The sequence below is a fragment of the Vreelandella sulfidaeris Esulfide1 genome, assembly GCF_054072535.1.
Map to the genome: position 1 here is coordinate 397,806 of NZ_CM133364.1, position 230,686 is coordinate 628,491.

213 protein-coding genes, 1 tRNA gene and 1 pseudogene (2 of these 215 only partly in view) are annotated in these 230,686 nt (G+C 55.6%); 115 read left to right on the top strand and 100 right to left on the bottom strand.

What is annotated here, in order from left to right; translation table 11 throughout:
* On the bottom strand, nt 1–254 hold the beginning of the coding sequence (locus tag ACW44H_RS01925) for an SOS response-associated peptidase (RefSeq protein WP_113268458.1). Its footprint begins 433 nt before the window's first position; the window shows 254 of its 687 coding nt (coding positions 1–254); it begins with the start codon at nt 252–254; its stop codon lies beyond the left edge, outside the window.
* Nucleotides 255–446: 192 nt separating this feature from the next.
* On the opposite strand from ACW44H_RS01925, the gene ACW44H_RS01930 reads away from it, so the two are divergent.
* Together ACW44H_RS01930 and ACW44H_RS01935 are read left to right on the top strand one after the other, a co-directional pair.
* The gene (locus ACW44H_RS01930; RefSeq protein WP_113268459.1) at nt 447–1,061 is read left to right on the top strand and encodes a TetR/AcrR family transcriptional regulator; all 615 of its coding nucleotides are present in this window, start codon (nt 447–449) and stop codon (nt 1,059–1,061) included.
* Nucleotides 1,058–1,723: a 1-acyl-sn-glycerol-3-phosphate acyltransferase gene (locus tag ACW44H_RS01935; protein ID WP_457506468.1), complete on the top strand. Its 666-nt coding sequence runs from the start codon at nt 1,058–1,060 to the stop codon at nt 1,721–1,723. The genes ACW44H_RS01930 and ACW44H_RS01935 overlap by 4 nt, the downstream gene beginning before the upstream one ends.
* Nucleotides 1,724–1,771: 48 nt before the next feature.
* On the opposite strand, the gene ACW44H_RS01940 is transcribed toward ACW44H_RS01935, so the two are convergent.
* A complete protein-coding gene (locus ACW44H_RS01940; RefSeq protein WP_113268461.1) occupies nt 1,772–3,046 on the bottom strand; it encodes an HlyC/CorC family transporter in 1,275 nt (424 codons plus the stop codon).
* A 104-nt stretch (nt 3,047–3,150) separates the two neighbouring features.
* On the bottom strand, nt 3,151–3,948 hold the full coding sequence (locus ACW44H_RS01945; RefSeq protein WP_457506470.1) for a cytochrome C assembly family protein: 798 nt from the start codon (nt 3,946–3,948) through the stop codon (nt 3,151–3,153).
* 244 nt (nt 3,949–4,192) lie between these two features.
* Here ACW44H_RS01945 and ffh point away from each other — a divergent pair, with 244 nt between their 5' ends.
* The 11 genes from ffh to ACW44H_RS02000 all read left to right on the top strand — a co-directional run bounded on the left by ffh (nt 4,193) and on the right by ACW44H_RS02000 (nt 15,250).
* The gene (gene ffh, locus ACW44H_RS01950; RefSeq protein ID WP_457506472.1) at nt 4,193–5,629 is read left to right on the top strand and encodes a signal recognition particle protein; all 1,437 of its coding nucleotides are present in this window, start codon (nt 4,193–4,195) and stop codon (nt 5,627–5,629) included.
* 289 nt (nt 5,630–5,918) lie between these two features.
* The gene (gene rpsP / locus ACW44H_RS01955; RefSeq protein WP_007111767.1) at nt 5,919–6,167 is read left to right on the top strand and encodes a 30S ribosomal protein S16; all 249 of its coding nucleotides are present in this window, start codon (nt 5,919–5,921) and stop codon (nt 6,165–6,167) included.
* Between the two features lie 59 nt (nt 6,168–6,226).
* Nucleotides 6,227–6,784, top strand: a complete 558-nt coding sequence (gene rimM, locus ACW44H_RS01960; RefSeq protein ID WP_457506475.1) for a ribosome maturation factor RimM — start codon at nt 6,227–6,229, stop codon at nt 6,782–6,784.
* Nucleotides 6,785–6,855: 71 nt separating this feature from the next.
* Nucleotides 6,856–7,632, top strand: a complete 777-nt coding sequence (gene trmD / locus ACW44H_RS01965) for a tRNA (guanosine(37)-N1)-methyltransferase TrmD (RefSeq protein ID WP_113268884.1) — start codon at nt 6,856–6,858, stop codon at nt 7,630–7,632.
* Nucleotides 7,633–7,800: 168 nt separating this feature from the next.
* Complete coding sequence (rplS, locus tag ACW44H_RS01970) at nt 7,801–8,157, top strand: 50S ribosomal protein L19 (RefSeq protein ID WP_027957738.1); 357 nt, start codon at nt 7,801–7,803, stop codon at nt 8,155–8,157.
* 146 nt (nt 8,158–8,303) lie between these two features.
* A complete protein-coding gene (xerD, locus tag ACW44H_RS01975) occupies nt 8,304–9,185 on the top strand; it encodes a site-specific tyrosine recombinase XerD (protein ID WP_457506478.1) in 882 nt (293 codons plus the stop codon).
* Entirely contained in the window at nt 9,160–9,936 is a 777-nt protein-coding gene (locus ACW44H_RS01980; RefSeq protein ID WP_457506480.1) for a DsbC family protein, read from the top strand. Before xerD ends, ACW44H_RS01980 begins: the two co-directional genes overlap by 26 nt.
* A 101-nt stretch (nt 9,937–10,037) precedes the next feature.
* Nucleotides 10,038–11,354 carry a homoserine dehydrogenase gene (locus ACW44H_RS01985; protein WP_457506483.1) on the top strand — a complete coding sequence of 439 codons (1,317 nt, stop codon included), beginning with the start codon at nt 10,038–10,040 and terminating at the stop codon, nt 11,352–11,354.
* Nucleotides 11,355–11,360: 6 nt separating this feature from the next.
* Nucleotides 11,361–12,749 carry a threonine synthase gene (gene thrC / locus ACW44H_RS01990; RefSeq protein WP_457506485.1) on the top strand — a complete coding sequence of 463 codons (1,389 nt, stop codon included), beginning with the start codon at nt 11,361–11,363 and terminating at the stop codon, nt 12,747–12,749.
* A gap of 7 nt (nt 12,750–12,756) precedes the next feature.
* Nucleotides 12,757–14,574, top strand: coding sequence for a single-stranded-DNA-specific exonuclease RecJ (locus ACW44H_RS01995; protein ID WP_457508894.1), 1,818 nt, complete (start codon nt 12,757–12,759; stop codon nt 14,572–14,574).
* A 46-nt stretch (nt 14,575–14,620) separates the two neighbouring features.
* Nucleotides 14,621–15,250 (top strand): YitT family protein, encoded by a 630-nt coding sequence (locus ACW44H_RS02000; RefSeq protein ID WP_113268469.1) that lies wholly within the window; start codon nt 14,621–14,623, stop codon nt 15,248–15,250.
* A gap of 95 nt (nt 15,251–15,345) precedes the next feature.
* On the opposite strand, the gene ACW44H_RS02005 is transcribed toward ACW44H_RS02000, so the two are convergent.
* Together ACW44H_RS02005 and ACW44H_RS02010 are read right to left on the bottom strand one after the other, a co-directional pair.
* Nucleotides 15,346–17,925, bottom strand: a complete 2,580-nt coding sequence (locus ACW44H_RS02005) for a heavy metal translocating P-type ATPase (protein WP_457506488.1) — start codon at nt 17,923–17,925, stop codon at nt 15,346–15,348.
* Nucleotides 17,922–18,350, bottom strand: coding sequence for a MerR family transcriptional regulator (locus tag ACW44H_RS02010; RefSeq protein WP_113268470.1), 429 nt, complete (start codon nt 18,348–18,350; stop codon nt 17,922–17,924). Before ACW44H_RS02010 ends, ACW44H_RS02005 begins: the two co-directional genes overlap by 4 nt.
* Before the next feature lie 277 nt (nt 18,351–18,627).
* On the opposite strand from ACW44H_RS02010, the gene ACW44H_RS02015 reads away from it, so the two are divergent.
* Entirely contained in the window at nt 18,628–19,992 is a 1,365-nt protein-coding gene (locus tag ACW44H_RS02015) for an OmpP1/FadL family transporter (protein WP_457506490.1), read from the top strand.
* Nucleotides 19,993–20,074: 82 nt separating this feature from the next.
* Here ACW44H_RS02015 and ACW44H_RS02020 read toward each other — a convergent pair whose 3' ends face one another.
* The 4 genes from ACW44H_RS02020 to ACW44H_RS02035 all read right to left on the bottom strand — a co-directional run bounded on the left by ACW44H_RS02020 (nt 20,075) and on the right by ACW44H_RS02035 (nt 25,183).
* A complete protein-coding gene (locus ACW44H_RS02020) occupies nt 20,075–21,688 on the bottom strand; it encodes an ABC transporter ATP-binding protein (RefSeq protein ID WP_457506492.1) in 1,614 nt (537 codons plus the stop codon).
* Nucleotides 21,689–21,721: 33 nt separating this feature from the next.
* Nucleotides 21,722–22,600, bottom strand: a complete 879-nt coding sequence (locus ACW44H_RS02025) for an ABC transporter permease (protein WP_457506493.1) — start codon at nt 22,598–22,600, stop codon at nt 21,722–21,724.
* Nucleotides 22,593–23,522, bottom strand: a complete 930-nt coding sequence (gene oppB, locus ACW44H_RS02030; protein WP_457506495.1) for an oligopeptide ABC transporter permease OppB — start codon at nt 23,520–23,522, stop codon at nt 22,593–22,595. The genes ACW44H_RS02025 and oppB overlap by 8 nt, the downstream gene beginning before the upstream one ends.
* A gap of 80 nt (nt 23,523–23,602) precedes the next feature.
* Nucleotides 23,603–25,183 (bottom strand): peptide ABC transporter substrate-binding protein, encoded by a 1,581-nt coding sequence (locus ACW44H_RS02035; RefSeq protein WP_457506497.1) that lies wholly within the window; start codon nt 25,181–25,183, stop codon nt 23,603–23,605.
* A 227-nt stretch (nt 25,184–25,410) separates the two neighbouring features.
* Here ACW44H_RS02035 and prfB point away from each other — a divergent pair.
* The 7 genes from prfB to ACW44H_RS02070 all read left to right on the top strand — a co-directional run bounded on the left by prfB (nt 25,411) and on the right by ACW44H_RS02070 (nt 31,785).
* Nucleotides 25,411–26,509, top strand: a protein-coding gene (prfB, locus tag ACW44H_RS02040) for a peptide chain release factor 2 (RefSeq protein ID WP_457506499.1) whose coding sequence is annotated in 2 segments (ribosomal slippage) — nt 25,411–25,485 and nt 25,487–26,509 — 1,098 coding nt in all. Because the reading frame shifts where the segments join, the coding sequence is not laid out codon by codon here.
* 34 nt (nt 26,510–26,543) lie between these two features.
* Complete coding sequence (gene lysS / locus ACW44H_RS02045; protein ID WP_457506500.1) at nt 26,544–28,055, top strand: lysine--tRNA ligase; 1,512 nt, start codon at nt 26,544–26,546, stop codon at nt 28,053–28,055.
* A gap of 83 nt (nt 28,056–28,138) precedes the next feature.
* Nucleotides 28,139–28,525 carry a hypothetical protein gene (locus ACW44H_RS02050; RefSeq protein WP_113268474.1) on the top strand — a complete coding sequence of 129 codons (387 nt, stop codon included), beginning with the start codon at nt 28,139–28,141 and terminating at the stop codon, nt 28,523–28,525.
* Between the two features lie 171 nt (nt 28,526–28,696).
* Nucleotides 28,697–30,100, top strand: coding sequence for an MFS transporter (locus ACW44H_RS02055; protein ID WP_457506502.1), 1,404 nt, complete (start codon nt 28,697–28,699; stop codon nt 30,098–30,100).
* A 41-nt stretch (nt 30,101–30,141) separates the two neighbouring features.
* Complete coding sequence (locus ACW44H_RS02060; protein WP_113268476.1) at nt 30,142–30,450, top strand: BolA family protein; 309 nt, start codon at nt 30,142–30,144, stop codon at nt 30,448–30,450.
* The gene (locus ACW44H_RS02065) at nt 30,447–31,346 is read left to right on the top strand and encodes a hypothetical protein (protein ID WP_457506504.1); all 900 of its coding nucleotides are present in this window, start codon (nt 30,447–30,449) and stop codon (nt 31,344–31,346) included. Before ACW44H_RS02060 ends, ACW44H_RS02065 begins: the two co-directional genes overlap by 4 nt.
* Entirely contained in the window at nt 31,336–31,785 is a 450-nt protein-coding gene (locus ACW44H_RS02070) for a GNAT family N-acetyltransferase (protein WP_457506506.1), read from the top strand. The genes ACW44H_RS02065 and ACW44H_RS02070 overlap by 11 nt, the downstream gene beginning before the upstream one ends.
* A gap of 24 nt (nt 31,786–31,809) precedes the next feature.
* Here the strand turns inward: ACW44H_RS02070 and zapB are convergent, their stop codons facing one another.
* Nucleotides 31,810–32,004, bottom strand: coding sequence for a cell division protein ZapB (gene zapB, locus ACW44H_RS02075; RefSeq protein WP_113268479.1), 195 nt, complete (start codon nt 32,002–32,004; stop codon nt 31,810–31,812).
* Between the two features lie 133 nt (nt 32,005–32,137).
* Nucleotides 32,138–32,758 (bottom strand): 16S rRNA (guanine(966)-N(2))-methyltransferase RsmD, encoded by a 621-nt coding sequence (gene rsmD / locus ACW44H_RS02080; protein ID WP_457508896.1) that lies wholly within the window; start codon nt 32,756–32,758, stop codon nt 32,138–32,140.
* Nucleotides 32,759–32,847: 89 nt separating this feature from the next.
* On the opposite strand from rsmD, the gene ftsY reads away from it, so the two are divergent.
* The 4 genes from ftsY to rpoH all read left to right on the top strand — a co-directional run bounded on the left by ftsY (nt 32,848) and on the right by rpoH (nt 36,946).
* Nucleotides 32,848–34,188, top strand: coding sequence for a signal recognition particle-docking protein FtsY (gene ftsY, locus ACW44H_RS02085; protein ID WP_457506508.1), 1,341 nt, complete (start codon nt 32,848–32,850; stop codon nt 34,186–34,188).
* Entirely contained in the window at nt 34,185–34,853 is a 669-nt protein-coding gene (gene ftsE / locus ACW44H_RS02090) for a cell division ATP-binding protein FtsE (RefSeq protein ID WP_113268481.1), read from the top strand. Before ftsY ends, ftsE begins: the two co-directional genes overlap by 4 nt.
* Nucleotides 34,850–35,893 (top strand): permease-like cell division protein FtsX, encoded by a 1,044-nt coding sequence (gene ftsX, locus ACW44H_RS02095; RefSeq protein ID WP_457506510.1) that lies wholly within the window; start codon nt 34,850–34,852, stop codon nt 35,891–35,893. Before ftsE ends, ftsX begins: the two co-directional genes overlap by 4 nt.
* A 186-nt stretch (nt 35,894–36,079) precedes the next feature.
* A complete protein-coding gene (gene rpoH, locus ACW44H_RS02100) occupies nt 36,080–36,946 on the top strand; it encodes an RNA polymerase sigma factor RpoH (RefSeq protein ID WP_457506512.1) in 867 nt (288 codons plus the stop codon).
* 85 nt (nt 36,947–37,031) lie between these two features.
* Here rpoH and slmA read toward each other — a convergent pair whose 3' ends face one another.
* From slmA to coaBC, 5 genes are all read right to left on the bottom strand, one after another.
* A complete protein-coding gene (slmA, locus tag ACW44H_RS02105) occupies nt 37,032–37,640 on the bottom strand; it encodes a nucleoid occlusion factor SlmA (RefSeq protein ID WP_113268484.1) in 609 nt (202 codons plus the stop codon).
* A gap of 19 nt (nt 37,641–37,659) precedes the next feature.
* Entirely contained in the window at nt 37,660–38,559 is a 900-nt protein-coding gene (gene argB, locus ACW44H_RS02110; protein ID WP_113268485.1) for an acetylglutamate kinase, read from the bottom strand.
* 109 nt (nt 38,560–38,668) lie between these two features.
* Entirely contained in the window at nt 38,669–40,054 is a 1,386-nt protein-coding gene (locus ACW44H_RS02115; protein WP_457506515.1) for a phosphomannomutase/phosphoglucomutase, read from the bottom strand.
* Nucleotides 40,055–40,128: 74 nt separating this feature from the next.
* A complete protein-coding gene (gene dut, locus ACW44H_RS02120; RefSeq protein ID WP_113268487.1) occupies nt 40,129–40,587 on the bottom strand; it encodes a dUTP diphosphatase in 459 nt (152 codons plus the stop codon).
* Nucleotides 40,584–41,930 (bottom strand): bifunctional phosphopantothenoylcysteine decarboxylase/phosphopantothenate--cysteine ligase CoaBC, encoded by a 1,347-nt coding sequence (gene coaBC / locus ACW44H_RS02125; protein ID WP_457506517.1) that lies wholly within the window; start codon nt 41,928–41,930, stop codon nt 40,584–40,586. The genes dut and coaBC overlap by 4 nt, the downstream gene beginning before the upstream one ends.
* A 170-nt stretch (nt 41,931–42,100) precedes the next feature.
* Here coaBC and radC point away from each other — a divergent pair, with 170 nt between their 5' ends.
* From radC to ald, 7 genes are all read left to right on the top strand, one after another.
* Nucleotides 42,101–42,775 (top strand): RadC family protein, encoded by a 675-nt coding sequence (gene radC / locus ACW44H_RS02130; protein ID WP_113268488.1) that lies wholly within the window; start codon nt 42,101–42,103, stop codon nt 42,773–42,775.
* Between the two features lie 258 nt (nt 42,776–43,033).
* Nucleotides 43,034–43,270, top strand: coding sequence for a 50S ribosomal protein L28 (gene rpmB / locus ACW44H_RS02135; protein ID WP_022520205.1), 237 nt, complete (start codon nt 43,034–43,036; stop codon nt 43,268–43,270).
* Between the two features lie 53 nt (nt 43,271–43,323).
* Complete coding sequence (gene rpmG, locus ACW44H_RS02140) at nt 43,324–43,479, top strand: 50S ribosomal protein L33 (protein WP_007111734.1); 156 nt, start codon at nt 43,324–43,326, stop codon at nt 43,477–43,479.
* Between the two features lie 157 nt (nt 43,480–43,636).
* On the top strand, nt 43,637–44,476 hold the full coding sequence (gene mutM / locus ACW44H_RS02145; protein ID WP_457506520.1) for a bifunctional DNA-formamidopyrimidine glycosylase/DNA-(apurinic or apyrimidinic site) lyase: 840 nt from the start codon (nt 43,637–43,639) through the stop codon (nt 44,474–44,476).
* A gap of 87 nt (nt 44,477–44,563) precedes the next feature.
* Nucleotides 44,564–45,754, top strand: a complete 1,191-nt coding sequence (locus ACW44H_RS02150; RefSeq protein ID WP_447043167.1) for a class I SAM-dependent rRNA methyltransferase — start codon at nt 44,564–44,566, stop codon at nt 45,752–45,754.
* A gap of 32 nt (nt 45,755–45,786) precedes the next feature.
* Nucleotides 45,787–46,221, top strand: coding sequence for an acyl-CoA thioesterase (locus ACW44H_RS02155; RefSeq protein WP_457506522.1), 435 nt, complete (start codon nt 45,787–45,789; stop codon nt 46,219–46,221).
* 174 nt (nt 46,222–46,395) lie between these two features.
* Nucleotides 46,396–47,514 carry an alanine dehydrogenase gene (ald, locus tag ACW44H_RS02160; RefSeq protein ID WP_457506523.1) on the top strand — a complete coding sequence of 373 codons (1,119 nt, stop codon included), beginning with the start codon at nt 46,396–46,398 and terminating at the stop codon, nt 47,512–47,514.
* A gap of 30 nt (nt 47,515–47,544) precedes the next feature.
* Here ald and ACW44H_RS02165 read toward each other — a convergent pair whose 3' ends face one another.
* Nucleotides 47,545–47,793: a SlyX family protein gene (locus ACW44H_RS02165; protein ID WP_113268493.1), complete on the bottom strand. Its 249-nt coding sequence runs from the start codon at nt 47,791–47,793 to the stop codon at nt 47,545–47,547.
* Nucleotides 47,794–47,905: 112 nt separating this feature from the next.
* Here ACW44H_RS02165 and ACW44H_RS02170 point away from each other — a divergent pair, with 112 nt between their 5' ends.
* Nucleotides 47,906–48,451: a cold-shock protein gene (locus tag ACW44H_RS02170; RefSeq protein WP_457506525.1), complete on the top strand. Its 546-nt coding sequence runs from the start codon at nt 47,906–47,908 to the stop codon at nt 48,449–48,451.
* 110 nt (nt 48,452–48,561) lie between these two features.
* Here the strand turns inward: ACW44H_RS02170 and ACW44H_RS02175 are convergent, their stop codons facing one another.
* The 7 genes from ACW44H_RS02175 to map all read right to left on the bottom strand — a co-directional run bounded on the left by ACW44H_RS02175 (nt 48,562) and on the right by map (nt 56,331).
* Nucleotides 48,562–48,951, bottom strand: a complete 390-nt coding sequence (locus ACW44H_RS02175; RefSeq protein ID WP_113268495.1) for a hypothetical protein — start codon at nt 48,949–48,951, stop codon at nt 48,562–48,564.
* A complete protein-coding gene (gene dapE / locus ACW44H_RS02180) occupies nt 48,948–50,120 on the bottom strand; it encodes a succinyl-diaminopimelate desuccinylase (protein ID WP_113268496.1) in 1,173 nt (390 codons plus the stop codon). Before dapE ends, ACW44H_RS02175 begins: the two co-directional genes overlap by 4 nt.
* Complete coding sequence (dapD, locus tag ACW44H_RS02185) at nt 50,107–51,132, bottom strand: 2,3,4,5-tetrahydropyridine-2,6-dicarboxylate N-succinyltransferase (RefSeq protein WP_457506527.1); 1,026 nt, start codon at nt 51,130–51,132, stop codon at nt 50,107–50,109. The genes dapE and dapD overlap by 14 nt, the downstream gene beginning before the upstream one ends.
* A 59-nt stretch (nt 51,133–51,191) precedes the next feature.
* The gene (locus tag ACW44H_RS02190) at nt 51,192–51,536 is read right to left on the bottom strand and encodes a Spx/MgsR family RNA polymerase-binding regulatory protein (RefSeq protein ID WP_457506529.1); all 345 of its coding nucleotides are present in this window, start codon (nt 51,534–51,536) and stop codon (nt 51,192–51,194) included.
* A gap of 42 nt (nt 51,537–51,578) precedes the next feature.
* Entirely contained in the window at nt 51,579–52,775 is a 1,197-nt protein-coding gene (gene dapC / locus ACW44H_RS02195) for a succinyldiaminopimelate transaminase (protein ID WP_457506531.1), read from the bottom strand.
* Nucleotides 52,776–52,864: 89 nt separating this feature from the next.
* Nucleotides 52,865–55,540 (bottom strand): [protein-PII] uridylyltransferase, encoded by a 2,676-nt coding sequence (locus ACW44H_RS02200; protein ID WP_457506533.1) that lies wholly within the window; start codon nt 55,538–55,540, stop codon nt 52,865–52,867.
* A complete protein-coding gene (gene map, locus ACW44H_RS02205) occupies nt 55,540–56,331 on the bottom strand; it encodes a type I methionyl aminopeptidase (protein ID WP_457506535.1) in 792 nt (263 codons plus the stop codon). Before map ends, ACW44H_RS02200 begins: the two co-directional genes overlap by 1 nt.
* A 2-nt stretch (nt 56,332–56,333) precedes the next feature.
* On the opposite strand from map, the gene ACW44H_RS02210 reads away from it, so the two are divergent.
* The 19 genes from ACW44H_RS02210 to tilS all read left to right on the top strand — a co-directional run bounded on the left by ACW44H_RS02210 (nt 56,334) and on the right by tilS (nt 77,550).
* Nucleotides 56,334–56,540 carry a hypothetical protein gene (locus tag ACW44H_RS02210; protein WP_113268502.1) on the top strand — a complete coding sequence of 69 codons (207 nt, stop codon included), beginning with the start codon at nt 56,334–56,336 and terminating at the stop codon, nt 56,538–56,540.
* A 136-nt stretch (nt 56,541–56,676) separates the two neighbouring features.
* Nucleotides 56,677–57,426 carry a 30S ribosomal protein S2 gene (rpsB, locus tag ACW44H_RS02215; RefSeq protein WP_240716930.1) on the top strand — a complete coding sequence of 250 codons (750 nt, stop codon included), beginning with the start codon at nt 56,677–56,679 and terminating at the stop codon, nt 57,424–57,426.
* 228 nt (nt 57,427–57,654) lie between these two features.
* A complete protein-coding gene (gene tsf, locus ACW44H_RS02220; protein ID WP_290695856.1) occupies nt 57,655–58,524 on the top strand; it encodes a translation elongation factor Ts in 870 nt (289 codons plus the stop codon).
* A gap of 120 nt (nt 58,525–58,644) precedes the next feature.
* Nucleotides 58,645–59,424, top strand: coding sequence for a UMP kinase (pyrH, locus tag ACW44H_RS02225; protein WP_113268505.1), 780 nt, complete (start codon nt 58,645–58,647; stop codon nt 59,422–59,424).
* A 4-nt stretch (nt 59,425–59,428) separates the two neighbouring features.
* Entirely contained in the window at nt 59,429–59,986 is a 558-nt protein-coding gene (gene frr, locus ACW44H_RS02230; protein WP_113268506.1) for a ribosome recycling factor, read from the top strand.
* Nucleotides 59,987–60,079: 93 nt separating this feature from the next.
* A complete protein-coding gene (gene uppS, locus ACW44H_RS02235) occupies nt 60,080–60,868 on the top strand; it encodes a polyprenyl diphosphate synthase (RefSeq protein WP_457506538.1) in 789 nt (262 codons plus the stop codon).
* Nucleotides 60,861–61,691: a phosphatidate cytidylyltransferase gene (locus ACW44H_RS02240; protein ID WP_113268508.1), complete on the top strand. Its 831-nt coding sequence runs from the start codon at nt 60,861–60,863 to the stop codon at nt 61,689–61,691. The genes uppS and ACW44H_RS02240 overlap by 8 nt, the downstream gene beginning before the upstream one ends.
* Before the next feature lie 50 nt (nt 61,692–61,741).
* Nucleotides 61,742–62,923, top strand: coding sequence for a 1-deoxy-D-xylulose-5-phosphate reductoisomerase (ispC, locus tag ACW44H_RS02245; RefSeq protein WP_457508898.1), 1,182 nt, complete (start codon nt 61,742–61,744; stop codon nt 62,921–62,923).
* 49 nt (nt 62,924–62,972) lie between these two features.
* The gene (rseP, locus tag ACW44H_RS02250; protein WP_457506540.1) at nt 62,973–64,331 is read left to right on the top strand and encodes an RIP metalloprotease RseP; all 1,359 of its coding nucleotides are present in this window, start codon (nt 62,973–62,975) and stop codon (nt 64,329–64,331) included.
* A 100-nt stretch (nt 64,332–64,431) separates the two neighbouring features.
* On the top strand, nt 64,432–66,783 hold the full coding sequence (gene bamA / locus ACW44H_RS02255) for an outer membrane protein assembly factor BamA (RefSeq protein ID WP_457506542.1): 2,352 nt from the start codon (nt 64,432–64,434) through the stop codon (nt 66,781–66,783).
* A 102-nt stretch (nt 66,784–66,885) separates the two neighbouring features.
* Nucleotides 66,886–67,386, top strand: coding sequence for an OmpH family outer membrane protein (locus tag ACW44H_RS02260; protein WP_457508900.1), 501 nt, complete (start codon nt 66,886–66,888; stop codon nt 67,384–67,386).
* Between the two features lie 53 nt (nt 67,387–67,439).
* The gene (lpxD, locus tag ACW44H_RS02265) at nt 67,440–68,474 is read left to right on the top strand and encodes a UDP-3-O-(3-hydroxymyristoyl)glucosamine N-acyltransferase (RefSeq protein ID WP_457506544.1); all 1,035 of its coding nucleotides are present in this window, start codon (nt 67,440–67,442) and stop codon (nt 68,472–68,474) included.
* 159 nt (nt 68,475–68,633) lie between these two features.
* On the top strand, nt 68,634–69,077 hold the full coding sequence (fabZ, locus tag ACW44H_RS02270) for a 3-hydroxyacyl-ACP dehydratase FabZ (RefSeq protein ID WP_113268511.1): 444 nt from the start codon (nt 68,634–68,636) through the stop codon (nt 69,075–69,077).
* Nucleotides 69,074–69,841 (top strand): acyl-ACP--UDP-N-acetylglucosamine O-acyltransferase, encoded by a 768-nt coding sequence (gene lpxA / locus ACW44H_RS02275; RefSeq protein WP_457506546.1) that lies wholly within the window; start codon nt 69,074–69,076, stop codon nt 69,839–69,841. The genes fabZ and lpxA overlap by 4 nt, the downstream gene beginning before the upstream one ends.
* Nucleotides 69,842–69,858: 17 nt before the next feature.
* Entirely contained in the window at nt 69,859–71,031 is a 1,173-nt protein-coding gene (gene lpxB, locus ACW44H_RS02280) for a lipid-A-disaccharide synthase (RefSeq protein ID WP_457506548.1), read from the top strand.
* Nucleotides 71,021–71,668 (top strand): ribonuclease HII, encoded by a 648-nt coding sequence (rnhB, locus tag ACW44H_RS02285; protein WP_457506550.1) that lies wholly within the window; start codon nt 71,021–71,023, stop codon nt 71,666–71,668. The genes lpxB and rnhB overlap by 11 nt, the downstream gene beginning before the upstream one ends.
* A gap of 38 nt (nt 71,669–71,706) precedes the next feature.
* Nucleotides 71,707–75,213 carry a DNA polymerase III subunit alpha gene (gene dnaE / locus ACW44H_RS02290; protein WP_457506552.1) on the top strand — a complete coding sequence of 1,169 codons (3,507 nt, stop codon included), beginning with the start codon at nt 71,707–71,709 and terminating at the stop codon, nt 75,211–75,213.
* A 101-nt stretch (nt 75,214–75,314) separates the two neighbouring features.
* The gene (gene accA, locus ACW44H_RS02295) at nt 75,315–76,271 is read left to right on the top strand and encodes an acetyl-CoA carboxylase carboxyl transferase subunit alpha (RefSeq protein WP_113268891.1); all 957 of its coding nucleotides are present in this window, start codon (nt 75,315–75,317) and stop codon (nt 76,269–76,271) included.
* On the top strand, nt 76,252–77,550 hold the full coding sequence (tilS, locus tag ACW44H_RS02300) for a tRNA lysidine(34) synthetase TilS (protein WP_457506554.1): 1,299 nt from the start codon (nt 76,252–76,254) through the stop codon (nt 77,548–77,550). The genes accA and tilS overlap by 20 nt, the downstream gene beginning before the upstream one ends.
* Here tilS and ppx read toward each other — a convergent pair.
* Nucleotides 77,525–79,078: an exopolyphosphatase gene (gene ppx, locus ACW44H_RS02305; protein ID WP_457506556.1), complete on the bottom strand. Its 1,554-nt coding sequence runs from the start codon at nt 79,076–79,078 to the stop codon at nt 77,525–77,527. The two genes, tilS and ppx, sit on opposite strands and share 26 nt — an antisense overlap.
* 516 nt (nt 79,079–79,594) lie before the next feature.
* Between ppx and rho the strand changes: the two genes are divergently transcribed.
* The 8 genes from rho (at nt 79,595) to ACW44H_RS02345 (ending at nt 86,439) form a co-directional block, all read left to right on the top strand.
* Entirely contained in the window at nt 79,595–80,854 is a 1,260-nt protein-coding gene (rho, locus tag ACW44H_RS02310) for a transcription termination factor Rho (protein WP_113268517.1), read from the top strand.
* A 49-nt stretch (nt 80,855–80,903) separates the two neighbouring features.
* On the top strand, nt 80,904–82,400 hold the full coding sequence (gene ubiD / locus ACW44H_RS02315) for a 4-hydroxy-3-polyprenylbenzoate decarboxylase (RefSeq protein WP_457506558.1): 1,497 nt from the start codon (nt 80,904–80,906) through the stop codon (nt 82,398–82,400).
* 44 nt (nt 82,401–82,444) lie between these two features.
* On the top strand, nt 82,445–83,185 hold the full coding sequence (locus ACW44H_RS02320) for an FAD-binding oxidoreductase (RefSeq protein WP_457506560.1): 741 nt from the start codon (nt 82,445–82,447) through the stop codon (nt 83,183–83,185).
* Nucleotides 83,186–83,292: 107 nt separating this feature from the next.
* Nucleotides 83,293–83,421, top strand: a complete 129-nt coding sequence (locus ACW44H_RS02325) for a hypothetical protein (RefSeq protein WP_274541997.1) — start codon at nt 83,293–83,295, stop codon at nt 83,419–83,421.
* Nucleotides 83,422–83,806: 385 nt separating this feature from the next.
* Entirely contained in the window at nt 83,807–83,968 is a 162-nt protein-coding gene (locus ACW44H_RS02330; RefSeq protein ID WP_167408765.1) for a hypothetical protein, read from the top strand.
* A 2-nt stretch (nt 83,969–83,970) separates the two neighbouring features.
* Nucleotides 83,971–85,071 carry a 3-deoxy-7-phosphoheptulonate synthase gene (locus ACW44H_RS02335; protein ID WP_113268520.1) on the top strand — a complete coding sequence of 367 codons (1,101 nt, stop codon included), beginning with the start codon at nt 83,971–83,973 and terminating at the stop codon, nt 85,069–85,071.
* A gap of 78 nt (nt 85,072–85,149) precedes the next feature.
* The gene (locus ACW44H_RS02340; protein ID WP_113268521.1) at nt 85,150–85,662 is read left to right on the top strand and encodes a DUF3087 family protein; all 513 of its coding nucleotides are present in this window, start codon (nt 85,150–85,152) and stop codon (nt 85,660–85,662) included.
* A gap of 45 nt (nt 85,663–85,707) precedes the next feature.
* On the top strand, nt 85,708–86,439 hold the full coding sequence (locus tag ACW44H_RS02345; protein WP_457506563.1) for an MliC family protein: 732 nt from the start codon (nt 85,708–85,710) through the stop codon (nt 86,437–86,439).
* A 9-nt stretch (nt 86,440–86,448) separates the two neighbouring features.
* On the opposite strand, the gene ACW44H_RS02350 is transcribed toward ACW44H_RS02345, so the two are convergent.
* Nucleotides 86,449–87,519: a metal-dependent hydrolase gene (locus tag ACW44H_RS02350; RefSeq protein ID WP_457506565.1), complete on the bottom strand. Its 1,071-nt coding sequence runs from the start codon at nt 87,517–87,519 to the stop codon at nt 86,449–86,451.
* Between the two features lie 127 nt (nt 87,520–87,646).
* Between ACW44H_RS02350 and gloA the strand changes: the two genes are divergently transcribed.
* Both gloA and ACW44H_RS02360 read left to right on the top strand, forming a co-directional pair.
* The gene (gloA, locus tag ACW44H_RS02355; RefSeq protein ID WP_457506566.1) at nt 87,647–88,087 is read left to right on the top strand and encodes a lactoylglutathione lyase; all 441 of its coding nucleotides are present in this window, start codon (nt 87,647–87,649) and stop codon (nt 88,085–88,087) included.
* A gap of 23 nt (nt 88,088–88,110) precedes the next feature.
* Nucleotides 88,111–88,563, top strand: a complete 453-nt coding sequence (locus ACW44H_RS02360) for an META domain-containing protein (protein WP_457506568.1) — start codon at nt 88,111–88,113, stop codon at nt 88,561–88,563.
* 152 nt (nt 88,564–88,715) lie between these two features.
* Here ACW44H_RS02360 and ACW44H_RS02365 read toward each other — a convergent pair whose 3' ends face one another.
* The 14 genes and pseudogenes from ACW44H_RS02365 to ACW44H_RS02430 form a co-directional block, all read right to left on the bottom strand.
* A complete protein-coding gene (locus ACW44H_RS02365) occupies nt 88,716–89,846 on the bottom strand; it encodes an FAD-dependent oxidoreductase (protein WP_457506570.1) in 1,131 nt (376 codons plus the stop codon).
* Nucleotides 89,843–91,987 (bottom strand): FAD-dependent oxidoreductase, encoded by a 2,145-nt coding sequence (locus tag ACW44H_RS02370; protein WP_457506572.1) that lies wholly within the window; start codon nt 91,985–91,987, stop codon nt 89,843–89,845. The genes ACW44H_RS02365 and ACW44H_RS02370 overlap by 4 nt, the downstream gene beginning before the upstream one ends.
* A 68-nt stretch (nt 91,988–92,055) precedes the next feature.
* On the bottom strand, nt 92,056–92,691 hold the full coding sequence (locus ACW44H_RS02375) for a TIGR04282 family arsenosugar biosynthesis glycosyltransferase (RefSeq protein ID WP_457506574.1): 636 nt from the start codon (nt 92,689–92,691) through the stop codon (nt 92,056–92,058).
* Entirely contained in the window at nt 92,681–93,379 is a 699-nt protein-coding gene (locus ACW44H_RS02380) for a TIGR04283 family arsenosugar biosynthesis glycosyltransferase (RefSeq protein WP_457506575.1), read from the bottom strand. The genes ACW44H_RS02375 and ACW44H_RS02380 overlap by 11 nt, the downstream gene beginning before the upstream one ends.
* The gene (locus tag ACW44H_RS02385; RefSeq protein WP_457508902.1) at nt 93,366–94,010 is read right to left on the bottom strand and encodes an ATP-binding cassette domain-containing protein; all 645 of its coding nucleotides are present in this window, start codon (nt 94,008–94,010) and stop codon (nt 93,366–93,368) included. The genes ACW44H_RS02380 and ACW44H_RS02385 overlap by 14 nt, the downstream gene beginning before the upstream one ends.
* 4 nt (nt 94,011–94,014) lie before the next feature.
* Nucleotides 94,015–95,688, bottom strand: coding sequence for an ABC transporter permease (locus tag ACW44H_RS02390; protein ID WP_457506577.1), 1,674 nt, complete (start codon nt 95,686–95,688; stop codon nt 94,015–94,017).
* A gap of 3 nt (nt 95,689–95,691) precedes the next feature.
* Nucleotides 95,692–96,930, bottom strand: a pseudogene (locus ACW44H_RS02395) (ABC transporter substrate-binding protein).
* A gap of 31 nt (nt 96,931–96,961) precedes the next feature.
* Nucleotides 96,962–98,005: an aminoglycoside phosphotransferase family protein gene (locus tag ACW44H_RS02400; protein ID WP_457506579.1), complete on the bottom strand. Its 1,044-nt coding sequence runs from the start codon at nt 98,003–98,005 to the stop codon at nt 96,962–96,964.
* A 256-nt stretch (nt 98,006–98,261) separates the two neighbouring features.
* Nucleotides 98,262–98,636: an SPW repeat domain-containing protein gene (locus tag ACW44H_RS02405; protein ID WP_457506581.1), complete on the bottom strand. Its 375-nt coding sequence runs from the start codon at nt 98,634–98,636 to the stop codon at nt 98,262–98,264.
* A gap of 216 nt (nt 98,637–98,852) precedes the next feature.
* Complete coding sequence (locus ACW44H_RS02410) at nt 98,853–101,699, bottom strand: valine--tRNA ligase (RefSeq protein ID WP_457506583.1); 2,847 nt, start codon at nt 101,697–101,699, stop codon at nt 98,853–98,855.
* A 95-nt stretch (nt 101,700–101,794) separates the two neighbouring features.
* Entirely contained in the window at nt 101,795–103,021 is a 1,227-nt protein-coding gene (locus ACW44H_RS02415) for an MFS transporter (RefSeq protein WP_457506584.1), read from the bottom strand.
* Between the two features lie 29 nt (nt 103,022–103,050).
* Nucleotides 103,051–103,482, bottom strand: coding sequence for a DNA polymerase III subunit chi (locus ACW44H_RS02420; RefSeq protein WP_447043123.1), 432 nt, complete (start codon nt 103,480–103,482; stop codon nt 103,051–103,053).
* Between the two features lie 99 nt (nt 103,483–103,581).
* Nucleotides 103,582–104,706 (bottom strand): branched-chain amino acid aminotransferase, encoded by a 1,125-nt coding sequence (locus ACW44H_RS02425; protein ID WP_457506586.1) that lies wholly within the window; start codon nt 104,704–104,706, stop codon nt 103,582–103,584.
* 172 nt (nt 104,707–104,878) lie between these two features.
* A complete protein-coding gene (locus ACW44H_RS02430) occupies nt 104,879–106,399 on the bottom strand; it encodes a leucyl aminopeptidase (protein ID WP_457506588.1) in 1,521 nt (506 codons plus the stop codon).
* A gap of 146 nt (nt 106,400–106,545) precedes the next feature.
* Between ACW44H_RS02430 and lptF the strand changes: the two genes are divergently transcribed.
* The 5 genes from lptF to bfr all read left to right on the top strand — a co-directional run bounded on the left by lptF (nt 106,546) and on the right by bfr (nt 110,301).
* Nucleotides 106,546–107,625 carry an LPS export ABC transporter permease LptF gene (gene lptF / locus ACW44H_RS02435; protein ID WP_457506590.1) on the top strand — a complete coding sequence of 360 codons (1,080 nt, stop codon included), beginning with the start codon at nt 106,546–106,548 and terminating at the stop codon, nt 107,623–107,625.
* The gene (lptG, locus tag ACW44H_RS02440; RefSeq protein ID WP_457506592.1) at nt 107,625–108,689 is read left to right on the top strand and encodes an LPS export ABC transporter permease LptG; all 1,065 of its coding nucleotides are present in this window, start codon (nt 107,625–107,627) and stop codon (nt 108,687–108,689) included. Before lptF ends, lptG begins: the two co-directional genes overlap by 1 nt.
* Nucleotides 108,690–108,762: 73 nt before the next feature.
* Nucleotides 108,763–109,236, top strand: a complete 474-nt coding sequence (locus ACW44H_RS02445; protein ID WP_113268543.1) for an RDD family protein — start codon at nt 108,763–108,765, stop codon at nt 109,234–109,236.
* Nucleotides 109,237–109,406: 170 nt separating this feature from the next.
* Entirely contained in the window at nt 109,407–109,613 is a 207-nt protein-coding gene (locus tag ACW44H_RS02450) for a (2Fe-2S)-binding protein (protein ID WP_008959830.1), read from the top strand.
* A gap of 205 nt (nt 109,614–109,818) precedes the next feature.
* Entirely contained in the window at nt 109,819–110,301 is a 483-nt protein-coding gene (bfr, locus tag ACW44H_RS02455; protein ID WP_113268544.1) for a bacterioferritin, read from the top strand.
* Between the two features lie 125 nt (nt 110,302–110,426).
* On the opposite strand, the gene ACW44H_RS02460 is transcribed toward bfr, so the two are convergent.
* On the bottom strand, nt 110,427–111,902 hold the full coding sequence (locus ACW44H_RS02460) for a carbon starvation CstA family protein (protein ID WP_113268545.1): 1,476 nt from the start codon (nt 111,900–111,902) through the stop codon (nt 110,427–110,429).
* 187 nt (nt 111,903–112,089) lie between these two features.
* Entirely contained in the window at nt 112,090–112,626 is a 537-nt protein-coding gene (gene sodC, locus ACW44H_RS02465; RefSeq protein ID WP_457506595.1) for a superoxide dismutase [Cu-Zn] SodC, read from the bottom strand.
* Nucleotides 112,627–112,807: 181 nt separating this feature from the next.
* On the opposite strand from sodC, the gene ACW44H_RS02470 reads away from it, so the two are divergent.
* The 5 genes from ACW44H_RS02470 (at nt 112,808) to ACW44H_RS02490 (ending at nt 118,514) form a co-directional block, all read left to right on the top strand.
* Nucleotides 112,808–113,581 (top strand): pseudouridine synthase, encoded by a 774-nt coding sequence (locus ACW44H_RS02470; RefSeq protein ID WP_457506596.1) that lies wholly within the window; start codon nt 112,808–112,810, stop codon nt 113,579–113,581.
* Between the two features lie 9 nt (nt 113,582–113,590).
* Entirely contained in the window at nt 113,591–114,457 is an 867-nt protein-coding gene (gene tcdA / locus ACW44H_RS02475) for a tRNA cyclic N6-threonylcarbamoyladenosine(37) synthase TcdA (RefSeq protein WP_457506598.1), read from the top strand.
* Nucleotides 114,458–114,468: 11 nt separating this feature from the next.
* Nucleotides 114,469–114,687 (top strand): DUF1653 domain-containing protein, encoded by a 219-nt coding sequence (locus tag ACW44H_RS02480; protein ID WP_113268557.1) that lies wholly within the window; start codon nt 114,469–114,471, stop codon nt 114,685–114,687.
* A gap of 27 nt (nt 114,688–114,714) precedes the next feature.
* Nucleotides 114,715–116,730 carry a RecQ family ATP-dependent DNA helicase gene (locus ACW44H_RS02485; RefSeq protein WP_457506600.1) on the top strand — a complete coding sequence of 672 codons (2,016 nt, stop codon included), beginning with the start codon at nt 114,715–114,717 and terminating at the stop codon, nt 116,728–116,730.
* Nucleotides 116,731–116,984: 254 nt separating this feature from the next.
* Nucleotides 116,985–118,514, top strand: a complete 1,530-nt coding sequence (locus ACW44H_RS02490) for a sensor domain-containing diguanylate cyclase (RefSeq protein ID WP_457506602.1) — start codon at nt 116,985–116,987, stop codon at nt 118,512–118,514.
* Nucleotides 118,515–118,632: 118 nt separating this feature from the next.
* Here ACW44H_RS02490 and zigA read toward each other — a convergent pair whose 3' ends face one another.
* The 4 genes from zigA to ACW44H_RS02510 all read right to left on the bottom strand — a co-directional run bounded on the left by zigA (nt 118,633) and on the right by ACW44H_RS02510 (nt 122,682).
* Nucleotides 118,633–119,859: a zinc metallochaperone GTPase ZigA gene (gene zigA / locus ACW44H_RS02495; protein ID WP_457508904.1), complete on the bottom strand. Its 1,227-nt coding sequence runs from the start codon at nt 119,857–119,859 to the stop codon at nt 118,633–118,635.
* 93 nt (nt 119,860–119,952) lie between these two features.
* A complete protein-coding gene (locus ACW44H_RS02500; RefSeq protein WP_457506604.1) occupies nt 119,953–121,305 on the bottom strand; it encodes a PepSY-associated TM helix domain-containing protein in 1,353 nt (450 codons plus the stop codon).
* A 96-nt stretch (nt 121,306–121,401) separates the two neighbouring features.
* Nucleotides 121,402–122,034 (bottom strand): class I SAM-dependent methyltransferase, encoded by a 633-nt coding sequence (locus tag ACW44H_RS02505; protein ID WP_457506606.1) that lies wholly within the window; start codon nt 122,032–122,034, stop codon nt 121,402–121,404.
* 300 nt (nt 122,035–122,334) lie between these two features.
* Entirely contained in the window at nt 122,335–122,682 is a 348-nt protein-coding gene (locus ACW44H_RS02510; protein ID WP_113268574.1) for a helix-turn-helix domain-containing protein, read from the bottom strand.
* A gap of 526 nt (nt 122,683–123,208) precedes the next feature.
* Between ACW44H_RS02510 and ACW44H_RS02515 the strand changes: the two genes are divergently transcribed.
* The 3 genes from ACW44H_RS02515 (at nt 123,209) to mdoH (ending at nt 129,989) form a co-directional block, all read left to right on the top strand.
* Entirely contained in the window at nt 123,209–125,557 is a 2,349-nt protein-coding gene (locus tag ACW44H_RS02515) for a putative bifunctional diguanylate cyclase/phosphodiesterase (protein WP_457506608.1), read from the top strand.
* A 345-nt stretch (nt 125,558–125,902) separates the two neighbouring features.
* The gene (locus ACW44H_RS02520) at nt 125,903–127,489 is read left to right on the top strand and encodes a glucan biosynthesis protein G (protein ID WP_457506610.1); all 1,587 of its coding nucleotides are present in this window, start codon (nt 125,903–125,905) and stop codon (nt 127,487–127,489) included.
* 4 nt (nt 127,490–127,493) lie between these two features.
* Nucleotides 127,494–129,989: a glucans biosynthesis glucosyltransferase MdoH gene (gene mdoH / locus ACW44H_RS02525; protein WP_457506612.1), complete on the top strand. Its 2,496-nt coding sequence runs from the start codon at nt 127,494–127,496 to the stop codon at nt 129,987–129,989.
* A 34-nt stretch (nt 129,990–130,023) separates the two neighbouring features.
* Here mdoH and ACW44H_RS02530 read toward each other — a convergent pair whose 3' ends face one another.
* The gene (locus tag ACW44H_RS02530; RefSeq protein WP_457506614.1) at nt 130,024–130,968 is read right to left on the bottom strand and encodes a helix-turn-helix domain-containing protein; all 945 of its coding nucleotides are present in this window, start codon (nt 130,966–130,968) and stop codon (nt 130,024–130,026) included.
* 210 nt (nt 130,969–131,178) lie between these two features.
* Between ACW44H_RS02530 and ACW44H_RS02535 the strand changes: the two genes are divergently transcribed.
* The 6 genes from ACW44H_RS02535 to ACW44H_RS02560 all read left to right on the top strand — a co-directional run bounded on the left by ACW44H_RS02535 (nt 131,179) and on the right by ACW44H_RS02560 (nt 138,172).
* Complete coding sequence (locus ACW44H_RS02535; protein ID WP_457506616.1) at nt 131,179–132,594, top strand: ethanolamine ammonia-lyase subunit EutB; 1,416 nt, start codon at nt 131,179–131,181, stop codon at nt 132,592–132,594.
* Nucleotides 132,584–133,429 (top strand): ethanolamine ammonia-lyase subunit EutC, encoded by an 846-nt coding sequence (eutC, locus tag ACW44H_RS02540; RefSeq protein ID WP_457506618.1) that lies wholly within the window; start codon nt 132,584–132,586, stop codon nt 133,427–133,429. The genes ACW44H_RS02535 and eutC overlap by 11 nt, the downstream gene beginning before the upstream one ends.
* 123 nt (nt 133,430–133,552) lie before the next feature.
* The gene (eat, locus tag ACW44H_RS02545) at nt 133,553–134,989 is read left to right on the top strand and encodes an ethanolamine permease (protein WP_457506619.1); all 1,437 of its coding nucleotides are present in this window, start codon (nt 133,553–133,555) and stop codon (nt 134,987–134,989) included.
* 88 nt (nt 134,990–135,077) lie between these two features.
* On the top strand, nt 135,078–135,572 hold the full coding sequence (locus ACW44H_RS02550; RefSeq protein ID WP_457506621.1) for a CIA30 family protein: 495 nt from the start codon (nt 135,078–135,080) through the stop codon (nt 135,570–135,572).
* 82 nt (nt 135,573–135,654) lie between these two features.
* On the top strand, nt 135,655–137,415 hold the full coding sequence (aceK, locus tag ACW44H_RS02555; RefSeq protein WP_457506623.1) for a bifunctional isocitrate dehydrogenase kinase/phosphatase: 1,761 nt from the start codon (nt 135,655–135,657) through the stop codon (nt 137,413–137,415).
* Between the two features lie 43 nt (nt 137,416–137,458).
* The gene (locus ACW44H_RS02560) at nt 137,459–138,172 is read left to right on the top strand and encodes an SIR2 family NAD-dependent protein deacylase (RefSeq protein ID WP_457506625.1); all 714 of its coding nucleotides are present in this window, start codon (nt 137,459–137,461) and stop codon (nt 138,170–138,172) included.
* 5 nt (nt 138,173–138,177) lie between these two features.
* Here ACW44H_RS02560 and bioA read toward each other — a convergent pair whose 3' ends face one another.
* Genes bioA through bioB form a run of 6 tightly spaced genes read right to left on the bottom strand, consistent with a single transcriptional unit; the run spans nt 138,178 to nt 143,871 of the window.
* Entirely contained in the window at nt 138,178–139,449 is a 1,272-nt protein-coding gene (gene bioA / locus ACW44H_RS02565; protein WP_457506627.1) for an adenosylmethionine--8-amino-7-oxononanoate transaminase, read from the bottom strand.
* Nucleotides 139,446–140,135, bottom strand: a complete 690-nt coding sequence (gene bioD / locus ACW44H_RS02570) for a dethiobiotin synthase (protein ID WP_457506629.1) — start codon at nt 140,133–140,135, stop codon at nt 139,446–139,448. Before bioD ends, bioA begins: the two co-directional genes overlap by 4 nt.
* On the bottom strand, nt 140,132–140,914 hold the full coding sequence (bioC, locus tag ACW44H_RS02575; protein ID WP_457506631.1) for a malonyl-ACP O-methyltransferase BioC: 783 nt from the start codon (nt 140,912–140,914) through the stop codon (nt 140,132–140,134). Before bioC ends, bioD begins: the two co-directional genes overlap by 4 nt.
* On the bottom strand, nt 140,911–141,639 hold the full coding sequence (locus ACW44H_RS02580) for an alpha/beta fold hydrolase (protein ID WP_457506633.1): 729 nt from the start codon (nt 141,637–141,639) through the stop codon (nt 140,911–140,913). Before ACW44H_RS02580 ends, bioC begins: the two co-directional genes overlap by 4 nt.
* Complete coding sequence (gene bioF / locus ACW44H_RS02585) at nt 141,621–142,778, bottom strand: 8-amino-7-oxononanoate synthase (protein WP_457506635.1); 1,158 nt, start codon at nt 142,776–142,778, stop codon at nt 141,621–141,623. The genes ACW44H_RS02580 and bioF overlap by 19 nt, the downstream gene beginning before the upstream one ends.
* Entirely contained in the window at nt 142,771–143,871 is a 1,101-nt protein-coding gene (gene bioB / locus ACW44H_RS02590; RefSeq protein ID WP_457506637.1) for a biotin synthase BioB, read from the bottom strand. Before bioB ends, bioF begins: the two co-directional genes overlap by 8 nt.
* Nucleotides 143,872–144,060: 189 nt before the next feature.
* Here bioB and ACW44H_RS02595 point away from each other — a divergent pair, with 189 nt between their 5' ends.
* Nucleotides 144,061–144,873, top strand: coding sequence for a tRNA-uridine aminocarboxypropyltransferase (locus ACW44H_RS02595; protein WP_457506639.1), 813 nt, complete (start codon nt 144,061–144,063; stop codon nt 144,871–144,873).
* On the opposite strand, the gene ACW44H_RS02600 is transcribed toward ACW44H_RS02595, so the two are convergent.
* The 7 genes from ACW44H_RS02600 to def form a co-directional block, all read right to left on the bottom strand.
* Nucleotides 144,808–146,028 (bottom strand): TraB/GumN family protein, encoded by a 1,221-nt coding sequence (locus ACW44H_RS02600; RefSeq protein WP_457508906.1) that lies wholly within the window; start codon nt 146,026–146,028, stop codon nt 144,808–144,810. The two genes, ACW44H_RS02595 and ACW44H_RS02600, sit on opposite strands and share 66 nt — an antisense overlap.
* A 95-nt stretch (nt 146,029–146,123) precedes the next feature.
* Nucleotides 146,124–147,572: a TrkH family potassium uptake protein gene (locus tag ACW44H_RS02605; protein ID WP_457506641.1), complete on the bottom strand. Its 1,449-nt coding sequence runs from the start codon at nt 147,570–147,572 to the stop codon at nt 146,124–146,126.
* Between the two features lie 52 nt (nt 147,573–147,624).
* Nucleotides 147,625–148,998 (bottom strand): Trk system potassium transporter TrkA, encoded by a 1,374-nt coding sequence (gene trkA / locus ACW44H_RS02610; RefSeq protein WP_457506643.1) that lies wholly within the window; start codon nt 148,996–148,998, stop codon nt 147,625–147,627.
* 175 nt (nt 148,999–149,173) lie between these two features.
* Complete coding sequence (locus tag ACW44H_RS02615; protein ID WP_457506645.1) at nt 149,174–149,380, bottom strand: dodecin; 207 nt, start codon at nt 149,378–149,380, stop codon at nt 149,174–149,176.
* Between the two features lie 49 nt (nt 149,381–149,429).
* Nucleotides 149,430–150,767 (bottom strand): 16S rRNA (cytosine(967)-C(5))-methyltransferase RsmB, encoded by a 1,338-nt coding sequence (gene rsmB, locus ACW44H_RS02620; protein WP_457506647.1) that lies wholly within the window; start codon nt 150,765–150,767, stop codon nt 149,430–149,432.
* A complete protein-coding gene (gene fmt, locus ACW44H_RS02625; RefSeq protein ID WP_457506649.1) occupies nt 150,764–151,780 on the bottom strand; it encodes a methionyl-tRNA formyltransferase in 1,017 nt (338 codons plus the stop codon). Before fmt ends, rsmB begins: the two co-directional genes overlap by 4 nt.
* A 48-nt stretch (nt 151,781–151,828) precedes the next feature.
* Nucleotides 151,829–152,341 carry a peptide deformylase gene (gene def, locus ACW44H_RS02630; protein WP_113268595.1) on the bottom strand — a complete coding sequence of 171 codons (513 nt, stop codon included), beginning with the start codon at nt 152,339–152,341 and terminating at the stop codon, nt 151,829–151,831.
* A 222-nt stretch (nt 152,342–152,563) separates the two neighbouring features.
* Here def and ACW44H_RS02635 point away from each other — a divergent pair, with 222 nt between their 5' ends.
* The 5 genes from ACW44H_RS02635 to aroE all read left to right on the top strand — a co-directional run bounded on the left by ACW44H_RS02635 (nt 152,564) and on the right by aroE (nt 157,049).
* Complete coding sequence (locus ACW44H_RS02635) at nt 152,564–153,409, top strand: peptidoglycan-binding protein (protein ID WP_457506651.1); 846 nt, start codon at nt 152,564–152,566, stop codon at nt 153,407–153,409.
* A gap of 35 nt (nt 153,410–153,444) precedes the next feature.
* Nucleotides 153,445–154,593, top strand: coding sequence for a DNA-processing protein DprA (dprA, locus tag ACW44H_RS02640; RefSeq protein ID WP_457506653.1), 1,149 nt, complete (start codon nt 153,445–153,447; stop codon nt 154,591–154,593).
* Between the two features lie 42 nt (nt 154,594–154,635).
* Entirely contained in the window at nt 154,636–155,193 is a 558-nt protein-coding gene (locus tag ACW44H_RS02645) for an L-threonylcarbamoyladenylate synthase (RefSeq protein ID WP_457506655.1), read from the top strand.
* 84 nt (nt 155,194–155,277) lie between these two features.
* A complete protein-coding gene (gene hemF / locus ACW44H_RS02650) occupies nt 155,278–156,231 on the top strand; it encodes an oxygen-dependent coproporphyrinogen oxidase (RefSeq protein ID WP_457506657.1) in 954 nt (317 codons plus the stop codon).
* On the top strand, nt 156,228–157,049 hold the full coding sequence (gene aroE, locus ACW44H_RS02655; RefSeq protein WP_457506658.1) for a shikimate dehydrogenase: 822 nt from the start codon (nt 156,228–156,230) through the stop codon (nt 157,047–157,049). Before hemF ends, aroE begins: the two co-directional genes overlap by 4 nt.
* A gap of 83 nt (nt 157,050–157,132) precedes the next feature.
* Here aroE and ACW44H_RS02660 read toward each other — a convergent pair whose 3' ends face one another.
* The 17 genes from ACW44H_RS02660 to trmJ form a co-directional block, all read right to left on the bottom strand.
* Nucleotides 157,133–157,393 carry a hypothetical protein gene (locus ACW44H_RS02660; RefSeq protein WP_457506660.1) on the bottom strand — a complete coding sequence of 87 codons (261 nt, stop codon included), beginning with the start codon at nt 157,391–157,393 and terminating at the stop codon, nt 157,133–157,135.
* A gap of 43 nt (nt 157,394–157,436) precedes the next feature.
* A complete protein-coding gene (locus tag ACW44H_RS02665; protein ID WP_113268602.1) occupies nt 157,437–158,240 on the bottom strand; it encodes a M48 family metallopeptidase in 804 nt (267 codons plus the stop codon).
* A gap of 120 nt (nt 158,241–158,360) precedes the next feature.
* Complete coding sequence (locus tag ACW44H_RS02670; protein WP_457506662.1) at nt 158,361–158,969, bottom strand: hypothetical protein; 609 nt, start codon at nt 158,967–158,969, stop codon at nt 158,361–158,363.
* Nucleotides 158,970–159,195: 226 nt separating this feature from the next.
* Nucleotides 159,196–160,599 (bottom strand): ribosome biogenesis GTPase Der, encoded by a 1,404-nt coding sequence (der, locus tag ACW44H_RS02675; protein ID WP_113268604.1) that lies wholly within the window; start codon nt 160,597–160,599, stop codon nt 159,196–159,198.
* Nucleotides 160,596–161,765, bottom strand: coding sequence for an outer membrane protein assembly factor BamB (gene bamB / locus ACW44H_RS02680; RefSeq protein WP_457506664.1), 1,170 nt, complete (start codon nt 161,763–161,765; stop codon nt 160,596–160,598). The genes der and bamB overlap by 4 nt, the downstream gene beginning before the upstream one ends.
* Entirely contained in the window at nt 161,762–162,418 is a 657-nt protein-coding gene (locus ACW44H_RS02685; protein WP_457506666.1) for a YfgM family protein, read from the bottom strand. Before ACW44H_RS02685 ends, bamB begins: the two co-directional genes overlap by 4 nt.
* A 90-nt stretch (nt 162,419–162,508) precedes the next feature.
* On the bottom strand, nt 162,509–163,810 hold the full coding sequence (hisS, locus tag ACW44H_RS02690) for a histidine--tRNA ligase (protein ID WP_457506668.1): 1,302 nt from the start codon (nt 163,808–163,810) through the stop codon (nt 162,509–162,511).
* A gap of 61 nt (nt 163,811–163,871) precedes the next feature.
* Nucleotides 163,872–164,987, bottom strand: a complete 1,116-nt coding sequence (ispG, locus tag ACW44H_RS02695) for a flavodoxin-dependent (E)-4-hydroxy-3-methylbut-2-enyl-diphosphate synthase (RefSeq protein ID WP_113268607.1) — start codon at nt 164,985–164,987, stop codon at nt 163,872–163,874.
* 8 nt (nt 164,988–164,995) lie between these two features.
* The gene (locus ACW44H_RS02700) at nt 164,996–166,105 is read right to left on the bottom strand and encodes a RodZ domain-containing protein (protein ID WP_457506671.1); all 1,110 of its coding nucleotides are present in this window, start codon (nt 166,103–166,105) and stop codon (nt 164,996–164,998) included.
* 50 nt (nt 166,106–166,155) lie between these two features.
* Nucleotides 166,156–166,890 (bottom strand): type IV pilus biogenesis/stability protein PilW, encoded by a 735-nt coding sequence (gene pilW / locus ACW44H_RS02705; protein ID WP_457506673.1) that lies wholly within the window; start codon nt 166,888–166,890, stop codon nt 166,156–166,158.
* 143 nt (nt 166,891–167,033) lie between these two features.
* Nucleotides 167,034–168,233, bottom strand: coding sequence for a 23S rRNA (adenine(2503)-C(2))-methyltransferase RlmN (gene rlmN / locus ACW44H_RS02710; protein ID WP_457506675.1), 1,200 nt, complete (start codon nt 168,231–168,233; stop codon nt 167,034–167,036).
* 90 nt (nt 168,234–168,323) lie between these two features.
* A complete protein-coding gene (gene ndk / locus ACW44H_RS02715) occupies nt 168,324–168,749 on the bottom strand; it encodes a nucleoside-diphosphate kinase (RefSeq protein WP_447043053.1) in 426 nt (141 codons plus the stop codon).
* 211 nt (nt 168,750–168,960) lie between these two features.
* Complete coding sequence (locus tag ACW44H_RS02720) at nt 168,961–169,287, bottom strand: HesB/IscA family protein (RefSeq protein WP_113268611.1); 327 nt, start codon at nt 169,285–169,287, stop codon at nt 168,961–168,963.
* Between the two features lie 30 nt (nt 169,288–169,317).
* Nucleotides 169,318–170,496, bottom strand: coding sequence for an aminotransferase class V-fold PLP-dependent enzyme (locus tag ACW44H_RS02725; RefSeq protein WP_457506678.1), 1,179 nt, complete (start codon nt 170,494–170,496; stop codon nt 169,318–169,320).
* A 47-nt stretch (nt 170,497–170,543) separates the two neighbouring features.
* Nucleotides 170,544–171,011 (bottom strand): Fe-S cluster assembly transcriptional regulator IscR, encoded by a 468-nt coding sequence (iscR, locus tag ACW44H_RS02730; protein WP_447043050.1) that lies wholly within the window; start codon nt 171,009–171,011, stop codon nt 170,544–170,546.
* A gap of 78 nt (nt 171,012–171,089) precedes the next feature.
* Nucleotides 171,090–172,001 carry a serine O-acetyltransferase gene (gene cysE / locus ACW44H_RS02735; protein WP_457506680.1) on the bottom strand — a complete coding sequence of 304 codons (912 nt, stop codon included), beginning with the start codon at nt 171,999–172,001 and terminating at the stop codon, nt 171,090–171,092.
* A gap of 144 nt (nt 172,002–172,145) precedes the next feature.
* The gene (trmJ, locus tag ACW44H_RS02740) at nt 172,146–172,904 is read right to left on the bottom strand and encodes a tRNA (cytosine(32)/uridine(32)-2'-O)-methyltransferase TrmJ (protein WP_457506682.1); all 759 of its coding nucleotides are present in this window, start codon (nt 172,902–172,904) and stop codon (nt 172,146–172,148) included.
* A gap of 170 nt (nt 172,905–173,074) precedes the next feature.
* Here trmJ and ACW44H_RS02745 point away from each other — a divergent pair, with 170 nt between their 5' ends.
* Nucleotides 173,075–173,869: an inositol monophosphatase family protein gene (locus tag ACW44H_RS02745; RefSeq protein ID WP_113268896.1), complete on the top strand. Its 795-nt coding sequence runs from the start codon at nt 173,075–173,077 to the stop codon at nt 173,867–173,869.
* A gap of 44 nt (nt 173,870–173,913) precedes the next feature.
* On the opposite strand, the gene ACW44H_RS02750 is transcribed toward ACW44H_RS02745, so the two are convergent.
* A complete protein-coding gene (locus ACW44H_RS02750) occupies nt 173,914–175,734 on the bottom strand; it encodes a glycoside hydrolase family 15 protein (RefSeq protein ID WP_457506685.1) in 1,821 nt (606 codons plus the stop codon).
* Nucleotides 175,735–176,067: 333 nt separating this feature from the next.
* On the opposite strand from ACW44H_RS02750, the gene ACW44H_RS02755 reads away from it, so the two are divergent.
* Genes ACW44H_RS02755 through ACW44H_RS02770 form a run of 4 tightly spaced genes read left to right on the top strand, consistent with a single transcriptional unit; the run spans nt 176,068 to nt 183,229 of the window.
* Nucleotides 176,068–177,867, top strand: a complete 1,800-nt coding sequence (locus ACW44H_RS02755) for a thiamine pyrophosphate-requiring protein (RefSeq protein WP_457506687.1) — start codon at nt 176,068–176,070, stop codon at nt 177,865–177,867.
* Nucleotides 177,868–177,901: 34 nt separating this feature from the next.
* Nucleotides 177,902–179,011, top strand: coding sequence for an enolase C-terminal domain-like protein (locus ACW44H_RS02760; protein WP_457506690.1), 1,110 nt, complete (start codon nt 177,902–177,904; stop codon nt 179,009–179,011).
* A 45-nt stretch (nt 179,012–179,056) separates the two neighbouring features.
* Nucleotides 179,057–182,149 (top strand): FAD-binding and (Fe-S)-binding domain-containing protein, encoded by a 3,093-nt coding sequence (locus ACW44H_RS02765; RefSeq protein WP_457506692.1) that lies wholly within the window; start codon nt 179,057–179,059, stop codon nt 182,147–182,149.
* 48 nt (nt 182,150–182,197) lie between these two features.
* Nucleotides 182,198–183,229, top strand: coding sequence for an SDR family oxidoreductase (locus ACW44H_RS02770; protein ID WP_457506694.1), 1,032 nt, complete (start codon nt 182,198–182,200; stop codon nt 183,227–183,229).
* Between the two features lie 137 nt (nt 183,230–183,366).
* On the opposite strand, the gene secF is transcribed toward ACW44H_RS02770, so the two are convergent.
* The 5 genes from secF to queA all read right to left on the bottom strand — a co-directional run bounded on the left by secF (nt 183,367) and on the right by queA (nt 188,980).
* Nucleotides 183,367–184,293 carry a protein translocase subunit SecF gene (secF, locus tag ACW44H_RS02775; RefSeq protein ID WP_457506695.1) on the bottom strand — a complete coding sequence of 309 codons (927 nt, stop codon included), beginning with the start codon at nt 184,291–184,293 and terminating at the stop codon, nt 183,367–183,369.
* Between the two features lie 49 nt (nt 184,294–184,342).
* On the bottom strand, nt 184,343–186,196 hold the full coding sequence (secD, locus tag ACW44H_RS02780; RefSeq protein WP_457506697.1) for a protein translocase subunit SecD: 1,854 nt from the start codon (nt 186,194–186,196) through the stop codon (nt 184,343–184,345).
* Between the two features lie 132 nt (nt 186,197–186,328).
* The gene (gene yajC, locus ACW44H_RS02785; RefSeq protein ID WP_071695382.1) at nt 186,329–186,655 is read right to left on the bottom strand and encodes a preprotein translocase subunit YajC; all 327 of its coding nucleotides are present in this window, start codon (nt 186,653–186,655) and stop codon (nt 186,329–186,331) included.
* A gap of 90 nt (nt 186,656–186,745) precedes the next feature.
* Nucleotides 186,746–187,867 (bottom strand): tRNA guanosine(34) transglycosylase Tgt, encoded by a 1,122-nt coding sequence (gene tgt / locus ACW44H_RS02790; protein WP_457506700.1) that lies wholly within the window; start codon nt 187,865–187,867, stop codon nt 186,746–186,748.
* 81 nt (nt 187,868–187,948) lie between these two features.
* Nucleotides 187,949–188,980, bottom strand: a complete 1,032-nt coding sequence (gene queA, locus ACW44H_RS02795) for a tRNA preQ1(34) S-adenosylmethionine ribosyltransferase-isomerase QueA (RefSeq protein WP_457506702.1) — start codon at nt 188,978–188,980, stop codon at nt 187,949–187,951.
* Between the two features lie 114 nt (nt 188,981–189,094).
* On the opposite strand from queA, the gene ACW44H_RS02800 reads away from it, so the two are divergent.
* Nucleotides 189,095–189,181: transfer RNA gene (locus ACW44H_RS02800), tRNA-Leu, on the top strand.
* A 346-nt stretch (nt 189,182–189,527) separates the two neighbouring features.
* Here the strand turns inward: ACW44H_RS02800 and ACW44H_RS02805 are convergent.
* The 3 genes from ACW44H_RS02805 to ACW44H_RS02815 all read right to left on the bottom strand — a co-directional run bounded on the left by ACW44H_RS02805 (nt 189,528) and on the right by ACW44H_RS02815 (nt 191,726).
* Nucleotides 189,528–190,736: a hypothetical protein gene (locus ACW44H_RS02805; RefSeq protein WP_457506704.1), complete on the bottom strand. Its 1,209-nt coding sequence runs from the start codon at nt 190,734–190,736 to the stop codon at nt 189,528–189,530.
* Nucleotides 190,737–190,739: 3 nt separating this feature from the next.
* The gene (locus tag ACW44H_RS02810; RefSeq protein ID WP_457506706.1) at nt 190,740–190,937 is read right to left on the bottom strand and encodes a hypothetical protein; all 198 of its coding nucleotides are present in this window, start codon (nt 190,935–190,937) and stop codon (nt 190,740–190,742) included.
* Between the two features lie 576 nt (nt 190,938–191,513).
* The gene (locus ACW44H_RS02815; RefSeq protein ID WP_113268623.1) at nt 191,514–191,726 is read right to left on the bottom strand and encodes a hypothetical protein; all 213 of its coding nucleotides are present in this window, start codon (nt 191,724–191,726) and stop codon (nt 191,514–191,516) included.
* 350 nt (nt 191,727–192,076) lie between these two features.
* On the opposite strand from ACW44H_RS02815, the gene ACW44H_RS02820 reads away from it, so the two are divergent.
* Nucleotides 192,077–192,814, top strand: coding sequence for a PRC-barrel domain-containing protein (locus tag ACW44H_RS02820; protein WP_241524553.1), 738 nt, complete (start codon nt 192,077–192,079; stop codon nt 192,812–192,814).
* Nucleotides 192,815–192,897: 83 nt separating this feature from the next.
* Here ACW44H_RS02820 and ACW44H_RS02825 read toward each other — a convergent pair whose 3' ends face one another.
* A complete protein-coding gene (locus tag ACW44H_RS02825; RefSeq protein ID WP_457506708.1) occupies nt 192,898–194,295 on the bottom strand; it encodes a glycosyltransferase in 1,398 nt (465 codons plus the stop codon).
* A gap of 174 nt (nt 194,296–194,469) precedes the next feature.
* On the opposite strand from ACW44H_RS02825, the gene ACW44H_RS02830 reads away from it, so the two are divergent.
* The 6 genes from ACW44H_RS02830 (at nt 194,470) to ACW44H_RS02855 (ending at nt 199,783) form a co-directional block, all read left to right on the top strand.
* Nucleotides 194,470–195,237 carry an AraC family transcriptional regulator gene (locus tag ACW44H_RS02830; protein WP_457506710.1) on the top strand — a complete coding sequence of 256 codons (768 nt, stop codon included), beginning with the start codon at nt 194,470–194,472 and terminating at the stop codon, nt 195,235–195,237.
* Between the two features lie 131 nt (nt 195,238–195,368).
* A complete protein-coding gene (locus ACW44H_RS02835; RefSeq protein WP_008959745.1) occupies nt 195,369–195,725 on the top strand; it encodes a RidA family protein in 357 nt (118 codons plus the stop codon).
* Nucleotide 195,726: 1 nt separating this feature from the next.
* On the top strand, nt 195,727–196,674 hold the full coding sequence (gene lhpI, locus ACW44H_RS02840) for a bifunctional Delta(1)-pyrroline-2-carboxylate/Delta(1)-piperideine-2-carboxylate reductase (protein WP_457506712.1): 948 nt from the start codon (nt 195,727–195,729) through the stop codon (nt 196,672–196,674).
* Nucleotides 196,675–196,695: 21 nt separating this feature from the next.
* Nucleotides 196,696–197,727 carry a histone deacetylase family protein gene (locus ACW44H_RS02845; RefSeq protein ID WP_457506714.1) on the top strand — a complete coding sequence of 344 codons (1,032 nt, stop codon included), beginning with the start codon at nt 196,696–196,698 and terminating at the stop codon, nt 197,725–197,727.
* Complete coding sequence (locus ACW44H_RS02850) at nt 197,724–198,830, top strand: class II histone deacetylase (protein ID WP_457506716.1); 1,107 nt, start codon at nt 197,724–197,726, stop codon at nt 198,828–198,830. Before ACW44H_RS02845 ends, ACW44H_RS02850 begins: the two co-directional genes overlap by 4 nt.
* On the top strand, nt 198,827–199,783 hold the full coding sequence (locus ACW44H_RS02855; RefSeq protein WP_457506718.1) for a branched-chain amino acid transaminase: 957 nt from the start codon (nt 198,827–198,829) through the stop codon (nt 199,781–199,783). Before ACW44H_RS02850 ends, ACW44H_RS02855 begins: the two co-directional genes overlap by 4 nt.
* Here the strand turns inward: ACW44H_RS02855 and ACW44H_RS02860 are convergent.
* The 6 genes from ACW44H_RS02860 to ACW44H_RS02885 form a co-directional block, all read right to left on the bottom strand.
* Entirely contained in the window at nt 199,780–200,898 is a 1,119-nt protein-coding gene (locus ACW44H_RS02860) for a pyridoxal phosphate-dependent aminotransferase (RefSeq protein WP_457506720.1), read from the bottom strand. The genes ACW44H_RS02855 and ACW44H_RS02860 overlap by 4 nt on opposite strands.
* An 87-nt stretch (nt 200,899–200,985) precedes the next feature.
* Entirely contained in the window at nt 200,986–202,365 is a 1,380-nt protein-coding gene (locus tag ACW44H_RS02865; RefSeq protein ID WP_457506722.1) for an FAD-binding oxidoreductase, read from the bottom strand.
* Between the two features lie 57 nt (nt 202,366–202,422).
* A complete protein-coding gene (locus ACW44H_RS02870) occupies nt 202,423–204,063 on the bottom strand; it encodes an ABC transporter ATP-binding protein (RefSeq protein WP_457506724.1) in 1,641 nt (546 codons plus the stop codon).
* A 9-nt stretch (nt 204,064–204,072) separates the two neighbouring features.
* Entirely contained in the window at nt 204,073–204,906 is an 834-nt protein-coding gene (locus ACW44H_RS02875) for an ABC transporter permease (RefSeq protein ID WP_457506726.1), read from the bottom strand.
* A complete protein-coding gene (locus ACW44H_RS02880) occupies nt 204,903–205,883 on the bottom strand; it encodes an ABC transporter permease (protein WP_457506728.1) in 981 nt (326 codons plus the stop codon). Before ACW44H_RS02880 ends, ACW44H_RS02875 begins: the two co-directional genes overlap by 4 nt.
* A gap of 76 nt (nt 205,884–205,959) precedes the next feature.
* On the bottom strand, nt 205,960–207,516 hold the full coding sequence (locus tag ACW44H_RS02885; RefSeq protein WP_457506730.1) for an ABC transporter substrate-binding protein: 1,557 nt from the start codon (nt 207,514–207,516) through the stop codon (nt 205,960–205,962).
* A 227-nt stretch (nt 207,517–207,743) separates the two neighbouring features.
* On the opposite strand from ACW44H_RS02885, the gene ACW44H_RS02890 reads away from it, so the two are divergent.
* The 11 genes from ACW44H_RS02890 (at nt 207,744) to ACW44H_RS02940 (ending at nt 220,923) form a co-directional block, all read left to right on the top strand.
* Nucleotides 207,744–208,469: a GntR family transcriptional regulator gene (locus ACW44H_RS02890; protein WP_457506732.1), complete on the top strand. Its 726-nt coding sequence runs from the start codon at nt 207,744–207,746 to the stop codon at nt 208,467–208,469.
* On the top strand, nt 208,447–209,469 hold the full coding sequence (locus ACW44H_RS02895; RefSeq protein ID WP_457506734.1) for a histone deacetylase family protein: 1,023 nt from the start codon (nt 208,447–208,449) through the stop codon (nt 209,467–209,469). The genes ACW44H_RS02890 and ACW44H_RS02895 overlap by 23 nt, the downstream gene beginning before the upstream one ends.
* Nucleotides 209,470–209,557: 88 nt before the next feature.
* On the top strand, nt 209,558–213,223 hold the full coding sequence (locus ACW44H_RS02900) for an ATP-binding protein (protein WP_457506736.1): 3,666 nt from the start codon (nt 209,558–209,560) through the stop codon (nt 213,221–213,223).
* Nucleotides 213,220–213,855: a condensin complex protein MksE gene (locus ACW44H_RS02905; RefSeq protein ID WP_457506738.1), complete on the top strand. Its 636-nt coding sequence runs from the start codon at nt 213,220–213,222 to the stop codon at nt 213,853–213,855. The genes ACW44H_RS02900 and ACW44H_RS02905 overlap by 4 nt, the downstream gene beginning before the upstream one ends.
* Nucleotides 213,852–215,105, top strand: a complete 1,254-nt coding sequence (locus ACW44H_RS02910; RefSeq protein WP_457506740.1) for a hypothetical protein — start codon at nt 213,852–213,854, stop codon at nt 215,103–215,105. The genes ACW44H_RS02905 and ACW44H_RS02910 overlap by 4 nt, the downstream gene beginning before the upstream one ends.
* Complete coding sequence (locus tag ACW44H_RS02915) at nt 215,102–215,971, top strand: DUF7281 domain-containing protein (RefSeq protein WP_457506742.1); 870 nt, start codon at nt 215,102–215,104, stop codon at nt 215,969–215,971. Before ACW44H_RS02910 ends, ACW44H_RS02915 begins: the two co-directional genes overlap by 4 nt.
* A gap of 199 nt (nt 215,972–216,170) precedes the next feature.
* Complete coding sequence (locus ACW44H_RS02920; protein ID WP_457506744.1) at nt 216,171–217,028, top strand: hypothetical protein; 858 nt, start codon at nt 216,171–216,173, stop codon at nt 217,026–217,028.
* The gene (locus tag ACW44H_RS02925) at nt 217,018–217,443 is read left to right on the top strand and encodes a hypothetical protein (protein WP_457506746.1); all 426 of its coding nucleotides are present in this window, start codon (nt 217,018–217,020) and stop codon (nt 217,441–217,443) included. Before ACW44H_RS02920 ends, ACW44H_RS02925 begins: the two co-directional genes overlap by 11 nt.
* A gap of 587 nt (nt 217,444–218,030) precedes the next feature.
* On the top strand, nt 218,031–218,882 hold the full coding sequence (locus ACW44H_RS02930) for an HNH endonuclease (protein WP_457506748.1): 852 nt from the start codon (nt 218,031–218,033) through the stop codon (nt 218,880–218,882).
* Nucleotides 218,883–219,140: 258 nt separating this feature from the next.
* Nucleotides 219,141–220,103: a ribonuclease Z gene (locus ACW44H_RS02935; RefSeq protein WP_457506750.1), complete on the top strand. Its 963-nt coding sequence runs from the start codon at nt 219,141–219,143 to the stop codon at nt 220,101–220,103.
* 166 nt (nt 220,104–220,269) lie between these two features.
* Complete coding sequence (locus ACW44H_RS02940; protein WP_457506752.1) at nt 220,270–220,923, top strand: DsbA family oxidoreductase; 654 nt, start codon at nt 220,270–220,272, stop codon at nt 220,921–220,923.
* 157 nt (nt 220,924–221,080) lie between these two features.
* Here ACW44H_RS02940 and ACW44H_RS02945 read toward each other — a convergent pair whose 3' ends face one another.
* The 5 genes from ACW44H_RS02945 to ACW44H_RS02965 all read right to left on the bottom strand — a co-directional run bounded on the left by ACW44H_RS02945 (nt 221,081) and on the right by ACW44H_RS02965 (nt 225,000).
* Entirely contained in the window at nt 221,081–221,398 is a 318-nt protein-coding gene (locus ACW44H_RS02945) for a CcdB family protein (protein ID WP_457506754.1), read from the bottom strand.
* A complete protein-coding gene (locus ACW44H_RS02950) occupies nt 221,398–221,643 on the bottom strand; it encodes a type II toxin-antitoxin system CcdA family antitoxin (RefSeq protein ID WP_457506756.1) in 246 nt (81 codons plus the stop codon). The genes ACW44H_RS02945 and ACW44H_RS02950 overlap by 1 nt, the downstream gene beginning before the upstream one ends.
* Before the next feature lie 133 nt (nt 221,644–221,776).
* On the bottom strand, nt 221,777–222,970 hold the full coding sequence (locus ACW44H_RS02955) for an E22 family MetX-like putative esterase (RefSeq protein WP_457506758.1): 1,194 nt from the start codon (nt 222,968–222,970) through the stop codon (nt 221,777–221,779).
* A 127-nt stretch (nt 222,971–223,097) separates the two neighbouring features.
* A complete protein-coding gene (locus ACW44H_RS02960) occupies nt 223,098–224,339 on the bottom strand; it encodes a PDDEXK-like family protein (RefSeq protein WP_457506760.1) in 1,242 nt (413 codons plus the stop codon).
* Nucleotides 224,340–224,424: 85 nt separating this feature from the next.
* Nucleotides 224,425–225,000 carry a CGNR zinc finger domain-containing protein gene (locus ACW44H_RS02965; RefSeq protein WP_457506761.1) on the bottom strand — a complete coding sequence of 192 codons (576 nt, stop codon included), beginning with the start codon at nt 224,998–225,000 and terminating at the stop codon, nt 224,425–224,427.
* Nucleotides 225,001–225,092: 92 nt separating this feature from the next.
* Between ACW44H_RS02965 and ACW44H_RS02970 the strand changes: the two genes are divergently transcribed.
* A complete protein-coding gene (locus ACW44H_RS02970; protein WP_457506763.1) occupies nt 225,093–226,040 on the top strand; it encodes an alpha/beta fold hydrolase in 948 nt (315 codons plus the stop codon).
* A gap of 73 nt (nt 226,041–226,113) precedes the next feature.
* On the opposite strand, the gene ACW44H_RS02975 is transcribed toward ACW44H_RS02970, so the two are convergent.
* Entirely contained in the window at nt 226,114–227,310 is a 1,197-nt protein-coding gene (locus ACW44H_RS02975) for a UbiH/UbiF/VisC/COQ6 family ubiquinone biosynthesis hydroxylase (protein ID WP_457506765.1), read from the bottom strand.
* A 98-nt stretch (nt 227,311–227,408) separates the two neighbouring features.
* Between ACW44H_RS02975 and ACW44H_RS02980 the strand changes: the two genes are divergently transcribed.
* The gene (locus ACW44H_RS02980) at nt 227,409–228,266 is read left to right on the top strand and encodes an NAD-dependent protein deacetylase (protein ID WP_457506767.1); all 858 of its coding nucleotides are present in this window, start codon (nt 227,409–227,411) and stop codon (nt 228,264–228,266) included.
* A 9-nt stretch (nt 228,267–228,275) separates the two neighbouring features.
* Here the strand turns inward: ACW44H_RS02980 and ACW44H_RS02985 are convergent, their stop codons facing one another.
* A complete protein-coding gene (locus tag ACW44H_RS02985) occupies nt 228,276–228,911 on the bottom strand; it encodes a DNA-3-methyladenine glycosylase (RefSeq protein WP_457506769.1) in 636 nt (211 codons plus the stop codon).
* Between the two features lie 109 nt (nt 228,912–229,020).
* Here ACW44H_RS02985 and ACW44H_RS02990 point away from each other — a divergent pair, with 109 nt between their 5' ends.
* Together ACW44H_RS02990 and dinB are read left to right on the top strand one after the other, a co-directional pair.
* Nucleotides 229,021–230,484 (top strand): protein adenylyltransferase SelO, encoded by a 1,464-nt coding sequence (locus tag ACW44H_RS02990; protein ID WP_457506771.1) that lies wholly within the window; start codon nt 229,021–229,023, stop codon nt 230,482–230,484.
* A gap of 42 nt (nt 230,485–230,526) precedes the next feature.
* On the top strand, nt 230,527–230,686 hold the beginning of the coding sequence (dinB, locus tag ACW44H_RS02995) for a DNA polymerase IV (RefSeq protein WP_457506773.1). The gene runs 887 nt beyond the window's last position; the window shows 160 of its 1,047 coding nt (coding positions 1–160); it begins with the start codon at nt 230,527–230,529; its stop codon lies off the right edge, out of view.

Here is a 230,686-nt window from a genome sequence, read left to right on the forward strand (position 1 = left end):
GCATCGCGAAACATCGCGCGTGAAGCAAGGGTCTCGGCCCGGGCGCAATGTGGCGCGTGATCCAATACTTCCAACCAAGGCGGCGTAAGCCCCCAAAAAAGCGACGAGAGCCGATACTCGCCTTGTTCAAGGCGAATCGCTGAAATTGGCCGCCGTGGCGCCAGGTTCGGCGACTCAATCAGTGAGTCGGTGGACTCAAGTGTCGGCAATAAACGGGTCAGCGGTAAATTTTGTACGTGCAGTCGCCCCGTCATACCCTTCTCCTTAAGCAAAATCGTCGTGGAAGTGACCCTGTATAGCGGGGGACTTCGTGCAATTAAGCACGAAATGTAGTGTTTTAGTGTCGAAAACAGTGTTCGATGTAAGGTATCCTATAGTATCCCTTGCTCCCGCTAAAGCGCAGTAAGGCATTCCGCCTTGTTTGCCGTTGACCTTAAGAGATCGCCATGGCCCGTCCTAGACAGCATGCGCCCGATGCCCTCCACTCGCAGGTCATGCACGCTTGTGATGAGTGGTTGGCTGAGCAGCCAGTCCATGGTCTTTCACTGCGTGCCCTGGCCAGAGACGTTGGCTGTGCCCCTAGTACGCTGCTCAAACTTTATGGCAGCTTCAATAATTTATTACAGCACGTCAATGTTGAAACGCTAGCACGCTTACAGCACACCATCACAAGCCTTGCCGATGATGCTCCCGAGCCATGGCTGCGCTCGCTGGCGCATGCGTACTGGCTATTTGCTGAGCAGGACTGTTACCGCTGGCAGCTGCTTTTTGATTATCCACTAGCGCAAGAGGGTGAGCTTGATCAACGCCAGAGTGATTTGATTGAGGCGCTGTTTACCCAAGTGGAGGCATCGCTAAAATCCTATCAGCCTGCACTGGATGATCTCGAAGCTCGCCGTTTGGGGCGTACCCTGTGGGGCAGTGTTCACGGTTTAGTCCAACTTGGGCTTAATGAGCGTTTAGGCTACTGGCAGGGGCAGCAACTGAAAGTGGATGAGCTGCTGGATCAATTGATGAGCACCATTTTGGCTGGTCTACGTCATCGTGAGGCGGCGACGTGACGGGGTGGGTTAATGCGGCTCGCCAAGTGCTACGGTGGCTGATTTTTGTTTCAATGCGCCTTTGTTATCGGCTCCAAATCCATGGCCGTCAGCATATCCCCAAGCACGGGGCAGCGCTTGTGGTGTGTAACCACGTCAGCTTTATGGATGCCTTGGTGCTCGGCGGCGCGAGTCCCCGGCCTCTGCGTTTTGTGATGGACCAGCCGATTTTTGATTCCCCGTGGTTAAAATGGTGGTTTCAGCTGGTCGGCGCTATTCCTATCGAGTCGGAGCGGCGAAGCCCTGGCGCCCTAAGGCGCGCATTGGATGACGTTAGCGCCGCGCTACGCGAGGGACAGGTAGTAATGGTGTTTCCCGAGGGCAGGTTAACCCCGGACGGCGAGATACACACTTTCCGGCGCGGATTAGAGACGATTTTGGCGCGGGACGATGTGCCGGTGATTCCGGCTGGGCTGGCAGGCCTCTGGGGCTCGTGGACGTCTCACCATGGGGGCAAGGCGCTAAAGAAGTATCCCAAGCGTTTTCGCGCGCCGGTGAGTTTGCACTTTGGGCCACCGCTTAACCGCCTGGATGCCGATGATATGGCGCTGCGGCGGTTTTTGGAAGCCAGAGTGAGGGCGTTAAAAGCGGCGGCCGATCAGGATATCGCCAGCCGCCGTTAAGCTTTTTTTGGGCTATCTCTTAACTCAATCCTTCGCCTTCATTGCCGCCTAACGGCGTGGCGCCCGCAGCTTTTGCCAACAGCGCGCCGAGGTAATGAGATTATCGCGAATCTCTAAAATCTCCATGCGCATATTATCGATCTGCAGGCACGCAGGGCCTTCAGGGAAAGCCTCAAGGTGTTCAAGAATTAAACCATTGAGCGTTTTTGGGCCATCGGTGGGTAACTGCCAGCCAAGCATCTTATTAATTTCGCGAATATTGGCAGTGCCTTCGATGACGTGGCTGCCGTCATCTTGCTGGTGAATCTCTTCGTCTTCAGAAACATCGGTGGTGAACTCGCCAACGATCTCTTCCAGAATATCTTCCAGCGTCACCAAGCCTTCTACGTCACCATATTCATCCACCACTATGCCAATACGCCGTTTTTGCTTTTGAAAATTGAGCAGTTGGGTATGCAGCGGTGTTGACTCGGGAATGAAGTAAGGTTCCCGGGCCTCTTGAACAATTGATGCCTTAGTGACTTCGTCGCGGGAGAGAAAGCGAGCCGCGTTGCGCAAATGCAGCATGCCAATAATATTGTTGATGTCGCCTTTGTAGACGGGTAAACGAGTGTGCTGACTGGTACGAATCTGGGTCAAAATATCTTCAAGGGTGTCATCCAGATCGATGCCCAGTACCTCGTGGCGCGGCACCATAATGTCATTTACAGTGACGTTCTCAAGATCAAGAATCGATAGCAGCATCGCGCGGTGTCGATAGGGAATCAGTGTGCCCGCCTCGTGGACCACCGTGCGCAGCTCGTCACGGGTCAGGCTGTCACCGCCGTTATCCACGCTTTTAACGCCCACCAGCCGGAGCAGGCCGTTAGACATCACGTTGACCAGCCACACCAGCGGGTAAAGCAGCTTTAACAGCGGCTCTAGGGCGTAGGAGGTGGGGTAGGCGATCCGCTCCGGCTTAATAGCTGCATAAGTCTTTGGCGTTACTTCAGCGAAAATCAGAATAGTAATGGTCAACAGGGCGGTGGAGATGGCTGGTCCCGAGACATCGCCAAAAAAGTGAATGGCAATAATGGTGGCAATCGAAGCTGCTAAATTATTGACGAAGTTATTGCCGATCAGGATAACGCCAATCAGGCGGTCTGGGCGAGTGAGCAGGCGCATGACCCGTTTGGCTCTACGATCCCCGCTGTTGGCCTGATGGCTCAGGCGGTAGCGGTTGATCGACATCATGCCGGTTTCAGAGCTGGAGAAGAACGCAGAAAGCAGTATCAGTAAGGCTAGCAGGCCGAACAGTAACCCCAGGGGGAAGTCGTCGCTCAAGTCGAAAAGTCCTTTGTGGCGTATTAGGCTCGATTTGTAGAAGGTGGCGAATGATGTGTCAAGACAACCATAGGCGTGGTTGCACTCCGTTAGCGGTTGAGTCGCTAGCGGTTGAGTAAAACCTCAAGCACAAACTTGCTGCCAAAATAAGCCAACACAAGCAGGCCACTGCCGCCCAATGTCCAGCGCACGGCGCGCATGCCGCGCCAGCCAAACCGGTAGCGACCCACCAATAGTGTCGTGAAGATTACCCAAGCCAGCAGTGACAGCACGGTTTTGTGAGCTAAGTGCTGGGCAAAAAAGTTATCTAGAAAAATAAGGCCACTAACAATAGAGAGTGTTAATAAAATAATACCCGCCCAGACCAGCTCGAAAAGCACCCGCTCCATGGTAGTTAGCGGTGGTAGCGACTGCACAATTCCACGGATATGGTGATGGCGTAGCGCCTGATTTTGCAGACCAACCAGCACCGCTTGGGCGGCGGCAATCGCTAGTACGGCAAACGCTAATGCTGAACTTATCGCATGCAATAAAATGCCCGGTGTAAGCCCGGTATGGCCGCCCTGATTGGGCAGCCAAGTGGCGGCGAGAAGCGCAATACCCGCCAGCGGAAACAGCGCAATCCCGGCATTAAGCACCGGTTTAAACAGGCTGGCTACTAGCACGACGTTGACTGCGACCGCCATCAGTAAGGTGGCGCTGGTGCTAAAGCCGGGCAGTAGCCCAGGGGTTTGGCCGACTAATTGGACCACCACCGGAATGTGCAGCAACAAACCCAGCACGGCGAGCAGGCGTACCATACCCTGACGGGGCGGCACACGCCGGAACAGCGTCATGCCCTGCCAAATGGCAGCCGCAACATAAAGAACAAAAGCAATCGTGGCGAAAGGGAGCGCCTGCATGATGCTATCCGTGCGCCTTGCAGCGCGTTGCTGTGAATAAATAAACGAATTAAGCGTGATTACGACGAAAATCCATCCAACTACTATAACTAATCCAAGCGGCGTCGCCCAGCAGGGTAAACGTACGAAAATAGGCAAGGGTGCTGGATGCCCCCATGGAGACTCAGGGCGTGAGCGCGTATAATCGCCCCACATCAGTCCATGGCGTACGCGCCGACGGCAGTGACGGAGGCAGAGAGGCCCCATGTTCCAGAATCTAAGTGAGCGTCTTTCCCAGACGCTAAAGTCGATTAAGGGTCAGGCTCGCCTGACCGACGACAATATTAAAGACACCTTGCGCGAAGTGCGCCGTGCACTGCTTGAGGCCGACGTTGCATTGCCGGTCATCAAGGAATTCATTGAACGCGTGCGCGAGCGGGCGGTTGGGCAGGAAGTATCCAAAAGCCTGTCACCAGGCCAGCAGTTCGTCAAAATCGTCCAGCAGGAGCTGGAAGCGATTATGGGCGAAGCCAACGACGGCTTTGTGCTTAAGGGTTCCCCCGCCGTTGTATTGATGGCTGGCCTGCAGGGGGCGGGTAAAACCACCTCAGTGGCCAAGCTGGCCCGTTATCTGCGCGAGCGCGAGAAGAAGAAAGTGCTGGTGGTATCTGCCGACGTTTATCGCCCGGCAGCCATCGACCAGCTTGAAACCTTGGCCAAAGAGGTCGCGGTGGATTTCTTCCCCTCGCGCTCTGACCAGCAGCCGGTCGCGATTGCCGAAGCAGCCATCAAGCACGCCAAAATCCAGTTCCACGATGTGGTGCTGATCGATACCGCTGGTCGTCTGGCAATTGATGACGCCATGATGGCGGAAATTCAGGCGCTACATAAAGCGGTCTCACCTCAAGAGACGCTCTTCGTCGTCGATGCCATGACCGGCCAGGATGCCGCCAATACCGCCAAGGCGTTTAGCGAAGCGCTGCCGCTGACCGGTGTGATCCTGACCAAAGCGGACGGTGATGCCCGCGGCGGTGCGGCGTTGTCTGTGCGCCACATTACCGGTAAACCGATCAAGTTCATGGGGGTCGGCGAAAAAGTTGACGCCCTCGAGCCGTTCCACCCAGACCGGGTTGCCTCGCGCATCCTGGGCATGGGCGACATGCTGTCGCTGATCGAGGAAGCCGAGCGCACCGTCGATAAATCCAAAGCCGAGCAGTTGGCCAAAAAGGTCAAGAAGGGCGACGGCTTTGATCTGGAAGATTTCCGCGACCAACTTCAGCAGCTCAAGAAAATGGGTGGCATGGGCGGCTTATTAGGCAAGCTGCCCGGCATGGGTCAGATGGCTGAAATGGCCCAAGGCCCTGGTCCTGAGAAAGAGCTTGGCAAGCTGGAGGCGCTGATTAACTCCATGACGCCTAAAGAGCGCCGCAAGCCCGATATTATCAATGGCTCGCGCAAACGCCGTATTGCTTCGGGTGCTGGCCTGCAAGTGCCAGACCTTAATCGTCTGCTCAAGCAGCATAAACAGATGCAGAAGATGATGAAGAAAGCCGGCCAGAAGGGCGGCATGCAGAAAATGATGCGCGGTATGTCCGGCATGATGGGTGGCGGTGGCCCCGGTGGCCCCGGCGGGCCAGGTGGAATGGGCGGCCCCGGTGGCATGGGCGGAATGGGTGGCCCCGGCGGATTGCCCCGGCGCTAAAACATCAGTCGAGAAGTGCTGATGCGCTTGGTGAGGTTGACGGCCTATCAGTTTTCTGGCTGTCAGGCTTTCCAAGCCGAGCGCATTTGCGTAGAATGCGGCCTCTTCATGCGTGGGTGTTGCCTAAAATACGTTAAAAACGTAGCGGTAACAGTCTCGGTGAAGGCCTTAATGGCGCTAAGCAGGCCTTGCGCAAGCATGGCGCCAAGAAAACAGCACGACGAGTGTTCCGATAGCGTTAAGCGCTAACAACACACTCTCGTAACCTCAACCGAAGGATAGTTATCGTATGGTTACCATTCGTTTGGCCCGTGGTGGCGCCAAGAAGCGTCCCTTTTACCACCTGACCGTTACAGATTCTCGTAACGCTCGCGACGGTCGTTTCATCGAGCGTATCGGCTTCTTCAACCCGGTTGCCCGTGGTCAGGAAGAGCGTCTGCGCGTTGATCTAGACCGCGTTGTTCACTGGCAGAGCCAAGGCGCCCAGTTGTCTGGTCGTGTTGCTGAGCTGGTTAAAGAAGCACGCAAACAGGCATAAGCCTGCTTGTTGGATCTGTTGTTTAAACAACATGAATGCTGGGTTAGCTGAGGTCGTCAATGACGCGTTCTGAACTACGTCAAGAACTAAGCCAAACTGACGACACGCATGTGGTGCTAGGCAAGCTGACTAGCCCTTATGGGGTGAAAGGTTGGCTCAAGGTGTACTCCTACACCAGCCCAATGGACAGCATTCTCGAATACCCAGAATGGTGGGTGCGCCAGGGCGAAACCCTGAAGCGCATAGGCATCGTTCAGGGGCGTCGACAAGGTAAGGGAATAATCGTGCAGCTTGAAGGCGTCGATGACCGTAGTGCGGCGGAAGCACTCGCCCAGACGGATATTTTGATGCCCAAAGAAGCACTGCCTCAACTTGCTGAAGACGAATACTATTGGCATGAGCTTGAAGGCATGGCGGTCTTCACTCAGGCCGGCGAGCGGTTAGGACGGGTAAGCTACCTGTTTGAAACCGGCGCCAACGATGTCATGGTGGTTCGCGGTGATTCAGACGCAATCGACAAGCGCGAGCGGCTGCTGCCATTTTTGCCAGACGATGTCATTGTCGAAATCAGTTCCCAAGAGGGCCGTATGGTCGTCAACTGGGATCCTGAGTTTTGAGCGAGATGAACAGTGACAGGATGGCCGACTCGATAGAGCCGGACATGGGCAATGAGGTGGTGACGCCTGCCATGTGGATTGGTGTTGTGTCGTTGTTTCCCGAGATGTTCGACGCATTAACGCAACAGGGCGTGGTCGGGCGAGCAGTAGAGAAACAGCGTATCGCACTGGAGTTTTGGAATCCGCGGGATTACGCCACTGACCGCCATCGTAGCGTCGATGATCGCCCCTATGGCGGTGGTCCAGGCATGTTGATGAAAGTCGACACCCTGCGCGCAGCGATTTTTGCGGCTCGTGAGCGGGCACAAAAAGCCACCGGTTTAGTGCCGACGGTGATCTATCTCTCGCCGCAAGGACGGAAGTTGGATCAGCAGGGCGTTCAAGCACTGGCTTCCGCCGGGCCTTTAGTGGTCGTGGCAGGACGCTATGAAGGCATTGATGAACGCGTGGTGGAAAGTGACATCGATGAAGAGTGGTCGATTGGCGACTATGTGCTGAGCGGCGGTGAGCTGCCGGCAATGGTGCTGATCGATGCAGCGGCAAGGCTGATTCCCGGCGTGCTGGGCCATCAGGATTCCGCTGTCGAAGACTCGTTTAATGACGGTCTGTTAGACTGCCCGCACTACACCCGTCCGGAAGTCATTGACGGGCGCCAAGTGCCGGATGTGCTGTTAAGCGGTAATCATGCAGCCATCAAGCGCTGGCGGTTAAAGCAGTCACTCGGCCGTACATGGCAACGTCGTCCCGATCTGTTGGAAGGGCGATCGTTAGATGCCGAACAGCGTAAGCTGTTGAACGAGTTTATCGAAGAACACGCTCTGTCCACTATTTCAGCTAGAACTGAGTAGATCAGAGCGGCGGTGCAGGGCGGACAAGGCGAGTAGTTTTTTGATAGTAGCCAACGCACCTGTGTCACCCATAACGACTCCCGCATAGCTCGTTTCGAGCGCCGGGATCACGGCTTCCGCCACCCATGATTGAGCGGTCAAGCCAACACGTTATTCAGGAGTATGATGATGAGCAGCAAAAGCAAAGTGATCCAGGCGATCGAATCTGAGCAAATGGGCAAAGAAATTCCTCCCTTTGCCCCCGGCGACACTATTGTCGTTCAGGTAAAAGTAAAAGAAGGCACCCGCGAGCGTCTCCAGGCGTTTGAAGGTGTAGTCATCGGTAAGCGTAACCGTGGCCTGAACTCCGCGTTCACCGTGCGTAAAATTTCACACGGCGTTGGCGTTGAGCGTACCTTCCAGACCTACAGCCCGCTGGTTGACTCGATCGAAGTCAAGCGTCGCGGTGATGTGCGTCAAGCCAAGCTTTACTACCTGCGCGAGCGCAGCGGTCGTTCTGCCCGTATCAAGGAAAAGCTGGCTTAAACGCCACTCTTCCGTGGGCGTGCGCTGTGCTTTTTTATGCGTCGCGCCCAGATACTAAGACCCCGTCACCGCTTTGCGGGGCGGGGTTTTTTTATCTAAATGCATGTTTATGCCGCTTATCAAAAACGGCTGGAGACTGCTGACGTATGAGCGTTATCGATGCATTTTTAGATGCTCTCTGGCTTGAGCAGGGCGCCAGCGACCATACGTTAGCCGCCTACCGGCGTGACTTAACCGCCTGGCAGGCGCATTTGGAAAGCCACGGCGAAGCGCTGCTGGCGCCTCCACCAGCACGCATCAGCGAATGGTTTGCCAGTCGCCGTGAGCAAGGCTACCAACTGCGTAGCAATGCCCGGCTGCTGTCGACGCTACGTAGCTTCTATCGTTGGGGGCGCCTCAATAATCAAGTGGCGAGTGATCCGCTCACTGACATCAAGCTGCCACGGGTCATCCCCGGCTTGCCTAATACCTTGGAAGAGGATGAGGTAGAGCGTCTGCTATTGGCGCCCGATACGGACACACCTTTGGGCGTGCGTGACCGTGCCATGCTGGAGTTACTATACGCCTGCGGCCTGCGGGTATCTGAATTGGTAGGGCTCACCGGCGATGCGGTCAACTTGCGTCAAAACGTGGTAAGGGTACGCGGTAAAGGCGATAAAGACCGCCTGGTGCCGATGGGTGAAGAAGCCGCTGATTGGCTGGCCCACTATATGAAGACTGCGCGACTGGATTTAATGAGCGACCCGACACGACCGGCGTTGTTTCCTGGGCGGGGCGACAAGGCCATGACTCGACAAACGTTTTGGCATCGAATTAAGGTGCATGCCATCACGGCGGGTATTAACCGGCCACTGTCTCCACATACACTGCGCCATGCATTTGCCACCCATTTATTGAATCATGGGGCCAATTTACGGGTCGTACAGCTGCTACTGGGTCATAGTGATTTATCAACGACCCAAATTTATACCCATGTGGCTCAAGCGCGCTTGGAAAGCCTACATGCAGAACATCATCCAAGAGGTTGAATTGATAATGCGTCAACGCCGTTTTTTAGCATTTCCGTTACTGATAGCGGGCAGCCTACTGCCTGTTGTTGCTCAAGCCGACGCTGTAGGAGACCGCCTGGCTGAATCCCTAAGCGTTAACGGTCAGGCGATGCCCGTGGAAGCGGTCACCGAAACGCCGATGGATGGCGTTTATCACGTTCGGCTGGAGAGCGGTGAATCTTTCTATTCCAATGCTGACGGCAGCCACTTCCTGGTCGGCGACCTTTACGAAAATGCGCCCGGTGGGTTGGTCAATCTATCCGAGCAAGAGCAAAACCAGGAGCGTGCCGATGCACTGGCGGCGGTGCCAGAAGATGAACGAGTGGTGTTCCGTGGTGCTGACGAACCCAAGGCCACCGTGGTGGTGTTTACCGACCCGACGTGCCCTTACTGCGCGCGCTTGCATGAAACCATTCCCGAACTCAATGAGCGTGGTATCGCTGTTCATTACCTAGCCTTTCCACGTGCTGGCATGGGAAGCCAAGCGGCTACCACACTCCAGCAGGTGTGGTGCTCGGATAACCGTAGCGAAGCAATGACCCAAGCAAAGGAAGGAGAGGCGATTTCCAGCGCAGCGGATTGCGATAACCCGGTCGCTGGTCAATATGAGCTGGGTAAAGCCTTGGGCGTGCAGGGGACACCAGCGATAATTTTGCCCGATGGGCAGTTAGTGCCTGGATTTGTGCCCCCCGATCGGCTCACCGCCATGTTAGGCTTGGATGAAGACTGAAACAAACAATAGTGCTGCCGCGTAAAATAGGTGGCACACAACGCTGAGATACTGTCTTAAGACCAGCACCACCAGGTGCACGACACGAAAGGGGAAGTATTTTGAAACCGGTAAGAGTAGGTATTTGTGGTTTAGGCACGGTCGGTGGCGGCACCTTTAACGTGTTGACCCGCAACGCTGACGATATTGCGCGCCGTGCTGGCCGCCCTATTGTGATTGAGCAGGTTGCTCACCGCAGTATTCATCCTGACTGCGATATTACCGGCATCAATACCACTTCAGATGTGTTTGAAGTCGCTACTAACCCCAATGTCGATGTTCTGGTGGAGCTGATTGGTGGTTACGATATCGCCCGCGAACTGGTACTGACCGCTATCGCCAATGGCAAGCATGTCGTCACTGCCAACAAGGCGTTGATTGCTGTACACGGCAACGAAATTTTCAAAGCGGCTCATGAGAAAGGTGTCATCGTGGCGTTTGAAGCCGCGGTCGCGGGCGGTATTCCGGTGATCAAATCGCTGCGTGAAGGCCTCGGTGCCAACCGCATTGAGTGGGTGGCAGGGATTATCAACGGCACCGGCAACTATATCCTTACCCATATGCGTGACGAAGGCCGTGCCTTTGAAGATGTACTCGCAGAAGCCCAGGCGTTGGGTTATGCCGAATCCGACCCCACCTTTGATGTGGAAGGCATCGACGCCGCGCACAAGCTGACGATTTTGGCCTCGATTGCCTACGGCGTGCCGCTGCAGTTTGAGAAGGCCTTCACCGAGGGGATCTCGCGGATTACCGCGGAAGATGTCGAGCAGGCCGATAACCTTGGCTATGTGATCAAGCATTTAGGAATCTCCAAGCGCACCGATCAAGGCCTGGAGCTGCGCGTGCACCCCACGCTGATTCCCAAAGAACGACTGCTAGCCAATGTTCATGGTGTGAAAAACGCGATTGCGATTATGGGTGATGCGGTAGGGCCGACGCTCTATTATGGTGCCGGTGCAGGCGCTGAGCCGACTGCTTCAGCGGTCGTCGCCGATCTGCTCGACGTGGCGCGGGATATCTCCACCGATCACCACTACCGGGTGCCTTACCTAGCGTTCAGCGGTATTGGTGAAGATGTCAGCCAGTTACCCATCATGCCGATGGAAGACATTACTACCGCCTACTATTTGCGTTTGCTGGCGGTGGATCGTCCTGGTGTGCTGGCGCGAGTGGCAACGATTCTGGCCGAGCAGGGCATCTCTATCGAAGCGTTAATCCAGAAAGAGGCCACCGAAGGTGAGCTGGTCCCTATCATTCTGCTGACGCACCGCACGAAAGAGAAACAAATGAACGATGCGATTCGTGAAATCGAATCCATGGCCGATATCGCTGGGCCGTTAACACGTATTCGCGTGGAAAGCCTGGACGAAGGGGAGTAAGCCCAAATGCGTTATGTCAGCACGCGTGGCCAGGCGCCCGCGCTCTCGTTTGAAGAAGTGGTGCTCACCGGCATGGCCAGTGACGGTGGGCTGTATGTGCCGGAAACGCTGCCTGAGTTTTCCCGTGAAGAGCTCGCCGAGATGGCCGGGCTCTCCTACGCCGAGATCGCCTTTCGAGTGATGAAGCCGTTCGTCAATGGCGAGATCGATGATGCGACGTTCCGCAGTATCGTTACCGAAGCCTACGCGACGTTCAATCACGATGCGGTCGTGCCGCTTAAGCAGCTAGATGCCAATCACTTCCTGCTCGAGCAGTTTCATGGCCCGACGCTCGCGTTTAAAGATGTGGCTCTACAGTTGCTAGGCCGCTTGCTCGATCACTTCCTGAAAAAGCGTGGCGAGCGTGCGGTGATTATGGGGGCCACCTCAGGCGATACCGGCTCGGCGGCGATTGAAGGCTGTCGCCACTGCGACAACCTGGATATTTTTATCCTGCATCCGCACAACCGGGTCTCGGAAGTGCAGCGCCGACAAATGACCTCGGTGCTGGCCAATAACGTCTTTAATATTGCCATTGAGGGCAATTTCGACGATGCCCAGGCGATGGTCAAGGCAAGCTTTGCCGACCAAACGTTCCTCAACGGTACGCGCCTGGTGGCGGTGAATTCGATCAACTGGGCGCGCATCATGGCGCAGATCGTTTACTACGTCGCCTCCGGTGTCGCGCTGGGCGCACCGCACCGTGAGGTGAGCTTCTGCGTGCCGTCCGCCAACTTCGGTAATGTGTTTGCAGGCTATATGGCCTACAAAATGGGCCTGCCGGTGAAGCAGTTCATCATCGCCACCAACGCCAACGATATTCTGCACCGCACGTTGACCGACAATGACTTCTCCAAAAAGGAGTTGGCGGCCACCCTGGCGCCCTCTATGGATATCGTGGTGTCGTCTAACTTTGAGCGCCTGCTGTTTGACGCCTACGATCGCGACGGCTTAGCCGTGGCAGCGCTGCTTGAGCGCTTCCAGCAGGAACCGACGGCGCTGGCTGATGCCCCACTGGCCAAGCTACGCGAGAAGTTCGCAAGCTATAGCGTCGACGATGCGACAATACTTGAAGTCATTCGTGATGCGCATAAGCGCACCGGTGAGATGCTCGACCCGCACACGGCTACTGGCTATCGTGCCGCCGAGCGCGCCCGCGCTGATCAATCAACACCGATGATTACCCTGGCGACGGCGCATCCGGCCAAGTTTGCTGAAGCAGTTGTCAAAGCAGGCTTCCCGGGTGTACCGCTACCGCCGCATATGGAAGATTTGATCGAGCGCGAAGAGCGTTACACCGTGCTGCCCGCCGAGCTTGCCGCCGTGCAGCAGTATGTCGCGGAAAACCGGCGTTAACACGTTGATGGCAGAGCTACCCCATCACACGCTGTGCGCTAGCACGCTTTCGTTTAGCAAGACCGAGCCACGTTTAGAGCCTCGTCCAGTGGATGAGGCGCTTTACGCCCGTGCTCAGGCAGAAGGCTTAAGCGAGCTTCAGGCGCGGCTGTTGGCCTCACGCTTATCCGGCTACAGTGGCGAGTTGGCACCCCTGGTAACGCCCAGCCTGCGATATCTGGTTCATCCTGAAAAGCTCGCTGATGGACGTCGCGCCGCCGAGCGCATTGCCCAGGCCGTTGCCGAAGGCGAGACGATCGGCATTCTCACCGACTACGATGTGGACGGTATTACCTCCCATGTAGTGATCCGGCGCACGCTGGTGGAGCTGTTCGGGGTACCCGAGGGCAAACTGCACAGCCTGATTGGCCATCGCATTCACGACGGCTACGGGATTAGCCTGCCGCTGGTAGAGCGCACCCTGGCGCAGAAGCCGTTTCCAACCCTGGTCATTACCGCCGACTGCGGCAGCAGTGACGAGCCGCGTATCGCGCGGCTAAAAGCGGCGGGTATTGATGTGGTCATCAGCGACCACCACGCGCTGCCGGTGGAGGGGCCGCCAAGCTCAGCATTTGCCTGTGTTAATCCTACCCGTGATGATTGCGACTACCCCGACAAAACCATCGCTGGCTGCATGGTGGCGTGGCTATTGATGTCGCTTGCCCGCAGTGTGCTGATCGAGTGGGGGGCGCTATCGGAATCGACGCCCAAGCTGTCACCCTGGCTCTCTTACGTCGCGCTGGGCACGGTCGCGGATTGCGTCTCCTTGGGCGGTAGCCCCGCCAACCGCGCGGTAGTTAATCATGGCTTAACGCTGATCAATCGCATGGATGCGGCGTGCTGGCGGGCCATGGCTACGCGCTTAGGCGCCGACAGCGTGCCCTTTAACGCTGAGACGTTGGCGTTTCAGATGGGCCCGCGCATCAATGCCCGCTCGCGGCTGGATGACCCCTATGCAGCGCTGCATTTCATGCTGGCCGAGAACGATGGCGTTGCCAACCGTCAGCTCGATGTACTGGATCAGGACAACCAATCCCGCAAAGCCATTGAGGCGGATATGGCTGCCGAGGCTCGCACCTTGGCGGCGAGTGCCCTGAGCGCCGATGAACCTGCGGTGGTGGTGCTGCTGGAAGATGGCCATCCCGGCGTGCAGGGTATTGTCGCCTCGCGGTTGGTGCAGGCTTATGGCCGACCAGCACTGGTGCTCACCCAAGCGGCAGCCCCCGGGATGTTGACAGGGTCGGGGCGTTCGATCGACGGACTACACTTACGCGATGCTCTGCAGCGCACGTTTGAGCTTGCGCCCCAGGCGCTGCCGCGCTTTGGTGGCCATAGTGGGGCTGCAGGTGTAGGCGTGCCACGCGACCAGCTTGGCGCTTTTAAAGCGGCCTTTCTGCAGGCGGTAGGCGAGCAGTTGGAGGGGCGAACCCTCTACCCGCGGCTGTGGACTGACGGCGAACTTTCAACGGCGCAGCTTTCGCTGACCACTTTGCAAGAGATCGAGATGCTTGGGCCCTATGGGCGAGAGTTTGATCCGCCGCTGTTTGAAGGGCGCTTTATTGTTGAAGCGCTGCGCCCGGTGGGGGCTGACGGCGCACACCTGATGCTGGAACTCTCCACAGGACCTGTGACCTGCAAAGCGATCTGGTTTCGTGCGTTAACGCCGGGAGAGCTACCTGGGTTTAACGTGGGCGATACGCTTCATTGCGCCTATAAGCTCAACCGTAACCGCTGGCGCGGCCGCGAAACGCTGCAGTTAATGGTCGAACACGCCAGCCCAATTTAAGCTGTACGTCGCATCATCTACTAACAATTTAAGTAAGGACGCTCTCATGCGTGTGGAAGATTTACCCAAGGACCAGCATCGCCCCTACGAAGATGTAATGGCGATGTTGCTGGGCACGTTTTTTGTCGCGCTGGGAGTTACTTTTTACACCCATGCGGTGCTACTCACCGGCAGTACAGCAGGCTTAGCGCTACTGCTCAGCTATATGACCAGCAGTCTCACCGGCTGGGGGTTTGGGGTGTATTTCTTCGCTATCAATCTGCCGTTTTACTATTTGGCGGTGAAGCGCATGGGCTGGAGTTTTACCCTGCGCACTTTTGCCGCCATCGGCCTGGTCTCGCTGTTTTCGGAGCTGACCCAAGGCTGGGTTCAGTTTGCCAGCGTGCCTTCTATCTACGCCGCCTTGATGGGCGGCGCGCTGATGGGCATCGGAATGCTGATGCTGTTTCGCCACCGTACCAGTCTCGGTGGTATCAATATTCTTGCGCTCTACCTGCAGGATAAACACGGTCTGCGCGCGGGCTATGTGCAACTAGCCATTGATGGCGTCATTCTGTTAATAGCCCTGACCCAGCTGCCGCTGGATCGCGTGGGCTATTCGGTGCTGGGGGCGTTGACGCTCAATCTGATTATCGCCCTGAATCATAAGCCAGGGCGCTATATAGGGGTGAGTTAGATAGCATAGGTGTGAGTTAGATGGCGTTCAGCTAAGCCAGAACCACCACACAATCAGTGCGATTAATCCCACGCCTGCCAAATTGACCAATACACTCATGAGACTTCCTCCTGGCTGGCTTTCCACCGCCGCAAGCGGTTAGCGTTACTGACCACGGTAATGGAAGAGAGCGACATCGCGGCCCCGGCTATCATCGGCGAAAGCAGCGTGCCGGTGAACGGATAAAGCACCCCTGCAGCGATAGGGATACACAGCACGTTATAGCCAAACGCCCCCACCAGGTTCTGCTTAATATTGCGCAATGTGGCACGGCTGATCTCGATGGCTGACGCCACCCCGTGCAGCGAGCCACGCATGAGCGTTATTCCCGCGCTTTCAATCGCTACATCGGTGCCTTGTCCAATCGCAAAGCCCACATTTGCTCGGGCCAGCGCGGGGGCATCATTGATGCCATCACCCACCATACCGACGATTTCCCCCGCCTGTTGACGGCGCTCGATCTCTGCGTGTTTGTCTTCAGGCAACAGGCCCGCGCGAAACTCATCGATGCCCACTTCCCCGGCAATGGCTTTGGCGGTGTGCTCGTTATCGCCGGTTAACATCACGATGGTTAAGCCGTCTTTTTGCAGGCGCTTGATCGCGGCCACGGTATCGTGGCGCAGCGGGTCGCTGACGCCAAACAGTGCGGCCAGCTTGCCATCCACCGCTAAGTACACCAGCGTGCGTGCCTGTTCTTCCAGGGCACGGGCTTGATCTTTACCTGCGTTAAGATCGACCCCTGCCTCCTTAAGCAGGCGTGCATTGCCCAGCAGCAGTGCTTTTCCATCAGGCGTCTGGGCTTTCACCCCGCCGCCGGTCACGCTATCGAAATGCGCTATATCAGCAACTGGGGCATCATTTTCCTGGGCGTAATTCATCAGCGCCGCCGCCAAGGGGTGCTCAGAGCCACGCTCGAGTGCATGCACTAAACTGAGTGCGGTGGATTGCTCGACGCCAAACAACTGCGCGTCGGTGACGCTGGGCTTGCCCTGGGTGAGCGTGCCGGTTTTATCGACGACTAACGTGGTCAGCTTGCTGGCGGTTTGCAGCGCCTCACCGCTGCGCACCAGCACCCCGTGCTCTGCCGCTTTGCCAACGCCAATCATGGTCGAGATGGGCGTGGCCAGGCCAAGGGCGCAGGGGCAGGCAATAATCAGTACGGTGGTCGCCGTGACCAACATATGGATGACTTGTGGGACAGGCCCCAGGTTGAACCACAACAGCGCCGTCAGTACGGCAATGATCATTACCGAAGGCACAAACACACTGGATACCTGGTCGGCGAGCTCGCCAATCGGTGGACGGGAGTTCTGAGCACTGGCTACCTGTTCGGTAATCTGCCCCAGCCGGGTGTCGGTACCTACCCGCGTTGCTTGATATACCAACCCACCGCGGCCATTCACCGTGCCTGCGCTAACCTCATCACCGACGTGCTTGGCCACTGGTAATGGCTCACCGGTGAGCATCGACTCGTCGATATGGCTTTGGCCTTCCATCACTTGGCCATCCACGGGCAGGCGTTCGCCAGGACGCACGCGAACGTGGTCGCCAGCACGCACGGCATCAATCTCAATCTCTTGCTCATGACCGTCGCGAATCACCCGTGCGGTTCGGCTTTGCAAATCAAGCAGGCGCTTTAAGGCATTACTGGTACGGCCTCGGGCGCGTAGCTCCAATGCATTGCCGAGCAGAATCAGCCCGATCACCATGGCGGAGGCTTCAAAATAGATGCCCTGGGCAACATCCGGCAGCCATGGCGCGAACAGCACGACCGCCATGGAGTACAACCAAGCGGTACCGGTGCCCATGGCGACCAGTGTGTCCATATTGGCTTGGTGGTGTTTAAGGTTCTTCCAGGCATTAACGAAAAAGTGGCGCCCCGGGAAGGCTAGAATGCCCAGGGTGAGCAGGCCAATAACTAACCAGTAGAGGCGACCCAGCCCCATCGGGTGAGGGTGGAAAAAGAACATGCTCAACATCAGCGGAATTGCCAGTGCCAGCGAAATTGCGCTGCCGCGCAGCCGGCGCTGATAGGTCTTAGCATCCTGTTCTGCGCGGGTGCGTTCGGCTTCGCGCATATCCACAATCGGTTCTGCCCCATAGCCCACCGCCTCTACGGCGGCGATCAATGCCTGAGGTTCAGCACTGCCGAATACCTGGGCAGAGTGACTGCCAAAATTCACGCTGGCGGTATCGACACCCTCGGTGCGCTCAAGCGCCTTCTGAACGCTTTTGACGCAGCTGGCGCAGGTCATGCCGCTAATCGCCAGGCGTTGTTTCTTGCCTTGCCCTTGAAAAAGGGAATGGGCGTTGGTGGTTTTTTCAGTATCAGTATCGACGGCTGCGGGATCTGCTTTGCTAGTCGCTTCGCTTGTGTCTGCTTCCTCTACCGTCATGTCGGCTGGCGAATAGCCAGCCTCTTTCAATCGTTGATCAAGCTCGGCGCTGGTTAAGGTTGATATAACCTCAAGGCGTTTTTCGCTAGGCGTGCCGGTCACCTCAGCATTGGGGTCGACGTTATGAATCGCCTCGCGCATGCGCTTAACACAGCCTTGGCAGCTCATGCCTGGAATGGTTCGTGTGGCGACGCCAGGGTTGATTGGATTGGTAGTGTTCAGGCCAGAGGAGTCGCTCATGGGGTCTCCTTGGTAGATGGTGAGTCAGGAAAGCTTTCAATTAAGCGGCACACACTGTGCCCGTCGGGCGTGCCGTCAGGCATATGCTGCCAACTGGCCAGCGCGTGCTCCATGCGTTCGGCGAGTGCCTCAAGTTCAGCAATGCGCGCCCGAATTTGGGGCAGTCGACTAGTGAGTAGATCACGTACTAATGGGCACGGAGAATCGCCTTGGTCGGCGTGGGTCAGAATGTCGCGAATTTCAGCCACGCTAAAGCCTAACTTGCGTGCCCTCTGAATAAAGCGTAGCCGCTCTAGGTCAGTGTCTGAAAAAAGTTGATAGCCATTATCAGGGTGCCGCTGGGGGGCAAGAAGCTGCTCACGAGCGTAATGGCGCACGGTTTCAGCGGTAACACCGCCCCGTTTTGCAAGCTCGTTAACTTTCATGGCCTATTCTCCTGACCGGTTAAATAATAGTCGATTAAGTGTAAAACCTATGGGTAACCCATAGGTCAAGAGGCTTTTGGTCGTCGGATAGTCTGTCAGCCAAAATGACTAAAACACTGATTTAAAACGACCGTGCGACTAATGTATAAGGTAAAAATGAAATAAAACGACCGTTTGCCCTTGAACCTTTGGCGCCGTTGAGAGAAAACAGTCATGTAGAAAATAACGAGGGGTGGATCGACGGTATCCACCGGATCATCGGGAAGAGAGGCCCACTATGAATAATAAATTTAATAAGCTCACCCTGGCTGCTGCCATCACAGCCGCCTTCGCCAGCCAAGCCCACGCGGGCGGGTACCAAATCAATGAGCAGAGCGTGAGTGGGCAGGGCTACGGCCATGCAGGACGCAGCTCGAACATTCATGATGCAACGATTGTGTATGGCAACCCAGCGGGTATGTCGTTTCTAGATCGTGCGCAAATTACGGCGGGTGGTACTTATTTAAACGTTAATAGTGACATTAGTAATGTCAGCTCTTCCCGCTCCGGGGCTCTTGTTGATACAGATGCAGGGGGTAATGTTACTGGCGTCATACCTTTCAGTGGTTCAGTTTCTGGTTCTAATGACGGTGATATGGTTCCAGGTACGCTTATTCCTTTTGCCTTCTATGCGCACCCAGTGAATGAACAGCTAGCATTTGGCTTCGGTGTGTATGCGCCGTTCGGTTCAAAAACTGATTACGAAGACAGTTTCCAAGGCCGTAATCAAGGAAATTACACCGAAGTGAAGGTAATGACGGCTCAGCCAACCGTTTCTTATCGCTTTACCGAACAGTGGTCGGTTGGCGCAGGTGTTACTTATAATCGCGTAGAAGGTGAGCTTCATCGACAGGTTCCGGTTTCAGTGCCCGGTAATCCTTTAATGGATCCTATGGTAACTGAAGTAGATTCAAGGGTTGAGGGGGACGATGAGGCTTGGGGCTATAACTTGGGGGTGATTTACCAGCCGGTACCTGAAACAACACTAGGTTTAACTTATCGCTCAAAAGTGGATTTCAATCTGGAAGGCGGTTTTACAGCGAGCTCGCCGGTGTTAGATCAACTGGGAGTCGGTACGGTAACGGATACTGCCGCATTAGATTTAACCACACCTGAAACGGTCAATTTCTCTTTAACGCAGCAGATGACCGATAATCTCAAGCTTATGTTTGGTGCGTCTTGGGCGCGATGGAGTCAATTCGACCAGATTCTGGTGACCGGCAGCGATCGGCCTTTAATTACCGATGAGCAGCAGAACTATTCCAACGCGTGGGCGTTTTCTACTGGTGGTGAATATCAGCTAACTCCGCAGTTGGCTCTACGGGCAGGGGTAGCGCTGGATTTTACTCCGACTCAAGACTCTACACGCAGCGTGCGTATACCGTCAGATGATCGCCGCATTTTTTCCATTGGCGCGGGTTGGAGCCCCACACCCGATCTAACATTGGATGTAGCTTACTCTTACTTGACCGAACGTAGCACTCAGGTGAATCAAACTAAAACTGATGATCTTCTTGGGACTGGGCCTATCACTTCAAACTACTCAGCCGACTACAAAAATGAAGCCCATGGCTTTGGCGCGCAGCTAACCTATCGGTTCTAAGGCGTAAGAGTATTCCAGAACGACCCAAACCCGGCTCCGGCCGGGTTTTTTTATTAAAGAGCACTCATCGTTACGCTGTCGCTTATGTCGCGGGGCTATCCAGGAAAGCCGCGCGCATCAGCTCTTGGGTATAAGTCTCGCGCGGGGAATTGAACAGTGATTGGGTGTCGTTTTGCTCGATGATTTCGCCTTGGCGCATGACGATGACCTCATCGGCCAGTGCGCGCACTACGGCGAGGTCATGGCTGATAAATAAGTAGGTCAACCCATGGCGTTGTTGTAAATCGCGTAACAGTTCAATGACGGTCATTTGGACTGAACGGTCAAGCGCCGAGGTCGGTTCGTCAAGCAGTAGGAACTCAGGCTTGACGACCAAGGCTCGGGCAATGGCAATCCGCTGCCGCTGACCACCCGAAAACTCATGTGGGTATCGATGACGGTGGGCGGGGTCCAGGGCAACTTCCTCAAGGGCTTGGATAACCTCGGCATCGCGTTCGGCGCGGCCGAGTAGCGGCTGGTGAACGCGTAATCCCTCGCCAATAATTTCACCCACGGTCATGCGTGGTGAAAGCGAGCCAAAAGGGTCTTGAAAGACAACTTGCATGCGCGCTCGCAGCGGACGCATTCCCGCTCGGTCAAGTTGGGCAACGTCGATATCATCGAAACGTACCTTGCCGTGGCTTTTTACCAGCCGAAGCAGCGCGCGGCCAAGGGTAGTTTTGCCTGAGCCCGATTCGCCCACAATACCCAGGGTTTGGCCTTTGCGCAGGGTGAGATCGATGTTTTTCACCGCTTCAAAATAGCGGTTAGGGCCAAACAGGCGCTTTTTGAGGGGAAAGCGAACACCAACGTGTTGCGCGGTGAGCAGAATGGGGGTTGAGTCGGGAACGGGGGGCTTATGGCCACTTGGGTTGGCGTCAATCAGCATCCGGGTATAGGCGTGCTGGGGGAATTGAAACAACGCCTTGGTAGCGCCTGATTCGACGATTTCGCCATGTTGCATGACGCACACGCTATCGGCTAGGTGGCGGACAACCCCAAGGTCGTGAGTGATAAACAGGATCGCCATGCCGTAGCGGGCCTGAAGATCTTTCAGCAGCGCAAGAATCTGCGCCTGGACGGTGACATCCAGGGCGGTGGTCGGCTCATCGGCAATTAGTAGCTGAGGCTCGCAAGCCAGCGCCATGGCAATCATTACCCGCTGCCGCTGGCCACCGGAGAGTTCGTGGGGGTAGCTGTCAATGCGGCGCTTGGGCTCGGGAATCCCCACTTGTTCGAGCAGCTCTACTACCCGCAGGTAGGCATTGTTGCCCCGCAAGGGCGTGTGCTTATGCAGGACTTCACGAATCTGCCTGCCTACGCGATGCATGGGATTGAGCGAGGTCATCGGCTCCTGGAAGATCATGGAGATCTCATTGCCACGAATGGCCCGCAGACGCTTGCGGTTGACGGTGATTAAATTCTCATCGCCCGAGCCGCCATGCCAGCGGATGGTGCCGCTGGCGCGCGCCAGCTCGGGGAGTAGGCCCATCGCGGCAGTCGATGTGATCGACTTGCCCGAGCCAGATTCACCGACTAACGCCAACGTTTCGCCTTGATGAAGGGTAAAGCTAACGTCTTTGACAGCGGTAACGGTTCCATTGGGAAGATCGAAGTCAACCCGCAGGCGGTCAAATTCTAGCAATGGCTCTGACATGAAGGTTCCTTGCTTTTGCTAGCGAGTTTTTTGTTAACGTGTTTTGGGATCAAGGGCGTCACGCAGGCCGTCGCCGAGAAAGTTTAGGCACAGCAGCGTGATCGCTAGAAATACAGAGGGGATAATCAGCATCCACGGCGCTGTCTCCATCATGTCTTTGCCTTCACTGATTAATACGCCCCAGCTGGTCAAAGGCTCTTGAACGCCGAGGCCAAGAAACGAGAGAAAGCTTTCCAGCAAAATGACTTTGGGAACGGTGAGGGTCACATAGATGATAACGGGGCCGATGGCATTGGGAATCAGATGGCGTGTGACGATCTTAAAGCTGCTAACACCTAATGCATGGGCGGCTTCAACGAATTCACGGCGCTTTAGAGCGAGTACCTGTCCGCGCACAATGCGCGACATGTCTAGCCATTCAACGGCGCCAATGGCGGCGTAGATCAGTAGGATATTCCGCCCAAACACCACCATCAGCAGGATGACCATGAACATGAAGGGCAGCGAGTACATGATGTCGACAAAGCGCATCATCAGGTTGTCGACTCGGCCCCCCACGTAGCCGGCAATTGCACCGTAAAGTACCCCGATAACCAAAGAAACAAGGGTCGCTACCAAGGCAACAGAGAGTGAAATCTGTCCACCATGCAATACCCGAGTGAGCAAGTCTCGGCCGTTGGCGTCAGTACCTGCATAGTGGCCACTTTCGATGCTGGGCGGGGCCAGGAAGGCGTTCCAATCCACTTCATCAAGTGCCCAGGGCGTTAGCCAGGGACCAAACAAGCAGGCCAGGGCAATGACGACGAGGAGCACAAGGCTGGCGGTTGCTGCACTGTTTTGGCGAAGCCGTCGCCACGCTTCACGCCCCAGACTATTACTGGCGGCAGGCGGGATCGACGTTGCATTATTCATTATCATAGCGAATCTGCGGGTCCAGAGCCGAGTAGAGTAAATCGACGATTAGGTTGAGAAGTACGATCAAACCGCCGTAAAAAACGACAGTGCCCATCACCAAGGTGTAATCTCGATTGAGCGCCGCCTGGACGAAATAACGGCCAATACCGGGTATGCCGAAAATCTGCTCAATCACCACTGAGCCGGTAATAATCCCAGCAATGGCGGGTCCTAGGTAGGAGATAACCGGAAGCATTGCCGGACGCAGGGCGTGACGAAAGATGACTTCGCTCTCGCTAAGGCCTTTGGCTCTGGCCGTGCGAACAAAGTGACTACTTAGCACTTCAATCATGCTGGCGCGCATCATCCGTGCAATATACGCAATCTGCTGAATAGAAAGGGCCACGACGGGGAGGATCATGTTTTTCCAATGGCCATCGTTCCAACCACCGACGGGTAACCAAGCCAGAAAGACGCCGAATACCAGCGCGAGTAGCGGGGCAACCACAAAGTTGGGAACAGCCACCCCGGCCAGCGCTGTCCCCATTACCATATAGTCAACGGTGGAATTGCGTTTAAGAGCGGCAATAACCCCCATGGGGATACCCGTTAGAAGCGCAAGACCGATTGCCCACAAACCAAGTTCGAGGCTGACAGGAAAGCCTTGAGCGACGAGCTCGGTGACTGAAAAATCCTTGTATTTGAACGAGGGGCCAAGATCGCCTTGAAGCAGGTTCCCCATATAGGTGAAATATTGATCCCAGATGGGCTTGTCCAGGCCGTAAGAGGCCATTAAATTGGCCTCGATTTCAGGCGGGAGTTGACGTTCGCCGTCGAAAGGCCCACCAGGGGCCAAGTGCATTAAAAAGAACGACAGGGTAATGACGATCCACAGTGTCGGGATCGCCTGAAGTAAGCGTTTCAACGTGTAGCTAAGCATTAGCGGGCCTCGCTCCTCAGGCCGAAGCCTGAGGATGTAACGGCAGTCAGTCGTGGTAGAGAGCGACGGATTGAAGGGAATTAATTATCGAAGTGAATCCAGCGTGAGCGGTGGATATCTTCAATATTAGTTTCCCAGCCACTTAAGTCGGGACTGACAAGGTTGCGCGAGACGTAGTAGTAGATGGGCAATGTTGCGCTGTCTTCCAATGCGATAGTCTCTGCCTCGGCCATGATGTCGGCTCGCTCCTCAAGGTCCTGGGTATTCGCAGCTTCGCTCATCAACGCATCGAATTCAGGCGAGCTGTAGGCGCCGTAGTTATTCGATACGCCGCTTTCCAACAGGCTTAAAAAGTTTTGGGCGTCATTGTAGTCACCGATCCAGCCAGCACGGGCAACGTCGAAGTCGCCTTGGCGAATATCCGCATAGTGAACGGCAACTTCCGAATTATAAAGCTCCACCTCAACGCCTAGGGGCTTCCACATGGCGGCAATGGCGATGGCGACCTTGCGATGATCTTCGCTGGTGTTATAGCGCAGCATAAGCTCCAGCGGATTATCCGGGCCGTAGCCCGCCTCTTGGAGTAATTCCTGGGCGCGCTCTAGTCGCTCATCCTGGGATAGGTCGGCGAAGCTAGCGGTAGGGCCTTCATAGTGGCTAACATTAGGTGGAACGAAACTATAAGCAGGTACTTCACCCGTACCGAGTATTTGGTCGGTAATGACTTCACGGCGAACGGCTAGACTAAGGGCTTCACGTACACGCGGGTCAGCGGTCGCATGGCCATCTCGGGCATTGAAAGCGTAGTAATAGATGCCGAGATAGGGCGCTACCTGAACGGCGTCGGGCAGGTTATCCTGCAACCAGTCGTACTGCTGGGTGGGAAACTCACGAGCGATATCGATCTCGCCTGCGCGGAAGCGGTTCAGTGCCGTGTTGCGCTCCTCGATAGGAAAGTACACGACTTCCTCGAGCGCGACATTGTCAACGTCGTGAAAATGGGGGTTACGCGATGCCGTGATGCGCGTTTGTGACTGCCATTCCTCCAGTTGAAAAGCGCCGTTGGAGACCATGTTATCTGGGCGTGACCATTCATTACCATGCGCTTCCACCGTGTGGCGTGGCACCGGATAGGCGGTATAGTGGGAAAGCTGATCTAAAAAGTAGGGTGTTGAACGTTCAAGGGTGATTTGTAGGGTGGTCGCGTCTAATGCTTCAACACCCAGCGTGCTTGGCTCGGCGTCACCTGCATATACCGTTTCGGCATTTTTAATCGGATACAACAGATAGGCATAATCAGCGGCGGTGGCTGGCGATAATATGCGCTGAAAAGCGAAAACAAAGTCATCAGCAGTAACCGGCTCACCGTCCGACCACTTGGCATCGTCTCTCAGTTTGAAGGTGTAAACCGTGCCGTCATCGGAGATTTTCCACGACTCTGCAACGCCGGGAATGCGGCTACCATCAGCGGCTTCAGTGACCAGTCCTTCAAAAAGATCACCCACCACATCGTTTTCCCAGGTGCCGCTAATTTTATGCGGATCGAGCGATGCCGGTTCACCCATAATGGCTAAGCGAAGCGTATCTGCCTGAAGAGGGGTGGCAACGCTAAACGCCAACGCCAGCGCTACAGGGCCCATAAGAGTGCGAGTTTTAGTCATAGTGTTCCCTCCAAAATTGTTCTAATACGGTTGTTTGACTATGGGGTACTTGTTTAAGTACTAACATCGCTGAAAAGCAGGCGTCTATCAGAAATTACACATGTAGCTATGCGGAATTTCGATAATGACGGAGCGCATGGTTGTTGGAAGCCAATTTAGCTACACTATGCGTTTTTCTAATCGTGCACCTTTGTACGGTCAGACACAGACAACGCTAGGGCCACTCCATGTTGGAAACCAATCCGATTCACAACCAGCTCAAGGACCTGTCTGAGCGGACAGACGTTCTTAGGGGGTATCTTTGACTATGCCGAAAAGAAAGATCGGCTAGAAGAAGTTACCCGCGAACTGGAAGACCCCAATGTCTGGAACGATCCAGACTACGCGCAGAAGTTAGGTAAAGAGCGCGCCTCCCTCGAAGCCATCGTGGCGACCATTGATGATCTTGAGCAGGGCCTGGGCGATAGCCGGGATCTGCTAGAACTGGCTGAAATGGAAGAGGACGAAGGCACTGTCGAAGAAGTACGTCAAGAACTGGATAGCATGCAGGCCGCGTTAGAAAAGCTAGAGTTTCGGCGCATGTTTTCCGGTGATATGGACCAAAATAACGCTTATTTGGATATTCAGTCCGGCTCCGGTGGTACAGAGGCGCAGGATTGGGCCAATATTTTGCTGCGCATGTATCTGCGCTGGGCGGAGAGCCACGGCTTCAAAGCCGATATCACCGAGATCTCGGCGGGCGAAGTGGCGGGCATCAAATCGGCGACGGTACACGTTCAGGGCGACTACGCTTTTGGTTGGCTGCGCACCGAAACCGGTGTGCACCGCCTTGTACGTAAAAGCCCGTTTGATTCCGGCGGCCGTCGGCATACCTCGTTTGCCTCGGTATTTTTGTCGCCAGAAATTGACGATAGCTTCGAGGTAGAGATTAACCCCTCGGATTTGCGCGTTGATACTTACCGCTCTAGCGGCGCGGGCGGCCAGCACGTTAATACCACCGATTCAGCAGTGCGGATTACCCACGAGCCGACCGGCATTGTCGTGGCCTGCCAAGGCCAGCGCAGCCAGCATGCTAACCGCGACTTTGCCATGAAGCAGTTAAAAGCGCGGCTGTGGGAACACGAAATGCAAAAGCGCAACGCCGCTAAGCAGGAGGCTGAAGACTCCAAAGCTGATATCGGCTGGGGCAGCCAGATTCGCTCTTACGTGCTGGATGATCAGCGCATCAAGGATCTGCGCACCAGCGTGCAGTCCAGCAACTGCGATAAAGTGCTCGACGGGGATATTGATCAATTTATCGTCGCTAGCTTGAAGCAAGGTTTGTAATCTTTTTAGCGTTTGAACATGAACAGGGTGCCCCATGGCTAACCAAGACGCGTCTGCTGCAGACAACGAAAACCACCTGATCGCCGAGCGCCGTACCAAGTTGGCGGCTCGTCGCGAGCGTGCCGCTGAGCAGGGAAAAAGTGCGTTTCCCAATGATTTTCGCCGCGACAGCTTAACCGTTGAGCTGCAAAACGCCTTTGGCGATAAAGACAAGGCCGAGCTTGAAGCGTTGGATCACCACGCCGCTGTAGCAGGTCGCGTGATGCGTCAACGCGGCCCCTTTATCGTCATTCAGGATGTAGCCGGACAAATCCAGCTCTACGTGGATAAAAAAGGCTTGCCCCCAGAGGTGCTTGAAGACGTTAAGAGCTGGGATATTGGTGACATCGTCGCCGCCCACGGGCCGGTGCATAAATCCGGCAAGGGCGATCTGTACGTGATGATGAAAGAGGCCCAACTGCTCACTAAGAGCCTGCGCCCGCTGCCGGATAAGTTTCACGGCTTGACCGATATGGAAGCCCGCTATCGTCAGCGCTATGTAGATCTGATCATGAACCCGCAGTCGCGTAAGGTATTTGAAACCCGCGCAGCGGTGATCAGCTCCATGCGTCGCTTCTTTGAAGCGCGCGGCTTTATGGAGGTCGAAACGCCAATGCTGCAGCCGATCCCCGGCGGCGCGGCGGCACGGCCTTTCATTACCCACCACAATGCGCTGGATATCGACATGTATCTGCGCATTGCACCGGAGCTTTACCTCAAGCGTTTGGTGGTGGGCGGTTTTGAAAAGGTGTTTGAGATTAACCGCAACTTCCGCAACGAAGGGTTATCCACGCGTCACAACCCAGAATTCACCATGGTGGAGTTCTACTGGGCGTACGCGGATTATCGCGACCTGCTCGATATGACCGAAGCGATGCTGCGCACAGCGGCGGAGGAAGTGCTGGGCAGCGCGGTGATTGAGTACCAGGGCGCGAGCTACGATTTCGGCAAGCCCTTTGCCCGTTTAACGCTACGCCAGGCGATTCTGGATCACGGTGAAGGCATTGCTGACAGCGATCTGGACTCGCTGGAGGCGGCGCGGGCCACCGCTGAGAAACTGGGTATCAAGGTCAAAGAGAGCTGGGGCCTGGGTAAGGTGCAAACCGAGATATTCGAAGAGGTTGCCGAGCATAAGCTCGACCAGCCGACCTTTATCACCGAGTACCCGGCTGAAGTGAGCCCGCTGGCACGGCGTAACGATGCTAACCCCTTCGTCACCGAGCGCTTTGAGTTCTTTGTCGGTGGTCGCGAAATCGCCAACGGTTTCTCGGAGCTCAACGACGCCGAAGATCAGGCCGAGCGCTTCCGCGCCCAGTCAGCGGAAAAAGACGCTGGCGACCTGGAGGCGATGTACTACGATGCGGATTACGTGCGTGCGTTGGAGTACGGCATGCCACCTACCGCAGGTGAGGGCATCGGTATTGATCGCCTGGTGATGCTGTTTACCGACAGCCCTTCCATTCGTGATGTGCTGCTATTCCCGGCGATGCGCCCTGAAGTGGGTTAAACCATTCAATAGCGGATGAAAAGTTGGTAAGGGCGCGTTATAGCGCCCATAATGGTCAACGTTTCGACGGCGAGGAGAATCCCATGAAACTGCTTAATCGCTCCGCACTGAGCGTCAGGCCGACCCAGCCCTTTGTGGACTGGATCAACGCGCTGGAACCCACCATGGGAGACGACGACCTGACCCTGGACGACGTCGAACGTGAAAGTACCATTTACCTGATTCCAGAGATGGACACCCCAGAGGCGCTGGAAACCTTTGTGCGTGATCGCTACGTGGAAATTCTCGAGACTGAACTACGCGCTTGGGAAGAGGATGAGCGCCAGTGGCCAGATAAGATCGATTGGTCGCTGTTTCAAGAATTTGTGCGCGTCGAGCATAGCTATCTAGCGATCGATTTGGACGACGAAACAGCCCTTGAAATTTCTGAAGTCGATGATGCCCTGCTACTCGACAGTGAACAGGATTAGCGTGCTAATATTTTAAGCAAGCTAATTTCTGCCTGCGCGGCTGTTTAATGACAGTTAGCGAGCGTACTTCGAAACCGGCTTAGGCCGGTTTCTTTGTTTTTAAAATCATTTGCTGGAAGAAAATTGTGTTGATCGTTTTGTTTAGCAACACGCCTGCCTAGGAACTTTTGCATGCGATTGTTTGAAACCCGTCCCGGTGACGATGGACTGCCTGGGCCCGAACGTGCCTTGGCCGTGCTGGCGCTAGTGACCGGCACCTTAATGGCGGTGGTCGACACCACCATGATCAATTTAGCCCTGCCCACCATCGCTGCGGATTTAAACGTGTCGGCCTCCCGTGCCGTTTGGATTACTAACCTTTTTCAGGTTGTCTGTGCCGCGTTTTTGCTCGTATTTGCAGGCATCAGTGAATTGATCACGCGTCGTAGGCTCTACCTATTTGGACTGGCCACCTTTGTCGTTGCGGCACTGGGGGCTGCGCTATCGCGTAATCTGGAAACGCTGCTGGTATTTCGCGCCTTTCAGGGACTAGGCGCTGCGGCCACGCTATCGATTGGCCCATCGCTCTATCGCGCTATTTTTCCCTCGCGCCTATTGGGCAGCGCCCTTGGCTTGAGTGCCTTGGTGGTAGCCGGCGGCTACGCTGCCGGGCCCACGTTAAGTGGCGTTATTCTATCATTCGCCGACTGGCCCTGGCTGTTTGCCATCAATGTGCCGCTGGGCCTCTGCTCGCTATGGCTGGCCAAGCGCGCCTTGCCACATGAGGTGCGTAGGCAAGGCAGCTTCGATGTGGCTGGGGCGTTGCTCTCAATCGTGATGCTGGCGAGCTTTTTTATCGCCATGGACGCCGTCAGTCACGCAGCGCCCATTTGGCAAAGCGGTGGCTGGGCGCTACTGGCGGTGCTGGCCAGTGGCGGGTTTATTGCACGCCAGCGTCGTGCGCCTTATCCACTGCTGCCGCTCAGTGTGTTTGCCGAGCCACGCTTTACGCTGGCGGTTTCTGCCTCAGGGCTCGCCTTTATAGGTCAGGGCCTTACGTTTGTGGCGCTGTCGTTTTTCTACCAGGAGCAGATGGGGTTTTCACCGCTGGAAACCGCTTGGCTATTCACTCCCTGGCCGCTAGCGATCATGCTTGTTGGCCCCATCGCCGGACGCCTAGCCGATCGCATTAATCCCAGTATTCTCTCCAGCACAGGGCTTGGGCTGCTGATTGTCGGCTTGATTGCGCTGGCGCTAGTGGATGAATCGACCGGTGTGGCAGGTAGCTTATGGCGCACCGCGTTATGCGGCATTGGGTTTGGGCTGTTCCAGCCACCCAATAACCGCGAAATGATGGGCAGCCTGCCGCCGGAGCGCAGCGCCAACGTCTCTGGCGTGATGAGCACTACACGCACCGTGGGGCAGTCGTTTGGCGTGGCCCTAGTCGGCGCTGCGCTGGCGCTGGGTTGGCCTGTCCAGGTAACGCTCTGGTTGGGGGCGGGGACGACGCTACTGGCGCTTTTAGCAAGCGTGGCACGTATGCCGCTGGCAAGACGCGCCTTGCACGCTCGTCGGGCATCGTCTACGGAGCAGTAAGCGCGTACAATAAAACGGTTTGTGATCTCAAGGAGAACCCCATGACGCTGCAGACACAGATTGAGCAGAAATTAGCGGCACTAGCGCCCGACGTGCTGCAGGTTGAAAACGAAAGCCACATGCACAATGTGCCCGCCAATTCTGAAACGCACTTTAAAGTGACGCTGGTGAGCGATAGCTTTGACGGCCTGATGCCGGTCAAACGCCATCAAAAGATATATGCGCTGTTGGCCGATGAGCTGTCAGGCCCGGTTCATGCCTTGGCGATGCATCTCTATACGCCTAGCGAGTGGCAGGCACGTGGCGGTGAACGCCCTAATTCTCCTAACTGTCGCGGCGGCGGAAAGTGAACCAGGAAGTTATTCGGCGCCACTATTTGGAGGCCATGGGCATTACCGCCTGGGCCTCGAAATACCAGTTGCCTAATGCGCTGCCTACGCAGGCCTGTGAGTGGGAGGAGTCTACGCCTGCCCCGATGCCCCCACGCGAACGGCTTCAGGCATTGCTGGATGATGCCCCTGCGCCAAGGCGACAAGCGCCTGAGTCTCAGCCAGCCGAGGCTATCGCTTCGCCCTCGGCGGTACGCGCACTGTTGTTGAATGAGTTGAAAGATAAATCCGGTTCAGAAAAACAGGGCCAGGTAAAACAGAACCACGTGAAGCAAAGCCAAGCCAAGCAGGTTGATGCTCAATCTGTTACGGCTGAGCCCGCTGTTGATGTAACACCCGCTGCACCAGCCAAGCCCCTTAAGTTCTCCCTTTCCTGTCTATGCCTTAATGGCCGCTGGTTGGTACTACAGGCGGGCAAAATGAGTTCGCTTGAACAGCAGCTACTTGCCAACCTGCTGCATGCCGCCGGTATTCAGCAGAGCGAATTGCCAGAAGTAACGCACTTTACGTGGCCGCAAATGGCCAATGCCTTTGCCGTTGAGGATCCGCTTGATGAAGCGCGTGAAGGCCTAGCGGCCTTTATTGCGGGTCGTGTTAGTCGTCAGGACTGGCAGCTTGAGCGGCTACTTTGGTGGGGAGAACTCGGCGCTGAGCAAGCGCCGCTGGATCGTATACTGAACGTGAGCGAAGACCAGAGCCATACGCTCTCGCTACCTGTGTGGCAAGGGCCAGCCCTTGGTTCGCTGCTTGACGGTACCACCAGCAAGCGTGAACTGTGGCCAGCACTGCAAGCGCTAAGCCAGCAATGGAAGAATGATAATTCGACAATCACTGAGCCAACAATTGATGGTCACTGAATTGAACATTGAGCATCTAGGCTTGCTGACGGCACTTGAGCGTCAGGCGCTAAGCGGTGCCTCCGACTCACAAATGCTTGAAGCGCTGGGTAATGACGATGCCTGTGTGCTGGGCTGGTGGCAGAAGGGGGAATTGCAGGGCTACGCCATTGTGACAAGGTTACCGTTTGAAGCAGAACTGCAGGCGATCGGGGTCTTGCCTGAATGCCGGCGAAGTGGCGCGGGCTTAGCGTTGATGGAAGCCGTTTTAGCGAAGGCTAAAGGCTGGTCAAGTGAGCGGCTATTGCTGGAAGTGCGGGTGGGTAATCTGAGCGCTATTCGGCTCTATAAGCGCAGCGGTTTTGGCGAAGATGGGGTCCGCAAGGGCTACTATCCACCGCTACCGTCGCAAGCTGCAGCCGGACGTGAGGATGCGCTGCTGATGTCCCAGGTGCTTTAGGGCAACAGCGCATTTGTCCTGAAGTTAGGACGTGCTGGAGGTTTCCAGGCTCTCAAATTTGCTTAGTAGGCCATTGAGGCGACGCTCCCACTCTTCACGCTCCTCTTTGAGCTTGGCGTTTTCACCGCGTAGCTCTTCATTTTCCAGTTTCATCATTTCCAGCGCGTCAACGGTATCAGTGACTTTCTGTTCAAGCTGATTAAAGAGTTCCAGGCTCATGTATGCCTCCATAGCGTAAGAATGAGAACCAAACTAGGTAATAAAAAAGTGCCCAAAAAAACAAGCCAAAAGCTTGCCACTAAGAACGAATGAGGCGAGCGTAACGCCACTGCCGCGTGTCGGCAAGCGCTGTTTACAGCGGGTGGCGTTGATAAAGCCGTGCAGTGCTTTCGCCAGCCTGGGTTTCCCGGTATAGCTGCCAGTTGGTGGGCACGTTTGGTGACAGCGACGTCTCGGTTTCGAGGTAAATTATGGCATCTTCGCTTAGCCAGCCACCAGCCTCTAGCGCAGAGCAACAGGGGTCGGCCAGCTGCTGATGAAAAGGCGGATCGAGAAATACCAGCGTATAGGGTTTGGCTGGGCGCGTCAGGTAGGCTTGAACATCGTTAACATGCACCGCGCTTGCGGTAATATTGAGCGATGCCAGATTGGTCGACAACTGCGCCGCTACCCGCGGGTCGCGCTCGACGAAATCGACACACGCCGCGCCGCGTGAGACTGCTTCAATGCCAAGCGAGCCAGTACCAGCAAACAAATCCAGTACCTGTTGGCCGTAAAGCTGTTGGCCTAGCCAGTTGAACAGCGTTTCACGCACGCGGTCTGGGGTTGGACGCAAGCCTGGGCTATCCAACACCGGCAACTGACGGCGGCGGAACTCACCGCCGATGATGCGTAACTTACCAAGTGGTTTGCCCGCCCGGTGAGCAGTTGTGCGTCGGGAAGAGGATGAACGGGAGGAGCGTTGTTTTGTCATGCTGTGGATTGTAGCGGGCTGTTTATCCAAAGTCTTGGTTGGCGGTGGTAGGATGGTCACAATGTTCACCTTTTTAGTTGGATGCCCCCATGTTTAGTTTCTTAAAACGTAAAAAAAAGCACGATTCTCAGGAAAAGCCACAAGATCAGCGGGACCCTAACGATTTACCTAGCTCTCCGGAAGAGGCGCCCACAGTTGAGCCTACGAGGCCTGAAGTGGAGCCCGAGCCTACTAAGCCTGAAGTAGAGCCCGAACCTACTAAGCCCGAAGTGGAGCCCGAACCTACTAAGCCTGAAGTAGAGCCCGAGCCCGTTAAGCCCGAAGTGGAGCCCGAACCTACTAAGCCTGAGGTGGAGCCCGAGCCCGTTAAGCCCGAAGTGGAGCCCGAACCTACTAAGCCTGAAGTAGAGCCCGAGCCTACGAAGCCCGAAGTAGAGCCAGAGCCCGTTAAGCCTCAAGAAAAACCAGTGGCTGAAAAGGGTGAGCAGAAAGGCTGGTTTGCGCGTATCAAATCAGGCCTTGGGAAAACCCGCGCTAATCTCACCGACGGTATCGCCGATCTGTTTTTAGGTAAAAAGCAGATTGATGATGAGCTGCTGGAAGATCTGGAAACGCAGCTATTATTAGCCGATGTCGGTATTGAGGCGACTACCGAGATTATCGGGCGCTTGGAAGCGCGCGTCTCGCGCAAAGAGCTAAACAACCCCGAAGCGCTCTACCGTGGTCTGCAAGAAGAGTTATCCACAATGCTGGCACCGGTTGCCAAGCCGCTTGTGCTTGAGAAGGCAGGCACAGGTCCGTTTGTCATTTTAGTCGTCGGTGTTAACGGTGTGGGCAAGACGACCACCATTGGCAAACTCACCCAGCGCTTTCAGCGTGAGGGCAAAAGCGTCATGTTGGCTGCCGGTGATACCTTCCGTGCGGCGGCTGTAGAGCAGCTCAAAGTATGGGGTGAACGTAATCGCGTGCCGGTGATTGCCCAGCACACCGGCGCTGATAGTGCATCAGTCATTTACGATGCGGTCGCGGCTGCCAAGGCGCGTGGTGTTGATGTGCTAATTGCCGACACCGCCGGGCGGCTGCATAACAAAAGCCACCTGATGGAAGAGTTGAAAAAAGTCCATCGCGTGATGCAAAAGCTAGATGACACAGCGCCTCATGAAGTCATGCTTGTGCTGGATGCGGGCACCGGACAAAACGCTATTTCCCAAGCCAGCACTTTTAATGACGCTGTGCCGGTCAGCGGGATTACGCTGACCAAGCTAGACGGTACTGCCAAAGGCGGCATTATTTTTGCGCTCGCTAAACAGCTGGAAACCCCCATTCGCTTTATCGGCGTGGGGGAGGGCATCGACGATCTACGCCCCTTCGAGGCCAATGATTTTGTCCACGCATTATTTGACCGCCAAGGGGACGATGCTAGCGCATGATCGCCTTTGAGCATGTGGGAAAGCGCTACGGCGGCCGCTTTGAAGCGTTAGCGCATCTTAACTTCCGTGTTGCCCGTGGCGAGATGGTATTTCTTACTGGCCACTCGGGGGCAGGGAAGAGCTCACTACTGCGTTTGGTTATGCGTCTTGAAAAGCCTAGCCGCGGGCGCGTCGTCGTGGCGGGGCACGATATTGCCCAACTGCACGCCAGCCAAGTGCCTTTCTATCGACGCCAAATTGGTGTGGTCTTTCAGGATCATCAACTGTTGTTTGATCGCAATATTTTTCACAATGTCTCGCTGCCGTTGGAGATCCAGGGGGTTGAGCCCCGTGAAGCTGCCCGTCGAGTGCGCGCCGCCTTGGATAAGGTGGGATTGCTACATCGTGAAAAAGCGCTGCCTATAGAGCTGTCTGGCGGTGAGCAACAACGTGTCGGCATTGCTCGCGCAGTGGTCAATAAGCCTGCATTGCTACTTGCCGACGAGCCCACAGGCAACCTCGATCCCCAGCTATCTGCGGATATTATGGCGCTGTTCGAAGATTTTAACCGGATTGGTACGACGGTAATGATTGCCAGCCACGATTTGGCCCTTATTGCTCGGCTACGCCATCGGATCCTGCGTTTAAGCGATGGTCGGCTGGTGGCCGATGAGGGGGCCTTGTGAAACATTCCGTCACGCCAAAGCGCCGACAGGGAGCTGCACTAAAAGCGCCGCGTAAAGCCGCTGCCAAGCCAGCCGTCGAAAAGGTCTCACAGCGGGGCGCAAAGTCTCAGCAAACGCGCTTCTCCAGCCGCCTGCGTGCCTGGGGTCGTCATCACCGCAGTATGGCGTGGGATAGCTTTCAGCGTTTAGTACGCTACCCGCTGGGAAACTTGCTGACCATGTTAGCCATTGCCATTGCGCTAGTGCTGCCCGCTGCACTGTGGTTGACCTTGGACAGTGCCCGCCTACTGGATGCCGAACTCGATGAGAGCGCTACCCTGACGGTTTACCTGGAGCTGAGCACAGATGACGCTCAGGCAAGCCGTATCGAAGAGGCAGTCAGCGCCGAGCCGAGTGTACTTGAGACACAGATGATCAGTGCTGAGCAGGGCATGGCAGAGTTTCAGCAGTCGCTGGGGCTCGATGATGCGTTGGCGGGCCTGGATAGTAATCCGCTTCCCATCAGTATTGTGGTACGGCCGGAAAGCGTTGACCCGGGGACCATGCAGCAACTGGCCAATACGCTGGAAGTACTCTCGGGTGTCGATGAGGTACGCGTCGATTTAGCCTGGGTGGAGCGGTTAAGAAACTTAGCCGAGTTAGGGCGGCGTGTTGCGCTAGCGCTGGGCGCGTTGTTTGGTCTAGGGGTATTGCTGGTGGTCGGCAATACGATTCGCCTGTCAGTGGAGAGTCGTCGCCGGGAAATCGAAGTGGTGATGCTGATTGGCGCTACCCATGCTTTTGTAAGGCGACCGTTCCTATATAGCGGTGCTTGGTATGGCGTTGGTGGCGGTTTATTGGCGTTAGCACTGTTGAGTATGGGCAATCATTGGCTATCATTACCCGTGGCTGCATTAGCGGCGAGTTATGGTGCTAGCTTCTCATTGCCCCAACTCGACGTGACAGGCTCTACAATTCTGCTATCTTGCAGTACACTACTGGGCTGGTTGGGTGCTTGGTTGGCGGTAACTCGCCACCTCTCAAGTATTCGGCCAAGATGATTTGGCACAATAGCTAGCGACGCGAGTACTTTGTGTACACGGTAAGGCGGGGCGATAGGCAGGTCAGTGCAGCTTCGTAGGAACCTTGTCCTCACGATAAGGTCTTAGTAATACAGAGTTATTGTAATAGGTTATTGATAACGTGCTACGTCAACCACGATGGGTTACAGGGGAGACCACCTGCACATGAGCACTAGTCTTCTACCGGTTGGGCAACTTTCTCCAGGCGGCGATCTGGGCGGTTATATCCGCGCGGTCAATGGAATTTCGGTTTTAAGTGCCGATGAAGAGCGTGAACTGGCGCACCGTCTTTACGACGAGGGTGACCTGGAGGCCGCGCGGCGTTTGGTAATGTCGCATCTGCGCTTTGTCGTTCACATCGCGCGTAGTTACTCCGGCTATGGATTACCCCAGGCAGACTTGATTCAAGAGGGTAACGTCGGTTTGATGAAAGCCGTCAAACGCTTCGACCCGAATCAAGGCGTTCGTCTGGTCTCTTTCGCCGTGCACTGGATCAAAGCTGAAATTCATGAATTTGTGTTGCGCAACTGGCGAATCGTTAAAATTGCCACGACCAAGGCGCAGCGTAAGTTGTTCTTTAATCTGCGCAGCGCGAAAAAGCGTTTGGCGTGGTTGAATAACGACGAAGTCGACGCCATCGCTAAAGATCTCGATGTTAAGCCAGAGATCGTGCGCGATATGGAAGGGCGTCTCTCTTCCTACGATGCAGGCTTTGATGCCCCGGCAGGCGACGATGAAGAGAATACCTATCAATCGCCGGTGCACTTTTTGGACGACGCAGCGTCAGATCCTGCCACGCAGCTGGAAGATAGCAACTTTGAGGAAGACTCAACGCGTCGCTTACAGCTTGCGCTTGAAGGGCTTGATGAGCGTTCGCGGGATATCTTGCAGCGCCGCTGGCTGGCCGATAGTAAAGAAACGCTGCATGACTTGGCCGATGTCTACGGGGTCAGCGCTGAGCGTATTCGTCAGCTTGAAAAAAATGCGATGAAAAAGCTGCGTCAGAAGATGGGTGAGCCCATGGTGGCCTAAGCCATCCGCGTATTGTTTGTCGTATTAAAAAACCGGCCCCTGCAAAGGGAGCCGGTTTTTTTGCAACGTGCAACCGCAGCTTGGTTTAAGCGGGTTGGACCGCGGCACGCAGCAAGTGAGCCGATAACAGTGACCACTGATCTTCCCAGTGTTCGGTCGGCAAGCGCTTGAAGTCGCTACGCACATATTGTGAGATTCTCCCCTCCGCCTGGGCCGCTAGTAGATTGGCAGCCGCAGAGGCAGGAATCGTGGGGCGTCGGCCTTCACGCAGCTCAGCTTCACGCAGGATCTGTTTGAGCTGCATTTCCAGACGTTCAAAAAGTTGATTGACCCGCTGGCGTAGCCGCGCAGTTTCACCGGTGAGCACGTCGCCACCCATCACACGAGCCAGTCCTGGGTTTTTTTCGGCAAAGCCGAGCAGCAGGGCAAGTATCGTGCCACAGCGCGTAGTCGCATCGGGTACGTCTTCTAAAATGCGCGTAACGCGGGCAAAAATAGTCTCTTCAATATAGTCAATTAGCCCCTCAAACATACGCGCTTTACTGGGGAAGTGACGGTAGAGTGCCGCTTCTGAAACGCCAACCTGGCGAGCGAGGGCGGCGGTGGTAATGCGCTTCCCACTATCTTCTTCAAGCATTAATGCCAGTGCTTGGAGAATCTGCTCGCGGCGGTGAGGTTTACGATCTTCGCTCATAATGTGCCCTCCGTCGCGGTTAGCTCGCGTCTGTGATTAGGGTGCCTACCCCAGCATTGGTAAAAATTTCCAGCAATACCGCGTGGGGGACACGGCCATCAATAATGTGCGAGCTATTCACGCCGCCCTTGACGGCATCCAGGGCACAGCGAATTTTGGGCAGCATTCCACCATAGATGGTGCCGTCTTCGATCAACGCATCGACTTGCGTGGTGGTTAAACCGGTGAGCACCTCGCCTTCGGCGTTCATTAAGCCAGCGACATTGGTGAGTAGCATCAGCTTTTCAGCGTTGAGCGCCTCGGCAATTTTGCCCGCCACCAGATCAGCATTGATGTTATAGCTATGCCCTGCAGCGTCGACGCCAATCGGTGCGATGACCGGGATAAAATCACGCGCAGCGAGCATCTCAATCAGCTCGGTCGAGATCGACTCCACTTCACCCACGTGGCCGATATCGATAATTTCCGGAGCGGTCATTTCAGGGCTTTGGTGCTCGACCTTGAGCTGGCGTGCGCGGATTTGTGCGCCGTCCTTGCCGGTCAAACCAATCGCTTTGCCGCCGCTTTGGTTGATCAGGTTGACGATGCTTTTATTGACCAAGCCGCCCAGTACCATCTCAACCACGTCCATGGTTTGCGAGTCGGTGACGCGCATGCCGTTGACGAAGCGCGATTCGATGTTGAGCTTTTTGAGCAAATCACCGATCTGCGGCCCGCCACCGTGCACCACTACCGGGTTGATGCCGACTTCCTTCATTAACACGATGTCGCGGGCAAAGGAGTCAATCAGGGTGCTTTCGGTCATGGCATTGCCGCCATATTTGACCACCACGGTTTTACCGGAAAACTGCTGAATATAGGGAAGAGCTTCGGAAAGCACCTCCACAACGACCTGGGGGTCGCGACTGGCTGAACTCATGAGGTTGTCCCTTGCGAACGTTTATTATGCTGATAACGTTTATGCTGATGGTGTAGTGAGGGTCGCGCTTTCTAAGTGCGCGCGATCCCTTCTGCGCCTGGCTATTTGATTAGTGGGATAGCTCAAGCTCCGGCGCGACGCGCTGTAGCGCGTTATTAAAAACTTTTCTGATACGTGCTAGAGCGGCATCGTCTTTACCTTCAAAGCGCATCACGAGTGCAGGTGTGGTGTTTGAAGCGCGACACAGCCCCCAGCCATCCTGGTAGTCAACGCGAATACCGTCCAACGTAGTTTTGATACCTTCGCCGAAGTCGCCCTCGCGAGCAAGCTTATCCATCAGAGAAAATTTGTTATCGTCTGTAACGGCAATATTAATTTCCGGGGTGCTCACGTCTTGGGGAAAGTCCGCAAAAAAAGTATCTGCATCATTGGGCTGGTTGGCGAGAATCTCTACCAGCCGAGCGGCAGCGTAGAGGCCATCGTCAAAACCGTACCAGCGCTCTTGGAAAAAAATGTGGCCACTCATCTCACCGCCCAACTGCGCGCCCGTCTCCCTCATGCGTGCCTTGATCAGTGAATGTCCGGTACGCCACATCTCTGGCTCGCCGCCTGCCTCGCTGATTGCTTTGATTAGGTTGCCAGTGCACTTGATATCAAAAATGACTTTGGCGCCAGGCTGGCGTGTGAGCATGTCGGCGGCAAAGACCATTAGCAGGCGGTCGGGATAAATCAGATTGCCTGTGGGCGTAACAACGCCTAAACGATCGCCGTCCCCGTCAAAGGCAAGGCCGATATCAGCATCGGTGTCTTGCACCTTGCGTATCAGGTCCTGCATGTTTTCCGGCTTGCCAGGGTCCGGATGGTGGTTGGGGAAGTTGCCATCAATCTCAGCAAAGAGCGGCACCGTTTCAATCCCAAGTCGCGCTAAGAGTTGTGGGCCCAATTCGCCTGCGACGCCATTACCACAATCTACCACCGCTTTGATCGGCCGGTTGATTGTAATGTCACCTAAAATGCGCGCTAAATAGGTTTCTCGGAGATCCTGCTGAGTGATGCTGCCTTGGCCAGTGTCCAAATTGTTTAACTGAATGCGCTCAAATAGAGCGGTAATGGCATCGCCGGAGAGCGTCTCGCCGCCAAGCACGATTTTAAAGCCGTTATAGTCTGGTGGATTGTGGCTGCCGGTAACCATCACGCCTGACTGCGTGCTTGGCAGTATATGGGTGGCAAAGTAGAGCACCGGCGTGGGTACCATGCCAATGTCGATCACGTCGCATCCTGCAGCGTTAAGGCCGCGCATCAGGGCAGCTTGTAACCTAGCGCCGGAAAGACGACCATCTCGCGCTACAGCCACGCTGGACTCGCCTCGCGCGGCGGCTTCCGAGCCCACGGCACGCCCGATCATTTCCACCGTCTCTTCGGTGAGCGTGTCATCCACGATACCGCGGATATCGTAGGCGCGAAAAATCGAGGCGGGTACGGTCTGTGCGTTCATAGGCTTCCCAGTTAAACAGACGTTTCCTTTAATAGGTTTCACGACCATGTCTTGCCAATCGCTACTGCTAATGGCTACAGACTGCCGGTGCTGCCAAACCCACCGCTGCCCCGCGAAGAGTCTTCAAAAGTATCCACCACATTGAGTTCAGCTTGGACAACAGGGACAAGCACGTACTGTGCCAGCCGATCGAAGGGAGCTAGCGTGAACACGCTTTGACCACGGTTCCAGACCGAAATCATTAGTTCTCCCTGGTAATCCGAGTCGATTAAACCCACTAAGTTACCCAGCACGATGCCATGTTTATGCCCCAAGCCTGAGCGTGGCAGGATCATGCCCGCCAGACCCGGATCTTCAATATAGATCGCAATGCCCGTGCGTACGAGCTGGCATTCACCGGGCGCTAAGGTTAGCGGCTCATCCAGTAGCGCGCGAAGATCCATTCCCGCCGAACCTTCTGTTGCGTACTGAGGTAAATAGTCTTTCAGACGCTCATCCAGCAGTTTGCACTGCAGCTGGGGGCGGGTACTCATAAGGATTCTCCAGAGGCGTTAGTAGGTGTTTTGGTCGATAGCAGCGTGAGCGCTTGTTGGATAATGGTCGCGGCCAGTTGGGTCTTCGGCTGAGGCGCTTCCGCTCGGCTCTCTACGCCTTCCGCGCTGCGCCAGAGCAACCAGGCGGCATTCTGGTCGCTGCCAAAACCAAGGCCTGCCTGGGAAACGTCGTTGGCGACGATCATATCCAGCCCTTTGCGCTGTAATTTATCGCATGCATAACGCTCAATTTCTTGGGTTTCAGCGGCAAAACCTACCACTAGCGGGCGCTGACCAGCGGGCAGCGCCGCGACACTGGCGATAATGTCGGGATTTTTAACCAGGGTCAGGGTGAGCGTGTCGTTACCGTCCTGCTTTTTGAGTTTATGCTCGGCGGGGGCTGCTGCGCGATAGTCAGCGACCGCCGCGCAGCCGATAAACAGCGCCGCTTGGGGCGCTAGACGCTGCGCTTCGCTGTGCATCTGCTCGGCAGATTCAACGTCAACCCGCGTAACGCCTTTAGGGGTGGGTAAATTCACCGGCCCGCTAATCAGCGTCACCTTGGCCCCTTGAGCCACTGCCGCTGCTGCCAAGGCAAAGCCCATTTTTCCTGAGCTGTGATTTGAGATATAGCGGACGGGGTCCAGCGGTTCCCGAGTAGGTCCGGCGGTGATCACTATATGAGGAGCACTAGCGGAGGCATGAGGAGCACTAGCGGAGGCGCCTGAATGAGGAGAAGGCGGCGCTGACAATATTGCCGTCACAGCGCTAAATATCTCTTCAGGCTCGCTCATACGGCCAGGTCCGACATCGCCGCAGGCCTGATCGCCCGCGGCAGGGCCTATCTGGTGCCAGCCGTCGTCTTGAAGCTGATCAACATTGCGCTGAGTGGCAGGGTGGCGCCACATGGCCTGGTTCATGGCTGGGGCAATCAGCTTAGGTGCTTCTGACGCTAAGCAGAGCGTGGTGAGCAAGTCGTCAGCCATGCCGTGTACCAAGCGGGCAATTAAGTCGGCGGTGGCCGGGGCGATCAGTACCACATCTGCCCAGCGGGCCAGCTCAATATGGCCCATGCCTGCTTCTGCTTCGGGGTCGAGCAAGGAGGTGCGCACCGGCTCACCGGAAAGCGCCTGAAGCGTGAGCGGGGTAATAAAGGCCTGAGCGCCATCGGTCATCACCACACGCACTGCACAGCCCGCTTGCTTGAGTAAACGCACAAGTAAAGCGCTTTTATAAGCAGCGATACCTGCACTAACCCCGAGCAGCACCCGTTTGCCAGCGAGTAGTGGTGTATTTGGGAAAGCGGTTGTCGGGGTACTTGTTGTATCAGCAACAGAAGCCATGGCAGTGATCCACATCAGCGTTCGTGAGGAGGCTTACCATACCACTGGCACCATCAATTTGGCATATTGGGGGCAAACAAGGGTAAGCTAGGTTTACTGAGGCTAATTGTGGTGGGCTGATTTGACGGCAGTTAGCGCTAATTACCAAGGCGGGCAGGGCGGAAGGTGCGATGGGAATCAATCACTGGCCAGCGGGTGAGCGGCCCCGGGAAAAGCTATTAAATACGGGTGCCCAGGCACTTTCAGACGCAGAGTTGCTAGCGATTTTTTTACGCGTCGGCGTGCAGGGACGTTCAGCGGTCGATTTGGCGAGAGATTTGCTCAGTAATTTCGGTGGCTTGCGCCAACTGCTGGAGGCGGACCAAGCAAGCTTTTGCGCTGCCCATGGGTTAGGCACTGCTAAGTATGCCCAGCTGCAGGCCACGCTTGAGTTGTCGCGGCGCCATTTGGCTAGCCAGTTGGCCCGGGGCAATGCGCTGACATCACCTGCATTAGTGCGTCATTATTTGAGCTCGCAGCTACGTCATTTAGGGCATGAGGAGTTTGCGGTGCTTTTTTTGGATACCCAGCACCGAATTATTCGCTATGAATCGCTATTTCGCGGTACCCTAGACAGCGCATCTGTTTATCCCCGCGAAGTTGCCAAGCGTGCGTTAGAACTTAGCGCTGGCGCCGTCATCCTGGCGCATAACCACCCTTCTGGTGTGGCAGAGCCAAGCGATGCTGATCGACGTATCACTGAACGCTTAAAAGACGCGCTTGCGCTGTTTGAAGTGCGCGTGTTGGATCATTTCGTGGTGGGGGATGGAGAAGTGGTTTCTTTTGCCGAGCGTGGCTGGCTGTAACCAGCATCGACGCGTAGTGCGTTACGCTATATTGACTAAGTAGAATGAGCTAACAGGCCCTTGTTTGGCCTTTTTAGCCCCTTTTGCTTGCTGTCAGCTAAGTGCTCTGGTATAAAGTGCCACCTTTAAACTTGGGTTGAATAACGGATTTGGATAAAGCTTGGCGGTTAACGGCGCCGATACCTTCCCTGCTCCGGTTTGCCCGACAGTTTTGAACACTCAGGTAATCATATCCTGGCCAAGCAGTTGGAGGCTCTAATGTCCAAAGTATGTCAGGTTACCGGCAAGCGTCCGGTAACTGGAAATAACGTTTCACACTCCCAGCGTAAGACACGTCGTCGTTTCTTGCCAAACCTGCACACCCATCGTTTTTGGGTTGAGTCTGAAAACCGTTTCGTCAAGCTGCGCGTTTCCACTAAAGGAATGCGCATCATCGACAAGAAAGGTATCGACACAGTTTTGGTCGCTATTCGTAAGCGCGGCGACGCTATCTAAGTCAGCATTTTTGGCCAAGCCTTTTGGGCCAAGCCTTTTGGGAGAGTTAAACCATGCGCGATAAAATCAAGCTGGTGTCTAGTGCCGGTACAGGCCATTTCTACACCACTGATAAAAACAAGCGGAACACCCCGGATAAGTTCGAATTCAAAAAATTCGATCCGGTTGTCCGTAAGCACGTGATCTACAAGGAAGCCAAGATCAAGTAATCGCTTTTGCGATAATGATCGGCTTTCTCTGCAGGCGAGAGCTTGTTCAAAAACCCGGCCTCAAGCCGGGTTTTTGCATGCATGCTTTTTATGCGCAGCATGCTTGGTTAATCCATCTTCATTAGGCTGTCATCACAAGCCGTTACGATGCTCAACTATGCCCGAAATGCCCGAAGTTGAAACGACCCGACGCGGGATTGCCCCTTATATTGAAGGCCAAGAAATCACCGAAGTGCTGGTGCGCCAGCCGCGGCTGCGTGTGCCCGTGCCGGATGACTTGGCTGAGCGATTGGTGGGCGCGCGCATTGGTGTCTTGAAGCGGCGCGCTAAATACCTGCAAATACCCATTCACTCCACGCCGCCATCTGGCAGTGCTGATTCTACGCTGCTGTGGCACTTGGGCATGTCGGGCAGTTTACGCATTGCTAACGTGGGTGACTTGCCTAAAAAGCATGATCACGTCGATGTGGTCACTGCTAGCGGTTATGTATTGCGCTATCACGACCCGCGTCGGTTTGGTTTTGTGGACTGGCAGGCCGATGACGAGACGCAGGACAGGCGTCTTGCACATCTGGGTCCTGAGCCTTTGTCTGATGCGTTTAACGGCAAATGGCTTTACACCCTCTCGCGTAACAAGCGAGTGGCGGTAAAGCCCTTTCTGATGGATAACCAGGTGGTGGTGGGGGCCGGTAATATCTACGCGGCAGAAGCGCTGTTTATGGCGGGCATCGATCCCCGCCGTGCAGCGGGACGAATTTCCCGCGCTCGCTACGACGCTTTATCCCTTGCCGTGAAAGAAGTGTTGGCAGCGGCGATTACGCAAGGTGGCACTACGCTGAGAGACTTTGTCAGTGGTCAGGGCGAGCCCGGTTACTTTGCCCAGCGCCTGAATGTTTACGGCCGCCACGGCCAGCCCTGTTTACGCTGTGGCGCGGAACTACGCCGCATTACGCTAGGCCAGCGCGCCAGCGTGTTTTGCCCCGGCTGCCAGCGTTGATGGCAGCCGCTAAAAACGGCGCTTGCGCTATTAATATTGATTGTTTCTTATGTGTGATTGCTTTGCCTACGTTTTTTGGAGATTGTTGTGACCCAACGCCTGCGCCTGAATAAAAATGCTGACCGCCGCCTTAAAGCGGGCCATCTATGGATTTACTCCAATGAAGTGGATATTAAAGAGACGCCGCTGAAAAATTTTGCAGCAGGCGAAACCGCTCTGGTAGAAGCTTCCAACGGGAAAGTCATGGCGGTGGCTTACGTTAACCCTCACTCGCTCATCGCTGCCCGGGTCATGTCGCGTGATCCTGAAATGCGTTTGGATCGCTCGCTGTTTGTACACCGCTTTAACCAAGCGCTGGCCCTGCGTCAGCGTCTTTATGCGCAGCCGTACTACCGTTTGATTCATGGCGAAGGTGATTTGCTGCCAGGCTTGGTGATTGATCGTTTTGGCGATGTCGTAGTGGTGCAACTTAATACGGCCGGCATGCAGGCATTAGCGGATGAGATTGTTGATGCACTAGAGAAAGTCATCAAGCCGGAAGTCATCGTCTTCCGTAACGATACCGGTGGTCGTCGCCAGGAAGGGCTTGAGGCCCACGTTGACGTCATCAAAGGTACGCTACCTGACGAGGTGGTATTGGAAGAGAACGGGGCGCGTTTTGTCGTGCCGGTGCTCAATGGTCAGAAAACAGGTTGGTTCTTCGACCACCGCGTTAACCGCGAATGGCTCAATCGCCAAGTGGCCGGTAAGCGCGTGTTGGATGTGTTCAGCTACGTAGGCGGCTGGGGCGTACAGGCAGCCGTTCATGGCGCACAAGAGGTGATGTGCCTGGACTCTTCAGGCCCAGCGCTAGAGCAAGTCGCACGCAATGCTGAACTGAATGGCGTGCAGGATAAGGTGGCTGTTAGCGAGGGCGATGCGTTTGAAGCCTTGGCAGCCTTGAAAGCTGACGGCAAAGAGTTTGATGTGGTCGTTCTTGACCCACCCGCTTTTATTAAAAAGCGCAAGGATATCCCTAACGGCGAGCGTGCCTATGCCCGCTTGAACCGCGAAGCGATGCGCTTGCTGGGGCGTGATGGCCTATTGTTGTCGGCCTCCTGCTCTATGCACCTGGCGCCTGAGCGGCTGATGGACGTAGTGCGTGGCGCGGTGCGCCATCAGGATCGTCATGGGCAGGTGATTTTTCAAGGCCACCAAGGGCCTGATCATCCCGTCCATCCGGCTATTCCTGAAACGTCTTACCTGAAAGCGTTGGGCGTGCGCGTGTTCCGCGACTAGTTCACGAGAATCAGGATAAAGAGGAGCCAAGGATGGAGTGGGCGCTGCCCGATCCGTTTGTGATCGATATTCATGTGGCTGATGAGGCGATTGATGCTTATCAGCATGTTAACAACAGCGAATATCTGCGCTGGGTCGAGCAGATCAGCTGGGCTCACTCGGAAGCGCTCGGTCTCTCGCTTGCGCGCTACCGAGAGCTTGACCGGGCCATGGTGGTTCATCGTCATGAACTGGATTACCTCGCGCCTGCTTTTGCAGGCGATGCGCTACAGCTGGCGACCTGGATTGTCGATTGCGATGAGCGCTTCAGCCTAACGCGGCGTTTTCAGCTAATGCGTACCAGGGATGCCAAAACGTTGCTTTATGCCCGCACGCGGTTTGCCTGCGTGGCACTCTCAACGGGGCGGCCCAAGCGTTTACCCGAGGAGTATCGGCGTATCTATGGCGGCGCGGTTATTGCCGAGTGACGCTAAGAGAAGTGGAATTTTTCGTGTAGAACCGGCAATCATTAGATTTTTCTCCTAAAAAACGCCTTAACCGGCGTTTTTTTTGTTTTGCATTTCCGGGGTGGTGGTCAACGTTAGCTGTGCGGTAATTTGCTTAACAAGATTGCTGACCTTTATAAGCACAGGAAAAAATCAATGAAAATCGCCGTCCCCAAAGAGATTAAAAATCACGAGTATCGTGTCGCGTTGACGCCTACTGGCGCACGTGAGTTAACCGGTCGCGGTCATCAGGTAAGCGTTCAGTCGGGAGCTGGTGATGGCGCTGGTTTTGCAGATGCTGATTTTCAAGCTGCTGGCGCGCAGATCGAAGCCAATGTGGACGCTCTGTGGCGCAATGCCGAGCTAATTCTTAAGGTGAAAGAGCCGCAGCCGGACGAGGTGGTGCGGCTCACCCCGGCGCACACGCTGTTCACCTATCTGCACCTCGCCGCTGAAGAACACCTTACTCGTGGTCTGATGGAAAGCGGTGCCACCTGTATCGCCTATGAAACGATTACCGATGCCCGTGGTGGCCTGCCGCTACTCGCTCCCATGAGTACCGTTGCAGGACGTATGGCTGTTCAGGCGGGCGCTCACAGCCTGGAAAAAGCCCAGGGCGGTGCAGGTGTACTGCTGCCGGGTGTGCCCGGTGTGGCGCCGGGAAAAGTGACTGTCATTGGTGGTGGTGTGGTGGGTGAAAATGCTGCCCGTATGGCGTTAGGATTAGGCGCAGAGGTTACCATTCTGGATAAATCCTTGGCGCGGCTGGAAGTGCTCGATGACCGCTATCAGGGGCGTATCAAAACAGTTTACTCCACGGCAGACGCGCTTGAAATTGCCACGCGCGAATCGGATATGATCATTGGCGCAGTGCTGGTGCCTGGCGCCGCTGCGCCAAAATTAATCACTCGCAGTATGCTGGCTGATATGAAGCCTGGTAGCGTGCTGGTGGATGTGGCGATTGATCAGGGGGGCTGTTTCGAAACTAGCAAGCCCACGACTCACGCCGAGCCGACCTATATTGTCGATGGGGTGGTTCACTACTGCGTAGCGAATATGCCTGGCGCGGTAGCACGTACGTCTACCCAGGGGTTGACCAACGCCACGCTGCCCTTTGTGCTCGCGCTGGCGGATAAGGGCTGGCAGCAGGCGTTGCGCGATGATCCACATTTCCTGCCAGGTCTTAACGTGCACGCTGGCCAGGTTACTTACCAAGCAGTGGCAGACGCCTTTGGGCTGGAAAGCAGCGATCCCGCGAGTGTTGTTCGAGGCTAATTAATACCTCTTGTTGGCGCTATCATTAGCTTAATAGTGTGGCGGAACATCATCCTCAGGTCGCTGGCCGCCCTGGGGTTCGCTTGCCTGGAGTGCCTGATGCTGCTCGCGCAGGCGTTCGCGCATCAAGCCACTTAGCTGCTCAAGTTTTTCCAAGCGGCGCTCCTGCTGAACCACGGCTTGATCGAGTGTGTCAAGCCAGTGCTCTTGATGCGCTAAGCGGCTTTCTAGCGATTCAACGAGTTGGGTCAGCTCAGCAGGCGATAATTCGTTGGTCATGATAACATTGCAACCTTATGTAGTAGTATGCCGGTGCTATTGGGAATGGGCCTGATAGTGCGGGTATTGTCCTTCGTCTGTTACCCATACAACAAGAGAGCTTTTATTTTCTATGAACCCAAAAGTTGTGTTTCGCTGTTTCTTAATCAGTGTATTACTTGCCGCCCCCACGCCACTTCTGCTGGCGGGGATTATTCATTTAACCGATAGTGCCCTCGCCGAGCTTTGGATGGCCGAGCTGGCAATAAGTGGAGTTAGCGGTGTCTATATTGCCGTTGCTGTAGGTTGTTTTATTGTTCTTTGTGTCGGCACATTAGCGTCTGCTGCTTTTGCGCCTTCGGTAGTGGTAGCGTCCGATGTAGTGGCCCGTTCTAAACCAGCATCACGCCAGCCTCAGGCGGCTGCTCCTGTGGAAGATGATGAGGAAGAAGACATTATCGATCCCAATGATGGCCGTGAAGAGGGGGAAGTAAAGTGGTTCAATACCAACAAAGGCTACGGTTTTATCACTCGCGATAATGGTGAAGATGTCTTTGTACATTTTCGCGCCATTCGTGGTCGTGGCCCGCGTATGTTAGCTGAAGGCCAAATTGTGCGTTACCACGTGATTAAAAATGAGCGTGGTTTGCAGGCCGACGATGTGAGCATTATAGAGTAAACTAACAATCTAATTTGGTATTACCAGCTTAGCATTGCGAGATATTATTGACAGTTGGATAGCAAACGACCCCGCCTCGGCGGGGTCGTTTACGTTTATAGGAAGCTCTTTTAGCGACCTGAATCAGGCCACTCTATGGCGCCTTCCTTGCCGCCGGGCAGTACTTGCCAGAAACGGTCGGGGTCATCGCCAGGGTTCCAGCCGCCCAACGAGCAGCGCACTTCGGTCTGCAGTGCCTCAGCGGCTTGTTGGGCACACTCTTGATCGGTCAACCAAGGCGTGTGGTTGCTATCAAACCATAGGCTGGCAAATCCATCGGCGGCTTTGTCTACTAATAACACCGGTACGCAGTCGCCCTGATACTGACCCCGGGTTTGCCATTTGCCTTTGCCTGCTGGGCTAAGCGGCGGCGCTATTAACGTGCTTTTTAGCCACTCATTAAGGGCATCTAACGAAACGTTGGCCAGGTAAATTTCTATATCGGGATAACGCTCCATCATACGCTTACCTCGCCGGGCGTGAGCAGTGCTTGCAGCGTTGCCTCGTAAACCCGGCTTAAATCGTCCAGGTCGCTGGCGCGAACGCGTTCATTGACCTTGTGAATGGTATCGTTGAGCGGGCCTAATTCGACCACCTGAGCACCCAGGGTAGCAATAAAGCGACCATCCGAGGTGCCGCCGCTGGTAGAGAGCATCGGGCGTTGCCCCGTCACGGCCTCAACGCCTTTGATAGCGGCATCGACAAGCTCGCCTTCAGCGGTCAGGAAAGGCTCGCCGTTAAGCGTCCAGTCTATCTGATACGCCAAGCCATGGTGCGCGAGAATAGCCTCGGTACGTGCCTTGAGCTCATCAGAGGTCACTTCGGTCGAGAAACGGAAGTTAAACACTACTTCCACATCGCCAGGGATTACATTGGTAGCCCCGGTGCCTGCCCGTAGGTTGGAAATCTGAAAGCTGGTGGCGGGGAAGAATGCGTTCCCCGCATCCCAGTGCTCGTTCACAAGCGCATCGAGTGCTGGCATTGCCTGATGAATAGGATTGCGCGCTAAATGCGGATACGCGACGTGGCCTTGTATGCCCTTGATATGGAGCGTAGCCCCTAGCGAGCCGCGACGACCGTTTTTGATCACATCGCCCAGGCGCGCGGTCGAGGATGGCTCGCCGACAATGCAGTAATCAAGGCGTTCATTGCGCTCGCGTAGATGCTCAACCACTGCGCGGGTGCCATCGATCGCTGGGCCTTCCTCATCGGAGGTGATCAAAAAGGCAATACGGCCATCGTGGTTGGGGTGGAGGGCTACAAAGCGCTCAACGGCGGTTAGCATTGAGGCGAGGCTGCCTTTCATGTCGGCAGCACCGCGCCCACATAGCATTCCCTCGTCATCGATACAGGGCTCGAACGGTGGGTACTGCCAGTTGATATAGGGGCCGCTGGGCACCACGTCGGTGTGACCAGCAAAAGCCACAACGGGGCCATGATGGCCGCGTATTGCCCAAAAATTTTTCACATCACCAAACGGCAGCCGCTCAATATGAAAACCGAGTGCTGTTAAGCGCTCAATCATGAGCTCCTGGCAGCCTTCGTCATCCGGCGTTACCGAGGGTCGGCGCAGTAGCTCAAAGGCAAGTTGCAGCGTGGGTGACAGCGCTTCAGGCTCAGTTATGGGCATGCAGCGCCTCGTTCAGGGCGATAGCACTTTTGTTGGTCAAGCACTCAATGCGACCATTCTGCGAATTGCGGCGCCACAGCTGATCGTCTTGACCGGCAAGCTCGCGAGCGGCGACGGTATTCACTTCCTGGCCCTGGTCATCCAGCAGGGTCACTTTGGAGCCTGCCGTGATATAAAGGCCTGCTTCCACCGTGCAGCGGTCGCCTAGCGGAATGCCGATGCCCGCGTTGGCGCCGATTAAACAGCCTTCGCCGACTTTAATCACGATATTGCCGCCGCCGGAGAGCGTGCCCATGGTCGAGCAGCCGCCACCGAGATCCGAACCTTTACCCACCATCACGCCCGCCGAAATGCGGCCTTCGACCATGCCCGGGCCTTCGGCGCCTGCATTGAAGTTGACGAAGCCTTCGTGCATCACGGTGGTGCCTTCGCCCAGGTAAGCGCCCAGCCGCACGCGGGCGGTATCGCCGATGCGGATGCCGGTAGGCACGACGTAGTCGGTCATTTTGGGGAATTTGTCAACGCAATCCACGGAGAGTGCGCGCCCCGCCATGCGCGCCTTCAACCGGCGTGCGGGCAGCTCTTCAATATCAATCGCGCCTTCGTTGGTCCAGGCAATATTGCGTAACAGGCCAAACATGCCGGTTAGATCCACTCCGTGGGGCTTCACTAAGCGGTGGGAGAGCAGGTGCAGTTTGAGGTACACCTCGGGAGCTGTTTGCGGCGGCTGGTCGGTTTCTAGGAACATGGCAACCAACGGCCGCTGGCTAGCAGAAAGCGCTTCAGCAAGCTCCGCCTGGGCAGAGTGCCCAGTGGCTTCTAGCGCTTTTGCTAAGCGTGTGCAGTCTTCTGGCAAAAAGCTAATGGCGGCGTTGCCTTGGGGAGCGTCCAGGGCTTGCTGAGCGGCCTCCACCAAGCTTGCCGACGGGTTGAGCAATGGTGCCGGATAGTAGATTTCCAGCCAGTCGCCCTGGGTGTTTTGGGTGCCGATTCCAAGCGCAAAGCTCAACATAATAGTGTTTCCTGTAGTGATCAGTCGGGGAAGAATAAAGAGTGAGAGCGGCTAAGCGATTAACCGCTCAGCTTGTCGTAATCGCCGTCGCGGTAGCCAACCAAAATGGTCGAGTCGTCTACTTCCAGTAGCGGTCGCTTCAGTAGCGTGGGATGTTTCATCAGTATCTGGCGGGCAGACGTATCAAAGGCGTCTTTCTCTTCTTGAGGGAGGTCGCGCCAGGTTTTGCTGCGCTTGTTGACGACATCGACAAGCGGTACACGTTCTAAAATATGCTCAAGCAGACCCGCCGAAAGGCCATCTTTGCGCAGGTCGTAGGTCTTGAACGCAATACCTTTGCCTTCCAACGCTTTTCGCGCCTTACGACAGGTGTCGCAGGTATTAATAATGTAGAGCGTCAGCATACAGCCTCCTTAAAGAACGGTTGAGCGGATTTGGCTATTCAGCTAGCCGCGCTCAATCAGATGACGAATACGCTGTGCCGCTTCCAGCGTTGGCGCCAATTCGGCCACCAGTGCTAACCGCACGCGCCCAGCACCTGGGTTAATGCCGTTTGCTCCCGTGCGCCCCATTAAGCTGCCGGGCAGCACGCTAACATGTTGTTCGGTAAACAGGCGCTGGGTGAAAGCAATGTCGTCGCCACCCGGTACTGCGGGCCAGAGATAGAAACTAGCCTGAGGCGCAGGGAAGCTCATGACAGGCGCAAGCACATCGGTCACCGCGCTAAATTTCTCCCGGTAGGCGTCGCGATTAGCACGCACATGCTGCTCATCCTGCCAAGCGGCGATAGAGGCGTGCTGAATAGGCAGCGACATGGCGCAGCCATGGTAGGTGCGGTAGCGCTTAAACGGCGTTAGCAGGGCGGCATCGCCCGCCACAAAACCCGAGCGCAGGCCGGGCAAGTTAGAGCGTTTGGAGAGCGAGTGAAACACGACGCAGCGATGGTAGTCATCGCGGCCCAGCTCGGCGCAGGCTTGTAATAGCCCAGGTGGTGGGGCGGTCTCGTCCAGATACAGCTCCGAATAACACTCGTCTGAGGCGATGATAAAGTCATGCTCATCGGCAAGGGCGATGAGCTGCTTGAACTCCTCAAGAGGCGTCACTGCGCCGGTGGGGTTGCCCGGTGAGCAGATAAACACTATCTGCACCTCGCGCCACGTAGCGGCAGGCACCGCACTAACGTCAGGTCGAAAATTGTTCTCAGCGGTGCAGTCCAAATAGAGCGGCTCACCGCCCGCCAGCAGCGTTGCACCTTCGTAAATCTGATAAAACGGATTGGGTACCGCGACTTTAGCTGGCCGTGTGCGATCCAGGGCTGCCTGTACAAAGGCAAAGATTGCCTCCCGGGTGCCGTTGACCGGAACGACGTGCCGTTCGCTGTCGAGTTCGCGTAGCTGAAAGCGTTGGGTTGCCCAATGGGTAATGGCTTCACGAAGCGCTGGCAGGCCATTGGTGGCGGGGTAGCGGGCCATTTCCAATTGGTGCGCTACTAATGCTTCCAGCGCTGCGGAGTAGGGAGCATGTTGAGGCTCACCGATGGTCAGCGGAATATGCGCTAAGTCAGTGGGTGGCGTTAACTCGGCTTTCAGCGCGGCCAGCTTTTCAAACGGGTAGGGATGCAGGGCGTCAAGATCGGCGTTCATGATGTGTCCGTTGATGGCTGGCGGCGTAAACCGACGATTATAGGCAAGCCCCGGTACAGGCTCAAACCTAACCGGGGTTGCGAAGAGGCTTAAACCCCTAACACTTCAATCAGCCGCTCGCGTAGCTGCTGTTGGCGTTCAGGGTCGGTCAGTGGTTCGCCTGCCTTGGTGGTGATGAAAAACACGTCTTCCACCCGCTCGCCAAGGGTGGCGATTTTCGCCGCGGACAGCGAGATATCCTGCTCCATGAAGATTCGCCCCACGCGAGCTAGCAGGCCGGGGCGGTCGGGGGCCGTTAGTTCTAGCATGGTGCGCTCATTGGCCGGGTCCTGCTCAATCAGCACTTCCGTGGGTACCTTGAAATGCTTGAGCTGGCGCGGCGTGTGGCGCGTGACGATATCTGGATAATCATCGGGGTCATCGAGCTCTTCGACCAAGTGCAGGCGCATCTCCTCAATGTGCGCAGGGTCGCGAATCGGTTGGCCGTGGCTGTCGAGCACAATAAAGGTATTCAGCGTCCAGTCGTTGTGGGAAGTGGCGATGCGGGCGTCGTGGATCGATAGCCCCAGTTGCTCCATGGCAGCGGCGGTGGCGGCGAACAGATCATCCACCGAACGGGTGTGGATAAACACCTTTGTGCCGCCTTCGGCCATATCGGCGGTGGGGGCGCTGATCAGCACCAGCGGCAGCGGCGACTGGTTATGATTGAGGATGCCTTGGGTCTGCCAAACGATTTCGCTGGGGGCGTACTGCAGGAAGTAGTCTTCCCCTAGCGATTCCCAAAGATGATCGATTTGCTCACGATTAACGCCGATGGTTTGCAGCAAAGAGCGTGCTTCGGTTCGCGTTTCCCGCACCCAGTCGTCGCGGTCGGGCGGATTGTTCAGGCCGCGGCGCAGGGCACGCTTGGTCTCGGCATGCAGTTGACGCAGCAGCGACGCCCGCCAGCCGTTCCACAGTGTCGGGTTGGTCGCATTGATATCGGCCACGGTGAGAACATACAGGTAGTCGAGGCGGGTTTCATTACGCACCACCAGGGCAAAATCACGAATTACATCGGGGTCGCTAATGTCGCGCTTTTGCGCGGTCATCGACATCAATAAATGATGCTCCACCAGCCAGCTGACCAGATTGGTATCATGGGGCGAAACATGATGCCGCTGGCAGAACTGTTCGACGTCCCGGGCGCCAATTTCCGAGTGGTCACCGCCGCGCCCCTTGCCAATGTCGTGAAACAGGCCGGCCATCCACAGTAGATCGAGCTTGGGAAGCTGCTGCATCAGTGCTGCCGCCACCGGGAAGTCGCCTTTCGCTTCTGGTTTGCGGAAGCCGTGTAAAAACTTGAGTAACCGCAGGGTGTGGGCATCAACGGTATAGATGTGAAACAGGTCGTGCTGCATTAGGCCTACGGCGCGACCAAATTCGGGCAGGTATTTGCCCAAAATGCCGTAGCGGTTCATGCGTCGGAGCTGGCGCGGCACGTTGCCGGGGGCGCGCATAATGGCCATAAACAGTCGTTGGTGGCGCGGATCGTCCCGGTAGTGGTCGTCAATCTGATGGCGGTGGTCGCGAATCAGCCGGATAGTGTCGGCGCGTACCCCTTCGATCTCAGGGTGCTTGGCCATCAGCAGAAACAGCTCCAGCATGGCGGCGGGCCGCTCGCGAAAAAGGTTGCGTGAGCGCACCTGAATATAGCCGCCTTTGGTCTCGAAGCGCTCATTCAGCTTGACAGTCTCCAGCGCTTCTTTTCCACGTAGGATCACTTCGTCGAAGTGTTGCAGCAGCATGTCGTTGAGGCCCGCCAGCGCAGTGACATGCCGGTAGTAGCGCTTCATAAACTGCTCGACCGCCAGACGTTCCGGGGTATCGCGGAAGCCGAACATTTCGGCGATGGTGCGCTGGTGGTCAAACAGCAGGCGGTCTTCGGCGCGGTCGGTAATCATGTGCAGGGCATAGCGCACCTGCCACAAGAAGGCCTGCCCCTGGCTCAAGATGCGCAGTTCGGCATCATTCATAAAGCCGTTGGCGACGATATCGGTGTAATGCTCGGTACCGAAGTGGCGCTTGGCCACCCAGCCGATCATCTGAATGTCACGCAGCCCGCCTGGCGAGCTTTTGAGGTTTGGCTCCAGGTGATACTCAGAGTTGTTGTAGCGGTAGTGGCGGGCAATTTGCTCCTGCCACTTGGCCTCAAAGAAGCGGTCAGCGGGCCAAATGTGCTCGGCACTAAGGCGCTCGCGCATCGCTTCGCGCAGGCTTTCTGGCCCCGCAATCAGGCGAGATTCGAGCAGGTTGGTGATCACCGTGACATCCGCTTCGGCTTCCCGCTCACAGTCGCTAAGCGAGCGAACGCTATGACCAATTTCCAAGCCAATATCCCACAAGAAGGTGATAAAGGCGGTCAGCGGTTCGCGGTAGGCGGTGTCGTCGTCCTGCGCCAGCAGTAGCAGCAGATCGATATCCGAGTGGGGGTGTAGCTCACCACGGCCATAGCCGCCTACCGCCACCAGCGCAATACCTTCATCGGGCCACACATGCTGCGCCCAGGCAATCGCCAGCAACTGGTCCAAGTACCAGGCGCGGCCACGCACAAGGTCGCGAATATCCGCACCGGCGCGAAATTGATCGTCCAGACGCGCCTGTAGCTCGCGCAGTGCGGCCTTGAAGGGCGCTACCGGCGAGCGTGAACCGGCAAGCTCGGTGCGGAAAAGATCCAGGTCGAAAAGCGTGGTGTCCGGCTCAAACCGGTGGTGGTGTAATAGCATCAGTTGGTTAGAAAACTGAAGTCTTCATCGCCACGCGCGGTCAGTACTTCTACACCGCCCTCGGTCACCAGCAGCGTGTGTTCCCACTGTGCTGAAAGGCTGCGGTCTTTGGTGACGGCGGTCCAGCCATCGCGCAGTACCTTGGTTTTATAACCGCCGACGTTAATCATCGGCTCGATGGTAAAGCACATGCCTGCAGCGAGCTTAATGTCGGCATCCGGTGCGTAGCCATCATAATGTAAAAACTGCGGCTCTTCGTGGAAATCAGCGCCGATGCCGTGGCCGCAGAAGTCGCGCACCACCGAGTAGCCGCTGCTTTCGGCATGCTTTTGAATCACGCGGGCAAGCTCCGAAAGGCGCACGCCAGGCTTCACCAGCTCAATGCTTTTATACAGGCACTCCTGAGTAATGCGACACAGCCGTTCGCCCTGAATCGTCTCACCTACTACGAACATCACGCTGGAGTCGCCGTGATAGCCGTCTTGGGTCTTAACGGTGATATCCAGGTTCATGATGTCGCCATTTTTGAGCTTCTTGGCGTCGTCGGGGATGCCGTGGCACACCACATGGTTAATCGACGTGCAGGTCGCTTTGGGAAAACCATGGTAGTTCAGCGGTGCAGGGGCTGAGCCCAGCTCGTTAACAATATACTCATGACAGAGACGGTCGATTTCCCCCGTGCTAATGCCTGCCTGGATATGAGGTGTGATCATTTCAATCACGCTAGCCGCTTGGCGCCCGGCTTCGCGCATGTGTTCGACTTCAGAAGGCGTCTTGATAGGAACGTTCATGAATGCTCGATATGAATGCAGAATGGAAAATTGAATGGCGCAATTTAAGACCGTCAAACGGGGTGCGACTTCATCTTGGCAATGATCTATGGTATAAAGCCGCGCGCTTTCCTGCAATCGTGATTCCGAGCTTCTTGGCTGGGAAGGACGCAGTAGGGCAGGGCGATGAATCCGCATTATGCCTCTCAAGAGACGCAATGCTTGATTAATCACTAAAAACATCAAGCCTTAAAAACACACATGCACCGGCACATGGTCCCGGGTGCCGCTGGCAGCGTCTAACGTGGTCAACGGTCGGATCCATGGGGTGCGTGGAGGCCTAACCCGAGTTTTAGGAGTTCTACCATGTCTCACGTTAATATGCGTGACCTGCTTAAAGCAGGTGCTCACTTCGGCCACCAGACCAAGTACTGGAACCCGAAAATGAGCAAATTTATCTTCGGCGCGCGCAACAAGATTCACATCATCAACCTCGAGCACACCCTTCCGGCGCTGAACGAAGCGATCGATGTGGTCGAGAAGATGGCGGCATCCAACAACAAAATTTTGTTTGTTGGCACCAAGCGCAGCGCAAGCAAGGTAATTAAAGAAGAAGCTAACCGTGCTGGTCAGCCGTTCGTCAACCATCGCTGGTTGGGCGGCATGTTGACTAACTTCAAGACCATTCGTCAGTCGATTAAGCGTCTGCGTGATCTTGAAACCATGCGCGAAGACGGCACGTTCGAGAAGCTGACCAAGAAAGAAGTCTTGATGGCGACTCGCGAGCAGGACAAGCTTGAGCGTTCTATCGGCGGTATCAAGAACATGGGCGGCCTGCCGGACGCACTGTTCGTGATTGACGTTGACCACGAGCGCATCGCGATCAACGAAGCCAACAAGCTGGGCATCCCGGTTATCGGCGTGGTGGATACTAACTCCAACCCCGATGGCGTTGATTACGTAATCCCAGGCAACGATGACTCTATCCGCGCTATCCAGATTTACGTTAAAGCGATTGCGGATGCGTGTGGTCGTGCCAAAGAAGGCAACGCTCAAGAGTTCGTTGAAGTGACCGAAGAGGCCGCTGCAGCTGAAGACAACACTGCCGCTGAGTAAGTGCAGCAGTGGGTGCGGTAAGCAGAAGTGCCGCATCAAGATAAAGGGGGCTATGCCCCCTTTTTCCCGCGAAAGGTGAAACGCCTGGGCGGAAGAATTTGCCGGCACTCGATACCGGCCCCGCAATACAGAGAGACATAGGGCAGCGTGATACATGATGGTCATTTATCATACCTATACTCTGTGTTGCGTTTAACTCTCATAGAACCATTTCAGAGGTGAATTCTCATGGCAGCTATCAGCGCCTCTCAGGTCAAGGAACTTCGCGAACGTACCGGTCTCGGCATGATGGAGTGTAAAAAAGCACTCACCGAAACCGACGGTGATATCGAAGTTGCAATTGAAAACCTGCGTAAAAGCTCAGGCCTAAAAGCGGCTAAGAAAGCCGACCGCATCGCCGCCGAAGGCGTTGTGGTAACGCGTGTAGCGGAAGACGGTAGCTACGGCGTAATGGTCGAAATCAACTCCGAGACTGACTTTGTTGCTCGTGATGACAACTTCATCGCGTTTGCCGACAAGATCGCCGGTGCTTTCTTCACTGCAAAAAGCGAAGATGTCGCCGCTGTTATGGCGGGCGATCTGGAAACGGCGCGCGAGCAGTTGGTTCAAAAAATCGGTGAGAACATTGGCGTGCGTCGTGCCGTTGTGGTCGACGCTGCTGACGGTGGCTTGGTCGGTGAGTACGTCCACGGTGGCCGCATTGGCGTTTTGACCGTGCTGACCGGTGGCTCATCGGAAGTTGCGAAAGATGTGGCCATGCACGTGGCGGCGATCAATCCCTCCGTTGCCCATCCGGAAAACATGCCTCAGGAAGAGCTGGACGCTGAAAAAGCGATTATCCTGGCACAGCCTGATATGGCTGGTAAGCCGGAGCAGATCGCTGAGAAAATGGTTCAGGGCCGCTTGAAAAAGTACCTGGCTGAAAACAGCCTGACCGAGCAGCCGTTTGTGAAAGACCCGAACCAAACCGTTGCTGAGTTCGTCAAAGCGGCGGGTGGCGAAGTGGTTGGTTTCACTCGCTTTGAAGTGGGCGAAGGCATCGAGAAAGAAGAAGTCGATTTCGCCAAGGAAGTTATGGAACAGGCTGGCCGTCGCTGAGGTCAGAGGTTTCAGTAAAAAGATGGCGTGCGCGTAAGCGCACGCCTTCGCGTATCCGGCCCTTGTATAAAGTGGGCTGCCCCACCTGCCTATGTTCAGGTCTGCCTCAGGAGAGATGCTATGTCACGTGATGTTCAAGAGCCTACCCCCCACGTAGCACCCAGCAAAGGCAACGTTGAGAGTTCGAAGTCAAAATACAAGCGTATTTTGCTCAAGCTTTCTGGCGAAGCGCTGATGGGTGAGCATGATTTTGGTATTGACCCGAAGGTACTTGACCGCATGGCGTTGGAAATTGGCCAGCTCGTCGGCATTGGGGTACAAGTGGGTATCGTGATTGGCGGTGGCAACTTGTTCCGCGGTGCGGCACTCAATGAAGCGGGCATGGACCGTGTTACCGGCGACCATATGGGAATGCTGGCGACTGTAATGAATGCGCTGGCGATGCGCGACGCTTTAGAGCGCTCCAACATCCGTTCGCGAGTCATGTCGGCCATTCCGATGAGCGGCGTGGTAGAGCACTACGATCGGCGAACCGCTATTCGTTATTTAACCTCCGGGGACGTCGTGTTGTTTTCTGCAGGAACAGGTAACCCCTTTTTCACCACCGATTCCGCTGCCTGTTTGCGTGGTATTGAAGTGGATGCGGATGTGGTGATTAAAGCGACCAAAGTCGATGGTGTTTACAATAAAGACCCGGTAAAAAATACCGATGCTGTGAAGTATGACCAGCTCTCTTACGATGACGCCCTGGATCAAAAATTGGGCATTATGGATTTGACCGCTATCTGCCTGGTACGTGACCATAATATGCCGGTGCGGGTATTTGATATGAATAAGCCTGGTGCCCTACTGAATATGGTTGTAGGGGGCAAGGAAGGCACGCTGATATACAGAGGGTAATGACGTGATCAACGATATTAAGAAAGATGCCGAATCGCGCATGAAAAAAAGCGTTGAGGCGCTGCACAGTAACTTTAATAAAATTCGTACCGGCCGTGCTCATCCGAGCATTTTAGACGCCGTGACTGTGGATTATTACGGTAGCCAAGTACCGCTTAGCCAAGTGGCGTCGGTCAACGTTGAAGATGCTCGTACGCTGACGATTGCGCCTTGGGAACAGGGCATGGTTCAGAAAATCGAAAAGGCCATTATGACCTCGGACCTTGGCCTTAACCCGGCCAGCGCAGGTAACGTGATCCGTGTGCCGATGCCGATGCTCACTGAAGAAACTCGCAAAGGCTACATCAAGCAAGCGCGTAGCGAAGCAGAAAACGCGCGTGTTGCCGTTCGCAACGTGCGCCGCGATGCTAACGGTGATTTCAAATCATTGTTGAAAGATAAAGATATTACTGAAGACGACCAGCGTGAAGGTGAAGATGCGATCCAAAAGCTGACCGATAAATATATTGCTGAAATCGATAAGGCGCTGGCCGCGAAAGAGCAGGATCTCATGCAGGTTTAAACTGTATTTAATTCAGCCACGGGCAGCTTATGCTGCCCGTTTTGCCACACTCTGGCTGGTTTTTTTTATGACTGATCTTTGGGACGAGAAATCATGACGTCACCGCAGCTTCCTGGAGAGCAGCCGGACGACGCCTACTTGCCTTCTCACACAGGGGAGGCTCCGCCGTCGCACGTGGCCATCATTATGGATGGTAATAACCGCTGGGCGCGCGCACGTGGGCTTTCGGGAGTGCGCGGACACCGTGCAGGCGTCGAAACCGTTCGCGCGGTAATTCAGCGAGCTGCCGAGCGCGATGTGCAAACGCTGAGCCTGTTTGCTTTCTCCAGTGAAAACTGGAAACGCCCAGCGGCGGAAGTCAATGCGTTGATGGAGCTGTTTTTGATGGCGCTGAAGCGGGAAGTCAAAAAGCTCAATGAGCGTAATGTTCGCCTCTCTATTATTGGCGAACAGCGCGGCTTTTCCCACGCGATTCAAAAGCATATTCAGCGTGCTGAAGCGTTAACTGCTCACAATACGGGGATGCACCTTGTCATTGCCGCCAATTATGGTGGACAGTGGGAGATCGCCCGTGCGGCGCGCACGTTAGCGGAGCAGGTGGCGGCCGGCGAATTAGCACCTTCAGAGATTGACGAAGCGTGCTTTGACACCGCCATAGGTATGAATGATGTGCCACCGGTGGATTTGTGTATACGTACCAGTGGTGAACAGCGGCTGTCCAATTTTATGCTTTGGCAGTTGGCCTATGCAGAACTGCACTTTTCACCGCTGTTATGGCCTGATTTCGGAGCAGACGCGTTTGATGCGGCATTAAATGACTTCTGTCAGCGTCGTCGTCGCTTTGGTATGACAGACGAACAAATAGAGGCGCAAGGTGCTTAAACAGCGGATTATCACCGCAGCCTGGCTCGCACCGCTGGTGTTGGTTGGCCTGTTTGGATTAGAGGGTGGCGCCTTTGCGCTGTTTACCGCGCTCATTGTGCTACTCGGCACTTGGGAGTGGACCAATCTCGCTGGGATTACCCAGACAGTGCAGCGGGCTCAGTCAGTTGCCGTGGTGGCGGTGTTGATGCTCATCATGTGGTTGATGGGGGCTGCCACCGCAATATGGCCGCTTTGGTTGGCAGCTGCGGGCTGGCTACTAAACCTTTTCTGGGTGGCGCGTTATCCTGCGGCAGGAGAGCAGTGGCAAGCTTCCGTACGGCGCTTGGCAATGGGACTATGGGTGCTATTGCCCTGCTGGGTGGGCTTTAACGTTCTACGCGAGAGCGGTATGGCGTGGCTGTTATTTGTGCTGCTGCTGGTCTGGTGTGCTGATATCGGTGCCTACTTTGTGGGACGTGCCTGGGGTAAGCGAAAACTCGCCCCCCACGTCAGCCCTGGCAAATCATGGGAAGGTGTTTACGGCGGCTTAGCGACAACGGCGCTTCTCGCCATTGTGTTTGCCGTAGGGCTGTCACTGGATATGGCCGGGAGCCTCACGCTCATTTTGGTGACGGCAATCGTTACGTTGACGTCTGTGCTTGGGGATCTGCTGGAAAGTATGCTGAAGCGTCACCGTAATATTAAAGACTCGAGCCAGTTGCTTCCTGGCCACGGTGGTGTTCTGGACCGTATCGATAGCCTGACGGCGGCAATTCCGCTGTTTGCACTGTTTTATCTTGAGGTACTGGTGCCTGTGTTGGCTCAGGGGCAGGCGTTATGAGTCAGCGAGCACCCCAACAAACTGCTCAGCGGGCCACTACTCATCGATCGATGCAGCGCGTGACGGTGCTCGGGTCGACAGGCTCTATCGGCACCAGCACGCTGGATGTGATTAGTCGTCACCCCGACCGGTATAGCGTCCACGCCCTCACCGCGCACACCTCGAAAGAATCGCTGCTCGCTCAGTGTTTGGCGCATCGACCCGCTGTCGCCGTATTGAATGAGGAAGCCGATGCCGTTTGGTTACGTGATGAGCTTAAGCGTGCTGGCCAACCCACCGAGGTGAACGTAGGGCAAGAGGCACTTTGCGAAGTTGCTCGAGACGCTAGCGTAGACTGTGTGATGGCGGCCATTGTGGGCGCCGCGGGCTTACTGCCTGCGCTGGCAGCCGCTGAGGCGGGAAAGCGCGTGCTATTAGCCAATAAAGAGGCACTGGTGATGAGCGGCGCACTGTTTATGGATGCTGTTACACGCGCGGGCGCAACGCTATTACCAATTGATTCCGAACATAATGCCATCTATCAGTGTCTACCTACGGAGCATCGTGGTGGCTTGGCACGTCACGGCATATCCCAACTGCTACTAACGGCTTCTGGGGGGCCGTTCCGAACCTGGAGCCAGGCCGATATCAACAATGTCACTCCCGAGCAGGCCTGCGCTCATCCGAACTGGTCAATGGGGCGTAAAATATCGGTGGATAGCGCCACCTTGATGAATAAAGGGCTGGAGCTGATTGAGGCCTGCTGGCTATTTGATGCCACTCCCGAGCAGATCCAGGTAGTGGTACACCCGCAAAGCGTGATTCATTCCATGGCTGCGTATCACGATGGCTCGGTGATTGCGCAGCTAGGTAATCCTGATATGCGTACCCCTATTGCCTATGGGCTAGCGTGGCCTGAACGAATTGACGCCGGGGTCGAAACACTGGATCTTTTCCAAGTGGCACGGCTCGATTTTGAACCCCCTGATGAAGCCCGCTTCCCCTGTTTGGGGCTTGCTCGTGAAGCAATGCAGGAGGGGGGGATGGCGCCTGTGGTTTTAAACGCGGCCAATGAAGTGGCTGTTGAAGCTTTTCTCCAGCGTCAGCTCGGTTTTACAGCCATTGGTCAGCTGGTGGCCGAAGTCCTGTCGCGGCCCTATGAAGGTCGTGTCGACAGCCTTGAAAGCGTTTTAGCAACGGATCAATGGGCGCGGCAACAGTCGCTGGAACTGATAACACGATGGTCCGCTTAAGCATTCGCTGGGCTGGTCGTAAAAGCGGGGCGTTAAGGAGTACTGTGGTGTGGGCCTGATACAAAATATTTTAGCGGTCATTGTAGTGCTGGGCTTGTTAGTGACCTTCCATGAGTTTGGGCACTTTTGGGTGGCTAGGCGCTGCGGTGTCAAAGTACTGCGTTTTTCGGTGGGGTTTGGCAAGCCGCTGTGGTCGCGGGTGGACCGACACGGCACAGAATATGCGATAGCGGCGATTCCGCTGGGCGGCTATGTCAAGATGCTGGACGAGCGCGAGGCGCCTGTGCCAGAAGATCAACTCGATCAGGCATTTAACCGCAAGACCGTTTGGCAGCGCATTGCAATAGTGGCCGCAGGGCCTGTCGCCAATTTTTTGCTAGCGATCGTTGCCTACTGGGCGTTGTTTGTCGCCGGTACCACGGTGGTGTCGCCGATGGTAGGAAGTGTTGCGCCTGACTCTCCCGCCGCGGAGGCAGGGCTTGCCGAAGGTCATGAAATTGTCGCCATTCAGGGCGATGAGATGCGTTCGTGGGAAGATGTTAATCTAAAGCTGGTGTCGATCATTGGCTTCAGTGGTGAATTGAATATCGACGCGCGCCCTGAAGGCGCGTCTGACGCGCAGCGCTATGGGTTGCCCGTCAATGATTATTTGGTTCGCCAAGACCCGCCGCAGCCATTGCAAACGCTCGGTATTACCCCATGGCAGCCGGAATTTCCGGCTGTTTTAGGCCAAGTCGTGAGCGGGGAGGCCGCAGATCAGGCAGGCCTAGAAGCTGGCGATAGGATGGTGGCGGTTAATGGCGAACCAGTGGATGACTGGATGCACTTCGTCAATATCGTGCGCGGTAGTCCTGGCGAAACACTGCAACTTACCTACGAGCGTGATGGCGAGCAGGAAACCGTTAATTTAACGCCTGGGCGTAACAGCCTAGAAACGGGAGATGAGATTGGCTATATCGGTGCAGGCGCCCAGCAGGTCGAGTGGCCAGCTGCGTTTCAGCGTGAGATACGCTATGGCCCGGTCGAAGCGGTAGGTCAGGCGCTTTCACGCACCGGTGAGATGACGCTGCTCACTATCGACGCGATTCGAAAGATGTTGGTAGGTCTTATTTCGCCCTCCAACCTGTCGGGGCCAATCACCATTGCGCAAGTCTCGGGCGATTCAGCCCGTGCAGGAGTGGAAGCGTTTGTCGGCTTTCTAGCGTATCTTTCCATCAGCCTTGGGGTGCTTAACTTACTGCCTATCCCCGTGCTCGATGGTGGTCACTTGCTTTATTATTTTATGGAGGTCGTGCGTGGACGACCCGTATCGGAAAAAACCCAAGCCGTAGGGTTACGTATTGGGCTTGCCATGGTCGGCACCCTGATGTTGATGGCCCTCTATTTTGATCTGATGCGCCTGTGGTAATGACGCGTGTAGCGCGCAGGATGCCTTGTCATCTGCCTGCACAAATGTATATGGTGCCTTTCTGGAATAATAGGCAGACCAACGCGAGCGAATTGACTGCATGAAAATCAAGACCCTTGGAATGGCGGCACTCTTGCTGATGGGCGCTAGCGGCGCTCAAGCACAATCCTTTAATGTTTCTGACATTCGAGTGGAAGGACTGCAGCGGGTTTCCGCCGCCTCGGTCTTCAATGCATTCCCTGTGAGTGCCAATGAGAGCGTCAGCGAAGCGCAGCTGGCTGCCGCTGCTCGTGACTTGTTTGCCACTGGGCTATTCGACGATGTCTCTCTGGCACGCGAGGGAGATGTGCTCGTTATTCAAGTCGTCGAGCGCCCAACCATTGCGCGGCTACAGATTAGTGGCAACGACCAGATATCCGAAGAAGACCTGCGCAATGGCTTGCGCGAATCAGGCCTCTCTGAGGGCCAGGTGCTGGAGCTTTCTACGCTTGAGGAGATTCAGCGCGAACTGGAAGGTGTCTACCAGTCTCAAGGTCGCTACAGCGCCAGTATCGATACCGAAGTTGAAGAAGTTGATGAAGGCCGGGTACAGGTCAATATCAATATCAACGAAGGCGAAGTCGCCAAAATTCGACAGATCAATATTGTCGGCAACGAGGCTTTTGATGACGAAACGCTGCGTGAGGTATTCGAGCTAAATGACCGGCCTGGGCGCTTTTTTGGCTGGTTCTCAAGCGACGAGTATTCACGTGAAGCACTGTCCGGTGACATTGAGCGGCTGCGTTCGTTCTACTTGGATCGTGGCTACGTCAACTTCGATGTTGCCTCGACCCAAGTATCGATTGGTCCAGAAAAATCCGAAATATTTATTACCCTGAATGTCGATGAAGGCAATCAGTATCGCGTGGGCGATATCCGTTTCGCGGGCGATCTGCAGATCAGCGAAAATGAAGCTCGGCAATTGCTTACCATCGAAGAGGGTGAGATTTTTTCCCGGGGCGATGTGAATGCGTCTACGGAAGCTTTGCGTCAGCGCCTCGGCGCCGAAGGCTTCGCATTTGCTGATATTCAGGGCGTGCCCGAAATGTCAGATGATGGTGAAACGGTTGACCTGGTCATTGCTATCAATCCCGGTGAACGTGCCTATGTACGCCGTATTGAGTTCTACGGGAATACGACTACCCAAGATGAAGTACTGCGACGTGAAATGACGCAGTTGGAAGGCGCGCCTGCCTCCACTGAAGCCATTACGCAGTCACGGCAGCGGCTTGAGCGGCTGGGCTTTTTTAGCCAGGTCGAAGTGGATACGCAGCCTGTACCTGGCAAGCCAGACTTGCTGGATGTGACCTATAACGTCGAAGAACAGCCCTCGGGGTCCGTCTCTGCAAGCGTAGGTTTCTCCCAGAGTGCCGGGGTTATTTACGGGGTAGGTCTATCGCAGAATAACTTCCTGGGCACGGGTAACCGGGTCAATGTGGGGGCGCAGCGCAGTGATACTTTTACCAGCGTTAACTTTGGCTTTACCGACCCGTACTGGACGTTGGATGGCATTTCGCGCGGTTATAATCTGTTTTATCGCGAAACTGACTATGCCGATTCGGATATTTCGACATACTCGACGGATGCTTACGGCGCCGGTATCAACTTCGGTTACCCCGTCAGCGAGCTGTCTCGCCTCAATTTTGGTGCCAGCCTTGAAGATCTGACGGTAAAAACTTATAACGATACAGCCTCGGAAATTCGCCGTTACGTCGATGAGCAGGGTGAAAATGCGCAAAGCTTAAAACTAACCGCCAGCTGGACGCGCAATAACCTCAACCGAGGTATCATGCCGACCGATGGAAGCTACCAACGCTTGTCGTTGGAAACCGGTGTGCCGGGAAGTGATGCGGAGTACTACAAACTGCGTGCGCGAGCCCAACAGCTCTTCCCGATTAATGATGATGAATCGTGGGCATTCAAATTTACCGGCAATGTCGGCTATGCCGATACATTGGGCGGCAATGATCCTTACCCTTTCTATGAAAACTTCTACGCGGGCGGCCTTGGCTCGGTGCGTGGTTTCACGTCGAATACACTCGGTCAGCGCACCACGCCGGCCACTGAAGGCGGCCGTGATCGTACCCTCGGCGGTAACGTTTCAGTAGAAGGCAGCGCTGAAATCATTTTCCCGCTGCCCTTTATCGAAGATCAGCGTGCCCTGCAAACATCACTGTTTTTAGATGGGGGTAATACCTTCCTGAGTTCTTGTTATGACGTACTCGATGAAGACGCAAATCGTCAACAATGCAGCTCTGGCGTCGACTTGGGCGATTTGCGCTACAGCGCTGGTATCGGTCTTTCTTGGCTGACGCCGGTTGGCCCGCTGACCTTTAGCGTCGCCGAACCATTAAACGATGAGAGCGGTGACGATACACAGTTCTTCCAGTTCTCATTAGGGCAATCGTTCTAAGGGCAGCCGTTCGAAGGGCAGTCGTTCGAAGGGCAGTCGTTCTAATTTTGCTAGATTGCGTACCATGGTGGCGCGCCTAGCGTGATCTAAGGAGTTAACATGATGCGTAAACTGACAGCGGTTGTATGCCTGTTGGGCGCGATGATTTTGCCTGCTCACGCTGCGGAAGTAGCAGTGTTAGACTGGCGAGCGGCATTGATGAATACTCAATCCGCGCAAGAGTCACTGAGTAGTCTTGAAGGACAAATCGGCAATCAACAGCGTGAAGCTCAGAGCCTTGGGAACGAGCTCCAGCAGCTCCAGCAGCGCCTGCAAAACGAAGGCGAAACGATGGCGCAGTCCCAACGCGAGTCCCTGATGAGTGAGTTGCAGCAAAAAGGCAGCCGTTTTGAACAGCTGCGCCAGGAAGTCATGCAGGCACAGCAGCGCTCCGAACAGCAGTTCCTGGAAGATGCTGAGCCGAAACTGGAGCAAGCCGTCGCAGAGGTACTGGAACGCCACGGCATTGATGTGCTGGTCGAGCCCCAGGGGGTACTGCATTCAGGGGTTGATCTGCCTAATTTGACCGATGAGGTCACTGAGATTTTTAATACCTTAAATTAATTTTAAACGATGACTGGTGTGGCCCAGCCACACCAAAGCTTCCCTGGGTTCCCATGACGCACGCTTCTTATCACCTTACCCTTGCAGACATTGCGCACCATTTGGGTATTGCCGTTAGCAGCAATGCCCAACAGCCGATACGTGGTTTGGCAACGCTAAAAGAAGCGCAGTCGGATCAAGTGGCTTTTCTAGCCAATCGCGCCTATCTGAAAGATTTGGCATCGACTAAGGCCGCGGCAGTATTACTGCACCCTGAGCATGGCAAGCACTGCCCGGTACCGCGCCTTGAGATCGAAAACCCTTATTTAGGCTACGCCAAACTATCGCAGCTGTTTGATCCGTTACCCGCTCGCGACGTGGTGGGTATTCACCCGACTGCGGTTGTCGCTGATGATGTGCAGGTAGGCGCAGATGTCTCCATTCAAGCGCATGCCGTGGTTGAATCTGGTGTGGTGCTGGGTGACCACGTGGTGATCGGGGCCGGCAGCGTTGTCGGGGCTGACTGCACCATCGGCGCAGCAACGCGTTTACATGCCAATGTTACTCTGTGCCACGGCGTGGTGATTGGTAAACGGGGCATATTGCAAAGCGGCTGCGTTATCGGTGGTGATGGCTTTGGTTTTGCCCATGACGGCACAGGCTGGCATAAGATTGCCCAGTTGGGTGGTGTCGTGCTGGGAGATGACGTTGAAGTGGGGAGCTGTTCGAGCATTGATCGTGGCGCGTTGGGTGATACCGTGATTGGCGATGACGTCAAAATTGATAGTCAGGTGCAAATTGCTCATAACGTCATCATTGGCGACCACAGCGCGCTAGCGGGATGTGTGGGTATTGCGGGCTCTACCAAAGTTGGCAGGCATTGCATGCTGGGGGGTGGGGTTGGTTTAGCTGGCCATCTGACTATCTGCGATGGTGTCCAAGTGACGGGAATGAGTTTGGTAACAAACTCGATTCATGAACCTGGGGTTTACTCCTCCGGTACCGGTGCTATGGCCAATACCCAGTGGCGTAAAAATGCAGTCCGCTTTAAACAGCTCGATGACATCGCTAAGCGCCTAGCGAGGTTGGAAAAAAAGCAGCGCGATTAGTACGAATAATGGATAACAGCTGAATGGTGTGCCTACTGCTGGCGTAAAACTAGGCGGTAGTGGGGTATAATCCACAGCCTTTTAGCCAGTCTGCGTGCTGGTATTTGCCTGACTCTCTTCATGAGCTCCAGGTTTTTTGTCATTTTAGAGGTCGCTACGATGGTTATGGATATTAATGAGATTCGCGAATACTTGCCCCACCGTTACCCCTTTTTGTTGGTGGATCGAGTAACGCAATTGACCACTGGCGAATCCATCGTTGCGTACAAGAATGTCAGCATTAATGAACCGTTCTTCAACGGCCATTTTCCCCATCATCCGATTATGCCCGGTGTGTTAGTGCTCGAAGCACTCGCCCAAGTATGTGGCATTCTTGGTTTTAAAACGGTCAATAAACTACCTGCTGATGGCTACGTCTATTATCTGGTCGGCAGCGATAATGTCCGTTTTAAGCGTCCGGTGATGCCGGGTGACAAGCTCACGCTAGAAGCTGACGTTATTAAAGGGAAACGGGGTATCTGGAAATTTGCCTGCCGCGCCAAGGTTGATGGTGAGTTGGCCTGCGAAGCGGAAATCATTTGTGCCGAGAGGAAGGTGGCTTGATACATCCTACTGCACTGGTCGACCCGACGGCGCGTCTTGCTGACGATGTTGAGGTAGGCCCTTTTAGCATCATCGGCCCAGATGTCAGTATTGGCGCTGGTTCGGTGATTGGCCCGCATGTGGTGGTGAAAGGTCCCACTACATTAGGCGAACGGACGCGTATTTTTCAGTTTGCATCCGTTGGCGAAGACTGCCAGGACAAAAAATACGCAGGCGAACCAACGCGGTTAGTCATGGGCGATGATAACGTCATTCGCGAAGGCGCTACGATTCATCGTGGCACTATCCAGGATCGCAGCGAAACCACGGTTGGTTCACGCAATCTATTTATGGCCTATGTCCATGTTGGTCACGACTGCGTGATTGGTAGCGACTGCATTCTGGCCAACCAAGTCACCCTGGCTGGCCATGTGACCATTGGTAATTATGTCATTCTGGGTGGTCTGGCGGCAGTGCATCAGTTCTGCCATTTTGGCGATCATGCCATGGCAGGCGGTGGTTCGATTATCACCAAGGATACGCCCGCGTACATCATGATCAACGGCAACCCTGCTGAGGCGCGCGGTCTCAATCTAGTGGGCTTAAAGCGGCGTGGTTTTAGCCGCGAGGCGATTAGTGCCTTAACCGCTGCCTATAAGATGGTTTATCGTCAAGGGCTAACGACCGAGCAGGCGCTGGCTGAGATGCGTAGTCGCTTTCAATTACCTGAGGTCGAACATTTTGCAGCTTCCATTGAGCGTTCGACCCGCGGCATTACCCGATAACCCATGCTAGCGCTCTTATGACCTTGCAACGCGTCTACCTAGTGGCTGGAGAACTTTCTGGCGATATTCTTGGCGCTGGACTGATGCGTGAACTCAAAGCACGCCATCCAGGCATCGAGTTTCGTGGTATCGGCGGGCCGCGTATGCAGGCCGAAGGCATGGAAAGCCGTTTTCCCCTCGAAACGCTGGCGGTAATGGGGCTGGTGGAAGTGCTTAAGCACCTTCCTGAACTGATCCGTGTGCGGCGTATTCTAAAAGCCGAAGCTTTGGCTTGGCAGCCGGATATTATGCTGGGTATCGATGCGCCTGATTTCAATTTAGGTCTGGAGCGTCAGCTCCGCGAAGCGGGCATTACTACCGCCCACTACGTGAGTCCTTCCGTATGGGCGTGGCGCCAGGGGCGGGTAAAAGGTATCGCCAAGTCAGTGGATGGCATGCTGACACTGCTGCCTTTTGAAGCCGCCTTCTATCGCGAACACCGTGTTCCCGTTGCTTTTGTGGGTCATCCTCTGGCTGACGAAATGCCGCTGGAAAATGACCGTACTGCTACCCGCCAAGCGCTGGAGCTGGCGCCTGATAGCCAAGTGTTGGCGCTGCTGCCCGGCTCCCGCGCTAATGAAATTCGCTTTTTGGGTGACACTTTTCTTAACGCCGCCGAACAGCTCTGCCAACGCCATCCCGCCTTACAGGTGGTAATTCCCGCGGCCACCGCTGACCGTCGCCGGGAAATTAGCGCACTGCTGGCTAATTACCCCTTGCTTGTGGAGCGTACTGTACTGCTGGATGGTCAGGCCCGTGAGGCCATGATAGCCAGCGATATCGTGCTGTTGGCCTCGGGAACCGCTGCGCTGGAAGCCATGCTGTGCCACCGCACCATGCTGGTGGCCTATAGAATGGCCCCCGCCACCCACTGGCTGGCCAAGCGGTTGGTTAAAACGCAGTGGGTGTCCCTGCCTAACCTGATTGCCCAGGAAACGCTGGTACCTGAACTAATTCAAGAAGCCGCCTCGCCGGAGGCGATTGCCGACCAGCTCAGCGCCATGTTGGCGGACGAAGATAGCCGCCATGCCCTGGAAGCGCGCTTTGCCGAGATGCACGCTACGCTTCAGCGCAGCGCCAGCCGTCGCGCTGCCGTGGCAATTGGCTTGTTAGCCGCAGGGCAGCCGCTGGAGCGTATGGATGGCGAATAAGGCGATGGCCATTGAGCATTGGTTGATCGAGCACAAGGATTTCCCACCATTAGAAATTGCCTACAGCGGTGAGCGGCTGGCGGGTGTTGATGAAGTAGGCCGAGGGCCACTGATCGGCAGCGTGGTGGCCGCGGCGGTCATTCTCGATCCCGCGCAGCCGATTGACGGTCTTACCGACTCTAAAAAATTGACGGCGCGCAAGCGTGAAGCGCTGGATGTGCAGATTCGTGAGCGAGCGCTGGCGTTTGCCGTGGCAGAAGCCAGCGCTGCTGAAGTGGATGGGCTGAATATTTATCACGCCACTCACTTAGCCATGCGTCGAGCCATCAATGCGCTGGCACCGGCGGCGGAATATCTACTCGTGGATGGCAATAAATTACCTGGCCATCTGCTGCCTGGCCAGGCAGTGGTTAAGGGCGATTCACGTCACTGTGCCATTGCCGCGGCATCAATTTTGGCCAAGGTCGCTCGCGACGCGCAGATGGTCGTCTTGGATGAGTGCTATCCTGAGTATGGTTTTGCGCGTCATAAAGGCTACCCGACCAAAGAGCATTTGGCGGCGCTTGCAGCTCACGGGCCACTGGCCGAACATCGTCGTAGCTTCGCGCCTGTGCAGCGTCAGTTGGCGCTGCTTTAACGTATTTCTTCTTCATCTAGCGTTTTTCTGAGAGTCTCATGACGGTCCCGTTCGTTCATTTACGTTTGCACAGTGAATACTCCCTGGTCGACGGCCTGGTTAAGCTCAAATCGCTGGTCAGCACGACTGCTGAGCGGGCGATGCCAGCGCTGGCCTTGACCGATGAAACCAACCTGTTCGGTCTGGTGAAGTTCTACAAAGCCGCCCAAGGGGCGGGATTGAAGCCGATCATCGGCAGTGATTTATGGCTGCAGAATCCTCATGACGAGTCCCACCCTTACCGGCTAACACTGCTGGCGATGAACGATGTTGGCTATCGCAACCTGACCGAGTTGATCTCGAAAGGTTGGACGCACGGTCAACGTCAGGGGCGCGCCATTCTTGATAAACAGTGGGTGCTGGAACAGAGCGAAGGGTTGATTGCGCTTTCCGGTGCGCGGGAAGGTGAGATTGGCCGCCACCTGCTATCTGATCACGAACAGGACGCGCGGGTACTACTCGAAGAGTGGCAGGCGGCATTTCCCGAGCGCTTTTATCTAGAGTTGGTTCGCACCGGGCGCCCGCTGGAAGAAGCCTGCGTTCACGCCAGCGTCAAGCTGGCGATTGAGACAGGCACCCCGGTGGTGGCGACCAACGATGTGCGCTTTCTTGAGCGCGACGATTATTGGGCCCACGAGACTCGCGTCGCCATCGGTGAAGGTAAAGCGCTGGACGACCCGCGTCGCGAGCGCCGCTACACCGAAGAGCAGTACCTAAAAAGCCCCGACGAGATGGCAGCGCTGTTTGCCGATATCCCTGAAGCGCTGGAAAACAGCGTGATGATCGCCGAGCGCTGCAGCGTGGACGTGCGCCTGGGCGAGATTTTCCTGCCCGAGTTCGGCATTCCCGAAGGCATGACCCAGGATGAGTTCTTCCGCAAGGTCTCCCACGATGGGCTGACGGATCGCCTCGACTTTCTGTTTCCCGCTGAGCGCTATCCCCGCGACAGCGATGAGTATAAAGCGATTGACCAGCGCTATCGTGACCGGCTGGAGTTTGAGCTCAACGTTATTATCCAGATGGGGTTCCCCGGCTACTTCCTGATCGTGATGGACTTTATCCAGTGGGCCAAGGACAACAGCGTGCCGGTAGGCCCGGGGCGTGGTTCCGGTGCTGGTTCGTTGGTGGCCTACGCACAAAAAATTACCGATCTGGATCCGATCGGCTACGACCTGCTGTTCGAGCGCTTTCTTAACCCAGAACGTGTTTCCATGCCTGACTTTGACGTCGACTTCTGCATGGAAAAACGCGACAAGGTGATCGAGTACGTGGCCGAGCGCTACGGGCGCAACGCGGTCTCCCAGATTGTCACCTTTGGCACCATGGCGGCGAAGGCCGTGGTGCGAGACGTTGCCCGTGCCCAGGGCCGCCCCTACTCGCTGGGCGACAAGCTCTCCAAGTTGATTCCGTTTGAAGTGGGTATGACCCTGGCCAAGGCGATTGAGCAGGAACCTGCGCTCAAAGAGTTTATCGGCAACGACGAAGAGGCCGAAGAGATCTGGGAGATGGCGCTCAAGCTTGAGGGCACCACCCGGGGCACCGGTAAGCACGCCGGTGGCGTGGTCATCGCCCCCACCAAGCTGACTGATTTCTCACCGCTGCTCTGCGATGAAGATGGCTCTGGCTTGGTGGTCCAGTTCGATAAAAACGATATTGAAGAGGCCGGGCTGGTCAAGTTCGACTTTCTGGGCCTGCGCACGCTGACGATTATCGACTGGGCGCTGGAGATGGTCGACAAGGTGCGCAGCGTCAATGGTGAGGGGCCGCTTAATATCGACAGTATCCCGCTGGACGACGCGCCGACCTTCGAGATGCTCAAGCGCGCCGAAACCACGGCAGTGTTCCAGCTCGAATCTCGTGGCATGAAAGAGCTGATCAAGCGCCTGTTGCCCGACTCACTAGACGACATGATCGCCCTGGTGGCGCTGTTCCGCCCCGGTCCGCTGCAGTCGGGCATGGTGGACGACTTTATCAACCGTAAGCACGGCCGGGCCGAAGTATCTTATCCCCACCCGGATTATCAGCACGAGCTGTTGAAACCGGTGTTGGCGCCCACCTACGGCATTATTCTTTACCAAGAGCAGGTCATGCAGATCGCTCAGGTGATGGCGGGCTATAGCCTTGGCCAGGCCGATATGCTGCGCCGGGCCATGGGTAAGAAAAAGCCCGAAGAAATGGCCAAGCAGCGCGACGGCTTTATGGAAGGCTGCGCCGCCAACGGTATCGATAAAGATCTGGCCGGTAACATCTTTGACTTGGTAGAAAAGTTCGCCGGTTACGGCTTCAACAAGTCGCACTCGGCTGCCTACGCGCTGGTGTCTTATCAAACGGCGTGGCTCAAAGCCCACTATCCGGGACCGTTTATGGCCGCCGTTATGTCCACGGAAATGGACAACCTGGATAAAGTGGTACCGCTGATTGAGGAGTGCCGCAACCTCAAGCTGACCGTCACCCCGCCGGATGTCAATGTGGGTGGCTACAAGTTCACCGTCGATACCGATGCGCGTGTAGTCTACGGCTTAGGCGCGATTCGGGGCGTGGGCGAAGGCCCGATTGGCGCCATTGTCGAAGCCCGTCAGGCAGACGGTCCGTTTAAGGATATCTTTGATTTCTGCCGTCGTATCGACCCTAAACGGATGAACAAGCGCACCCTGGAAGCACTGATTCGTTCCGGTGCACTGGATACCATCGGCCCTAACCGCGCAGTGCTGTTTGCCGCCATGGAAGACGCGCTAAAAGCCGCCGCTCAGAACCACACCAATCAAAATCTGGGTATGCTGGATATGTTTGGTGATGCGTTTACCGAGAGCGACGACAGCGACAACAACGTTTACGCCGAGTATATCAATGCGCGTGAGTGGACCGATCGCGAACGGCTCTCGGGGGAGAAAGATACCCTGGGGCTTTACCTAACGGGGCACCCCATCGACGAGTACGAGCGAGAGTTGAAGCGCTTTGTCTCGACGCGGATCAGCGATTTAAAACCCTCTCGCGACCCCCAGCGCGTTGCTGGATTAGTAGTCGGCGTGCGCACCATGAAGTCCAAGCGTGGTGATACCATGGCGTTTATCACCTTGGATGACCGTACCGGGCGTATTGAAGCTTCGTTGTTTGGGGAGCTGTTCGAGCAGCTGCGCGGTCAGATTGAGGCCGATCAGGTGTTAATCGTTGAGGGCGAAGTCTCCAGCGACGAATTCTCTGGCGGTCTGCGTCTACGCGGTAAAGACGTTACACCAATGGTGACGGCGCGCATTCGCTACGGCCAGGCGGTGGAACTTGCACTGGACGCGGGGCAGATCAATGGTCGCTTAATTGAAACCCTGCGCGACAGCCTGACGCCGTATCGCGATCAAGAGGGTTTACCGGTGCGCCTGCAGTACCGTCACCCGGCCGCAGTGGCTTGGCTGGAGCTTGCCGATGAGTGGAAAGTCGCGCCTAGCGATGATTTATTGCTGGCACTAAGGGATGTGCAGGGGCAGGCAGGCGTGCAGCTGCGCTATCGCTAGAAAGGAGCCGTGTGGGCACCACCCTTGCGCAGCAGGGTCAGGGTGCGATAATACTTATTTCGATCAGGCTTGTTTTTAACAAGCAGCTTAAGGCAGAGCCGATGAATCCTAATTATCTCGATTTTGAACAGCCCATTGCCGAACTACAGGCAAAAATTGAAGAGCTGCGGTTAGTCAGCTCCGATAGCCAAGTGAACCTTTCAGACGAGATTTCTCGGCTGGAAGAGAAAAGCCGCAAGCTGACGGAATCGATCTTCAAGGATTTGACTCCCTGGCAGGTTTCTCAGCTATCACGGCATCCCCAGCGTCCCTATACGCTGGACTATCTTGAGCACATTTTTACTGACTTTGACGAATTGCACGGCGACCGTAACTTTGCCGACGATGCCGCGCTGGTGGGAGGCGTTGCCCGCTTAAATGACGCGCCGGTGATGGTGATCGGCCATCAGAAAGGCCGCGATGTAAAAGAGAAAGTGCGCCGTAACTTCGGTATGCCACGCCCCGAAGGTTATCGCAAAGCGTGCCGCCTGATGGAAATGGCCGAACGTTTTAAAATGCCGATTTTGACCTTTATCGATACCCCCGGCGCCTACCCAGGTATCGACGCGGAAGAGCGCGGCCAATCAGAAGCCATCGCCTATAACCTGGCCGTCATGTCGCGACTGAAAACACCGATTATTTCCACCGTGGTGGGCGAAGGTGGCTCTGGCGGCGCGCTGGCCATTGGCGTATGTGACGAGCTACAAATGCTGCAGTACTCCACCTACTCGGTGATCTCACCGGAAGGCTGCGCCTCAATTTTGTGGAAGAGTGCTACCAAAGCTTCTGATGCCGCCCAAGCGATGGGGATCACCGCTGAGCGCCTGAAAGAGCTTGGGTTTGTCGATTCGCTGATTAAAGAGCCGCTCGGTGGGTCACATCGCCATCCGCTCACCACGGCTGAACGGGTCAAAGAGGCCCTGACAGCAAGCCTGGAACGGTTGCAGTCGATGGAGACCGAGGCACTGTTGGAACGTCGCTATCAACGTCTGATGAGCTATGGCGCCCCAGCCGCTTAATACGCTGCAAAACTTGCTCAATGACGCCCTGGCGGAAACCCCGCCGGGGCGCTCTATTTGGGTGGCACTCTCGGGTGGTTTAGACTCCTGCTTGCTGCTTGCGTTAGCTGCGACAGTCTGCGAACAAGCTGATCGCTCGCTGCACGCCATTCATATCAACCACGGTCTGCAAGCAGCAGCGCTGAATTTTGAAGCGCACTGTCGGGCGTTGTGTGAGCGAACCAATGTCCCTCTGAGGGTGGTCAATGTGGCGGTAGATACACAAGGCGAGGGCATTGAAGGCGCCGCTCGCAACGCCCGCTACAAAGCCTTTTTTGCCCACATTCCCACTGGCGATACGCTCTGGTTGGCCCAGCACCAGGACGATCAGGCGGAAACCTTTCTACTTGCGGCCCTACGCGGCAGCGGTGTGCGCGGCTTAGCCGGCATGCCTTTTCGGCGCGACGCCCAGGGCGTTTCGCTGGTTCGACCGTGGCTAGCAGTGCGCAGGGCAGTGATTGAAGCAGCGGCGCATGCGAACAACCTGCCTTGGTGCGAAGACCCTACCAATAGCGACATTGCGCTTGATCGCAACCGTTTACGCCACCAGGTACTGCCGACACTCCGCGAACGCTGGCCTACGGTAGACGAAGCCTTGGCGGGTAGCGCCGCTCATGCCAGTGAAGCCGATACGTTATTGACCGAATATGCGCAGGCCGAGCTAATGACGCTAGGCGGCTGCCGCCATTCCATCGATGCTACCGCGTTGGGGGCACGCTCGCGCCCCCGCCAACGGTTGTTGGTGCGTACCTTCTGCCAGCAGCAGGGCGTACCAACGCCGCCACAAAAGCGCTTAGAGAGCCTGTTGGATCAGTTGTCAGCGAGGGCTGATGCCGAGGTGTGCGTGGAGTGGCAGGGTGCTCAGGCACGCCTGTGGCGTCAACGGCTCTACCTGATGGCTCCCCTTGAGCCGCTAGCGCCTTGGGAGGCCTCTTGGGACGGCGAAACGCCGCTTGAGACACCACTAGGGTCGTTAGACTGGCAAGTAGTGCTTTTCCAGCCGCTGTCTCAACGACTCAGGGTCACTTGGCGGCAGGGGGGCGAGGTCATTCAACTTGCTGGACGGGGGCGGCGCGATTTAAAGCGGCTGCTCCAAGAAGCAGATGTGCCGCCCTGGGAGCGCGAGCGGCTAGTGGTGATCATGCAGGCTGAGGCGTGTATCGGTGTCATTCGCCCACCCAACGAGCTGCTATGGCAGGCTGAGAGGGTCGCGTTTAGCCGTCTGTCTTCGTCTGTTTAATCGAGAGTTTAAAACCAGCGGCTTCCATAAACACCTGTTCCTGCTCCAAGTCGGTGCTCAGTAGGGTAGGCTCGTCGCTTTCAGGTAGCGTAATCGTCAAACTGTCACTGTCGGCGCTTAACGCCGGTAGCGCTGGCGCTGTTTCAGGGCGCGAATGGTTGAGCAGTACGGCTAAACGCAGCAGCCGGGCGAGCTTCTGAGTGACTGCCTGCTGCGCATCGGGCAGTGCCTGCCACTCTTTAAGCGGAAATTTACGCCGATGGGCACGCACTAAAAACGCCAGCTGTCGCTGCTCGGGGCGCGAAAAGCCAGCCAGGTCGGAGTGCTCCAACAAATACGCGCCGTGACGATGAAACTGGCTATGGGAGATCGCTAGACCGATTTCATGTACGTGGCTGGCCCACTGCAAATAGCGCGCTTGGTCGGGATTGAGCGACCAAGCATGGCGCACCTGATGAAACAAACGCTCGGCGGTATCGGCGACATTGAGCCCTTGGCGGGTATCAACGTCGTAGGTGCGCTTCAGTGATTCCAGGCTTTTCGAGCGCGAATCCTCCGCGCTGTTGCGTCCGGCCATGTCGTAAAGCACGCCTTCACGCAGAGCGCCGTCGGCGAAGCGCATCTGAGTTAAATCAAAGGCTTCAAAAATCGCCCCAAGAATGGCAACGCCCGCTGGGAAGACTTTGGCGCGGTCGGCCTTGAGGCCTTCCAGCTCGACTTTGTCCAGCTGTTTGCACTTGAGCAGGCGCTCGCGCAACTTCTTCAATCCGCCTCGGGTGATAACACCTTCGTGAGGCGTATCGCCATAAGCGTACAGGACGCTGGCGGCGGCCTTGATCGTGCCGCTTGAGCCGACCGGGTCATCCCAGCCTAAGCGTTGGTAAGGGCGCTGAATATTGGCCAGCTCCGAAAGGGCGGCTAGCTCAGCACGGCGCATGCGTTTTTCGTTTAACTCACCGTCGGGGAAGAAACGCCGGGAAAAGGTGACGCAGCCCATGCGTAGGCTTTCCAACGCCTTGGGTTCAAATGCTTCGCCGATGATAAATTCGGTCGAGCCTCCGCCAATATCGACTATCAGGCGTCGGCCGTTTTCTGCCAGGGCGTGCGCCGCACCTAAATAGATCAGGCGGGCTTCTTCACGACCGGCAATAATTTCAATGGCGTGACCTAGCTGGGCCTCGGCGCGCTCGATAAATGCTTGGCTATTATGGGCATCACGTAACGCGTTAGTGCCCACGATGCGCAAATTGGCATCAGTAATATCGCTTAAAAACGGTGCGAAGCGCCCCAAACAGTCCAAAGCGCGCTGCATAGCGGCTTCGCTGAGCAGACCGTCATCGTCTAAGCCAGCAGCGAGCTGCACTTTTTCACCTAAGCGGGCCACCACTTGGAGGCGTTCATGTTGATAGTTGGCCACCAGTAGGTGAAAGCTGTTGGAGCCCAGGTCAATAGCGGCTAGGCGCTGCGGTGCACTGTTATCTGTCTCAGCGGCAGAGTCGGCAATGGGAGGTGAAATGTCCTTGTGCATAAGCTTTCCTTCGTGATGGCTGTGCCAAGGTTGCGGCGACCTTTATCTATTGTCAATTGCCAAAGGCTTGCGTTTGTCGCGGCGCTTGACTACCATCGAACAACTGGCCTGATCTGACCTGGTTAGTTAGTGTGTTCGAAAGCACGTCGTTGTTTAGGTGAGCCATTAGTTAGATAAATCATCTTGCATGCGTCGTTCAAGTACGGCACCTTGGTCGCCCCAGACGTTACTTACTGTTTATCCCGTTAGCGTCAGCCAGAATTCCAAGTCGTCAGATAGCCCACTGGTTCAGGCACTCTTCTGTGTGAACCAGATTAAGCAAGTGTTAGCACCCTCGAGTTGAGCCTTAATGATGACAAGCAATGGTGTTATCCGTTAAGTTCAACCAAGTTCCTTTCATTTCGAGCGCGTGCCTTTAGTGGGGTCTGAACGCATCACACGGCGTCACTTTCACGCCTCCTGTCTTACTCCCGGCGCCTGGCGCCCAGCTTCCATGAGCAACTTTCTAACACACCGATGAATCTCACTGAACTCAAGCAAAAAACCGTTCCCGAGCTCCTCGATATCGCCCGTGAAATGGGTATTGATAACTTGGCCCGTTCGCGCAAGCAGGACATCATTTTCGCCATCCTCAAAAAACACGCCAAAAGTGGCGAGGATATCTACGGCGACGGTGTGCTGGAAATTCTTCAGGATGGCTTTGGCTTCCTGCGTAGCGCTGACAGCTCTTATCTCGCCGGCCCGGACGATATTTACATTTCGCCCTCGCAGATCCGCCGTTTCAATCTGCGCAAAGGCGATTCCATTTCAGGCAAAATCCGTCCGCCGAAGGAGGGTGAGCGCTATTTCGCCCTGCTGAAGGTCAGTCAAATCAACTTTGACCGTCCGGAAAACGCCAAGCACAAGATCCTGTTTGAGAACTTAACGCCACTGTTCCCAGACGACCGTTTGCGTATGGAGATTGGTAACGGCTCCACGGAAGACCTGACCGCGCGGATCATCGATCTAACCGCGCCGATCGGTAAAGGTCAACGTGGTTTGCTGGTATCGCCGCCCAAGGCGGGTAAGACGCTGATGTTGCAAAACATCGCGACTTCCATCACGCGCAACAACCCAGAGTGTCATTTGATCGTTCTGCTGATCGATGAACGCCCTGAGGAAGTGACCGAAATGTCGCGCACCGTGCGTGGCGAAGTAGTCGCTTCGACCTTCGATGAGCCGCCGGCGCGTCACGTGCAAGTAGCCGAAATGGTCATCGAGAAAGCCAAGCGTTTGGTTGAGCACAAGAAAGACGTGGTCATCCTGCTCGACTCGATTACTCGTCTCGCGCGTGCCTACAACACCGTGGTACCCAGCTCTGGCAAAGTACTGACCGGTGGTGTCGATGCCCACGCCCTGGAGAAGCCGAAACGCTTTTTTGGTGCGGCGCGTAACATCGAAGAGGGCGGCAGCCTGACGATTATCGCCACGGCGCTGGTCGATACCGGCTCCAAGATGGACGAAGTCATCTTCGAAGAGTTCAAGGGTACCGGCAATATGGAAGCCCACCTGGACCGCAAGCTGGCTGAGCGTCGCGTTTTCCCGGCGATCAATATTCGTCGCAGCGGCACCCGTCGTGAAGACCTGCTGGCCTCTGAGGATGAAATGCAGCGCATGTGGATTCTGCGTAAGCTGCTCAACCCCATGGAAGACACCGCCGCTACTGAATTTCTGATTGACCGTCTAAAAGATACCAAGACCAATCTTGAATTCTTTGAAGCGATGAAGCGCCGCTAACGTTGATCAAAACGGGTAGAGCGGCGCATCGCCAGTCAGGGAGCGTGCCTTGAAGTACAAAGACTTACGCGAGTTCATCGCGGCGCTTGAAGCGCAGGGTGAACTCAAGCGTATCCATATCGAAGTCGACCCTTATCTGGAAATCACTGAAATTTGTGACCGCACGCTGCGTGCCGGTGGTCCGGCGTTGTTATTTGAAAACGTCAAAGGCCACGACATGCCGCTGCTGGGCAATCTGTTTGGTACGCCCAAGCGGGTTGCGCTGGGCATGGGTCAGGACTCGGTAGAAGCGCTCAGAGAAGTAGGTAAGTTGCTGGCTTTTCTCAAAGAGCCTGACCCACCCAAAGGCTTGAAGGATGCCTGGGGCAAGCTGCCGATCTTCAAGCAAGTGCTCAGCATGGGCCCGAAAAACGTTAAACATGCACCGGTGCAAGAAGTGGTGTATGAAGATGACGAGGTTGATCTCGGCCTACTGCCGATTCAGCACTGCTGGCCTGGCGATGCGGGGCCGCTGGTCACCTGGCCATTGGTCATTACCAAAGGACCGCTCAAGGCACGCCAGAACCTAGGCATCTACCGTCAGCAAAAAATTGCCAAGAACCGCCTAATCATGCGCTGGCTTTCTCATCGTGGTGGGGCGTTGGATTTCCTGGAATTTCAGAAAGCCCATCCTGGCGAGCCCTTTCCCGTTGCGGTGGCGCTCGGCGCTGACCCAGCGACAATTTTGGGCGCGGTTACTCCCGTACCGGATACGCTCTCGGAGTATGCCTTTGCCGGGCTACTGCGCGGCTCGCGCACTGAACTAGTAAAGTGCGGCCACGCAGACCTTGATGTGCCCGCGTCGAGCGAGATTATCCTCGAAGGTTTTATCTACCCCGATGATATGGCCGCGGAAGGCCCTTTTGGTGATCACACTGGTTACTACAATGAGGTTGACCACTTCCCGGTATTTACTGTTACCCGAATGACCATGCGCCGCGATGCGATTTACCATTCCACGTACACGGGGCGTCCACCTGATGAGCCGGCGATTCTGGGCGTGGCGCTGAACGAAGTGTTTGTGCCCATCCTGCGCAAGCAGTTTCCCGAAATCGTTGACTTTTACTTGCCACCGGAAGGCTGTTCCTACCGGATGGCGGTGGTCACTATGAAAAAACAGTACCCTGGTCATGCCAAGCGCGTGATGATGGGGGTCTGGAGTTTCCTGCGTCAGTTCATGTATACCAAGTTTGTGATCGTGTTGGATGACGACGTGGATGCACGCAATTGGGAAGATGTCATCTGGGCGATCACCACACGGATGGACCCTGCACGGGACACCGTGATGGTCGAAAATACGCCGATTGATTATCTCGATTTCGCTTCACCGGTCTCAGGCTTAGGTTCGAAAATGGGGTTAGACGCTACCAATAAGTGGCCGGGGGAAACCGACCGCGAATGGGGTACTCCCATTGTGATGGATGAAGCCGTTAAAGCGCGGGTCGATGAACGCTGGGAAGCATTGGGTATAGGCCTTGAATTGCCACCCTCTCGCCACGGTCGTTGATCATGGGGCGTATCGCTGATCGAATTTGCAAAAAAGAGGCTTTCATGAGTGCAAGGACGTTGACTTGCCAAGTCACCGAGGTTGAGAACTTAAACTCCGATGTGTTTGGTGTCACGCTGGTAGGGCGTGCGGAAGCCATGCAGCATGAGCCGGGGCAATATTTAGAACTTAAGTTAGACGATACAACATGGGTGCCGTTTTCAATTGCTAGCTTCGATCGTGGTAATGGCCTTGTTGAACTGCATATCCAGCACTGGCCAGAGCGTGACAACTCTGCGCGGCTGCGTGAGCTGCTTCAGGTAGCCAGCCAGCTTACGCTACGTTTGCCGGGCGGTGAATGCATGCTTGACCGTCAAAGCGAGCGGCCGTTAATGCTAATAGCTGCAGGCACAGGCTTCTCTCAGATGAAAGCGATTACTGAAGCGGTGCTCCACGAGCAGCCGGAGCGGGAAATCTCGCTATGGTGGGCAGCACGGGAGCATCGTGATCTTTATTTGGAACAGTTAGCCAGCCACTGGGCGCAAACCCACGCTAACGTCTCGTTCCATGCAGTGACAGAGCTACCATTAGAAGAACCGTTGGCAGTGGGAGAACGAATTAGCCATCATCAGGGGCGCATTGACCACGTCTTAAAAGCTGCTGAGATTACCCCGGATACCCACGACGTTTATATTTCGGGCTCACCCGGCATGGTGTACGCCTGTGTGGACGTCCTTGAAGATAAAGGTGCGAAATTGGAACGGGTGTTTTCGGATGTGTTTGCTTACGCACCGCGGGCTAACTAATATAACGCCCCTGAGCTTTACTACTGCTTTGGCATAGCGCTTTGGCACAGCACCGTTATAAACAGCACCGATATAAATAAATAGCACCGTTATAAAGGGAGGCTAATATGGCCCATCACGACGAAGACTATAAAGACGAATCTGGCTTTCTATCCATTTTTCTAGGCGTGGTTGTGTTGGTTGGCATGGCAGCGTTGCCTGCCACGATTGGCTGGATACAAGCATTTGTCGGTTAAGTGTTGCCATTTGCAACGCTTGCAGGCAGGATAAATTAAAGCGCCATAGCGGCAGCCTTAGCGGACAAGACTTTCGGGCTAGCCTTTACCAGCGGAACTAACGGAATAGAGACATGCAGCGACTTATCACGCCATGCACAATGAAACCACAGCCAGATATGGCTGACGGCGTGTGCGTGGACGTAGGTATAGATCGTGGCTGCGCAGTCTCTTATTGGTATTGGTTTAGCCACGGTGTGCCCTTGGCCGACGCCTAATGTCGCGCCACCAGGCACACCACTCGGTTGCCTGCCGCAAGCACAAAAGCCCCGGTCGGTAACCCCCGCCGGGGCTTTTGGCGTTTTAGGGTTTATTTATCATTATTATTTCATCAAGGAGCTACATCATGATTTATCGCGCACTGACTAACGCTTTCGCTATCGGCTTTGTGGGTTATGGCTATGGCTGGCGATTTAGCGATGCGCGATCGGTGCTAGCTGCCACCTCCGATCGTGTGCGCCTGGGTGGTCACTTAGACACACGAAGTCATACGATTACGGAGAATTAATCATGAATGCGTCCATCAGTTCCGTTGTAAGTAACCCCCTAGTCAACGCTACCCACGTTACTTCGCAGCTTTCGTCTACAGACCCTTTTGAAGCCACAGCCAAAAGGCTGCCTACGCCGGCTGAGCTGCGTCAACGTATTTCGCTAAATGCCCCGCTAAGTGAGCAAATTGCCCGCCAGCGCCATGCTGTGCAGCAAATTTTAAGTGGCCATGATGACCGGCTATTGGTCGTTGTAGGTCCCTGCTCTGTGCACGATCCCGACGCAGCGCTTGAATACGCTGACCGCTTGGCGGCGCTGAGTGATGAGGTGAGTGAACAGATTCTACCCGTCATGCGTGTCTATATTGAAAAGCCTCGCACCACCGTGGGCTGGAAAGGGTTAGCCTATGACCCTGGACTGGATGGTCGCGGTGATATGTCCCGCGGTTTGGCCCTCTCACGTGAATTAATGCTCGCCGTGGCTGCGCGTGGCCTGCCGGTAGCCACCGAACTTTTGCAACCGATGCTGGCGCCCTATTTAGATGACTTACTGAGTTGGGTAGCAATCGGTGCCCGCACGACCGAGTCGCAGTTGCACCGTGAGCTTGCCAGTGATCTCGCAGCTGCGGTGGGGTTTAAAAATGCGACTAGCGGCGATGTTCAGGTCGCTATTGATGCCATGAGCGCCGCCGCTCACCCACACCAACGTTTCACGGTAGATTTTCAAGGCTGTCCGGTGGTTCAGCAAACCGTGGGTAATCCTCACACCCATGTGGTTCTGCGGGGTGGTCATGGTGAGCCCAATTACCAGGCGCAACACGTTCGGGCGGCTACCGCCGCGTTGCGTAATGCCGGGCAAAATCCTCGGTTGATGGTAGATTGCAGTCATGCCAATGCGCGTAAAGACCATCGCCGCCAAAGCGAGGTTATGTTGGATGTATTAGCTCAGCGTCAGGCGGGGGAAGCCAACCTGGTGGCACTGATGCTGGAAAGTCATCTCTTTGAAGGTAAGCAGCCACTAAAGCCCGGTGCACTACGCTACGGTGTCTCGGTCACCGATGCGTGTGTCGGCTGGGAAACCACCGAGCATCTGTTAAAAACGGCCGCTGAGCGTTTAAGTTAAGCCCTCACTTACACTATTACTTGTTTGCCCTGGCCAGCCCCGTATCATAGAGCGTTTGCAGAAACAGTGAGGCTGGCCATGGTATTTACCTTAGAACATCACGACCCCGAGACCTACCGCCGCAAAGCCCGCATGATCAGTTTTGCCATGGCGGGGCAACTGATTATTTTTGGCCTTCTGTTTTCAATGCTTTTAACGTCCACCTTTGGCAGCAGCTTCTGGCTAAATGCGTTAGGGGTGCTACTTGGCCTGCTGGCCACCAGTGCGCTGTTTGCCGCACTACGTGAGCGCCCATGGATGACCGAGGTGCGCTATGTCTGGCAGCTCAAGCATCACTTGTCGCAAGTCAGCGGCTATCTTTCTCAACTACGCAAAGCGGTGGAAGAAAATAACCGTACAGCGCTAGACCTGCTTACTTTCTATCATCAGGGCATGGCGCAGTTGGCAGAGCTTAATGGCCGTACCACAGACGACGATTCTGAGCGGCTAGCTGAAAAGATGCAGATTAAAATCAAACGTGAAGAGATGGGGTTGCCCCCGCAGGTACAGAGTATCGATACGAATGATCTGCAGGCATTCAAGCGCGGATAAGCCATACAGACAGCAAAAGAAATAGACATAAAGGGAGCGTGGTGTATGAAGGTGTTAAACGCATGGGGTGGAGCCGTCGTCGCAGCGGGGGCGATGGTCATCATCGGGGGGTGTGCGGCGACGCCTTCCTCAGAAACGTCTGCTGCCAATCAAGCCGCGCAGGATAACCGAGCCCCCTTTTTTCCATCGTCGCTTTTCCCCGGTTCTGCGCAGCGCTTTGACGCTTGGCATTGTGAGCCTGCTCGGCAGCATTTGGTGACCGCTACCAACGCCAATGATCTACGTCTTTGGTCGTTGCACGGCGCATGGCGGTTGCCCCAAGCGGTAGTGGCCAGCGGCGCTCGCTATCAAGACGGCGAAATTAGCTTTTGGAACCGGGGTGAGAAGGCGCTCGTCGAGACGCCGCGAGGCCAGCTGCAATGCACATTGGCCGAGCATCGTGATGCGTTAACCCGTACTGAGCAACCCGGCGTGATGTTCTTTGGCCGCGGCAATGAGCCGGGCTGGTCAGTTGCCTTGGCAAACGAGACGCCAACACTAACGATGGAGCTCAACTATGGGGAAGAGAGTGTGCAACAACCCTATATGGTGAGTGTGATGGATAATGAAGCAGGGCGGGTAGTGCTTGAAAATGCCGATGTGACGCCATTTTTTCGTGTACGCATCGAAGCTGGTGCCTGCTTTGACAGCATGAGCGGCAAGCCTTTTCCTGCCCGGGTCACGCTAACCTATAATGGCGAACAATACAGTGGCTGTGGCCAAGGTATCGCTCCCTAGTACGTTAGTTCAGCAACGATAGCCAATATGCTCAGCCCGCCACTGTTGCTCTACAAAGTCGCTGGCACACAGGGCTGAGGTATTGCCAGCGGCACGAGCGGCAAGCCGCGATAGCGTTGTCATATGAATGCTGCGTGAGCTTTGTACCTGCTCACTCACTGCTAGCGGTACCCAGCGCTCATCCTCTCGCGTTGCTAGTGTGAAGCTAAACGGATGAAACCCTGGGAAGCCGAGTCGGATATCGGTGGCTATCAGCGTCTCTTTACCGTTTAGCCAACGCACTTCATAGCGCAGGAAAGGACCCGCAAACCACGCTAAGCGCTGTCCTTGCAGGCTGGTCAGGATGGGTTCTTCTAATGCCGCGTTACGAACCAGCGACTCGAGGCGCGGTTGACTGTCGCCGCCAAACACACTAATCAAGCTTTCATAATAATGATCACCATCCACAACCGTGGCACGCCATAGCACTGTATTAAACGGTGTTGGCTGTATCAGCAGGGGAGCATCTTCCAACCCCTGCTCCGCAAGGGCAGGGGCAAGCCGCTGTTCAACCATTAGCTTTGCCCCAGCTGCCAAGGCTAAGTAAACACAGGTGATCGCCAACCCCCAAGTACAGGCTTTTCTAACTCGCAGAGATACGAGGCCAACTCCCACTGCGAACAGCAAAGGAAGGGTGTAAAGGGGGTCGATAATAAAAATAATCGGCCACGCCGCAGGTACTAAGTTGAGTGGCCAAAACAGTTGGGTACCGTACGTGGTCAACGCATCGAGCAGAGGATGGGGGATCAGAATAAGCGTAAAAAAGCACCACCAGTGTGGCAGGCTAATATTTTTTGTTGGGGCAAAACGTGCGCACAGAAGCGCCAGCAGGGTCGCTAAACCTGTGAGCACAAACAGCGAATGGCTAAACCCGCGATGCTCGGTGACATTGGCCACGGCATCGCCGTAATCTAACGCCACATCAAGGTCCGGCAGAGTGCCCAGCACTGCGCCAATCAGGATGGCCTTACGTCCTAGTCGCCGGCCCAGAACAGCACCGCCAATAGCTGCGCCAAGCACGGCTTGTGTCACTGAATCCATAGGTTTCTCCGACGGGTAAACCCAGCTAAGATAAACGGTATGACTTAATTGTACAGTGTCGCGATGTTTTGTGGGCGCTGTCACGTTTTTGTAAAATATGGCTAAGAATGTTTTCTCAGGAGTCAATATGCAATATCTACATACCATGGTGCGTGTCAGTGACCTAGACGCTTCGCTGCGTTTTTATTGCGACCTGCTGGGGCTTAAAGAAGTCCGCCGCAAAGACAATGAGAAAGGCCGTTTTACGCTGGTATTCCTAGCTGCGCCAGCGGACGAGACGCGTTCAGAGCGGCTGACGGCCCCCGAGCTTGAACTGACCTATAACTGGGATCCTGAAGAGTACTCGGGCGGACGTAATTTCGGCCATTTGGCTTACCGTGTGGATGATATCTACGCACTTTGCCAGCACCTTCAGGACAATGGCGTTACGATTAATCGTCCGCCCCGCGATGGCCATATGGCGTTTGTAAAATCACCCGATGGCATTTCCGTAGAGCTGTTGCAGAAGGGCGACGCCCTGGCGCCGCAAGAGCCCTGGGCCTCCATGGAAAACAGCGGTAGCTGGTAACTATGATAGAAGGAAATATCACCATGAAAGGTTGGCGTTTACTGCCACTGCTTGCCTCGGCTGCGCTACTGTTAAGTGCGTGTAGCAGCACTTCAGGGCCAAGCACATCCCCACAAGAGCAAAGTGGTTCCTCGCTTTCGGGCGCTATTGTTGAGCAGCGCTGGAACCTGCTCTTGGTGGGCACCGATGAACGGCTCTCTATGCCGGAAACACCATTTTTCCAGATATCTCGCGATGGTAGCGTCAGCGGCCATGATGGCTGCAACCGTTTTACCGGTGGAGTAACGCTAGGCGAAAATCAGCGCATCGAGTTTAGCGAACTGGCAACGACACGTATGGCGTGTCCGCAAATGGGCGATGCCAAGCGCGTCACGGATATGATGGAAAACGCCTATCGTTACTTGATCGATCACGATCGGTTGGTCTTTTTTGGGCCAGATAGTCGGGTTTTGGGTGGCTGGCGCGAAGGCAACTAAATTCTACTGAAAACAATCTGCGCTCGACCATGCTGTGTTAAAAATAGACTCAAGGTACTCATTTACAACCCCGTAAACTCGAACCTTTCGTCAATTTTTGCCGTGCCTGGTCATCGCTCGATAAGTTTTTAGTTAGAATTTGATCGTAGTAATTAGTCTTTAAAAGGCGGGTTGAAGCGGGCGATAAAGCGCGCATCAATCCGCTTCTTCCATTGCCACACCCACTTGCCTGCAAAACCGACCGCCCCCCGGCTGGCGATAGCGTAGCCATCACCGGTTCCAATCAGCGCCAGCACGCGGCGGGGTGGCTTCCATGCGGTTAGCGTCTCGCGGTGGCAAGCGGCACGCAGATTATCCGCCAGTATGGGGCCCATGCGTACCGCATAAACGCCTGCGCTGGGTAGCGGTGGTGTAAAGGCCGCGCAGTCGCCGACGGCAAAGATTCCTGGCTGGCCAACGACCTCAAGCGATGCGTTAACGCGGATAAAGCCCTTCTCATTCAATGGCAGAGCTGTGCCTTTTAGCCACGGCTGGCCTACGGCGCCGGTCGCCCAGAGCACGATATCGGCCTTTATTCGCCCTTCTTCTGTAGTGCTTACCCCGCCCGCTACCAAGGCGTTGCCCCGTACGCCTGAGTGTACGCTAATACCCGCACGCTTCAGTGCCCGTGCCATTAACCAACGGGGCAGCCTGCCGGCGCCGGGCAGTAGTGTTTTGGATGCGGTGATCAGCACGCCTTGCCAGGTAATATCTGGGCGTAGATGGCGCAACTGCGCCAATACACTCATCAACGTTTCACAACCTGCAGCCCCCCCGCCAACGCTTACAATGCGTTGGATGCCAACACTGGGTAGGTAGCTAATATCCTCTTGCAGCGCCTGCCAACGCTGATGGAGCGAACTTAACGGACGCATGGCGAGTAACTTGGGGCGTTGCTTTCCGTGCTGCTGGGGTAGTGTTAGCGTTGAGCCGATATTGAGCGAAGCCACATCAAAAACGATTCGCTCTCCATCAGCTAGCTCTGCATATTGCGCTTGGGCATTGATAGACCGAGCCGGAGCAAGCACCAAGCGTGCCTTGGCTCGCTGGCAGAGTGCCTTCACATCAATCTGTGTTTCACGTAGCGTACATTCACCCGCTAGCCATGCTGGCACGCTGCCCGAATAAGCCGCGAAAGGGCTATCGCTAACAACAGTGATCTCGACGCTTGGATCAGGCTGCTTGGCAAAAGCTTCCAGTACAAAGGCATGAGCATGCCCTGCGCCTATAAGCAGTAATTTCACTTATCCCTACCTCGGCGCCAATTGAAGTAACGCTTCAATATTGCCAGCACCGTTTCAGGCTTGTGAGCGTTTTTCCATACGCCCGCCGTGGCCTTGGCAGCTTCGCCAAGCGTGGGGTAGGGGTGAATGGTGCCCAGTAGCTTGTTGAGCCCCAGGCAGTGTTTCATGGCGATGGTGAATTCGCCCAGCCACTCACCGGCGTTTTCGGCAACGATCGTTGCGCCCAGGATTTTATCCTTGCCGGGCAGGGTAAGCACTTTGATAAAGCCTTCAGTGGCGCCTTCGGCGATGGCGCGGTCACTTTCGCTCATGGCGTAGTGGGTGACCTCAAACGCAATGCCTTTAGCCGTGGCCTCTTTTTCGTTCAGCCCCACCCGCGCTACTTCCGGCTGTACATAGGTGACCGCCGGCATAAAGCGGTAGTCCACCGCGAAGCTTTTCAGTTCGCCAAACAGCGCGTTGACCGCTGCGTGCCACGCCTGGTGGGCCGCAGCGTGGGTGAGCTGATAAGGCCCGGCCACATCACCACAGGCCCAGATATTGGGTAGCCGGGTTTGCAGGCGTTCGTTCAGTTCAAGCGTGCCTGCCTGGGTGGTCGTGATCCCCAATGCATCGAGCCCCAGACCCTCGACATTGGCCTGGCGTCCCGCGCTTACCAGCAGGTGGTCAAAGGCTAGCTGCCTGCGCTCGCCTTGATGCTCCACCACCAACTGATAGCCCGACTCGTCGTTCAGCACTTCCAACGCCTTGGCGTCGGTCATGACCGTGACCCCCTCCTGGGTCAGTATGCGCTCGATCAGTTCACCGACTTCTGCGTCCTCGCGCCCCAGTAGTTGGCCACCCCCTTCGACCAGCGTGACCTGGCTACCCAAGCGGGCAAAACTCTGGCTCAGCTCACAGCCAATCGCGCCGCCGCCCAATACCACCAGACGTTTAGGCAGATCAGTGAGTGACCAAAGAGTCTCTGAGGTTAAAACGGGTGCACCTTCAATACCCGGTAGGGGCGGTATCCGTGGCCGGGCACCGGTGGCCAGCACCACATGCCGCGTGTTCAGGGTTTTATCGCCGACCCGGATCTCCCAGGGAGAGATAAGCGTGGCGTGCTCCTGGTACACCTCAACCCCCAAGCTTTGGTAGCGCTCAACGCTGTCGTGGGGTTCGATGTCGCTGATGGCTTGCTGAACGTGGCCCATGACTTGAGCAAAATCGATCATGGGTTCACTTGCCGTTACCCCGAACCGAGGCGCATTACGAATTTCATGGGCGGCGCGAGCAGCACGGATTAACGCCTTGGAAGGCACGCAGCCGGTATTCAAACAGTCGCCGCCCATCTTGTGTTTCTCCACTAGTGCTACCTTAGCGTTCACCGCGCTGGCGATATAGCTGGTGACTAGCCCCGCCGAGCCGCCGCCGATCACGACAATGTCGTAGTCAAAGTGCGATGGGCGTGTAAACCCCCGATAAGCCTTGCGCCTCTTGACCAGTAGCACAATGCGACGGGCAATCCAGGGGAAGATGGCCAGCAATAAAAACGATGCGATGAGCGTTGGTGAAAGGATACCTCCTAGGCTTTCCAACTCCCCCAACTGACCGCCAGCATTCACATAGATAGCGGTACCGGGAAGCATGGCAACCTGACTGACCCAGTAAAAGGTGAATGTTCTAATCCGGGTGAGGCCCATCACCAGATTGATCATAAAGAACGGAAACACCGGCACTAAACGCAGGGTGAAGAGGTAGAGAGCGCCGTCGCGTTCTACGCCGCGATTAACCGCTTCAAATGGGCGCGGAAAACGCTTTTCAATGGGGTTGCGGAACAGAAAGCGGGAGAGTAAAAAAGCAAGCGTGGCGCCTAACGTGCTGGCAAAAGAGATAATCAGCAGCCCCCAGCCAAGGCCGAATAGAGCGCCGCCCAGCAGAGTCAGCAGCGTTGCCCCAGGCAGCGATAGGGTAGTCATGAACACGTAAATAGCAAAAAAGATGCCCGCGACCCGCCATGGGTGCTGCTCGAAGGCGGCTTGAAAGTCGCTTTGGTAAGCCTTGAGGGTATCCAGCGTGAACCACTGATGGGCACCACTGACAAAGAACACACCAATGGCAATGACCAGTAGCGCTGCGATCAGTAAACGTTGTCGGGTCACGGTAAGCTCCGGCGGCAGGGGTAAACAGAGTGAACGTTGCTAACTCAGTGGGCAGTCGCGCTGTTTCCTTACAGCGCAGCGGCTACCTCTTTCCAGCGTTGCCAATCTTCGGGCCGGTCTACATCCCAGATGGTGGCCGGATAAGCGGCGCGAAGGCCAAGCGCTTCGATGCGCTGGCGGGTTGCGCTTAGCACTTGATGGCTCCCCCAGGGAATGCTTTCAAAAAGGCCCGGATAGTCGCGCTGGGCGCCGATCAACCCGTAGCCACCATCCTCAGCAGGTAGAATGACCACATCATGGTGGGTGAGTTGTTGCGCACAAGCGGTAATGAGTGCGCTAGTAATACTCGGGCAGTCGCTGCCCATTACCATGGCGGGCCCAGGCGTATGGTTCAAAGCGTGACGTACACGAGCGCCCAAGTCGCCATCGGGCTGGCGCTTTAAGGTCAGGCCAAACTGCTCGTGAAGCTCGATGAATAAGGGGTGTGCATGGTCAAGTGCTGTCCATAGCGTGACGTTTTCGGCCGGTAGCGCCTGGCAAGCATTGGCGACACAGTGGCGCAGCAGTTCCGCGTGGGCGTTGGCGGCGCCTTGATTGCCCAGCAACGGGGCCAGGCGCGTTTTCGCTTGCCCCGCTAGCGGGGCCTTGGCCAGCAAGTGAAGCTGCGGCAGCACTGGGCGGTTGGCCAGCGTTTCAGCGGGCATCACGATACTCCTTGGCAAGTTGGGTGGCGCTGACGCCGCGCCAGTAGCGATAGCGCAGCCGCCACATCAGGCGGATCGTTTTCCAGGCACCGAACTGATCCCAGCGCCTCCCCGAGCTTATCACTTTCGCCGTCAGGCAGGCGGGTGGCGATACTCGTTTGAGCCGTTTGGTGAGTTCAATATCCTCCATTAACGGCTGCTCGGGAAAACCACCGATTGCCTGGAACGTGCTGGCACGCACAAAAATGCCTTGATCGCCAGTCGCGATGCCGGTGAGCCGGGAGCGCTGGTTGATCATTTTACTGATTAACGGAAGCCAGCGGCTGTGACCGGCGAGCAGGATATCGAAACGGCCCCAATCGTGGGTATTAAGCGCGTGGAGCAACTGTTCGACGGCACCTGTCGGCAAGTGAGTATCCGCGTGTAAAAACAGCAGGGTCGGGGCGCTGGAATGGTGAGCCCCTAAGTTCATCTGCACGCCTCGACCGGGCGGGCTGCTGAGCACACGGTCCGCCAGCGGCTTCGCACGACGCACGCTGTCATCGCCACTCCCGCCATCCACCACGATCACTTCGACTCCCTGGGCACGCAGCGTTTGCAGCGCCATTAAATGGGTTGCCAGCGTCGGCGCTTCATTGAGCACCGGGATGACGATGCTCAGGCGCGGCGCGCGTTCAGCCGAGCGCAATGACTGGCCCTCCCGCCGCGTCCGCATCTGCATGGTCGTGGGTGACCAGCAGCGCAGGCAGGCCGGCATCACGCAATTGGCTAAACACTAGCGAGCGCATCTCCTTGCGAAGCGCGGTATCCAGCTTTGAAAACGGTTCGTCCAGCAGCACCGCCTGGGGTTTGGAAAGCAGCAGGCGCATCAGGGCTACGCGCGCTTTTTGGCCACCGGAAAGCGTGGCTGGGTCGCGCTCTTCAAACCCCGCTAGCCCTATCTGTTCAAGGGCTTGCGTGACTTGTTGATGCTTATGCTTACTTTGCCGCGGTAGCCCAAAACGCAAATTGCCCGCCACACTCAAGTGAGGAAACAAAAGCGGATCCTGAAACAGTAAACCAATGCCGCGCGCCTCAGCAGGCCGGTTCAACAAGTCACGTTCTCCCAGCCACACCCCACCACTGGCCGTAAATTCGCGGTCAAGAAAGCCGGCAATATACGCCAGTAGAGTGGACTTCCCTGAGCCAGAAGGACCCATCACCGTCAGCACTTCGCCGGGGGCAATGGTGGCATCCACCGCCAACAGCTCGCGACCTACAAGGGCGATGGAAACCTGCTCAAGGCGTAGCGGTGCGGTAGGCGTAGCAGTCACGGTCATCCCTTTACGTCGAAAGTTCACGGCGGCCCACGCCCAAAAAGCGGGGAAGCGTCAGGGCAAGCATAAAGCCAATTAGCGGCAGGCCCGCTTGCACAAGCGCCCACACGCCAATCAAGCGTCGGTTACTGCCCGACGCCAGGGCCACCGCTTCGGTCGTGACGGTCGTTACACGCCCGGCACCCAGCAGCTGGGTAGGCAAGTACTGGCCAATACTGATCGCCAAGCCCACGGCAAATGCCGTTAACACCGGTGCGAGCAGTAACGGTAAACGTACCCGCCAAAAAGCAGCGCTACGCGAAACACCCAATGAGCGTGCCACCTGTAGCCAGCGCGGATCCAGGCGCCGGTACGCCTCGGAAAGCGACAGGTAGATATAAGGCAGCACGAACAGCAGGTGGCCAGCGATCACCAGGGCGAGCTGAGGGCGAATGTTCAGGCTTTCCGCGGCCACTACCAGGCCAAACAGAAAGGCGATCTGTGGCACTAGCAGCGGTAAGTAGAGCAACCACAGGGCGCGTTTGGGCTTTAGGTGCTGGCGGTGTTCGTTTTCCAGTGTCGCCAGTACCAGGGCCGTGGCAAGGCTCGTGGCGACAAGCCCAATCAGGGCGGTATTGACCAGCGGCGTGATCAGCATGGCGCCACTTCGCTGCCAGTGGTCAAGGGTAAACATTTGCGGCAGTAGATCGGGAAAGCGCCAAAAACCGGCCACTGAAAACAGCCCCAGCCCGACCAGGGCGGCCAGCGCAGTACCCGTCGACACCAGCAGCGCCCAGTGGCCCACGGTACGTAGGAAAGCGTCGCCCTGGTGGCGGTGACCATTGGTGAGCCAGTTGGCCATTAGGTTGCTCGTCAGTTGTTCCAGCAGCCACCAGCATAACAGCGCTGCCAGCGTCACCCCCAGTTGCAGCACCGCAGCAGCCGAGGCCATAAAGCGGTGGTTGATATCCGGGTCGTTAAACCAGCTTAAAATCGACACGCTCAGCGTGGGTGGCAGTGTGGGGCCGAGAATCATCGCCATGTCGACCACCGAGGTTGCGTAAGCGATCACCGCATACACCGGCAGGCGAATCAGCGGGTAGAGCGAAGGCAGCACGGTTTTTAGCCAGGCAATGGTGGGCGCATAGCCCAGCGACCGCGCCAGCATCAGACGCTTTTCTGGGGCCAGTTGTGGTAGCGCCGCCAAGCTCATCAGCAGTAGAAACGGCACTTCTTTCAATACCAGCCCCGCCATCAAGGAGAGCCCCCAGGGATCGTTGATGATCAGTACATCCGGCGGGCGCTCCCAGCCCGTCAACGCTGGGGAAAACAGCCGCGCCAGGAGGCCCGACGGGGCGATCAAGAAGGCAAGACCAAATGCAACGGCGGCATGGGGAATGGCCAGCAGCGGCGACACCAGCCGCCGAATAGCGCGGTCCAACCAAGTGCCCTGGCTGGCCGCCAGAAACAGCACCACGATTATCAGCGCCATCGCCGTGCTGACCAGACCACTGGCAAAGCTGACGGCGACCGAACGGCCAAGCCCCGGTTGAATAAGCAGCATGTGCCAGGGCGCTAGGCTAATGCTGTGGCCGCCAAGCGCAGGCAGGTAGCCGAACGCCGGCAGCAGCACCATGAGTAAACCCGCCCCAACGGGGAGTACCAGCAAGGCGATGATGAACGCCGGGGCCAGTCGCAACATGCGCTAGTTGACGCCGTAGCGCTCAAGCCAAGCGTCTTGCAGGGCGGTCATCCAACTGGGGTGGGGCTCGGGTAAGGTGTTCGAGAGCGCGTCCGCCGGTAGCTCTGACGGGTGGCGTTCGCCCTGTTGGAAGCGCGCCTGATCAGCGGCGTCGAGCTGATCGATATCCAGCACGCTGCGGTCGCCCCACATGGCCAGCGACTGCTTTTCGGCCTGGGCCTCTGGCGAAAGCAAAAAGTCGGCGAGCACCATGGCACCGGCTTTATGGGGCGAGTTGTAGGGGATTGCCACAAAGTGAACGTTACCCAGCGTGCCGCCTTCCAGCACGTAGCTGCGCACGCTGTCGGGTAGCTCATACTCCATGACCGCCACGGCAGCATCGGTGGGGTAGAACGAGAACCCCAGGCTCAGCTCGCCGTCGCTCATCAGCGTGCGCAGGTTTGGGCCAGAATCAGGAAAGGAGCGCCCGCTGCGCCACAGGTGTGGATGTAGCGCGTCCAGGTATGACCACAGTGGCGCGGTGACCGCCTCGAAATCGCTCTCTGCCACCGGTTGATAAAGCGCCTCATCCTGTTCGGTCAATTCGATCAGCGCCTGCTTCAGGAAGGTGCTGCCAGTGAAGTCGGGAATACGTGGATAGCTAAACTAGCCGGGATTGGCTCGAGCCCAGGTGAGCAGCGCCGGCATATCTTGGGGTGGCGACTCGGTTTGGGCGCTGTCGTAATAGAAAGTGATCTGCGCCTTGCCCCACGGCGATTCAAAGCCTTCGGTGGGCAGGGTAAAGTCGGTGACGACCTCGGGGTTGTCCGCGGCGTTGGTCAGAGCGAAGTTGGGCAGCGCTTCGGCGAAGGGGCCGAACAGCAGGTCGCTTTCGCGCATCGCGGCGAAGTTTTCACCGTTGATCCAAATCAGATCGATGCTGCCATCGTCGTGGTTACCGGCCTGCTTTTCCGCCAGCACCCGCGCTACCGCGCTGCCGGTGTCGTCCAGCTTCACGTGTTCCACCTCAATGCCATACTGCGCCTGCATTTGTTGCGCTACCCAATCAATGTAACGGTTGGTGCGCGTATCGCCGCCCCAGGCATTCCAGTAAACGGTTTGGCCTTCTGCTTCTGCCACGACACCTTGCCATTCTGCTGGGTCAGGGTTGGCCAGGGCCGGTAGCGCAACGGCTAACAGGGTGGCGGTAAGCGCAGCAGTCAGGGGCTTGGGCTTGCCCGCACAGGAGTGGTGAGTTGGCATTACGTACCTCATCGAAGAGAAGATAAAAACGTTATAGGGAGGCCTGCAAGCACTGCAATTCGCTGTGAACGTGATCAATAATCGGCAGTGAGAGGTAGTGCTCAACGCGATTGCGTACGTGGTCTATCACCGCTGGGTCGGTGAGTTCTGCCGACCAGTCTTCACCGCGCTGATGGCTATCTTTGGCATTCAAATGCTGGGCGCGCCACTTGGCACACCAGGTCAACGACCATAGCCAAGTCGCCCGGCGGCAGGCGACCAGGGTGTCGGTGTCGGGCGACTTCTCCATGGCGGCTTGCCAGCGGCGGTAAAAATTAATCACTTCCCCCAGCGACAGCACGGCCTGGCTATTAAGATCCCAGGTGGTCGAGGTGTAGAGCGACGTGTGGGCAAGGTCGATACCCGGCAGACCATAGCGGCACTTCTCTAAATCCACCAGCACCGCGCGGCCGTCTTCGCGGATTAAAAAGTTGCCGGGGTGGGTATCAAAACTTATCAGGGTAGGCGTAGCGTCGCTTAAGCGGGTCGGGAGCAGATCCAGTTCCTGCTTTATGCGCTGAGTAATTTTACTCGCCAACTGAGCATCGGCTAACCAGTTAGCCTGCTGGCGCACTTCATTCACCATCGCCAGCCAAGGGTTCTCAGGGGCAAGCAGTGGTGGCCGCGCCGCGGCATTAGGCAGCGATTGACTGTGTAAGCTGGCCAGGGCATCCGCGATGGCGTCCAGGTCTTCCGGCAGCTTTGCCAGGCGACCGCGGATAGCTTCTACCAGTAGCCCGCCACGAGGCAGTGCTTCGCTTGGTCGCAGGGTGTCATAAAGTTTAGGCGTATGCCCGCCAGGGCTGGAACGCTCATAACAGGCAGCCTGATAGGCAAGGTTCTCTTCCGGTGGCAGGTTCATCTGACTCTGCTTCGGCAGGCGCGCCACCCAGTCATCGCCATTGTGGCGATGAACCCATACATGATCGTGGGCTAGACCGGTATCCGCCATCGGCGAAAGCTCACGGTACGTAATCCCGGCCCGTTTAAGCTCGGTCGTCAGCGCTTCTAATCGTGCCTCAGTAGGTGTCGGCATAGAACAATCCGTGTTGTTGTTGGCTCGGCGATGCCACTTAGTGGCTGTTCTTATACCAACCTTACACGTTTCGTAAGAAAAAGTGGTTAAGAGATAATACAAGGAGCTAGAAATACCTATCGAACAGCTTGAGGGGATTCGCTTAACGAAAAGCGCCCACTGCATCGAGCAGCGGGCGCATAAGCTAACGGGCGGTAATGAAACAAGCATCCCTAGACGACTTGGGCAATGTCTGGAATCGTCAGGCCGCTGGTCGTCAGCCGCGGTTCGTTGAAGCCGTCACGTTTCTCGGTTGCTTTTCCGTGGTGAGACTGGCGCCGATCTCAAGAATACCGAGGATGAGATGGGGCAGGTATACAATATCTGCGAAGCCGAATAGCCAAGGAGAAACCAGTAGCAGAATACCGCTGATCAGATCCATAGTGAGGTGTAACGGCATGGGAATCAGGTGCATAAGCCCAAGCTCATATTTCGTCATGATGGCTGAGGCCAGCATCACCACACCTAGAATGATCGGTACCCACTGAGCAGCACCCCCTGTGGCGAAGCCGAAAAGGAAGGGCGCCACGATGAGTAGCAGGCCCATCGCGTAATCGACCATCCCGTGTACACGAGTCGAAATGAAACGCATGGCTATCCTCCTTAATATGCCAAGTGATTAAAATGCCGGTTAAACGAAGCGTTAACCGACATCACTATCAACATAGTCAAGGAGGCACGGGCGTCCAGTGGCAGGCGAACTAATAAGCGCGTAAGCCCCTAACCCAACAGCATTTATAACTTTCGTTAATCGGCGGTACTGCTCAGCACCGCCTTCTTTTAGCTGAAAGCTATCATGTGAGCTTACTTACAACGCCTCGATCTTGGCTCGCTGCTCTTCCAATAGCAGCTTGGTGGCTTGGAATTCGACTAGCTTGCCGCGCTCTTTTTCGACGACCGCTACGGGAGCTTTGGCGATAAAACCGTCGTTCCCGAGTTTTTTCTCAATGCCACCGATGAGCTTGTCCTGCTTCTCTATCTCTTTGTTGAGACGTGCCAGCTCTGCATCTTTATCGATCAAGTCCGCCATCGGGACCAGCACTTCCATATCGCCCACTAATTGCGTGGCGGAAAGCGGCGCATCGTTGGGATTTTCAAGCCAGGTCACGCTTTCCAACTTGGCCAATTTGGATAGAAAATGTCGGTTGCTCTCCAGGCGCTCGGCATCCTCGGGCCTGCCTTTGGTCAGCAGTACGTCGAGCAGTTTGCCGGGCGAGATGTTCATCTCAGCGCGGATGTTACGGACAGCGATGATGACCCCTTTTAGCCACTCGATGTCCAGGCTAGCCTGATGGTCGACTTTACTCTCGTCGGTTTCCGGCCAAGCTTGATGCATGATCGATGCATCCTTGCCCATATAAGCTCCCGATAGGGGTGCGACACGCTGCCAGATCTCTTCGGTGATATAGGGCATCATCGGGTGAGCAAGGCGCAGGGTCGTTTCCAGAACTCGCACCAGTGTGCGGCGCGTTCCACGCTTAGCTTCGGCACTGGCATTCTCGTCCCAAAGTACCGGCTTGGAAAGCTCCAAATACCAGTCGCAATACTCGTTCCAGACAAATTCATATAGCGCCTGGGAAGCATGATCGAAGCGATACTCATCCATTGCTTTGGTGACTTGGGCTTCGGTTTTCTGTAACTGCGAGATAATCCAGCGATCAGCTAGGGAAAGCTCAACCTCTTCACCGCTGGTACCGCAATCTTCGCCTTCGGCGTTCATTAGCACGTAGCGCGAGGCGTTCCACAGCTTATTGCAGAAATTGCGGTAGCCTTCCAGGCGGTTCATATCAAACTTGATATCGCGTCCGGTGGTCGCTTGGGAGAGGAAGGTAAAGCGCAGTGCATCGGTGCCATGGGCTTCAATGCCGTCTTTAAACTCGTCCCGAGTGGCTTTGGCAATTGCTTTGGCCTGTTTCGGCTGCATCATATTACCGGTGCGTTTTTCGAGTAACTCATCCAGGGTGATGCCGTCGATCAGGTCGATGGGGTCGAGCACGTTGCCCTTGGATTTGGACATTTTCTGGCCTTGGCCATCGCGTACCAACCCATGTACATAGACGGTTTTGAACGGGACTTCACCGGTGAACTTCAGCGTCATCATGATCATCCGGGCAACCCAGAAGAAGATGATGTCAAAGCCGGTCACCAGCACGCTGGAGGGATGGAAGGTCTCCAGTTCCGGCGTTTTTTCAGGCCAGCCTAATGTGCCAAACGTCCATAGGCCCGAGCTGAACCAAGTGTCGAGTACGTCTTCGTCCTGGGTAAGCACCAACTCGGGATCGAGCGCGTGTTTCTCGCGGGCTTCCTCTTCGCTACGGGCAACATAGACATTGCCTTCGGGGTCGTACCAAGCCGGAATGCGGTGGCCCCACCACAGCTGGCGAGAAATACACCAGTCCTGCAGGTCGCGCATCCAGGCAAAGTACATGTTTTCGTAATTCTTGGGCACAAATTGAATATTGCCGTTTTCCACCGCTTCAATGGCGGGCTTGGCGAGGGATTCCACGGCGACAAACCATTGATCGGTTAGCAGCGGCTCAATGACGTCGCCGGAGCGGTCGCCATAGGGCAGGGTATTGTTAACGGCTTCTACCTGTTCCAGTAGGCCCAGGGCATCCATATCGGCAACGATCTGCTTGCGCGCTTCGAATCTGTCTAGTTCGGCGTACTTGGCAGGCAGGCTGGCATCTTCGTCGGGCTGGGGCTGGCCTTTAAGATCGAAGATTTCGGCTTTTTCAAGGATCGTTGCGTCTTTGGAGAAAACATTGATGAGTAAGTGGTTCTGACGCTTGCCGACTTCGTAGTCGTTAAAATCGTGGGCGGGGGTAATCTTGACGCAGCCGGAACCTTTCTCCATGTCGGCGTGCTCGTCGGCGACGACCGGAATACGGCGACCCACCAGTGGCAGTTCGATAAATTTACCGACCAGCGACGCGTAACGCGCGTCTTCGGGATTCACCGCCACACCGGTATCGCCCAACAGGGTTTCCGGTCGGGTGGTAGCGACCACCACGTAATCTTTGCCATCAGCGGTTTTGACGCCATCCGCTAGCGGATAGCGGAAGTGCCAGAAGCTGCCCTGCTGTTCTTTGTTTTCCACTTCTAAGTCAGAAATGGCGGTGTGCAGTGTCGGGTCCCAGTTGACCAAACGCTTGCCACGATAAATCAGCTTTTCTTCGTGCAGACGCACGAATACTTCTTGAACTGCTTTGTAGAAGCCGTCGTCCATGGTGAAGCGTTCGCGAGACCAGTCGACGCTGGCGCCCATACGGCGCAACTGGCGAGTAATATGGCCACCTGACTCTGCTTTCCACTCCCATACCTTGTCAATGAATGCGTCGCGCCCCAGGTCATGGCGGGTTTTGCCTTCTTCTGCAGCTATCTTGCGCTCGACCAGCATTTGCGTGGCGATACCGGCGTGATCGGTGCCTACCTGCCATAAAGTGTTATTACCCTGCATCCGCTTCCAACGCGTCAGGGTATCCATAATGGTGTCCTGGAACGCATGGCCCATGTGTAGGCTGCCGGTCACATTGGGTGGTGGAATCATGATCGAAAAAGGCGTGCCCTGGCCGGAAGGAGCGAATCGATTATCGGCTTCCCAGCGCTCGTACCAGCGGGTTTCGATCTGTTCGGGTTGGTAGGTCTTTTCCATGGAGAGTCGGCTCACGGCTGGCAAGAAATGTGCAAAATGTAAAAATGTATAGCGCAAGAGTATACCGCGGGAGTGGCGTAGCCGTCAGGTGGTACTCATGTCGGATTATTAGGGCGAGCAGTTTTCGCAGGGTGCTGATGCGAAGACTGATGCGAAGAGAAACCGTGCATGGCGAGTAGCCCGAGAATGGGCCCCGGCAGCAGCCACCAGATTACCGCCAGCGACTGGCTCGACCACAGCGCGGTAACCAGTGCGATAGAAGGGATGGTTAACCCAAAACCGATCGCGTTCATCATCGCCAGTGCCGCGCCTAACCGCTCTGGCGGTGCTGTGGCGCTGGCCAGCGCTGAAAATTGGGCGGAATCGGCAATCACGCTGACGCCCCATACACCCAGTAGCGTCAATAACAACCAAGGCGAGGCGCTGCCCAAAAGAGGATAAACCAAACACAGTGCACCCGAAGTAGCTAACGCCACGCAGGCCACTCGATCGCTGCCTATGCGACGGCTAAATTTACCCGCGAGTACGCAGCCGGGTAAGCCCAACGCAATCACCGCAAAGCTCAGCCACGGCTGGGCGCTGTTTGAAGCACCCAAACGCTCAAGTTCACGGGCAACCAAAAACGGCACCAGCGCCCACAGTGCATATAGCTCCCAACAATGGCCGAAATAACCCAGCGCGGCGGCACGAAAGCGGGGTTGTTTGAAAGCGGCTAACCCGGCCCACGGGCGCCCACTCTTGGCGGTCGCCGGAAGGTGAGGACCAACGCCCAGTTTGAAAATCATCAGCGCGGCGACCAGCGCCAACAATGAGGCCAACAGCAGCGGCCACTGCCAGGGCAGGTTCAGCGTTAACCCGCGCAGCAGGTGAGGGGAAGCGATGCCCAGCGTCAACATACCCACCAGCCAGCCCAGTGCCGCCCCGGCGTGGCTGGGTGTCCAACTCACCACCAGCTTCATCCCCAGCGGGTAGATGCCCGCTAGACAAAGGCCAGTCGCAAAGCGTGCCACCGTGGCAAGCGTTACGCTCTCGGCCACACCGATAAAGGCGGCGTTGATCAGCGCGCCGAGCACGGCAGAAATCGCAAACAGGTGGCTGGCACGGACGCGGTCGGCAAGGCCAGTGGTGGCAATCAGCAGCGTACCGCTAATAAACCCGGCCTGCACGGCGATGGTTAATAGACCCAAATCGCTTTCGCTAAGGCCCACGGCCTCCTGCAGCGCCAAGCCAACGCCGTTAACGCTAAACCACAGCGAGGTGCCGAACAGTTGGGCAGTGACAATGACGGCTAAGGGGTAGCGGGTAAGCGGTGATGTAGGCATATCAAGTCTCTTCCGCTGAGTTAGCATTATTAACCGAGCTTGTGCGGCACTACTTCATAACCCATTTCTTTATAGCGCTGCCAACAGGCGCGTTTGGCGACCAACACTTGTTGGTGTTGATTGATGATCTCGGCAATACGCGCGTAGTGCTCCACGCCGTCGGGAATGTCGGGGTGCAAATTGAGTAGTGCGGTCTCTTCCGCGGGGATTGGCAACTGCTGCCAGCCTAGCGTGATCGGTACGCTGGCGGCCATTTCGCTATCTTCCAGGGCGTGGGGTAAATAAGCGTCCGGGCGAAAATTCCATAGCGCTGCGTCGGCTTGCTCGGCGAGGGCTTTATCCTCGCAGTGAAGATGCAAGCGATAGCCTTTGCGCCAGATGGTTTCGGCAAGCTTGCAAGCAAACTGTAAGCGCGCTTCCAGCGTGGTATCGGGCAAAATATAGAAATCAATGCGCGCCATCGGCGGCTCCAGCGATTGCGGATAAGGGTGCTGCTGATAAACAGCGCCGCCGCAAACGTTGCGGCGGCATTGAGTGGGTAGCGTTAACGCTAAAGCAGCTTAAACCAGCTGGGTTAGCCAGCCGTACTTATCTTCACTGCGGCCATATTGCAGGTCGAGTAGTTTGGTACGGATGCGCATGGCGATCTCATTGCTGTTGTTATTGGCGTCACTTGCTGCGAGACGAATACGCTCGTTCTCAGTGACCAGTTCGCCCACCGGGGTGATGACCGCTGCGGTGCCGCAGGCAAAAACTTCGGTGATCTCGCCGGACGCTGCGCCTTCACGCCACTCATCAATACTGATGGGGCGCTCTTCGGGCGTGAGGCCTTCATCTTTAGCCAGCGTGAGTACTGAATTGCGCGTCACGCCTTCCAGAATGGTGTCCGTTAGGCGCGGCGTCACTAATCGGCCATCGTTGAAGACGAAGAACAGGTTCATACCGCCGAGCTCTTCGACCCACTTGTTTTCAGCAGCATCAAGGAAGGCGACCTGACCACACTGGTGAGCCTCGGCCTCTTTTTGTGCCGCTAATGAAGCGGCGTAGTTTCCGCCACATTTGGCAAAGCCGGTGCCGCCTGCAGCAGCACGCTTGTAGTTTGAAGATAGCCAGATCGATACCGGGGCAATACCGCCTTTAAAGTAAGCCGCCGCCGGGGAGGCGATCACGTAGTAATCGACTTCTTGTGACGGGCGAACACCTAGGAACGCTTCAGAAGCGATCATAAACGGGCGCAGGTAGAGGCTGCACTCGTCGGCGGCACTGGCAGGCGTGGGTACCCAGGCGTGGTCTTGGGCCAGCAACGCCTTTAGCGAGCCAATGAAGTCTTCGTCGGAAAGTTCCGGTAGCGCTAACCGGCGGGCACTGCGACGAAAACGTTCGGCGTTTTTCTCAGGGCGGAACGTCCAGATGGAGCCGTCGGCGTGACGGTAGGCTTTGATACCCTCAAAAATTTCCTGGCCGTAATGCAGCACCGAAGCGGCGGGGTCGAGTGTTAGTGGCCCGTAGGGGCGCACCTGGTGGCCGTGCCAGTCAGCGTCCCCGGTCCAGCGGATATGCGCCATATGATCGGTAAAGTAGCGACCAAAACCGGGGTTTTTAAGAATGTTTTCGCGAATCTCATCGGCCATTGGCTGATTGGATGGCAGGGTTTCAAAACTCGTTTCAAAGCTGGCAGTGGGCACGGCTGTTACTCTCCGCTTGAACCGGCCCTGTAAGAGGGGCGGTTGGGTGTTATTGACGAAACGCTAAAGATTCAGCGAGTTTAAGCTCGCTGTACCTTGATATATTCAGGTTTAACGGTTGCCGCGCTGAAAGGCAACCGTTGAACACCCGTCGTGTTGATCCGTGATGCTATTAGCCGTCGCTATTTTCAACTTCGGCATCTGTTTCACGATCAAGTAGGTACTGAGTTAACAGCCCGACAGGGCGTCCGGTGGCACCTTTCTGCTTGCCAGAGTGCCAGGCGGTACCGGCGATATCCAGATGCGCCCAAGGGAAGTGATCAGCAAAGCGCGATAGGAAACATGCCGCCGTGATCGTACCTGCCGGGCGACCGCCAATATTCGCCAAGTCGGCGAAATTAGAGTCCAACTGCTCTTGATACTCATCCCATAACGGCAGGTGCCAGGCGCGATCCCACGCGCCTTCGCCCGCATCCAGCAGATCAAGGGCTAGGTCGTCGTCGTTGGAGAGCAGGCCGGTGGCGTGGTGGCCCAGGCCAACAATGACGGCGCCGGTGAGGGTGGCGATATCGACCACGCTGGCGGGGGTGAAACGCTCGGCATAGGTCAGCGCATCGCACAACACCAAGCGGCCTTCGGCGTCGGTATTAAGCACTTCGACGGTCAAACCCTTGAGAGTTTTGATGATATCGCCAGGCTTGGTAGCGTGGCCATCAGGCATGTTTTCCGCCGCGGCAACAATAAACACTAGGTTGAGCTTCGGCTTGATCGACAGTACGGCTTTGACAGTGCCGAATACGCTGGCAGCACCGCACATATCGAATTTCATTTCGTCCATGCCTTCGCCGGGCTTGAGCGAAATGCCGCCGGTATCAAACGTGATGCCTTTGCCGATCAGCACATGCGGGGCTTCGTCGGCGCTGTCGGCGCCTTGATATTTCATCACGATCAGGCGTGTTGGCTCTTTGCTTCCGCGACCAACGGAAAGCAGCGAGCCCGCGCCCAGGGCTTCCAGCGCTTCTTCATCGAGAATGTCGACCTCAAGTGCGCCTTTCGAGTCGCGCCCCAACTGCTCGGCCTGCTCGGCCAAGTAGCGGGGCGTGCAGATATTGGCGGGCAGGTTGCCCAGGGTGCGGGTGTAATTGATGCCTTGGCCAATTGCATTGCCCACCAGAGCGCCCTGTTTGACCTGGGCAACCGCATCGGTGTCGCTGATAAATAGCGTTAGCTTGGTTAAGCTGAAAGCCGGGGCTGGCGAGGATTTGAACTGATCAAAGCGATAAATGGCTCGTTCAGCGGCTTCCATCACTTTGCGCGCCTTCCAGGCCGCATCGCGGTCGGTGAGCGGAACATCGCCAAATACTACACTGGCTTCGTCGATAGGGAGTTTTACTAGCGCTGCCATGGCAGCATCCAGTGCCTTGATAAAGGCTGCTTCCTGGCATTTTTCGCGCTCACCCAAGCCAACCAATAAGATACGCTCTGCACCCAAGCCTGGCGCAAAGGGGACCATTTGTACGTTGCCAAGCGCAGCATCAAAGTCGCCCCGCTCCAGCAATTGGCCAATCAGGCGCTCGCTGGCGTCGTCCAGTTTGGCAACGGTGGGCAGAAGGTCGCTACCTTTAAAAACCGGCACCAAGAGGCAGGCCGTTTCGGTTTTGGCCGGGTTAGCAGTCTGAACGGAAAATTCCATGATGTCTCCAACAAGACAAGCATCGAGGGATTCGGGATAATGCCCCGTTGCTTTTGATTTTGAAAAGGGACTGAGGATAGTTTGATTAGTGTACCCAAGCCATCCACTTATTGCATGGCATCCTGTACGACTAGCCGGAGAGCGCGTTGATTTTATTTCGGTATCTAACTCGCGAAGTGTTACTCACCATGTCGGCAGTCGCTGGCATTTTACTATTGGTGATTATGGGCAGCCGGTTTATCCGCTATTTTTCGGACGCGGCGGAAGGTGATATCCCGGTCACCATGTTAGGCAGCCTGATGGTGTTTCATTTGCCTGGCTTTATGGAGCTAATTTTACCGCTGTCGTTCTTTCTAGGCATCTTATTGGCCTACGGACAGCTTTATATGAACAGCGAAATTACCGTGATGGTCGCCTGTGGCATGAGCCCTACGCGGCTATTGAAGGTAACTCTACTGCCCGCCAGCGTCGTGTCGGTGCTGGTAGGGGTCTGTAGCCTGTGGTTGACACCCTATGGGGCGCTGCAAACCGAAACCGCATTGGAAGAGCAGCGCAGCCGCCTGGATGTATCCGTACTGGCACCCGGTCGCTTTCAGGAGTTTGGTGGTGGTCGTACCGCTTACATTGGAGGCTTCTCAAGCGATGGTTCGGAAATGCAGGATGTGTTGGTACACGAGCAGAACCTGCAGGGCGACGAAGGTACCCACGACTACGTGACCCGCGCCGCATCGGGCTATCAGGAAACGCGACTTAAAACCGGTAGCCGCTTTCTGGTGCTGGATGATGGCGAGCGCTATGGGGTGACGCCGGGTGATAAGAGCGCCGAGCGGCTAACGTTTGAGCGTTATACATTGCGCCTAGGGCTGAACCGTGACAGGCAGGAGCTGGATTCACTGGAGTACGCCACTACGTCGGCGCTATGGAGTAACCCAAGCCCTCGTGCCCAAGCCCAGTGGCAGTGGCGGGCAGGGCTCCCGCTTATGGTGTTTGTGCTGGCCTTGATGGCGCAGCCGCTTTCTCGGGTTAATCCTCGCCAGGGGCGCTTTGGCAAATTGTTACCCGCCGTCTTTTTATACGTTGCCTATCTCAGCTTGCTGCTGGCAGCGGTCGATGCGATTGGCAGCGGTACCTGGTCAAGCCTGCTGGGGGTATGGCCGGTACATGGAGTGTTCTTAGGGCTGGGGCTGCTAATGCTGTGGCGCTCGCAACGTAAGGGGATGCGCTAATGGTGCTTGACCGTCTCGATCGTTATATTGCCCGCAACGTGCTGGCGGCCATTGTCGTCGTTCAGTTCGTACTGCTGGGCTTGGATATTACTATTGCCTATATCGATGATTTAGGCGATGTACAGGCTGGCTACACGGCTCTAGATGCGCTGATTTACCTGCTAATGCGCACCCCTTGGCGTTTCTATCAATACGCGCCGGTAGCGGTATTGATTGGCGCGCTGATTGGTCTGGGCAGCATGGCCTCCAGCAATGAGCTGACCGTTATGCGCGCCGCTGGCCGCTCGTTGGCGCGCATTGTGTGGGGGGTAATGAAGCCAGTCCTTGTGGTCGTTGCCGTGGTGCTAGTGGTGGCGGAGTATGTGAGCCCACGCACCGAGCAATATGCCGAAGCGTGGCGCTTGGAAAAAATGCAGGGCGAAGGCGCCATGCTGACCAGCCGCAGCGGCTGGCAGATAGAAGGCGACAGCGTTTATCGTTTTGGGGCGATTCGTGCGGATAACGTAGTGCTAGATTTAACCCGCTACCGTTTTGATGACCGTCAGCTCGTCGAAGCTACCCACGCCCAGCGTGCACGGTGGGAGGGCGACGCTTGGCAATTGGAAAACATCGCGACGACACGAATTTTCGATAATCATACCGAGTCTGATCAAACGGCAAGCATGGGGTGGGATACCGCTTTTACTCCTACCCAACTGGAGAGATTACTGCGCGATATCGAGAGCCAGGCGCCCAGCGAGCTATGGGCCTACGCCCAATTCCTAGAGGCGCAGGGCCTGCAAAATGATCAGGCGCTGCTGTATTTTTGGCAGAAGATGCTGATGCCGCTCACCATGGGGTCGTTGGTGCTGATTGCTGCCTCCTTCGTGTTTGGCCCGTTGCGCACAGTTGCGGCGGGCACCCGGGTGTTTTATGGCGTGGTGACCGGGCTGAGTTTCAAATACGTGCAGGATTTGCTGGCGCCTGCCTCGACCATTTTTGGCTTTTCCCCCGTCTGGGCTGTTCTTGTGCCGACCTTGGCGTGTGCAGGGGTAGGGATCTATTTTCTACGTCGCAATGGCTAATGCCGCAACGGCGAGCTATTAGGGACGAGGATTATCTAAAACAACCAACGGCCAACCAGGAGCCCAGAAAACGATGGGAACACGACGCTTTACTCAGTTGGATAGCGTATGGCCAGCGGGCCTTGGTCGACGACTGGGTGCCATGCTGTATGACGGCTTCTTAGTCACCGCAATTTGGATCGCGGTAACCGTCGCGCATATGGTTTTTTTCCGCTATGTGCTTGGCCAACAGCCCGAAGAGGTTGGCACTACATCCGGCGATATTTGGAGTCTGCGTCTCATGCTGGTGTTTTTTGTCACCCTGTTTTTCGTTTTCTCCTGGACCCGGGGTGGGATGACACTCGGCATGCAGGCGTGGCGGCTGCGGGTGCAAACGGTGGATGGCTATTCGCTGAGTGTAAAGCAGTGCCTTATCCGTTGTGGCGTAGCGTGGCTATCGCTGTTGGCGTTTGGTTTGGGTTACTGGTGGGTGCTATTCGACCCCGAAAGGCGCAGCTGGCCGGATATTGCATCGAACACGCAAACGGTGGTGTTGCCGAAAAAATAATTCCCGCTGGCGTGGTGTCAAATGGATTGCAAAAAACATTGTTGCGCCAAGACGTTATCGTGCTTCTCGTATCTGTTAAGACGAATAGCTATCAAAAAGCAGCGATTTCTACTTGAAAAGATGTATGCGAATCATTTACATTCATCTCATGACTTTTATGAGGTGTCGCCATGTACGTTTGTGTGTGCAAGGGAGTAACCGATCATCAGATTCGCCAGCACGTTAGCGACGGAGCGCGCAGCTGGCGGGAAGTACGCGAGGCAACCGGCTGTGCAACGCAGTGCGGCAAGTGCGCGTGCTATGCTAAATCTATTACCCGCGACGCCGTTCAGGAAGCACGCCAAGAAGCCGATATGGGTCTCGCTTACGCTGTGTGACGCGAATCACTATTGTTAGGGTTATCGTTAGCAAATATATGATTTGCTTGAACTTTTAAACACTTTATCTATACTCTCAGGAAAGCTGGGAGTATAGCTATGTGCGTCTATACTTCTTCAATAACGTAACTGCTTGATCGCATTATTTAAAGGCCAGCTCAAACATTGGCTTAAACATCGGCATTACAGTAGAAAAGGTGACGTCATGAAAGGTGATATTAAAGTCCTCGAGCATCTGAATAAGGCGCTTGGCAACGAATTGGTCGCGATTAATCAGTACTTTTTGCACGCTAAAATGTATAAAGATTGGGGTCTGAAAGCGTTAGCCAAATGGGAATACGATGAGTCCATCGAAGAGATGCAGCACGCTGATAAAATCATCGAGCGCATTCTGTTTTTGGAGGGCGTGCCTAACCTGCAAGACCTCGGCAAACTCTACATTGGCGAAAACGTAAAAGAGATGCTCGAGAGTGATCTTAAAATTGAGCACGATGGCCGTAACGACTACATTGAAGCCATCACTTATTGCGAAAGCGTCAAAGATTACGTTACCCGCGATATGCTCCGTGATCTGCTCGCCGATGAAGAAGGTCATATCGATCACATCGAAACTGAGCTGAAACTGATCGAACAGGTAGGCATTCAGAACTACCTGCAGCGCCAAATGCAGATGGCTGGCGAAGAGTAAAATTCTTTAGCCAAGCCTTTAGCTAACGTTCTAGTTCAGCTAAACATGCAACGTAAAACGGGCAGCCTTAGGGCTGCCCGTTTTCTTTTCTGATACTACATGATTGCTTTTCAAGCACTAGGACATTAAGCGCTGGTCGCCAGTGTATCGCCCGCTTTGCCTGCACCAAGTACCTGTTCGGCAGGTTCATCAACCGCGAAAGTCATGCGGCTCAAACGACGCACACGTTTCATAAACAGGGCGATGCAGATAAGTGTGCCAAGCGCTGCTACTACATAGCTTAGTTGCATAGGTAGGCCAAAACCAATCGGCGCATAGGCCAGGTAGGTAAAGGTGGCCATGGTCATAAAGGTTGCTGGGACTGATGTGATCCAGTGAGGCTTACGCGACAGCACTAAATACATGGTGCCTACCCACAATGCGATAACAGCGGTGGTTTGGTTCGCCCAGGAGAAGTAGCGCCACAGTAGCGTGAAGTCCATATGGGTTAACCCGTAGGACACCACGAACAGCGGCAGGGCGACCATGACACGCTTTAACATCGGCTTTTGATCGATCTTGATGTAGTCGGCGATGATCATCCGCGCACTGCGGAAAGCGGTATCGCCCGAGGTAATCGGTAGTACGATAACGCCCAGTACTGCCAGCGTGCCGCCAACTGCACCAAGCATGGTAGTGGAAACTTCACTCACCACCGCAGCAGGGCCGCCAGCAGCCAGCACATCAGAAAGCGACTGGTCGCCATAAAACAGGCTCATTGCCGCTGCTGCCCAGATCATCGCAATAATGCCTTCGGTGATCATCATGCCGTAAAAGATTTTGCGTCCATTGGTTTCGTTTTGAGTGGTGCGCGAAATAATCGGGGTTTGGGTGGCATGGAAACCGGAAAGCGCACCGCACGAGATGGTTAAAAACAGCAACGGAAAAATAGGGGCGGCGTCAGGGTGCATGTTTTGGAACGAGAGCTCGGGGATCGGTGCGCCCGTCACTATCAAGCCAATACCAATGCCCGCAGCGCTGAACAGTAGCAGTGCCCCGAAATAGGGGTAGATACGGCCAATGACTTTATCAATCGGTAACAACGTGGCGATCAGGTAGTAGATAAAAATGGCAACAATGATCAGGGTAAGCGACAGCGAAGTCATATTGGCTAACAGCGCGGCAGGCGAGGTCACAAAGACCGTGCCCACCAGCAGAAGCAGTAGAATCGCGAAACCATTGACGACGTGCTTCATCGCTTTGCCGAGGAATTTACCTGCTAGCTGAGGCAGGTGAGCGCCGTGGTTGCGGATCGAGATCATGCCCGTCAGATAATCGTGCACGGCACCGGCAAAAATGCAGCCAATCACGATCCAGACAAATGCCACTGGACCGTAAAGCGCGCCTAAAATGGGCCCGAAGATAGGCCCCACACCGGCAATGTTCAATAATTGAATAAGTGAGTTGCGCGTCGTATTCATCGGCACATAGTCGATGTTGTCGCGCATGGTGAATGCGGGTGTGCGTCGTTTGCGATCAGTCACAAACACACGCTCCACGAACTTCCCATAGGTAAAGTAGCCCGCTATCAGCAGCAGGATCGATACGATAAAGGTGATCATCTAAGGTACCTAGAGCAGTAGGGGGAAATGGGCGTGCATGCCTTTAGCACGCAAACAGGTGCTTCTTAAGCCAGGGCGAATGTACAGATAAGCGCTATAAAATCACAGTTAGACTTTAGTTGGGTTCAGGCAAAAAAACGGGCAGCCCAAAGGCTGCCCATGCTGGCTGCTAACAACGGCGGCTAATTTACGACTCCACTACGCCGCAAGCCATACGGGGACCACCACCGCCAAGGTGTGGCTCATCATCGTAGGTATCGCCGCCTTCATGAATCATCAGCGCACGGCCCGGCATATCGTCCATGCTCAGGCGCGGTGCCAAAACAGGAAGGTTGGCTTCGCCTTCATCATTGACGGTTAGCACTGGCAGATCGCCTAAATGCCCTTCTTCATAGGGGCCTTGGTGAGTGCCTGTATCATCAGGGTCATAGTGGCCACCAGCAGACAGCGCGGCGGTCATTTCACCGTTGTCGTCTTCTGCAGGTTCACAGCTGGCATTTTGGTGTACGTGAAAACCATAAACGCCAGGATTCATATCACTGAGCGAGGGTGTCAGCAGCAAGCCATGATCCGTCTGCTCAAGTGAAACGGTACCAATGGATTCTTCAACTCCTTCGGCGCTAACTTTATGCATCTCTACATCAAGCGTGTCATTGGCGTGCGCCGATGAAGCGGCGAGCAGCAGCGAGGCAGCCATCGCAGTAACGGGGATTGTATAGCGCATATCGATCTCTCCTTCCTGATCCATGGAAACGCTGTAGCAGCGTTGCTCATTTAAGGTAGTTGCCACTGCGCCACTCTGCCAACTTACCCAGTGGATGACATCTCACTGCCCAGCCGCGACAATAGCGGGCTGTTTTTATAATGAACGACTTTTTTGTCCCCAGCTTTTACCAGGGAGCGTTATGACGCCACTCAACATCCTCTATCAGGATGAGCATCTCGTTGCGGTGCATAAGCCGTCAGGGCTTCTGGTGCATCGCTCGGCATTGGCGCGTGGCGAAACCGAATTTTTGCTCCAGCGGCTGCGTGATCAGATAGGTAAGCGGGTCTATCCCGTTCATCGGCTGGATAGGCCTACGTCGGGAGTGATTGTATTCGCGCTTTCCTCAGCAGTCGCTGGCCTGCTTAGCGAGATGTTCAGTGAGCGGCAGGTAGAGAAACGCTACTTGGCGGTGGTGCGCGGTAAAGCCCCGGAAAGCGAGCGTTTGGATTACCCGTTGCGGGAGGAGGATGGCACGCGCCCCAAGGCGGAGATGCCTGCCATGCCCGCGATGACTGATATTCGCCGCCTGGATAGCGTAGAGCTGCCTGTACAGGTGGATCGCTACCCGGTGGCGCGCTATTCGTTGGTGGAAGCGCGGCCGCTTACCGGGCGGCGCCACCAGATTCGCCGTCATCTGTCGCGGCGCGGTTACCCGATCGTTGGTGATGCCAAGCACGGTAAAAGTGTCCACAACCGCTTTTTTGCCGAGCAGATGGGGGCGCCACGCTTACTGTTGGCGGCGACCCATTTGGCCTTTGATCATCCTGTGCTGAACAAGCGTGTACAATTAAGCTGCGCCTTGGACGACACCATGGTCGCGCTGTTTAATCATCTTGGTTGGGCGGGACACTTACCGCTAGACAGCGTGCGCACGCCACCCCATACCACGCCTTCAGCCCTCCAAGCATTGTGAGTCTGTTTTATGTCATTGAACGAGCCCTCAACCTCCCTTGCTACCGCCTCAGTTTCTAACGACCGTGTTTCTAGCGACTATGATTTTCGCTTTGGCGGTATTCGCCGCCTGTACGGCCAGCGGGCTGCCACGGCGTTTCGCCATGCCCATGTAGTCGTGGTCGGGGTAGGCGGCGTGGGTAGCTGGACGGTAGAGGCGCTGGCCCGCTCGGGCATTGGCAAACTCACGCTGATCGATCTGGACGATGTGTGTGTTTCCAACATCAATCGTCAGCTCCATGCGCTGGATGGCACTATAGGCCAGCCCAAGGTGGAGGTGCTCGCCGAGCGCTGCCGTCTGATCGCCCCCGAGATTGAGATAATTGCGGATACCGCCTTCGTCACGCCAACCAACCTGGCCGAGCGCATTCCCGAGGATGTCGACCATGTGGTGGATGCCATTGACAGCGTGATCGCCAAGGCCGCGCTGATTGCTTGGTGCAAGCGGCGCAAAATACCGATTACCGTCACCGGCGCGGCGGGCGGACAAACCGACCCGACGCGTATTCAAGTGGCGGATTTGACCCGCACTGAGCACGACCCGCTGCTCTCCAAAGTGCGCTCGCGGCTGCGCCGGGATTATGGCTTCTCCCGCAACCCCAAACGGCGTTTCTCGGTAGAGTGCGTCTACTCCGACGAGCAGTTGGTTTACCCAAGCGGGGATGGAGAGGTATGCCTGCAAAAGCCCGGCAGCGGTGATGCTACTCGCCTGGACTGTGCTTCGGGCTTTGGTGCGGCTACCTTTTTGACCGGCACCTTTGGCTTTGTGGCTGCCTCAAAAGTGCTTGAACGCCTTGCTAAAAAAGCTAACCAGCCAACCGTCAAAAACGGCACTTAAGAGGAGAGCCAATGACCGCCCCTATTCCCGGTATTTATCGCCATTACAAAGGTAATCTCTACGAAGTGCTCGGCACTGCCCAACACAGCGAAAGCGAAGAGCATTTAGTGGTCTATCGCGCCCTTTATGGTGAGTACGGCCTCTGGGTACGTCCGCTAGCGATGTTCACTGAAACGGTGACGAGAGAGGGCCATACCCAGCCGCGCTTTGCGCTGGAGAAAGCGTTTTAGCCTGAGTTTCGTTATCGAGGAGTACTTATGTCCCCCCTATCAGCGCTGCAAACGCTAAAAGCCGTCTTTGGTTTTGATGACTTTCGCGGTGGTCAGCAGGCGGTGGTGTCTCGAGTGTTGGAGGGGCACTCAACGGCGGCGATTTTTGCCACCGGCGCTGGAAAATCCTTGTGCTATCAGCTCCCAGCGCTTCATCTGCCGCACTTAACCTTGGTAGTGTCGCCGCTGCTGGCGCTGATGCAGGATCAGCTCGCGTTTCTGACCCGCCACGGCGTGGCAGCAGCGAGTATCGACTCCACCCAAGACCGCGCCACCACCCAGGAGGTGATGGAGCGCGCCAAGAGCGGCGAGCTAAAAATCCTCATGGTGTCGGTGGAGCGGCTCAAAAACGAGCGCTTTCGCCACTTTCTACGTCAGGTTCAGATATCGCTTTTAGTGGTGGATGAAGCCCATTGTTTGTCTGAATGGGGACATAACTTCCGTCCTGACTACCTCAAACTACCCGACTACCAGCGCGAGTTTGCCATTCCTCAGGTGCTACTGCTTACCGCCACGGCGCCCCCCGCGGTGATCGCCGATATGGGTGAAAAGTTTGCCATTGCGCCGGAGAACGTCATCACCACCGGCTTTTACCGCTCCAATTTAGAACTGCTGGTGGCGCCTGCTAAGAAGGATCGCCAGCAGCAGCTGATTACCTGGCTGAAGCCGCAGATGCAGCCGGGCAGCGAAGCGCCGACGATTATTTACGTCACTCTGCAACAGACAGCAGAGCAGGTAGCTCGCACGCTCGCTGCTCAGGGAATTAACGCCCAGGCGTACCATGCGGGGTTAGATGCACAGCGGCGGGATGAGATCCAGCGCCAGTTTATGGGCGGTGAGTCACCCTGCATTGTGGCGACCATTGCCTTTGGCATGGGCATCGATAAGGGCGATATTCGCAATGTGGTGCATTATGATCTGCCTAAATCCATCGAGAACTACAGCCAGGAGATTGGCCGGGCGGGACGCGATGGTCAGCCTTCTACCTGCCTGACCATGGCCGGACAAGATGGTTTGCGCGTACTGGAAAATTTCGTTTACGGCGATACCCCCGAGTTCGGCGGTATCGTTCACTTGCTAGAAGAGATCGCAGCGGCAGGTAAGACGCCGGACCATCAGTGGGAGGTGCTGCTTAATACGCTTTCCCGAGATACCAATATTCGCCCGCTGCCGCTAAAGACGCTGCTAGTGCGGTTGGAGATGCATGGCATTATCGCACCGCGCTTTGCATTTCTAGCCGAGTACCGGCTGCGCTACCACATTGAGCCGAGTGAGTTGGTAAATCGTTTTGAAGGCGAGCGGGCGGCCTTTGTACGTCTTATTGTCGATAATATCCCTATCGCTCGCACCTGGGGTATGGTGGATTTTGAGCGCTTGAACAAGGCAGGGCAGACACAACAGATTGATTCCTCCCGCGCTCGGGCCATCACGGCGCTTGAGTACTTTCAGGACAAAGGCTGGTTAACCCTGGAAGGCAAGCGGATGACCGACGTGTATGAGATTCGCCAGCCGGACTTTGCCGTTGAAACGCTAGCGAGCCAGTTATACGACGATTGCTTGATGCGGGAGCGCATTGAGATTGATCGGCTGCAGTCTATGCTAGCGCTATTTGAATCAGAAACTTGCCTGACGCGACGGCTGGCTGAGCACTTTGGTGATGGCTCTTTTGGTAATAGCATGTTTGATGCGCTTCCCGATACCGAGCCGGGCCGCTGTGGGCACTGTTCGGTGTGCTACGGCCACCCCGTGCGATTGCCGGAAGCGCCCCCTGAGCCACCGCTGACGGCGGCCGAGTTTCAGCGCTACGCCACGCCGCTGATGGAGCGCCATATCAAACAGTTTGACCAACCGCCCAATGCCCAGCGACTCGCGCACTTTCTGTGCGGTTTAACCATGCCGGTCTTTACCCCGCTCAAAACGCGAAGTCTGCACGGCTTCGCCGTCTTTGAGCAGCGCGCCTACCCAGAGGTGCGCCAGTGGGCGGAGGCAATGCTTGGAGGGTAAGGTCATGGCCCGGGCTATGTGACAACACCCCGGTTAGTCGAGTAGCGCCGTAGGGGGTATCATCAGCTTTCCTCCCGTCACAATCGAGGACGGCGTGGCAAAGAGCCTCAAGATTAGAAAATCTAGTCCATAAAAAAGTGTTTTAGTCTTAGACTAAGTGTAAGAGTTGCCGTACCTTCCTAGCCAGAGAATAACCAAAGGGTGGGGCGCCTGGGTGCTAACGCTCGGAGCCGTACCTCGCGAAGGGAACCGAAATGCTAGCTATTCAACCAACTGACAACAGTCAACAGCTCAGCTTGAGCGCAAACTTGCCCGACTTTATACGCGAAGGGCTTAATGACTGCTTCAATCTACCTACACTGCCGTCCGCCGCCATTAAAGTACTTGATGTAGCCCGTTCTCCAAATGCGAACGTAAAGGCCTATGCGGAAGCCATTCAAACAGATCCTATTTTAACCATGCGTTTATTGGCGCTGGCTAACAGCGCTTATTACGCTCGGCGCGCACCGACCATCCATACTTGCCGAGAAGCTGTGGCACGTGTTGGCCTAGACACCACCTTAGCCACCACGCTAAGTTTTAATTTATTCAAGCTTAAAGACCAAGCTGCATACCTGCAGCGGGTATGGAGCCGTTCTTTAATTGCTGCTATTGCGGCGCGTTACTTGGCAGAACAATTATGTCCTGGGCAAGCGGGGTTTGTATTCACTGCCGCGCTCCTGCAAGACATTGGTGTATTGGCTCTAAAAGCGCTTTATCCTGAAGACGTCGAAGCTATATATGAGCCGTTACCAACGCATCACTCCGAGCTTATCCATTCAGAGCAACTGCAGTTTGGCTGCGATCACGCAACAGTAGGGGCTTGGTTAGCAGCAAAATGGGGCGTTCCCACCCATCTTGCCGAAGCGATTAGTACCAGTCATTCTGATTTTACTTTCGCCCCAATAGACTTATTCTGTGTGCGCATTTCAGGGCTGATCGCCGATGCTTGGCTTGCCCCTTCCCCCGCGCATTCATTGGTCAGCTTAATGCGCAAGCTAAAAAATCACACAGAAGCTCAGCATATCGTGCTTGCCGAACTGCTATCGACGATTGAAACGCAGCTTCCCTCATTAGCAGACGTACTCGAAATCACAGCCCCAAAAAACCTAGATAGCGACGCTCTCATGGCTGAAGCGCAACACCTTTTGTTTCAACAAACATTGGCGTTGAATGCGCGCTTAGAGCAACAACAATCAGAACTAGCAAACCTGCTTAAGCGTCAAGACGAGTTAGAAGTCTGCAGCCGTATTGATCCATTAACAGGGCTGGCTAACCGTGGGTGGTTGGAAGAACAATTGAGTGAACACTTTACCCATTGCCGTGAAGAGGGGCGAAACCTCTCGGTGGCGTTTATTGATTTAGACCATTTTAAAATGGTCAATGATCAATATGGGCACTTGGTGGGCGACGTGATCCTGGAAAACTTTGGAAAGCTCCTCAGAGAGCTTGTTCGGGATAGTGACCTCGCCGGACGCTTCGGTGGTGAAGAATTCATGATTATAATGCCAAATGAAGACGCCCATTCTGCTCATCAGTTAGTAAAACAAATCTTACAGAAACTGGCTGAACAACCTATTGCCTATGTGGAAAATCAGCCCATCCATATCACCGTTTCTATTGGTATTGCTTGCCTGCATGACGGCGGCTTTGCTGATAGCCGAGAGCTTATGAACGCCGCCGACCAAACCATGTATTTCGTTAAACACAGTGGTCGCTGCGGTATTGCGATATATGGCCAGTAAACCTAATGAGAATTGTAGAGGCAGAGGGTTCATAGGCGCCGCATAGTAAAGTTTATCACTTACCACTTTAGAGAGAGGCTGCGGCCTCTCTCTTCTATGTTTGCATCACTTCAATGACTCACTCCCAAGCCGGGAAGGGGTCTGGAAGTTGCTTCCACGCTTCCATACCTTCCAGCAGTTCCTCCTCGAGCAGCAGACAATTATCCAGCGCTTCGCGCATTCTGGCTTGATCTAGGTTTTGACCGATAAACACCAGCTCCTGGCGCATATCGCCAAACGGCTCCTGCCACTTCTCCATAATAAATTGGCGTGTTTCGGGATCGGTTGGCCAATGCTCTTCGGGAATGGCTTTCCAGAAAACACCTGCGGGGCCGTGATGGGCGATGCCGCCTGCCTGGCTCCAATGACCGGCAGCTTGTGGGCGGGTCGCGAGCCAGAAAAAGCCCTTCGAGCGTAGCAGGCCTTTGCCAAACCACTCCTGGTTAAGTAGATCGTGAAATTTATGCGGATGGAAAGGCCGGCGGGCGTGATAGGCAAAACTGCCAATCCCGTACTCTTCGGTTTCGGGGACATGTTCGCCGCGCATTTCTTTAAGCCAGCCAGGCGCCAACTGGGCGCGCTCAAAGTTGAACTTACCGGTATCCAGCACTTTGTCCAGCGGCACGCCGCCTTGGGTAATGGGCACCAGTTCCGCGTCAGGATTCAGCGAACGCAGAATGGCTTTCAGAGCCTCCAACTCTGTTTCACTGATCAGGTCAGTCTTACTAATCAGCAGCACATCGCAAAACTCGATCTGATCGACCAGTAGATCGGCGACGTTGCGCTCATCGTCTTCACCCAAGCTTTCGCCCGCTTCCGCCAAGCTTTGCGCTTCGCGGTACTGGTCAAGAAAATTAGCGCCATCCACCACTGTCACTAAGGTATCCAACCGAGCGACATGAGAGAGGCTCTGGCCATTTTCGTCTTCAAAGGTGAATGTTTCTGCGACAGGCAGCGGCTCGGAAATGCCGGTGGACTCAATCACTAAGTAATCGAACTTGCCTTCCCGGGCCAACTGGCTGACCTCGATCAGTAAGTCCTCGCGCAAGGTGCAGCAAATGCAGCCGTTGCTCATTTCTACCAAGCGCTCTTCAGAGCGGTTAAGGGCCACATTGCTATCCAGCGTCGATTCGCCTGGACCGCCGCGAACCAGGGCGGCGTCGATATTCACTTCGCTCATATCGTTCACGATCACCGCCACCCGGCGGCCTTCACGGTTGGCGAGAATATGATTGAGCACGGTAGTTTTACCTGCGCCCAGGAAACCCGAGAGCACGGTGACGGGTAGGGGAGAAAACGCAGTCATTGCTAGCATGCCTCTTAACTCGTTTATGTTATGTAATAATATAACAATAAAGTCTGTTGAGAGATAGGCTTGTTTAAAGGACGGCAGGTTTCGTTATGTATCTGCGAGAGAAAACCAGCGCAGCGCATCAATCACGATGAAAACCGCCAAGCTTACACCCAGCACTGGTAGCGCCACGCCCAGCGCGATAACGACGAATAGCACGCTTATTTTGGCCGTGAGCGGGAGCATCAGCCAGGGCTCAGTCACCGTAGGAAAGCGTTGACCATTTACTGTGCGTAGTCGCCGCCAGGCCATTACATAACCCCACCCTATCAGCGTGACAAGCCCGGCAGCGATCAAAGCGAGTACTGCTTGATTAACTAGGCCAAACAGGACTCCCATGTGCAGGTCAATTCCCCAGCGGGTGAACTTGGCGGCTAGTGGGAAGGTATCGAAATCAGTTTGATCGATGACGGCCATGGTGCGCGGATGCAGCGCGACCTGGTCCACCTGGGTAGGCCAGCGCCGATCGATTTCCGCTACTCGCCACGCTTGGTTTTCACTCATTGATGGCGAGAGTTGAAGACGATTGGCCGATAGTCCTGCTGCTCGTGCAGCCTTTAGTGCGCGATCAAAGTCATTGGGCGTAATGGCCATAAGGGCTGAAACAGAGGATGTATGGCCGCGATGTTCTGCATGTTCATCATGAGCTTGGTTATCGGAATCGATCAGTGCCGTTGAGACGCTAGGGGTACCCCAGCCCCATACATGGCGCAGTTCAGCAATATTACCGCCTGCCCACTTGGACCATGTCAGCCCCGTTGCCGAAAAAAACAGCAGCCCCAGCGCCAATATCAACCCTAACGTTGCGTGGCGTCGGCGTGTGGCTTGAGCACCAGAAAGCGTTTTCAACGTGCGCTGCCGCCAAGCCCATAGCACTACGCCACCTAACGCGGCAAGCCAAAGCCATGAGGCGGCTAGTTCACTATAAAGGTGGCCTATATCACCCATTAACCACTGGCGGTGAAAGTGATCAATCGCTGTGCGTAGCGGTAAAATACCGCTGGTGCCGTAAACGGTTGTGTCGCCAGCTACTTGCAGTGTAATCGGGTCCACAAATATCGCCCGGTGCTCAGAAGGACCTAAGCTTGGATCGCTATACATCAGCCGGGTAGTGTCGCCGAGTGCTGGCGCGGGGCGCACTGCACTCGGTAGCAGCGGATCGTCAAGATAGCGTTGAGCAGCGGCAATTTGCGCAGCCATGGGGTGTGGCTCACCCTCGGTAACCCCGTAAAGCGTATCGTGATAGAGCCACTCTTCAAGTGGCGGGCTAAGTAGGTAGGCTATTCCCGACAGCGCAGCGATAAGGATAAAAGGGCCAATAAAAAGACCAATATACAAGTGCAGGCGGCTAAGCAGGGTAAAAAGCAGTTTGCCGGTACGGGTAGAGGGACGGGCTGTCATTCGCTGAATCCGAGTGGTATCGGTAAAATAGTGAGCCAGCTTAGTTAGTTTACTTAGCCACCGCTAGTCTGTGCCCAGCGGTAAAAAGTCACACGCTTAACGATTAGATGTCGAGGGCTTGGCGGCTAGGAGTGCACGGAACAGGCCATTCATAAGCACCGGCTCATCATGGCGGATCAAAAATCCAGCGTCAGTCAGCAGTGGCTGCGCTTGGCGGGTAATATCGGTCGCGAGCGCTGAGGTCAGTTGGTTCAGAAAACGTCGACCCGCCCCCGCGGGGTGTGTATCCGGCTGGAACTTATCCAACACACATAATTGGCCGCCGGGTTTTAGCACACGATGTGCCTCGGTGAGTCCTTTGTGTGGATTAGGCATGACAGCAATGATCAAGTGCATGATGACAGCGTCAAAGTGCTCGTCGGGGTAGTCAAGCTCTTCAGCGTCCATAACGCAGCATTCAACATCGCGGCGCAGCGTTTCAGCTCTTTTGGCTATGCGCTTTACCATCGCCGGCGCGATATCAGTGGCGTGTAATTCGATATCACAAGGCAGAAAAGGCAAGTCTAACCCCGTTCCGGCACCCACCAGCAGTACGCGCATGCCAGGCTCCCAATCCACTTGACCAAGCGCAATACGTCGTGGTCTACGGAAGGCGCGGGCAGCGACTGTGTCATAGAAAGGGGCATAAGCGGTGTAGCGAAGGCGATTCCACGCGGTAGTGTTGAACATAACGCCTCTATGCAGCGCAATGCTGCGGTTGCTGAACGTCAGGGCCCGACTACCTATAGCATGAAAGCGTTAATCCAACCAAGAGAGTATGCTAGCGACCTAGAATCCATTTTTCTTTTATGTGCAATCGAGTGCGGCAGAATATTGTTAATACAGCCCCGTTAAATAGGTTGTAGCCACAATAAACGAATTTTAAATATAAATTTATATTGATAACCGCCTGGGTTAAGTGTTGGCATAACTTATATTGTTTTAGCTTAGCTTTTTCATGTTAATGGTGCACGGTCATCGTTTAATAAGTTAACCTCTTTGCAAGCGTATGGTTAGGGTTTCCACCGTATCAAGGATGAGTTTTCGATCCTCTTGGTTTAAAGGCGCTAGAAGTTGTTTCATTCTGCTTGATTGATCATCAACGTGAAAACTTGCTTGTCCAAGCAACTCAGCTGCTTCGCAATTAAAAATCTCAGCAAGTTCAATAAGACGTACGATGTTGGGTATTACTCGCCCGCGTTCTATACGCGAAACGGCTTCATTGCCAACTCCTAAGCGCTCAGCCACTTCTTCTTGGGTCATTTTGCTACGAACCCGCTGTTTGGCAATAGCTCGGCCAATACTGCCTGCTAACCGTTTCTGTTCAGTTTTATTCACAACGTCCTCCATTAGACCTAGATGGTTGAGGAACGACCTATTGACATGAAGGACTGTTTGGGTTGAATATCATCCTCTAAGGTTGATTTGGATATTAAAGGTAACTTTTTGTTTCGCTTGGTTATTCCCTGAAAGCTAGTAGTAGGTGAGAAGTTAATTTAATTGAGCGTTCGGTAAATATAAAATGGCCTAGTTGTATAGATGTAAGTTTGAGGCTTTTAAAGGCAAAAAGATGAAATGCTTAATTTTAAAAAACAGATAAAAGCAGCACAAAAGTAGCAAGCTAAAACCTTTGTCGATAATGAAGGTAAGTTGGTTTTTAACTGGAGTGTTATTAGCAAAGAATGAAAAACTATTTTTTGAGCATTTAGTGAGCTTTTTCCTATACAAGATATTTGAAGCCTAATTAATGACTGGAAGTGTTTTATGCAGCGGGTAGGGATTGGTATTTTCAAAAAAGTTGTTCAAAACGCGCTAGCAAATAGCTTGTGTTCTGGCACGATTAAATCCGAAGGCGTTTAATAGCATGCCTCCTACTACTGCACCAGAAATTTTTCACCAGTTAGCGGATAAGCTGTCCTATGTCAGTGAAGAAGGTTTTTTTCACCATCTAGTGAGGTCTTTGGCAGATGTGCTCAAAGTTGACTATGTCACGGTAGAGCACGTCGATAGCCACCAGGAAATAGCGACCACGTTGGCGATGTGGTCACAGGAGTCATTCAATGAAAGGGCGCCTTATTTTGTCGAAGCCACGCCTTGCCAACAAGTTGCCCACCTTACAAAGTTTTTTGTTCCCTCCCAGGTTCGCCAGAAGTTCCCAAACGATAAGCAACTAGCGGCAACGTGTGCTGAGAGTTATTTAGGTATCGCTATCACCGCCTCTGATGGTAGCTTTTTAGGCGTTATCGCGTTGATGCACTCCTCGCCCTTGGTGCTTCCTCTATACACCGATGACGTATTACGCATTGCTTCCGCGCTGGCAGGCTCAGAGCTATCGCGTCAGTTGGCCGAAAGCCACACCCGCGAGCGGCTGTTATATAAAAAAAGAGAGCTGCAGCGCATTGGTCGTCACAACAAAGTATTGGTTAATACCATTCATGAGCAGCAACGCTTTCAACACGCTGTTATTAACGTAGCGACGGCGGTTTCGGCTGAAAATGGTGAAGCGTTTCTGCATCAATTAACCATGCATATGGCCGAGGCTTTGTTTGCAGAGGTGGGGTTTATTGCGCTGTTAGATGAGCAAAATACTGATATTGCGCATACCATAACGTTGTATGTAAATGGTCAACTTCAGGATAATTTTGCTTATTATCTCCCCGGTGTTCCCTGCCATAAGGTAATGGTTGAGCAGGAGTGCGTTGTTCACGAGGGTGCCGCCATCATGCTGCCTAGGGAGAGCAATGGTGCACTGAGTTGGGTGAACGGCTATGTTGGGCGTCGGCTAGATAACAGTCACGGTCAGCCGATGGGTCTTATTGGCGTTATGTTTAAAAAGCCACTGAACGATGTGGATATTGTGCGTAACGTACTGCAGCTGTTTGCGGCGCGGGCAGCCTCTGAGCTTGAGCGTCAGCAAGATGAAACACGAATACGCCAATTAGCCTTTTGTGATCCTGGCACTCAATTGCCCAACCGCGCCGCTTTTATGCGCTATCTGGAGCGCGAATTTGCCGCTGCAAACACCACCAGACTAGCGCTATTGCTGTTAGATCTTAACCATTTCAAAGAGATTAACGATACCGCTGGGCACGATCTGGGCGACTTAGTCCTTAAAGCCGTTGCAAGAAGTTTTGCTAGCTCACTCGGCAAGGGGGAATTCTTGGCCCGCTTAGGGGGCGATGAGTTTGTCGTTGTTTGCCCTGGGATGGAAGTGAGTGGCGCGTTAACCACGGCTCAGCGGCTGTGCGACAGCATTGTACGTCCTCTTATTGTCGAACAGCACTCCTTTGAAGTTTCAGTGGGCATTGGTGTTTCGCTCTATCCCCAGCATGCGGCAACCCCATTAGAATTGTTAAAATATGCTGATATTGCAATGTATCAAGCTAAACGGCAAAAGCTTGCTGCGTGTGTATTTGAGCCCTGGATGGGGCACGTCATTGCTGAGCAGTTGCTTATTGCCAAGCGCCTAGCGTCTGCCATTGCAGGAAAGCAGTTGAGCCTACACTTTCAGCCCCAGGTGGATTTAAGCAGCGGTCTTCTGATTGGCGCTGAAGCCCTTTGCCGGTGGCACGATGAGGAACTTGGCGATGTTTCGCCCGGCAAGTTCATTCCTATTGCCGAAGAGCGCGGTATGATCGTTGCGCTTGGTTACTGGGTGTTTGAAGAAGCTTGTCGACAGCTGTCGCAGTGGCGGGAGCAGGGCTATTCGATGCCGGGCCAGCTAGCGATCAATATTGCTGCCCAACAGTTTGATGAAGAAGACTTGGTCGCCAACCTGCTCGATAGCTGTGCTAGTTTCAACATTGAGCCCTCGCAACTTAGTTTGGAAATTACCGAAAGCGGCATTATGGACAATCCTGAAAAAGCGATTGCCATGACCGAGATGCTGAAGGGGCACGGGCTGGGACTATCCATTGATGATTTTGGCACCGGTTACTCCTCACTTGCTTACCTGAAGCGCTTCGCCGCCGACAAAATTAAAATCGATATTTCCTTTGTCCGCGATATGCTCACCAGCGACAACGACCGTGTCATTGTGGCGACAATTATTGCCATGGCAAACACGCTGGGCCTTGAGACCATTGCGGAAGGGATTGAAAACCAAAATCAAATTGGCGCACTACTGGCTATGGGCTGCACTCAGGGACAAGGTTACTACTTTGACCGGCCACTGGCCGCCGAGCAGTTTGTTCAGCGTTGGCTTAGGCCATAGGTTTTGTATTAAGGGAGGAGAATGCCCCTCTCCGAACGGCTGCTTGTATAGACCACACGCTTGATATGGCGCCTCTCCACGCGGCTCAATATGCTGAACAAGTTCTCATTTCCCCCTCAGCCCTTGCAAAAAGCCCGGTCAGTCAGGGGTGCTAATTAGTCCAGACTCATGCTATACCTGAAAATGTAATTTCATCTTTACATACGCGCGTGGTATGTATCTAAGCAATGGCGAGCAATAGCGTAAGGACGCATTTAGCTGATCGAATGGACTCTATCGTATGTTGATTCGGCAAATAAGCGAATTTTAATTCAGTCAAAGGATTGGATAGGAGCATAACGCTAAATGAGTGGATCGATCCCGCTAAGTAAATTTTCAAGCGGCAAAGGTTTTTTTTCAATAGCCGTTCTAGGCGGCCTATTGGCCGGAAGCATCCCTTTCGAGGCTTTTGCTTTTGACTTCGAAGATGTCGCTAGAAGGGCAGAAGAGCTGGCCCAGCAGGGCTACCGGGCTCCAGAAACGTCATTGCCCAATGAGCTGCGCGAACTCAGCTATGCGGAGTATGGGCAAATACAATATAAGCGGGATCGGGACGTGTGGAGCGGTGACGACGTACCTTTCACCCTGAGCTTTATCCCTGAAGGCATGCATTATGACAGTGCCATCCAATTAAACAGTATTGATCAGGAGGGCGAGGTTCATGGCTTTGCATACAACCCTGATGACTTTACTTACGGTGATTTAAATATCCCCGACGACGTTAAGAATAGTGATGGCGTTGGTATTGCCGGGTTTAGGATCAACCATGCGCTCAATGATGATGAGCGGAAAGATGAGGTGATGGTCTTTCTGGGAGCCAGCTATTTTCGCGCGATTGGCAGAGGACAGGTTTATGGTCTTTCAGGGCGCGGGCTGGCCGTTGATACAGGACTATCTTCGGGCGAAGAGTTCCCACACTTTACAGAAATGTGGATCATTGAACCTAGCCCAGAAAGCCAATACTTGACGATTTTCGCCCTGCTTGACTCGCCTAGCGTGACCGGTGCCTACCGCTTCGTACTACGTCCCGGAGAAGACACTCTGGTAGACGTACAATCGCGCCTATATTTACGCCGGGCAGTCGAGAAATTGGGGATAGCTCCGCTAACCAGCATGTACTTTTATGGCCCAGAGCAGCCCTCTTCGACCCAACACTATATCCCGGCAATCCATGACTCTAATGGCCTATTAATCAATGATGCGCAAAATGGTTGGTCATGGCGCCCGCTAGCCAACCCGTCCCGATTGATGATGAATAGGCAAGCAACGCCCCAGTTACGTGGTTATGGTCTTATGCAGCGTGGTCACAATTTTAGTGACTATCAGGATGTCAACTCACGTTATGATCTGCGTCCAAGCGCCTGGATAGAGCCACTCAACGAATGGGGACCCGGCAGCGTGGAGCTGATTCAGATCCCCACAGACAACGAGACCAACGACAACATCGTCTCGATGTGGCTGGCTGATGAAGCACATGAGCCGGGAACACCGCTGGCATTCGATTACCGCATTACGCTCACAACCGATGAAAGCCGCCACCTTGATCCTCAGCTTGCGTGGGTTGAAGAAACTCGCCGTTCACGCGGAGAGGTGATTCGCGACGACCTAGTACGTGAGCCCGACGGGACCCTCGCCTTCGTCCTCGATTTTATAGGACCCTCGCTTTCCGGTATCGGCAGCGATGCAAACATGAGTGTTGAGGCAAGCGTGGGCGATAATGGGGAATTAGCCGCTAGCCGCGTTGTTCATAACCCGGCGACCAACGGTTGGCGTGTGTTTGTCAACGTGAGGCGCAGTAACGGCAATCAGCCTTTGGATATCAGGGCCAAGTTAATGCTCGATGGCAAGCAAATGTCCGAAACGTGGTACTACCGGTTGCCCGCTAATGGCTGATGTAATGACTTCAGCACAGCCAACGCCAACGGATTTTTATTTAGAGCGATTGGCGTTGCAGACCCAGGATCGGAAAGAGCGTTACAAGTTACTGGTTGGTGATCTTGATCAACACGACATAGCTTCGCTGCATGCTGCGTTGGGTGGGGATAACGAAACAGACAGCGAAGGCAATAAGGATCCTGCAGCGCTGTCAGTGGGTCGACGCTTGGCGCTGGCCTATGCCGAGCCGCCGCTAGCCCCGCCAGATGTGCTGTCAACGGATACGTCCGGTATTACGCGTTTGCGCACAGCCCCGCCGATGCAACGAACGCCATTGGCACCCCAGCAGTGGTCGACCAACCCTTTCGTTAATATGGGTCGGCGCTTTAAGCGCTGGGCTAACGGTGATTTTCGACGGCGCAAAAGAGAGTCGCCCTCCGCGTCCTGGAAGTGGGTCGCCACCAGGCGTCGTTGGATTTTGCTGGTGCTGATTTTCGGTCAAAGTATCATCGCTGCCAATCAGATGCGTACGGTACTCCCCGGCCAGGGCATGCAGTGGCTTGAGATCACTATTCTGTCGCTGTTCGTGCTGCTGTTCGCCTGGGTGTCCGCCGGGTTTTGGACTGCATTGATGGGGTTTTTCCAGCTATTACGCAGCCATGACCGCTATGCCATTGATAGCGAAGTGGGTGATGAGCCGATTGTTGCTGAAGCCCGCACAGCACTGTTGGTGCCTATCTGTAACGAAGACGTGGCCAGAGTGTTTGCCGGGGTGCGCGCCACCCTGGAATCACTGCGCAGCACGGGTAATGATCGGCATTTCGATATTTTCATTCTAAGCGATACGTCCGATCCCGATATTGCCATCCAGGAGACCTATGCCTGGCTGGTGATGTGCCGTGACCTGGGCGCTTTCGGACAGGTCTTCTATCGCCGTCGACAGCGCCGAGTCAAACGTAAGAGCGGTAACCTTGACGATTTTTGCCGACGCTGGGGCGCGCGCTACCGCTATATGGTGGTGTTGGATGCCGATAGTGTCATGAGCGGTCAATGTCTTACCCGCCTGGTGCAAATGATGGAAGTGCATACCAGGGTGGGCATTATCCAAACGGCACCACGCGCTTCCGGGCGACTCAACCTGTACGCGCGCATGCAGCAGTTTGCGACGCGGGTTTACGGGCCGCTGTTCACCGCGGGGTTACATTTTTGGCAATTAGGCGAGTCGCACTATTGGGGTCATAACGCGATTATTCGGCTCGCCCCCTTTATGCAGCACTGCATACTCGCGCCACTTCCCGGTAAGGGCTCAATGTCGGGGGAGATTTTATCCCATGACTTTGTCGAGGCGGCGCTGATGCGGCGCGCTGGTTGGGGAGTATGGATTGCCTACCAGTTGGAAGGCAGCTATGAAGAAATGCCACCTAACTTGCTGGATGAACTCAATCGCGACAGGCGCTGGTGTCACGGAAATTTGATGAACTTCCGGCTGTTTTTCTCGCAAGGTATTCATCCGGTACACCGTGCCGTTTTCCTGACCGGTTTAATGTCCTATCTTTCAGCACCGCTATGGTGTCTTTTCTTAGTTCTTTCTACGGCCCTTTTAGCCGTGCATACCTTTAGCACGCCCGACTATTTTCCTGAGCCGGGGATGTTGTTTCCTGTTTGGCCGCAATGGAACCCAACCTTAGCGGTGGGCTTGTTCGGCGTGACGGCATTACTGCTGTTCTTACCTAAGTTGCTAAGCGTATTGCTGGTGTGGATAAAGGGTAGCCGCCACTTTGGCGGGCCGCTCAAAGTATTGGCGAGCATGGTGCTTGAGTCGCTCTTTTCTATGCTATTAGCGCCAGTGAGAATGCTGTTTCACACCCGCTTTGTGCTGACGTCATTAATGGGCTGGGCGGTTCAATGGCGCTCTCCTTCGCGTGAGAACAGCGACACTACGTGGGGAGATGCCATCCGCACCCATTGGAGCCAAACCTTATTAGGAGCTGTGTGGGCGACGGGTGTTTACGTGATGGAGCCCACCTTTCTTTGGTGGCTCTCGCCCATCGTCGTTGCGCTAATGCTATCGATTCCGGTATCGGCACTGTCGAGCCGCGTCTCGTTAGGCCGGTTCTGCTTTCAAAAGCGGCTTTTCCGGATTCCCGAAGAAACGCAACCGCCCCGCGTGCTACGGCGCATGGTGAACTTGCTCACCAGGATGAACACAGCAATGTCGGCCCCCTCGTTTGCCCAAGTGGTGGTAGACCCCGTGCCTAACGCCTTGGCAACGGCCTTAGGAACATCACGCCATAACGATGTTGAACCCATTCGCCAGCGTCGTGACGAGCGGGTTGCTCGCGCTGTAGCGGAGGGGCCCGCGGGGATGAACTCACGAGAGCGGTTGGACTTTCTGGATGATCCGGTGATGATGTCGCAACTGCATTACCGCGTATGGGTCGACAGCAGGGCGCATCACAGTTGGTTCGACTTGGGTCTGCCAGGGCGTGAATCTAAATACTTGCCTACGTTTAGCTAAGTTTGCTGTTTTGTTTAACGACGCTCGCGCTTAATCATGCTGGCACATTGAGCGTTTGCGACGGGCACTCGCCGAATTGCTGCTTATAGTCATGGGCGAACTGCCCCAAGTGCCAGAACCCCCAATAGGTGGCTATTTCCGTAACCGATTGCGGTGGCGACGCCGCCCGCAGCGCTCGGCGGACACGATTGAGCCGCGTTAAACGTAAAAACTGCAGCGGGCTAATGCCTAAAATAGCCGTAAAGCTGTACTGCAGCGTGCGGCGACTAACGTGAGTAAGCTGGCAAAGTTCATCCATTGTCACGGGTCCGTCCAAATGTTCATCCACGTAGCGTTTGACGCGATCGACCACTTCCTTGCGATGGGCGTAGCTAGGGGGCAGCACAACGTTGGGCTGCTCGACCTGCAATAGCTCCAATAGCGCCATCAAAAGAATGTCTTGATGGATATGGCTGGCAATCGCCAGGGTCTGGCTAGCGAGTAGCCGCTCGATAAGAAACGACACGGCATAAAGCGTTTCGTGAGCAACTTTTCGCCGCGGCATAAAGTGCCAGTGGGTATCCAAGCTGATTCCCTGTCGCTCGGCTGCTGCTGACAACGCGGGTAACTGGATCACCAGCCCGTAGATGTCGAAAGCGCCCGGTGTTACCAGTTCAAAATCCTGCCCGCCGGGGCGGCACATTACCTCGCCAGCGGTGAGTGCTTGACCATTGATGCGTGAACCTTGCTGGTTGGCGGGAATACCGATCCACAGCGAGTCCGGCCATACTCGGCACTGCTGGCGTAGCGCTTGCCCAGTGTGCTCCTTAAACACCTGCATGGTTTCTAACGCCACTTCATCAAGGCGACCATAGAAGCTACCTGGGCTGAGCTGGTCGTACTCCTGCTGCCACCGGGTTAAGTTCTGTGCATGCTCATCAGCATCAAACGCTTCCTGAGTGCATCTTTTTGGTGCAAACGGGCTATCGAGCGTGGACATAAAGCTCTCCTCAGGGCGTTATTGTTGTTAAATATTTCTTGGTGAATGTGTTAACCGATTGTATTTATTTATATATAAGGAATTTCAACGAGTTTGCCAAAACTTGATACTCCCTCTTAAGGGATAGCGCTATGGTGGAAACAAGCAAGTTTTGTTCCTCAACGTGCAGTCAGCGCGATTTAAAGTAGTGGTAATGACAAAGGAAAGCCCATGGCGCAGACCTATCACACCACGGTGGGTAGCCACAGCTACCGCTTCGCAAGCTTGGCGGAGTTGATGGCCAAAGCCACGCCGCCCCGGTCTGGCGACCGTTTGGCTGGCGTGATGGCAGAGAGTGCCGAAGAGCGCGTGGTCGCTCAAATGGTGTTGGCCGAACTTCCACTCACCACCTTTTTGAACGAGGCGTTGATCCCTTACGAGGAAGATGAGATCACTCGGCTGATTATTGATGACCATGATGCCGACGCCTTCGCCCCCATTCGTCACCTTACCGTCGGTGACTTTCGTAACTGGCTACTCTCCGATCACGCGACGAGTGACGTATTAACGAAGGTGAAAGCGGGGATTACCCCCGAAATGGCCGCTGCCGTCAGCAAGCTGATGCGCAATCAGGATGTGATACTGGTCGCTAAAAAGTGCCGGGTCACCACCGCCTTTCGCAATACGATTGGCCTGCCGGGGCGCCTCTCTACTCGACTCCAGCCTAATCACCCGACGGACGATGTGACCGGCATTGCCGCAAGCATTCTCGACGGTTTGCTTTACGGCAGTGGCGATGCGGTGATTGGCATCAACCCCGCCACCGATAATGTCGCCCAGAGCGTCAAGCTGATGCGCCTGATGGATGAGGTGATTCAGAAGTATCAAATCCCCACCCAGTCCTGCGTGCTCACCCACGTAACGAACACGCTGGAGGCGATTGAGCAAGGTGCCCCGGTCGATCTGGTCTTTCAGTCGATCGGCGGCACCGAAGCCACTAATCGCAGTTTCGGTTTTGACTTGAGCACCCTCGCCGAGGCCGAAGCGGCCGCACAGTCGCTCAACCGTGGCACGGTGGGGCGCAACGTGATGTATTTCGAAACGGGGCAGGGTAGCTCGCTCTCCGCCGACGCGCATCACGGGCTCGATCAACAAACCTGTGAAGCCCGCGCCTATGCAGTGGCGCGCAAGTTCAATCCGTTGCTGGTCAATACCGTGGTTGGCTTTATCGGCCCCGAGTACCTATTCGATGGCAAAGAGATCACCCGTGCGGGCCTTGAAGACCACTTCTGCGGCAAGCTGTTAGGCGTGCCCATGGGCTGCGATGTCTGCTACACCAACCACGCCGAAGCCGATCAAAATGACATGGATAATCTGCTCACGCTGCTCGGCGTGGCGGGCTGCAACTTCATCATGGGGATCCCCGGTTCTGACGACATCATGCTCAACTACCAGACCACTTCTTTCCACGACGCGCTCTATGCACGACGGGTGCTGGGGCTGAAGGCAGCGCCGGAGTTTGAACGCTGGCTCGAAGAGATGCAGATTTTCCACGATGTCAGCACCCACCGGCTCAACGACAAGCTTCCCGCCGCCTTTGCCAACAGCCTGCGCCACCTGCCCAAGGAGCCGCGTCATGGCACATGATCCTTCATCCCCCATCGTGGTGGAAAACCCCTGGGAGCGTCTGAATGCCTTTACCGATGCACGCATTGGCTTGGGGCGTGCAGGCGTCAGCCTACCGACCAGTAAGCTGCTGGCGTTTCAGTTGGCCCACGCCCAAGCACAGGATGCGGTCCACTGCCCGCTGGATGAGGAAGCGCTCTCCAGCGAGCTGACCCAGGCTCTCAATTTGGCTGAGGCACCGCTGCACCTGCACAGCCACGCCCAAGATCGCGCCATGTACTTGCAAAGGCCCGACTATGGCCGTCGTCTTAACGACGAGAGCCGTGAGCACCTCCAGCAAGCAACTGAGTCTCAGCAGCGCTTTGATTTGGCGGTCGTGGTAGTCGATGGGCTTTCGGCGCTGGCAGTGCAGCAAAATAGCGCCTCGTTTCTGAGCACGCTGTACCAAACGCTCGATAGCGATGCCACTGATTGGCAGCTAGCGCCGTTAACGATCGTCGAGCAAGGGCGGGTCGCGATTGGCGATGAAATTGGCGCACTGCTCAATGCCGATGCGGTATTGGTGATGATTGGCGAACGGCCTGGACTCAGTTCGCCGGATAGCCTGGGGTTGTATCTGACCTGGGCGCCCGAGCCGGGGTTAAGGGACGACCGGCGCAACTGCATTTCCAATGTTCGCCCGGCTGGTTTGCAGGTCGAGGAAGCGGCTAGACGTTTCTTTCTGCTGTTAAAAGAAGCCCGGCAGCTCAAATTGTCGGGGGTTAAATTAAAAGACCGCAGCGAAGACGATGTGCTGGAAGGTGACTCGGCATCAGACGCACCAAGCTCGACGCGAAACTTTCTGGTCGCTGATTAACGAACGTGCACATCGAAAGAGCAGCCCCCCAATAACAATGTATACACAACAACATGGAACAACGTTGATAAACAACAGCACGCCGCTGACGACGATTTCGTTCCACACTGAAAGGGCAAAACGATGACACAACCATCGATTGATCAGGCATACCTGGCGAAACGCCAACTGCGTAAAGGCACCGCGGGCTGGATATTGCTGGCGGGGCTTGGGGTTTCCTACGTTATTTCCGGTGATTTCGCCGGCTGGAACTTTGGCATTGCTGAAGCGGGCTGGGGTGGCTTTGCGATAGCCGCCTGTTTAATGGCGTTGATGTATTTGGTGCTGGTGTTATCGCTTGCCGAAATGTCAGCGGCGATCCCCGCCGCTGGCGGCGGTTACAGCTTTGCCCGCCAGGCCATGGGTCCTGCTGGCGGCTACCTGACCGGGCTGGCCGTATTGATTGAGTATGCCCTGGCACCGGCGGCCATTGTTATCTTCATTGGCGCCGCCGTGGAGTCATTGCTAGGCATTAACGGCCCGCTGGTCTACCTCATTTTCTACGCGCTGTTTATCGGCATTCACCTAGCGGGCGTGGGCGAAGCGCTTAAAGTCATGATGGTGATTAGCGGGTTAGCGGTGTTCGCCATTCTCGCCACGGCGGTGGCGCTGATCGGTGATTTCGATGCTGCTAATCTGTTCGATATTGCCGCCACCGATGCGGCGGGGGCGAGCACCTTTATGCCGTTTGGCTGGTACGGTGTTTGGGCGGCACTGCCGTTTGGTATGTGGCTGTTCCTGGCGGTGGAAGGCGTACCGCTGGCGGCGGAGGAGGCCAAAGACCCTGCTCGTGATATGCCCAAAGGCATTATCGCGGCGATGCTGTTTTTGCTGTTCACCGCGCTGCTGGTCGTGGTGCTGCTGGCCGGTGCCGCGGGCGCTGAAATGATCGGCCAGAGCGGTGTGCCGCTGGTGGATGCGTTGAACGCAGCGGGCAATCCGACCCTGGCGACCGTCGTGAATGTGTTGGGCCTGGCGGGGCTAATTGCGTCCTTCTTCTCGATTATTTATGGCTACAGCCGGTTAGTGTTTGCGCTCTCCCGGGCGGGCTATCTGCCTAAGCAGCTATCGCTCACCAGCGGGCGCAAAGTACCCTATTTAGCGTTGATCGTGCCCGGCGTGTTTGGCTTTTTGGTTTCACTCAGTGGGGAAGGCGACCTGATGCTGGGAATGGCGGTAGTGGGCGCAACCATTTCTTACGCGCTCATGGCCCTCAGCCATATTCTACTGCGAGTAAAACAGCCCGACCTGCCGCGCCCATATAAAACCCCTGGCGGTGTCGTCACTTCAGGGATTGCATTGGTGCTTTCCCTTGTTGCGCTGACTGGGGTATACGCCTTCGACCCGCGTGCCTTCAACTACACCATCGTGCTGTTTATTGTTGGTGCTGCTTACTTCTTCTTTTACAGCAAGCACCACCTTGTGGCAAAAACCGCCGAGGAGGAATTTGCGCTGGTTTCCGCTTCACCTGAGGAGCTAGACGATAGCGAACCCGCACCGGCCGCCGCCGCTAAGCTGTAAGCGAACCAACGATTAGGCTACTGTGAAGCCCCTGGCGGTAAGACGCCAGGGGCTTTTTCTTATCTATTAACCGTTGCGAGGTGGCCTTATGACGCTGACCTTTGATAATCCTAGTGAACAGCGGCGCTGGTATTCCGTCGATGATGGTGTAATGGGTGGTGTGTCCCAGAGCGGCTTTAGCGTTGTCGACGATGAAGGCCACTTTCATGGCGAGGTGTCGTTGGAAAACGGCGGTGGTTTTGCCTCCGTTCGCCGGGAACCTAACGGTTTCGAGCCTACGCTCGCGGATGCCCAGGGCATCGCGTTGACGGTGCAGGGTGATGGGCGTACCTATCAACTGCGCTTGAAAAGTAGCTCTTTGGGTGATGCGTCTGCTTACCGGGTGAAATTCACACCACCTCAAGACCACTGGGAAACGCTGCACTTTTCATGGGATGCTTTTGAAGCGGTGCGGCGTGGCACAGTGCTGAGCGATGCCCCCGCTATAACGCCAAACGACATTTATCAAATCGGTTTCTTGATTGCTGATCGCACTGCTGGGGCTTTCTGTTTACGGGTCAAGCGCATTGAGAGCGGACATTGATTTGCGAGGCTCCCCACCAAGGTCGCCTCGCATGTAGTTTCCCGTTACGCGAAGCTGGTAAAAATGATCAGGAGTCTGGCCCGTGAAGCACTCACCTGCGTATCGCTTAGCGACGACAATTCTGCACGGTTTTGATGAGTATCGTGCACGTTTTAAAGAGATCACTGCCGATGCCAGCCGTCGTTTCCATGAGGCGGCTTGGCGCGAAACGCAGCAGGCATCCGCGGAGCGGATCAATCTCTATAAGGAAAAAATCGATACTACCCTGGGGCGCCTAAAGCGTACTTTCGATCCCGAGGTGGTATCCCACTGCGAGTGCTGGCGCGAGGCGCGTAACCACTACGCCGAGCTGATCAGCCACCGGCTCGATTTTGAACTCGCTGAAACCTTCTTTAACTCGCTGTTCTGTGCCATTTTCCACCACCGCCATATCCGCAACGACTGGATGTTTGTGTATAGCTCGCGGGAGGATGCCGCTCACCGCTCGGGGATCGAGCTGTGTCGACGGCGCAAGGTCAATGGCGACTGGCAGGCCGCGCTCAAGTGGGCGCTTATAGATGCCCCGTTCGATAACCGTTTTGCGGATATAGGCCAGGATACAAGCCTCGGCGCCACCTTCTTACAGCAACACTTACCCGCGACGATTTTGAACGCTGATGACACTGAAATAGAGCTGCTAAAGAGCGTTTTTTATCGCAATAAAGGCGCTTATCTCGTCGGTCGAATTACGGGAGGTGGCGAGCAGGTACCTCTGGTGCTGCCAGTGCTTCATGGTGAAGGCTATGGTGACCAAGCCGATGCCGATCCCTGCCTTCATCTGGACACGGTACTGATCGAAACCGATGAGGTGTCGATTATTTTCTCTTTTACCCGCGCCTATTTTCAGGTGGAGGTCGCGGTGCCCAGGGAGTTTGTCGATTACTTGCAGCAGTTAATGCCGCACAAACCCGAAGGGGAGCTCTACGCTGCCATCGGTTTTTTCAAGCATGGCAAAACCGAGTTTTTCCGAGCATTGAATCGTCAAGTGGCCAAGCGTGAGGATCAGTTTATTATCGCCCCGGGCGTGCGCGGCATGGTGATGGCGGTGTTTGTACTGCCTAGCTTTCGCACCGTATTTAAAATCATAAAAGATAAATTCGATCCGGCCAAAGACGTGACCCACGCCGTGGTGCGCGAAAAGTATCGGCTAGTAAAGCGTCACGACCGAGTGGGGCGCATGGCCGACACCCAGGAGTTCTCTAATTTTATAGTCCGCCAGGACCACTTCGCGCCGGAGTGCCTGGAACATCTGCTTGAGGTAGCGCCTTCCACGGTGATACTGAGAGACGACAAGGTCATCATCAAGCACTGCTATACCGAACGCATGATGACCCCCTTGAATATCTACCTGGAACAGTGCAGCGATAAAGAGCAGGAGACGGTGCTTAAGGATTACGGTAACGCTATTAAGCAGATGGCCGCAGCGAATATTTTTCCCGGCGATATGCTGCTGAAGAATTTCGGCGTTACTCACCATGGCCGGGTGATCTTCTACGACTACGATGAAGTCTGTTACCTCACCGAGTGCCGTTTTAGGCATATACCTAAATCTCAAGGTAATGACTTCCAGGGGGGCGATACGTTATCCATTGGCCCTAATGATATTTTTCCGGAGGAGTTCGGTCCCTTCATGTTCGCCAACGCAAATCTCCGCCGTCTGTTTATGCAGCAGCATCCAGAGCTGTTCGACCCCGATTACTGGCTGGAGTTGCAGCAGGCGATTGTCGATGGCCGCGTCATCGACGTTTATCCTTACCGTAACAAACAGCGCTTTGCGGGCAGCATTGGGCAGCTAGTATATTAGGCTTCTGTTCAAGGTGAAGTGAAACAGAAACGATGAGGTCATCATGGCAGTAAGCCCGCATTTGGTGGTGTTTACCGGCTCGGGGATTAGCGCGGAGAGCGGGATTAAAACCTTTCGCGCCAGCGACGGCCTATGGGAAAACCACCCGGTCGAGGAGGTTGCTACTCCTCAGGCGTGGAAACGTAATCCCCAGCAAGTATTGGATTTTTATAATCAGCGCCGCGAGCAGATCCGCCGTGCTAAACCCAACGCTGCCCATAAAGCGCTGGCAAGCCTGGAGCAGGCGGGGTTTACCGTTAACATCATTACCCAGAATATTGACGATCTTCATGAGCGGGCAGGTTCGCGCAATGTATTACATCTACACGGTGAGATTTTAAAAGCCCGCTCATCGGTAGATGAACGTATGCGCTACCCGCTGCCTAAAGGTGGTATCGAGCTGGGTAATATCTGCGATAAAGGCAGCCAGCTTCGCCCTGATGTGGTCTGGTTTGGCGAGTCGGTGCCGCTATTTGCCGAGGCCTGCGAACTGGTGAGCCAAGCTGACTTTTTATTGGTTATTGGCACGTCGCTGGCCGTCATGCCCGCCGCATCGCTATTATCCTATATCGATTACGATACCCCCTGCGCGCTGGTCGACCCGGAAGCGGATAGGCTCAGCCCGCCAGGCGTGTTGGCCATTAATACCACCGCTGGTGAGGGCGTTCCGGCGCTGGTCAATCGCTGGAAGCAGCAGGGTAATCTGCTGCTTTCCTGAGTGTTTTACTGTTCCAGAAACCACGCTTTCATGACGCTGGTAATCTGCGCGATTTCCGCTTCCGAGGTAATGTAGGCGGGCATGGTATACAGCCAGCGCCCAATGGGGCGCAGCCAAACGCCGCGTTCGCGGGCGAAGTCGCCCACGCCTTTTAATGCCTCGGCAGATTGGGCTTCAATGACGGCGGTGGCGCCGAGGACGCGTACGTCGGCCACGGCGGGGTGCGCGTTCAGCGCCTGGTCTTCGAGTAGCTCTCGCTGCAGCTGCTGGCTGAGCGTCGCAATCTTGCCCAGGTAATTCTCTTCCTCGAACACCCTTAGACTCTCAAGCGCCACGCGGCAGGCTAATGGGTTGCCCATAAAGGTAGGCCCATGCATAAAGGCGTGCTGGGGAGTGTCGCCGATAAAGGCGTTATGGACGCGATCCGTGGCGAGCGTTGCAGCGTGACCCAAATAGCCGCCGGTCAGGCCTTTAGAGAGCACCATAATATCCGGTGTGACGCCTGCGTGATCGGCGGCAAACAGTTTGCCGGTGCGGCCAAAGCCGGTGGCGACCTCATCGAAAATCAGTAGCACCCCAAACTCATCGCACAATGCCCTGGCGCCAGTAATATAGGCGGGCGAGGTCATGTTGAGCCCGCCTGCGGCTTGTAGCAGCGGCTCCATCAGAAGCGCGGCGATCTCATCATGGTGATGTTCAAGTACGCTACGCAGCGCACTAAGGTCGCGCTCGACTTGTTCAGCTGTGGCGTCGAAAGGCGCTGTGGGGGCTGGAGCAAAATAGTGTTGGGGTAACAGGCTGGCGAACAAACTGTGCATGCCTTCTTCCGGGTCGCACACCGCCATGCATCCGGTGGTGTCGCCGTGGTACGCCTTCATCAGCGAAAGCATCTTTCGCTTACCGGGGTGGCCGGTGAGTACCTGGTACTGGAGGGCCATTTTCATCGCCACTTCCATGCCCACCGAGCCGCTGTCCGAATAGAAGACGTGGTTCAGCCCGGCTGGGGTAATGCGTACCAGTTCACGGGCCAACCGGTCGGCGGGTTCATGGGTCAAGCCGCCGAGCATGACATGGCAAAGCTCGCCCGCCTGTTCGCTAATAGCCGACACTAAGCGCGGGTGGCCGTAGCCGTGGATCATGCACCACCAGGAGCAGGTGGCATCCAGCAGGCGTTCTCCGCTTTCAAGTACAAAGTGCGCGCCTTCACCGCCCACCACCTTGGGCGCGGGTGTCTGGGTTTTTAAATGTGCATAAGGATGCCAAACAGACGTTTTCATAACGGCTCCAGGGAGAGATAGCGGGCGGCAGTGACGGCGTTGGGGCGATCAAGGTGCGGAATAATGCCTAAACAGGGGGCTGCCAGCTTGGCGTTTAGATGGGCGATATTGGCCTCAAAACGGGCAGGGTCGGCGGCAAAGGCGGGATCAACCACGCTACCCGCCCAGCCTGCCAGCACCAGGCCGTCGGCGCGAATGGCTTCTGCCGTTAAGCGGGCATGATTTAAGCAGCCCAGCTTTAAGCCAACGACCAGGATTACCGGCAGTTCAAGCACCATCGCCAGGTCGGCAAAATCTTCCTGATCGTTTAACGGCACACGCCAACCACCGGCGCCTTCAATCAGGGTGATGTCCCTGGGAGTTTGGCTAAGTGTGTCGTGCAGCAAGCGGGAGAGGGAACCAACCTCAAGTGGTTGGCCGGCTTCCAGCGCGGCTAAATGGGGCGCAATCGCGGGTTCAAAAGTGATGGGGTTAACCGTGGCGTAGTTCACCGGAGGCATGCTTTGATGCTGAAGGGCGAGGGCATCGCTATTTTGCAGGCCTTCAGGCGTCGCTTGGCTGCCCGAAGCGATAGGTTTTAAGCCCAGCGTGCTCAATTGCTGTTGACGGGCGGCATAGAGTAATCCGCTGGTGACCAATGTTTTACCCGCATCGGTATCGGTGCCAGTCACAAACCAGACGTTCATAGCGATTTTTCCAATTGCAGCGTTAAGCAGTGGTAGCTCACCGGTAGACCTTCCGATTGGCGCAATGTCTCAAAGCGTGCTTGTGCGGTGGCAATATCCGCTCGGGTAAGGTGGGTGTGCGACCTGGGAAGCTGTGCACCTACGCCTTTAATGGACGCCATGACGTCTGGCAGGTCGGTATAGTAGAAGCGTTCAACCGTCGCCGTTTGCTGGGCAATCGTTAAGCCGCTCTCAACAATGGTTCGTTCTACGCTGGCTTGGTTGGGCGTTTGCAGCAGCGCGTCGGGGCGCTGCCAGGCAAAAGCGATCTCCTTCAGCGTGCCTGGCAACAGCGTCGTTATATGTGCCTGCCCGCCGGGCGTGAGAATTCGGTAAAGCTCATCCATTACCGCGCCAATGTCTAGGCACCACTGCACCGCCAAATTAGAAAACACCAGATTGAATGAACCATCATTGAATGGTTGGGCAGCAGCGTCGCCGTGTTGCCAGTCAATGCTGTCAGCGTAGCGCTGGCGCGCCTGTTCCAGCATGCCGGGCGCTAAATCTAACCCGGTGATCTGAGCGCGTGGGTAACGTTTAGCCAACCGCTGTGTCCAGTAGCCGGTCCCGCAGCCTACATCCAGCACATGGCGAGCATCGTCGGGTAGCGCATCCCAAAGCCGTTGACCTATCTGGCGCTGGGCTTTGGCGAGCTCATCGTAGCGGGGGGCGGCCCGGGAGAAGGCGTGGGCGACTCGGGCCTGCCAGTTAGCGTCGCTGTTCAGCGTTAGATCACTCATAAAGCCGCCGTGTTGGTGTTAGTCATTGGGGCAGCATAACGAGCGATTTCAGCGGCGAGTGCCTGGGGCTGTGAAAGCATGGGGCAGTGGCCGACACCGCTTAGGGTTGCACTGTTGCTGCGTTGGGTAGGGGCGATTAGTGGATCATGTTCGCCAATAAGACGCACAACCGGGCAAGGCGGCGCCACTAAGCGTGGGCGATTATCAATCGCTGCCAGCCAGTGCAGGCCGGTAGTGAGCGTAGTGATGTCGGCGGGTAATGTATCGCCTAGCAGGTTGCACAGCTGTTGGTCAGTTTGCCTAGGGCTGGGTTCTCCTTGTGTCTGCCAACGCAAAAAGTGTTGCCAAGTGGCAAGAGAATCACGCTGAAAGGCGCGCTTAAATGCCTTAAGTTGGGCTGCAGTGACGCCATCATCAGTGCAGAACGTTGCGCCTGCGCCTAATAATAGGAGCCCTTTAGGAGCGGGAAGATAGTCGAGCAGGGCAGTGGCAAGCAAACCACCCAAAGACCAGCCGACCCAGATGGCATCGCTGGCTAACGGTTCGGCCATGACCTCTGCCACTTCTTCCAGTGTCGCGTTTTTAGCCAGCGGGGGCGTATCGCCGTAGCCCGGCCAGTCGATAGGCTGAGCCTCAATCCAGCTAGGCCAGTACGCTTCTAGTGACTGCCAGATACGTCGATCGACTCCCCAGCCTGAAAGCAGCACTAAGCGTTGGCGAGGCACGCTGCCTCCTCGCGCTGGCAGTGCTTTAAACTTTCCAGCAAATGGTCAATGTTGCTGCAGGTGTGACGAGCACTTAACGTGATACGCAGCCTTGCTTCGCCATTAGGCACTGTGGGCGGACGAATGGCGCCGACGAGTAGGCCCTGCTGTTGTAGCCGCATCGCCCAGCGCAGAGTGCGTGCTTCATCGCCTAATATTAGCGGCTGGATGGACGTTGCCGAGGTGCTAAGCGGCAGCCCTAAGCCCAGCGCCTCTCGGCGAAAGTAAGCGATGTTGGCGTTGAGTCGAGTGCGGTGTTCAGGTTCTTCCTGAACGATCGCCAGCGCTTTTAGCGTAGCGGCAGCAATTGCCGGTGGCTGGGCGGTGGTATACACATAGCTGCGCGAAAACTGAGTCAGATGATCGATTAACTCGGCATCTCCGGCAACAAACGCCCCAACGGTGCCTAACGCTTTGCCCAATGTGCCGACTAAAATCGGCACGTCGACACTGCTCCAATTGCTGCCCACGCAGCCGCTGCCGTTGTCGCCAAGCACGCCTATGCCATGGGCATCATCGACCATTAACCAGGCATTGTGGCGTTGCGCGGCGGTGACTAAGGCTTCGATGTCAGCGATATCGCCATCCATGCTAAACACGCCATCACTGACGACGAGTTTATGAGTGGACTCACTACGCGAGAGCAGGCTTTCCAGGTCGTCGGTATCACGGTGATGAAAGCGTCGCGAGCGGGCACCACTAAGGGCCGCGCCATCAATGAGCGAGGCGTGATTGAGTCGATCCTGGAAGATAGCCGTATGGCGATCCGCCAACGCTTGCAGCACGCCGATATTGGCCATATAGCCGGTGGAGAACAGCAGCGCACGTTCACGACCTGTCCAGCTCGCCAGGGCGCCTTCCAGAGCGTCGTGAATCTCCAGATGACCGCTGACCAAATGCGAGGCGCCTGCACCTGCACCGTAACGGCGAGCGCCCGCCGCCTGGGCCTCGCATACGCGGGGGTCCTGGGAAAGGCCCAGGTAGTCGTTACCGGCAAAGTCGAGGATGTTGCTTTTGGCTACCTGCCGGGTTCGCCAGCGTTGTGTCTGCTGGCGATTAGCGCGGGCATCCGCCAAGCGCTGTTGCCACGCTTCAGACACTGGCGTCTACCGCCAGCTCGGCAACCCTTTCGGCGTGCACCTGCTGCTGTGCCTGTTGGGCAAGGCGTGCCGCTTGGGTAGCTTCGCTTTCGCAGGTTTCGCACTTTTCAGGGTGCAGGCCCAGCTTGGCAAACAGGGCGCGGTCACGATCTGCCTGGGGATTACCTGTGGTCAGCAGCTTATCGCCGTAAAATATTGAGTTGGCGCCCGCCAAAAACGCCAGCGCCTGAGTCGATTCGTTCATCTGTTCACGGCCTGCGGAGAGCCGCACATGGCTTTGTGGCATCATGATGCGGGCCACCGCAATAGCGCGGATAAACTCGATGGGGTCTAGGTCTTCAACGTTTTCGAGCGGCGTACCGGGCACTTTTACAAGCATGTTGATCGGTACGGATTCAGGGTGCGGCGACAGTTTGGCCAGTTGCTGAAGCAGAGCGCTACGATCCTGGGCATCTTCACCCATGCCGAGAATGCCGCCGGAGCACACTTTCATGCCCGCGTCGCGCACATTGGAGAGTGTTTCCAAGCGATCGCTATAGGTACGGGTGGTGATGATCTCGCCGTAGTACTCCGGCGAGGTATCCAGGTTGTGGTTGTAGTAATCGAGCCCCGCCGTGGCCAGTCGGCTGGCTTGTTCGCCGTCAACCATCCCCAGCGTCATACAGGTTTCCAGGCCCACCGCCTTTACCTGACGGACCATCTCTTCGACCAGCAATAAATCCTTGTCACGCGGGCTGCGCCACGCCGCGCCCATGCAAAAACGGCTGGCGCCGGCTTCTTTGGCGGCCCTGGCTTGCTCGACGACTTTTTCGATTTCCAGCAGCTTCTCTTTTTCCAGCTGGGTGTTGTAGTGGCCCGACTGAGGGCAATACTTGCAGTCCTCTGGGCAGGCGCCGGTTTTAATCGACAGCAGGGTGGAGATTTGTACCGCGTTAGCATCAAAATGGGCGCGGTGAACTTGCTGGGCTTTGAACAGCAGATCATTGAACGGCAGCGCGAAAAGCGCATTGATCTCGTCTAGCGTCCAGTCGTGGCGCTGCTGAAAGCCTTGTTCCTGGCGCTGTTCGTGAAATTGCTCGCGGGGCACGGTCATGATGTAAACCTTCTTAACTTTATTAGTTGACGAGGCAGTACCGAGACTTTAGCGGCGTTGCGCTTCAGGTGTCAACGTTGAGAATTTTTTGTGTTTACGGTGGCGTTGGAAACATTCGTCAAAAGATGGCGCACTCATTTATACTCTGCGCCCTTTCTTCCCTTGGCTATCCAACCCTTTGGAGCGCGGATGTCTGCCTTTGATAGCTCTGTTAAAGACCGTTCTGTTAAAGACCGCTCTGCTGGAGATGGCGCCGCCGAGCATCCGTTACTTCCGCGGCGCGAATTCAAAGCGCGTGGCAGTTTTGTTACGCGCTGCGATAACTGCCAGCTTCCCGTACTGAACTGCTTGTGCCCGTATCAAGTGAAGGCGGAAAGTGTCGCTCAGGTATGGTTATTGACGCATCCGTTGGAGCATTACAAACCGACCAATACCGGGCGCTTGATTCGCGATGTGCTGCCGACCACGCAGGTGTTTACCTGGTACCGCACGGCGCCGGATGCCCAGTTAGCGGCGCTGTTGGGAGACCCGCGCTATGCGCCCTTTGTGATCTTCCCCGATGATCAGCCCGATTACGCAGATCGCGTGGTGGATATAGAGGCGGTGCACGCGGTAAAGCATGAGGCGCGTATTCCGGTGTTTATCATCTTGGACGGCACCTGGCGTCAGGCGCGGCGTATGTTCCGCAAAAGTCCTTACCTTGATGCGTTACCGGTGCTGCCACTGCGCACCGAGCGGGAAACCCGCTATCGGTTGCGCAAACCGGCGTCAAAAGTGCATTTATGTACTGCAGAAGTAGCTATAGAGCTGCTACGTCAGGGCGGGGATACGGTTGCTGCGGATGTGTTGGATGATTATTTTGAGGTGTTTAACGATAGCTACGCGGCGAGCCGATTGCATCACAAAATCGACCCGCCTACTGCAACGATGCGACGCCTAGCCGCCAAACAGCGCGCCAGCGATTCTGAACCCAGCTACCCAGGTGCCCACAGCAGAGCCTAGCGTGGCAAGAATAAACACTAACAAAGTGCGGGATACGCGATTTTGCCACCAGCCTTTTAGCTGCGTGACATCGTGGCGCAGCGATGAAAAATCGCGCACTTTGGGTTTGCGCATGTAAAGCTCAACCCCCGCGGCCACAAAACCAGCGCCGATGGTGGGGTTCAGCGACGTTAGTGGAGCGGCAAAGAAGGTGGCCACCACTGTCACAGGATGCGCCAACGCAATAATCGTCGCGCCCCCCGAAAGAATACCGTTAATCAAGAACCACTCAAGTACCAGCTGCCAGCCAAGGTCGGTATTACGCGAGAAACCAATCGCAAAGCCAGTGAGCACGAGCGCTGTAATCAGCCACGGCATCGCTTTCCAGAGCTTGGACGGCGGCGGCGTGGCTTCCAGCGATTCGCGCTCTACTTTAGGGTCGGTGGGCAGCGGTGCTTCCAAGTGTTCGCCGGTGCCTTTTAGGTGGCCCGCACCGATCACCACCAGTACGTGCTGGTAGCGCCCTGGCGGCGCCTCTTCGGCTAAACGGAGGGCCATATAGCGATCGCGCTCGCGAATCAGCGGGGTATAAAGTGCTTCCGATTCGGCGGCAAACTCACTGAAGGTTGCTTCCAGCATATCGCCCTCTTTGAGCTTTTCGATATCCTCTTTGGAAACATCCTGGCGGGAAAGCACGCTACCTATCAGGCCTGAAAAAAGCGAGAAGCGCTGCCACCACGGCACGTTGCTGTAGATGCGTTTCAGCGTCACGCCTACATCGCGGTCGACCAGCAACAGCGGTAGTTGCCGCCGACTGGCTTCCTCTACGGCGGCACGCATTTCAGCCCCCGGCTGAATGCCGGATTGATCGGCGATCCGCTGTTGAAACGCGCCGAGCGCCAGGCTCGCCGCCACCATGCCCGCTTTGCCTTCTTTAAATACCTGGAACAGATCCTGTTCGCCCATGGCGTCGGGGTTGGACATGCTGTGGTGACGAGCGTCGCAGAGCTCGATGGCTACTGCATCAAAGACACCGCTATCTATCAGTTTACGCACATCCTCTGCGCTTTCCGCCGACACATGGGCTGTGCCCAGCAGGGTGTAGTGGGTTTCGCCGACAGTGAACGTTTTTAACGGCCCGCTAGTCGTCGGTAACGCGCTCGGCGTTTCGGCCATCGGCTCCGTCTTTTGGTGAGACGTTTCTTCGTGAGATGTTTCTTCGTGGGACATTGAGGGCTCTCAAAATCAATAAGTGGTCTGCAATGTTCTGTTTATCGCCGCCAGAAAGCGGGTGTGAACAGCACGAGTACCGTAAAAATTTCCAGGCGACCGAGCAGCATGGCGAGGACCAAAATCCATTTCGCCAGAGTGGGCATGTCACCATAATGGGTGCTGGCTTCTCCCAGCGCTGGGCCTAGGTTGTTGAGCGCTGAGCCAACCGTCGACCACGCGGTTACCTGATCCACCCCGGTCGCCATCACGCCCACCAGCATTAAAAAGAACAGCAGCACATAAACTGAAAAGAACCCCCATACCGCTTGGGCAATACTATCGGGAACGCTGACTTTGCCCACTTTGACCGCAATGACGGCGTTGGGGTGGATCAGTCGCATGATTTCACGCATTCCCTGCTTAAGAATCAAAATAATCCGTATGACTTTCATACCGCCGCCGGTCGACCCGGAGCAGCCACCCACAAAAGCGGCAACAAACAGCAAAAAGGGTAAGGCGCCTGGCCACATGGAGAAATCGGCAACACTAAAGCCTGCGGTGGTAGCCACCGAGACGACCTGGAAAACCCCATGCCGCAAGCCGCGCAGCGTATCGTAGGTGTCGGTTAACCACAGTGAGAGCACCGTAACAGTGGCCAAGGCGAGCAGAAACAGCATCAAAAAGCGCGCTTCAGAATCATGAAAGTAGTGCATCAGGCTTTTTTCACGCCAGGCAATAAAGTGCAGACTAAAACTGAAGGCGGAAATGAGCATGAAGGCGACACAGATCATTTCAATCGTGGCGCTATCAAAGTAACCGATGCTAGCGTCGTAGGTAGAAAAACCACCGTTGGCGATGGTTGAAAAGCTGTGGCTCAAGGCATCGAACCAGCTCATGCCCGCCAACATATAAGCAACCATACAAGCGAGGGTAAGCGTGGCGTAGATATACCACAGGGCTTTTGCAGTTTCGGTGATGCGTGGTGTGAGTTTGGAGTCTTTTAGCGGTCCCGGTATTTCGGTGCGGTAAAGTGCCATGCCACCAACCCCCAGGGTAGGCAAAATAGCGACCGCCAATACGACAATCCCCATGCCGCCCAGCCATTGAAGCTGCTGGCGGTAGTAGAGAATTGATTCGGGCAAAAAGTCGATGCCGGTTATCACGGTGGCACCGGTGGTGGTCAGGCCGGAAAACGATTCAAATACTGCATCGGTAACGCTCAACGAGCCCTCGCCGAACAGCATCAGGGGTAGCGAGCCGAACAGCGCCAGCACCGTCCAAAACATGGCGGCGATAATAAAACCATCGCGGATACGCAGTTCTTTTTGCGAACGTCGATTGGGTAGGTAGAGCAGCAGCCCGGTCGCCACGGAAATAGCGATGCCGCTGATGTAAGCACTCCAGACGCCATCGCGAAACCAGAGAGAGATCAGCGTTGGGGGGAGCATGGTCAGGCTGAAAAGCATCAGCAGCAGCCCCAAAATGCGCAAAATAACCCGCAGACTCATGGTTGTCGCATGCTCCTGTTATTAACTGCCGGTGGCAGGGGTTCGGGGGTTATCAAAAGAACGTTAAACCGACTTGGAACAGGCGCTCGACATCGCGGATGCGGCGCTTGTCGATCACAAACAGAATCACATGGTCGCCGCTTTCTACCATGACATTGCCGTGGGCGATGATGACCTCTTTGCCGCGCACAATGGCGCCGATGGTGGTGCCTTCGGGGAGATCGATCTCGCCAATGGTGCGCCCCACCACTTTGGAGGACTGCTTGTCGCCGTGGGCGATGGCTTCAATGGCTTCGGCAGCGCCCCGGCGCAGCGAGTGGACGTTAACGATGTCACCGCGGCGCACGTGGGTGAGCAGGCTGCCGATGGTCGCCTGCTGGGGCGAAATGGCGATATCGATTTCACCGCCTTGTACCAAATCGACGTAAGCGGCGTTGTTGATTAGCGTCAGCACCTTCTTGGCGCCTAACCGCTTGGCCAGCAGCGACGACATGATATTGACCTCGTCGTCGTTGGTCAGCGCGCAGAAAATATCGCACTCTTCGATGTTCTCTTCTTCCAACAGGCGTTTGCTGGTGGCGCTGCCGTGGAGCACCACGGTGCGATCCAACCGCTCAGACAGTGTGGTGCAGCGCTCCAGGTTATGCTCGATAATTTTGACCTGGTGGCTATGCTCCAGATGCTCCGCCAACCGCTCCCCGATATTGCCGCCCCCGGCAATTACTACGCGGCGGAAGTCCCGCTCGACCCGGCGCAGTTCACTCATTACCGCACGAATATCTCGGCGGGCAGCGAGGAAGAACACCTCGTCGTCGGCTTCGATGACCGTATCGCCGCGGGGAATGATTGGCCGGCTGCGGCGGTAAATCGCCGCCACGCGGGTATCCACGTTGGGCATATGGCGGCGTAGAAAAGCTAAATCCTGGCCCACCAGCGGGCCGCCGTAGAAGGCTTTCACCGCGACCAGTTGCACCAAGCCCCCAGCAAACTCCAATACCTGCAGGGCGCCGGGGTGCTCAATCAAACGGCGCACGTGGTCGGTCACCACCTGTTCGGGGCTGATCAGTACATCGATGGGGATGGCTTCGTGGGCGAACAGGCCCTTGCGGGTTAAGTACGCCGTGGCGCGCACGCGAGCAATTTTGGTCGGAGTCCGAAACAGCGTGTGGGCGACCTGGCAGGCGATCATGTTGATCTCGTCGCTGTTGGTGACGGCGATCAACATATCGGCGTCTTCGCAGCCTGCCTGGCGCAGCACAATGGGGTAAGAACCCGCCCCGGTCACGGTACGGATATCGAGTTTGGTGTGTAGGTCACGCAGTTTTTTGGCGTCGGTATCAACGACAGTAATGTCGTTTTCCTCGCGGGCGAGGTGTTCTGCCAGGGTGCCGCCGACCTGGCCGGCGCCGAGAATGATGATTTTCATTGCTAAGCATCGGTTCCATTAAAAGCGCCAGCGCGATGTCGGTAAGACCGGAAGGAGGCCTTAAGACTCTGTCCTGACGTTCAAGACGTAATCGGTCGGTCAGGAACGTCTATCATGCGCTGCAATAAAGACGGCGGCCAGTGTAAACCAGCCACCGCCAAAAAGCAGGTGAGGATTACTCTAACGTGAAGCCAACTTTGACAGTGACCTGCCAGTGCGCAACTTGGCCATCTTCAATATGACCGCGCGTGTCGACCACTTCCACCCAGCGCATGTGCTTGATAGTCTGGGAAGCTTTGGCTAATGCGTTCTGTACTGCTTCTTCAATACCCTTCTCGGAGGAACCGGTCAGTTCTACATGTTTATAAGTGTGATGACTCATAGTGTCTCCTTCTTTGTCATAAATTCACTGCCAAGGCATCAGCTAGCGCCTAGGCAGATCGCTTTTCTAGTCTGGCATAAAAAAAGCCATCGTGACTGTTTTGCGCTGGAAACAGTTGGCGTCCCGCACCGCTGTTTATACCCCAGGCAACGTCGTTAGGTGTCGTGATGTGTGCGTCTGGGGTGCGGGCAAGAAACGCCTCAATCTGTTCACCGTTTTCTTCCGGCAGTACCGAGCAGGTGGCGTAGAGCAGGGTGCCGCCTTCGCGCAGCATCGGCCACAGGTTATCTAATAACTGACGCTGAAGCTTAGCGAGGGGGCGGATATCGTCTTTACGGCGTAGTTTTTTGATATCAGGGTGGCGCCGAATGACGCCGGTACCCGAGCAAGGCGCGTCGAGCAAAATGGCGTCGAACGGTGTGCCGCTCCACCAGTCGCGCTCGGTTGCATCGGCGTGTTCGAGCACCGCTTCAACGCCTAGCCTGCTAAGGGTATCTTCCACCCGCGCCAGGCGCTGGTTATCGCTATCAATCGCGGTAAGGTTAATATCAAACTGCTCGAGTAAATGGGCGGTTTTACCGCCAGGCGCGCAGCAAGCATCCAATACGTGCGCGCCTGGCCGTGGTGCAAGTACGGGGCCCAGCAGCACTGCCGATAGCTGTGCTGCCTCATCTTGAACGCTGACATGCCCCTCTTCAAAGCCAGGCAGCACCGTGACATCGCAGGGTGTTTCCAAGGTGATGGCGTCGGGGGCGTGAGGGCACAAGTGGCCATCCAATCCCTGTTCGGTTAGCAACGACAGGTAGGCTTCACGATCGTTGTAGCGCTGATTGACCCTTAATGTCATCGGACCAGGATGATTATTGGCTTCAATAATAGCGCGCCACTGTTCGGGCCATGCCTGACGCAAGGCGTTAAGTAACCAGGGGGGATGCTCTAACGCCACGCTCTCATCTTTATCTACCTGAGCCTGAAGCGCCTCGGACTCGCGCTGCAGACGTCGCAGGCAGCCATTGAGTACGCGAGTGGCCCACTCTTTGCCCAGGAGTCGGGCAGCACCCGCCGTTTCACCGACCGCCGCATGGGCGGGGATGCGCATATAAAGAAGTTGGTAAATACCCACCAAGAGCAGTGCCTGCACATCGCTATCGCGCTTTTTAAACGGTTGCTTGAGCAGCACGCCCGCTAAGGCTTCCAGGCGGGGTAAACGGCGGCAGGTGCCAAAACAGAGCTCTTTGAGCAGCCCGCGGTCACGCGCAACTACGCTATGTTCATCCAACCCGGCCAGTGAGCCTTGGTCGCTGAGCACTGGGGCCAACGCGCGCGCAGCGGCGGCGCGTACTTCCTGGCCACTACCGCCGCTTTGAGGGGGGCGTTTTTGGCTCATGGTGTGTCTCCTTCGCTGGCTTGTGCCGCTGGTTTACCAAGACGAGTGTCAAGACGAGCACCGAGGCGGGTACCGCTGGCAAGGCGCGCGTGACGCGCATTCAGTAAGTCACGCACAGCCATGGCTTTACCGCCGGGCAACTGTGCGCTGGTCACACAAAGCACCTCGCTGCCGTTTTCCCCACAGGCAATCCGCAGATGGTCGTCGCCGTGTTTTAGTAGCGTGCCTGGCTCGCAGGGTGGCTGCTCGCCCTCTTCTGCATTCGCCATTAACAGTCGCAGACGATCATCGCCTAGCGCGCACCAGGCCACTGGCCAGGGATTGAAGGCGCGAATTTTGTTGGCAAGTTGCTGCGCAGGTTGATGAAAGTCGAGCTCGGCTTCCGCCTTGCTGAGCTTGGCGGCATAAGTGACGCCTGCATCAGGTTGAGGCGTCGCATGGACGGAATCAGTGGCCAGCGCATCCAGCGTATTGATCAGCGCATTGGCGCCTTGAATGGCGAGTCGGTCATGCAAATCACCACCGGTAGTACGTGGCGTAATCGGCGTTCGTACTTCTGAGAGCATCGCACCGGTATCCAGGCCAGCATCCATCTGCATGATGGTGACGCCCGAGACGCTATCACCCGCTTCAATCGCTCGCTGAATAGGGGCAGCGCCGCGCCAACGGGGCAACAGCGAAGCATGCACGTTCACGCAGCCTAGTCGTGGTATGTCTAACACGGCCTGGGGGAGCAGCAGCCCATAGGCGACGACGACCATAATATCGGCATTGAGAGCGGCCAGCTCGGCTTGCTCAGCAGGCGCTTTTAGCGTCTGGGGCTGATAAACAGGCAGGCCGTGCTCTAAAGCCAGCTGTTTGACTGGGCTGGGCGAGAGTTTACGACCGCGCCCGGCGGGGCGGTCGGGCTGAGTATAAACCGCGACCACCTCATGCTGGCTTTCCAGCAGCGTTGCAAGACTAGAAGCGGCGAATTCAGGCGTGCCGGCAAAAACAACGCGCAATCGTGACATAAGTTGAGGGCTACCTGGCGTATCTGACATGTAAGTAGGAAAAGCGGGCTAAGCGTCCTGGCTCTGCTTATGGCGTTTTTGCATCTTCTTGAGAATGCGGTCACGCTTAAGCGGCGATAAATAATCAACAAATAGCACGCCTTCAAGGTGGTCATACTCATGTTGAATACAGTGTGCCAGCAGGCCATCTGCCTCTAGCTCGTAGGCATCGCCATTACGGTCCAGCGCGTTGAGCTGCACTTTAAGATAGCGTGGCACTTCGGCGTAGTACTCGGGAATCGACAGACAGCCTTCTGACAGCGGCTCTTTTTCGTCGCCAATCGGAGTGTAACGTGGATTGATGAGCACCAGCGGCTGGGAGTTATCATCGCTAACATCCATGACGACAACACGCCGATGAACATCAATCTGCGTTGCCGCTAGACCGATACCACGGGCGTCATACATGGTCTCCAGCATATCGTCGACGAGTTTACGCACTTCATCATCGACGGTTTCCACCGCAGCTGCCTTGGTGCGCAGGCGCTCATCGGGGAATTCAAGAATAGGAAGTTTGGCCATGGCGTTACAATCACCGTTATGCTGAGTCTAAATTAAGTCAAGCTAGGCAGTGACGAGCGTCTTCTAGCCTAGGTACTTTATGATGGGTCACTATATCATGCTGTCAACGTTTCTGGGCATGGGTGCCCGATAGGGGCTGTCTTCAATGAGCATCTTTAACAGCGCATTTATTCAGCGTATTTAATCAGCGACGTATTTAATCAGCGAATAGGGGAAAGCAGGATGGCGGCGAAACAACACGCCTATTGTGACGGTTTTGGCGCATTACTGCTGACTATCGTCATGCTGGTGAGCGCTGATGCAATTGCGTGGGAGCGAGAGCAAAACGTGGTGAAACTTTCGCCACAGGTGCGCACCTTGCCGCATGGGGAAGCGGTTGAGCCGATCCCTATGGAGATAGCGCAGGCCTTTCTACGCGAACACCGTGTGGTCGACAACGCCGAGGCGTTGCAAGCGTTGGCTTATGTCATTGCGGGAGATGACCGTCGCTTGATTAGTGGTGCGGGGGATCAGCTTTACGCGCGAGGTGACGTGCCGCGTCACGGCCAGTTGGGCATCTACCGTCAATCGGAGACCTACCAAACGCTGGAAGGCACACCGCTTGGTATCGAATTAACTAAAGTGGGCGCCGCTCGGCATATTAGTAGTGAAGGCGATATTGTTCAGCTTGAGGTCGTGAGTTCTCATCAGGAAGTGCGTGTTAACGATATCGTATTGCCGCTGGATGACCACGAGCAGAGCACAGAATTAATACCCCGTGCACCGTTAAGTGCTATCGAAGGGCGGATTATTGCCGTACCGGGTGGCGTGCGCTTTATTGGGCGCTTTCAGATCGTTACGCTCGATCGTGGCACGCTGGATGGGTTGCAGCCGGGCCATGTGCTGCAAGTTAACCAGCAAGGGGAGTTAATCAACGATCCTCGTACTCAGGAGTTGGTTCAACTGCCCAACACTGAAGCGGGCGCTGTGATGGTGTTTAAACCCTATGATCACGTCAGTTATGCCCTGGTGATGCAGGCATCGAACGTGTTGGAAGTGGGTGATCAAGTGGTGTCATCGGTTGACTAGCGGTCGGCAAAAAAATGGGTTTATAAGGAGGACATATGGACGCCCATGAGTGGCTGGTGGTCAATGCGCTGCCGGGTATGGGGGCACTGCGTATTGCGCAGTTGTTGGCCCGCCAACCACAGTGGCCAGCAGGTTGGTTGGCCGCACTGCCTAGCCGTGCGGCCAGTGAGTTGCGCCTATGGCTTGAGCACCCCGCACGCAGTCCGCTGCAAAACGTTATTGATGAGACCTTGGCTTGGCAGCAGAGCGTCCCAAGTCGGCACATACTGCATCGTGACCACCCCGCTTGGCCTGCACTGTTAAATGAATTACCCGACCCGCCGGTAGTACTCTGGGCGCAGGGGAATCTTGGCGCACTGGAAGGCCCCAAGCTTGCTATGGTAGGCACCCGCCGCCCGACAGGGGAAGGCACACATAACGCGCAAGCGTTTGCGCGCGACCTGGCCCGCCGCGGCTGGTGTGTCGTCAGCGGTATGGCATTGGGGATTGACGGTGTTGCCCAACGCGCCGCCCTGAATGCCGGTGGAAGCACTATTGCCGTACTGGGTTGCGGCGTGGATGTGATCTACCCCGCCTCCCACCGTGATCTTCACGAACAGCTTAGTCGCCTGCCTGGTGGCCTAGTGTTATCGGAGCATCCGCCTGGCACCGTGGCCCGCCCAGCATTTTTTCCGCGGCGGAATAGAATTGTTACCGGCCTTTCGCTCGGTACACTGGTGGTTGAAGCTACCGAAAAAAGCGGCTCGCTGGTGAGTGCACGGCTCACGCTAGAGCAAAATCGCGAACTGTTTGTACTGCCCGGCTCACTGCACAATGTGCAAGCACGCGGATGCTTAGCACTATTACGCCAAGGGAGTGCTCATCTGGCCTGTAGTGTCGACGATATCATTGCTGACCTCGGCCACTGGGCAGAGGCGTTTATTCCGCCCGATGACGACACGAAGCAAGGTGTATCGGCTGGTTTAGAAAGGCCTTCTAATCAAGAGCCACTTCCCGAGTCGCTTCCCGAAACCCTGCCTGATGACTTGTTAGCGTCTCTATCGGCCACGCCGACACCTATTGACCTATTGGTGCATGCCACCGGCGTGACGGTCAGCGACTGCCAACAGCGCCTGCTGATGCTTGAGTTAGACGGCTGGGTCAGCCAGCAAGCGGGAGGCTGGGTGCGGCTGCCGCGGCCATGATAGGATAAAACCATTAAAGGCATGTTGCCGTAAGGAGAGACCATGAGTTTGGCGACTGATCTAGCCCCTGCGATTCGTGCACTGCGTGACGGGGGAGTGATTGCCTGCCCTACCGAAGCAGTTTGGGGGCTAAGCTGTGACCCCGAAAACGATGAAGCCCTAGCCCATTTGATGCGTATGAAAGAACGCGACCCAGCAAAAGGGGTCATTCTCGTTGCCGCCAGTATTGAGCAGTTCCTACCCTGGTTGAGCCAACTTCCGCTCGCGATGCATGCGCCTTTGGCTGCCAGCTGGCCGGGTCCTAACACGTGGTTAGTGCCTGATAATGGCCGCAGCCACGGTCTGGTACGAGGCGCTCATGAGCGCGTGGCGCTGCGAGTGACCGACCATCCGCTGATGAAAGCCCTATGCGAAGCGTTTGGTGGCCCGCTGGTGTCGACTTCAGCCAACCGTTCGGGGGAGCCACCAGCAATGAGCGCTACTGAGATCACTGAAATCTTTGGCGATGAAGTGGCCTATGTGGTGAAAGGCGACCTTGGCGGTAATGCCAAACCTAGCACCATAAGAGATTTAGCCACTGGCAAAATCATGCGTCCTTAAGCAGTACGCCATTAATTCACTATTCACCACTTACTGCCCACCACTTACTACTCTCCATTCACTATCAATCACCCAGGAGTTACCGTGGCCCACGAGCACCTCGATGACGTTAAACACTACCTTCTTGATCTACAGGAGCGGCTTTGCGCTGGATTGACCGAGGCGGATGGTGCTGCTCGGTTCCAAGAGGATAGCTGGGAACGTGAAGAAGGCGGCGGCGGTCGCTCGCGAGTAATGACTAATGGAGGGGTATTTGAAAAAGGTGGCGTCAACTTTTCCCACGTTTATGGCGCCCAACTACCGCCTTCGGCCACCGCCGCGCGCCCAGAGCTGGCTGGGCGCAGCTTCCACGCGGTGGGTGTTTCCTGGGTATTGCACCCGGAGAACCCGCATGTGCCCACCAGCCATGGCAATGTGCGCTTTTTTATTGCTGAGAAAACCGGCGAACCGCCGGTCTGGTGGTTTGGCGGCGGTTTTGACTTAACGCCATTTTACCCTGTGATGGAAGATGTGGTGCATTGGCACCGTGTAGCAAAAGCCGCCTGTGATCCGTTTGGTGATGAGGTTTACCCGCGTTATAAAGTCTGGTGCGACGAGTACTTCTACCTTAAGCACCGCGATGAAACGCGCGGTGTTGGCGGGCTATTTTTCGACGATTTGAACGAAGGTAGCTTTGCAGAATGTTTTGCCTTTCAACGTGCGGTGGGCGACAGTTTTCTAGACGCTTATTTACCCATCGTTAAGCGCCGCAAGAACGATGCGTGGAACGATCAAGAACGCGATTTTCAGCTCTATCGCCGTGGCCGCTACGTTGAATTTAATCTGGTATGGGACCGCGGCACGCTGTTTGGCCTGCAGAGCGGTGGGCGCACCGAATCTATCTTGATGTCGATGCCGCCACTCGCGCGCTGGGAGTATGCCTTCGAGCCAATGCCTGGTAGCGCTGAAGCGCGTTTGCAGGATTTCTTACACCCTCGTGACTGGCTCGATGAAGCCGCTGGCGATGCAACGCTAAGCATTAGCGGAGAAGCGCTATGACCGATCGCTACTGTGTGTTTGGCAACCCGATCAATCACTCCAAGTCGCCGCTGATCCACGCTGAGTTTGCCCACCAAACCCAGCAGGCATGTGAGTACACCGCCGAAGAGACGCCGTTGGATGGCTTTGTTGGTGCGTGGCGTGCGTTTGTCGATGCGGGCGGACGCGGTGCCAACGTCACCGTGCCATTCAAAGGAGACGCTTTCGCGCTGTGCGATACCCTGAGCCATCGTGCCCGCCGGGCGGGCGCGGTGAATACGCTGATTCTGGGTGGCAATGGGCGTACCTATGGCGATAACACCGATGGGATTGGCCTAGTGCGCGATTTGACCTATCACCGTGTTGCGTTAGCCGGAAAACGACTTTTAGTCGTGGGAGCGGGCGGGGCCGTACGGGGCATTTTGGAACCTCTGCTTGCCGAACAGCCGAGTGAAATCGTCGTGGTGAACCGCACCGCTGACAAAGCCGAGCAGTTGGTCAGTGATTTTGCCGATCTGGGGCGGATTAGTGGCGGCGGTTTCGATGCCCTGAACGGTACTTTTGATGTAGTAATTAACGGCACTAGCGCCAGTCTCACTGGGGAGCTGCCGCCCCTACCAGACACAGTATTTGCGCCGCATGCCTGGGCTTACGACATGATGTACGGGGCCGAACCGACGGTGTTCTTACAATGGGCGGGGCCACGTGGCGCGAAGCTGCTTGATGGCTTAGGCATGTTGGTAGAGCAAGCCGCTGAGTCGTTTTTCCTATGGCGCAACGTGCGTCCGGAAACAGCTCCTGTGCGCGAAATATTACGCCAATCGCTTAACTATCAATAAGCGAACTCAAGAACGCCACAAAAGAAAGCGGGGTCGGATGACTTATCCGACCCCGCTGTCATGATACAGATACTAAAAACGCTTCAATTAGCACGTTTTACGTATAACCCCACCATGCACATTGCTAGGCCAACCACCGAGAGCAGCATGCCGCCATTGACGAGTAGCGGTGAGCGCTCCAGCCAAGAAACAAACGGCTGTGGCGTGTCCCTACAAACATGCGCGACGTAATTCCAATATCCGCCATCCAATTGACAGGCGCGCACACCGTTCAACTCCCAGAAATAAACGCCCATCAGTACAAACAGCGGCAGCACCAGTAACAGTAACCCTAATTTAATCATTTAAACCTCAAGAGCCTGACGCCGTCAGACCACAACGTGAGCGTTACGGGCGTGGGCAGTTGGGGGTATGACCATTGCTGCGAGCCTGCTCATACAGGGCAAGTGCTTGATCCATATTGCCTTGTAGGCCTTCAATGCGCTGGCCTTGACCAGGGTGGGTCGACATCCACTCGGGGGGGGCACCGCCGCCTGTCGCTGCCTGCATGTTTTCCCACAGGGTGACGCTCTCACGGGGATTGAAACCCGCCTGGGCCATCAGATCCAGCCCAATCACATCGGCTTCGCTTTCATGGGCGCGCGAGAAGGGTAGGACGATGCCGTACTGCGCGCCCATACCGAGCACACCCATCAGCTGCTGGCCACCCGCGGACTGCATGCCGGAGGTGCTGGAAATTACCGATAGGCCAAGTGAGGTGGCACTTTCGGTCGAGGCGCGCTCATTGGCGTGGTTCGCCAGTACGTGACCAATCTCGTGACCTATGACCGAGGCGAGCTGGTCTTGGTTAGTGGCAATATCCAGCATGCCGGTATTCACACCCATATAGCCGCCGGGAAGCGCGAACGCGTTGGGCTGCTCGGATTCAAATACGCGGATTTGCCAGTCTAACTGCTGCTGCTCGGCGGGAAGTTCCGCCACAATGGCATCCGCAATGCACTGGACATAGCGCTGGCTAGCCTGGCCGGCGCTGGGAAGTTCCTGCTGGTATTGAGTGAACGCCTGACGGCCCATCTGATTAAGCTCGCTGTCTGAGAGCAGCAACAGCTGTGAGCGTCCGGTGGGCGAGGTAGTACAAGCAGCGATAGAAGCACATAGAGCGGTAACAGCGAGGGGGCGAAGCCAGCGCATGAGACGGTTTCCTTATAGACGAATGGTTTTCCTGCACACAAGATAACCGCTGGTAGCAGTAAATCAATCCCCCATCATAACCCACCTAGAGGATGACTTGGATGCTGACCTGAGTAGCCCTTAGTGCTGCGGAACTAACTGCCCGTCAGCGCCTACGTTTAGGCGAGTCTTGGGCGTCAGTAGCCCTGATGGGAGTTTCATGCCCAAGCCACGTAGATCTCCAGGGGTAATGGCCAACTCACTACCGGCTGGCAGTTCGCCCTGTGTTGCCAGCTGACTGGCAAGCTCCAGCATCGGCGTCATGCGTTGGGGGTCGGTGGCCAGCACGTCGAAGGCGACGGGTAAGCGCAAATTGGCATCGTTGCCGGAGGTTAGCGTGACGTCCTGCTTATATTGCCCCTGCACAGGGTCAACGCCGGGCATATCCAGTGACCAGCGAAAACCTGCCATCTCTACCGGTGGCATGCCGACGGGCAAGCCTAGGCCCATCGCAATGGTGGCTTGTATGGGTAGGCTACCCGCACCCAGGCTGGAAGCAATCAGACTGGTTAAATCGCTAGTATCCAAGCCAGCGTTAACGCTGTAAGGGCCGATTCGCACGTCTTCAATGCCCAGGGAGGTAACGGCTAAGCGAAAAGCAAATAGGCCGGTTTGGGGTAGGGCGAGGCAGCCAGTTAACAGACTGGCAACGCCCAGTAGGATTATCCAGCGGCGAGCAGCATAAAGCATAAGATATCTCCCCCTACGACGTGTACAGGTAGCACAGCAGTAGGCAAACGTAGTGTTAATATTTGGTAGGAAAAGTGTGGTAGGAGCGTTAAAACGCCGCTATTTGAGTGCCGAAACCACCCACTGTCAAGCAAAATTAATCACTAATGAAGCCTGTTAGGTCGCCTACAAAAACGCCCGTCTGACGTTGCAAACGGGCGTAAAAGAAGAAGACGTGATATGCGGCTTAGCGACGGCTCTTGCGCGCCTCTTTGGTGCGGTTAAGCTCGCGCTTTTTAGCCTTCTCTTTATCGCTGGCACCCGCCATGTTATCGAATGGGTTACTGCCTGAGCGGAACTCAAAACGTATCGGCGTGCCGCGCACTTTTAATACTTTACGGAACGTATTGGTCAGATAGCGACGGTAGGCTTCGGGCAGCGCTTCGGTTTGATTGCCGTGAACGACGATAATCGGTGGATTGCTGCCGCCCTGGTGGGCCATGCGTAGTTTAATCCGTCGCCCGTGTACCATGGGAGGCGGATTTTGGCTGACCGCATCCTGCAGCAGCGTGGTGAGGCGGTTGGTTGACCAGTGTGCGTTGGCCGCATCAAAGGCGCGGTCAATCGACGGGTAGAGATCGCCTACTGCGGTACCATGCAAAGCAGAGATAAAGTGCAGCTCTGCGTAATCGGCAAAGCCCAGGCGGCGCTTAACCTCGGTGCGCATCTTGTCTTTGGCTTCGGTCTCCAGACCGTCCCACTTATTGACCGCCAGAACCAGGGCGCGCCCTGTGGTCAGCACGTAGTCGAGCAGGTGCAGATCCTGCTCCACCAGGCCGCTGGAGCCATCCAGCACCATGATCACTACATGCGACTCTTTAATCGCATCCAGCGTCTTGATGATGGAAAATTTTTCGGCGATTTCGCGGACATTCTTGCGGCGCCGGATACCCGCGGTATCAATCAGTACATAGGGCTTGCCGCGTCGCTCAAAGGGAATCTCAATGGCATCGCGCGTCGTGCCTGCTTCATCAAAGACCACCACCCGATCTTCACCCAGCAGGCGATTAACGAGGGTCGACTTACCCACATTGGGGCGACCAATCACGCCGATGCGAATGCCTTTGCTACCGGTGTCGGCGGGGATGCTTGCATCGCGTTCAGGAAACGGTTCGAGCACTACATCCATCAGGGTAGAAACGTTACGTCCGTGAGCGGCAGCAATCGGCCAGGGGTCGCCTAATCCCAGCGACCAAAAGTCGCCCATCGCCGAATGCTCTTCCAGCCCGTCGGTTTTATTCACCACCAACCAGGTCTTTTTCTGATTAACGCGTAGGTGGTTAGCAATCGCCTGATCTGCGGCGATGAGGCCAGCGCGTGCGTCGACCATAAACAGCACAATATCGGCTTCATCAATGGCAGCGAGAGACTGCTCAGCCATGGCTGCGTCGATGCCCTCTTCGTCACCGCTGATACCACCGGTATCGATCACGGTATAGACCTTATCGCCCAGCATGCCGTTGCCGTACTTACGATCGCGGGTGAGGCCAGGAAAGTCGGCCACCAGAGCATCACGCGAGCGCGTTAGGCGGTTAAACAACGTCGATTTGCCCACATTGGGGCGACCGACTAAAGCAATGACGGGTGTCATGGAGTTACTTCCAGGGTTTCCAGGCGACCATTGTTGGCCTGGACATGAATGGTGCTGCCGTCAGTGACCGGGCGTACGGTGATACCCGAGCCATGCACGCGAGTGCGGCCCACGATATCGCCTTCGCGAGCGTCGATCAGGTGAACATATCCTTCAAAATCGCCGAAGACTAAACGGCCATCGGCAAAGGCGGGTGCCGTTAACCAACGGTCTTGAAGTTCGTCATTACGCCAAATTTCGCGGCCACTGTTGGCATCCAGTGCAACAACCTGGCTGTCATCGGTAACAACGAACAGGAAGTCGCCGACCAGAATCGGGGTATGGCGGCTGGAGAGATCCGCTTCCCAAAGCACGTCGCCTTGGGTCGCTTCCAGCGCTACCACACGGCCGTTATAGCTGGTCACAAACAGACGGCCATCAGGGCTAATGATCGGCTGGCCGGAAAGGTCAACCAAGCGCTCTACTTCGCTACGTCCGCGCGGTGTGGCAACCTGCATTTCCCATAGCGGCTGGCCGCTACGGTTATCCAGCGTGGCCAGGCGGCCATTGGCCAGGCCGACAAAGCTGACCGGGTCAATGACCATCGGCGTACCGGTGCCGCGCAGGGTGAGTGACGGCTGCGAACTGGTGTATACCCAACGCTTTTCCCCGCTGGCGCGATCCAAGGCAGTCACACGGCCATCGACACTTTGCACGACCAACAGTTGCTGGTTGGCCTGGGGCGCGGCAAGCACTTCGCTGGAAACCCGCGAGCGCCATTCTTCGCTGCCGTCACGTTGATCCAAGGCGATCACTTCGCCGTTACCAGTGGCTAGGTAAACCTGGCCTGCAACCGCGGTGAGCGCGCTGGAGATCGTCGTATCCAGATCGATTTTCCACTCAACGTCACCACTATCAGCATTCATGGCCATCACCACGCCTTCAACGCCCGCTGCAAATACGGTGTCACCTTCACGTGCCGGCGCAATAGGGTAGCGAGCGTGACCCAGGCCTTCACCCACCTTGCGATCCCACTGAGTGTCTAGCGAGGAGGTCTCGTCGAAGCTGCGCAATTCTTTAGGCGAATAGGCCGACTCGCCTTTGCTGGCACAACCAGCCAATAGAGCCAGCGTCAGTGCGCCAAAGCTTACCCGTATCAGCTGTTTCGTTGGGATACCTAAAGTCATTGTGTCGCCTCCTCAGCGCCGAGATCGTCAAGCTTGAACTGTACGCCGTAAAGCGGCTGGTCTTGGGTTTGAGACACTTCCAAGGCGGTTTCCCAGGCATCGCGGGCCGCGTCGGTGTCGCCTTGGGCGGCAAACGCATCGCCCCGCACGTTCGCACGCTGGGCTGCTAATGCGTCGCTGATCGGCTCGTCTAGCAACGCATGCGCCTGTGTAGGATTACCGTCGGTGAGTTCTATACGGGCCAGGCGCAGCCATGCAAGGCTTTGCACATAGCGTCGCGACGATTCGGCAGCGTTTTCCAGCGCGGTACGCGCATCTTCCAAGTTGCCTTGTTGAACCGCCAAGCGTGCATCAAGTAGCAGGGCGAGTTCGGCGTAGAGCGTATCGCCATGTTCATCGGTAATGTCGCTAACCAGTTCCCGCGCAGAGGCCAACTGTTCGTCACTAAGCTCATTGCCCGTGCTAATGCTGACCAATTGTTGATAGCGCATGGAGGCGGCTTCGGCCTGACCTTGCTGGTAGTTCTGCCAAGCATTCCAGCCGAACACCCCCGCCGCCGCCAGGACTGCGCCTGCAATCAACGACATGCCGTTCTCTTTCCACCAGCGCTTTACCGCGTCTAGCTGCTCTTCTTCGCTTCTCAGCTCCACCACGGGCGGGCTCCTAGTCTGCTAAATTCGTTTGTCGACGTTCGTGTTGTTCGTATGTCTAGGCTTGTCTATCTGGGCTTATATGGACGCTTACTAAGCACCAGGGGCTAATAGCCCGCGCAGCGTGCGGCCTAATGTTGCTTGAGGGACATTTTGCTGTTCGCGGTCATCGCGTAAAAACTTGAGCGTTGCCGATTGCTGTGCGATTTCATCTTCGCCGAGCAGGATGGCCATCGAGGCATCACTCTTATCGGCTTTTTTCATCCGGCTTTTGAAACTGCCGCCGCCACAATGAAGTTGTAAACGCAACTCAGGTAGTTCGCCACGCAACTGCTCAGCCAGGGTGATAGCCGTAATGGTGGCGTTATCGTCCATCGGCAACACATAAACATCGCAGCCGCCGAGGGCTTCATCAGGAATTAGCTCAAGGGTTTCGAGCAATAGGATCAAACGCTCAATGCCCATCGCAAAGCCGACAGCCGGGGTCGGTTTGCCGCCTAGCTGTTCCACCAAGCCGTCATAGCGGCCGCCTGCGCAAACGGTGCCCTGACTACCCAGTGCCGTTGTCGTCCACTCGAACACGGTGCGGCAGTAGTAGTCGAGCCCACGCACTAAGCGAGGGTTGATCACATAATCGATCCCCGCCGCTTCAAGCATCGCGGTTAGCTGATCGAAATGTTCGCGGGATTCGGCATCCAGGTGGTCCATCAGCTGCGGCGCAGCGTCGAGCATCTCGGCCATGGCCGGATTCTTGGAATCGAGAATGCGTAGCGGATTGCTGGTTAGACGGCGCTTGGAGTCTTCATCAAGGACTTCATGGTGCTGCTCGAAATAGGCCACCAACGTGTCTCGATAAGCCGCCCGTGCCTCAGACGAACCCAAGGAGTTAAGCTCCAGGGTAACGTGCTCCATCAGTCCCAATTCTTGCCACAGGCGAGCTGAGAGCAGAATTACCTCAGCGTCGATATCGGGGCCATCAAAACCGAAGGCCTCAATACCAATTTGATGGAACTGACGGTAGCGGCCTTTTTGCGGGCGTTCGTAACGGAACATGGGCCCCTGGTACCACAGCCGCTGGGTCTGGTTATACAGCAGGCCGTGTTCCATTGCCGCGCGCACGCAGCTTGCAGTGCCCTCTGGACGTAGCGTCAAACTCTCGTCGTTGCGATCATCGAAGGTGTACATCTCTTTTTCGACGATATCGGTGACTTCACCAATAGAGCGCGCAAACAACGCGGTTTGCTCAACGATAGGCGTACGAATTTCGTTGAAACCATAGCGCAGCATCAGCTGGCGAACTTTGGCTTCAAAAAACTGCCAGCGCGGGCTATCGCTGGGCAATAGATCGTTCATTCCGCGAATGGCTTGAATCTTTTTAACGGCGGACTTGCTCAAAGAAAACTCCTTATTCTGCCATCAGGCACTGGCCGCCCAAGCTGGCAGCGACCCCCAACGCTTAAACGCTGCGGGCAATCATAGCGTCTTGCTGCTGCTGTTTTTCGCGCACTTTTTCACGAATCAGCTGCTCCAGATCGTCTACCAGATGGTCATTGCGCAGCTTGCTCGCTGGCTTGCCATCGATATACACCAAGTTGGCGGGGCTGCCGCCGGTCAGGCCAATGTCGGTCTCTTTGGCTTCGCCGGGGCCGTTGACCACGCAGCCAATCACCGAGACGTTCAGTGGCGTCATCACGTCTTCCAGCCGCTCTTCGAGCTGGTTCATTGTGCCAATGACGTCGAAGTTCTGGCGCGAGCAGCTGGGACAGGCAATAAAGTTGATACCTTTAGAGCGCAGCTTGAGACTTCGCAGCATATCAAAGCCGACTTTAATCTCTTCTACCGGGTCTGCGGCCAGCGATACGCGGATCGTGTCGCCGATACCATCCATCAGCAGCATGCCGAGGCCAATCGATGATTTCACCGTGCCTGAACGTAGCCCACCCGCTTCGGTGATGCCCAGGTGAAGTGGCTGTTCGATACGTGCGGCAAGGTCGCGATAGGCGGCTACCGCCATAAACACGTCTGAGGCTTTGACGCTGACTTTGAAATCTGGGAAATCCAGGCGATCGAGATAATCGATATGGCGCATGGCGGACTCCACCAGCGCGGCAGGTGTTGGCTCGCCATACTTTTTCTGCAGGTCTTTTTCCAATGAGCCCGCATTGACACCAATACGAATCGGGATGCCATGGTCACGGGCCGCACTAACCACTGCGCGTACGCGGTCTTCACGACCGATGTTGCCTGGGTTGATGCGCAGGCAGTCGACGCCTAGCTCGGCGACGCGTAGAGCTATTTTGTAATCAAAATGTATGTCGGCAACGAGCGGTACATTGACGAGCTTTTTGATCTGACCAAAGGTTTCGGCAGCGTCCATATCGGGCACGGAGACACGCACGATATCGGCACCGGCTTTTTCCAACTGCTGGATTTGTGCCACGGTGGCGGCAACATCCAGTGTGTCGGTGTTGGTCATGCTTTGCACGGCAATGGGGGCGTCACCGCCTACAGGAACGTTACCGACCTGGATCTGGCGGGAAAAGCGGCGTTTTATCGGAGAAGGGGCGTACATAGGACGGATCACTCTCCCAAGGTGAATCGGGCGACATTGTTGGCACCTGCGCGGGCGGGAAGGTCAACTTCCTCACCTTGGTAGCGCAACTCAACGCCGGTGGCATTACCCACGGTTAAACGAAACGGGGGCTCGCCTTCGACGGTCGTTGAGGTGCCAGGCGTTTGCAGACCAACGAAGACACGTTGATTGCTGGCATCAAAAATTTCAGTCCATGACTGTTCGTTAAACGTCAGCTCAAGCACATTGGCATTGGCGGTCTGCTCGGCGGCAGCAGTTTGCTCGCTATCCGCGCCGCTCTGCTCAGGACTATTCTGTTCAGGGCTGCTTTGCTCAGCACTACTTTGTTCAGCGTTACTCTGTTCAGCACTCAATTCAGCGCTACTTAACTCATCGCTTCCCGCGGCAGTAATGGAGGTGCCGTTATCGCTATCCAGTATTGACTCGTTAAGCCCCACGATTGCATCAGCGTCATCCTGCGCACTGGGTGCTTGGTCTTGCGAAGCTGTCGGCGAAGGCGTGACACTGGTGGCATTACTCGGCTGGGTGCTGCTTTCGTCGCCGCTGGTAAAGCTTGAGCTAGCCGCAGCGCTCTCTTCCTCTGCTTCAGCCGGTTCATCGGCCGGCTCCGCTGGGGTGTTAGCGGTTTCTTCCGTAGAAGCAGCGCCAAAGCCCGGCGGTTCATTGCCCCCCCGGCTTTGCCACCACATAACGGTCACTGCGATAAGGCCGACAATAACCAATAAGGTAACGAGCTTAAACAACCAAGCACCAATACGGGAAGGGGGCCTTGCAGTCGACACCGGTGTGACTCTGCGTTCGGTGTCGATATTGCCATTGTGAGCTTGGTAGGCTTCAAGTACCAGCCGGTCGTCCATGCCCAAGTATTTGGCGTAGGCGCGTAGATAGCCACGTCGATAAGCGGCGACCGGGATCTCTTGATAATCATCCTGCTCAAGCCCTCCCACCACAGCGGGGCGCAGGTTTAGTGCACGGGCTGCATCGGCGAGGGGAATGCCGAGCTGCTCGCGCTGGTGAGAAAGCAGTTCGCCGGGGGAGGCGTTAATGCTAGTGCTGGTGCTATCAATGACGCTTTCTTGTGACTGTGTATCGCTCATGGCTGAGCATCCTTCATTAAATAAGCGGTGATCAGGGCGTCAATTAATCGTCATTCATCGCCAAGCTGGCGCTGGTAATCAGCGGCGACATTATACTCGCCGCGTGAATGGGCGATATCGACCGCCATTCTTAATGCTGCTTGGTCGGGCTCGGCGAGCTGTAAATACGTTTGCAGCGGCGCCCAGGCCTGAGAATAATTGCCCTGCGAATATTCGAGTTCAGCTAACATTAAATAACCGCGTGAATTACGCGGATCAATACTCTGCGCGCGCTCCAATCGAGCACGTGCTTTATCAAATTCTTCCAGCGCCAGGTAACACTGCCCCAAATTAGTGAATAGCTGGGCTCGGTTGGCGTACTGGGCATCCTCTGATGCGGTTTCTAACTGTTCGCAGGCGGCGGTGAACTCACCTTGTCCGAATAAAAAAGCCGCATAGTTGTTGCGGGCACGGGTAAAGTCAGGTTCGGCATTAACCGCTTGTTGAAAATAGTCGTTCGCAAGCGCGCTCTCGCCCTGGCGTTGATAAACCAGTGCCAGTGCTTGCAGCGCTTCTGCATGGCGTGGGGCAATTTCAAGCGCCCGGTCCAGTGCATTGAGTGCGCGGGGAAGATTGTTGCGTTCCAGATAGGCGACGCCAAGCTGGGTATAGGCATCTGCCGCCGCTGGGTTGGCTTTCGGTGTCAGGGTGTTGGACGAGGCACAGCCGGCTAGCCACAAGCTACCGATAAGAACGGTTAGCATGGTCACCCGAGATGGGTGTTGGCGCCTGCGGTGAGCGATCATGTAAATCCTCTTGTGATGAACGTCCTACAACTAACCTGATGCTACATAAAAACCGTGACCATCAAAGCGCCGTGCTAAGCGGAAGTCAAGATAAGCCCTGTTTTGGACTCAACAGGCCAACCGCACAAACTGTCCGTATAACGTTAGTCCGCATCAAGTTGTACCGATTGGATATAACGCGCACTACGCTTGGTACGGTCCTTCACGCGCCCAACGAGTTGGCCGCAGGCTGCGTCAATATCTTCACCGCGGGTCGTTCTAACGGTCGCGTTGTAGCCCAAATCGTAGAGCCACTGCTGAAAGCGCATGACTTGGTTACGCGATGGCTTTTCGTACCCTGAATTGGGGAACGGATTAAACGGAATCAGGTTGATCTTGCACGGTAGCTCTTTAAGCAGTGCGGCGAGCTGCTCGGCGTGTTCCTGCTGATCGTTAACATCCTTGATCAGCGTATACTCGATGGTGACCTGACGATTATCCGGGCACTTGGCCAGATAACGATGGCAAGCATCCAGCAACGCGCGAATATTGTATTTGCGGTTGATGGGCACTAGCTCATTGCGTAACTCGTCAGTAGACGCATGCAGCGAAATCGCCAAGCTGACGTCCATTTCATCGCCGAGCTTGTCGATCATCGGCACGACGCCAGAAGTTGAAAGCGTCACACGGCGCTTGGATAACCCATAGCCGTTGTCATCAAGCATCAGCTTCATGGCGGGCACAACGTTGTCAAAGTTGAGCAACGGCTCGCCCATGCCCATCATCACCACGTTGGTCACCGGTCGGTTTGCCGTATCACGCCGTGGTCCAACGCTACGCTGGGCGACCCAGACCTGGCCGATGATTTCAGCGGCGGTTAAATTGCGCTGAAACCCCTGCTTGCCGGTGGAGCAGAAGCTGCAATCCAGCGAACAACCAACCTGAGACGAGACGCACAGTGTTCGGCGTTTGCCATTTTCGGCCGGAATCAACACCGTTTCTACGTAGCTGCCATCTTCTACCTCTAGCACCCACTTACGCGTGCCGTCGCTGGAGGTGCCTTCATAAACCACGCCGGGGCCACGAATTTCTGCCACCTGCGCCAGTTTTTCACGCAACGGTTTGGAGAGATTCGTCATGGCAGCAAAATCATCGCTGCCTTCTTGATGAATCCACTTCATTAGTTGCGCGGCACGGAATTTCTTCTCGCCGATTGACAAAAAGAAAGCTTCCATCTGCTCGCGGGACATACCAAGCAGGTTTTGGCGCTCAGGCGTCGCTTTTGCAGCAGGTGTGCGGGCAACGTCAGAACTATCGACGTCACTACGTGGGGCAGGCGTATGTTGGGCTACAGTGGTGGTCATGGCGGTCAGCGTTATAGAAAGGGGCGGGGGCATGGCCCCCGCAAAATGGCCGGCAACGAAAGTTGATACGGCGGCGCTACCTTAACAGGCTTAGCGCGGGCAGATTTCGTCGTTGCCAAAGAAGTAGTTAATTTCGCGCTCAGCGCTTTCCGGAGAATCAGAACCATGGACAGCGTTCGCGTCGATTGTTTCCGCAAAATCAGCGCGAATAGTGCCGGGGGCCGCTTCTTTCGGGTTGGTCGCGCCCATCAGGTCACGATTTTTAGCGATGGCGCCTTCACCTTCCAGTACTTGCACAACCACCGGGCCAGACGTCATGAAACCGACTAGGTCTTTAAAGAACGGGCGCTCTTTGTGCTCAGCGTAGAAGCCGCCTGCTTTCTCTTCAGAGAGATGTACCATCTTGGCGGCCACAACCTTCAGGCCGGCTTTCTCAAAGCGGGCGATGATGTCACCAATTGCATTTTTAGCAACGGCATCAGGCTTGATGATAGAAAGAGTGCGTTCAGTAGCCATGGTAGTGGTCTCCTTAAAAGGGGGTTAAGCAAAATTGCCGCCCCAGAAAGCCGGGGCGGCCTAGAAAATGATTCGGCTAATAGCGTTTCAGCAGCTAGCGTTTATCAGCGCACGGGAAAGCTCCGCTGCCTGATGTTAGGTATCCTGGGGCGCGATTATAACGCTTAAGCCGGGGGATGAATACCGGTGATGAAACCTGGCCAAGCAAAGATTAGACTGTGAAGCTCTCGCCGCAGCCGCATTCGTCTTTAACATTCGGGTTATTGAAGCGGAAAAAGCGGTTCAGGCCTTCGCTCACATAGTCCACTTCGCTGCCGTTGAGCATCTCTACAGCATCGGGAGCGACATAGACGCTGGCGCCATGTTCTTCAAAATGTACTTCTTCGTCGCTAACGGTATCGGCAAAATCGAGCACGTAGCTATAGCCGGAGCAACCGCTTGGTTTGACCGAAACACGCAGGCCAAGCCCTTGGCCGCGTTCATCGAGCACGTGACGAATTTGTTGTGCGGCAGCCGGGGTAATATTGAGTGTTGCCATGAGGCGTCCTCCTTAAAAATAGTCAGCCGCTTAACGGGGCGGTGTACGTAAACCGCTCACCGCGTGGCGAATGAGCGTTAGCGCATGATCAATCTCGGCTTCGGTAGTGAAGCGACCAAAGCTGAAGCGTAGCGACGAGAGCGCAAGGGCTCGCGGCGTGCCGATGCCGAGCAGTACGTAAGAGGGGTCGACGCTGGCCGAATTGCACGCCGAACCAGTCGAGACCGCGACATCCCTCAGTGCCATTAATAACGATTCCCCGTCGACGCCTTTAAATGCCAGGTTGAGAATGTTCGGGACAGCATGTTTTTTAGTATCGTCTAGCGGAGTGTTTGAAAACACGCCTTCTACATCCTCTAGGCCGCGCAAAAAACGCTGCTGCAAACGGGTAATATGGGCGTTGTCGTCATCGTACTGCTGCTGCATCAGCGCAAAGGCTTCACCCATACCGGCAATTTGGTGCGTGGGCAGGGTACCTGAGCGCATACCGCGTTCATGACCGCCGCCGTGAATCAGTGCTTCAACGCGGATATCAGGGTGGCGCTTCACATATAGTGCCCCGACACCTTTGGGGCCGTAGGTTTTGTGCCCAGAAAGCGACATCAGGTCAATTTGCTGGGCCACCACATCCAGGGGAATGCGGCCTACCGCCTGAGCGGCATCGGTGTGAAAGACCGCACCAAATTCGTGGGCAACGTCGGCGAGGGCGGCAATATCGTTAATACTGCCCAGCTCGTTGTTAACGGCCATGAGTGAGACAAGTGCGGTATCGTCACGCATGGCTGCACGCAACTGGTCAGGCTGAATACAGCCATCCCGCCCAGGCGTGAGCCACGTCACCTCAAAGCCCTCTTTTTCTAGCGCATGGGCCGTGTCTACCACCGCTTTATGCTCAATGATGGACGTGACCAAGTGCAAACCACGCTCGCGATTGGCGCGCATAAAGCCAGTCAACGCTAAGTTATCTGCTTCGGTCGCGCCGCTGGTCCAGACGATTTCCCTGGGATCGGCGCCAATGACATCGGCTACTTGGCGACGCGCTTGCTCAACCACCTGTTCTGCCTGCCAACCCAGCATATGGCTGCGCGAAGCAGGGTTGGCGAACAACTGATCAACCGTCAGATAACGCTGCATAACCTCGACCACGCGGGCATCCGCCGGTGTGGTGGCGGCGTAATCCAGGTAAATGGGCAGCGTGGGTGTGGTCATCGTTACGTTCCGGCGGTTGATCGGTGCATTGGTTTGAATGAACAGGCTCAGAGTGAAGAGGCGAGAATGCCCGCCTCAGCACGCTGCTTTTGTCGCGATGCAATACGTATGACATCAGGCCGCAGCATCAGTTGTGCCAGCGTCATATCGTCAAGGAAATGGCGTATCTGCACGGAAAGCTCGCACCATAAATGGTGCGTCAAACAAGTGTCGCCTTGTTGGCAGTCTGAAAGCCCCTGGCAGCGAGTGGCATCAACGCTTTCATTGACGGCGTCAATCACCTTGGAAACGCTAATTGCCTCGGGTGGCTGCGAAAGCAGATAGCCGCCGCCCGGTCCGCGTACGCTGTTGACCAAGCCTGCACGGCGCAGGCGAGCAAAAAGCTGCTCTAAATAGGAGAGCGATATCTCTTGGCGCTGGGAGATATCGCTTAGGCTGGTCGGGCCGCTGTGAGCATGCAGGGCTAAATCAAGCATGGCAGTAACGGCGTAACGGCCTTTGGTGGTCAAGCGCATGGCAAGCCCCTCTACGCTGAACGCTCAGCGCACTAACGGCAAATGTGCCGTCATTATGGGAAAACCTGAGTGCTTTGGTCAACCATTACGCGGCGGCAGCGTTTCTTGCTCCGCTTTTGGCTCATTTTCTGGCGTATTCGATGACTCAGCGGATGACTTAGCAGATGCCGGTGCTGTAGAGCGTTGGTCGACGTCTGGGCAGCCGGTGTCGTGCTCATCGAGAACGTCAGCAAAATCTTCGTCACGTAGCGCCGGTAACCGCCCGTCGCGGTAATTATCGTCTAGCTTGCGCAGGGTAGAGCACATGCGTTCAATGCGCTCATCCACGGCGTGCATATGGTCGAGCATGGCCTGCATGGAGCGGGCCACCGGGTCGGGCATGTCCTGGCTGACACCATAAGCATCAAAGCCAAATTTCTGGCAAATAGCTTCGCGCCGTGCCGGGTCGACATCCAGCGCCTCTTCCACATCGGGGTCGGCGCGCTTAACGATCTTGCCAGGGATGCCGACGACGGTGGCGCCTGGCGGCACTTCTTTGGTGACGACCGCGTTAGAACCGATTTTAGCGCCAGCGCCAACGGTGAAAGGGCCCAATATTTTGGCGCCGGCGCCGACGATCACGCCATCGCCTAGCGTCGGGTGTCGCTTGCCTTTATTCCAGCTTGTGCCGCCTAACGTCACGCCTTGATAAAGCGTGACGTTATCGCCGACGTGGGCCGTTTCACCAATCACCACGCCCATACCGTGGTCGATAAAAAAGCGTCGTCCGATGGTGGCGCCAGGGTGAATTTCAATGCCGGTCAGCCAGCGTGAAAACGTCGACAGGGTCCGCGCTAACCACTTGAGATTTTTCTTCCAAAGCCAGTGGCCGCAGCGATGCAGCAGGAGGGCATGCAGGCCGGGGTAGTTGGTCAGCACCTCAAGAAAGTTACGTGCGGCTGGGTCGCGGTCAAATACGCTGTTGATGTCTTCACGTAGACGTTGAAACATGAGGTGATCCTTGGGCGGTAGAGGTGCAGTCACTCATTTGCAAGAGCATCGCAAGAGGCGATCTGAACTGACTCCGAGAAATGGGGGCAGGCATAAGGTACTTCAAGCCAAGTGCTTCAAAGCTAGCTTTTCAAGTCTAATAAATTATGGCTTGGGTTGCTTGGAGCTCGCGGCTTTCTCGGTGGCTGACAAAATGCCGCGTAAAATATTCATTTCCATCCGCTCAGGGCGGGCGCGCAGATAGAGCCGGCGCAGTCTCGCCATTAGCTGACGTGGTTGAGCCGGGTCATGAAAGTCAATGCCAATCAAGGTGCGCTCTAAGTGTTCAAAGTAACGCTCAAGCTCGGCGTGGGTCGCCAGATCATCGTCATCGCTCTGCGCAACGGAAGGCGTATCAACCTGAGCCTGACTAAGCCATGCCATGCGACACTCATAGGCGAGTACTTGTACCGCCGCGGCCAAATTGAGCGAGCTGAAATCGGCATTCGTCGGAATATGCACATGGGCATGACAGCGCTGCAGCTCGGCATTGGTCAGGCCGCTGTCTTCGCGGCCAAAGACGAGCGCTACACGGGAGTCGGCAGGCTGACACTCGGTGGGTAGTCGGTCAGCTAATTCCCTGGGTGAAAGCATCGGCCACGGCAGGGTACGCGAGCGCGCACTGGCGCCTACGGCCAGGGTGCAGTCAGCCACTGCGTCTTCCAGCGTGGCATGCACATTGGCTTGGTGAAGCAAATGATCAGCACCCGATGCACGGGAAATACTGTCCTGGGTAATCACCTCACAACGGGGGGCAACCAGGGCTAAATCTGCCAAGCCCATGTTGTGCATGGCGCGTGCTACGCCGCCGATATTGCCAGGATGACTGGTGCCGATAAGAACAATGCGAATGCGCTCAAGCATGATAAGGCTCGGTGAAATCATTAATAGGTAAAGCGCGAAGTCTAGCATGACTCGGTGGTATGCCCGAGAGGGGTCTGCTAGAATTGCGCGCCAAAGGCGGCACCTGCGCCTATGTTTATGCTTTATCACTAGCATCACGTTCTTTAACATCACTGTCACAAGGCCCGATCATGAATCCGATGGTCCAATTTACGCTGCGTGCTGCACGCAGCGCTGTCGAACATTTCCTACGTGTACGCGAGCGCATTGAAAACGCTCACGATGAATTTAACCTTGACCGCCTACTCGACGAAACGGCGCGCAAGGCCGAAGCGACGATTGTTCAGCAGTTGGAGCGCGGTTACCCACAGCACGGTGTTACCGGTCGCTTTACGCCGCACCGCGCAGGTGAAGGCGAAGGCGCGGATATCGTCTGGAAAATTGAACCAATGCACGGTTATTCCAATTTAGCCGTTGCCGGTAAGGGCTTTGCACTGTCAGTGGTGTGTCTAATCAAAGGTCGTCCCGAACACGCGGTCATTATCTGCCCCTTCGCCGACGACGAATACATCGCCAGCCGCGGCCGCGGCGCCCAGCATAACGACAAGCGCATGCGCGTCAGCAAGCCTACCGCCATTAGCGGTACGCGCATGGCCATGGGCCTGCCGGAAGCCTGGTTGCGTACTCGCCATCTGCCTGCCTATTTAACCGTTTCCCAACAACTTGCCCCGCAGGTGGAAACCCTGGTAGCGACGGGGTGTGGGCTATTGGATCTGTGTGAATTGGCAACCGGACGAGTGGACAGCGCTTTTGTGCTCGGCTTGGAAGAGCAGGATATGCAGGTAGGCACGCTATTCTTGAAAGAGGCGGGGGCCTTGATGGGGACGCCAGACGGCCAACCCACGGTGAAAGTAGAAGGCCAGCTAATGGCCGCTGGGCCGCGCCTTTATAAAGCGCTGATCAAGCAGTTAACGCCGCACTTTTAAGCAGCGCTGCCTAGCCGTTACCGATTTTTTAAGCGTTTGCCCGGCTATTCTTCACCGCGTTCTTCCGCCGGGCCTTTCCTGCCTTTTTTATCGCAACAGCCGAGGTTGTGGGCGCTATTGATCAGGCCGACGTGTGAGAAAGCCTGGGGAAAGTTACCGAGCTGACATTGCCGAATGGGGTCGTATTCCTCGCCAAGCAGCCCCAGGTCATTACGGATGCTCAGCAGCTTTTCGAATAGCGCGTAGGCCTCGTCTCTGCGATCCAGCAGAATCAAAGCGTCGACCAACCAAAAACAGCAAACGATGAAAGCACCTTCTCCCTCGGTAAGGTGCTGTTCCTTGTGGGTACTCTTGAAGCGGTACACAAAACCTTCATAGACGAGGTTTTCCTGTATGGCTTCAATCGTGCCCTGCATGCGTGGGTCACTTGCCGGTAGAAATCCAACTTGTGGAATCAACAACAGTGACGCATCCAAGGTATCTGAGCCATAGTACTGAACGAAAGAGTTGAGCTCTTGGTTGAACCCTTTTTCGCAGACTTCCGCGTGGATCTCTTCTCGTAGCGCACGCCAGTGCTCAAGGTCGCCATCGAGACCGAATTCCTCGACGCCCTTGATGGCACGGTCAACGGCAACCCAGGCCATGACTTTTGAGTGCGTATAATGCCGCGCCGGACCACGAAGCTCCCATAGGCTCATGCCTTTTTCTCGCCAATGCTTTTCAAGGAAATCAATCAATTGGCACTGCACTTTCCAGATGTCCTCGTTGGGTTCGATATGATGAACCCGACTAAAATGCAGGCCATCCATCACTTCGCCATAGATATCCAGTTGCCGCTGTAGGTAGGCACGGTTACCGACACGGACCGGACGGCTGTCATTGAAACCGGTTAACCAGTCGAGTCGGTGTTCATAAAGGCGACGCTCTCCGGCCAAGCCATAAACAGGTTGAAGTTTGGCAGGGTCACCAGCAACCGAGCGCAGCAGCCATTCGCGCCAGGCACAGGCTTCGTCCCGGTAACCTGACGAGAGCAGGGCGTACAGCGTAAAAGTGACGTCTCGCAGCCAGGTATAGCGGTAATCCCAGTTGAGTTGGCCTCCCGTCTTCTCCGGTAGAGAGGTGGTCGCTGCGCCGACCATACCGCCCGTTTCGATATGGGTAAGTGCCTTGAGCGTGATCAGCGAGCGAATGACGGGTTCGCGAAACTCATCGCTGACATCGCAGTGCGCGCTCCATTCTTGCCACCACTGTTCGGTATCCTTCAATGCCTGTTCAGCATCACGGGTGGAAGGTTCGGTGCAAAAGGAACGGTACCAAGTGAGTACGAAAGGTACGCGTTCACCGGCCTCAATGGTGAAAGTACCCCTTATATCATCCTCGTTGGTTTCCAGATCCACTGTTGTTTCCAAACGCAAGCTATCCGGGCCGGATACGGCGGTGATGCCTTTTTTGCGTCGATGTACCCAGGGGGCGACATGACCGTAACCGAAACGAAAGATCGCGTGCATTTGCATCTCCACCGTGCCCTTATGTCCTTCGACGATACGGACCACGTCGATGATGCTATCGGCATCACGCGAGAGAGGCATGAAATCAATAATGGAGGCGCTACCCGATGCCGTTTCCACCACTGTCTCCAGAACAAGGGTTTCACCACGGTAATGACGGGTTTGGGAAATAACCTCTTCGGTGGGCCATAACTTCCAATAGCCATTTTCGGGTTCGCCTACCAACTTGGCGCAACAGGCATCTGAATCGAACCGAGGTAAGCACAGCCAGTCGATCGAACCATCAACGTCGATGATTGCCGCTGTGCGCATATTGCCAATAAAACCGTAATTCTCGATCCTTGATAACCGTTGCATACGTAGCGTCCTTGTTTGGCGAAGAACCTTTTTCTCTAACACCTGGATTTAAGAAATGTTGTTTAAAGTTTAAAAGTATTGCCTAAAGCTTAGATTGGGGAATCCACAATCGCTATTTCCATGACTTATATTAACTAGCTGAATTAAATATATTTTCTATATTTAAATAAATAAATATTAATTTTAAGCCGAGTGGCAAGTAACACCGTACTTAATCAATTGCCTGAATTGACCACCTCTGTTTTAAGGGTCTATACCTTTAGTTGTCGTGAATGATGTTGCATTAATAAATAGCTTAGCCAAAGCGAAAGGCTATGGGCATGGAGGCTTGGTATGAGTGAACAACAGGTGGGCGATTTCCTGCTCAAACGACTGGGTGAGTGGGGCGTTAAGCGTATTTATGGTTACCCCGGCGATGGCAGTAACGGCATCATGGGGGGGCTAAATCGAGCCGATGATCAGTTTGAGTTCATCCAGACTCGGCACGAAGAAATGGCCGCCTTCATGGCGTGTGCGCATGCAAAATTTACCGGCGAGGTGGGTATCTGTACCGCCACCTCTGGCCCTGGGGCGATCCATTTGCTTAATGGGCTCTACGATGCCAAAAAAGATCATCAGCCGGTAGTGGCGATCGTTGGTCAACAGGCGCGTGCCGCCATGGGCGGAGAATATCAGCAGGAGGTGGATCTGCTGTCGCTGTTCAAGGATGTCGCCCACGAATTCGTGCATATGGCGACCAGCCCGGCTCAAATCCGCCATCTGGTCGATCGGGCCATCCGCATCGCCTTGTCTGAGCGCACCGTGACGGCGATCATCATTCCCAATGACTTGCAAACCCAGCCGGCGGTCGAGACACCACCCCATGCGCACGGCACCATTCATTCTGGTGTGGGGTATGCCGCGCCACTTACAGTGCCGCATGAAGACGATCTCAGGCGGGCGGCGGCGGTACTCAATGAAGGTGAGCGAGTGGCTATCCTGGTCGGGGCCGGGGCGCTGAATGCAACCGATGAGGTTATCCAGATAGCCGAAAAGCTTGGCGCCGGTGTCGCCAAAGCGTTGCTTGGTCGTGCCGCACTGCCTGACGATTTACCCTTTGTGACCGGTTCTATCGGCCTATTGGGCACCAACCCGAGTTGGGAGATGATGTCGAATTGCGACACCTTGTTGATGATCGGCTCGGGCTTCCCCTACTCGGAATTCTTGCCCGAAGAAGGCCAGGCGCGTGGGGTACAGATCGATATCGACGGTCGTCAGGTAAGCATGCGCTATCCCATGGAGGTCAATCTCATCGGTGACAGCGCCACGACCCTGCAGGCGCTGTTGCCGCATCTCAAACAGAAAGCCGACCGTGACTGGCGCGAGCATATTGAAAAGAGTATTGCCCAATGGTGGGAGGTGCTCGAAGAGCGCGCCATGGCCGATGCCGATCCGGTCAATCCTCAGCGTGTCTTCTGGGAGCTTTCGCCCAAGTTACCCGACAACTGTATCCTGACGAGCGACTCCGGCTCCGCGGCCAACTGGTATGCGCGTGATTTAAAGCTGCGGCGCGGAATGATGGCCTCGCTCTCCGGTGGCTTGGCGACCATGGGCAACGGTGTGCCCTACGCCATTGCCGCCAAATTCGCTTATCCAGATAGAGTCGCTATTGCCTTGGTTGGCGACGGTGCCATGCAAATGAATGGCAATGCCGAACTAGTGACCATCGCCAAGTACTGGAAGCGCTGGTCTGATCCACGCTTGATCATCATGGTGCTTAACAACCAGGACCTCAATCAGGTGACCTGGGAAATGCGCGTGATGGAGGGCGACCCGAAATACGAAGCCTCCCAGGATGTGCCTGATTTTCCTTATGCAGAATATGCCGAGCTGATTGGGCTCAAGGGCATCAAGGTTAGTGAACCCGATGCCTTGGCGGGCGCTTGGGATCGCGCCTTGAGCGCCGACCGGCCGGTAGTGCTGGAAGTCATGACCGATCCCAACATTCCGCCGATTCCGCCCCATATAAAGCCCGAACAGGCGAAAGCGTATATGTCGGCCCTGATGAGTGGTGATCCGGATGCGTTGGGCATCGTCAAAGCGTCGTTTAAGCAGTTCGCTCGAGAATTCGTGCCCAAAGTGCGTAAGCATTAACCCAGTTGCGCAAGCATTAACCAGGGGAGACGTAATGCTCAAGCAACGATTTCCCATCGAAGCGCTTGAGGTATCGGCCTACCAGGTGCCCACCGATGGGCCGGAATCGGACGGCACCCTGACATGGGATTCCACAACGCTGGTATTGGTCGAACTGCATGCAGGCGGCCAGAGTGGCTTGGGGTATACCTATGGTCATCCGGCCTGCGCCACGCTGATCCGTGACAAGCTCGCTGGCATTATCGAAGGGCATGACGCTTTGGCGGTGCGCGGCGGCTGGCTAAAAATGGTCGAGGCCATTCGTAACCTGGGACGCCCCGGCATCAGCTCCATGGCGATTGCAGCGATTGATGTAGCGATGTGGGACCTTAAGGCGCGGTTGCTCGATATCCCGCTGGTCGCGTTAATAGGTGCGGTGCGCTCGGAAGTGCCGGTCTACGGTAGCGGCGGCTTTACGTCCTACTCGCCCGAGCAGTTGCAGCGCCAGTTAAGTGATTGGGTTGGGTCGGGCATCTCGCGCGTGAAAATGAAGATCGGCCGAGAGCCCGAGCGGGATATCGACCGTGTTCGTCTGGCGCGTGAGGCGATTGGCCCGGCGGCTGAATTATATGTTGATGCCAATGGTGCCTATGCACGCAAGCAGGCGCTGGCCATGGCCGAGGCGTTCACGGCGTATGGCGTAAGCTGGTACGAAGAGCCGGTATCATCAGACGACCTGCCCGGCCTGCGACTATTGCGAGACCGGGTGCCGGGAAGTATCGAGATTGCCGCAGGGGAGTATGGCTACGACCTGGGATATTTTCGCCGCATGCTTGAGGCCGGGGCGGTGGACGTCTTACAGGCTGACCTTACGCGCTGCGCGGGAATCAGTGGTTTTCTCGACGTAGCGGTACTTTGCGATGCCCATCAGATTGCCTTGTCAACCCACACCGCGCCGGCATTGCACATGCACCCGGGTTGCTGCGCGGCAGCGGTACGCCATCTGGAGTATTTTCATGATCATGCGCGTATCGAATCGATGCTTTTCGAGGGGCGAGTCAACCCAGATAAGCATGGCAACATGGCGCCGGACCTATCGCAGCCTGGCTTGGGGCTGACCTTTAAACGGCAGGAGGCGCAGGCCTTCAAGCTGTCTTTGGACTAATCGCTCGGCTTGATGGCGCCTCGGGCTGAAGGCAAGGAGGCAACAGTGAACGATCTGACGACGAGTCGTATGTCGGGGCAGGAAGATACCGAGCAATACCGTCAGTTGGCGGAAGAACTGGCCGAAGCAATAGAGGGCGAGGTGCGCTTTGATGCTGGTAGCCGGGCACTTTACGCCAACGATGCTTCAAACTATCGTCAACCGCCGATCGGCGTCACCATCCCCTGCTCGGTGAATGACGTTATAGCGATACACCGTATCTGCCATGCCCATGGCGTGCCGATCCTTTCGCGCGGCGGCGGCACCAGCCTCTCTGGAGAAACGGTCAATCACGCCGTGGTGATGGATCATTCGAAATACCTGGATCACATTCTTAATATCGACCCTAAAAACAAGCGGATTACCGTGCAGAGCGGGGTGATCAATGACGATGTCAACGAGGCGTTGGAACCCTATAACCTGGTATTTCCCCCCGACCCGGCCACGCATGAGTGGTGCACCATCGGCGGTAATCTGGGCAATAACTCCTGTGGGATTCATTCCGTCCAGGCCCAGTGCTACGGGCATGGACCGCGTACCTGCGATAACGTCCATTCGCTGGAGGTCCTGACCTATGACGGGGTGCGCATGACGCTCAAGGATGGCTACAGTGAGGACGAAATCGATAGCATTATTGCCGCAGGCGGTCGGCAGGGAGAGATCTTCGACAGGTTGCGCAACCTACGCGATCGCTATAGTGAGCAAATTCGCAAGCAATACCCCCAGACCCGACATATGCCGCGCCGGGTGTCGGGCTACAACCTCGACGACCTCCTGCCGGAGCGCGGTTTTAACTTAGCCAGTGCGCTATGCGGCAGCGAAGGTACCTGCATGACGGTGCTGCAGGCAACCCTCAAACTGACCGATAACGTGGCGCATCGCACCTTGATGGTAGTGGGCTTCGATAATGTCGCGATGGCTGGCGACCATGTGCCTCTGATCATCGAGGCGGGACCGATTGCCCTGGAAGCCATCGACAAGCGGCTTTTCCAACATGAAGCCGACCAGCACATGAACGAGGAAACGCTTGAGCAGATGCCTAAGGGCGATGCCTTTCTCATGATCGAGTTTGGTGGCGAGAATGCCGAAGACACGGATGCCCAGGCCAGGCAATTGATTGGACGCCTGCAAAAGACTGACAGCCCACCCAGCGATTATCAGATTGTTCACGACCAGGAATACGCCAACCGCGTTTGGGCCGTGCGCAAAGCCGGCTTGGGGGCGACCGCTTTCCCGCCGCCCGAACAACAACCGCATTGGCCGGGCTGGGAAGACGCCGCGGTGCCGCCCGAAAAAGTTGGCAATTACGTACGTGATATCAAGCAGCTTTATAAAAAGTACGGCTACGTCGGCTCAATTTATGGGCATTTCGGCCAGGGTTGTATCCATTCACGGGTCAATTTCGATTTACAGTCCGAAGAAGGGATCGAAACGTATCGCCACTTTGCCCAGGAAGCCGCTGATCTGGTGGTCTCCTATGGCGGGTCGTTGTCCGGGGAACACGGTGATGGCCAGGCGCGTGGCGAACTGCTCGAGAGAATGTACGGATCGGAACTGATCGAGGCCTTTCGCGAGTTCAAGCGTATCTGGGATCCGCAATGGAAGATGAATCCCGGCAAGGTTATCGACCCCTATCGCCTCGATGAGAACCTGCGTCTGATTGAGTACCACCCTTTGCCGGTGGAAACGACCTTTCAGTTTCCAGACGACAAGCGCAACTTCTCACGGGTTGCGTATCGCTGCGTGGGTGTCGGCAAGTGCCGTAGCGACAGCGGGACGATGTGCCCGAGCTACATGGTGACGCATGAGGAGAAGCACAGCACTCGAGGCCGTGCGCGTCTGCTGTTCGAGATGATGAACGGTGAGGTAATCACTGACGGCTGGCAATCCGAGGAAGTGCATGAGTCTCTCGACCTTTGCCTGGCCTGCAAGGGCTGTAAGGGCGACTGCCCCGTCAATGTGGATATGGCGACCTACAAGTCCGAGTTTCTCTCGCATTACTTCGCGAAAGGAGCACATCCGCGACCGCTCAATCACTACGCTTTCGGCTTTATCGATCGTTGGTCGCGCCTGGCCTCGAAAATGCCTGCGTTCACCAACTTCGTCACCCGGGCACCGCTGTTAGGCAACCTGACCAAGCGCGTGGTTTCGATGCCCCAGCGTCGGCAGGCGCCGTTGTACGCACCCGAAACGTTCAAGTCCTGGTTCGCCAAACGTCCGGTCGTCAATGAACAGGCGTCACCGGTGATGCTGTGGGCCGATACGTTCAGCAATCATTTTTATCCCGAGACGGCTCAGGCCGCCACCGAAGTGCTTGAGGCGGCGGGCTATCGTGTGGTGATACCCCCTGAAGGGTTGTGCTGCGGGCGTCCATTGTACGACTTCGGCATGCTCGATGATACCAAGGCTTACCTGCAAGAGGTGATGTCGGCCTTGAGCGCGGCGATTGAAATGAATATGCCGATTATCGGCCTGGAGCCTTCGTGCATAGCGGTCTTCCGCGATGAGCTGATCAATCTCTTTCCTGACGACGACCGCGCTAAATGGCTACACGATAACAGCCTCATGCTCAGTGAATTTCTGGTTCACCGGGCTGAGGGGTATCAGCCACCCAGATTGACGAGGAAGGCGCTGGTGCATGGTCACTGCCATCACAAAGCCATCATGCACCTGGATGCCGAGTTGGCGCTGATGCAGCAAATGGGGCTGGATTACGAAGTGCTGGATTCGGGCTGTTGCGGGCTATCCGGTTCCTTCGGCTTTGAACATGATAAATACGCTATTTCGATGGCTGCGGGTGAACGTGTCTTGCTGCCACGAGTACGCGAGGCTGAGGAGGGCACCCTGATTATCACCAATGGATTCAGTTGCCGTGAGCAGATCGCTCATGCCACGCCGCGCCGTGCGTTACATATTGCCGAGGTGCTACGCATGGCGATGGATAGCGCGCAAGACGTTATCAATGGTCCACCGGAACAGGCTATCGAATGGAGGCGTGCTCAAGCGCAGCGAAAAGCCAACCAGCGTACCGCAAGCATAGCTGGCTTGGTTGTGATGGCAGGGCTGCTGGCATGGGGAGTGAGCCGGCAACGCCGGTGAGACTAATTCAATGATAAAGATACAGAGATAATTAGGAGGCAGTAGATTATGGACAATCGTCAGGACAGCGCACCCCCACGTGAAGTGGTGGTCATTACGGGCGCTGGCGCCGGTGTAGCCCGCGCCACGGCTCGTGAATTTGCCCGTCACGGGGCGCACTTGGGGTTGATCTCCCGTAGCGAGAACCGATTAGAGGCGGTGAAAAGTGAAGTCGAAGCGCTGGGCGCCCGCGTTGTCACCGTGAGCGCGGATGTCGCCGATCCTGATCAGGTCGAACGGGCAGCCGAGCTGATCGAGGCGGAGCTGGGGCCGATCGATATTTGGGTCAATAGCGCTATGACCACAGTCTTTGCGCCGATGCACGAGATGAGCGCAGAAGAGTTTCGGCGAGTTACCGAGGTGACCTACCTGGGTTATGTGCATGGCACCCTGTCGGCATTGAAGCGTATGCGCGCTCGCAACCGAGGCACCATCGTCCAGGTCGGTTCGGCGTTGGCGTATCGTCCAATACCGTTACAAACGGCCTATTGTGGGGCCAAGCATGCGATCAAAGGCATGACCGAGGGGCTGCGGTGTGAATTGTTGAATGAAGGCAGCAACGTGCATGTAACCCTCGTTGAAATGCCGGGTCTCAATACGCCGCAGTTCGACTGGTGCAAGAGCTACCTACCCTATCGCGCCCGGCCAATGGCACCTGTGTATCAGCCGGAAGTCGGCGCAAAAGCCATTTATTGGGCCGCTCATCATCGGCGACGCCAGCTTTATGTAGGGCTATCCTCGGTAGCCACTATTGTCGGCAATAAGCTTGCGCCTGCCTTAATGGACCGCTTCCTGGCGCGAACCGCCGTTAGTGGGCAGCAGACTGCCGAGCCCAGCAGCCCTAGCGCTCCCGACAATCTCTGGCAGCCGGTTAAAGGTGATATGGGCGCTCGCGGACGTTTCAATCGTGAAGCCCACGACGATAGCCTCCAACTCTGGATGGCGACCCACAGGGGGCAGGTGGGGGTAATCGCAGGTGCGGCATTGCTCGGCGGCCTGGCTCTCTTCGGCAGCGCCAAGCGCATGACCAAGCAAAAGTAGCCAAGCAAAAGTAGCCAAGCAAAAGTAGCCAAGCAAAAGTAGGCACCATGATTATGAAATAAGCTAATGCATGCGAACAAAAAAACGCCTCTGCCGGGAAACCAGCAGAGGCGTTTTTATAGGTTGGAAAGCGCTGTTTACGGCAGCTCTTCCTCTTCTTCGTCGAGTTCTTTCTTGGTGGGAATCAAGTCTTCCCGCGACAGCTTCAGTGGTAGCAGGAGCGCTGCGGCGATATAGATGGAAGAGAACGTACCCACCACGATGCCGACCAGCAGCGCAATGGCGAAGTTCTCAATCATATCGCCGCCCAGCAGTAGCAGCGCGAGCAGCACCAGGACGGTGGTGCCCGAGGTTGCCAGCGTACGCGAAAGCGTAGCGTTAATCGCTTCATTGAATATCTGCGGCATATCGTCGATGCGCGAGGTGCGGATGGCTTCGCGAACGCGATCGTAGACCACGATGGTGTCGTTCAAGGAGTAGCCGATCACCGCCAGAATGGCCGCCAGTACGGTGAGGTCGAAATCGAGCTGGAAAAGCGCGAACACGCCGACCACGATCACGACGTCATGCAGCAACGCCAGCAGTGCGCCAATCGCAAACTTGTACTGAAAGCGGAGCGCCACGTAAACCATGACCACGCCGAGTGCGACCAGCAGGCCAAGGCCGCTCTGATCGCGAAGCTGGTCACCTACCTGGGAGCCCACAAACTCAGAGCGTACCAGGTTGACCGTATCGCCGTCGGCGCGCAGTAGGTTAACGACTTCGCCACCCACATCGGCATCAAACGCCTGCTGTAGGCGGATCAATACTTCGGTGGATGCACCGAAGGTTTGTACCGAAACATCCTGGAAGCCGCTCTCTTCGAGCAGCACGCGAATAGCATCGAGTGAGGGCGCCGCGCCATAGCGCACCTCAATCAGCGTGCCGCCAGTAAAATCCAGCCCGAAGTTGAGCTGTAGAATAACGATGGCAGCAATCGACGCGATTAACATGGCAGCCGAGACGATGTACGCAAACTTGCGCCGCCCCATAAAGTCGATTTGCAGATGTGATAGGGGTTTCATTACCACCTCTTAAGTTCTGGGCTAAGCACGTGGATTAAATCCATGCATTTTAAATCCATAGCTTTTTGACGGGTTTGCTGCCATAAACCAAGTTGACCATGGCGCGGGTCACCATTAGAGCGGTGAACAGCGACGTCAAAATGCCGATAGAGAGCGTAACCGCAAACCCTTTGACGGGGCCGGTACCAATCGAAAACAGGATAACGGCTACCAGCAGCGTGGTGATGTTAGCGTCGACGATGGAGGTGAAGGCGCGTTCGTAGCCAGCTTGAATGGCTTGCTGAACCGACAGGCCATTACGTATCTCTTCACGTATGCGCTCAAAGATAAGCACGTTGGCGTCTACCGCCATGCCCAGCGTCAACACGATACCGGCAATACCCGGCAGCGTCAGTGTGGCGCCCAGCATCGACATCACCGCGACCAGCAGCGTTAAGTTCAGCGCCAGGGCGATGTTGGCAAACACGCCAAATACCTTGTAACGCACCAACATGAACAGCACGACCAGCAACAGGCCAATTTGCACCGAGAGCAACCCGCGCTCGATATTTTCGGCGCCCAGGCTTGGCCCAATGGTGCGCTCTTGTACGAAGTAGATGGGTGCAGCAAGGGAGCCGGAACGCAGCAGCAGGGCAAGCTCGGCGGCTTCCGTCGGCGAGTCCAGCCCGGTGATCCGGAAGCTGTTGCCCAGCGCGCTTTGAATCGTGGCCAGGCTGATCAGACCGCGCTCAACGTAGGGCTCACGCTCGATGGTTTCTTCGCCGGTTTCCGGGTCGGTCACCACGGTGTCTTCGCTCTTGTGCTCAATGAAGAGCACCGCCATGTTGCGGCCAATGTTGGTGCGCGTGGCGCGATTCATTAGCGTGCCACCGGTGCCGTCCAGATCAATATTGACCTGCGGGCGACCGTTTTCATCAAAGCTGTTGCTGGCGCTGGAAACACTGTCGCCGGTAATGATCACATCGCGCATTAACTCAGCGGTGCGTGAGGGCTCATTGCGGAAGGCGAAGGTTTCCGTTTCGTTTTCCGGTGTGTCGGGGCGGGCTTCCAGACGGAATTCCAGGTTGGCGGTGGCACCCACGATCCGCTTGGCGGCCACGGTGTCTTGGATGCCGGGTAGTTCTACCACGATCTGGTTGGGGCCCTGGCGCTGAACCATCGGCTCCGCGACACCCAGCTCATTGACCCGGTTGCGCAAGGTGGTCAAGTTCTGGTTGATCGCGTAGTCCTGAATTTCGTTCACCGACTGATCGCTAAGCGTCATGACCAGTGTGGAGGCGCGGCCATCGCCTTCACTGCTGTACTCAAACTCAGGGAAGTCACGGCTAATCAGGCTACGTGCCGTATCACGATCTTCCGCACTGGCGAAATCGATCGACAGCGAGCGTTCTTCCACCTCCGTATTGCGGTAGCGGATACGCTCACTGCGCAGTAGCTCACGCATGGCACTGCCGTTGACTTCGAGGCGCTGGGTCAGCGCGGCGTCCATATCCACTTCGAGCAGGAAGTGCACGCCACCACGCAGATCAAGGCCCAGCGTCATGGGTGAGGCAGAAAAGGCCTGTAGCCATTCGGGCGTTGCTTCGGCAAGGTTTAATGCAACGGTCGCATCATTGCCCAGTAGGTCAGCGGCGATGTCGCGTGCGGGGAGTTGATCGTCATCATGACGCAGACGAACTAACCATTGTCCGTTCTCTTCTTCGAACGCCTTTACTTCGATATCGTTTTCGCTAAGCGCGGTTTCAACGCGCTCAATTTGACGCTCATCCAGCGAGTCGCCTTGGGCGCTGCTGATTTGAATAGCGGGATCTTCGGGGAATAGATTGGGAAGCGAGTAGATAAGGCCAACCACCAGGACGACCAGTATCAGCAGATACTTCCACAGGGGGTAACGGTTGAGCATGCAAGCCCTGCCTTCAATTACAAACGGAATGCTGTGCACGGACTCGCCGTGCACAGCAAAGTTCACCATCATTCATACCATGTCACCCCTGCCGGGGTGGCTGGCACTAGCTCGGCAGGGGTAATGCAAGGATTAGATGGACTTGATGGTGCCTTTAGGCAGTACGGCGGCAACGGCGTTCTTCTGCACGTTAACTTCGGTGCCTTCAGAAATCTCGATGGTCAGGAACTCGTCGCTCACTTTAGTGATACGACCTACCAAGCCACCGCCAATGACGATTTCATCGCCCTTGTCCAGGTTGGATACCAGCTGCTTGTGCTGCTTGGCACGCTTGGCCTGCGGGCGCCACAACAGGAAGTAGAAAATCAGCACGAAGCCGACCAGCATGACGATTTGCGCAATACCACCGCCAGCGGCGGCTTCTTGGGCATGGGCTGGTGAGATGAAGAAATCCAGCATTGCAGAGAACTCCTGAGTTAGAAAAGCTTACGTTTAAAATCGTGGTCAAACAGTTTAAACCACGCGCCAAGGCGCGTGGCGATTAATTCGTCAGGGCTGGCTTAGCGGAGGCACCGGCAGGCCGCGCCGCGCATAGAAGCCTTCCACAAAGGTCGTCAATGTACCCGCTTCAATTGCCGCGCGCAAATCAGCCATTACACGCTGGTAGTAGCGTAGGTTGTGAATGGTATTGAGCATTGAGCCAAGCATTTCATTGCAGCGGTCAAGGTGGTGCAAATAGCCCCGCGAGAAACTCTTGCAGGTATGGCAATCGCACTCTTCATCGAGCGGGCGAGTGTCGAAACGGTGCTTGGCATTACGAATCTTGACCGTACCTTCCGAGGTGAACAGGTGGCCATTACGTGCGTTGCGGGTAGGCATCACGCAATCGAACATATCCACCCCGCGGCGAACGCCTTCCACCAGGTCTTCGGGTTTACCAACACCCATTAAGTAGCGCGGCTTCTCGTCCGGCATCCAGGTGGGCAGGTAGTCGAGCACCTTGATCATCTCTTCCTTCGGTTCGCCCACCGAGAGGCCGCCAATCGCCAGCCCATCAAAGCCGATTTCCAACAGCCCTTTGAGCGAGCGTTCGCGCAGCGCAGGGTGCATGCCGCCCTGAATGATGCCGAACAGCGCGGATGGCGAGTCACCGTGGGCATCCCGCGAGCGCTTGGCCCAACGCAATGACAGCTCCATGGATTTCTCGGCTTCGTCAAAGGTAGCCGGGTAGGGCGTGCACTCATCAAAGATCATGACGACATCGGAGCCCAGCGAACGCTGAACCGCCATGGACTCTTCAGGGCCCATAAACACTTTGCTGCCATCCACTGGCGAGCGGAAGTGCACGCCCTGCTCGGTGATCTTGCGTGTTTCGCCCAGGGAAAATACCTGGAAGCCGCCGGAGTCGGTCAGGATCGGCTTATCCCACTGGGCAAAGTCGTGCAGGTCGCCGTGGGCTTCAATCACCTCGGTGCCAGGGCGTAGCCATAGGTGAAAGGTATTGCCCAGGATGATTTCAGCGCCGATCTCTTTGACAGACTCCGGCGTCATGCCTTTGACCGTGCCGTAGGTGCCCACCGGCATGAAGGCCGGGGTTTCCACCGTGCCACGGGGAAAGTGAAGGCGGCCACGGCGGGCGCGCCCATCTTCGGCCAGGCGCTCAAAGCGCATGAAGCATTCGTTTCGCATAAGTAAGGTAACTCGTTAAGCTCGTTCGTTTAGCGCGACAGGTGCCGGGTCAGTGGGGCCACACTAGCGGGTCAGCAGCATGGCATCACCATAGCTGAAAAACGCATAGCGCTCGGCCACTGCCCGCTGGTAGGCGTGCATAATGGTGTCGTAGCCCACAAAGGAGGAGACCAGCATCAGCAGGGTCGATTCAGGCAAGTGGAAATTGGTAATTAAAGCATCCACGCAGCGCCACTGGTAACCGGGATAGATGAAAATATCAGTATCGCCGCTATAAGGCGCGATCTGCCCATCGCTGCTTTTTTGGCAGGCGCTTTCCAGGCAGCGCACGCTGGTGGTGCCAACCGCGATCACGCGCTTACCCGCCGCCAGGGTGTCGCGCACTTGCTGGCAGGTGGATTCCGTGACCTCAATCCACTCGCTGTGCATATGGTGTTCAAGGATGTTGTCGACGCGCACCGGCTGAAAGGTGCCCGCACCTACGTGCAGGGTGACAAAGGCACGGTTAATGCCTTTATCAGCCAGCGCATCCAGCAGCGGCTGATCAAAATGCAGCCCTGCGGTGGGGGCGGCTACAGCGCCGTCACGCCGGGCGTAGACCGTTTGGTAGCGCTCACGGTCACTGAGTTCGTCTTCGCGGGTAATGTACGGCGGCAGCGGCATATGGCCGTGCTTTTCGAGTAGCGCGATCATCGGCGTATCGCCCAAAAAGCGCAGCTCGAACAGCGCGTCACGGCGGCCTTCTACGATGGCGTGAACGTCACCTTCGAAAATCAGCTCGGTGCCGGGCTTGGGTGATTTACTCGAGCGAATATGCGCCAAGCCACGATGGGCATCCAGCGGGCGCTCCAGCAGCATTTCCACCTTGCCGCCGCTGGCCTTATGGCCGTGCAGGCGCGCCGGAATTACGCGGGTGTCGTTAAACACCAACAGGTCGCCCGGTTCTAAAAGCTCAAGCAAATCAGGAAAGCGGCGGTGCTCAAGCGCGCCGCTCTGGCCATCCACGCACAGCAAACGGCAGTCGCTACGCTGTTCAGAAGGGTAGCGAGCAATTAATTCGTCGGGTAGCTCGTAATGAAAATCCGCGCGCTGCATGGTGTATAACTCTTAGCGTTGATCAAACAGGCGGCATAGGATAGCGCTTTGGCTGCATAAAGTCAGTCAACATGATTGACCTACTTCGACATTTACGTATAATGCGCAGCCATTGCCGGTGTGGCGGAATTGGTAGACGCAGCGGATTCAAAATCCGCCGCCTTTACGGGTGTGCCAGTTCGAGTCTGGCCACCGGCACCAACTTTAAAAAAAGGCGCTTAGGCGCCTTTTTTTGTGCCTGTCACTCCTTCCTTGCTCTTCTGTGGTTGCATTCCTCGCAAAACCAGCAATCCAAGCCGCTCCTGGGCTTAACCCCAATGTTCATCCTGCCTTCAACGCAATTAGCATCATATTTAAAGCTAATTACATTTACTTTCCCGCTGCAACCCGGCACGCTTCGAGTACGAGATACTTAGAGGCTCTATAGAGGATACGACGCACGTTGAAGCAAACAGGGACGGGTACCAACTAGCACAGCGGGTTGTGGATAGATGGTATCCAGGGGGAAGGCATTGTGGGTAAAAAGAGTTAAATAATGGAGAAGCTCTTAATTTTTTACATAGTTTTTAATGAAATAAGAGCTTTCATTTCTTTTAGACATGTTTTTATCTACAAGGTTATGTGTTGAAATTGAAAAAGCACTTACTGAGTTAATCTGTGTCTTAGGTATAGCTATCAAATCTGTATATGTATAATCATCGTGGTTGATATAGTACATATTAGTCAACTCTATAAAAAGTTTCTTTTCATCTCTAACACCTGAGAAAGAAGGCAATATTAGTACTTCTTTATTTTCTACACCCTCTTCGTCTGGCTTGCCAGTGGCAATAGGGACTCCAATATAAATTTTTCTAGAATTTAAGGTTATTAATGCATAAGTTCTATCTTCTGCCTCAACGCGCACTTGATAACACATTTCTTGATAAGCGATATATTCTTGTTCAAGTAGACTCTTATACATTTTTTTATATTTAGTATAAGTATCTTCTATTTCTCTTAAGCGATTTTCCTCTGTATCGCAAAACCTATCATATATTCTTATGAAGAAATTTATGGTTTTGTTCATGTTTGCATACAGTATGGCTTTGTCTTTAAGAGTATTTATGTTTTTTGAAAAAGTTCGATATTTTTCATAATGTGAAATGTTATTGCTTATTTGAGAGATAAAGATATCTTGTTCTACAAAAGTATCTGTGATTTGTAGCAAAAGAAAATCAGATGGACTTTTTTCTTTATAGATAGAGGCAATTTTTGCATTGTCTCTTTCCTGAAAAAAACTAGCTAGCCGAGGTGTAGTTTTTGAAAGTATTTTTTTTGATGCTAATTTTAGTTTAACTAAGAGAGTGGAGAGGGCTATGCTAAGAAAAGAGAGGGAAAGAAATTTTAACGTTAATTTTTCTTCATCATTCAAAGAGAAAATTGAAATAATATTTTCGGTATGATTAATATTATACAGAAATACAGATATTATATTGAGAGGGCTTAGTTCTTTGCTTTCTAGTGAGATGAAGGTAAATAGAGAAAATTGCTTTCGATCTTCTGGGGACAAAGAATAAAATTTTGAAAATTCAGAGAATAAGGGTATGAGTAAGTCAGAAATGATGAAGATAAAAAATATAAAAATAGTGCCATTTTTTATTGCATACAAATAAATAGGCCACCCTTTATAAGTTCCTATTTTTAAGCTTTCATATGGGTGACCTTTCAATATAGTTATACCGCAGATTAAAATCGGTATTAACAGCAGAGCAATCATTATTTATGCCATTTTATTTCTGCTGTTAAAAAATCTATGAGAAATTTCTTGCTCTTTTTTTGGCATGCTATTCTTTATAACCTTTATGTCAAAGGTCGCAGAGCCATCGCTATTTATTTTAGCGTTTTTAAATGTAGCCTTAGAAGAAGGCTCACTAGAACGCATAATATGTTCTTTATGTTTAGAACCAAAAATAAGCATAGGTCGACTCCAATAGTTTTTTTAAATGCTTATACTTTTTATTATAGCTTTTAGCTATGCCAAGTTTCTTGGCTTATCATCATGATGGACTGCTGAAACACTGAAATCAATATTTAAGTGAAGTGAAAGCATGACCAGAAGCAGGGCCGTGTCCACATACTGTCAACATAAATTAGCTTTAGCGAGCTGAAGCGAGCTTTTTGCTAGGTAATAATTCTTCAAAATCAATACAGTATGCTGTTTTGTGTAAATACGATAAAGGTTCAAAATACGCCGCCTTTACGGGTGTGCCAGTTCGAGTCTGGCCACCGGCACAATAAATATCAAGAGCTTAGCGTTCATCGCTAGGCCTTTTTTTAGTTCCCGGTATTCCAAAAGTGTCAACAAAGTGTCAGCAGAGCTCACCTAACTTGTAATCAGTAGGTCTCTGGTTCGCCTCTCAGTTTTACTACGCACCCAGCATAGCGATCCTCTGGTGGCTTATTGCCAATATCGTATACCGCTGCGATTTCATGAACGGACACGCTGCCATAGTCGGCCAGGGCTAGGCTGGGTGCTACCTACAGAATGCCAGTGCTACTGCAGCTGGATTAGCCATTCAATATCATCTTGATCCTGAGCATAGTAAGACTCGCCATCTGGGCCTTCAAAACGGCCGGCTGCTACGTGATTTACCGGATCGCTATTCGTCAGGAAAAATGTGTAAGGTCCATCAATACTTTGCTCGGGCTCAGCTATTACATAACTCGGCTCATTATCGGCGTTTGCTACTTTGATCGTGCGTGACATAGATCCTCCTTGTCTTACGGCTCAATTCAACCTGCTATGCGTTCAGCATAGTGCGTTAAACTATCTGGTCGCAAAATCAGCGCGACCAACGGGCTGTATGTAAATATAGCAAAGCGGTAACCCGCTGATTTAGCTACAAAGCCTTAAACCGATGAATTAATATTTATCAACAAATTTTTTATCAATTAAAACAAAAGGTTATTTATTTTAAAAATTAAAGGGTCGCTCTACCCCGGTGGCAGTTTGCAAGTCTTTTTGTGTTTTACTAGGGTTTGTATTGTTCGTTGCGTGTTGTTTCCAACACAAAGTAAAGCACGCTTTATGACTCGTTAAACATTGGAGGTATAACGATGGCTACTTTTCCACTTAAAACGACGCTTGCAGTCGCTATCGCCGCGCTAGGGGTAAGCTCTATGGCGCAAGCCCAGCAGTATGGCGACGGTGACGATGTCGTTGCCATTACCGAATGGAACTACGACGATCTTTATAATGAGAGCGGCTTCGACGCCGATTGGCTTCTCGATAGAGATGTGTCGACTGACGATGAGGATGATATCGGTAGCGTCGAAAATGTGCTGGTCAACGACAAGAACCAGATTGAAGCGATCATTGTCCAAATTGGTGGTGTTTGGGACATTGGCGACACGCACGTGGCGGTTCCATGGGATGAGGTCGATGTTTCTAACGACAATATTCAGGTGCCGTTGAACGCCGATAACTACGACGACTACGACCTGTTTGAAGGTGAAAACGAGTACGTCAGCAAGAGTGCCTTACAACAGACCACACAGGTCGGCGACAATGTCGAAGCTGGCAACAATATTTGGAAAATTACCGATCTACTCGATGATTACGCTGCAGTGAATACCGGCGCTGGTCAAGGCTACATCGAAAATGTGTTGTTTAACGACAACGGCCAAATTCAAGCTGTCATCATTTCTGGTGGCGATGGTGTATCTGCTTATCCCTTCTATGGCTATGACTACGGCTGGGATCCGGCGTACGAGTCTTATAACTTGCCCTATAGCGCCGATGAAATGGAGGGCATGGAGAACTTCGACATTGATCGCTACGTTGATAATGAATAATTTTTAACGTACTACGCCATATCAAGAGCCTCAAGCCCTGCTTGGGGCTCTTTTTTTGCTGGTAGCACTATCAGATGTAGCATCTACGTGTGCGTATTCTCGCAGCGCTCAGCGGTAAGTTGACGGTAGAGCGTGACAAGTTCTGCGCTTTTAGCATCCTCGTGCCAACTAGCAGCGTAAACTTGGGCTCGTTCGGCAAGCTGTTGGCGCAGGGTGTCATCGCTTAGCAGGCGGTTAACTTTGGCGGCAAAGTCGTCATGGTTATCCTCGGCGATCAGGCAGCCTTCTCCCTCTTTGAGTACATCACGCGTGCCCATCATGGCGGTGGAAACCACCGGCGTGCCCAGGGCCATCGCTTCCAACAGCACCAGTCCCTGGGTTTCCGTGCGTGATGCAAACACGAAGACGTCGGCGGCGCGGTAAGCGGCTTGCAGTGGGCCGTTGCGGTCAAGGTAGCCGAGGAACAGGACAGCGTCTGAAACGCCCATTTCTTGGGCGCGTTTGACGAGCGAATCATGGGCCGGGCCTTCGCCGGTAATGATTAGCCAGGTGGTCGGGTGTTCGACTAATACCTGAGACAGCATATCGATCAGAAAACCGATGTTCTTTTCAAAGGCGGCGCGGCCGACATAAAGCAGCAGCCGCGCTTCTTGTGGCAGGTCGTAGTGAGCCCGAAAGTCGCGCTGATCTTGAGGCAGGCAAAACGCCTCCAGCGCTAAACCAGTAGCAATGACGGTGATGGGCGTCGTCACGCCATAGTGGGTGAGTGCTTGCTGCATCGCCCGTGAAGGCGCCACCAAGGCGTCGAGCTGCTGGCACTGGTGCACCGAAAGCCTGCGTGCCGCAAAGCGCAGCCAGCGCCGGGGAAGCCAGCGGATATAGTGATGAATATACTCTTCAAAAAGCGTGTGATAGGTCGCCACCACCGGTAGCCCAAGCTGACGCCCCAGCGCTACACCGGCATAGTGGGCGGTAAAAGGCGTATGCACATGAATCAGATCAAAGGCTTCACCTGCCAGCGAAGGTGCCAGGGCGAGTAGATCACCGTAGCGCATCATGCGGTCTTCAGGGTCGCCGGGTACGTGGCGAGAAGGGATACGCAGCACGCCGGGTTCGTCCACTTGGCCTACCGGATAGTCGGGGCAGATCAGCGTGACCGAGTGGCCCAAGCGTTCCAGGGCGCCGCGAAAACTAGCAATGGAAGTGGAGACGCCATTGACGCGGGGAAAGTAGACATCCGAAATCATGAGTACTTTCATGCCTTCGAGTGGCATCGCGGTTGTGAATGCCATTGAGTGAAACAGCGTTAATGCTGATGCCAGCCGCGTCTCACGCTCTGCTTCGCGATGCTGGGCTAGGGCGTTGCCCTTGGCTAGCTGAGTGAGGGCTTGTGACAGGGCTTGAGAACGGGCTTTTGAGAATGCCGCGAATTCTGACTCGTCGAGCGTATTGTGGTGAGAGTGGCGTCGAAGTGGTGGCATATTATGAGGACTCTTGTGGCCGCTTATGGCCACCCTAAACGGCATCCGTGACTGGCGGATGACAGCCGTCCCCTCAATTGAGCGTTAACACACAGTTGGCCGCTTGCTCGCTTTTTGTTGCTTAGCCGTTTTATAGTGAATGAATCGCATTCGACGCACCGATGGTATTCCACCATGGCCTTTTTTGAGCTGCATAGCCGCAACTTAGCCCAAGAGCAGGTGGCCCATACCCACGACTTCCATCAACTGATTCTGGCCACTTGTGGCGTAACGGAGCTTTCGATGGAAGGCCAGGGGGAACGGGTCACCGCTCGCCGTGGGTGTCTGATTCCTTCGTCGCGCCATCACGAGTACCAGGGCGATGGCAGTAACCGCACCTTAGTGTTGGATATTCCCGTTGCGCACTTGGCGTCGCTTGAAAAGGGCGGTGAGATCGAGCGCTTGTTTGATAAGCCTCGCTTTTTCAGCGTGCCGCCCGCGCTAAACCAACTGACCCATGCCCTGGCGAACCAGCTCGAGCAGTGCCCTGCGCTGCAAAATGAAATTGCCATTCTGCTGCTGCGTGCGCTGACCATGTACCTGCACGATGCCACGCCCGCCGCGGCTGGCCAGTTGGGCCAGCACTGCATCAGTGAACGCCTCGATCTGGCCCGCCTGGATGCTTGGTTGGATCAACACTTGGCCGATGAGATTCGGGTGGAACAGCTGGCCGCGCTGTGCGCGCTCAGCCCTGGCCACTTTCACACCTGTTTTCGCGAACTGACCGGTGTGACGCCGCTGGCCTATGTGCAGCGCAGGCGCTTGGAGCATGCACGTACGTTAGTGCGACACAGCGCGCTTAGCCTGGGGCATGTCGCCATGTTAGTAGGCTTCCGCGATCAGGGCAGTTTCTCCCGCGCCTATCGTCGCTATTTTGAAATCTCCCCTTCGTCGGATAGATAGACCTTTCCTGTCAGTAGACGCTGCTTTAAAACGGCCTGCATGACTTGCGGGCAAATCTACCGCAGTGTCGGGCAAGTAATTTGCTGCTCTGCGCTTTAGTCTCTGAAGAATACCTTCGAAGGAGAGACTCCATGGGCGTTACCTATCAAGACAGCAATGCACGTATGAGCCAAGTGGCGATTCATAACGGCACCGTTTACCTCGCAGGCCAGGTTCCACCTGATGCCACGGCGGATATGCGTGGCCAAACCGAGCAAGTACTGGCGCGTATCGATCAACTGCTAGCCCAAGCGGGCACCTCAAAAGAGCATCTGATCTCAGCGCAAATCTGGGTCACCAGCATGGCGGAGTTCGACCAAATGAATGCTGCCTGGGATGCCTGGGTCGTGCCGGGTCGCCCGCCGGTGCGTGCAGCGCTTGAAGCTCAGCTCGCCAAGCCCGAGTGGAAGGTGGAAATCATGGTGGTAGCTGCGCTGCCGGAGGCCTGATATGCGGGTTGTTTCTGCCGAAGAGGTCACTCGTTACCTGAGCTGGGGCGGCTTGATACAGCGGCTACACACAACGTTCGTGAACGGCGTGGAGTCGCCTCCCCGCCATCACCACGCGATGCACCGGCCCGATGGCGAAGCCACCATGCTGCTAATGCCCGCCTGGGAAGCGGCGGGCTATATCGGCGTGAAAATGGTCAACGTATTTCCGCAAAACGCCGACCATGGTATTCCCGCCATCTCCGGGCTCTATTTGCTCAGCGAAGGTAAGCACGGCCAGCCGTTGGCCTGTATCGACGGCAGCGAGCTAACCCGACGTCGCACAGCGGCGGCCTCGGCGCTGGCTGCGCAAGCGCTGGCGAATGAAAATGCTGAAACGCTACTGGTGGTAGGTACCGGCAAGTTGGCGCCCATGGTGATCGAGGCTCACGCCAGCGTGCGTCCTATCAAGCGGGTGCTGATCTGGGGCCGCAATCCCAGTAAAGCGGCAGCCATTGCCAACGAGTACGCCGAACGCTTCGAGACCCAAGTGGTGGAAGAGCTGGCGGCTGCCGTGGCAGAGGCGGATATCGTCAGTTGCGTGACGCTCTCTACCCAACCGCTGATCAAGGGCGAGTGGCTAACGCCTGGCACTCACCTGGATTTGATCGGCGCGTTTCGGCCACAAATGCGCGAAACCGATGCGCTGTGCCTGCGTCGCTCAGAAGTATTTGTGGACACCTACGCCGGCGCCAAAGGCGAAGCGGGCGACATCCTGCAAGCCATTGAAGAAGGCGAATTCCAGTTCGACCAGATTCAGGCGGAGCTTGCCGAGGTGCTAAGCGGGGCTAAATCGGGGCGCTCGACACCGGAAGCCATCACGCTATTCAAATCGGTAGGCGCTTCGCTGGAAGATCTGGCTGCTGCCATTGAAGTGTGGGAGTCATTGCCTGAATCTACTGCATCATAGCTCCGCTAAGGACTGCGACCCATGAAGTGTTTTTATCACCCTGACCAGGCGTTGCATGCGCCGCCGACCTTCCTGCTGCGCGGCCAGCCTGTGCCGTCGCCGGAAGGCCCGGTGCGTGCGGAGCTGCTGACCCAGGGGCTTGCCCGTTCAGGGCTGACGCTGAGCGTACCTAAAGAGGCCGACTCGCCTACGCTGCGTAAGCGCCTGGAACAGATTCATACGCCGTGCTACCTAACGTTCCTGGATACCATTTACGCCCGCTGGCAGGCGCTGCCCAACGCGTCGGAGTTTGTCGCTCCCAATATCCACCCCTGCGGTGGTGGCCACCACTACCCGCGCCACCCCATTGGGCAAGCGGGTTGGCACCTGCACGACATGGCCTGCCCGCTAAGCGCGACGAGCTTTCAAGGCGCTTTAGCCTCGGCGGCAACGGCGGAAGCGGCAGCAGAAGAAGTGCTTAATGGCGCCCCAACGGCCTACGCATTGTGCCGCCCGCCGGGCCACCATGCCGGGCCGGAGCGCGCCGGGGGCTTTTGCCTGCTGAACAACTCTGCGCTGGCGGCGACCGTGCTGCGTGAACGCTACGGCAAAGTTGCGATCATCGATGTGGACCTGCACCACGGCAACGGCACCCAGGATATTTTTTATTATCGTAGCGATGTGTGGACTGGCTCACTGCACGCTGACCCTAGCGACTTTTATCCGTTTTTCTGGGGCGGTGCAGAGGAAGAGGGCAGCGATGAAGGCGTTGGAGCCAATGTGAATCTGCCCCTGCCGGTGGGCAGTGATGGCGACGTTTATCTCGATGCCTTGGCGATTCTGATTGATCACCTGCAACGTTATGAGCCGGGTGCCGTGGTGGTGGCGCTGGGGCTAGACGCCCACAAGGATGACCCGCTAGCGGGCCTCAAAGTAGAAACCGAGGCGTTCATTGAAGTAGGCAAACGCTTGGCGGCGCTTTCGCTGCCCATGGTGATTGTGCAAGAAGGTGGTTACCCCACTGAACACCTAAGCGCCAACCTGACCGCTTTTATGCAGGGTTTTACGGCATGAGCAGAACCGGTTTCTACTGGCACGAACGCTGCTTTTGGCACGACCAGGGTGCAATAGGTGTGTTCTCCGCACCAGGCGAATTCCTGCAGCCCCAGGCCGCTTCGGAAAGCCCGGAAAGCAAACGGCGCCTGAAGAATATTCTCGAAGTCAGCGGGCTGATCGACGAGCTTTACGTGGTGAAGCCTCCTGCTGCGACGCTTGACGACTTGCTGCGCTTTCACACGCCACGCTATTTAGACAAGCTCCAGGCAGGGGATCGAGCACGCGGTGGCAACGGCGGCGACTGCGCACCTTACATGCCCGGCAGTTGGGCGGCGGCCACGCAGTCCGCAGGGTTGGCTGTTGCCGCCGTTGAGGCTGTGGCGCTGGGTGAGGTGAGCAATGCCTACGCCCTATGCCGACCGCCGGGGCATCATGCCGAAGCCGACCAGGGCCGTGGGTTTTGCCTGCTGGGCAATATTCCTGTGGCGGTGATGCGTGCCCGAGCCTTGGGGCAGGTTAACCGCGTGGCGATACTCGATTGGGATGTTCACCACGGCAACGGTCAGCAGGCAGCGTTTTATAACGACCCTGAGGTTTTTACCGTTTCTCTTCATCAAGCGGCCAACTACCCGCTGGAAACGGGTGGCTTTGACGAACAGGGCGAAGGCGCAGGCCTGGGTGCCAATCTCAACCTGCCGCTGCCACCGGGCTGCGGCCTGGGCGCCTACGCGTACGCCATGGGAAAACTGGTGTTGCCCGCGCTAGAGGCATTCAACCCTGACCTGATCGTGGTGGCGTGCGGTTACGGTGCTTGCGCCAAAGATCCATTAGGCAAAATGTTGCTCAATAGCCAAGCGTTCGCCACCATGACCGCCCAGCTAAAAGCCCTGGCCGAGCGCTGCTGCGAGGGCAAGCTGGTGTTCGTCCATGAAGGCGGTTATTCAGAAGGCTATGTGCCGCTGTGCGGCCACGCGGTGATCCAGACGCTGGCAGGCAGTGCCATTGCCGTGCCCGATCCGCAAAACGATGAAATTGCCGCTTGGGGCTATCAGGCCCTGCAACCGCACCAGCAAGCATTAATCGATGACTGGTGCCAACAGTGGGAGCAACGTAAACAATGACACCGCTTTATGACCGCGATGGCTGGATCTGGCAGGATGGTGAATGGCTGGAGTGGCGCGAGGCCAAGGTGCATGTCTTCACCCACACCTTGCACTATGGCATGGGCTGTTTTGAGGGCGTGCGCGCCTATGCTGGCCCTAGCGGCACGCATCTATTTCGTGCTGCTGAACATACCCGCCGCTTGGCAGAAAGCGCCCATTCGCTGGATATGCCGCTGCCGTTTAGCGAAGCGGAGCTGATCGATGCCCAGCGCGAGTGCCTGACCAAAAACGGCCTGAGCAATGCCTATCTCAAGCCCACGGTGTTTTTTGGTGCGGAAGGCATGGGGCTGCGCGCCCAGGGGCTAACGACCCATGTCATGGTGGCCGCTTGGGATTTGGGCCCCTATATTTCGCCCCAGGCCGCGACCCACGGCTTGCGTGCGCTGACCTCTTCCTGGGCGCGCCACCACGTCAATATCAGCCTGTGCCGGGCGAAAACCAACGGCCACTACGTCAACTCGATACTGGCGCTGAACACCGCGATCAAGGCCGGGTTCGATGAAACCATTATGCTCGATCCAGAAGGCTATGTAGCCGAGGCCTCGGCGGCGAACGTCTTCTTGCTGCGCGATGGCGTGCTGCACACCCCGGAAGTAACGTCGTGTTTGCAAGGCATCACCCGGGATAGCGTGATTCAGCTGGCGAAAAAAGTGTTAGGCATCGAAGTGCGCGAGCGGCGGATTACCCGTGATGAGCTCTACACCGCCGATGAGGCATTTTTAACCGGCACCGCCGCCGAGATACTCCCACTGCGCGAGCTGGATGGCCGTCGTATTGGTGGACGCGCGGGAGCACCACCCGCCAATGAGCCCATCAGCCCAGTCAGTGTGACGGCTCAACTGCAGGGGCTATATCGCCAGGCGGTGCGCGGTGAGTTGGATGATTTTCGGCATTGGTTAACGCCGGCTTAAGCGCTAATCGCCTTCTCCAAAGCAGCCAATCTCCCCGGTTCCAGTGCTGCCTGCACGGCCGTGATACGTATGATATTGGCAAGCTCAGGGTGCACTAAGCGAGTGACTAACACGCCTTCGGCGAGCAGTTGCTGATGCACCTCGGCGGCGAGTTCGGCGCTGGGCAGGCGAATGCCGATAAAGTTAGTAGCGCTGGGCAGTACGTCGGCACCCAGTGCGCGAAAGTGCTCAGCCAACTGCTCACGGCGGGCTTTTACATCGGCAACGTGCTGATTCACTTCGCCAGGGTGGTCGAGTACCACTTCGGCGGCGGCCAGGGTCAGCGAAGATACCGCGTAGTGAATGCGCACCTTCATCATCATCGCCAGTACCTCAGGGGCGGCGATGGCGTAGCCAATGCGCAGACCCGCCAGGCCGTGAGCCTTGGAGAGCGTGCGCAGGCGAATCACTCCCGGTATGGCTTTGGCTGCGAACTCGCTACCCGCGTCATCGCGGAAATCACCATAGGCTTCGTCTAACATTAGCCAGCAGGAGTCGGGCAGCGCCTCGCGCAGCTTGAGGATGGCGCTGTCGTTATGTAAGTGACCACTGGGGTTATCCGGGTTGGCCAGGTACACCAGCCGCGCGTTTTCCTGATGCGCCGCTGCGATAAGCGCTTCCAGATCGGGGGCCAGCACGCCCGGCGCCTCAAAATAGCTGGGTTCAATCAAGCGGCAGCCCTGGCCTTTGGCGAAGTAACCAAAGGTGGGGTAGGTGCCTGCGGTGCTCACCACAGTTTCGCCCGGTTCGCAGGTGGTGCGCAGGGCCAGGGCAATCAAGCTGTCAGCCCCGGCATCCACCAGCATCGTTTCCAGCGCAATACCCTGCTGCGCGCTCAAGCGTTGGCGCACCCCTAGCGCTTCGGAATCGCCGTAGCAGTAAACGTGTTCGGTCAGGGCATCGCCAAAGTGGTCGCGCAGGGCACGGTGGGGCATGTCCAGACCTTCGTTAGAGCCCAGCCGATGGGAGATCTCCCGGCCAAGTTTACGCTCCAGCACCTTGATGCCCGGAAACGGATTAACAGGGCCTTCACTCAGTAAGTGGTTGGGATAAGGGGGCGTGCTTTGAGAAGGCATAACGATTCCTAGAAACGATTTTCAAATCAGTATTAATGATTAACGTAGCGCGTTTATTTAAAGCTCTATTATTTAAAGCACTTTTATTTAAAGTACTTTACCGGGATTTAACAGATTAAGCGGGTCGAGCGCTTGCTTGAGCGACTGCATCAGAGCGATCTCGGCGCTGGAGCGGCAGGTACTTAGCCAGGGGCGCTTCTCCAGGCCAATGCCGTGCTCGGCGGAGACTGAGCCGCCAAGTGCTGCCAGCGGTTGATAAACCATCGCTTCCACTTCACGGCGCACCTCTAATTCAGCGCTTCCCACGCTAACGGAAATATGCAGGTTGCCATCGCCCAGGTGGCCAAACACCACCAGGCGCGCATCTTCCCATCGCTGGGTTAGCTGCGCTTCCAAGGCATCGGTGTAGCGCTGCATATCGGCAATCGGCAGGCTGACATCGAAGGTAAGCACTGGCGCCATGCCCTTGACCAGCCCCTCGATATCCTCACGAATCGCCCAAAGCCCATCGCGCTGGGTCGTCGACTGCGCAATCACCGCATCGACAATCAGCTCGCTCTCAAGCGCACTCTCTAATGCTTCGCTGAACTGAGTGGCATTGCGCTCAGCGTCGCTGCCCAGGGAATCAATGATCACATAAAAGGGATGCTCGGTGGCAATCGGCGGGGTGTGGCGGCCCAGGGTTTCAGTGAGTAGCCGATAGTGGTTCTGCCACATCACCTCAAACGCACCCAGGCTGCCGCCGAGTGCTTTGCCCATATGGCTGAGTAGCCCGGTGAGCGCCTCAAATGAAGGACAGGCCACCAGCGCCGTTTGCTCGCTGGGCGTGGGGGGCTGCAGGCGTAGCACCGCGCGGGTCACGATGCCCAAGGTGCCTTCGCTGCCGATAAACAGCTGCTTTAAATCAAAACCGGCGTTGTTTTTCAGCATGCGGTTCAGGGAACTGACCACGCGACCATCGGCCATCACTGCCTCCAGGCCGAGCACCTGCTGGCGCATCATGCCGTAGCGAATCACCCGAACGCCGCCGGCGTTGGTGGCGATATTGCCGCCAATCGTGCAACTGCCCCGAGCGCCAAGGTCCAGCGGGAACTGCAGACCGACCTCTTTCGCAGCTTCCTGAACCCGTTGTAGCGGTGCCCCGGCCTGCACGGTGAGGGTACCGCCCACTTGATCAATCTCTTCGATTGCGGTCATGCGTTCCAGGGAAATCACCAGCTCATCCGGGCTCGCTTCTGCACCGTGAACCAGACCGGTGAGGCCGCCGTGCGTCACTACCGGCTGCTGTACCTCATGGCAGGCACGCATCACGGCAGAGACTTGCTCGGTATCGGCCGGGCGAACAATCGCGCCTGCCTGACAGGGCGCGCCCGTCATCCAGTCCACGCGGCGGCTGTACACATCGTCGCCGGTCAATACATGGGCCGGGCCAACAATGGCGCGCAGCACCTCCAGGGTTATCTGCATCTGTTTTCCTTAGCTTGTCTTTTCCATTTTCTTGCCCATTTGGTCTTGCCCGATAAATTACGCTGTCGCCGCCACAGGCGCTTCGCGGCCGGGAATCGCCTTGAGCAGGTCTTGGGTATACGCCTCACGCGGGGCGAGGAAAATCTGCTCGGCGCTGCCTTGCTCAACGATGCGGCCATGCTGCATCACCACGATACGGTCGCAGATATGCGCGGCGACGCGCAGGTCGTGGGTAATGAATAGCAGCGAGAGCGAGAGGCGCTGTTTTAACTCTTCCAACAGTTCCAGCACTTGGGCCTGAATCGATACATCCAGCGCCGAGACAGCTTCATCCGCCACAATCAGCTCGGGGTTGAGCGCCAGCGCTCGGGCAATGCCGATACGCTGGCGCTGGCCGCCGGAAAACTCGTGGGGAAAGCGCTCCACGGCGCTGGCACCCAAGCCCACCATATCGAGCAGCTCGCCCGCTTGCTTGAGCGCCGCGGCTTTGGGCGTGCCGTTGGCAATTGGTCCTTGAGCAATCGCCATGCCCACTTTGGTGCGTGGGTTGAGCGAGGCGTAGGGGTCTTGGAATATCATCTGCACTCGGTGGCGTTCCCGTCGCAGCGCATCGCCTTTGAGCTGAGAAAGGTTCACCCCATCCAGCAGCAGCTCGCCGCTGTCGGGGTGTTCCAAACGCACCACGCAGCGCCCAAGCGTGGATTTTCCCGAGCCGGACTCACCCACAATCCCCACCGTTTCCCCACGAGCCAGCGTGAGCGAAACATCGTTAAGCGCATGCACTTCCCGGGCAGGTTTGAGCCAGCCGCCTCGGGAGCGAAAGACCTTATTGAGTTGCTTGATTTCCAACAGCGGAGCAACTTGACTGGTCTCCCGGTGGGGCGGCACCGCATTGCTGGGAATCGCGGCAATCAGCGCTTGGGTATAGGCGTCTTGAGGATTCTCAAGCACCGGCTTGGCGTCCCCCAGCTCGACGATCTTGCCGTGACGCATCACACAAACGCGGTTGGCGATTTCGGCCACCACGCCAAAGTCGTGAGTGATAAACATCACTGACATACCTCGCCGCTGCTGAAGGTCGCGAATCAGCTCCAGTATCTGCGCTTGGGTGGTGACATCCAGCGCCGTGGTGGGCTCATCGGCAATCAGCAAAATGGGCTCCAGCGCCAGGGCCATGGCGATCATGACCCGCTGGCGCTGGCCGCCGGAAAGCTCAAACGGGTAGGCGCGAATGGCCTTCTCCGGCTGGGGAATGCCCACTTCGATCAACAGTTCCAGCGCGCGGGTCTGGCGCTCCTTGGGGGTGAGCTGGCCGTGGGCTTCGAACACCTCGGCAATTTGCGCGCCGACTCGCATCAGTGGATTCAGGGCGGTCATTGGCTCCTGGAAAATCATGCCGATTTTTAGCCCGCGCAGAGCGCGGTGCTGCTTTTCCGTCAGAGCGAGCAAGTCTTGCCCCTCGAACAGTATCTCACCCCGGGTGGCGTTCACGCCTTTGGGTAGCAGCCCCATCACGGCGTTGGCGGCCATCGATTTACCGGAACCGGACTCACCCACCACGCACATGATTTCGCCGCGCTTCACCTCGTAGCTAACGTCCTCCACCGCCAGGGCGCGATCCGCCCCTTTGGGGAGCGCAATGTTGAGATCGCGAATGCTGAGGACGGTGTCAGCCGATGGATTCTCTGTAATAGGCATATAAAGTCCTTAGCGCTCGCGTGATAGTTTGGGGTTCAGTGCGTCGTCTAACCCTTCACCCACCAGGTTCAACGCCAAAACGGTGAGCAGAATCGCCACGCCAGGGAAAAAGCTCAGCCACCACGCCTGACGAATCACCGTGCGTGCAGCACCGATCATATAGCCCCAGGACATCACGTTAGGGTCGCCCAAACCGAGGAACGACAGCGCTGACTCCAGCAAAATCGCGGTGGCCACCATTAGCGATGCCAGCACGATAATCGGCGACAGCGTATTGGGCAGAATCTGGCGCAGAATGATCGTGGTGTTGGATTGGCCCACCAGGCGCGCGGCTTCGACATACTCGCGGTTGCGCAGCGACATAAATTCAGCGCGCACTAAGCGGGCCACCGGCGGCCAACTGACAATCGCAATCGCCAGCACAATCGAGGTGATGCTGGGCTGCATGATGGCCACCAGCACTATCGCCAGGGCGAAGTTGGGAATGGTCTGGAAGAACTCGGTAAAGCGCATCAAGAAATCATCGATGATGCCGCCGTAGTAGCCGGCAATGGCGCCCAGCGGCACGCCGATCAAGAGCGCCACGCAGGTAGAGACCAAGCCAATCAACAGCGATACCCAGGCGCCGTGCATCAGGCCTGAGGCCACGTTGCGGCCCATGGTGTCGGTGCCTAGGGGAAAGCCATCTTGCGAGAGCGGCGGCAAAAAGGGCCGCTGCACCATGCGCCATGGCGATTCAGGAAACAGCAACGGCGCCAGTATCGCCATGGCGATAATCAGCAGCAGAATGATCAGCCCGACGAGGGCGCCGCGGTTTTGCGCGAAGCGTGCGAAAAAGCTCATGCGGCCCCCTTCTTGATGCGTGGATCAGCCAGGCTGTAGACCAGATCAGTGATGATATTGAAGACGATGACCAGCGCCGCCGAGAAGAAGAAAATACCCAGCAGCAGGTTGTAGTCGCGCTGCTGCAGCGCTTCGAACATCAACCGGCCAATGCCGGGCCAGGCAAACACGGTTTCGGTCAGGATCGCGCCGCCGACCATCTGCCCCGCCTGCAGGCCTGCTAACGTGATGATCGGCAGCAGGGCGTTACGCAACACATGGCGCCGCTGAATAATGCCTGGCTTCAAGCCCTTGGCGCGGGCGGTTTTGACGTAATCCTGCTGCGCGGCATCGAGCATTGATGTGCGCGTCATGCGGGTGTAAATCGCCATAAAAAATAGCGCTAAGGTGGTCGCTGGTAGCACCAAGTGCTGGGCAATATCAAGCACCAGCGCAAACCCTGTATGGCCAGCCCCCACGGTGTAAAGTCCGTAGGCGGGCAGCCAGCCCAAGTAGACCGAAAACACCACCACCGACATCAGTGCAACCCAGAACAGCGGCGTGGCGTAGAATACCAGCGCCAGCGCCATAATCAGCGAGCCAGAGGGTTTCTTGACCCTTGCCGCAGCCATGGAGCCCGCCACGATGCCCAGCACCAGCGAAAGCACGAAAGCGGTGCCGGTGAGCAGTAGGGTGGCGGGTAAACGATCCATAATCAGATCAAAGACAGGAACGCCCAATCGGTAGGAGTAGCCAAAATCGAGCATGGCGATACCTGACACGTAGTGCCACAGCTGCACATACATCGGCTGGTCGAGCCCAAAGCGCTCGCGCAGCTGGTTGAGAAACTCCTGGTCGGCGGCACCCGCTTCACCGGCCAGAATAGCAGCCGGGTCACCGGGGGCCAGCTGAATCAGCAGGAAGTTAAAAATAACGATTAAAAACAGCACAATGACGGCCTTGAACAACCGCATCAGAATGAGGCGCGCGTAAACCATAAGTAATTTCCTGACTAATACCTTCAAGACATAGCTAAAAAACCCAGGTAGCTCGCGCTACCTGGGTGGCCTGGGTTTAGCGATCTAGCCAAGCATCTTTAAAGCCGTCGTTGACCCCCACGCCGGAGGTGACCAGATTTTTCACATCACAGCGATAAAGGGTCGGGAAGCCCAGCTCCATCAGCCAGCCAACGGGCACATCTTCGTGCAGGATTTCCTGAACCTCGCGGTAAAGTTTTTCGCGCTCTTCGTCGGGGAATGCCGTGGCGGCCTCGTTGAAGAGCTCGTCGACACGCTCGTTTTCGTAGCCTTCCACGTTATTCCAGGGCGAGCCCTTGGCAATATTGTCGGAAAGGTAGGTGCGTGAAATACCCAGCGCCGGGTCGCCGTACTGGTAGAGATAGGTAAAGGCCAGGTCATAATCCCAATCGCCCAGGCGCTGGTTCCAGCCGCCCACGTCGGTGGCTTGGGTTTCAACGTTAATACCCACTTCGCGCAGGTTCTGCTGCACGGCTTCGGCCCAGCGGGTCCAGGTTTCGCCATAGGGCAGCGGCAGAATGGTAATCTCTTCGCCGTCGTAGCCCATTTCATCCAGCAGCTCGCGGGCGCGGTCTGGGTTGTAGTCGTAGGGTTCGAGATCATCGTTCTGGAAGCGCGCATTGGAGCCAAAGGCAGAGAGCGGGACATTGCCCAGGCCGTTCCACAGGACATTTTTAGCGAACTCGCGATCCATGGCATACATCACCGCCTGGCGGAAGCGTTTATCCGCGGTGGGGCCTTCGCGGTTGTTCATCCACAGCATGGCAAAGGGGCTGAAGTACTCGTGGCCCTCTTCGGTCATGCAGACGTTATCCATTTCGGCCAAGCGGGGAATATCGAAGTTCTCGACGGTACCGCTCGGCAGCACGTCAATGGTCTCGTTCTCGAACGCCACTGCACGGGAAGCGCCATCAGGAATAACATGCCAGTTCACGCCATCCAGATAGGGCAAGCCCTCTTCGTAATACTCCTCGTTCTTGACCAGCTCGATGACGGTGCCGCGTTCCCAGTTGTCGAACTTGAACGGGCCGGTGCCAATGGGATGGTCGTTGTGTTCGTTATCGCGGAAATCGGTACCTGCGTAAAGGTGTTCGGGCACCATGGTAAAGGTGCCTGCTTCAAACGAGAGCAGGAAAGGACCAAAAGGCTGCTTCAGGGTGAATACCACGGTGTGGTCGTCGGTAGCTTCGATGCTTTCCACATGCTGCAGCACTGCGCGGGCACTGGGGTTCAATTCACGGTGGAAAACATCAGCGGAAAACACTACGTCCTCAGCGGTGAAGGCTTCACCATCGTGCCAGGTAACGTCGTCGCGAAGGTGGAAGGTATAAGTGCGGCCATCATCACTGACTTCCCATGACTCCGCCAGTTGTGGCATGGGCTCAAGGTCGGTGGTGTAGCGCAACAGTCCTTCGTAAATATTGCCCGACACGGTACGGGTGGGCGCGTTCTGAACCATGCCCAGCACCAGGCCGGGCGGCTCCGGCTGGATAATGGTGTTAACCACACCGCCCTCTTTGGGGTCATCGGCCAGGGCGGCGGAGGTGAAAGCAAATGCTGCAGCGGAAATAGCCAAAGCTAAGGGTGTCTTCATGTTTCCTGCTCCTCGGTTATTAGCACGTAATAAATTTACGTAGTCGTTAGGCGAGCGAGGCGTGGCGTGTTAGGCCCAGTTGTGTGGGTTATTGGGGGCCTTTTGAACCTTGCACTTTGAACTTAGCAGCATGCGGCAAAACTGTCGACAGTCGGCAATCGTTCGTCGACAAGGCGCTATTTTTCGTCATACTGGAGTGACAGCGTTACACCCAACGAGTGACTTTTATGGCCTTATCAACGGCGGCTCCCAGGCCCTTTATCCAGCAGCAAAACCTCGTCGAGCAGGTGGCTGACTATTTGACCCAAGCGATTATTCAGCAACACTTTTTACCCGGTGAACGGCTCTCGGAAGTACAGCTTTCCCGGGACTTGGGCGTCAGCCGTGCGCCGGTGCGTGAGGCCGCTCGTTTGTTGGAAAGCCGTGGCTTATTAATATCAAAACCGCGCCGCGGCTTCTTTGTTCGCGCGTTGAATGCCGTTGAACTCGAAGATGTCTTTGATTTGCGGCTATGCCTTGAGAGGCACGCGATTCACCGCTTGGCAGAGCGCTATACGCCGGAAGCACAGCACGCGCTTAAGCAACAGGTAGAGGTGCTCTGTGAAGCGGCCGCCAGTAACGATGGCACCCGTCGAATTGAAGAGGATTTGCAGTTTCACCGCCTGATGCTGCACTACGCCGGCAACGAGCGGCTGCTACGTGCCTTCGACGACCTTACTCATGAACTTCGCCTATGCATCACCCTAATTACCAAAACCCATGAAGCCCCCGACACCATCGCCACCAGCCACTTTAAGCTGCTCGACGCGCTGGATAGCGGCAGCCCGGCCGCCTGCCGTGAGGCGATTGATTACCACATAGGCGTTGCCCGCAAATTCGTGGTGAAGGGTGTGGGTGAAACCGGAGATAGTTCTGATGAAGATAGTGCCGATGAAGACATTCTTTCACGATGATCAATTGCTTCATCAGCCGCAAACTTACTTCTCCCGCGGCAAGATGCGCACTCCCCAGGAAGTGCCGGAGCGCGCGACAAAACTGCTAGCGGCGGCCAAGCAGCTAGGGTTTGATATTCAGGCTCCCTTGGATCATGGCGTGGCGCCGTTAAGAGCAGTGCATTCGCTGTCCTATCTGCGCTTTCTGGAGAGCGCCCATCGGCGCTGGCATGCCCTAGGCGAGGATTGGGGTGAAGAGGTGATCTCCAATATCTTCGTGCGTTCGCCCAATGCCCTGCGCGGCATCTTGGCGGAAGCCGGGCGTTACTTGGCTGACGGCAGCGCGCCGGTGGGGCAGTACACCTGGCAGTCGGCTTATTGGTCCGCGCAAAGCGCGGTCGCCGGGGCGGAGGCTTTACTGGCCGGGGAGCAATTCGCCTATGCCCTATCGCGCCCGCCAGGCCACCATGCGGGTATCGATTCCGCCGGCGGCTTTTGCTTTCTCAATAACGCCGCCATTGCTGCGCAGCGCCTTACCTCTCGCTACCCACGCATCGTCGTGCTGGACCCCGACATGCATCACGGCCAGGGCATTCAGGAGATTTTCTACCAGCGCGACGATGTGCTGTATATCTCGATCCACGGCGATACCACCAACTTCTACCCGGCGGTAACCGGCTTCGAAGACGAGCGCGGGCAGGGCGCCGGACTGGGCTATAACCTCAACCTGCCGATGCCCCATGGGTCAGAAGAGTCAGTGTTTTTTGACCGCCTGGAAGAAGCCTGCCAGGCCATTCGCTTGTTCGAGCCAGATGCGATTGTGCTGGCGCTGGGGTTCGATATCTACGAACTCGACCCACAAGCCAAAGTCGCCGTTTCTACTGCGGGATTCGGTGAGCTGGGCCGAAGGGTAGCGGGCCTGAACGCACCCACGCTAGTGGTGCAGGAAGGCGGCTACTACCTGGAGGGGCTGGAAGCCAATGCGGTGAGTTTCTTTGAAGGGTTGCTCGGTAAGTCGTAATGAGTAGGACAAGCCATCCAGGTGTCTGGCAAAATAGTTGCATTCGGCGATCAGCAAAACGATCCGCTTAGCAACCAAAGGACACGGCATGGCCCACCTGCTACGCATCGTAATGATTCACGGCCACCTGGAAGGGGTGGTCGAACTAAGTGTGGACGGCCACACCAATATTTGCGGCACCAATGCCTCCGGCAAGACCACGCTACAGCGGCTGGTGCCGGTATTTTACGGCGAGCTACCCAACAAGGTCGTGCCTAAAACCCGCATGAAGTTTGATGCGTTTTACCTGCCACATCGCAATAGCTACCTGGTGTATGAATACCGCCGCGAAGCGGGCAATATCTGCCAGGCGGTGTTGACCCGCAAGGCCGAGGGCGGGATCGAGTATCGCTTTGTCGGCGCGCCTTACCAGCCGGAAGATTATCTGGTGGAAAGCGAGGCGGGCGTAGCCGCGCTGGATTATACCCAGTGGGCCAGCGGCCTACGGCGCAGCGGTACGCCGGTGTCGCCCAAACTCGGTGCTACCTCTGAATTCCGCTCGGTGATCCAAAACGATTTTACCCAACTGCACGGCAACAGCCGCGACGGCCTCAAGCTGCGCCAGATCGCGGCGCAGTTCAGCCTGGTGAAGCCTGAGCGGCGCATCCGCCATATCGAAAAGCTGGTCTCGGCGGTACATGCCAAAGAGGGCAAGATGGACACCCTCAAGACCATGCTGGCGGCGATTTTCGAAGAGGATGGTGTCGAACTGCCGGTAACGCGGATTCGCAACATCAAGGCCCGGGAGTGGATCGCCCAGATGCGCCAGTCCATGCGCCTGGAACCGCTGCAAGCGTCGCTCGCCCGGCTTGCCGGTATTGATCGTGAACTTGCCCATCTTGATGCCACGCTATGGCAACTCAAGCCTCAGCTTGAAGACGACCGCCAGCGGGCAGAGCGCCAGATGGCCGATGTAGACGCCGAGCTTGCCCGCCATCAGCGCGAATTTCAGCAGCGGGAAAGTGACTACGCCCAGGCGCGGGACGCGCTAAACGACCAGCACAGCGAAGTGGTCAGCGATTTGCAGCAGACCCAGCGCCGCTTGAACGACCTGCAAACCCAGTACGAGCGCTATGCTGACGCGGACATGCCCGCCCTGGAGCGCGATATCAACGCGCTACCCCAGTGGCGCGAACAGCGCGACCAGTTGCGCACTCACTTGAACGTGATGCAGGACGCGGTAAAAGAGAGCCAGGCACGTCTGGACGGGCGACTGCGTGAATTGTCCGAAGCGCTGGCCCGCCAAACCCGCGAAGCCCAAGAACTGATCGACGCCCTGGTCGAAGAGAAAGCCCTGCGCCGGGAGCAGCAGTGGGAAGCCGAACAGCAACTTAATGAGCGCTACCAGCAGGAGCGCCAGCGCCTGGAGGGCGAATACCAGGCGCAGCTGGAACTCGGTGTTGAGCAGCTAGCCGAACTGAAAGCGCAGCTCTCGCTCTCGACCCAGACCGCCGAAGAGGCCAATGAGTCGGAGCTTGCCCAGGCGCGTCTGGATCAAGCACAGCAGGAGCGCAATGCATCGGCCGCTACGTTGGATGGCTTGCGCCGCGAGTTTGAAAGCTGCCGCCGCGCTCGCGACGACGTCGAGCAGCAGCTGGTGCAGCTTCGCCAGCAGCTTGAGCGCGCCGAGCAGCGCAGTTTTGCGCTCTATCAGCAGCGCGACCCCGAGCAGGGCAGCCTGCGCCACTTCCTGCGTTATCACCGCCCCGGTTGGGAGCAGCAGTTAGGCAAGGTGATTGCGCCGGAACTGTTGGAGCGTCGCGATCTTGCCCCGCAACTGGCCGAAAGCGGCAGCGACGACCTGTTCGGGCTGGCGCTGGATCTTTCTGCCATCGCGTTACCCGACTACGCTCAGGATGAAGCCAGCCTGCTGGCCGCGATCGAAGAGGCGGATAACTCCAAGCGGCGGGTGCAATCAGAAAGTCAGGCCGCCGAGAAATCCCTCAAGCAGCATAACGAGCGGGTGCAGCAGGCCGATGAAGCTCAGGATCAGGGCCGCATGGCCCACAAGCGCGCCGAGCAGGAAGTCGAGTTTGCGATAGAGGCCCGCCGCCAACAGCAGGAGCGCCATACCAAGCGCCAGCAGGAGCGGCGTGCCGCCCATCAAACCGCGTTGGCCCGCCAGGAACAGGCACAAAACGAGCTGCGCGAAGAGAAGCAGCAGGCGCTTGCAGCGTTAAATGAAACCCATCAAAGCCAGCTATTAGAGCTAAAGGCCGATAGCCAGAGCCAGGTGGATAGCCTGGATGCCCAGCTGCGCCAGTATAAGCAGCAGTTGAGCGACGCCAACCAAGAGCACCAGCGTCAGCGCGCGGAACTGGAAGAAGCATTTAGCCAGGAACTGGCCGAGCAGGGCGTCGACCCCGCCAAACTCAAAGATACCAAGGAGCGGCTGGCAAGCCAGGATGAACGCATCCGCGTTACCGCCGCCCGTCAGGATGAACTGACCGAATACACTCGCTTTATGCGCGTTGAGTGGGGGCAGCACAAGCCGCAGCTGGTCGCGCAAGAAGCCGAGCTGGAGCAGGCGGAGCAAAAGCTGCAGCGTGATAAAGAGCACCTGAAAAACGACTTCCAGGCGGCACGCAAAACCCACCAAAGCACGGTCAGCACGCTGAAAACCCAGCGGGAGAGCGAATACGCCTGCCTGGAAGCCTTGAAGCCGCTACTTACGCAACTGGAAGCCTTGGCCATCGAGCCCGACGGCCAGGCGCCCGGCACGCCACTGGGTGATGTGGACGAGCGTATTGAGCGCGCCCGTCAGGCACTGGGCAATCGCCACCAGCTCATCGAGCAACTGCGCCGTGGCTGCCTGGAGGTGGAAAGCCAACTGATCAAGGACGCCAGCAGCGGCTTTGCCGAAGCGCTGGAGAGCGAACGCAGCAAGCTGCAGAGCGACAACCCGCGCCTACAGCTGCCGCTACTGCGCGACATGCTCAAACTGCTCGAAGATCAACAGCAGCAGCTGATTCAGGAAGGCCGCAACCTGAGCGACGACCTGGACAAGTTCTTCACCGTGTTCCGCGATTTGAATCGGCGCATCAGCGCCCAAAGCCGTCGGCTTTCGGAAGAGGTCGCCGACGACCTGCGCCTGGAGGGCATCACCAAGGCCGAAGTGCGCATCCAGTCGACCATTGATGAACTCGGTTTCTGGGAGCCGTTGAAGCTGTTCGCCCAGCGCTATAAAGAGTGGCGCGAATCAGGCCAGACGCTGCCCAGCGACGACTACCTCAATACCCTGGCGGACGTGGTCGATCTACTGCGCAGCGACCAACAGTACAGCTTCGAAAGCCTGCTACGCCTGGAGCTGCACCTGAACGAAGGCGGCACTGATCTGGTGATTAAGAACGACCGCCAACTGCTGGAGTCCTCCAGCCACGGCATGGCGTATTTGATTCTGTGTAAATTCCTGCTGGCGTTTACCCGCCTGCTGCGTGGCGATGCGGACATCGCCATTCACTGGCCCATCGATGAGATCGGCACGCTGGCGTACCACAACGTCGAAAAACTGTTCGACGCCTGCGACAGCAACCGCATTCATATCGTCGGCGCCTTCCCCAATCCAGAGTCCGATGTGCTGCTGTTGTTCGCCAACCGCTACCTGATCGACCGCGATCAAACCAACCCCAACAAGCGGGTGTTAAAACGCATCGAGCCACGGCTAAGCCGCCTGGCCGAACGGCTCCAGGAACGTCAGCAGGAGGTGACAGCATGATCGAACATGGCCCACTGCTTGAGCGCTTGCTGGCCGGTGAGTTTGTCTGCCCGATCAGCGATGAGAGCGGCTACCGCCATCTCACCAATGAAGAGACCCGCGAAGAGATCGACACCTACCTGCGGCCGCTCAATCGCCGACTGGCCAGCAACGAAGACGGCAGCGTCTACTTCCTCGCCTGGCGTCAGCTCAATGACAACGCCCGGGATCAGCTGTCGCGCCAGCTTAACGACACGCTCAATAGTCTGCTGCCACTGCTGGAGTGGCTGCAGCTGGTTCAAGAAGCGTTAGGCCGCGATACCCTGGCCGCCCCCGGCGATGTGCTCAAACCCGCCGAGTTCAGCGCCAAGTGCGAAGATAACCAGAGCCTGCGCGAACGCCTGGAGCGCCTGGCCACCGACAGTTTTTTCGGCTCGCAAAGTGATCAGCTCGATGCTCAGGTGAAGCAGGTCTTCAAGCGCCTGAAGGAGCACGGCTACCTGCTCCAACCTCACGCCGAGCGGCAGGTATTTGTGGTCACCGGCAAGATCGACTATTTGGTGGATCTGGTGCGCTTTATCCGCGATGAAGAGAACCTGCCCATCGACGCCGACAAAGAGGAGGGCTCCGGCGCCCAGGAGGCGCTGTTGTGAGTACGAGCGTGAACAGCAGTGGGAATGAGCTGGAAAGCCGCCTGCTGAAAACCGGCAGTGAACGGCTGGCACTGCTCGGCAAGCATTCAGAGGCACTGATGCAGGCCTACACCCGCGATGAAGTGCCGCTGGAATCGCTCAGCGACAGCGCGCTGCGCAAGCTGTTGGCGGCGCGCGTTCTATGGCGCCCGGATGAGCAGAGCGGCGTGAAGCTGGCGCCCAAGGTGCGCGAACTGATCGCCGAGATGCTCGCCGACGAGACCCGCCGCCATGTGAATGCCGACGTAGCGGAAACCCTGGAGCTGATTCGCTCATTGGTGCACAGCTACCGGGAAGCGCGCAGCCGCGGCGAACACTGGCGGTTAGAGCAGCAGCTAATGCGCCTGCGCCAGGAAGTCGATGACCTGAACGGGCGCTTTGCCGATGCCATCGACAGCTTATGGCAGCGGCTGAATAGCGATTTTGGTTTCGTCAGCCAGCTCAACGACAAGATCCGCGAAAACGACCGCGCCCAGAAGCAGATCGCGAGGCTGTTGGATGGCCTGGCGCTGATCGACTTCGACGAGCTGATCGAGCTAGTGGGCAGCGACGGCAGCCTGCGCAAGCTATTGATCAGCCAGCTTCAACAGCAGTTAAGTAACCACTACACTGGTCTGCGCGAAGTGCAGCGGCGCTTGATCGAACTAATGGCGCGCTTCCGTAAGCAGCAGGCGCGCAGCCGCCTGATCAGCGGCATGGCCGCCTTTATGCGCGAACACCCCGGCTTTGTGCCGGGCAACTATGCAAGGCGCAGCGAGGTGCCCGTGCTGGTCAATCAAGCCGCACCGCTAAGCGCTGCCGCCGCCCCGGCGCTGGATCGCAACCTGGATAGCCGATTGCTCGCCGAGCTGCTGCACCAGCTACCCCAGCCGCGCCACACCACGCAAACGGTTGAAGCCGCGGCCCCGGCACAAGCCCAGGAAAGCAGCCTGGCCGCCGCCCGCCAGCAGGCGCTCAAGCAAGATGTGGAACACTTCTATTTAAGCGTGATCGACCAATCCCAGGCGGCGCCGGTCAGCGCCCTTGAGTACCTACACGAAAGCCCGCTGGAATGGCCGGATGAAATCTGGCTTTTCCAGGTGATTTCAGAATACCAGGGCCTGCCGCGCAGCGATCAGAAGGCGTTTCGGCTCAAACAGCAGGAGAGCCAGGCGAGCCAATTCAACCACCTACGCCTGATCCACGATGTAGAACTGCAGCTGGCCGTATGAACCTACCCAGCCGCGCACGCAATGGCCTTAACGGCGTCGCCCGCGAACTTCTCCGCCAGCCCGCGGTGGAGAAGCCTCGCCGCCAGTGGGTAGACGACGTAGTGGCTTGGTGCCACCAGCACGACATTGACTTGGCTTCGCGCATCAACAGTAAAGCGCTGCGTTTTGACGCCGCCTTGCTGGCGCAGATCAATGACGTATTAGACAGCGCCCGAATAGCACCGCTAGGCCGCTCACTCAGCGGCCTGACCAGCAGCGCCCAGGCGAAAGAGGGCGTGGAAGAAGACAAAGCCACCCGCGAAAGCCCCCGTGCAAGAAGGATACTCGTCAGCTTTCCGCCACAGCCAACAACCGGGCTTGCCAGCGAGCCACGCACTATTCGCGATGTGGATGTACTGAGGTTAAAGCTAAGCGCGTTCAGCGCTCTAATCCAGGTCGAAAACCTGGACAGCTTCTATGAGTTTTCGCCGGAACTCCCAGCACTAAGCGGCTACATAAAGCCGCTGGTTGTCTACCGAGGCGACAGCCACTACGGCGGCGGCTTTGCCTTACTGGCCGAAGCGTGGCGCAAAACCCATCGACCGCATATCTACGCCGGTGACTTCGATGTAAAAGGCGTGACGCTAGCGCTCGACAGCAATGCCACCCACTTGCTCCTGCCCGCCATCGAATGGCTTACTCAAAACGCCACGTCGCTGCACGTGCCTGCCGAACAGTTTCCTTACCAACGTAGGCTTCGTAAGCACCTTGCCGCACTGCCAGCCGCTCATCCACTGCGTGAGTACTTAACGTTGCTGCTGGAAAAGCAGCGGGGGCTTAAGCAGCAGTGGTTTGGTGGGGAGGTGGTGGGTGTTGCATTAAAGTGAAAGTGGAAGCAGTAAAACATGAGTGAAGAAGAATGTTCGATAGATAGGCAATATTTACTTTGCCTAGAAGCAAATCAATGGGATAGAGTTGAATAAGTTGGTTTCATTACCTAAGTGGCTGAACGTTAACTAAGCTCCTTTTGTAAGCATGCAGTCACTTTTGCCTGCTGTATGACACCGGAAATAATAAGGAGATAAAGTGCCGCCAGAATTGATGATAAAATTAAAATACCTTGAGAATAGGAATAATCCTGCAGAAGTTTTTGAGGCGATGGCTCTATATATTAATGCATACAAAGACTTCGGGCAGTTACTTACAAATTCTGTTGGTCTGAAATTAGATTTTCAATTTCAGCTCAATGACATTGAGAAAAGCTCTATATTGAGCAAGCTTTCTGCATTGCCGAACAGTATTGACGCTATGCTGGAAAAAGCATTTTACTCATCAGGAAATAGTCTGTTTCAAGCTCTAAAAGAAACTAATGAAACAAAAAGTGAAGAACAGGTTGAATCTGTTGCCGTAAGTATTGAATCAACGTTAGCGGATAATATTAAGTATAAAATTGCTGACCCTTACATTGATAGGCAGAACTTAGCATATGTTCTTAAGGGGTTTTCTGCTGCGAACGAAAAGATAAATCCAGGAGAAAGTGTGATAATAATGTCTAGTCACCAGCCTGAACAAAAGTGTAATTTAAATACTAGTTGGAGGTTTACTGGAAATCCTAAAAACATGTTCAGAGGATCTACAGAGTGCCAAGCACATAGAGACAAACTTTCTGTGAAAATTTCAGTGAATGAAGGCAATTCAGTGTGGTCTTTTCGCAGCCATTCATTGGACAGAAGATTTTGCGCTCGAATAACCCATAAGGAGTGGCTTGAGAGTTATCAAAATGGGTTGATACAAGCAATTGGGCCAAAAGACGTTATCGAAGCGGATATTTCTTATGATATTTATACTCCTCCGAAAGGAAAGGGGCAGCCACAAATAAGAAATGCCCGAATAAAAGAAATTGTAAATGTGCACCGAAATAATGGTCGTCAATATGAGTTATGAGCCAACTAAGCTTGAGAGAAAAGCCATTTATGCTGATTTAAAAAGTGAATTTATTTATATGGCTATTCCTTTCATGCTTCTCATTGGTGTGAGGCTTTATATAGGTAGATGGCAAGATATAATTCTATCTCCAGATTGGTCTCTGGCATCATGCTTAATATTTGGGCAAATAACATCGAAAGTGTCTAAAGCGGTAGCAAACAGTTCAGTTAAGACCAGTCAGCAGTATTTTGGTTTATATACAGCAAAACGGTTTCTCTTTGTTGTGATTGCAGTTGCATTTTATTTTGGTATGCTTGCAAAGCCGACTATGGGGTTGGGTTATACTCAGATAATATTATTTTTCATCGCAAGTTATTTTCATTTCTCAGATGGTTTTACAACAAGTTTATTACAGAAAGGGTGTGGTAAATAATTTAAGTCTAGTCTATGTCGTCATATGAATTTGAGCTAAGCTAGCTAGTTTAGCTTTTATTAGAGATTCTGCTCAGTCTACAATTATCATTCTTAAAGAGGGTTCCGGCGTATGGCGATTCGTTTCTTCTGGCCTGGTCGCTTGCGGCATTGCGTTGACACTTTATAAGACTTAGGAACGCCTCATGCTGCTGATATGGCTCTTCAGGCCACTACTAGCCTTCCTCATGGCCCCGCAACATTACGAACACCAACAGCGGCCCCTCAACTAGCTTTAACCTTACTCAGCTTGGCCACGCCTAGCCATATAAAGGCGAAGTGATGCTTCCAACGTGAGTACAAGGTTTATTCCGTGATATATCCTAGTCTAACTGCTCATTGCAATGAGGTAAGTACTGTTAGATATAGCAAAACGAGCAGGTATGCGAATTTTGGATATTCCGCCAAAATCTGCTTTGCTCTTAAGGGAATCAATGGGTAGAGTCAAACGAGGTGGCTACATAAACTCAATGAGTGCGTCAACTCCTTTATTGAGGTTATTAGCCTTTCTTATAATTACTGTTATGTCCTACAACTAGGCTTTTTGCAATGAATAAAAATACCGCTCGCCATTTGGTAAAAGTCCTGCAGGATGACCTCGGAAGTTGTGTCGAGTTTAATCTTTCGGAGGAAATTCGGCAGTTTCCCCTGAAGGGATTCCACTCCTTTGCGGATGGCAAATCCTGTATAGGAGCATTTCGAATTGAACGAGTCGATGGCGAAAAGTTATGGTTACTAGTCATCGATTGGTATGAAGATGGCAACTACTACGTTGTCTTATACCCGAATAATAAAAATCTTGCCCCAATAGCAGAATTACACAATCAACGGGATGGGCAAGAATCGGTGGATCTAATCTGGACGTACCGACCGAGAAAACGCGATGGGCGCAACAAAGAAAGGAAGGAAGCTTTCGCTCAAATTGCCGGCTCCGTCGATTATGTCGTGTCTCTTCCTGGGGTCCTCGTAACCCTGGAAGATTTTCTGGAGGATGTTTTCCAACTTTCAACCTTCCGAATTACTGCAGATGAGCTATCGGACAATACCGATGAATCAACGCGCCAATCTTTCCCGGAAGGCAAAAGAATAGAGCGCCTACACAAGTACAGGGAAAGAGATTCTAGGGCTGTCTCCCAGGCCAAACGCAAGCATGCTCAGAGACACGATGGAGCGTTGCCCTGTGAAATTTGCGGATTCGATTTCGCAAGAAAGTATGGTCCCCTCGGGGAATCGTACATCGAGGCACACCACACTAGGCCGTTAAGCGAGCTTGTTGCCGGAGAAATGCGAATTACAAAAGTCTCTGATTTCGCATTGGTCTGTGCGAATTGCCATCGAATGCTCCATAGGAAGCGGCCGTGGGCTAGTGTTGACGAACTCAGGAAGACGCTGAAAAGGTGAAACATAACAAGCGGCTGCAGCCGACTGGTTTTCCGCTGCCGCTACAAACCGGCGGCTGAGCCCATGCGTTATGAGCTAGGTGCGCTAATGCTTTAACCGCAAGTCAAGTCAGCTAGGCTTGGCGGATGCAGGTACGCCCCAACTGCATTAATGTACGCCTATTAATTAGCGTAAAAGCACGAATGCTTAAATTCAGTTGGCTACTAGTCCACCGCCTTATTCCCAAAGCGAGTGCATAAGAGAGAGCATGGACGCGATATGAATTTACTGTTCCTAGGCACCTCCGCTGGCGTGCCCACCAAAACAAGAAACGTCTCCGGCATCGCTCTACGAGAGAGCAAGGGGAAGGGCTGGTACCTAATCGATTGTGGTGAGGGTACTCAACATCAGGTGTTGCACACGAAGCTGTCGTTCCATTCATTGAAAGCCATCTTTATTACCCACGTGCACGGCGACCACTGCTATGGGTTGCCGGGCATACTGGCGAGTGCGGGAATGGGTGGCCGGAAAGCGCCGCTGACCATTGTGGCGCCCGCCGGTATCAAAGCGTGGTTGGAGGCCACCTGTGAGGCCACGCAGCTTTGCTTGCCCTTCGCCCTGGCGTTTATCGACTCGGACGACCTGCCCAGCGTTGAGTTTGAAAGCATCGCGGTGACCACCTTCAGGCTTTCACACCGGGCGCCGTCCTATGCTTATGGGTTTACGGAGACAAAGGTCGATGCTGCCTTGGACGTGGATAAGCTAGCGCAAAAGGGAATTCCGAGAGGGCCGTTGTGGGGGCAGTTGAAGCAAGGGTTTGATGTTGAGTTTGAGGGCGAGCAGTTAAAAAGCCATGACTTCTTGATCTTCAAACACAAGCCAAGAAAAGTGGTGATCGCTGGCGACAATGACCAGCCTGACTTGTTGATGGATGCCTGCGCGGGGGCACAGGTGCTGGTTCATGAAGCCACCTATACAGAAGAGATGGCCCAGAAGGCCGGTGATGTAGGGCATAGCTACGCCAAACTTGTCGCCGTGTTTGCCGAATCGGTACAGCTTCCCAATCTGGTGCTGACGCACTTTAGCCCCCGTTACCAGCTCAACCCCCATGCGTCGCCGTCCATTGAGGATATCCGCAAAGAGGCCCAGCACGTCTATTCAGGTTCGCTTTATTTGGCGCAGGATTTTAGCGAATACACCCTGGATAAAGCGGGCCACTTTTCTGAAGTGGCGGGTGAATAGCTTTCTTGTTTTTTGTATCTATATAACTGAATCGCTCCGAGTATTCTAGACACCCATAATATTGCTCCTTACCCACTGAGCTGGTTGCGTTTAGGCGTTGCTTGATAAATGCCAAGTCTTAGCGCAGTTTGTGCGCTGATGACCAAACCCAACAAGGATATCCATCATGCAAAAGGTAAGAATTGACCTAGTGTCCGATGTCGCCTGCCCGTGGTGCGCGATCGGCTACCGGCGCTTGGAACAAGCGTTAGAGACACTCAATGGCGAGATCGACGTTGAGCTGGTCTGGCAGCCCTTTGAGCTGAACCGCGACATGCCGCCCGAGGGCGAGCCGATTTTGGAGCACTTGTGCCGCAAGTACGGCAAGGACGCGGCCAGCATGGAGCAGTCCCAGCGCGAGATTATGGCCGCCGCCGAAGAGCTTGGGCTGAATTTCCGTGGTGCCCTTGAGCGCCGGGCGAACAATACCTTCGCTGCCCACCGCGTGCTGGCGTGGGCCGGAACGCAAAACCAAGAGACCGCCCTGCAGTTGGCACTCTTCGAGGCCTACTTCGGTGAGGCGAAAAACCCCGCCGACCCAGAGGTTCTGCGGGAGAAGGCCATTGAGGTTGGGCTGGACGGCGACACTGCCGAGGCCATCGCACGCTCGGATCAGTACGCGGATGAAGTACGAGCAGCAGAGCAGCGCTTCATGGAGGCAGGGGTAAGCGCGGTGCCAGGATTTATTCTCGATGGACGTTACCTGATCTCTGGCGCCCAGCCCGCTGACGTGCTTGTCGATGCGCTTCGTCAGGTGGCCGAAGAGAACGCCAACCGCTAATGATCTAGAGGCTCAGACCTGAATTGAGGATAGCGACTGTTGTCGCTGATCCTCCTGCTGCAAAAAAATCCGAGAAATCGAACTGATTCGAACTCAATATGCCTGCCAGCCAGGTTCGGGGTGCTAAAAGAGAGCATGGACGCGATAATTTTGAACATTAAATCCCAGTAACAGCGAGATCAAGCGCACCCACAATCTGGCTCCTAAAATGCGAAAGGGTACCGACGGGGGAGTTGAGATGTTTCACTGGCACTGATGAGATTTGCGGCGTCAGCAACAACAGCCCCTGACCGTTGAACGTTATTTCCGGTGTGAGGCCTTGCATGACGTTGCCACCAAAAGCTGCTCGATTGCCCAATGGGATCACGATTCGGGTTGCCAGATCTGTAAGTAGGCTACTTTGGATATCCACCAAGTACGGATAGTACGCTCTGCTGGTCTTGCTGGGGTTAGGGTAGACATCGAACTGAGCCATCAAAACTCCCGAAATTCGTCACCGAAGCAGCCATGCTGCTCGACAAAATCGTTGTAGCTTGTGATTGCAGCTCGATTTTCTTCGATCCATTGGGATGCCTCGCATTTTGCCAACTCTTCTCTCAATGCGCGTTCTAGTGTGGCCGAGAGATTAATGTTCAAAGCGCGAGATTTTTGAAGCAAGTCGCTGTTAACTGACAAATTTGCGGCTTTTTTCGGTGCTGCGGTGTTATATAGCGCGGCCATTGCAGCCCCCTGTGACTGTCATAAGCATGTAAATAGCATATGCGCATAGCAATGCGCACTCAAGTGGCTAAAACTTTAAATATTGTCAGCTGCACTTGCGCTGGCTTTAACCTAAAAGCCAGCGCTCAATCCCTTACTGTAAAAACTCACGCAACGTATCACTCGCCTGGTCAATGGATAGCACACCATCCAAATGCCCGCGATTACCTTCCAGGGTTTCCAGTGTCACGTCGGTGCCATCAGCCTCAATCAACTCGGCGGTGCGGCGCACGCCTTCAGGGACGAAGACGAGGTCTTTTTCGCTATACAACATCAGTGTGGGTGCTTCGATGGCGGCAAGCCCCTCTTCTAACGATTCGCCATGGCCCGCCATAAAGGTTTGGTTGGCCTGAACCAGGTACAGGAAATGGTTGGCATCAGACGTTTCCGCACGCGTGGCGGCGATATCATCCAGCGTTTGCTCGATCGCGTAGCGGGCGTTGATATCCTGGGCCGGGTCGCGTTCTTCGTCGGCCCAATCGCGATTAAATGTCTCGTTGGCCCACTGCCAGTGGTTGGCGTTGAGCGTCACCAGCTTCAGCGCCTCTTTTAGCCCGTCGGTGGGCGGCTCGCCGTCGTAGTAGTTACCCTCGTTCCAGTTGGCATCCAGCCGAATCGGCGCTGCCCAGGCGCTTAGCGTGGCCAGCAGCCACGGGTCGGCAACGCCGCCGCCGATGACTGAAATAAGCCGTTCTACTCGGTCTGGGTAGGCGCTGGCCCACTCGATGGCCTGGAGCGCGCCCATCGAGGCACCCATCACCGCATGCAGCGACTCAATGCCTTGGCTCTCCAGTAGCTCGCGCTGTACCTCGACAAAGTCACGAATGGTGACGACTGGGAAGTCCATTCCCCAGGGCTCGCCGGTATCGGGATTGATGGAGGCGGGCCCGGTAGTGGTGACGTTGGGGTCATTGGCATTTAGGTTTACCAACGTATCCGAGGAGATAATGTAGTACTCATCGGTATCCAGCGGTTTGCCGGGGCCAATGATGGCATCCCAGTAGCCGGTTGGTTCGCCATCCTGATCATAACGGCCTGCTGCATGGCTGGAGCCTGAGAAAAAATGGGTAATTAAAATAACGTTATCGCGAGCCTCATTAAGTTCGCCATAGGCTTCCCAGCCCACCGTGACGTTAGGGATCGTCTCGCCGCCCTGGGTAGTGAAGCTGTCTATTTCAAAGGTGTGTTTTTCGACGATGCCATCCCAGGCCCAAAGGGGGGAGGTCAGAAGCAGGCCAAGGCCGGAACATAGCGTTGCCGTGAACAGCATTTGTCGTGTAGATGCCATTGGGGTGCCTTAAACGAGGGGTTATTGTGATTGTTTTGGGCCACAGACAGTGGCCACCCTCTCAGCGTAGCCGGTTCTAGCGTATTTTGAACGGTTTCAAGTCGTACCGTTCAGCGTTTCAACCTCATTAGCCGGTTTTATTGGTTCCTGGCTGGAAAGCGTGTTCATTTACCCATTTGGCTAAATCACCCAGCGCTTTCATGGCTCCAACCTTGGTGTACTCTCTGGGCCAAGCACTCAACGCCAACCAGCGTCCTTTGACTTCATACCAAGCATCGCTGTCACCGCCATCTCTGTACCAACTGCATCCCGGCTGTTTGGTAGCAGGCGTTTCCTTCAGAAATGCCTGTTCGATTTCTTTAAGCCAAAGATCACTGCTTTCCTGACTTTCCAAATATGCCCGTATCTCGAAACCGATGCTTTCATCGCCTTCCGACTCTGATGAAGGATAATAAACAAGGCAAACTTGAGAGGCTCCACCGTGGCTATTACTCCAAGCAGAGGGAATGAAACGCCACGCTCTTGTTTGCTTCCAATTTTCCGGCTTCTTATTGGTACTGAGTTCGCTGATGTCTATCTGTAACGCAGCAGCAATAGAGCTTTTCCCTTCCACCATCAACTCTTGTTCGAATTGCTCTAAACGCTGAGATGCTTCGTGCAAGTCATTGAAATGTTTTAACGAAAATAACAGCTCGTCTTTCGTCATTGTCTTTTCTTCTGTTGGATGGGCGATAGAGAAGAGGTGCTGCAACAACTCTTGATAGAAAATTTGCCATTTTGTCTGGCTAGATGGTGCTACATCTTGCCCGTACAGTTCATAGGCCGAGGCCAATAGTGCTGCGTAGGACAGCGTCGGCCAGCCCGCGCTCTTGGCGGGCGCTTGAACGCTTGCCTTGGAGACATCCGGGCATAAAACACACCTGTAGGCTTTAACCCCATAGCTGTTCAGCAAATCGTCATAGGCATAAAACGGATTATTCTCCGCCGAAGCCCACACTTTATGCTCGATACCCAGGACGAAGTCATTTCCTGAAACTACTAAATCCAGGCGCTTGGTTGATTCACTCTCAGCGTTCCAACTGCCTGCTTCCCGCTCGGTAGTAACCGCTTCCCAGTCGATTTGCTGTAGATGTTCGTGATCGAATTGATCGCTACGTACCAGTGCATGCAGCAGGGCTTTGGCTAACCAGTGGGGCGCGCCGGGATAACCGCCCATAAAGAAGGCCATTAAGTTCGATAGGCGGTTCTCATTCTGTCCAGGTCCTGCAACGGCAAACAGATTGGGGATAGGGGGTGGCGGTTTGGGTAGCAGTGCCAGCTTCTCAAAAAAAAGCTCCAATGTGACTAGATCAGTAGACTCTGGGTGCATTAATTATTCCTAAATAATACTAAGCTTATTAAGCCCATTAGCTTGCAGCATACTCATACGTTTGGCGAGCTGAAGTCGACGAGTCTCACGTGCTCGTTTTCTTTCTAGCCCGATGCGCTGCCGCTTTCATTCTGTTTCCGCAAGCAGCCATGCTGCACCAGCGGCGCCGGTGGGATTTTGTTTGATCGTGGAACAACAGAACGCAGTCTGAGGCTTCGCACTCCTTCACAAGCTGCAAATCTTCCTCGGTAAGCAGTTGGACCAATGCCCACGCAACAGGCTGCAACAGGCTCTCGCTTTCCATGTTGCGCTTAACCGTTTTTTTCTGAAACGCCGATGCCGTTGGCTGCCATTCGATTTTCTCTATATGGTAACCCCGTTCCAGCACGTAGTTCACTACAGTGGGATCTGCGGGCCGTCCCTGTTGGGCCGAGATAAGCAGATCCCGCATGTTTTCACGCATTTCTCGAGCAAGTTGGACTAACCCAGACGGTGGGCTTTCATGATACTCCGATAACACGCCCGCCTGCTGAAGCCACTCAATGACACTGCTGCCGTCATCCAAACACTCTTGGCGCTCGTCCCCTACGCCAAATTGTGTGTTGATGAAATCGATGGCGAGATTGCTTGCGATAAACGGAGGTGCAATTTTAGATGACATATTGAGTAACCCTTAATTTCATATTTGACAGGTTACTACTGTTCTGCATAACCTTCAAAAGTATTTATTAACGGTTACTAAGGAGTTCCTCTATGACATCTGAAAATATGGCGGCCTCAACTGGCACCCAGGAAGCGCTGACGATCAACGTTAGGCAGGCCTCTGGCTCGGCTAAGCGGCAGGTTCACTATCGTTTCGAGAAAGTGGGCGATGTCGACGTCTTTTATCGTGAAGCGGGGGATCCAGCGGCACCGACGGTACTGCTGCTGCATGGATTCGCTGCCTCGTCGTATATGTGGCGTGATGTTATTGAGGCGCTTGCCTGCGAGTATCACGTTGTGGCACCGGATTTACCCGGCTTTGGCTTTACCGAGTCACCAGCGCGAGGGCAGTATGAATACACCTTTGCCAACCTGGCGAAAACGATTGATCAATTTACGGATCAGTTGAAGCTTGACCGCTACGCCATTGCCGTTCACGACTATGGTGCACCTGTGGGCTGGCGTTTGGCGGTGGCTCACCCGTCAAAAATTACTGCCATCATTTCGCAAAATGGCAATGCGTATGAGGAGGGGCTTTCACAAGGGTGGGAGCCTATTCAGACGTATTGGAACGACCCTTCAAAGGCGAATCGTGATGCCCTTAGCGACTTTCCGACGCCTGCTTCCATCAAATGGCAGTACCTGGAGGGGGTAAGCGACATAAGTGCGGTAGCACCGGATGCCTATACGTTGGAAGGGGCTCATATCTCTCAACCTGGGATGGCGGATATTCAGCTCGACTTATTGTTGGACTACGCCACCAACGTTGCGAAGTATCCCGAATTTCAGGCCTATTTTCGGGAGTATCAGCCGCCGTTGCTCGCCGTATGGGGAAAGCATGATCCGTTCTTTCTTCCGCCAGGCGCTGAAGCCTGGAAGCGAGATATTCCTGAGGCGGACATTCGTTTTTACGACACGGGGCATTTTGCATTGGAAACACACGGCGATGTCATTATCCCGGTGATTCGTGAGTTCTTGAATAACCGCATTAAGGTGTAACTAGCGGAGTTGAGAAAGCCAAGCTTAATGGCTTGGCTTTCTCGTTGCTAAAATGCGTTGCTTGTATCAGCGGCTACCACACCTTGAATGGATTCAAGCCGTTGGCCTGTTGCATCATCATGCGCTTGGCGAGCGGGAAGCGCTCGGCGAGCTGCAGGCTTAAATCACCCAATTGGCGCAGCGGTCTGGCGCCGGTAAACAGGTGATGAAACGTGTCGGTGGCGGCGATCATGGCCTGGTTGGCCGCGCGGCGCTGGCACTCAAAGCGGAGTAGGTTGACGTAGTCACCTGGGTCGCGGCCTTGAATGATAATCTCAGCCAGGGTGTCGGCATCATGAAGGCCGATATTCAAGCCCTGGCCTGCCAGCGGATGTACCACATGAGCAGCATCACCAATCAGCGCTAAGCGCTTGCCGATATAGCGCTGGGCGTGTTGGCGCTTAATCGGAAAGCTGGCCCGCGCAACGATACGGATGAGATTACCCAAGCGTTTAGGGAAAGCTATTTCGATGGCGGCTTTAAGCGCGTCATCGTCTAACTGTTCGCGGGCTTTGGTGGTCTCTTCTTTGTCGTACCACACTAAGGACGCGCGATGGCCGGGCAGGGGCAGCATGGCGATCGGGCCGGTAGGCGTAAACACCTGCCAGCTAACATCCTGCTGGGGTAGCTCGGTTTCCACGTTGATGATCATTGCCCGCTGATGGTAGTCATAGTTCGTGACGCTAATACCGGCCAGTGTCCGCAGGGTAGAGTGCGCACCGTCGGCGCCGACGATTAAACGGGCACTTAACGTTTTGCCGTTATCCAATTCCAGCAGGCGAGCACTGTTTGAGGTGAGCGTGCTTAACGGCGCGCACTGGGTGTAACAAGTAACGCTGGGTAGCTGTTCTATGCGCTGCCATAGCGCATACTGCAGCGTGCGGTTTTCGATAAAGATGCCAAAGTCTTTCATGCCGCTATCTTTTGCGGAAAACAGCGAGTGGCCGGTGCCGTCCTGATTGGAGACATCGATATGGCGGAAAGGGCAGCTGCGCTCCTCGGGTAAAGACGTGCCGCTGGCCTTAACAAACGCCAATGAGCGGGCATTGAGTGATGAGATGCGCAGGTCATAGTCACCGCTGGGTGGGGTGGGGGCATCGTCCTGTTCCACTAGCCCGACCGAAAAGCCTGTATGGCCCAAGCGCGCCGCCAGTGCGGCGCCGACCATGCCGCCGCCGACAATGATGACATCATGATCGTTCTGTCCAGAACGTTGCTCAGACTGTTGCATCATATGCTCCTTAAAATGAGGTGCTTTTGCGCATTGCGCAGGCGTTGCTTGTCATACAGTATCGTTGAGTTTGAGCAATATTGCCTAGAGGTGAACGATTGACGCAGGTCGTGGAAATAGCCAATAGCATTACCCAGGCGGGTGAAGAGCTGGCTGCGTTTATTCAGCAGCACCCTAAACTGTGGGTGATTACCGGTGCCGGTGTGAGTACCGATAGCGGCATTCCGGACTATCGCGATGCGGATGGCCAGTGGAAGCGGCCGCCCCCGGTGCAGCATGGCGATTTTATGAGTTCTCATCACGTTCGCCAGCGCTATTGGGCGCGGGCATTGATTGGTTTTAGCGCCATGCGCGAAGCCCAGACAAGTGGGGCGCATCGGGCACTGGCCGCGCTGGAGTCGCAGGGGTATATCCAGCAGTTGGTGACCCAAAACGTTGACCGCTTGCATCAGCGGGCCGGTTCGCGCCGGGTGATCGACCTGCATGGTCGGGCGGATATGGTCAAGTGCATGGTGTGCGACTACCAAATGATGCGCCACGCGATGCATGCCGAGATGGCGCGAATGAACCCTAGCTTTGCAGGTCTGGAGGCTGGCCACGCCCCGGATGGTGATGCCGATCTTGAAACCGACTTCAGTACTTTTCGTATTTTCGACTGCCCGCGCTGTCGCGGTATTTTAAAGCCCGATGTGGTTTTTTACGGTGATGTGGTGCCTGCCGAGCGTAGGTTAGCAGCGCAGGTAGCACTGGCCGAGTCGGAGGCAGTGCTGGCCGTGGGTACCTCGTTGATGGTGTTTTCCGGCTACCGTTTCTGCCGCACCGCCCATGAACGCGGATTGCCGCTGGCGTCGCTCTCGCTCGGCGTTACTCGGGCGGATGCACTATTAAGCTACCAATGGCGCGCGCCGTTAACGCCGGTGCTTGAAGAGGCCGTTCGCTGTTTGCAGTTCTCTTAAAGACCGCTATTAGCGCGCTTTCGATACCCAAGGATTATCTTCCAACCAGAGCCGCCAGGGTGCATCGCGGTGCTCGGGCTGGGCGTAGTCGATGCCTACACGTGGGCCACTGGCTATCGAGGCATCGTGCGCAGCGGCGCTAATCCACAGCTTGTCAGCCTGTGTCATATCGTGGCCATACAGCGCTTTATCAATCGTGAACGCACGGGTCAGCTTTCCGGGGCCATTGCTTAACTGTTTACCCTTTGCCTGACGAATCGCGCGCATAGCGGTCTCGTTTAACGTGGGCTCAACCGCACGAATCAACACCGCACAGGGCGAATCTTCGGGCTCAGTGACCACGTTCAGTAACCAATGCATGCCATAAACGAGATAAACGTAGGCGTGGCCTGCAGGCCCGAACATCGCTTCTGTCCGTGGCGAGCGGCATTTATGGGCATGGCAGGCAGAATCTTCAGCGCCACAGTACGCTTCGGTTTCAACGATTCTGGCAGCCATCTGCACGCCGTCCTGTTCGCGCACTAGCCAGCAGCCCAGCAACTCTCTAGCGACCTTAAGCGTGTCGCGATTATAAAAGTCGCGGGGGAGGGGCGTTAGCGCACTGCCTTTAACATTAGATATGTTTGGGCACGGTTTTAACATCATCGTCTCGGCGTTTACTTGAGTAGAGTGCTAGGGTATTAGCTAAGCATAGCCATTAGATATAGTCATTAGATATAGACATTAGATATTGCCACTAAAAGCGGAGCCTATCGTGCTGTCATTTGAACATCTTTATGCCACGTTACCGAAACCCCTCTGGGTCGCTACCCAGGCAACGCCGGTGGCCCAGCCTGAACTCATCGCCTTTAATGCCTCGCTTGCAGATGAACTGGGCGCTAAAGAGATTCCTGACCCAACGACACTTGCCCAATGGTTTAGCGGTAATCAGGCCATGCCGGGAGCTAAATCGGGCGCGCTGGGTTACGCAGGCCATCAGTTCGGCAATTTCGTGCCGCAATTAGGCGATGGCCGCGCGTTGCTGCTGGGCGAAGTGATCGACCAGAACGGCGTGCGCCGCGATGTGCAGCTAAAAGGCAGCGGCCGCACGCCGTTTTCCCGCGGTGGCGATGGCCGTTCGCCGTTAGGTCCGGTGCTGCGTGAGTACCTGGTTAGCGAATTTATGGCGGCGATGGGGATTCCCACCACCCGCGCCTTGGCCGCCGTGACTAGCGGCGAGCGCGTGGTTCGGCAGATGTCCGAACCCGGCGCCGTCTTTACCCGCGTGGCGAGTAGCCATATTCGCGTGGGCACCTTTCAGTTTGCCGCTGCGCAGCGGGATGAAGCCTTGCTAAAAGCCCTGGCGGATCATGTGATTGATCGCCACTACCCGGAAGCCGCCAACGCAGAAGACCCCTATATGGCGCTACTGGAAGCGGTGGTGGCCCGTCAAGCAGTGCTGATCGCCCGCTGGATGAGCGTCGGCTTTATTCATGGTGTGATGAATACTGATAACTGCAGCATTGCCGGTGAAACCATCGATTACGGCCCCTGCGCCTTTATGGAGCAGTTCGACCCGCAGAAGGTATACAGCTCCATCGATCAAGGCCGCCGCTACGCCTTTGCCAACCAGCCGGCGATTGCCCAGTGGAACCTGGCCCGCTTTGCCGAAACGCTGCTGCCGTTGATGTGTGAAGAGGGCGACGCGCTGGTGCAGCAGGCCACTGACGTCATTCGCCGCTTTGAATCACTGTTCAGCGCGGAGCAGCTCCGCCTGCATGCGGATAAACTCGGCTTGGCAGAGAAAAGCCCACAAGCCGCACCATTAATGGAAGCGTTAGAAAGCCAGATGCATCAGGGGCGGATGGATATGACCGCCACCTTTGATGCGCTCACTCACTACGCAATTTCGCCGAGTGATGGGCACCGCGAGGCGCTGCTGGCGCTGACGACTCAGCCTAACGAGTTGACCGCGTGGCTGGAGACTTGGCAGGCCGAGCAGGTCGCCAGTCATGATAGCGAGCGCTCTGCCGCCATGCGAAACGCCAACCCGGTGATCATTCCACGCAACCATCGCGTTCAAGAGGTCATTGATGCCGCTTACGACGGCGACTTTGCACCTTTTCATACCCTACTGGCGGTCATCACCCAGCCTTTCGATGAATCCGTTGAAGCACGCCGTTTGGCAGCGCCCGCCACGGAAAATGAGCAGGTGCTAAGAACATTCTGCGGCACGTAGGTTGTGATAAACTGTGATTTTTTACAGTTAAAAGGGTAGCCAGTGCGCAAGATTATTCACTGCGACTGTGACTGTTTTTTCGCGGCGGTGGAAATGCGTGATAACCCCGCGCTGCGGGATATTCCCATTGCCATCGGTGGCAGTGTTGAGCAGCGCGGGGTGGTCGCTACCTGTAACTATCCCGCCCGCGAGTTTGGCATTC

Excerpts from the sequence above, each read along its gene's own strand:
- ACW44H_RS01930 (WP_113268459.1), top strand. The coding sequence starts at position 447 with ATGGCCCGTCCTAGACAGCATGCGCCCGATGCCCTCCACTCGCAGGTC.
- ACW44H_RS01945 (WP_457506470.1), bottom strand. The coding sequence starts at position 3,948 with ATGCAGGCGCTCCCTTTCGCCACGATTGCTTTTGTTCTTTATGTTGCG.
- ffh (WP_457506472.1), top strand. The coding sequence starts at position 4,193 with ATGTTCCAGAATCTAAGTGAGCGTCTTTCCCAGACGCTAAAGTCGATT.
- rpsP (WP_007111767.1), top strand. The coding sequence starts at position 5,919 with ATGGTTACCATTCGTTTGGCCCGTGGTGGCGCCAAGAAGCGTCCCTTT.
- rimM (WP_457506475.1), top strand. The coding sequence starts at position 6,227 with ATGACGCGTTCTGAACTACGTCAAGAACTAAGCCAAACTGACGACACG.
- trmD (WP_113268884.1), top strand. The coding sequence starts at position 6,856 with ATGTGGATTGGTGTTGTGTCGTTGTTTCCCGAGATGTTCGACGCATTA.
- rplS (WP_027957738.1), top strand. The coding sequence starts at position 7,801 with ATGAGCAGCAAAAGCAAAGTGATCCAGGCGATCGAATCTGAGCAAATG.
- xerD (WP_457506478.1), top strand. The coding sequence starts at position 8,304 with ATGAGCGTTATCGATGCATTTTTAGATGCTCTCTGGCTTGAGCAGGGC.
- ACW44H_RS01980 (WP_457506480.1), top strand. The coding sequence starts at position 9,160 with ATGCAGAACATCATCCAAGAGGTTGAATTGATAATGCGTCAACGCCGT.
- thrC (WP_457506485.1), top strand. The coding sequence starts at position 11,361 with ATGCGTTATGTCAGCACGCGTGGCCAGGCGCCCGCGCTCTCGTTTGAA.
- ACW44H_RS01995 (WP_457508894.1), top strand. The coding sequence starts at position 12,757 with ATGGCAGAGCTACCCCATCACACGCTGTGCGCTAGCACGCTTTCGTTT.
- ACW44H_RS02000 (WP_113268469.1), top strand. The coding sequence starts at position 14,621 with ATGCGTGTGGAAGATTTACCCAAGGACCAGCATCGCCCCTACGAAGAT.
- ACW44H_RS02005 (WP_457506488.1), bottom strand. The coding sequence starts at position 17,925 with ATGAGCGACTCCTCTGGCCTGAACACTACCAATCCAATCAACCCTGGC.
- ACW44H_RS02010 (WP_113268470.1), bottom strand. The coding sequence starts at position 18,350 with ATGAAAGTTAACGAGCTTGCAAAACGGGGCGGTGTTACCGCTGAAACC.
- ACW44H_RS02015 (WP_457506490.1), top strand. The coding sequence starts at position 18,628 with ATGAATAATAAATTTAATAAGCTCACCCTGGCTGCTGCCATCACAGCC.
- ACW44H_RS02020 (WP_457506492.1), bottom strand. The coding sequence starts at position 21,688 with ATGTCAGAGCCATTGCTAGAATTTGACCGCCTGCGGGTTGACTTCGAT.
- ACW44H_RS02025 (WP_457506493.1), bottom strand. The coding sequence starts at position 22,600 with ATGAATAATGCAACGTCGATCCCGCCTGCCGCCAGTAATAGTCTGGGG.
- oppB (WP_457506495.1), bottom strand. The coding sequence starts at position 23,522 with ATGCTTAGCTACACGTTGAAACGCTTACTTCAGGCGATCCCGACACTG.
- ACW44H_RS02035 (WP_457506497.1), bottom strand. The coding sequence starts at position 25,183 with ATGACTAAAACTCGCACTCTTATGGGCCCTGTAGCGCTGGCGTTGGCG.
- lysS (WP_457506500.1), top strand. The coding sequence starts at position 26,544 with ATGGCTAACCAAGACGCGTCTGCTGCAGACAACGAAAACCACCTGATC.
- ACW44H_RS02050 (WP_113268474.1), top strand. The coding sequence starts at position 28,139 with ATGAAACTGCTTAATCGCTCCGCACTGAGCGTCAGGCCGACCCAGCCC.
- ACW44H_RS02055 (WP_457506502.1), top strand. The coding sequence starts at position 28,697 with ATGCGATTGTTTGAAACCCGTCCCGGTGACGATGGACTGCCTGGGCCC.
- ACW44H_RS02060 (WP_113268476.1), top strand. The coding sequence starts at position 30,142 with ATGACGCTGCAGACACAGATTGAGCAGAAATTAGCGGCACTAGCGCCC.
- ACW44H_RS02070 (WP_457506506.1), top strand. The coding sequence starts at position 31,336 with ATGGTCACTGAATTGAACATTGAGCATCTAGGCTTGCTGACGGCACTT.
- zapB (WP_113268479.1), bottom strand. The coding sequence starts at position 32,004 with ATGAGCCTGGAACTCTTTAATCAGCTTGAACAGAAAGTCACTGATACC.
- rsmD (WP_457508896.1), bottom strand. The coding sequence starts at position 32,758 with ATGACAAAACAACGCTCCTCCCGTTCATCCTCTTCCCGACGCACAACT.
- ftsY (WP_457506508.1), top strand. The coding sequence starts at position 32,848 with ATGTTTAGTTTCTTAAAACGTAAAAAAAAGCACGATTCTCAGGAAAAG.
- ftsE (WP_113268481.1), top strand. The coding sequence starts at position 34,185 with ATGATCGCCTTTGAGCATGTGGGAAAGCGCTACGGCGGCCGCTTTGAA.
- rpoH (WP_457506512.1), top strand. The coding sequence starts at position 36,080 with ATGAGCACTAGTCTTCTACCGGTTGGGCAACTTTCTCCAGGCGGCGAT.
- slmA (WP_113268484.1), bottom strand. The coding sequence starts at position 37,640 with ATGAGCGAAGATCGTAAACCTCACCGCCGCGAGCAGATTCTCCAAGCA.
- argB (WP_113268485.1), bottom strand. The coding sequence starts at position 38,559 with ATGAGTTCAGCCAGTCGCGACCCCCAGGTCGTTGTGGAGGTGCTTTCC.
- ACW44H_RS02115 (WP_457506515.1), bottom strand. The coding sequence starts at position 40,054 with ATGAACGCACAGACCGTACCCGCCTCGATTTTTCGCGCCTACGATATC.
- dut (WP_113268487.1), bottom strand. The coding sequence starts at position 40,587 with ATGAGTACCCGCCCCCAGCTGCAGTGCAAACTGCTGGATGAGCGTCTG.
- coaBC (WP_457506517.1), bottom strand. The coding sequence starts at position 41,930 with ATGGCTTCTGTTGCTGATACAACAAGTACCCCGACAACCGCTTTCCCA.
- radC (WP_113268488.1), top strand. The coding sequence starts at position 42,101 with ATGGGAATCAATCACTGGCCAGCGGGTGAGCGGCCCCGGGAAAAGCTA.
- rpmB (WP_022520205.1), top strand. The coding sequence starts at position 43,034 with ATGTCCAAAGTATGTCAGGTTACCGGCAAGCGTCCGGTAACTGGAAAT.
- rpmG (WP_007111734.1), top strand. The coding sequence starts at position 43,324 with ATGCGCGATAAAATCAAGCTGGTGTCTAGTGCCGGTACAGGCCATTTC.
- mutM (WP_457506520.1), top strand. The coding sequence starts at position 43,637 with ATGCCCGAAATGCCCGAAGTTGAAACGACCCGACGCGGGATTGCCCCT.
- ACW44H_RS02155 (WP_457506522.1), top strand. The coding sequence starts at position 45,787 with ATGGAGTGGGCGCTGCCCGATCCGTTTGTGATCGATATTCATGTGGCT.
- ald (WP_457506523.1), top strand. The coding sequence starts at position 46,396 with ATGAAAATCGCCGTCCCCAAAGAGATTAAAAATCACGAGTATCGTGTC.
- ACW44H_RS02165 (WP_113268493.1), bottom strand. The coding sequence starts at position 47,793 with ATGACCAACGAATTATCGCCTGCTGAGCTGACCCAACTCGTTGAATCG.
- ACW44H_RS02170 (WP_457506525.1), top strand. The coding sequence starts at position 47,906 with ATGAACCCAAAAGTTGTGTTTCGCTGTTTCTTAATCAGTGTATTACTT.
- ACW44H_RS02175 (WP_113268495.1), bottom strand. The coding sequence starts at position 48,951 with ATGATGGAGCGTTATCCCGATATAGAAATTTACCTGGCCAACGTTTCG.
- dapE (WP_113268496.1), bottom strand. The coding sequence starts at position 50,120 with ATGCCCATAACTGAGCCTGAAGCGCTGTCACCCACGCTGCAACTTGCC.
- dapD (WP_457506527.1), bottom strand. The coding sequence starts at position 51,132 with ATGTTGAGCTTTGCGCTTGGAATCGGCACCCAAAACACCCAGGGCGAC.
- ACW44H_RS02190 (WP_457506529.1), bottom strand. The coding sequence starts at position 51,536 with ATGCTGACGCTCTACATTATTAATACCTGCGACACCTGTCGTAAGGCG.
- dapC (WP_457506531.1), bottom strand. The coding sequence starts at position 52,775 with ATGAACGCCGATCTTGACGCCCTGCATCCCTACCCGTTTGAAAAGCTG.
- ACW44H_RS02200 (WP_457506533.1), bottom strand. The coding sequence starts at position 55,540 with ATGCTATTACACCACCACCGGTTTGAGCCGGACACCACGCTTTTCGAC.
- map (WP_457506535.1), bottom strand. The coding sequence starts at position 56,331 with ATGAACGTTCCTATCAAGACGCCTTCTGAAGTCGAACACATGCGCGAA.
- ACW44H_RS02210 (WP_113268502.1), top strand. The coding sequence starts at position 56,334 with ATGCTCGATATGAATGCAGAATGGAAAATTGAATGGCGCAATTTAAGA.
- rpsB (WP_240716930.1), top strand. The coding sequence starts at position 56,677 with ATGTCTCACGTTAATATGCGTGACCTGCTTAAAGCAGGTGCTCACTTC.
- tsf (WP_290695856.1), top strand. The coding sequence starts at position 57,655 with ATGGCAGCTATCAGCGCCTCTCAGGTCAAGGAACTTCGCGAACGTACC.
- pyrH (WP_113268505.1), top strand. The coding sequence starts at position 58,645 with ATGTCACGTGATGTTCAAGAGCCTACCCCCCACGTAGCACCCAGCAAA.
- uppS (WP_457506538.1), top strand. The coding sequence starts at position 60,080 with ATGACGTCACCGCAGCTTCCTGGAGAGCAGCCGGACGACGCCTACTTG.
- ispC (WP_457508898.1), top strand. The coding sequence starts at position 61,742 with ATGCAGCGCGTGACGGTGCTCGGGTCGACAGGCTCTATCGGCACCAGC.
- bamA (WP_457506542.1), top strand. The coding sequence starts at position 64,432 with ATGAAAATCAAGACCCTTGGAATGGCGGCACTCTTGCTGATGGGCGCT.
- ACW44H_RS02260 (WP_457508900.1), top strand. The coding sequence starts at position 66,886 with ATGCGTAAACTGACAGCGGTTGTATGCCTGTTGGGCGCGATGATTTTG.
- lpxD (WP_457506544.1), top strand. The coding sequence starts at position 67,440 with ATGACGCACGCTTCTTATCACCTTACCCTTGCAGACATTGCGCACCAT.
- fabZ (WP_113268511.1), top strand. The coding sequence starts at position 68,634 with ATGGTTATGGATATTAATGAGATTCGCGAATACTTGCCCCACCGTTAC.
- lpxB (WP_457506548.1), top strand. The coding sequence starts at position 69,859 with ATGACCTTGCAACGCGTCTACCTAGTGGCTGGAGAACTTTCTGGCGAT.
- rnhB (WP_457506550.1), top strand. The coding sequence starts at position 71,021 with ATGGCGAATAAGGCGATGGCCATTGAGCATTGGTTGATCGAGCACAAG.
- dnaE (WP_457506552.1), top strand. The coding sequence starts at position 71,707 with ATGACGGTCCCGTTCGTTCATTTACGTTTGCACAGTGAATACTCCCTG.
- accA (WP_113268891.1), top strand. The coding sequence starts at position 75,315 with ATGAATCCTAATTATCTCGATTTTGAACAGCCCATTGCCGAACTACAG.
- tilS (WP_457506554.1), top strand. The coding sequence starts at position 76,252 with ATGGCGCCCCAGCCGCTTAATACGCTGCAAAACTTGCTCAATGACGCC.
- ppx (WP_457506556.1), bottom strand. The coding sequence starts at position 79,078 with ATGCACAAGGACATTTCACCTCCCATTGCCGACTCTGCCGCTGAGACA.
- rho (WP_113268517.1), top strand. The coding sequence starts at position 79,595 with ATGAATCTCACTGAACTCAAGCAAAAAACCGTTCCCGAGCTCCTCGAT.
- ACW44H_RS02320 (WP_457506560.1), top strand. The coding sequence starts at position 82,445 with ATGAGTGCAAGGACGTTGACTTGCCAAGTCACCGAGGTTGAGAACTTA.
- ACW44H_RS02325 (WP_274541997.1), top strand. The coding sequence starts at position 83,293 with ATGGCCCATCACGACGAAGACTATAAAGACGAATCTGGCTTTCTATCC.
- ACW44H_RS02330 (WP_167408765.1), top strand. The coding sequence starts at position 83,807 with ATGATTTATCGCGCACTGACTAACGCTTTCGCTATCGGCTTTGTGGGT.
- ACW44H_RS02335 (WP_113268520.1), top strand. The coding sequence starts at position 83,971 with ATGAATGCGTCCATCAGTTCCGTTGTAAGTAACCCCCTAGTCAACGCT.
- ACW44H_RS02340 (WP_113268521.1), top strand. The coding sequence starts at position 85,150 with ATGGTATTTACCTTAGAACATCACGACCCCGAGACCTACCGCCGCAAA.
- ACW44H_RS02345 (WP_457506563.1), top strand. The coding sequence starts at position 85,708 with ATGAAGGTGTTAAACGCATGGGGTGGAGCCGTCGTCGCAGCGGGGGCG.
- ACW44H_RS02350 (WP_457506565.1), bottom strand. The coding sequence starts at position 87,519 with ATGGATTCAGTGACACAAGCCGTGCTTGGCGCAGCTATTGGCGGTGCT.
- gloA (WP_457506566.1), top strand. The coding sequence starts at position 87,647 with ATGCAATATCTACATACCATGGTGCGTGTCAGTGACCTAGACGCTTCG.
- ACW44H_RS02360 (WP_457506568.1), top strand. The coding sequence starts at position 88,111 with ATGAAAGGTTGGCGTTTACTGCCACTGCTTGCCTCGGCTGCGCTACTG.
- ACW44H_RS02375 (WP_457506574.1), bottom strand. The coding sequence starts at position 92,691 with ATGCCCGCTGAAACGCTGGCCAACCGCCCAGTGCTGCCGCAGCTTCAC.
- ACW44H_RS02385 (WP_457508902.1), bottom strand. The coding sequence starts at position 94,010 with ATGACCGTGACTGCTACGCCTACCGCACCGCTACGCCTTGAGCAGGTT.
- ACW44H_RS02390 (WP_457506577.1), bottom strand. The coding sequence starts at position 95,688 with ATGTTGCGACTGGCCCCGGCGTTCATCATCGCCTTGCTGGTACTCCCC.
- ACW44H_RS02400 (WP_457506579.1), bottom strand. The coding sequence starts at position 98,005 with ATGCCGACACCTACTGAGGCACGATTAGAAGCGCTGACGACCGAGCTT.
- ACW44H_RS02405 (WP_457506581.1), bottom strand. The coding sequence starts at position 98,636 with ATGCGTTTCATTTCGACTCGTGTACACGGGATGGTCGATTACGCGATG.
- ACW44H_RS02410 (WP_457506583.1), bottom strand. The coding sequence starts at position 101,699 with ATGGAAAAGACCTACCAACCCGAACAGATCGAAACCCGCTGGTACGAG.
- ACW44H_RS02415 (WP_457506584.1), bottom strand. The coding sequence starts at position 103,021 with ATGCCTACATCACCGCTTACCCGCTACCCCTTAGCCGTCATTGTCACT.
- ACW44H_RS02420 (WP_447043123.1), bottom strand. The coding sequence starts at position 103,482 with ATGGCGCGCATTGATTTCTATATTTTGCCCGATACCACGCTGGAAGCG.
- ACW44H_RS02430 (WP_457506588.1), bottom strand. The coding sequence starts at position 106,399 with ATGGAATTTTCCGTTCAGACTGCTAACCCGGCCAAAACCGAAACGGCC.
- lptG (WP_457506592.1), top strand. The coding sequence starts at position 107,625 with ATGGTGCTTGACCGTCTCGATCGTTATATTGCCCGCAACGTGCTGGCG.
- ACW44H_RS02445 (WP_113268543.1), top strand. The coding sequence starts at position 108,763 with ATGGGAACACGACGCTTTACTCAGTTGGATAGCGTATGGCCAGCGGGC.
- ACW44H_RS02450 (WP_008959830.1), top strand. The coding sequence starts at position 109,407 with ATGTACGTTTGTGTGTGCAAGGGAGTAACCGATCATCAGATTCGCCAG.
- bfr (WP_113268544.1), top strand. The coding sequence starts at position 109,819 with ATGAAAGGTGATATTAAAGTCCTCGAGCATCTGAATAAGGCGCTTGGC.
- ACW44H_RS02460 (WP_113268545.1), bottom strand. The coding sequence starts at position 111,902 with ATGATCACCTTTATCGTATCGATCCTGCTGCTGATAGCGGGCTACTTT.
- sodC (WP_457506595.1), bottom strand. The coding sequence starts at position 112,626 with ATGCGCTATACAATCCCCGTTACTGCGATGGCTGCCTCGCTGCTGCTC.
- ACW44H_RS02470 (WP_457506596.1), top strand. The coding sequence starts at position 112,808 with ATGACGCCACTCAACATCCTCTATCAGGATGAGCATCTCGTTGCGGTG.
- tcdA (WP_457506598.1), top strand. The coding sequence starts at position 113,591 with ATGTCATTGAACGAGCCCTCAACCTCCCTTGCTACCGCCTCAGTTTCT.
- ACW44H_RS02480 (WP_113268557.1), top strand. The coding sequence starts at position 114,469 with ATGACCGCCCCTATTCCCGGTATTTATCGCCATTACAAAGGTAATCTC.
- ACW44H_RS02485 (WP_457506600.1), top strand. The coding sequence starts at position 114,715 with ATGTCCCCCCTATCAGCGCTGCAAACGCTAAAAGCCGTCTTTGGTTTT.
- ACW44H_RS02490 (WP_457506602.1), top strand. The coding sequence starts at position 116,985 with ATGCTAGCTATTCAACCAACTGACAACAGTCAACAGCTCAGCTTGAGC.
- zigA (WP_457508904.1), bottom strand. The coding sequence starts at position 119,859 with ATGACTGCGTTTTCTCCCCTACCCGTCACCGTGCTCTCGGGTTTCCTG.
- ACW44H_RS02500 (WP_457506604.1), bottom strand. The coding sequence starts at position 121,305 with ATGACAGCCCGTCCCTCTACCCGTACCGGCAAACTGCTTTTTACCCTG.
- ACW44H_RS02505 (WP_457506606.1), bottom strand. The coding sequence starts at position 122,034 with ATGTTCAACACTACCGCGTGGAATCGCCTTCGCTACACCGCTTATGCC.
- ACW44H_RS02515 (WP_457506608.1), top strand. The coding sequence starts at position 123,209 with ATGCCTCCTACTACTGCACCAGAAATTTTTCACCAGTTAGCGGATAAG.
- ACW44H_RS02520 (WP_457506610.1), top strand. The coding sequence starts at position 125,903 with ATGAGTGGATCGATCCCGCTAAGTAAATTTTCAAGCGGCAAAGGTTTT.
- mdoH (WP_457506612.1), top strand. The coding sequence starts at position 127,494 with ATGACTTCAGCACAGCCAACGCCAACGGATTTTTATTTAGAGCGATTG.
- ACW44H_RS02530 (WP_457506614.1), bottom strand. The coding sequence starts at position 130,968 with ATGTCCACGCTCGATAGCCCGTTTGCACCAAAAAGATGCACTCAGGAA.
- ACW44H_RS02535 (WP_457506616.1), top strand. The coding sequence starts at position 131,179 with ATGGCGCAGACCTATCACACCACGGTGGGTAGCCACAGCTACCGCTTC.
- eutC (WP_457506618.1), top strand. The coding sequence starts at position 132,584 with ATGGCACATGATCCTTCATCCCCCATCGTGGTGGAAAACCCCTGGGAG.
- eat (WP_457506619.1), top strand. The coding sequence starts at position 133,553 with ATGACACAACCATCGATTGATCAGGCATACCTGGCGAAACGCCAACTG.
- ACW44H_RS02550 (WP_457506621.1), top strand. The coding sequence starts at position 135,078 with ATGACGCTGACCTTTGATAATCCTAGTGAACAGCGGCGCTGGTATTCC.
- ACW44H_RS02560 (WP_457506625.1), top strand. The coding sequence starts at position 137,459 with ATGGCAGTAAGCCCGCATTTGGTGGTGTTTACCGGCTCGGGGATTAGC.
- bioA (WP_457506627.1), bottom strand. The coding sequence starts at position 139,449 with ATGAAAACGTCTGTTTGGCATCCTTATGCACATTTAAAAACCCAGACA.
- bioD (WP_457506629.1), bottom strand. The coding sequence starts at position 140,135 with ATGAACGTCTGGTTTGTGACTGGCACCGATACCGATGCGGGTAAAACA.
- bioC (WP_457506631.1), bottom strand. The coding sequence starts at position 140,914 with ATGAGTGATCTAACGCTGAACAGCGACGCTAACTGGCAGGCCCGAGTC.
- bioB (WP_457506637.1), bottom strand. The coding sequence starts at position 143,871 with ATGACCGTGCCCCGCGAGCAATTTCACGAACAGCGCCAGGAACAAGGC.
- ACW44H_RS02595 (WP_457506639.1), top strand. The coding sequence starts at position 144,061 with ATGTCTGCCTTTGATAGCTCTGTTAAAGACCGTTCTGTTAAAGACCGC.
- ACW44H_RS02600 (WP_457508906.1), bottom strand. The coding sequence starts at position 146,028 with ATGGCCGAAACGCCGAGCGCGTTACCGACGACTAGCGGGCCGTTAAAA.
- ACW44H_RS02605 (WP_457506641.1), bottom strand. The coding sequence starts at position 147,572 with ATGAGTCTGCGGGTTATTTTGCGCATTTTGGGGCTGCTGCTGATGCTT.
- trkA (WP_457506643.1), bottom strand. The coding sequence starts at position 148,998 with ATGAAAATCATCATTCTCGGCGCCGGCCAGGTCGGCGGCACCCTGGCA.
- ACW44H_RS02615 (WP_457506645.1), bottom strand. The coding sequence starts at position 149,380 with ATGAGTCATCACACTTATAAACATGTAGAACTGACCGGTTCCTCCGAG.
- rsmB (WP_457506647.1), bottom strand. The coding sequence starts at position 150,767 with ATGAGCCAAAAACGCCCCCCTCAAAGCGGCGGTAGTGGCCAGGAAGTA.
- fmt (WP_457506649.1), bottom strand. The coding sequence starts at position 151,780 with ATGTCACGATTGCGCGTTGTTTTTGCCGGCACGCCTGAATTCGCCGCT.
- def (WP_113268595.1), bottom strand. The coding sequence starts at position 152,341 with ATGGCCAAACTTCCTATTCTTGAATTCCCCGATGAGCGCCTGCGCACC.
- ACW44H_RS02635 (WP_457506651.1), top strand. The coding sequence starts at position 152,564 with ATGGCGGCGAAACAACACGCCTATTGTGACGGTTTTGGCGCATTACTG.
- dprA (WP_457506653.1), top strand. The coding sequence starts at position 153,445 with ATGGACGCCCATGAGTGGCTGGTGGTCAATGCGCTGCCGGGTATGGGG.
- ACW44H_RS02645 (WP_457506655.1), top strand. The coding sequence starts at position 154,636 with ATGAGTTTGGCGACTGATCTAGCCCCTGCGATTCGTGCACTGCGTGAC.
- aroE (WP_457506658.1), top strand. The coding sequence starts at position 156,228 with ATGACCGATCGCTACTGTGTGTTTGGCAACCCGATCAATCACTCCAAG.
- ACW44H_RS02660 (WP_457506660.1), bottom strand. The coding sequence starts at position 157,393 with ATGATTAAATTAGGGTTACTGTTACTGGTGCTGCCGCTGTTTGTACTG.
- ACW44H_RS02665 (WP_113268602.1), bottom strand. The coding sequence starts at position 158,240 with ATGCGCTGGCTTCGCCCCCTCGCTGTTACCGCTCTATGTGCTTCTATC.
- ACW44H_RS02670 (WP_457506662.1), bottom strand. The coding sequence starts at position 158,969 with ATGCTTTATGCTGCTCGCCGCTGGATAATCCTACTGGGCGTTGCCAGT.
- der (WP_113268604.1), bottom strand. The coding sequence starts at position 160,599 with ATGACACCCGTCATTGCTTTAGTCGGTCGCCCCAATGTGGGCAAATCG.
- bamB (WP_457506664.1), bottom strand. The coding sequence starts at position 161,765 with ATGACTTTAGGTATCCCAACGAAACAGCTGATACGGGTAAGCTTTGGC.
- ispG (WP_113268607.1), bottom strand. The coding sequence starts at position 164,987 with ATGTACGCCCCTTCTCCGATAAAACGCCGCTTTTCCCGCCAGATCCAG.
- ACW44H_RS02700 (WP_457506671.1), bottom strand. The coding sequence starts at position 166,105 with ATGAGCGATACACAGTCACAAGAAAGCGTCATTGATAGCACCAGCACT.
- pilW (WP_457506673.1), bottom strand. The coding sequence starts at position 166,890 with ATGATCGCTCACCGCAGGCGCCAACACCCATCTCGGGTGACCATGCTA.
- rlmN (WP_457506675.1), bottom strand. The coding sequence starts at position 168,233 with ATGACCACCACTGTAGCCCAACATACGCCTGCCCCACGTAGTGACGTC.
- ndk (WP_447043053.1), bottom strand. The coding sequence starts at position 168,749 with ATGGCTACTGAACGCACTCTTTCTATCATCAAGCCTGATGCCGTTGCT.
- ACW44H_RS02720 (WP_113268611.1), bottom strand. The coding sequence starts at position 169,287 with ATGGCAACACTCAATATTACCCCGGCTGCCGCACAACAAATTCGTCAC.
- ACW44H_RS02725 (WP_457506678.1), bottom strand. The coding sequence starts at position 170,496 with ATGACCACACCCACGCTGCCCATTTACCTGGATTACGCCGCCACCACA.
- iscR (WP_447043050.1), bottom strand. The coding sequence starts at position 171,011 with ATGCGCTTGACCACCAAAGGCCGTTACGCCGTTACTGCCATGCTTGAT.
- cysE (WP_457506680.1), bottom strand. The coding sequence starts at position 172,001 with ATGTTTCAACGTCTACGTGAAGACATCAACAGCGTATTTGACCGCGAC.
- trmJ (WP_457506682.1), bottom strand. The coding sequence starts at position 172,904 with ATGCTTGAGCGCATTCGCATTGTTCTTATCGGCACCAGTCATCCTGGC.
- ACW44H_RS02745 (WP_113268896.1), top strand. The coding sequence starts at position 173,075 with ATGAATCCGATGGTCCAATTTACGCTGCGTGCTGCACGCAGCGCTGTC.
- ACW44H_RS02750 (WP_457506685.1), bottom strand. The coding sequence starts at position 175,734 with ATGCAACGGTTATCAAGGATCGAGAATTACGGTTTTATTGGCAATATG.
- ACW44H_RS02755 (WP_457506687.1), top strand. The coding sequence starts at position 176,068 with ATGAGTGAACAACAGGTGGGCGATTTCCTGCTCAAACGACTGGGTGAG.
- ACW44H_RS02760 (WP_457506690.1), top strand. The coding sequence starts at position 177,902 with ATGCTCAAGCAACGATTTCCCATCGAAGCGCTTGAGGTATCGGCCTAC.
- ACW44H_RS02770 (WP_457506694.1), top strand. The coding sequence starts at position 182,198 with ATGGACAATCGTCAGGACAGCGCACCCCCACGTGAAGTGGTGGTCATT.
- secF (WP_457506695.1), bottom strand. The coding sequence starts at position 184,293 with ATGAAACCCCTATCACATCTGCAAATCGACTTTATGGGGCGGCGCAAG.
- secD (WP_457506697.1), bottom strand. The coding sequence starts at position 186,196 with ATGCTCAACCGTTACCCCCTGTGGAAGTATCTGCTGATACTGGTCGTC.
- yajC (WP_071695382.1), bottom strand. The coding sequence starts at position 186,655 with ATGCTGGATTTCTTCATCTCACCAGCCCATGCCCAAGAAGCCGCCGCT.
- tgt (WP_457506700.1), bottom strand. The coding sequence starts at position 187,867 with ATGCGCTTTGAGCGCCTGGCCGAAGATGGGCGCGCCCGCCGTGGCCGC.
- queA (WP_457506702.1), bottom strand. The coding sequence starts at position 188,980 with ATGCAGCGCGCGGATTTTCATTACGAGCTACCCGACGAATTAATTGCT.
- ACW44H_RS02805 (WP_457506704.1), bottom strand. The coding sequence starts at position 190,736 with ATGATTGCTCTGCTGTTAATACCGATTTTAATCTGCGGTATAACTATA.
- ACW44H_RS02810 (WP_457506706.1), bottom strand. The coding sequence starts at position 190,937 with ATGCTTATTTTTGGTTCTAAACATAAAGAACATATTATGCGTTCTAGT.
- ACW44H_RS02815 (WP_113268623.1), bottom strand. The coding sequence starts at position 191,726 with ATGTCACGCACGATCAAAGTAGCAAACGCCGATAATGAGCCGAGTTAT.
- ACW44H_RS02820 (WP_241524553.1), top strand. The coding sequence starts at position 192,077 with ATGGCTACTTTTCCACTTAAAACGACGCTTGCAGTCGCTATCGCCGCG.
- ACW44H_RS02825 (WP_457506708.1), bottom strand. The coding sequence starts at position 194,295 with ATGCCACCACTTCGACGCCACTCTCACCACAATACGCTCGACGAGTCA.
- ACW44H_RS02830 (WP_457506710.1), top strand. The coding sequence starts at position 194,470 with ATGGCCTTTTTTGAGCTGCATAGCCGCAACTTAGCCCAAGAGCAGGTG.
- ACW44H_RS02835 (WP_008959745.1), top strand. The coding sequence starts at position 195,369 with ATGGGCGTTACCTATCAAGACAGCAATGCACGTATGAGCCAAGTGGCG.
- lhpI (WP_457506712.1), top strand. The coding sequence starts at position 195,727 with ATGCGGGTTGTTTCTGCCGAAGAGGTCACTCGTTACCTGAGCTGGGGC.
- ACW44H_RS02845 (WP_457506714.1), top strand. The coding sequence starts at position 196,696 with ATGAAGTGTTTTTATCACCCTGACCAGGCGTTGCATGCGCCGCCGACC.
- ACW44H_RS02850 (WP_457506716.1), top strand. The coding sequence starts at position 197,724 with ATGAGCAGAACCGGTTTCTACTGGCACGAACGCTGCTTTTGGCACGAC.
- ACW44H_RS02855 (WP_457506718.1), top strand. The coding sequence starts at position 198,827 with ATGACACCGCTTTATGACCGCGATGGCTGGATCTGGCAGGATGGTGAA.
- ACW44H_RS02860 (WP_457506720.1), bottom strand. The coding sequence starts at position 200,898 with ATGCCTTCTCAAAGCACGCCCCCTTATCCCAACCACTTACTGAGTGAA.
- ACW44H_RS02865 (WP_457506722.1), bottom strand. The coding sequence starts at position 202,365 with ATGCAGATAACCCTGGAGGTGCTGCGCGCCATTGTTGGCCCGGCCCAT.
- ACW44H_RS02870 (WP_457506724.1), bottom strand. The coding sequence starts at position 204,063 with ATGCCTATTACAGAGAATCCATCGGCTGACACCGTCCTCAGCATTCGC.
- ACW44H_RS02875 (WP_457506726.1), bottom strand. The coding sequence starts at position 204,906 with ATGAGCTTTTTCGCACGCTTCGCGCAAAACCGCGGCGCCCTCGTCGGG.
- ACW44H_RS02880 (WP_457506728.1), bottom strand. The coding sequence starts at position 205,883 with ATGGTTTACGCGCGCCTCATTCTGATGCGGTTGTTCAAGGCCGTCATT.
- ACW44H_RS02885 (WP_457506730.1), bottom strand. The coding sequence starts at position 207,516 with ATGAAGACACCCTTAGCTTTGGCTATTTCCGCTGCAGCATTTGCTTTC.
- ACW44H_RS02890 (WP_457506732.1), top strand. The coding sequence starts at position 207,744 with ATGGCCTTATCAACGGCGGCTCCCAGGCCCTTTATCCAGCAGCAAAAC.
- ACW44H_RS02895 (WP_457506734.1), top strand. The coding sequence starts at position 208,447 with ATGAAGACATTCTTTCACGATGATCAATTGCTTCATCAGCCGCAAACT.
- ACW44H_RS02900 (WP_457506736.1), top strand. The coding sequence starts at position 209,558 with ATGGCCCACCTGCTACGCATCGTAATGATTCACGGCCACCTGGAAGGG.
- ACW44H_RS02905 (WP_457506738.1), top strand. The coding sequence starts at position 213,220 with ATGATCGAACATGGCCCACTGCTTGAGCGCTTGCTGGCCGGTGAGTTT.
- ACW44H_RS02915 (WP_457506742.1), top strand. The coding sequence starts at position 215,102 with ATGAACCTACCCAGCCGCGCACGCAATGGCCTTAACGGCGTCGCCCGC.
- ACW44H_RS02925 (WP_457506746.1), top strand. The coding sequence starts at position 217,018 with ATGAGTTATGAGCCAACTAAGCTTGAGAGAAAAGCCATTTATGCTGAT.
- ACW44H_RS02930 (WP_457506748.1), top strand. The coding sequence starts at position 218,031 with ATGAATAAAAATACCGCTCGCCATTTGGTAAAAGTCCTGCAGGATGAC.
- ACW44H_RS02935 (WP_457506750.1), top strand. The coding sequence starts at position 219,141 with ATGAATTTACTGTTCCTAGGCACCTCCGCTGGCGTGCCCACCAAAACA.
- ACW44H_RS02940 (WP_457506752.1), top strand. The coding sequence starts at position 220,270 with ATGCAAAAGGTAAGAATTGACCTAGTGTCCGATGTCGCCTGCCCGTGG.
- ACW44H_RS02945 (WP_457506754.1), bottom strand. The coding sequence starts at position 221,398 with ATGGCTCAGTTCGATGTCTACCCTAACCCCAGCAAGACCAGCAGAGCG.
- ACW44H_RS02950 (WP_457506756.1), bottom strand. The coding sequence starts at position 221,643 with ATGGCCGCGCTATATAACACCGCAGCACCGAAAAAAGCCGCAAATTTG.
- ACW44H_RS02955 (WP_457506758.1), bottom strand. The coding sequence starts at position 222,970 with ATGGCATCTACACGACAAATGCTGTTCACGGCAACGCTATGTTCCGGC.
- ACW44H_RS02960 (WP_457506760.1), bottom strand. The coding sequence starts at position 224,339 with ATGCACCCAGAGTCTACTGATCTAGTCACATTGGAGCTTTTTTTTGAG.
- ACW44H_RS02965 (WP_457506761.1), bottom strand. The coding sequence starts at position 225,000 with ATGTCATCTAAAATTGCACCTCCGTTTATCGCAAGCAATCTCGCCATC.
- ACW44H_RS02970 (WP_457506763.1), top strand. The coding sequence starts at position 225,093 with ATGACATCTGAAAATATGGCGGCCTCAACTGGCACCCAGGAAGCGCTG.
- ACW44H_RS02975 (WP_457506765.1), bottom strand. The coding sequence starts at position 227,310 with ATGCAACAGTCTGAGCAACGTTCTGGACAGAACGATCATGATGTCATC.
- ACW44H_RS02985 (WP_457506769.1), bottom strand. The coding sequence starts at position 228,911 with ATGATGTTAAAACCGTGCCCAAACATATCTAATGTTAAAGGCAGTGCG.